We start from the raw sequence: 230686 nt of genomic DNA, 5'->3' as shown, positions 1-230686 counted from the left end.
GTTTTAAATCCGGATTACGATTTATCAGTTGCTGTGACATTGAATAGCATTTTGTTTTTAACACGTACAACTGAATTTTTTACCATAGTCCCTTCGGGCTTTGGTTCATGTCCTCTGAAATAGGTAACTGTATACCCTTTATTAGGATTAGGATCATAAGCTCCAAAGGCTAACTCTACGACCTGCTCGAAAGAAATCGTTGGTTTGTTCCAGTCCTTCGCTAGCGCATTTACGATGACTGCAAATTTGACTGGAGCGGGTTTGGTGATGAATTTTTCCTTTCCAGGCCTCGCAAGATCTACAACCTCATCATCAGTGATCAAGTCGTCCTCCCATCCTTCCTTGATATCCAGGAAAATGTCTATCTCTGGAGGAATGTTCCCAAGCTCCCGAATTTGAATTCCTCGGATAAACTGTTTGTACCAGACAAAAGGCTTTCCATCGATAGAGAAGTGGAGTTTCTTTTTTACAAAGAAGTACTCTGTCTCTGGTCTGGCAAGATTGACTGACTTGTCGTTTTCTATCAGCTCGTCATTATAAGGTCGAGTAATTGATAGAAATAGGTCCGTCTCCCATGGAATTCCAGCAAGTTCTTTAAGCTGTGCTCCAGTCAAGTATTGTTCGAAGGTTTCATATTGCTTACCTTCAATCACGAGCTTTAGGCTCGGTTTTGTAGGGGATTGTCCCCCTTCTTTAAGTGGTTCCATTTTTATAATTTTTTGGAATGATAAATCAACTTTTTATTGCCCCGCTTATCATTTCAGCGGGAAGGAACAGAAATTTGTCCTGAAAATTAGTTTTCTGATTGCGATTAAAATTGTTAGTTGAATACTGCCTGGCACATAGTTGACATGTGTTAAAAATCCCTTGAGGCTTGTATTTATCACTTAAAGGAGGTAGGTTTGAACACCACATTTAAATCTACCAAAAGCCTTGCAAAGGCCTAGGTTTCCTTTAAGGATTATCAAGCCGAGTGAATTTTTGCTCGGTTTTTTTTAATGTTTTTTGTCTCTAGGTGGAAATGGATCGTGACCATAAGAATCTTTGTCACGAATTTTCCCATTCCTTCCGTGTATAACAAGCTCTGATTTTTGATTGATGGCTATCCTTCGTCCAGTTTCAATAGCTTTTTGCTGTGTAGTAGTCACTACTGTTGCTTTCTGATTTCCTGCTCCCTTTACTGCCCATCCTTTTGGATGATTTACGACATGCTGGTTCTTTTTCATTCTCTGTTTGGTTAAAGTATAATTCAAATGTAAAGCCAAAATCTAATTATAGCAAGCAAGAATCTAAAATAAATTAGATTATATCTAGTAATCAGCTTGATAAATTTAGATTTATTAGTATTTTTGTAGAAATAAACCAAAAATGAAATCATTAGGCGATACTTTAAAAAGCACTAGAGAATCTTTGTCATTAACCCTAAGGCAGGTTGAGGATGCAGTTGGGATTTCTAACGCATACCTTAGTCAACTTGAGAATGAAAAAATCAAGAAGCCTTCCGCAAACATTCTTTACAAACTGGCAAATCTCTACAAGATTGATTTGAATGTATTATTAAGGTCTGCTGGCATCATTAAGCAGGAATTTCAAGGTGAAGAATCCGAGAAGAGCAAGTGGGAGCAGAAAATTGCTTTTTACGACAACAATTTAACAGATGAAGAAAAAAACGATGTATTAGATTTTATCCAATTTAAATTAAGTAAGAAGAAATGATAGATGATTCAACCAAAAAAGATATTGACCAAATTTCTCTGGATGTACTAAAGCAATCCAAGGCACTAGATGTCTTTCCTACACCCATTGACAAAATTATTCAGTGTGCTAATTTAATAGTAAGTAAAGAAGTGGACTTAGTTCATGTTAATGAAGGCTTTTTAACAAAACTCTCGGGAAAATTTGATGCTTTTGTTAAGCAGGTTAGGGGCGTCCTTGATAGGCGTGAAAGAATGATTTATTTGGATTTGAGTCAATCGAATAATAGACAAAATTTCATAAAACTTCATGAAGCAGGTCATGATTTGTTGCCTTGGCAAGGGACGACATTAGAATTTCTTGATGATGACGATACTTTAGATCCATCTGTTAATGAACAATTTGAAGCGGAAGCAAATTATTTTGCTTCTGCCACATTATTTCAAAATGACAGATTTGATTCTGAATCAGCAAAATTAGAATTGGGTATTAAATCAGTGATGTATCTTTCAAAAAGATATGGAGGTAGTATTCATTCAACCTATAGAAGGTATGTAGAGAATTCTAGTAAGAGTTGCTGTTTGCTACTACTGGAGAATATTTCCAAAAAGGGCGATTTTCCCATTTGCGAAGTAAGAGATTATTTCCAGTCTCCCAGTTTTAGTAGAAGATTCGGATCGATAAGTTGGAATCCTACGTTAGGTTTCACGTGGCCATTTGTTAAAGACTATTATTTTGGGAGAAAAATGAATTGTAATGGTGAAATATCCCTACCAACTCAAAATGGCGAATTGAAATGCAACTACCAGTTTTTTAATAGTTCATATAATGGTTTTGTATTTATCTTTCCAAAGGGGGAAAAAATCAAATCCAGAACAACTTTTGTGTTAAATAATTTGTAACACCATCAAAAAAAATTGAGTTTGGTGTCTAAGGGTTTGTAGTGAATTAAAAAAACGAGCCAAATTATGACTCGTTTTAGTTGTGCAAAGAAATTCACTTTAATTCAATTTTTCTAATTCGTCGAATGAAGTAAATTACCGCAATCAACACAATTACCTCAATACTCATGTTATTGGTATTTGTGGGCTCAATCAGAATTTATCCTTGATGAGCCATTTCAAGGAATATCTGCCTAAAAGAAAAACATCTTTCTTCGTAGGGTAATTTTTTAATCAACCTTTAAAGGATTGTTCTTCGAAAATTGACGAGTTGGATCATAAATGTTGTATTAATCCATTTGGATCTACTATAATTTATGCTAAACAATTCATATCTACGATGAAAAGGGGTTTATGGTTGCATATTGGATATTCCGGCGCATGCTGACCCCTCGATTCCGGAGAGTTTTTAAGTAATGAAAGTGCCTTAACAGGCAGGATTCGACTGACATTCCGGCGCATGTTGACCCCTTTAAGATAGATTTTCGGTGATATTCCGGAGTATGTTGACCCCCCTGATCGATGGTTTTGGGTTTTTAACCGAGATTTTCGATTACCACTAATCATAATCCTATTTTTGACAAATCATGATGGATGAGTCAGATAAAGCAAACAGTACGCCTTCACAGATAGAGAAATGGGTGTCAAACCAATCGCTCACATCACAGATCTGGAACCGAACCCCATGACCCACTTTCTGTTTTCGCCTGAAAAATGGCACAGCTGGTTGCAGATAATTCTGCTGATCCACCGAAAAACACCGCAATCCTTAACATTTCCTCCTGTTTTCTTGGAAAATACCCTGTGAAGGAGGGACGAGCGTTAAAAAATGATCCCTTTGGATCATTTTAGCGAAGTAGCCAGCCAGCGTGATGGGATGGTGTCATTTTATTCCTTTTATTGCATAAGCCTTTTCGTAGAAGACAAATAGTCAACTTTTAGTACCTATCTGGGCATAAACCCGGAGAACCCTTCAATCTAGTGGAAGCACTAGCTTGAAAATATAATCTCACAATCGCCTCCTCTTTAAGGAGGAGGAAAGGAGGAGGTAGGAAAGCCAATTGCAAATTGGTAAAGATAGAAGGGTGAAGTTACAAACTTCACCCAGTGCCACGAGCGATGTGACTACTCCCAGAGGGGGTAATTGCTGGCAGCATCTGTGTTCGTGAAATAATTTAGGAACATTTTTTCAATTCAATTAAGCAAAAATTAACCATGAGAGACACGAAGTATTCATTTAACACTGCTATTCAAGAGGAGTTTATCCCTTTAATTAGAACTCATTCACACCGTGTTTTTGAAAAGGCTCAAAGCGTGATTTTCTATTTGTATCAAGGCATAGACCCGAGAGTCCACTTTAAAGTAGAATTTGTTATTGGAGAATTGGGCTTTGTTCAGAGATGGTTTTACCATGGCTATTACTTAGACGAAAATGGTGGAATGCAGCAAACCTTTAATGACTTTGAAATTGATCCAATATCCCTTGAAGTGCTGATTCTGCATATTTCTGGTGATATAGAATTTGCTGTTAATGAATGGATTGATTTTAAAATCTAATCCCAATTGATTTTTATTTAACAATAAAATTTTTGTCAAAATATTTGACAATAATAATTTTGTCATTAATTTTGGCAATAGAATTATTGTCAAATGAAAAACAGTCTAGGAAATCCAGCAAGAGGTGAGGCCTTCTATCCAAGAGAAACAGAGGTAAGGAAAATATATCGTGTCTTGGATAAAGGCACAAGTATTTATTTATCAGCTCCAAGGAGGGTAGGTAAAACCTCCATTCTAAAGCATATCGAGGAATTCCCGAAAGCAGGATATTATTTTGTGTACGTCATCACTGAATCGGTAGATTCTGAGAATGAATTTTTTAAAGTGGTTTTTGAGGCTCTTATCAGAAGTGAGGCTATTGGAAAGCTGAGTAAGTTGTACGATTCTATCAAAGGGGGATTAGAAGCTATTCTGGGTCGTGTAAAGACTGTATATCATGTAGAGATCAGAGAAAAAGGAGAAACAGATTACTATCAGATTTTAGTTGAGCTATTTGAAAACATCAAAGAAGAGTTCGGCCGCGTGGTAATCCTTATCGATGAATTTCCCCAGACCATCCAAAATATTCTGAATAAGGAAGGGCAAGAGGCTGCCCAGCATTTCATCCAGCGGAATAGGGAGCTCAGGCATAATAAGCATGTCATTGACAAAATCCATTTTATCTATACCGGATCCATGTCTCTTTATCCCATGGTGGAGCAAGTAACGGAGCTGACCGCAGTCAATGATTTACGAACTGTTGAAGTAAATCCACTTTCTAATGGTGAAGCTCAGGATTTTTTACTCAAACTCTTAGCATCTGATGGATTAGATTTAGAGGAAGGCCTTATCCAGTATGCTCTGGTTAAAATGGGTTGGCTGATCCCTTTTCATTTGCAGCTGATTGCTCAGGAAATTGTAGAGGTATATGAGACAGATGGAGAATCAATTGATAATAAAGCAATTGACCGGGCCTTTGAGCAAATCGTTCACTCCAGAAATAAACCCCAGTTCGAACCATACTTCGCAAGATTAAAGACATTATTCAAAGGGTCTGAGTATGCTTTTGTATCGGAGGTTTTACAGTTCATCGCAATAAATGATACCATAAGTAGAGATGTGCTACACGATACAGGAGTAAAGCATTCAGTGGAAGAGGTAAGGAGAATAATGGATATCCTGGAAGGCGACGGGTATCTCTTCAGAAGTGAAGATAAAGACTATAGATATGCATCACCGATTCTTCAGATGTGGTGCCGTAAACATATTTGCAAATAAGCCATGAGCGTAAAAACACTATATAATCCAGCAAGCCTTGACCCGTCAGAACTGATAGGGTGTTTTGTTGTCAGGACAAAGAGCTTTGAAAAGATTTTTGAAGATATCAAATCCAGTGACATGAAGTATCCTGAAAAGCACTACCTGATTCAGGGCCAGCGAGGAATGGGTAAAACGACCTTGTTGCTAAGGTTAAAATATGAGGTCGAAAATTCACCTGAATTGACAAAATGGCTACTTCCGGTATTTTTCAATGAGGAGACGTATGATTTGAATTCGCTTTCTGGTTTGTGGGAGAAGCTATTAAAGTTTTTGGATGATGAATATGACACCAATGGTAGATATTATGAGCATACGGAAGACTTTATTGATTTAGACGACTACGAGAAAAAATGCTTTGACTACCTGATAGAAATCCTTAATAGTAAGGGAAAGAAAATCATCCTTTTCTTTGACAATTTTGGACAGCTGTTTCTGGATAACCTAAAGGAAAAGGAGAAGAGGCGTTTGCGTGAGATCTTAATGCAATGCAATGATATCCGGATTATCGGTGCTTCCGCCATCGTTTTGCAGGATTTGCATGACTACTCTCAGCCTTTCTACGAATTCTTTCAAGTTGTCCATTTGGATGGATTAAGCAAGGAAGAAACCTATCAGTTGATTGAGCGACTGCAAGAAGGCTGTGAGCATAAAATTGACCTCAAAAAGAATAAAGGCAAAATAGATACACTAGCTATTCTTACAGGAGGAGTTATTCGTACGCTGATGATGGTGTATGAAGTATTGCTTGATGATCAGGATGGATCCGCATTAAGTGACTTAGAACTGATATTGGATCAGGTCACTCCACTATATAAGCATAGAATAGAAGATTTGCCCATACAGCAACGCAGAATTGTGGATGTGATCGCTAAGCGATGGGATGCGATCAGCGCAAAAGAAATTGCGACTGAAATAAGAGAAGACGGAAAGAGGATGCAGACTAAACTAATCTCTGCACAATTGGCTCAGTTGGAGAAAAATAATGTAGTCGAAAAAAAGCAAACCAATACCAAGAATCATCTATATCAGTTGAAAGAACGCTTTTTCAATATCTGGTACTTGATGAGAAATGGGGATCGTCGAGATCGAAGAAAGGTGAAATGGCTGACTAAATTTCTGGAAATGTGGTATGATGATGAGGAAAGTATTGAGACTTTCTTGGAAAGGCATATACTTCGGCTAAAATCTGGGGGCTATAATGCCAAATCTGCTCTTTTATTAGCTGAAGCTCTTGCTGACATAAATAAGATTAATCCGATTATCCTAGACAATTTAATGGAAGCAACATCTGCAATTCTTAATGAGGATCAAAGATCGCAATTAAATATAGGAGAGAAAAAACTTATCCTTGCAATAAAATCATACAAAGATCAAGATTTAAAGAAAGCTATCTATATTCTAGAAAAAACTAAAGAGAAAATTAATTCGCATAAGCTTGTTTTGTCATTTTTTTACTTTTTGGATAAGCAAATAGAAAAAATAGGTATTGAATTGTCAGCTTTAAAAAATGTTGATTTAGAGGATCTTGATTTTGTCAAACAACTTTGTATTCTCTCAAAAGATCCCAATTTAATGATCGATGTTATGAGTAACTCTTCAAAAATTGAGCAGAAGAAAAAAGAACTAGCAATTGGGGATGTCTATTTCGAACTAGGAGATTATGAACTAGCAGAAAAGCATTATAATAAAGCTGTTGAGTTTGGTGAAATTACACCTTATAAACCTTTATCAACGATTTACTCTTACAGGGGAGATGATAGTTATGCCGAAGAATTGCTGGTCTCCGGCCTTAAGGAAGGAGTTGTTGAACCATCCGATGTGTTGGAATTTTATGAATTCCACTTGGATAAAGAGCCGAGGGAAAAAATTAGAGAAATAGTAGAATTAATGCCAAAAGATGATCCATATTTTAATTTCTACAAAGGGCTTGACATATTCAGATCAGAAAAGATCAAATCAAAGAAATTTGGAGAGGCAAAAGGGTATTTAGAAAAAGCATTAGTTGATTTTGATAAAATTAAGGTGCGTGATTTAAGATTTACTCAATTGATCTCAAATTTGCTTTTGTTCAATATTCAAATAGCACTTGATAAAATAAAGTTAAAGGAAATATTAGAAAGGTTTGAGGAAGCAGAGATTGCTCCACCTTTCTTAAAGGTACATAGTGCTTTTGGATACATTCTTTTAGGTGATTATAAAAGGGCTTTTGAATTGATGAGTTTGAATCAAGTAATAAAAGACTCGATAGAATTTGATGGTCAACGAGATAATTTCAACGACACTCTTCTTCTATTTATGGCTAAAAATCAACACCATTTAGTATTTGATTTGTTCTCAAAAAACGAAAATCTAAAAGAAGCTCTTAAGCCTACCTACTATGCCCTCATGACACTTCTAAAAGAAGAATACCCTAATGAGATCATCAAAATGGGAGAGGAACTTACCCAGCCCGTCTCCGATATACTTACAAAAATTGAAGAAATGAAAGAAGAATACAAATAAATGACTGACAGAATAGGTTTTATGAAGTTTGATATGTCATGCTGATACTCAAAACAGTCAGTAAATTCTGACAAATATACTGACTAACAGAATAATATTTGGCGGCAAAAGAGTAATTGTGACAGTTTATGTCCAAATATCAGATTTATAGATACTTGGCACGAAGACTGTTAAAAATTGTTAACTTCTTTTAAAAAGAAGTTAGTCAATAGAGTAAAAAAATAAGGGGGAAGCTTCCGTTGGGAAAATAGGCTCCCCCGCTTTTACTAGGTTTCGCAGCCCAAAGGTAAGAGTTTTTTTATTTTCCCGGTAGGTATTATCTCTGCCTATTTGACAGAGATGGTTAAACGCTAGAACAATGGCAAAAACCGGAGATGGGAAGAAAATCGTCCCAGTAAAACCGTACACCAGAAAGGTGGACGGGAAGAAAGTAGTGGTGCCTGGACATAGAAGATCCACACCAAATTAAAGCCTTATTGGCTTCGGGCCGATCTAGGATCGGCCTATTTTAAATGTTTATCATCTTATCTTAAAAACAATGTTATGGCTACTATTTCCATAAATCAACTGGCCGAGTTTTCCAAGGCGACAGAAAAAGGAAAAGCTAGAATTATTAAACAGCAGATTGTTCCAAATCCTGTTTTAATCCCATGGTATCAACTTGCAAAAGCGAGATTGAAAAAAAGTATCTCTCAAAATTGGGATCTCAATCCAATCTATTCTGGAATTGAGCTGTTAAAAAGAAGAACACAATTTGAGAATAACCGACAACGGATTGACCAAAAGGTTTCTTTAGAAGCCCTAGAAAGTTTTCTCAGTACTCCTTCGCCGCTCATACTTCAATCAATCGAGTATGAGAGAATAATACCTGATACCAAAAGTCTTGTTTTGGGTAACTTAGAGATCATTGTAGCTCCAGATGTGGTATTTCGGACTGAAATAGATGGTCAAAAGTATTTGGGAGGTTTTAAAATCCATGTTAGTAAATCAAAAGTTTTTGATCTAAAGCAGTCCAGTTTGGTTGCCACTGTGCTTTGGAAGTATTTAGATCGAGAAGTGGCAAGAGAAGATGAGATTGTCATGCCAGGTTTGTGTTTCTGCTATGATGTTTTCTCCAGTAGAATTGTTCCTGGAAATGAAGATTCAATTGCACTACTAGAAAATATAGATATATGGAGCCAAGAGGTAATCCAGATTTGGGATAGTTTAAGTCAGGCGGGATAGATATGGAGATTTTGAATAAATCACAGCTTTCAACCAATAATTCGGTGACTAAGAAAAAGAGGAGACCTTCAATTCCTACAGAGACAAAAACAAAACTATGGCTAACCTCAGGTGGCAGATGCCAGTTTAATGGATGTAATAAGCCTCTGTGGAGAAATGATGTCACGATGGGCATCATGAATAAATCCTACATAGCCCATATTTACGCTTTTTCAGATAATGGACCAAGGTATGATGAAATTCTTTCTCCACTGCTAGAAACAGACTTCGCAAATTTGATGATGGTGTGCGATCAATGTCATCGAACCTTCGATGATAAAGATAAAGTGAATGAATATCCGGCTTCTTTTCTGATTCAGATGAAACAATCACACGAAAAAAGGATTGAACTTCTTACAGGTATTGATGTGGATAAAAAAAGCTTTATACTACTTTATGGAGCTAAAATAGGTGAGCATGATTCCCCATTAAGCTTTCCAAAGGCAGCAGAAACTATTGTTCCGAATTTTTATCCTGTTTCAGCAGAACCTCTTGACATTGGATTAAAAAATTCAGCATTTAAAGATAACAGCAAAGAGTATTGGGATTTTCAGGTTGCGAATTTGGTGCAATTGTTTAGAGAAAAAGTTTCTTATTCTAAACAGGCCGGCTCTTCTCCACATTATTCTATTTTCGCTTTAGCACCACAGCCACTCCTAATTAAACTAGGCACACTGCTTTCTGATCTTTATGAGGCGGAAGTTTATCAACTCCATCGTAATCCGAAAACATGGAAATGGCTAGAAGAGGATGTCGTTGCGAAATTTAAGTTGTTTGAACCTCAGAAGGATGCAGAAAATGTGGCGCTAAACATTTCATTGTCAGCAAACATTTCAAATGATAGAATTATAAAGGTTCTGGGAGAAAATACGGCAATCTGGACAATTACCATTGATTCGCCAGATAATGACTTCCTTCGTAATAGAAGTCAATTCCTTGAGTTTAACAAAATAATTCGTAAAGCATTTGATCAAATTAAATCGAGACACGGTCAAGAAGCTTTTTTGAATGTATTTCCTGCAATGCCTGTGGCTCTTGCTGTAGAATTGGGCAGAGTTTGGATGCCTAAAGCAGATATGAGATTAAAAATATTCGATCAAAATAGAGAAGCAGGTGGATTTATAGAAACATTAACAATACCAGTATGAATTTAACTAAGGAACAAAAAGAACAATTTGAAGAGATTCTTGAAGAGATTGGGTCTTCACTTGATATAACTGAATCAGAGTACAATGCCGCTGTCCAAAGCTATGAATCTGTTGGGAGATATCTTTCAAAAGATGATTCAGATTTGGCAAAATATGAACCAACAATTCTCCCCCAAGGATCATTCTTGTTAGGGACAGTAATTAGACCAATCTGCAAAGAGGACGATATTGATTTGGATCTAGTTTGTCAATTGAAAAACAAGAATTTTCACTGGACTCAAGCTGATGTGAAAAATAAAGTCGGTGATCAATTAAGAAAGCATAAAACCTTAGAGTCGTTACTTGATGAGGAAGGCAGAAGATGCTGGACTCTAAAGTACAGGGAAAAATCACCTAATGGTGGTAAATATCATATGGATATTCTTCCGGCTATTATAAGTGAAGGATATGGAATACTTCTTGAAAAAGCATTTTCAAATCGATCCTTGGAGGAAGTTGACAGCCTTTCTATTAGAATGACAGATACAGAATTGCTTAATTATGCTTCTTCAATCTATGTGGAAGAATGGCCAAAGACCAACCCTTTTGGATATGCAAGTTGGTTTTTTCAGGAGGCTGACATAGGGCTTGAAAAAAGCTTTAGCCTCCGAGAATCCATAAAGCCTGTCCCAAAATACCAGAAAGAAAAGCTACCTCTTCAGAGAGCTGTTCAAATTTTGAAACGTCATAGGGATATGATTTTCAATGGAGATGAAGATAAGCCAATCTCTATTATTATTACAACCTTAGCAGCTAGAGCATATCGGAAAGAGTCTGATGTAGTCGGGGCGTTATTTGGAATAGTGAATCGGATGGAGGACTTTGTAGAAACAAAAGAAGATCCAGATACTGGTGAATTTTACAAATCAATACCTAATCCTGTAAACCCTGGGGAAAATTTTGCGGATAGATGGCGTGGAAACTCCATTAAAGAGGATAACTTCTACAAATGGCTAAAAAAGCTGAAGAAAGATTTGGCTGAGTTTGTTGAAAAAAGAGGGGTAAATCTTCAAAATTCCTTATCGGATTCATTAGGAAAGGGAGTGATTTCTGAGGCATTTACCAAAATTGGTGTTCGGAAGCGAATGCTGACTGAATCAGGTTTAAATCGGTTTGACTCAAAAATCGGAATAAGTACTTCAGGGGTTAGTTTTCTCAAATCTCATAATTTTTATGGAAATGCAGAAGAGTAACTTCATTAGCGTAGGAGCACAGGCATTAAATCTAAGAAAAAAGTTTCCCTCAGGTGAAATTACTACCGATAAGGATCAATCACTTATTTGGAAGGGGACTTTGACCCCTTCACCTTTGAGTGAGTTCTATGATATAAAACTTAAGTTTCATAAAAATGAAGGAGTCGATGTTTGGGTTACTAACCCTCTTCCTTTGCTTTTAGCTCCTAACAAAACTAAACTGCCTCATGTTTACGACCACAAACGTCAAGAACTATGTTTGTATTTCCCAGATGGGAAAGAGTGGAATCAAAGAAAGTTATTGAGTGAAACTATTTTGCCTTGGACCATTGAGTGGTTATATCATTACGAAATATGGGTGCTTACTGGAGCTTGGACTGGTGGTGGTTTGCATCCAAAAAAGAAAAAGCCAAAAAATAACTTTGATATTCGAAAGGTCTTTAAAAATAGGTGATCTGTGGAGCATTAGCTAAACGGGAGTGTTATCTAAACTCTGTCCTTCCTTTTTCAAACCACCTCCTTCCCCTCCTCAGTAATCACATAACTCTGCTCAGGACTACTTCTTCTTTTTAGGAGGTTTGCACTCCATGCAAAAATCACTTAACTCCAAAATCTGTATTCTCACAGATTCGTGCTCGGCTTTTAGAAAACCAGATTCTGATCCAAATTCACTTTCATTTAATATCCTTGAATTCTCCGCCACCATTTCTTGATTTAATTTCTCATAAATGGGCTGGAAAAAACTGGCATCAGAAAAGGCTCCTTTCTGCTCATAAAGCTCTTTTCTCAATTTTCTCGCATACAATTCATGAAGATCAAAATCATATCTTGAATAAGCCAGCAGGTAGTTAGCGGACAATGAGTCAGGAGCTGAGATGACTGCGAGGTTCTGCTTGAAAATGGTCTTAACCTTGGAATTAAAATTCTTGGTGAACATAAATTCGTAGGATGACATAGAAAAACTAAAATCTATAGTAGCTCCTGATTGTATAAAAACTGAGTTTTTCGACGGGTCTATTTTTGACTGATTAGATTTGAAATTATTCAATTCTAACACGTAGTCCTCCTTCCATGGAATTTCTTCTTGGCAAAAAGCAGAAAAGGATACTAGGAATAGATATACGGCAAAGGCTGATTTAATGATGGAACTCATTGTAATAAATTAAAGGGATCTTATATCGACTGAATCCTTGGTTATTGGTATATTCACTTCCCTTCCAATATCTTTCGGATCGCTTCATTCATCTGCATCATCGTCTCCATCATTTTCATCATTACCTCAGTTTGCTTTGCATCGGTAGCTTTATAAATACTGTTTGTTTGGATTGCAATATTGTTTGATCCTGTGATCGCCTCAACATAATTTCCTGGTTGTACAGAGATTAACTGGAGTGGATCAATCTTAAAAAATTCAGAAACCTTTTGAACCATATCCACTGTAATCTTGCTCTCTCCTCTTTCGTATTTGGTATAAGTAGCTTCTTTAATTCCAAGATAATCAGCTACCTCTAAGGCTTTGGTATCGGTCAATTTGCGGAACATATAGAAATTCTTGCCGATTTTTTTATTCTCCAATACGGTGAAATCTGGTTCTTCTTCTTCTCTCATAATGAAATTATTTATTCAAAAATACGGCTTTTAAGCCTATTAGATGCCGATTATTATGAATAGTAGTGTTAAACTACTATTCATAGAGTTTATACTACCGAATTTATTCTTTTTTGATGAAACATCTAGGTAAAATTGTCTAAGAATCATTTGAAATGGGACATTCTGAGACAATTTCTGCCTTTTTTCTTTCTTCTTCTCATTTTCTGATAGAAGGTGGAAGCTCCTGTGTCCATTTTGAATATTTGGTTCTGGCTGTACAGTTTGGAAGTATGCAATCAATCTATGATCGCCTGTATCCCCTGAAGCCCAAGAATCCGATCTGAGGATGGGATTACTTTTAAGACCGATTAAGGGGAGGTGCACATCCCTGAGCAGATCGGTTACTACATACGCACGTCAGCAAGCTCAGAATAGCCGGTAGAGCTGACACATTACATCTTATTATTCATTAGTGCTGGTTGCTCGGTTGGAGCAAGGTGGGATTACTATGTCTGGTTTAGAGCCAAGAAGCAAGAGTCAAGAGTCAAGAAGCTAGAGTCGAGAGTCAAGAAGCTAGAGACAAGACTTGGTAATATGCACGTCATTGCGCCTGTCCGCCGAAGGAGGGAGGAAAGACACACGACGATAGGAGAGTGGCTTGACAAAGCAATCTCATGGAGATTAGTACTTCGCTTTTGGGATTGCTTCGTCCTTCGTCCTCGCAATGACGGTGCTTACATCGGACATCCTACTTCGGTCTCCCGTCTTCGGTCTTCCAGCATTACAAACATCAAAAGCATGAAATGCCTGAAGCAGGATAGCTATGTCTAATTCTATCTCATTTGAAGGCATTCCATGAGGCCATTAAAAAACAATTAAATCACTCATGAAAAAATTAATACTCATCTGCTTACTGGGATACCTATGGGTACCCACAAGCACACTCCCAGCACAAGTTGCTGATTCACCCGGGGCGGATTTTCTTCATAGGTCGGGCTTGCCTGCCGTAAAGCAGGTGCCTGATGAATTACCACTCGACACAGTGGTAGGCCCCATCGTCTCCCCTGAACAAGGAGACACCCATCGGGGCGGGGAAACCCGCTCCGATACTTTGCCGGAGAATAGCGGTTTGGTTGATCACCCCGGTTTACCTGCCGAAGATCAAACAGCAGATTTGGCTGTACTTGATACAAAGGCAGGCACCCAAGGGCAGGAGAGCGAAAGCTCTTCTGCTGAGGTGGGGGGATTCTTTACACTGAAGGGAGAGATTAGCGCCCATCCATCAGCTACATTGGATTTGGTTTACGAACTTATCCAGCGAGAACTAGATCCCTACTACCAGCTGATGGAGGTCCAAAAGGATAGCATATCCCTACAAAAAGGAAGCTTCTATGCAGGTACTTCAAGAAAACAGACATTTCTGCTTAGGCTTCCCATGAACGAGCCTTTTGCCCGCTTCAATCTCTACGATAATGAGGTTCCATTACTGCAGAACATCTGGGTACAGCCTGGAGATTCTTTGATCGTCCACTGGAATCCTTCAAAGCAACAACTCCATTTTTCTGGACCATCGGCATTCCATGTCCGGGTGCAGCGTCAATTGAAGGAAGTAGCTATGGGGGAGAACGTAGGACGCAATCCGGCGATGATTATCCCAAATGCAGCTGTGATGCTCAATACAGAGGAAAAGAAAACCGAATACAATGCCGTTATGGAGAGTTATGCCCCCGCTTGGAACCGAAAGCTGGAATTGCTTGAAACAGAAACAAAGCGAATAGCACGGGCGGAAAGACTGTTCTCCTCGGTGATTTCCCATCCGGTCTTTGTGGAATTAGACCGCTATAAGGATGTGCTCGACGCACCACTACATCAGTGGCTGAAGACCTATTGGACCGGGGTCTTACAGAACTCTGCTTTGAAGTTTGTCAAAGCTTGCCGTCCCAAAGATCAGGATTGGGCGGAAATTATTATCGATCATGGACTTGATATTTCCGGGCTTTTCCCTGAAGGCTTATCGGGTGTGCTTCCCTTTGAATTTGCTGAAAGTCTCTTAATGGAAAACATGCTGTTGGAATCTTTGACGCCGGTTTCATTTCTACACTTGACAGCATCCATTCCCAGTCCTCTCCGTGACCAGGTCAACTCTCTTTACCTGATTAGGGAGCATAAGGATCTCCCAAATGCAGATTCCCTTTTTTCCGGTGTGCTGTCCGAATCCCGGGTTTTGTGGATCGGCACTCAACTGGAAGCAATTCAGAAAACCACCCTGAAAGGAAGTGATTTTTCACCCCACGGGTTCGTAGGGACATCCGGAACCAGAGTCTTTCCGGAGGAATGGAAAGGGAAAGTAGTTCTTATAGACTATTGGCTGAGTGGATGTGGAGCGTGTCTGGGTTTTGCAGAAGATACTTTCCTGCCGCTTATGCGTGAATTTGAATCTGAGGAGGATCTATTGTTTGTGACGATATCGGGAGACAGCAACGAGGAGCGCTGGAAGAGGAGCCTAGTCAGCGGTAAATATACTACTCCGCAGAGTATCAATCTCTTTTCTGGAGGATCTTCCCACCCCTCCCTCCGTCAAACACTCATCCGTGCCTTTCCTACGCAATTGCTTATCGACAGCGAGGGAAAGATACTTCAGGCAGGAGACTTTCCTAAAACCCTTGAAGGTTGGATCCGGCTCATCCAAAGTTATCTACCCAAAGAATCCAGTCAGAAAATAGTTGGGAGCAGCGACGTAACCCTTTTAGGTTCCTCTACTAATACTCTTTTAAAATGAACAAGAAACTATATGCAAGAACAGCCAAGCTGAAGGTGTTGTTCCTGATGCTAATCTATATTCAGATCCACCCGGTATCTGCTAGGCAGGACAGCCTTCAGGTAGTGCATGGACAGGTTTTTGAAGCTGAAACGGAGATTCCGCTAGCCGGGGCTTTGATTTTGCTCAACGAAATAGGGAGCTCCCAAGTGACGGATAAAGATGGGCGGTTCTCATTTTACCTGACGCAGGGGACGTACAGGATGACCATTAGCTTCATTGGCTTCCAGACGTCCGATAGGACGATAGAAGTCCCACAGCCCGACCTCCTTAGAATACTGATGGAAGCAGATGAAATGGCTCTTGGCGAGGTGGAAGTACTCTCAACGGGCTATCAGGAGATACCCAAAGAAAGGGCTACAGGTTCATTTGTACATATAGACAGGGAGCTGATAGACCGCCGGGTCAGTACCAATATTCTGGAAAGGATAGAAGATGTTTCCTCGGGGCTTATTTTCAACAGAAATTCATCCTCCACCGAGCCCATCAGTATCAGGGGGAGGAGCACGCTGTTTGGCAATACACAGCCGCTGATCGTGGTGGACAATCTTCCATATGAGGGTAGTATTGACAATATCAACCCCAATGACGTAGAATCCATCACGGTATTGAAGGATGCCGCCGCAGCCTCTATCTGGGGAGCCCAGGCAGGAAATGGGGTCATAGTTATCAATACAAAATCAGGAAGTTATAACCAACCACTTAAGGTGGCATTCCAGTCGAATCTGACTATAGTGGAAAAGCCTGATCTGTTCTATGCCCCACAGATGGAAATCGCCGGTTTCATCGCACAGGAAAAGCGGTTGTTTGAGTCTGGTTATTATAATTCAAGAATTAACTCCCTGGCAAGAACACCCTTGTCCCCGGTGGTGGAAACACTTTTGGCAGCAAGGGAAGGTAAAATGAGCCAGCAAGAGGCGGATATCTTATTGGCACAATACGGAATCCGGGATAGCAGGAGGGATTTGACAGAAATCTACTACCGTCCTGCGGTACAGCAGCAATATGCATTTCAGGTAAACGGAGGTGGTGAAGCTTATCTGTTCAATTTCTCGGGAGGATATGACCATAACCTATCCGGTCAGATTGGGACCCACGATGATAGGGTAACCCTGAATGCAAAACAGAACTGGAAGCTGGCTAAGGGCAAGATGGAAATTTCCACAGGGTTCTATCTGAGTAGGGCAGCGCATTTTTCAGATACAGGTATACCGAGTCCAGGTCCTTATGAATCACTTGTGGATGGTCAAGGAAATGCATTGTCAATAGTGGCAGGATTAAATACTAGATTTGTTGAAAGTACTCAGGATGCCGGGCTATTGGACTGGCGATCATTTCCGGTCAATGAAATAGGGAAAAGGAATGACCGGACGGTTTCCATGGACACCCGAATCAATCTGGGGGTTAAATATTCCCTGCTGAAAGGTTTGGATGCGCAAGTTCGGTACCAATATTGGACAAATAATACCGAAATCCGGAACATAGAGACAGAGGAGTTGTTTTTGGTACGCCACCAGATCAACAGCTATACACAGGTGACTGAAGATGGTGACCTTTCCTATGCTGTTCCCCGCGGCAGCCGTTTTACGAATACAAATGCTTCCGGCTATAGTCATAATGTAAGAACGTCCCTTTCCTATTCGCTGGATCAAGGACCACATCAGTTGACCTCACTCGCGGGATGGGAATTAAGGGATCACAGCAGTATTTCAGATCGGATGGGGTATTATGGGTACGATGATGCTACGGGTTTGAGTACGCCGGTGGATTTCATCACCCGTTTCCCGCAATACCAGAATCCTGGCAGCAGCCCTGTTATTCCTTATCAGGGAGTACATACAGGAGTAATTGATCGCTACCTTTCTTATTTTGGAAATGCAGGGTATACGTTCCGGGGGAAATACCTGCTAACAGCAAGTGCAAGAAAAGACATGTCCAATCTCTTTGGGGTAGAGAGCAATCAAAAAGGTGTTCCATTGTGGAGTTTGGGTGCAGGTTGGATAGTTAGTGAGGAGAATTTTTATGGATTGGATTGGATGCCCTTTTTAAAACTCAGGATGAGTTATGGGTACAATGGAAATGTGGATAAAAATACCACAGCCTATACCACCATCCGATATGATAATTTCCATAGTCTTATCCCCGGTCTCAGATATGCATACATATCTAATCCTCCCAATCCTGATCTTCGGTGGGAAAAAATACGAATACTCAATTTTGCATTTGATTTCGAGACAAAATCTGGGAGAATTGGCGGGATTCTGGAATATTACACTAAAAACGGACAGGATTTAATAGGGGAAACAGAAGTTCCCGGCTCCAATGGTCTGTACCAATTTAGAGGCAATTTTTCTAACACAACCACGCGGGGATTTGACCTCACCTTTAATACAGTCAATGTGGATAGGGCTCTAAGATGGAGCAGCCAGTTTTTGCTAAGCGGATGGAAGGACAAAGTGACAGAATTTGCAGGCTCCCGTTCTATCACACAGATTCTGGGAGCCAATTCTTCAAATCTCGTACCTGTGGAGGGAAATCCTCTGCATTCTGTGTATTCTCTTCCATGGGCAGGGCTGGATCCATTGAATGGAAATCCCCTGGGTTATTTGGATGGGGAGGTATCTGATGAGTATTCCCGGATTATTGGAGCCTCCACTCTGGAAAACATCAATTATCACGGATCGGCGAGGCCAACTGTTTTCGGATCTGTCCGGAATACGTTTGGGTGGAAAGGGTGGAGCTTCTCTTTTAATGTGACTTATAGGTTAGGATATTTTTTTAGAAGGTCTTCAGTGGATTATACCTCGCTTTCAAGGGGAGAGATCACTCATTCTGACTATTCAGAGAGGTGGGTGGAGCCAGGAGACGAGATGTTTACCCAGATACCTTCCCGTCCTGAAAACCTGGATACCCAACGCCATAATTTCTTCAGACTGTCTGAATCACTCATAGAAAGAGGAGATCATATCAGACTACAGGATATACGTTTGGGGTATAAATGGAGTAGGGCAGACAAGCCTAAGTTGCCTCTCAGGAATATAGAAGCATTCACATACCTCAATAACCTCGGGGTGCTATGGAAATTAACAGATATACCGCTGGATCCTGATTTCAGATCTGCCAAACCGTTAACCAGCATTTCATTTGGACTTCGGGCAAACTTCTAACCATTAAAATCATGAAATCGAGTGTGATCCCGTAACCACAGGATCACACGCAGCGATGATTATCCACCTTGCGAGATTCCATAACCTATCCCGGCTATTCGGGGTGGCCACTGAAAAACAAATTATAAACAGATGAAATCGACACGATTAAAATCATCATTAAAACACACAGGGCATTGTTTTAATCGTCAAAGATTCCATATGGCCTTTACAAGACAAATTATAAACAGATGAAACATAAAATATACTTATTGTTGCTTGCTTGGGTATTGGCCTCGTGTGAGGGATTTCTTGACGAAAAACCATCCACGGCAATAGATACCCCCAATACACTTGAATCTTTACAGGCTATGTTGGACTATAGCAGTATGAATAACTCCCCTGGAATGGCAATGATGCTTTCCGATGAATATTTTTCAGATTACGGAGGCTTTCTATCATTTGATCCATGGCACCAGAATCTATATATATGGAAATCAGAGCCGTTTGAACTGGATGATATGATCTTTGATTGGAGAAATCTCTACCATCAAATCCAGGTTGCCAACATTGTTTTGGAAAAACTCAATGAAATGGAAGAGGATACACCCATAGGGAATTCGATTAAAGGAGCTGCTTTATTCTATCGTGCAAACGCCTACTTTAATCTCTATACGCTCTTTTTAGATGGGCCAAATTTGGAAGATGTAGGACTGGATTTGAAAATACCATTTAAGATTTCAAGTAAACTTTCATTAAAACCGGAATTGGCGGGGAAAGACCAAATTAAAAAGTTAATCCGGGAGGATGTTGAACAGGCAGATGTATTATTGCCCCTGAAAACCCAATATTTGACCCGTCCTTCTAAAATGGCGGCCAAAGCATTAAAGGCAAGGATTTATCTTGATTGGGAAGACTATGACTTGGCATGGAAGGCCTCTGCTGAAGTCATGGAAGTTGGTATGGAATTGATCGACTATAATGATCTGGATCCAAACAGAGTTTTTCCGTTTACTATATTTAATCAAGAAGTGATATGGCACAGCCAAATAAGCGGGGCTGGCTATTTGAATTCCCAATCTGCATTTCAAGTAGACTCCGCTCTTTATTCAATGTATCCGGACAATGACCTTAGGAGAGATGTTTTTTTTGTAAAACGGCCGGCCGGTTTTATTAACTTTAAAGGTAGTTATACTGGAGGAGCTTCACTTTTCTCGGGTCTGGCTCTTAATGAAATTTACTTGATCTACGCAGAATGTCTGGAGAGAAAGGGTATGGTTGAAAATGCTTCTTTTGTGCTGAATGAATTGCTTGCAGCGAGGTATGAGCGTGCTTCTGACAGTATCAATAGCATGGAGAACGGCTTGCAGTTTATTCTCGATGAACGAAGAAAAGAACTGGTCTTTAGAGGTAGACGATGGGGGGATTTGAGAAGAATCAATGCAGACGAAAGATTTAGAACCACTTTAAAAAGAGTTGTGGTAGATGAAGAGTACTTGCTCCATCCTGATTCAGAAAAATATGCATTGCCTATTCCCGCAAGAGAGTTGAATTTTTATTGATTGGAAGCAGTGCAGCCGGATTCCGGCTGCACTGCTTGGTTACTTATTTACTGAAGCTGGAATTTCTCCGTCGCTGGCCCGGCAGGAAAGGCCATATCTTCCTGAGTATATAGGCAGACTTCATTTCCGTCTATACACTCATAAGCTACAGGATCTCCAGGATCATTCACCCAGATCCAGCTATCTCCTTCATCTAAAGTTGCGTATCGGGGATCATCCCCCTGTGGCTGGGTAAATGCAAAAGCGGCTACCACAGCAAGCGAAAATACACCTCCGCGTAGGAGGTTAATTGTTGTAAGTTTCATAAATTGTATTGGTTAAATTAATAATTAATCTCCGGTCGCTTTGGTGCATCTGTCTGACTCGGATCCAGACAGATCTTCCTTCCGAGAGGGGCGGCCGGATGTTTATGCCCCCTGCTGTTGTCCGGCAACCACCTGGTGGCTTCACGGACCGTGTTTTTTTTCTTCTTCAATAAAAAGCTGCTCCCATCGCATTCGTTGGGCTGCATTTGCCTTGGCGTTATAGTGATAACCTTTGAGGTTTGCCAAACCTCGAAGGTTTTTATGTTACTGTTAATCGTTTCCCCGCCTCCCAGAGGGCAGACATCCTCCTGCACTATCTCCTGTTTCCAGATGATAATTCTGCGCAGGAGGCAATGGCCTTATTTCCTTATTAAACCTAGGGTTGAAACCCTAGGCTACAAATCTGCCACCCCTATGGGGTTGGTTCTTGCTACAAGGCTTTGGAGATCATTCAATCTAAATTCTCTCCCTTCACTACAGGTTAACCTTTAACCCTTAATCTTCTAACCTTTAACCTATCACCCGCCATCTTAGCTTTCATGATTCCAATAACCAATTACAGCTATCCCCAAAAACACCAGATTAAACACCAGATGCTCCCCCCAGCCCAGACTAGCTAGTACTCCGCCACAAGAGCAGGGGACACGTTCCGTAAATCCCAGCCAGATATAGCCAACATAACCTGTAAACACGAGCATCAGCACTGAACTGAGAATAAAGCCAAGTTTCCGCCAGTGTGGGATAAGCAGTAGTACAGCGACTGATAATTCCCCTAAAGGCAATCCATATAACAACAATTCTGTTATCCAGCCGGGAAACCCCTGATTATACATCGCAAACCTAGTTTCTCCCCAATCATACACCTTACTCACCGCCGTATAGGCAAAGAGAAAGGCCAGAAGCCAGGCGGCTCCTTCGGCCAGAACTGGGACAAGTGGTGATGGATTGGCTTTCATTTTTTTATCGTTTGTATAGTGTATTCTATCGTGTGGCCTAGGACCTGGATTAAGTTCCCACCCCAGATTTTAATCCCGAGCGCTTGCAATTCGGGCGGGAAGCATGCTTAGAATTTGATTGCCGTATTGTTTGAATTGCTAAAGAAATTTAGATACACATTATCAAATTGTTACCGGTCATTTGACCGGTTAGAAAAATTTTTCCTTTAAAATTGGTCAAATGACCTTTTTTCGATAAAAAACTTTGTTTTCCCATCGACTTTCACTTGGATAACTAAAAAACATAACATTATATTAACCATGTGATTTTAGCATAAGTAGGATTTTTCCTTCGTTTTTTCACATCATTTTGATCTATTGTTTTACCAACCAATGATGATATGGATATTGAGTACAGAGAACAGCTAACTACTTTTTTGAAAGAAGTAACAGGTATTTCGGATGAGTTTTTGTCTATAACACTTCGTAGGATAAATCAAAAAAGAATAAAGAAAGGAACTATACTTAAAGAGGCCGGCACAATGGATAGTTTATCCCGTTTCTTATGTGAAGGCACGATTGGACTTTATATAGATAAAGAGGAAGAACCCCAGCTAGAACATGTGTTTGGTACTGCTGATATCGTACGTGAGTATCATTCTTATTATGACAGGGTGATAAGCCCATACTACCTGAAAGCCATGTCGGATGCGGTAGTACTACAAATAGAGCGTGACTTAAGTGATATTGGAATTTACGGTACTTCAGAGTTTTTTCAGGTGGATAACGCACTGTATAATTACATACTACAGCGTAGAACTGCAGTGACCGCTATCAGAGCATTGGGATTGCAAGAGGGGGGTGAGCAATTGGATATTTTGCTTCCGGGAGCTTTTGGCCATTTCAAATTAAGAGACTTAACCACTTTTTTTAATCGCAGCATCAGCACGGTGTCCCGCTGGAAAAGAAAGAACAAGTTTAACAGATCATGATCCCTTTTATACTACCCGTGTCGCTCAATATACATACTCGCAGTGCCGAAGCTGCTGCGATTGACTGGGGATGGGATTTTGGTATAGTAGATGACGAGCCCGTCCTAAAAAGGGACAAAATCCTCTGGTTTGCAGGCTATGCACTACCGGGACTGGACAAGCTCCAATTGGAGCTTGTTACCAAGTTTTTCTTCTGTCTTTATTCTCTGGATGACTTGCTGCAGGAGTGTGTATTTGAGGAAGCCATGGAGTTCTTCCATAGATGGGAGGAGAATTCGTATTACCGGGATCTTGACAGTCCCTTCAGTTCTGTATGGTATGCCTTGGATAATGTCATGGAAACTATGGACAAACTCAGCGATCGGCCATGGCTGGGCACCCTTCGGGTCTATCTGGGCGATTACCTACAGGCTAGACGTTGGGAATATTACAATATCAAGAAGGGAATTATCCCGGACATGGATGTATTCACCGTACAGCATGTCTACGGTTCCGGTATATACCTGGCCATCCACTTTCTCAAACTTCATTTTCCTGCAGAGGAATATCCTATCGAATGGGCAGAGCAACGCATAGCGAGAATACTATGCCTCTCCACAGATTTAAAAGCATTTGAGTTTCACAGGAAAACCCAAAGTAGCCAGAATGAACTGGTGCTTCTCCGGATTCATACAGGGATCTCTGACGCACAAGCTTGCAGACACGCGGTCAATCTCATTACCATGATGCTTGACAGCTTACTGGATAGGATGGAAAGCACCAGGCAGGAAGCTGACCCCCGGGCAGCATGGGTAGATCAGTTACTGCTGCTATTGGGGGGATGTATGTATTGGTCCGAAGAAGATGCACTTCGGTATGGAACTACGATAAACGGAATAAATAAGACCTAAATGAGAATTCTGATGCTAATCAAACGATGTGTAATCTATGCGAAGGATGTTCAGCGGATCACCGGCCGAAGTGAGCGCTACAGCCATGAAGTACTGCGTAAAATCCGGGAACATTTTGAAAAGGGTGAAAAACAATTTGTGACCGTGGCGGAATTTTCCGCATTTTCCGGAATACCGGAAGAAAAGCTAAGAGAATATTTATTCTAAAAGGTCCTGCCTTTATTCAATCAATAGTATTCTCCCAATCATAGTAAAGGAGAAGAAAGTGATACCGGTAGTCATAGGTGTACTTTCTCCCTTGATTCTCCCTTAATCCTCCCTTGTAGTTCCCTTGATTCTCCCTGTGATCTAGGGAGGTTTTAGGGAGCAGAATGGGAGTAGCAACAAAACATCTACGGGACTGTCGAAAACATTCACATACTATCAACTTAACTAACTGCTACAATGGGGAAAGTAACGGATTCACTTCTAAGCGGAATCACCGGAAAGGTCGGCAATCTTGTTTTATACAAACAGAAGGGTAAGACTTTTATAAAGCAAAAGGCTACAAGGTCTGCTGAATATAAACCCTCTAAGTTACAGCTTTACTCAAACAGAGCCTTTGTGGAGGTACAGCAGTTTCTGCTTCCCATTGAATCTGTTTTGGCCATAGGCTATGAGCGATTTACCTCGGGAGGGAAAAGAGGCATACACCTGGCAATGTCTTGGGCATTGAAGCACGCGGTGGAAAATGTAGATGGGATGCCACGGCTCTATCCTGAAAAAGTCAAAGTATGCGCCGGAGACCTGGATCTATCCTCAGAGCTGGGTCTGATGCAGGAGGAAGAAGGAACCTATTCCATCTCTTGGATTGCCGAAGAACTGGGAAGGGCACGGCATTCAGATCTTTGCTGGGTGTTGATTTATCATCCACTTAGCAAGAGATACCAATTGATAGATGAGGGGGTATATAGAAAAAGAGGTCTGCTGCAGTTTACCTTAAACCCGAATATTAATTCAGTCGGAGCATATGTGTACGTTTCTTTTTATAGACTGAAAAAGAATAAAACCAGAATGTTTTCTGATTCAATTTGTCTGGGTAAGCTGGAATAATAGATAGCGCTTTTTTATCTCAACTTATAGAAAAGTACTCTGCCCCCATTTGTTTTTGATGAAGTTCAATCCCGGTTATTCCGGGATTTTTTTTGGCTCTATATCATCAATTAAACTGCTAAATCCTGAAGGTATAGCAGATTGCGTACTAGACTGCACATTCAATTGAAAGCCAGTATGGTATGAGTCAATTTGGGTTCATGTTTAACCTAAACCCCATATACATATGGCAAAACAAACAGGAGTAATTACACTGAACGGGAAGGTGGGAAGACTGTCTTTCTACAAGACCCAAGACGGGTATCTGGCCCGTGAGAAAGGGGGAGTGAGCAAAAACCGCATCATGAACGATGCACGCTTTGCCCGCACCCGTGAGAACCTGAAGGAGTTCGCAGACAATGCCTCCTCGGCCAAGCTCTTCCGTGATGCGCTGCGTCCGGTGATCGCCAAGATCGGAGACCGCAGGCTGAACCTGAGAATCACGCAGGTGATGATGAAAGTCCTTCAGTCCGATCTGGTAAACAACCGCGGCGAACGCATGGTGCGGGCGGGTGACTGGAACCTGATGGGAGATATGGAGCTGAATGCGTCAAGTTCCCTGGGCAGCACGCTCTTTCTGGAAATCGGATACACGGATTCCCCTGCATCCTGGGGGGTAAGCATCCCGGCATTTGTGCCCCGGGACTTTGTGGCGTTGCCGAAGGGAGCCACCCATCTGCGGATCACTGCCACGGGAGTGGGACTGGATTTCGCCACGGGGGGAAGATCCGTGCAGACCGTGGTATCCGGTCTGCTGCCGGTGATCGATCCCGCAGCGGCAATCAGCCTGTCAGTGGACAAGGCATTGCTTCCGGGTACACACAGAGCCTTTGTGCTGAGTGTGGAATTCATCCAGACGGTAAACGGCAGCGAGTACTCCATCAACAACGGAGCACACAACGCCGCCAAGATCGTGGGACTGGAACAGGTCTAGGATGAGACTGGTACTTCACCGCAGGTACAAAGCAACAATTACCCTTGGGAGATTATTTCTCGGGCAGAAGCAGCTTTGCTTTACCCGTGAGCCTCCCAAGGCCTGCTTTGGAAAAGAGATCACTTGTCTGGAGGAAGGAGTCTATGAACTGGAACACAGCCTCGGTCTGTGTCTTCACAGACCGAAAAGTAACCTGAAGGAAGGCGTGTATGAGCTTGAACCTATCCATTCGGAGGAAAAAGGCTGGGAAATCGGCATTGGAGGCAGGGGCAAAATAGCTTCCTATCCCTGGGGCCGCCCGCTTGAATCCGATGCTATATATCCCGTGACAGGCTATGGCTCGGACGGCAAACCCGTCTTTACCAAACTGGCTTTTCTCAAATTGCTGGGAAGGCTGGAGCGGGAATGGGAGCGGGGGGAAGTGGTAGAGCTTCAGATCGTTTCGGAAGAAATCCCTTACCTGTTGGAATCATGTCTGGAGCGGAGCTGCTGCTGAGTTTGGCCGGGGCGGTGACCATGCTGCTGCTGTCGGTGATCGCGTACTTCCTAAAACTCCTTATTCAGGATCTCAGGCAGCTGGGTACAGACCTTGTCAGGCTGAAAGAATCCGTGGTCAGGCTGGAAGCAGAGCAGGGGTTGATGAAGACGATGATGCAGCGGGGGCGCAGCCCGCCGAAGGATAGAGGAGACTAAAGGCCGACAGCCACTTCCTTCTTCTGTCTTTTTACGTCATTGCGAGAAGGCCACAGGCCGACGCGGCAATCCCGAGGAAGGATCACGCAAGAGGATTGCTTCGTTCCCGATGAATCGGGACAGGCTGTACCTCCTCGCACGTGTCCCGAGTAATTCGGGAATGACGGTACTCACATCCGTCTTCCGTCTCCATAACGTTTTACGTCATTGCGAGAAGGCCACAGGCCGACGCGGCAATCCCGAACAAGCATCACACAACGGGACTGCTTCGTTCTTCTGTCTCCATAACCTTTAACCTTTAAAACTTTAACCATTACCAAAATGAACATACTCACAGAAATAACAACCCGGGCGACCTCGCCCACACCGCCATTCTTCCGGAAGCTGAAGAAGGCGGGATTGCTCATTACCGCAGTGGGAACCGCCGTGCTAACGGCACCCGGCGTTGTGCCGGCGGTACTGCTGACCTATGCAGGTTATGTGGTGACTGCGGGTACGGTACTGATCAGCATCTCCCAGTTGGCCGTCGATGACAGTCCCGGGGAATTGCAGCTGAATTAAAGGGCTAGCTTAAAGTAGATTTATCGTGTCTTTAAAGCCGGAGGGATATTCTCTCCGGTTTTTTATGGTTGGGGTTTTGGGTTTTTAACCGCAAAAGAAAACAATAGTCTTATAGTTCCTTCCAAACTAGAGCTAGCTGTTCGTGACTCTACTGGTCCAAGTCAGGAGAACCAACATATCTGGTCCAAGTCTCCTGACCTGGACCTAAATCAATGCAGTCTTCAGACTGCTCTTCCCAACTAACTTAAGCCGTTCGTGACGACACGAACGGCGGCGAGATGCTTACTTTAGCTTCCGTATCTACTACCTTCACAAGACAGCTCAGATTTAACAGCTATGTTTAGTGTTTTGGGGTGCCCTTAGGATATGCGGTTTTTGGGGGACAAGCCGTCGAAAATTCTTTCGGTGAAAGAATTTAGGCTTGGGCCAGGCTGTAGGGTGGGGAAGCCGTGAAGAAATCGAGCGTGGATGAATCATTATCTTCTGGAATAATTATCATCTTGCGAGATTCTATAACCTGTCCCGATTAATCGGGGTGGTCCTAAAAAAACAATTATAAACGTATGAAAATTGGCTAGCTCGCGACTTTGGAGCGAGATCCGCCTATTTTTAGGCAGCGAGAAGTCTCAAAAATCAAATCGGTCATCAACCGTTAAAATTCCATGATTTTTTAACCGATTTGAAGCATAGCCTCGGGCAGGACAGTCAGTGGAGAAATCTTTCAGTGAAAGATTTTAGGACTGGGCCAGGCAGTGGGTTGGCTTTTCCCTTGATACTTTTGGCCTCAAAAGTATCGAAGAAAAATACATTAACGCCATCGAAACAGGTCAATAGGGAAGTCAAGCCAGACTTTCCATTGACCAATATGATTTAAGTGCTACTCTTAGGACTACACGCTCGTTTCCCAAACAAGCCAAATCTACAAAATCCCCCGAGCCCCCTTTGACAAGGATCGTTTTCTATGACAATATAGGTGCTGAAGGGGGAGTTGCGCTCGTTTCCGGACTGCTGGTCAGAATTAGTATTGCCGTTCGTGACGACACGAACGGCAGCATAGTGCTTACTTGAGCTTTCGCCTCTACTGCCTACACAAGACAGCCCAGATTCAGCACCTTGGTTTAGTGTGTGGGGATGCCCTTGGGAGCCTGCCCCGAGAAACGAAGCGATTCGGGAATATGTGGTTTTTGGGGGACAAGCCGTCGAAAATTCTTTCGGTGAAAGAATTTAGGCTTGGGCCAGGCTGTAGGGTGGGGAAGCCGTGAAGAAATCGAGCGTGGATGAATCATTATCTTCTGGAATAATTATCATCTTGCGAGATTCTATAACCTGTCCCGACTAATCGGGGTGGTCCTAAAAAAACAATTATAAACGTATGAAAATTGGCTAGCTCGCGACTTTGGAGCGAGATCCGCCTATTTTTAGGCAGCGAGAAGTTCCAAAAATCAAATCGGTCATCAATCTTTTGAATTTCTTGATTTTTTAACCGATTTGAAACATAGCCTCGGGCGAGGAGTTTTGGATACTTTTGCTCTTCAAAAGTATCGAAGAAAAATACATTAACGCCATCGAAACAGGTCAATAGGGCAGTTAAGCTAGACTTTCCATTGACCTATATGAACTTAGCACTACTCCTCGGGCTACACCCTCTTTTCCGAAACAAGCCAAATCTACAAAATCCCCCTTGCCCCCTTTGACAAGGATAGTTTTCTATGACAATATAGGTGCTGGAGGGGGAGTTGCGCTCGTTTCCGGACTGCTGGTCAGAATTAGTATTGCCGTTCGTGACGACACGAACGGCAGCATAGTGCTTACTTGAGCTTTCGCCTCTACTGCCTACACAAGACAGCCCAGATTCAGCACCTTGGTTTAGTGTGTGGGGATGCCCTTGGGAGCCTGTCCCGAGAAACGAAGCGATTCGGGAATATGTGGTTTTTGGGGGACAAGCCGTCGAAAATTCTTTCGGTGAAAGAATTTAGGCTTGGGCCAGGCTGTAGGGTGGGGAAGCCGTGAAGAAATCGAGCGTGGATGAATCATTATCTTCTGGAATAATTATCATCTTGCGAGATTCTATAACCTGTCCCGACTAATCGGGGTGGTCCTAAAAAAACAATTATAAACGTATGAAAATTGGCTAGCTCGCGACTTTGGAGCGAGATCCGCCTATTTTTAGGCAGCGAGAAGTCTCAAAAATCAAATCGGTCATCAATCTTTTGAATTTCTTGATTTTTTAACCGATTTGAAACATAGCCTCGGGCGAGGAGTTTTGGATACTTTTGCTCTTCAAAAGTATCGAAGAAAAATACATTAACGCCATCGAAACAGGTCAATAGGGAAGTCAAGCCAGACTTTCCGTTGACCTATATGAACTTAGCGCTGATCCTCGGACTACGCACTCTTTTCCAAAACAAGCCACATCTACAAAATCCCCCTTGCCCCCTTTGACAAGGATCGTTTTCTATGACAATATAGGTACTGAAGGGGGAGTTGCGCTCGTTTCCGGACTTCTGACAGAATTAGTATTGCCGTTCGTCACGACACGAACGGCAGCATAGTGCTTACTTGAGCTTTCGCCTCTACTGCCTACACAAGAGAATTCATGTTTTTAGCACCTTGGTTTATTTTTAACGGCTTGGGCCAGCGTGCAGGGGAGGAAGCGTCTTGACTTTTGCCTGCCCACAACCTGGCCTCTCGCTCCTCCCTGCATTCTGGCTCTTCGCTAGATTAGTCCACTGGACTAATCATTTACGCTCAGCCCTACCGGACATTTTATTCACGCTCGATCCCCATTGCGTCAAGGCAAAAGGACGAAGAGAAAACACCTCAACTTTATCGATATTGGCCAATAGAGGAGTTGAAGCTGGATTTTCATTGACCTGTATGAACTTAGCGCTGATCCTCGGACTACGCACTCTTTTCCAAAACAAGCCACATCTACAAAATCCCCCATGCCCCCTTTGACAAGGATCGTTTTCTATGACAATATAGGTGCTGAAGGGGGAGTGGCGCTCGTATCCCCATAAAATGGAGTACTGGCACTAGTAAGAAATATATTGTTTAGGACGCGATGGGATGCCAAAAAATCCTGTCTCCGGGGAGGTACTTTTGAAATGGAATCAGTAGCGCTGTCCAATCATAATCTATTCTTAACACCAAATAGTGCTTGGCGCGCTGCTTCCTCATGTAACTTTACTACAAATAACTATGCATGAAAGCGATACTAAACGAACAGGTGCTCCTCCGCAAAATCCAAGAGGAGGACGATGATGCTTCCTTCAAGCTGCTCTTTGATTCGTACTGGGATTTGCTTTTTCTTCATGCTCTCAAAAAAACCAAATCCCGGGATTTGGCTATGGACTTGGCCCAGGAGACGTTTATCAATTTCTGGAAATACAGAAAGCGCATTGGCGAAATACAAAATCTACAAAGCTACCTGATTACCATGCTTAAGTATCAGTTTTTTAAATGGATAGATCAAGAGAAAATAATTTTTGATGAGATGGATTCTTCACAGCTTAATACTTCCCACACCGACATAATTGACGGTTTTAAGATTATGGAATTCAATGAACTCTATACTTTTTTAATGGATAAGATAGATGAGTTGCCAGTAAGAAGCCAACAGATTTTTATCCAGAATAGATTTGAAAATAAGACTGTAAAAGAATTGGCCGAAACCTACTGTATAGCGGAGTCCACCGTCAGAAATCATCTAAGTCAGGCCAGTTCAAAACTCCATGCCCAGCTAGAAAATAAGTTGTTGGCCCTGGCCTTCCTCACTTTGGTCTCTGCTTAGCACGGTTATCGTTTTGTTACCAAACAGAATTTTTTATTCATGATTCAATAATGGATTTTGACTAGATGAAAGCAGTGGATCAGGTCTCTTAAGTAGGAAGAGACAGTATATGAATTCACAACAAATTAAAGTCCTGTTAAGGAAGCTTTTTAGTAAAAAAGAGTACAGTTCCCCGCTTGAGGAATTGAATCAATGGTACAACTCTCTAGACGGGGAAGTAACCCAACCTATAAACAGCAAACAGCTTAAATCACAGGCTTGGGAAAAGATCCATGGTGAGATTCATGCTTTCAAAGTAAAGAATAGCAATGAGAAGAAGGTAGTTTTTGGTAACTGGATATGGAGGGCGGCCATCCTTTTTATAATATGTGGAGCTGGCTATGGGCTTTTTACTCAACTGCCTAAGTCTACAGAGAAAGCAAAACCGGCGGCTGGAGTATATGCCAATGACATCGGAAACGTATCTGCTTTTCTGCTACCTGATGGTAGTAAAGTATGGCTAAGTACAGGCTCTAAACTGGAATATGCCGAAGACTTTCCTGCTAATCGTAGGGTCAATTTATCAGGAGAAGCTTTTTTTGAAGTCATCCGCAATCCTAAATCACCTTTTATGATTATGACCGGGGACGTAGCCACAGAAGTCCTGGGTACATCCTTTAACCTCAAATCTTACAACCAATCCAGCGTAGAACTATCTGTTTATTCAGGAAGGGTGAAATTTTATAATCAGCACTCCATTCCGGATTCTGCCATTTTGCTTAAGGGTGAAAAAATCAGCTGGACAGCTCAGGCAGGTCTCAGTGAGACGGAACTATTTGACATGGCCGAGCTTCCCGGTTGGAGACTTGGCAAAATCAGCTTTGATAATGCGGATATTGAAGTGATCCTTTCCACTTTGAAAATATGGTATGATGTAACTGTCGAAGTAGAGGGGAATGCGGTAAACTGTCATTATAGTGGAGAATTTCGACAGGCAAGTCTGGAGCAAATTCTGGAAACCCTCAGCTACGCGCTAAACCTAACCTATAAAATAAATGATGCCCATGTGACAATCCATGTAAATCCCTGCGAATAAAAAATCCGGTGATTTCAGAAATCACCGGATCAAAGATCGAATGAATTAACTGACTTGATGGTGTACAATTTTGGCGATGCGGCACCTCCAAGTCTCAACCTTTATTTAGTTATCAAAATTATGAAAAAAAAATTACTACAACTCATGTGGGATACATCTAAGTGCCTCATGGTAGTCTTCACGATGACTTATTGCTTCAGTGGTCTGGCTTTGGCCAATAGCTCACATGCGCAACATCTTAATCTGACACAAATTACAATCCAGTCAAATAATACCTCAGTTCTGGACTTCTTTCATCTGGTGGAAAAACAATCTGAATTTAGGTTCCACTTCAATCCTGAAGTGGTACACAACAAACAAATTGCCCTTTCCGGAAATGCAGACCTGGAAACCTTGCTTTATGAAGTGGCAGCCCAGACAAGACTTAGGTTTAAGCAGGTCAATGAATCAATAGCTGTAAAGCCAACCGATAGGAAGTCCCAAGAAGCGATAGAAGTGAAAATCAAAATCTCAGGAAGGATTTTGGATGAAGAGACCCAAGAGCCTATAATGGGAGCAAGCGTTTTTATCTCCGAAACCGGCCAAGGCGCCATTGCTGATCCGGATGGCAACTGGTCTCTGGAAATCGATGAATCCCTCTTAGGCAAGGAAATCAAGGCTTCAGCCTTGGGCTATAATCCCGAAGTACTAACTATCCGTGAAGGTGAAATGACTTTTTTACTGATTCCGCAGGAGTTGGCAGAAGTAGTAGTGGTAGGTTATGGTCAGCAACGGAAGGCCAACCTGACCGGAGCCGTGGATCAAGTGGACTCTGAAGTCTTTGAAAACAGACCTATTTCAAATATTGCCCAAGGATTGGTAGGAGCTATACCTAACCTGAACATCAGAATGCTGGATGGGAAACCAACCCAATCTCCCTCCTTCAATGTGCGTGGCACTACTTCCATCGGCCAGCAGGGAAGTGCCTTGGTATTGATAGATGGGGTAGAGGGTGATCCTAAAATGCTCAATCCCAATGATATTGCCAGTGTGACAGTATTGAAAGATGCCGCTTCTGCTTCTATTTACGGTGCCAGAGCAGCATTTGGGGTGGTCTTGATTACAACCAAATCGGCAACTGCGGGGAAAACTACCGTTACCTATTCGTCTAATTTTTCATCGAGATCACCGACTGCAATCCCGGACAATATTACTGAATCTTATCCTTGGGCAAAGGGATTCAGCGATGCATGGTCAAATTGGAATGACAACGGAAATACGCCTACAGCAATCAATAAAACGTTGCCGTTCTCTCCTGCCTACCTGGAGGAGATTAAAAGAAGATGGGAAGACCCTTCCTTACCAAGAGTGGAGGTCAATCCATCTACGGGCGAATATGAATACTACTACAGTACAGACTGGTACAGGGAATTGTATAAAGACAACTTTTTCGCCCAAGACCATAACCTGGCTTTGACCGGAGGGGACAAAAAAACAACCTATTATGTAAGTGGCCGCTACAATGGTCAGGACGGACTATTCCGGTACAATACGGATACCTATGCGATGTATAATCTTCGGGCAAAGGGGACGATTCAGCTTACGCCATGGCTGCAGGTAGAAAACAACACAGATTTTTCCCGCATGTCTTACCATCAGCCTCTAAATGTGGGAGAGGGCAGTGGTATATGGCGAAATATGGCGGATGAAGGCCACCCCCTTGCACCTTTGCTGAATCCTGACGGTTCCTTGTCCTTTCCTGCCGCTTATACGGTAGGGGACTATTACATCGGAAGAAATGCAGTGGACAACGTGCAGCGATTCCTGAAAAACAGATTTGCAGCCAAGGCCGAACTATTTGATAAGAAGGTGACCCTGAACGGAAACTTTACCTTCCAGACTAATGACAACAGCAGCTTTCAAAAGCGGGTGCAGGTGCCATACAGTAGATATGAAGGGGTGACAGGCTACACCGGTACCAATACCAACGATCTCCAAGACCGTAGAAATACCACGCAGTACTACGCCACTAATATTTATGCCAATTACCTGAATACATTTAAAAACGCCCATAATCTCGGGGTATTGCTAGGTTTTAATTACGAGAGATCGGTTTATGAAAATTTGACCACCAGACGAAACGGAATCGTATTCCCGGATGCTGAAGACCTCAATCTGGCTTTGGGGCAAAGTGTCTTTACTGAGGGAGGTCACGAGAAATGGGCGATTGCAGGTACTTTTTTCCGGGTGAACTATGACTATATGGGACGTTATCTATTGGAAGTTAACGGACGTTATGATGGATCTTCCAAATTTCCCACAGACCAGCAATGGGCATATTTCCCTTCAGGTTCAGTAGGTTGGGCCATATCTGAGGAGCAGTTCTGGAAAGTGAAACCTAGTGTTTTGACTAGCCTAAAGATCCGCGCTTCCTATGGTTCTTTGGGCAATGGTAACATCGACCCTTACTCCTTCACGGAGAATTTTTCGATTACCCAAATGGATAGAATTATCAACGGGCAGCGACCCCAAGCTACCGAGATGCCCGGTGTAGTTCCTCAGGGTCTTACCTGGGAAACCTCTACTACTGCAGACATCGGGTTGGATTTTGCCAGCGTAAACAATAAGCTGCAATTTACTGCAGACTGGTACCGTCGATGGACTACGGATATGTTTACAGTAGGCCCTACCTTGCCTGCGATTTACGGTACCACCGTACCAAAAGGGAACTATGCAGATCTGGAGACCACAGGTTGGGAAGCTACGGTGACCTGGAATGATGATTTCATACTGGCAGAGAAGCCATTCAATTATACGGTCAGACTAGCCATGTCTGATTACAAGGCATATATTACCAAATACAACAATCCGGATAAGAACCTAACCGATTACTACGAAGGTCAAAGAATTGGGGAAATCTGGGGGTATCAAGTGGAAGGATTGTTCCGCTCCGAAGAGGAGATCCTCAATTCACCGTCTCAGTCAAATATCCGCAATACCAATACCCGAAAAAACTATGTGGGGGATTTGAAATTCAAAAATCTGGATGGAGATGAGATCATTCATCATGGATCGAATCGGGTAGGGGATTCCGGGGATAAATCCGTCATCGGTAACTCAGAACCACGCTACACCTATGGGATTAACTTAAATGCTGAGTGGAACGGATTCTTTATAGGAGCCTTCTTCCAGGGTGTGTTGAAGCAGGACTGGTATCCGTCTGGCGAATCCCGTTTCTGGGGACAGTATAACCGTCCATACAATCAGTACCCTAGCTGGCATGAAGATAATATGTTCAGGGAAGAACTTGGAAACTTTGATGCATACTTGCCGCGATTGGTAGGGTATGTAGCGCTAGGCGACGACAGGGCTCTAAGTACTCCAAATGACCGGTATATGCAGAATGTTGCTTATATCCGTTTGAGAAACATACAGTTAGGGTATACATTACCGCAGCATTTGACATCAAAAATCAAAGCAAATGATGTAAAGATTTACCTTTCTGCCGAAAATCTCTGGACTTGGTCCTCCCTGTATAAGTGGACTAAGGATACCGATGTGACCAGTATCTATGGATCCGACCGGGACCTAAGTGGAGGGACTAGCGGTGATGGATATAACTATCCTATGCTAAAGGCTATTTCAGCAGGACTTACAGTAAACTTCTAATTCGAACAATCATGAAAACATTTCATTATATAGTATTATTCCTTTCACTGGCAGTAGCCACTTCCTGCAATTTGGATGAATCTCCGGTGGATACTGCCACCAATCAGGCAATATTTGGTTCTGCCAGCGGACTGGAACTTTACAGCAATTCCTTTTATGATGATATTTTACCCGGCACTGATGTGGGGGTATTTCAAGGCGATGACGTTTCTGACCTTGTAGCCAGAAATGGAGTGGATACTTACCTGGCAGTGAATGCGCTTAGTCCGGTGACTAGTTCGGAATGGGAGTGGGAAGACTTGCGAAATATCAATTATTTTATCGAAAATGCAGAAACCAGCCCGGTTGCTGAAAAGAACCATTACATTGGGATGGCCAGATTCTTTAGAGCCCTGTTTTATTTCGATAAGGTGAAGCGTTTCGGGGATGTTCCATGGATTGACCAAACTATAGAGATCACAGATAGTGTGACCCTTTACGGCCCCAGGGATGACAGGTTCATGGTTATGGATAAAGTGTTGGAAGACTTAGACTATGCGATCGAAAATATCACCTTGACTTCTGATGCATCTTCCACCAGGATTACCAAAAACGTAGCTAGAGCGTATAAGACCCGGATTGCGCTATTTGAAGCATCCTTTAGAAAATACCATACCGAATATGGCATGCAGGGCTCTGCCGATGCATGGTATGAGGAAGTGGTGAATACTGCCAATGAAATCACCGGCTTTGCCCTACATCGGGGAGCTCAGGACGACCGGTCCTACAGGGAGATTTTCATATCCAAAGCTCCGTTTGCCGATGAGACCATTTTGGCTGTGGCTTTGGATGCTAGCTTTCAGGTATTTAGTTCGGCTAATCGACGTTTCATCAGCCCGACTTATGGCAACAGGCCTAGTCTGACCCGTAATTTTGTCAATACCTATCTGAATCTGGACGGTACCCCATTTACGGATAATCCCGAATACAAGACTACGCCATTTGTAGAAGAAGTAAAGAATAGGGATCTGCGTCTGAAGCAAACGGTTCGTCTGGGAGATTACCGTCGAACCGAAAATGGTGTACCTGTAGTAGCTCCACCAAACTTCAACCAGACATTTACCGGTTATCAGCCCATCAAGTGGTGTTATGATGAGCGTTTTCCCTATGATGACGAGAGCCGAAATGATAATGCCCATATAATCATGAGATATGCTGAAGTCTTATTGAACAAGGCAGAAGCACTGGCGGAATTAGGGACGATGACTCCAGGGTACTGGACTGAGACCATTGGAGCACTTCGTGCCCGCGCCGGGATCACAGGTTCTACATTGACCACTCTTCCTGCCGAAGCTGATCCTTATTTAGTCGAATACTACAAGGGTAAATTTACCGATCCTGTTCTTTTGGAAGTATTGAGAGAAAGAGCCGTGGAATTGGTGTTTGAAGGGCTTCGTCCGGATGATCTAAGGAGATGGCATATCGGTGAACTATTTGCGGATTCTCCTATGAATGGGATGTATGTTCCGGCTTTGGGAGAATATGACCTCAATGGAGATGGGACTATGGATGTGCTGTTCTATCAAGGTGAAAAACCCGGGTCTTCTAATCCTGCCATCGCCTTTGTAGATGTAAGTCCATCTACTGCTGCAGGAAGGCTCCAGCTTTCTAATGGCACTTCAGGTGAAGTGCTCTTCAATCCGGGAGTCAGGGAATGGCTGGATAAGAAATACCTGTATCCTATTCCTGAAACCGATATCATCCGAAACCCGGCGCTAGGACAGAATCCCGGTTGGTAATAAAAACTAATACTAGTAAATTCAACTAATCTCCGTAATTCTTCCTCAAGAAAGAATTACGGAGTGATAAATTCCTTACCTAATGAAAATTCATATAATAATAGCCTTTTTAGCTTTGCTGTCTGTTTCGGCCTTTGGTCAGAAAAATCCCGAAATTAAGGTAGCTAGTTACAATCTCAGGATGGATACTCCCAGAGATAGCATGAATGCCTGGCCTCACCGGAAAGAAAATGTGAAGGCTCTGATCCAATACCATGATTTTGATATCATAGGTACACAGGAAGGATTTATCCATCAGCTCAATGATCTGCTAGGGATGCCGGGTTTCGCTTTTGTAGGAGCAGGGCGTGATGATGGCAAGACTGCAGGGGAACATTCTGCGATATTTTATAAAACAGATAGGTTTGAATTGCTTGATTCAGGGAATTTCTGGTTAAGTGAGACCCCGGATAAACCGGGATTGGGTTGGGATGCTACCTGCTGTAATAGAATTGCTTCCTGGGCTCTTTTGAAAGACAGAAAATCCAAGAAGGAGTTTTACGTATTCAATGCGCATTTTGATCATCAAGGCGTGATAGCAAGAAAGGAATCAGGAAAACTTATGATTCGGAAAATCAAGGAAATTGCCAAAAACAAGCCTGTAATCTGTACCGGGGATTTCAATTCCACTCCTGATACGGAGCAGATGATAGCATTGTCAGCTTTCTTAAATGATGCTTACACCATTACTGAAATGCCGCCTTACGGACCAGTGGGTACGACTAATGCTTTTCGGTTTACTGCACCGATGAAAAACCGTATAGATTATGTGTTTGTAAGTGAGCATTTTAAAGTGTTAAAATATGCGGTCCTAACAGATGCAAGAGAACAAAGGTACCCTTCTGACCATCTTCCTGTGGTAGCTGCTGTGCAATTTGCTAAGTAGGTGATCCAAGTTAGAGAAAGCCATCAGGGATTCCTTGATGGCTTTTTTCTGTCGTAGGAATATGTACTCTGGATTCCATGCCTGACAGGAGTGTTGTCTCGATTTTCAGCAGGCCCTAGTTTATGCGTTGAGGAGGGTGCGTCCGTTTCCGGACTGCCGGACAGAATTGGTATTGCCGTTCGTGATGACACGAACGGCGGCGGTAGAATTGGTATTAGCCGTCCGTGACGATACGAAAGGCGGCATAGGCTGCAGTTCTTACTTGGGCGTTCGTCTACTACCCGGATCAGTGACAACGCGGACCGCGGCAGTGATTTATGACGGTACATACTTTGGCGAGGTGATGTTTACTTGACCTTTTGTTACTACTTCTATAGAGAGGACAATACGAATTAGTACATGGGTTTATTGGAAGACCGTAATCCTGCAGATAAAAGGAGAAACCTCAATCAAAAGTATCAAAGATAGACCCAAGTCTATTGACCTGTACTTACTGAGGCGCTTTTTTAAGCTTCCGGCTTGATTCACTATTTTATCAGGAGTGTAAAAGAATGATTAGGAGTCAATTAAAATTTGTGCTCCGGGGAAAAAATATTTTCCCTGACGAAAATATTTTGAATCCGGTAAAATGGATTACATATCTATAGATTGTGCAATTTGTTCCTTATGTAATTATTTCTTGCGGTCATATACCCTGTATAGGGTATTTTTTATCAGAAAACTTTTGGTTTCTATTGTGGGAAATTTGAGAAAGCCAACTACCACGATGACAAAGACTCCACTTCTGACCATTGCATTTATAGTGTTATCCTTCAGCCTTTTCGGCCAGACAAACACCTTTCCGACTTCGGGGAATGCAGGCATCGGTACGTTGAGTCCCGCTTATCCCCTGCATGTGAAAACTTCCACATCGGCAAACAGGGCCAGGTTTGAATTTGGGGGTAAAACTGTGGATATAGCCAGTTATGGAGCCACTTCTGAACCGTACGGTAATGCCGGGGGGATTTTTATGAGTGGGCAGGATGGTTTTATCATGACAGGGTCAGGGAATAACCTGAGATTTATCACAAATAGCGGGGGATATGCAGAGCGGATGCGTATTCTTTCAAATGGCAATGTAGGTATCAATACCAAAAATCCCACCTATTTACTATCAGTCAACGGAACCATTGGTGCACGTGAAGTCAATATCACAACCGCAGGCTGGGCAGATTATGTCTTTGATGATACCTATCCTTTGAAGCCGTTGGAGGAAGTCCAGAAATTCTATCAGACCAATGGCCATCTGGAAAATATCCCTACCGAAAAAGAGGTGATGGCAAATGGGGTTAACCTTTCTGAGATGGCGGTTAAACTACTTGAGAAGGTTGAGGAGCTGACTGTTTATCTGGTGGAGCAAAATGAACGGATAAAAGTTCTGGAAGCCCAATTGGAAAAAGCTCCCAGGCAATGAACTATAAATTTTTACCTTCTTGATTAAATATACTTATATGATTAAAAGATTTACCCTCTCGCTCTTTTCAATTTTAATTGTATTTACAATTGATGCAGTTGGACAAACCACCACGTTCGATTACATGAACTCCAATGTAGGTTCTCACAAAACAATCTCTTGGAACACTTCCGCCTTCGGTTCAGGTTTTGGTCACAGGTTACTCAGTATGGATCCCGGGGGATCCACGACATTAAACCTACAGGCAAGACATAATTCTGCCACATGGAAAGACGCTCTTGTTATAACTTCCCAAGGATATGTTGGCTTTGGTATAAACCCTTCTACCTATCCGTTTCACTTTAAATTTGGGTCTGCCAGTAGAGCAAGATTTGAATTTATATCAAATACGATTGATTTTGTAAGCTATGCTCCCAGTTCAAATGCTTATGGCAACTCCGGGGGGATGTTTATGTCAGGACAGGACGGCTTGATAATGACCGGGCCGGGAAATAACCTGCGAATTATAACTAATAACGGCAGTTATTTGGAACGTATGAGGATTTTGCCTAATGGAAATGTAGGTATCAATACCAAAAATCCCACCTATTTACTATCAGTCAACGGAACCATTGGTGCACGTGAAGTCAATATCACCACCGCAGGCTGGGCAGATTATGTATTCACCCCTGAATATCAATTGATGCCTTTATCAGAACTGGAAGCTTTTATACAGAGGAACGGACACCTTCCCGATGTGCCCACCGAGGCTGAGGTAAAGGAAAACGGGGTCAATCTGGCCGAGATGAATGTAAAGTTGCTGGAGAAGGTGGAGGAGTTGACGCTGCATACGATCAGACAAGAAAAATTAATAGAAGAATTATTTAAAAGGATCCAAAACGATGAAGAATAAAATAAGTAAAGCAACGTGGACAGTTCTGATGATGTTGTTTTGTGTCTCGATTGGTTATGGGCAATCCAATTCATTTCCACCCAGTGGAAATGCAGGTGTAGGAACTGGAACGACACCTGATGCCCCCTTTCACATCTATAGGGGTACGACAACCAACGCATTTCCAACGGCCACTACATTGGGGAATGTGATGCAGCTCTACAATTATGGCAATAACGGAATGGAAATAGGTGTCGCGGGGGGATCAAATACAAGAAGGATGTGGATTCTGGCAAGACACAGTGCCGTTTCAACGCTTGGACACCATTACGGAAGCTTGCATTTGCAGCCGGATGTTGGGAATAAAGCCAGTTTCAGGGGAGTAGGGATAGGATACACAGCAGGAACTGCTTTACCAATAGGTACCCATCTGGCTGTTAATGGTAAAGTAGGGATTGGAATAAGTTCACCGACAGAAATGCTGGAGGTCAATGGCACTATTAAAACCAAGGAAGTCAACGTCACCACCTCGGGCTGGCCAGACTATGTATTCACCCCTGAATATCAACTGATTCCCTTGTCTGAACTGGAAGCTTTTATACAAAATAACGGACACCTTCCCAATGTCCCTACAGAAGCGGAAGTAATGGAAAACGGGGTCAATCTGGCCGAGATGAATGTGAAATTGTTGGAGAAGGTGGAGGAGCTGACGCTGTATATAATCTCCCAAGAAAATAAGATAAGTTCTCAGGAAAAACACATTGAAAGTATGTTGAACAGAATAGAAATACTTGAAACAAAACAGGATAAATGAAATCGAGCATTAGAAAAGCGTCACACAGGGAGATGATTATAAATTCTGCAAGATTCCATATGGCCATTGAAAAACAATTATAAACAGATGAAAACAGCGCGAATTTTAATCATGTTAATTTCCATGCTCTTTACCGCAAGAGTATTTGGGCAAGGCAATAATTATCCAACTACTGGAAATATAGGGTTTGGGACTACTGCTTCAACATATAAACTGGACATAGTCGCTCAGGCAGGTTCTGTTATTGAGGATATTTTGCGGTTAAGGGTATCTGATGCCCCGAGTGATTATTTATCTTTCAACAATAGTACAAGTTTAGGCAGTAAATTTATTCCGTCAATTAAAGGGAATTATACGGCTGATAACCGTACAGCCATTTTTTTAATGGGGGAAATTACCTCAAATAATGATAACGGACCTTCTGCTGTTATGTCCTTTGATGCAAGATCAAGTGGATCCTTTGTGTCCAATAGAAATGTTTTTTTGTGGAGAAACTATACCAACAATCTGATGGTGCTTGGTCCCACAGGCAATTTGGGAATAGGGGTTTCTTCACCATCCCAGAAGCTAGAAGTGAATGGAACCATAAAAACCAAAGAAGTGAATGTCACCGCAACCGGCTGGCCGGACTATGTGTTCAGACCCGGATATCAACGGATGCCCTTATCGGAACTGGAAGCCTTTATCAAGAAGAACGGACACCTTCCCGATGTTCCCACTGAAGCGGAGGTGATGGAAAACGGGGTCAATCTGGCCGAGATGAATGTGAAATTGTTGGAGAAGGTGGAGGAGCTGACGCTGTATGTGATTGAGTTGGAAAAGAAAATTGATCAGAAAAAAAGATGAGTTAAATGGTGTCTTACACTATCAAGTTTATGAAAAAGCTTCTTAAAATCTTTAATCCGTTTTTCCACAAATGCAGTGGGATAATAGGTGTTGCCCTATATTGCACTTGTTTTATATATTCCATACCATTAACTGCTCAAGAGCGCGTTAAGCAAATAGTTCCCCTAAGCCCAAATGCAGCGGCGATAACACAGTATGGCGAGACTCCGGTTGATAAGTTTACAGGGGTTCCAGCTATTTCAGTGCCGCTTTTTGAAATTGGAACCAAGAATTTTTCAATTCCTATTGGTCTCAACTACAATGCTTCTGGAAACAAGGTTGAAACTATCGCTTCAAATGTGGGCTTAGGTTGGTCTATAAATACGATACCGGTTATTTCCCGGTCGGTAAATGGTCTGCCTGACAATGGACCTGGAGGCTTCTTTAGTAAATTTCTAGGCTATTCTGTTTTCGATTTATACCATAGGTTAAACGGGGTCACTAATAGCCAGTATAATCATTTTTTAACTTTGGTGAAGTCGGGGGAGATGGACAGTGAACCGGATTTCTTTTTTATATCTTTAGTGGGGTTCTCGGGAAAGTTTGTTTTTGATCAGGTGAATAATAAATTCATCACAATTCCATCCAGCAATATAAAAATTGAGTTTTCAAATGATGTTTTCTATGTGACAGATGATAAGGGGATAAACTACAGGTTTGATGTTAACGAAAAAACACAATCAAATACCTCGGAACCTGGTGAAAACATAATATCTGCTTGGTATCCTTCAGAAATGTATAAATTCAATAATGAGAATAAAGTTAGTTTCCAATACAGGAATGAATCCCAAATCACAAAGAGTATTCGGACCTACACTAAATATCAATTTATTAGTGGGAATATTTCTGGGGGATCTCCATCAGATGAAGGAAGCGTTCAGATTATTACCCAAATAAGTGCAAAGATTATTTCCCAGATTAATTTCCCGGGTGGTTACGCAAAATTCGTTCCCACGTCAACGACACGGACTGACTTAAACGGGGGCTATGCTATAGATAAGATTGAGCTATATAATAAGTTGAACGTAAAAGTTAGATCATTTGATTTGCAGTTTACTTATTTTACAGGGAGCGGTTGTGCAGTTGACAATCCCTATTCTAAGTATTGGTTAAAACTGGATAAGGTAATCGATGAAAATACTCCAAACCGGGAATATGAATTTTTGTATGAAACAACCAAAACCCCGCCTTGTAGAAACAGTACTGCACAGGACTTCTGGGGATATTATAATGGAAAGACTTCCAATCCCAACCTGATTCCTACCCAATGGCTTGAGAATATTTCGCCACCATTCCAATACATAAGTGCAAACAGAACGATTCATGAATCATCCTCGCAATTCGGGATAATAAAGAGGATGACCTACCCAACAGGGGGATACACAGATTTTGTTTTTGAGAATCATGTGGTTAATGATGATCAGCTTCCCGGTCAATATACACAAATGATTTCTTCAATTGAAGAGTCGGCGCCTCCAATGGAGGATTATTATGAAGAATTTTTTACAATTTCCAATCCCCCTGATGAATTTTTGAATGATAACGATCCCAATGGTGGAAGTTTTGTTACAGTTGGTGTAGGCAGTATGGTCTGTGAAGGCAGCCCTCAATGTGGTTTGCTTTATTTGAGAGGACTTTCATCCACCAACAATTCTATCAATATTACCTTTACACAGGGATTTAATTATTATTTGCCGAATGGTGATTATAAAATGTCAGTTCAATTCAATCAAGACCCGCCTCAAACCAACGGATTTTATTATCAGATAATTTGGAATGTTTTAGAAGGCGGACAAATTCCTGGAAATAATCTTGCAGGTGGCTTGCGTTTAAAGTCGCAAAGGCTATATGAAAAGCCAGGTGTATTCCCTATAACCAGAGAGTACATTTACAAGGCAAATGAAACAGACACTGAATCCAGTGGTTTGAGACTTAATCAATCCCCACTTGACTACTCTGAAATGATCAAATACCGTAAATTAATAGATAGTACTGTTCAACCAGGCCTTGTGTACATTTACACTGCAGATTACCAACAAATGCGGGCCTATTCCAATACCCCTCAAGTTACTTCTTCATTCGGGTCGGTTGGTTATAGTACTATTATTGAGAAATTTGTCGGTAGTACTAACTCAGAAAGTATTAAGTCTGAATTTTCCATTATTCCTACAGTTCCTTTAAATTATTTCCCGTATCCCCCTGTAGATTTTGAAAGTGGCATAAATGGGAAAAAAATATACGAAGAGGTGAATTCTGTATCCGGTTATTCTAATACACCGCTGAAAAAGTCAGAGTTTAAATATATTGAGGAAAGCAATATCTCGGATATTACATTTGGGATAAAAATTGGTGATAAATTATTGTCCAACAGGCCTGAAATGTTACCAACTCCCCAGATTATAGAGTTTTATGAATTGACCTCAAACGTTGGGCTTTTATCGGAAAAATCTGAATGGGAGAGTTCTGCCAACAATGCCAATTATTTTGAAAGGAAATCAAAGTATTATTACGACGATTATCGCAACTTATATAAGTTAAGCCAGACCGGTTCAAAATCGGACTCCTTACACCATTTTTATTTTTATCCCTACAATGTTTCCTATACGGGACAGGAGGAGAGTGCAAGACAATTAATGATCACCAACAATGAATTGGGGACGGTGGTGAAAGAACAGTCAAAGATAGGCTCCACACTTTTTTCAGAAAGGGAAACTAAGTATAAGCCGTATTTTTCGGGGGTGTATCTGCCGTCTTCCGATATAGTTAAACGTTCATCATCAGACCCGGGAAAAACTACTGATTATATGGCATATGATAGTCGGGAAAACATTCAGGAAGTCCGGCAAAGCGGTGACCGAAGAACTGAATTTATATGGGCTTTAGGCGAAAATCTTCTGCTTGCCGAAATTCAGAATTCTTCCTTGAATAAGAGTTGTTTTAGCTCGTTTGAGTATAGCGATAATAAAGGCGGCTGGACATATTCAGGTACCCCTGTAACGACCTTCAAAACCGGCACAAAAGGTTATAATCTAAGTTCCGGGTCGATCAGCAAGACCGGGATTACCGCCTCTTCCTCCAGCCCTTACCGTGTGGGCTTCTGGGCAAAGACAGTTTCAGGCACCGGATCGGTGAACGTTGGCGGGCAGACCGAATCACTGACCACCGCATGGAAGTGGGTGGAAAAGACAATCACGTCCACCAGCCTGACCATATCGGGAAGCAATATTATCATAGATGAGCTCAGGCTTCATCCTGCTGATGCGATGATGACCAGTTATACCTATGAACCTTTGGTTGGCATGACCAGCCAGACCGATCCGAGAGGCTACACGGTAAACTATTTTTACGATACTGCGAACCGTCTCCAGACCATCAAGGATGAAGACGGCAATATCCTGGAGCATTACGAATACAACTACGCCGGCAACTAACCCATTTTTAAGATGAGACACTATCTGTATACTACCCTTTTTCTGTTTTTGGTTACCCTAACGTACTCAATTGGCCAGACTACGGAGAACTTTGTGAAGACTTACCGTGCGCGCACAGGAACCGCTACAGTGTCCACTGTTACGGGGGGCACGCCTGCCCAGTCCTATAAGACGTTTACCTACTTTGACGGCCTGGGCAGACCCCAGCAGACGGTTGGCAAACAGTCCACGATCACGGGCAAGGATCTGATTACACCCATAGACTATGATGATTTTGGACGTCAGAAAAAAGAGTATCTCCCGTATTTTGAATCTTCAGGCACCCAAGACGGCCGATTCCGAACCAATGGATTAACGATGCATTCCAGCAGGACCAATCCTATTTACGGGGATACCTATGGCTATTCTGAAATAGACTTCGAGCCCTCCCCGCTGAACCGGGTGGATAAGCAAGCCGCCCCGGGCAGTGCCTGGAGACTGGGCACGGGGAAGGAAGTGAAGTTCTCCAGAAGGCCCAACACCTCTGGGGAAGGGGTGAGGATCTTCACGGTAAACAGTGCGGGGCTTCCCGTGACCTCCGCCGCCTACGGGAACAACCTGCTGTGGGTGGAAATTTCTCAGGATGAAGACGACAAAACCACCGTCCAATACACCGACAAACTGGGCAGGGTGATCCTTAAAAAAGTACAGAATACCGCCGCGGCCACGGGAAACGGACATTCGGGCTGGCTGTGTACCTATTATGTGTATGATGATCTGGGCCAGCTCCGTGTGGTGATCCCACCCCAGGCAACCCAGATCATGCTGGGCAAGGGGTGGAACCTTTCAACCAATGCGACACTGGCGAATGCCCAGTACTTCCGGTATAAATATGACGGAAGAGGCAGGCTGACCGAAAAGTATGTTCCGGAAAAGGGTGTTGAGTACTACCTGTATGATCTTCAGGACAGACAGGTGGGCTTTCAGGACGGGAATCTGAGGAGTGAAAGCAAATGGCTTTATACCAAATATGATGCCTTGGGAAGGCCGGTGATGACAGGACTTATCACAGTACCGACTACGGCCACATTCGCTTCCCTGCAGACCACGCTGAACACGATGGGTGCCAACAACGCCACGGTGAAAGCGAACACCGCAAAAATAAAAACCGGAACGACAATTACCTCTGCCAAGTACGACGGCTATCAGGAGTATGTGGCATCAAGCTCCATCATCCTGCAGAACGGGTTTACGGTGAAGGCGACGGGAAACCAATCCTTCACCGCAAGGATCGGCACACCACCCGCATCGGGGGCGGCAGGGGCATGGCCGACGGCGGAGGGGGAGATCCTGACGGTAAACTATTACGACTCCTATCAATACCTGACCGGCTTTTCATATGCCAATCCGGGCTCACCCTTTCTGTCTGCTGCCAGCACCCGGGTCCATGGCCTGCAGACAGGCAAAAAGGTCAAGGACCTGGAGACCGGGCATTTTTATACCACGGCTTTTTATTATGACAACAAAGGCAGGGTGGTCCAGACACTGGGGCAGCATCAGGTTGGCGGAACGGTACGGTCTTCCACCGCCTATAACTTTGAGGACCAGCCTACCCACCGCCTGACCGCCAATTCCCTGTCCTCCAATTACACGGTTCTCCGCGCCTATACCTACAACGTGATCGGGCAGCTGGAGAAGATTACCCATAAAGTGGGAAGCGGGTCCGTAAAGAACCTTGCCCAATACACCTACGATGACCTGGGCAGGCAGACAGGCAAGACCTTTCCGACGGTGGCCTCCAATGCCAACCAGACGGGCACGTACAATATCCGGGGCTGGCTGACAGGGCAGGGCTCAGGATATACGGGAATCTTCAGGCAGACCTTGTATTATAACAGCGGGGCGACTGCCAACAGGTTCAACGGGAACATAGCGGGGGTTTCCTGGACAGGGGGACAGGAGACCACCCCGGTCACCCGTACCTACAACTATGCGTATGACAATGCGAACAGGATCACTGGAGCCACATTCACTTCAACGGCCACCGGGGAAAACAGCCGCTACAACCTGAGCGGGATCGCCTACGATGCCAACGGGAACATCAAGACCATGACCCGGCGGGGAGAAAGGGCTGCCGGGAACTATAACATAGTCGATGCACTGACTTATAGTTATGCGACCAACACCACCTTTGGGGATATCTATTCCAACAGGCTGCTGGGAGTGGCAGACGGACAAAGCTCCAATACTTTTACCTCCAAAGATTTCAAGCCCAACACCGGGGCAACGGGGAATTACCTTTATGATGCCAACGGGAACCAGCGGGTGAACAAAGACAGGAGAATTTCGGAGACCAAATTCAACCACCTGAACCTTCCCGAAGAGATCACTTTCTCCACGGGAGGCAAGCTGAAATTTGCCTACGATGCGGAAGGGAACAAGCTGACCCAAAAAGTTTACAACAGCAGCGGATCCCTGACCAAGACACAGGATTACATCGGTGAGGTAGTGCTTCTGAACGGAGCCCTGGATTACCTGGTGCATGAGGAGGGAAGGGTAGTTGCGGAGGAGAACCAACTTTGGAGTGAATTCTATGTAAAAGACCACCTGGGAAATGTACGTCAGGTATTGCGCAGTCCTACTGTTCAGACCTTTGTTGCCACCATGGAAATGCAAAATGCAGAAACTGAGGAGATGGAGTTTTCCATGGTATCGGAATCAAGACAGACCGAGTCCGAGCATAACGTGACGCAGGGCGGAAACAAGGTAGCCTGGCTGAATGCGGACAGGGGAAGAATGGTGGGGCCCGGAAGAACCCAGGAAATCTATGCCGGAGACAGTTTGAAATTACAGGTTCACGGCAAATACCTGGAGGACAAAAACCAAAAAGTGAACGCCGCAAGCTTTATGGCAGCGGGGGGGAGGGAAAGACTGGTGGCAGACCTGAATGAGCTGGCACTGAGCACCCAGCGTGCAGGCGGTGCAAATCCCATAGCTCTGTTGAATCTGGCGGATATATTGGCCAAGGATCTTCAGAAAAAAGAAGCTCCCGAGGCCTATCTGATGTACGCACTTTACGATCAGGACTCTAACAGATATGAAGTGGGCAAGAAAGTCCTCTCTAAAAATGCGGCAAACCAGCATGAAGTGTTGGAAGAGAATATGTATATTTCGAAGGACGGATATATGGAAACCTTTGTGGTAAACGAGACTTCAGAGGATGTCTGGTTTGACAATATGATGGTGATGAGTGTGAGTTCGGCCATAGTACAGGAAACACATTATGATCCTTGGGGACTGGAACTGAAAGGGCTTGGTTTTCAGCATGGAGAGATTAAGGCGAATAAGTATCTCTATCAGGGCAAGGAGATGATGGATGACAATAGCTTGAATATCTACGACTTTCATGCCCGTGGTTATGATCCGGTGATAGGGAGGACTTTGCAGTTAGATCCCATGTCGGACGGTTATTACTCAATGTCTCCATATGCCTGGGTTATGAATAATCCTGTAAAGTACATGGATCCTACTGGAATGTTCAGCACGCATACAGATGAGGACGGGAACGTGGTTGCTGTCTACAAAGATGGAGATCTGGGAGTGTATCAACACGGTAAAAATGCTGATGGTGGTTCTGTAACCGAATATCAATTATCCAAACGAGCAGAAAAACATGGAACATCAAGTGGTGGTACTAAAGTTGGAGAAACAGAATATTGGGATGAATTTGTAAATCCAGAAACAGGAAAGACAATGACTAATATCACAGTACAAATAGGAAAATCTTTTGACCCTATTATCTCTGAAATGAATGCTAAAGCAAAGGATATGAATTTGATGGGGATTGCTCAAGCTTCAAATAAGAGAGGGGTGTTTAATATAAAGCGAGATTATCCTAATGTTGGTGGATTATTAAATGGGAAGTATGCCACGTCTCGTTCGGCAGGGAACTTTTTAGCAGGATTCAATGCAGAAGGTGGTACTATTATGGGAGTTGGGATCTCATTTACCACATTCCAAAAATTAGCTGGAGCATTACACATTGAAAACAGCCATAATAAAGAACTTTCGAAAGGTCAGATGCTAGATATTGTTACTTTGGGTACTTATATAAGCTCAAACAAAAGCAAATTTGTATCGCCTACTTGGGGAGAAGTCAATTACCAGTACAGAATGAGTAGAGCAGGTTGGAAGTTTGGAGAAAATCAAAAAAAGTAGTGCGATGAAAAGAATAAAACTGATATTGATTTTTACAGTATTTGGTATAGTTTTTAGTTGTAACAATCATCAACGCCAAATAAAAGTGGAGAAAAATAATGAAGAAAGTACCAATAATCAGGAAGGCTTCCCACAAGAAGAAGTGACAGAAATATTAACCCTGTCTAATGGCAAGAGGATATATGTTCGTGCAAAAATTTGGGGAGTATCAAGTAATCATGAAGAAATAGTTTTTTCTGAAACCCCAATAACTATTCCGGATAAAGATAAAGACTATATTTTTTATACAAATGAAGTGTTTTATAAAATAAATGGAGATACATTAAATATATATGCTTGTGATTGTGATACTAGTGAACCTAAAGTTTTTTTTGATAATAGTAAAATAATTTTAAATGATTTAAAAACATCAAGTCAAATAAGGGATTATAGTGCTAACTATAAAAATTATGGTTTAGAAAAAATGAGTATTTACGAAGAGTAAAGTAGAAGCTTCCACTTGAGTTAAGTTTGACGAATAACTAGATATATATTGTATCCAATCTTTTTTATAGAATAGAATTTGTAATTCATATTTCATAAAGTGAAAATAGTATTCAAATTGGTTTTTAAATGTAATGTATAGTTATATCTGATAAGACAAATAGTTATGCTCAGAAAAACATTGTTTGTTTTTTGCTTGATGCTTTCATCTTATTTTTTGAATGCGCAAAACTTGCCGGGTGGCATGAATTCAAAACTTCCCAAGCCTTCGGTTTCAGCGTCTATCCCTGCTTTACACACCAAGCCCGAAATCCCGTATTTGGAAGAACTCAAGCAGATCCAATCGCTTAAGAAGTCATACGATTCGCTACAAAATGAACTCAGAGAATTAAAGGAAATCACCGCTGACAGCACCCAGAGAGACAGCTTGTTTACGCTGGCCAAAGAAAGAAGCAAAGAAGTGCTGGAACAGGAAAGCAAAACACTGGAAAGCCTGATCCAAAGGGAAGATATCCCAGGGGAAGAAATCAAGAATGCTGCAAAAAACACACTGGAACGGGTGAATGAATCCAAAACAAGAATAGAAAATATACAAGATGTTACAGAACTGGAATCGCTAGTGGACCAGAACAATGAAAATCTCAAGGCGCTGACCAATGAATGGATCATGCCCAAGGTGGAAGAACAGCTCACGGGTGTGGTAAAAGAAGGGGTTGACCCCAGAAGTGCCAAACTCCCTGACTTCTACGGAAAGGATGCGCTGGCAGAGCTGACCAAAAATGGTTTGCCCTCGGAAATTCCTTTTGAACAGGCCAAGGAACTTGCAAAAGTAAAGGCAGCACATATTTCGGATGAGTACATCCAAAAGACGGGGAAGGATTTTTCCAAACTGAAGATCGATTCTCTTGGGAATATAAAAGCCATTCCCTCCGAGCTGAAAAACAAGAAGAGAGAATTTTTTGAGCCAAACCGGCTAAAAGAAGTGCCGGTTGTCCACCGGATCGGGATGCTGCTGTGGTATGATCCGCTCACTTCCTTCGGGGAGGGACTGCTGCTGGATTACGGACTCTCGTATTCCTTTTCCCAGCAGTTTGTCCTGATGGGAGGGATGACATGGAAAAAGCAGTTTGACGACAAGGAGAAATTGAGAAGAGAAGGGCTGGGAGTGTTTACGGGATTGCGGTTCAGTAAGGGCAACTGGTTTGCACAGGGCACGGTAAACCGCAACCGGGTAACCGTCACCAACCCCTCAGGCTATGAGTCCAGGGATTTTGAGGGAAAAGCCTGGGCTTCCAACTTCGCGCTTGGGAGAACCATCCCGATGGGCACTACTATCCGGTCAGTAGTGATAGGATCGATTGATCCCTTTTTTGACAAGAAATCCAGTTTATATAAAAGTAGGGTCCAGCTGAAAATCGGCTTTGAGATCGGTTCATTTAAGAAAATCAGAAAAGAAGTGAAGGAGTTGGTACCGCCGGATGGATTGGAGGAAAAGGGGAACGGGCAGATTGAATATTACCTGAAGGAGATTGAAAATTAGTGACTAACCTTCGAGGTCTTTAAGACCTTGAAGGTTTTAAATTTTTAACCACATAACCACAATAGCCACATAGTTTTGCCCCAAAGATTGGAAGTAAACTTAAGTTCACCTACGATGCGGAAGAGGGACGAGCGTTAAAAATCAGTCCGGGGGACTGATTTAGCGAGTAGCCAGCCTGTGGGGGAGACTGAGCCAAAAGGTATACAACAGCAGCGGAACATTGACCAAGAACCGGGATTACATGGGTGAGGTAGTGCTTCTGAACGGAGCCCTGGATTACCTGGTGCATGAGGAGGAGGACAAACCGTCAAGAAACTGTCCGGTGGACAGTTTTAGGTTTGGGCCAGAGGGGCGGGCTGGATGGCCATTGATCTGAATATTTGCCTGCACAGTGAATTTTATGTGAAGGACCATCTGGGGAATGTAAGACAGGTGCTGCGCAGTCCTACTGTCCAGGCCTTTACGGCCACGATGGAGACAGGCCGTGCAGCGTCAGAGGAGCTGGAGTTTTCCATGGTATCGGAATCCAGACAGACCGAGCCCGAGCATAATGTGACCGAGGGTGAGGACCGAGCGTTAAGAATCAGTCCTGTGGACTGATTTAGCGAGGGGCCGGCATGCAGGGGAGGGTAGCCTGGCTGAATGCCGACCGTGGAAGAATGGTGGGACCCGGAAGAACCCAGGAAATCTATGCGGGTGACAGTTTAAAACTTCAGGTACACGGCAAATACCTGGAGGACAAAAACCAAAAAGTGAACGCCGCAAGCTTTATGGCAGCGGGGGGCAGGGAAAGACTGGTGGCAGACCTGAACGAACTGGCGTTGAGCACCCAGCGTGCGGGCGGTGCAAATCCCATTGCCCTGCTGAATCTGGCGGATATCCTGGCCAAGGACCTACAGAAGAAAGAAGCTCCCGAGGCCTATCTGATGTATGCACTCTATGATCAGGACAGCAACAGATATGAGGTGGGCAAGAAAGTCCTTTCTAAAAATGCTGCAAACCGGCATGAAGTGTTGGAAGAGAATATGTATATTTCCAAAGACGGATATATGGAGACCTTTGTGGTAAACGAAACCTCGGAGGATGTCTGGTTTGACAATATGACGGTGATGAGTGTGAGTTCGGCCATAGTACAGGAAACACATTATGATCCTTGGGGACTGGAACTGAAAGGACTGGGCTTTCAGCATGGATTATACAAGGCAAACAAGTATCTTTATAACGGGAAGGAGCTGCTGGACGACCTGAACCTCAATCTATATGATTATGGGGCACGTTTTTATGATCCAGCTATAGGGAGGTGGGGTGTAATAGATCCTCTTTCCGAACAGATGCGAAGGCATTCACCTTACAATTATGCCTTCAACAATCCTATCAGGTTTATTGATCCGGATGGCATGGCGCCCGAGGATACATTCAGGCAGCAGGAAGATGGTAGTTATAATCGGGTAGATGGGGAAGGGGGTAGAGATTTTCATACATTTCATAATAACGATGGATCGGTTACCTACGTCAATCTGAAAAATAATACTGCTATTAATTCAAATGAATTGAGCGCTCAGACTTCACAAGGCAGTCAACAGCTATCTGAATTATGGAATAGTCCAATGGCTAGAACTGTAGTTCCTGATTTTCTTTCGGTTGGAGTGGGCTTTACTGGCATTGCCGGGCCAGGAGGTGGATCTAGTATTGAAGCAAACTGGGTCTTAAGAGGGCCCGAAGCTTCATTTTTACCTGCAATCACTACAACCCAAAGTATTGGAATTGGATTTGACGTTGATGCTACTTTAAACATAGGGAAGGCTAGTTACTTAGGGCCAGTTAATGAGATTAGTAGAGATATGCTTCAAACCAGTATTCAAGATGGCCAGGTATCTACATGGGGTTCAGCAGGATTGGCAGCAGGAGGAAAAATTGGTCTTACTGGTTCACATTCACCAACTTCTTCTGGAAATGGAATTTTAGGACAACAGGTTAATATTGGATTAGGTTTGCCAGCTGGGCCAATACCTGCAAATGTTGCTGGCGGATTTAGTAATACATTTAAACTTTATGATTTTAATATTAAGCATAAATGAAAAATTTACTAATACTTGGTTTATTTGTGATTGTAATTCTAGTATTTGTAAGTATTTGGATGCAAGGTCAATCTATCGATAGAGGAAAGAAGCATTTTGAGGAATTCAATTCGGCAGTTATAGATACTCAAATTAAATCATTAAGAATTGCATACAAGGGCACAGAGATGAGGTTAATGGATGGAAGGGAATTCGTTTTTTATCCACTAACAGATAGAGATTTAAATGAAGGAAAAAAGTTTAGCTACACCGCGGTGAAAGGTGATCATGTTTTTAAACCAGCTTTTTCTGATACTTTGTTTTTGATTCATGAGGATAAAAAATTGGCATATACTTTCAAAAAAATGATTGACTAGGTTTTACTTAAAAGATAGGAATTAATAAGTATCTCTACAACGGCAAGGAGCTGATAGAAGACAACGGCCTGCAGTACTATGATTACGGGGCAAGGATGTATGATGCCACGATTGGGAGATGGGGTGTTGTGGATCCGATGGCAGATCAAATGAGAAGGCATTCTCCGTACAATTATGCTTTTGATAACCCGATAAGGTTTATTGATCCAGATGGGATGGCTCCATGTGAAGGCTGTCCACAATATTGGCTTATAAGAAACGATTTAGAGGCTAAATTTAACTTAGTTCAATCAAATGTTCAAAATGCAGTAAATTCTACATCTGAATTTTTCAATAATTTAGGAAAAGATGTTAAAAAATTTATGGAGAAAGCAGATTTGCTAATGAATGGTGGGAGTGGTTTTGATTATGACTCTGATATTTTTAGTGGTGATGATTCAGGTGTAAGAGAAGGGAAAAGCGAAGGAACCAGAAATTTTGATGAATTTTTAGATCCACTTGGTAAAGGAACAGGTAATCTTAAAAAATTCAAGGAGTTTGTTGATGGAGTTGAAACTGGTGCAGACATGATGAGGCTATATTTAAAGAAATTAGAACAAGAGAACAACAAACAAGAAAATGATACATCTTACCTTATTGATACATTTATTCAAGATGGAGAGGGTGAGAGGTATTTAAGGTATAAACGAATAATAAATGGTACTGATACAAGCGCTCACACTAGACCACAGAATGATCCTGAAGCTCAAAAAGCTAACCAAGTACAAAATTTACCAAAGAAAACTAATGATAAATAATAATATGAATAAAGTGACGAAATATATATTGTTTCTTTTAATTTGTCAATCCATTTTATCTTGTAAGGATAATGAACAAAATCAATTTCAATTCATAGAAAAAAATGAAGAAACCGATATTGTTTTTAAGTATGATGGTAGTATATATAATTTTAAATTAAGCGATTCTTTAAGATTTTTGTCTGAATATGGGGTTTTGAGTGATGATGAAACTTTGTTTACGAATTTTAAGTATAACCCAAATGGGACTTTAAAGTCTTTAAAATATTCTAATAAGGAAGTGTCCGTTTCTCAGGATTTTGATAATAGAGTGATTAAGGAACAAATTGCCAAATCAGATAATGATACTGAAATTACAAGTGTTATAAAACAACAAGATGTTAAACATCAGTCGGTTTATTATGATAATAGGGAAATTTATTTTGCGATTTATGAAAATAATCAAAAGACCTATAATACTTTTAAGCTTATTGAAGTTGAAAAAAAGAAGAATGACAAAACTGTAATATCATTTCTTAGAAATGATTTTCCTTTTAATGGAGATTTGAAATTTTCTACAGGAGAATTTGATTATCCACTTCTAGTAAAAAGAAGATCTAATAATGAGTATGAATTGAAATGTGAAATAGGAGATGAGAAAATAAATGAACTTATATTAGATATAGAAATATTACCTTCTGAAAATGATACATGTTTGAACTCAGTATATGCTCAAGTCTTCCGTTTCTAAACTTCATCAGTTTTTTTTATTTGATAGTGATGATGATAGGTGGTTTGTTTAACATTTTTGAATTATTCAAATGGAGTTATTTTATATGGTAATAGGAGTTTAAAATTAAGTTTTCGAGATACAAGTATGGAAAAATTAATTTTTAAAATTGCCGTAGTAATTCTAGCTGCTTTAAGCCCAACCCCTGTTAAAGCCCACGCCATCACGGTTCCAAATAACAATAGAGTGGGGGTTCTTTTTCCTGTTGTCGCTTTGCCCATAGCATCAGGTGATTATCTTGGTAAAACCTATTCAACCGAAATTAATCAAGTTACAACAGAGCCAGGTGGGTTTGTTTATGAATCAACAAAATGGGTTTTAGAAAAATTAGGAATACCAACTGAAAAAAAGTAACGATGATGTTTTTTATAGATTGTATATTTTGGGGATGGTATCAGATTTTGGATAAAAGTATTTATTCAATGAAGAACCATAGTGAGAGAATAGGAGCAAAAGAACACTCATTCTTTATCACCTTTGTACTTCATGGAATAAATATTTGGACTGCCTTAAGGTATTTTTTGTTTGAATGTTTTAGGATGATGGTTGGCTTGTATTTGGGGTTGTTTATAGCTATTGGAGTTTTAGGCTTGGGATACTTTATTTTCTTTGTTAAGAAAAGGGCTTCTGCCATAATATTAGAAGATATAAGTGTTTTTAGATGTTTGATATCACTTGTTTTAACTATTTTGTACACAATTGGAACTATTTATTTTATGCTTAAAACGGGTGACTATTTACGTTATAATCTGTATATTGATTAAAATCAATTTTTATCTTAAATCCTCTCCCAATTGATTAAGTGCGGATCTCGGAAAAGAGCTCCCGAATAGTCGAAAATATACCTGGAGGCAGTGGGGCAAGACAAAAAGCATTAGATGCAGAAAAAATAGTTACCAATGTAAATAAATCAACGTTAAATCCAAGACTACATAAATCTCCAAAACCTCAGTAATATGAATTTAAATTATATTTCTATTGGATTAGATTATTATTTTTATATTGAAAATCAAAATGAAATACGCTATGAGTTTCAGAAAAGGGCTAATTTCATAAATGATTATTTTTCAAAAGAAGTAAGAAGATTGAAATTTAAGACAGATGGGACTTTTAATATGATTTCAATTGAATTAAGCGAAAGCACTTTAAAACCTTGTTCAATCGTCCCTAATAACACTTTAAAAGTTGAGCTGTTTTTTGATCGTTCTCGTTATGAGAAAATTAAGGATACAGGAGACTGTAGATATTATTTAGAGGTATTAGAGCAGGGACTAATGAAAGCATCTAAATCCAAGAGCATTCCATTTGAAGCCCTATTAAGTATAATTAAGAAGTTTGAGAGGGGAGGTTGTAAAAATGAGTGGTTACACAAGGAAAAACGCTTTAGAGAAAATGATTTGGAAATTATTTTAATGTGCCAATTTACAACAGATTATTTTCAATTAGTAATCTTGATCAATCAAATTTCTTTAAAAAAAGAATTAATTAATGCTGTATTGTTAAGAGTCGAACCAGGGGTTTCAATTCATGAAGGAATGTATAAAGATATTATTATAAAAAAGGATATTGTTATAACGGATAAATCAGATAGTCCAAGAATAGTGATAAATAAGAATGATGTTTATAAAGGTGTTTTGAATTATGAAATAATAGGTGATGATAAAGTTAAAGAAATTCTATCTTATAAATTATGAGTAAAAGTATTGCTATAAAGGGGGTTATGGATAATATGGTAAATGGGATGGGACGAAGTGGTAGAGCGGCAGCAAATGGAATAGCAACCACTAATGCTGTAGCGATCGGTGCTACAGAAACTGCATCAAAAACATCTCCTGTTCAAAGTATGGCTGATTACATAAAGGAAACAGTTAAAAACTGGTTTGAGTAATGAAAATATTTTTGAATATAGTAATAATAGTTGGGTACCTTTTGTTTGGGTCTATGTGGTTAAAATCACTTTATGAAGTGATTTTTTATAATTCCATTGTTAATATTTTTGAATTTAAGGATACCACAACTTCAAAGGTGTATTATTTAGATCGGGCTAAGGATGATAGAGGATTGTTAGTGAAGTATGAATTTAAAATTGGTCAAGAGGTTTATGAAAACTCGGTCCCGGTCAATAGAAAAACTTTTGAGGAAAAAGTTGGTATGAGTGGAAAACATATTATTCATTACAATAGAATGATGCCAAATGCAAACTATCTTGATAATTGGAAGGTGGATTCATATTATAAATTTATGTTTGCTTTTTTTTCCCTTTTTCTTTTGTTGATAATATTTTTCCATTTAAAAGTTGATAAGAGAAAATGGATTAATAAATATAAAAATGTATTAGGTGTCAGATAGGGGTAGAATCGAGTCTGTGAGAATGTTGGGATTACAGAAGTTGAAAGTTTGTGTTTATTGCATAAGTTCTGTGAACAGTAAATGTAGTTTTAGGTACAGAAAGCCGACCCCTCTGGGTGAAGTTTGGTGCTCGAACTAGGTGTAGATTGTATCTACACCTTTCTATAAAATAGAATTTGTAATTCGGATAGCTTAGTGGGAAAAAGAATGGGTAGATTTCCAGAAAATAGGTTTCAAATTAACTTTTAAAATGTGCGGTATAGTTGTATTTGATTTGACAAAATAGTTATGCGTAAAGAAATCATTTTTATTTTTTGCTTGATGCTCTCTCCGAGTTTTTTGAATGCGCAAAACTTACCGGGTGGTATGAATTCAAAATTTCCAAAGCCTTCTATTTCAGCATCTATTCCGGCTTTACCAACCAAACCCGAAATCCCCTATCTGGAAGAGCTCAAACAGATCCGGTCGCTGAAGAAGTCTTACGATTCCCTGCAAAGAGAACTCAAAGAACTCAAGGAGATAACCACTGACAGCACCCAAAGAGACAGCCTCTTTACGCAGGCTAAAGAGCACAGTAAAGAAGTGCTGGACCGGGAAAGCAAAACCTTGGAAAGCCTGGTTCAAAGTGAAGCTATCCCCGGGGAGGAGATAAACAATGCGGCAAAAAATACCCTGGAGCGGATGGATGAATCCAAAGTGAGACTGGGGGATATCAGGCAAGTGGATGAGCTGGAATCCCTGGTTGATCAAAACAACGAGAACCTCAAGGCACTGACCAACGAATGGCTTATGCCCAAGGTGGAAGAACAACTCACTGGAGTAGTGAAAGAAGGATTTGATCCCAGAGATGCCAAACTCCCGGACTTCTATGGTAAGGATGCCCTGGCAGAGCTGACCAAAAATGGTTTGCCCTCGGAAATTCCTTTTGAACAGGCCAAGGAACTTGCAAAAGGAAAGGCAGCACATATTTCGGATGAGTACATCCAAAAGACGGGAAAGGATTTTTCCAAACTGAAAATCGATTCGCTTGGGAATATACAGACCGTTCCATCTGAGCTGAAAAATAAGAAGAAAGAATTTTTTGAGCCAAACCGGCTAAAAGAAGTGCCGGTTGTCCACCGGATCGGGATGCTGCTGTGGTATGATCCGCTCACTTCCTTCGGGGAGGGACTGCTACTGGATTACGGACTATCGTTTTCCTTTTCCCAGCAGTTTGCGGTGATGGGAGGAATGACATGGAAAAAGCAGTTTGACGACAGGGATAAATTGAGGAGAGAGGGATTTGGAGTGTTTTCGGGAGTACGTTTCAGTAAGGGCAACTGGTTTGCACAGGGTACGGTAAACCGCAACCGGGTTACCATCACCAACCCCTCAGGCTATGAGTCAAGGGATTTTAAGGGAACAGCCTGGGCTTCCAACTTCGCGGTGGGAAGAACCATCCCGATGGGCAACACAATCAGATCGGTGGCAATAGGCTCCATAGATCCTTTTTTTGACAAAAAATCCAGTTTATACAAAAGCAGGGTACAGCTGAAGATCGGTTTTGAGATCGCATCCTTCAAGAAAATCAGAAAAGAAGTGAAGGAGTTGGTACCGGTGGATGGATTGGAGGAAAAGGGGAATGGGCAGATTGAATATTACCTGAAGGAGGTTGAAAATTAGTGACTAATTTTCAACCATATAGGACCCGGCAGCCACATAGTTTTTCCCCGTTTAAATGGAGTCCCGGAACCCTGAGATTGTTTGCCCTTATATTTTTTTATCGGCAGAGAAAATATAAAGCAGTTCGGACGCTGTTTACCTTGGCAGGTTATGCGGTTGTTGGGGCAAATAACTAGGGCATGCTGAAAAATGCCAATAATAGATCAAAAGCTATCATATTGAATGATTAATTCATTTTTGATGCGAAAGGTTTTTCAGCAAGTGCAAGCTTATTGACCATAATAGGTCTTTATCCATGCATCAGAAAATCCCAAAATCGGGATTTTCAAGCTAGCCTCAGCCATACCATCTTCTATGTTGGCCTCATTCGAGGTATAAGCATACATCTTCACTCGGCCGCCTTGAAGCTGGCATGCCTGAGACTTTTTCAGTAAGCCCTAACTATTCGGCCTTACAGGTGTGGAGTTTCCACGGCTCTGCCGGTTCAAGTTTTCCGACTGTCGCCCCGAATTGGTTGCCGCCGTTTGTGCCCTCACGAACGGCTGCGGGGAAATGATCTGTATCCTTCCTACGGCATGCAGTCATCCTCATGCATCAGCTTTCATTTCCAGACGATGTTCCTGAGCCTAACCTTTTCCGGCACTCAAACTTTCATTGCAGCAGCTTAGCCAATCCAAACAGACCAAGGAATTCTGGAAAGTATCAGTACCAGCCCAATGGCGTACATCATATAGATGCTTCTGAATCGGCCCCTGGATACTCCCGGCTTTTTTGCCTTAATATATCCTATACTTATTACTACGATTGCGATAATATTGATCAAAGGATGCTCCAATGCCATTAGTCTAGCTGCTGAATCAGACATTGCCGAGCCGGATTTCAACATTTCCAATCCCAAGGGGCTGAGGAAATAAAGAATCAAGCCCACCAACAGCTGGATATGGGAAAGAATAAAGGCTATCAATCCGATTTTTCTGTCTTTCTCGGTGAATTCCCGGTTGGAAAGCGAGCCGATCAGCATGTAAATAATTACCACTGCCAAAGCCAGTAAAGCCAAATAAGCGATCCCCGAATGAAGATGTTGTATTCCTGTGTACATGATGTAATGTTTGATTGGCGCAAAGTTAACTAATTAGAGCTTGCTGAAAAATCTACAGGTAAGCCTCTTCCTTTCATTGAGTGGAAATCCCGGTCTTAATTTGTTGTATTTTGTAAATTCGGTTTAATTTTTGACCAATTTTTATAGAAACTATCTCGTATTTTTTAATCAATGGTAAAATTAATGATTATAAACTATTTTAATTAATTCTGATTTATCAACATTATTTTGATTTTTTAAGTTGTCTTTTTGTTTTAAAGGTTATTAAAATTCTTAGTTTTTAAATAAATATTAAATAATATTCTTTTTTTAGTTGAAAACAATAATTTGGTTTTTTTTATATGAGAGGGTGATTTAAGGTGTTTTTTTGTTCTTACCTTTTTCACATCAATTCACGGATCCGGATTGTATTAGTTACCCCTCCCCAAATAGCCTAATTAAGCAATAGTTGCTATCAGCCTAAGCAGGTAGCTGTGTAGTGCTGTACCCTATTTTATAAAGAACCCTTATGAAATCGAGCATGACTAAAAAGTCACACACCGGGATGATTATAAGCCATGCGAGATTCCATGTGGCCAATAGAAAACAATTATAAACACATGAAACACAATTTTACAAAAAGTAAGAAATCTCCGCCATTGGGGATTTTAATGTTATTAACAAGTATGATGCTCTTTGCCACATTTTCGATGGCTACTGCTCAGACAAGAACTATTACGGGACAGGTATTGGATGAAAATGATTTACCCATTCCCGGTGCCAACGTCTTGGTAAAAGGCACCTTGGTAGGTACCGTCACCGATTTGGATGGAATTTTTTCCGTAGAATTGGAGGAGGGGCAGCGTACATTGGTAGTTTCATTTATAGGATATAAAGCAAAGGAGATTACAGTAGGAGGCGAAAGTGAGCTACTGGTAAAGCTAAGCGGTGATATCGAGCTGAATGAAGTAGTAGTAACTGCTGCCGGCATAGAGCGGAATACAGCCAATTTGGGGTATGCAGTATCCACACTTGGTGCGGACAGATTGGGGCAGAAGAACGAACCTGACCCAATCAGGTCTCTATCAGGCAAGATTGCGGGAGTCAATGTACAGGGATCTGGCGGAGTAGCAGGTGGGGCAACCAATATAACCATCCGTGGTAATTCTTCCTTGGGAAATAATAATCAGCCCTTATTCGTAGTGGATGGGATTCCCTTTGATAATTCTACCTATGATGCCAGTGGCACAAGGAATACCCAGTCTTCCCAGTCTACTTCCAGCAGAGCTTTTGACATAGATCCAAATAATGTAGAAAGTATGACCGTATTGAAGGGAGCGGCAGCTTCTGCACTCTATGGTTCCCGTGCAGCTAACGGCGCAATAATCATCACGACTAAATCCGGATCAAAAAAGGGTAGAAAGGGCACGGAAATAACCCTTACTTCTTCTTACAGCTTGGAGGAGGTTTCAGGTCTTCCTGATTACCAGCATATGTACGGGCAGGGAACTAATGGAGATTACCGTGCGGGTGTTTATGGATCTTATGGTTCTCCATACAGTTCCAGAGCTACGATTCCCCATCCATTGGCTTCCAGCGCTTATCCATCCAGTATATTTCCTGACTTCTACGAAAGTGACGGGGTGACACCAAGAGAAGTGCCCTATCAATCTTATGCGGGCAAAAATCAAACGAATTTTTTGAGAACAGGGCAATTGCTGGAAAATGGTGTCTCGATCAACACAGGAACTGAAAAGACCGGATTGTCAATAGGAGTGAGTAGAATGGACAACAAAGGGGTAGTTCCCGGAAACAGTATCTCAAGGACGTCTTTTTCTGCGGGAGGAAATGCTAATCTGGACAATGGTTTTTTTGTCAGGGGAACAATAAATTATGTGAAAACCGAGCAGGAAAGTCCTCCGATCGGGGGATCAGGTTCAGTAATGGGCAATCTGCTGTTCATGCCTACCAGTTATGATCTGACCAACTTGCCCTATAAGCATCCCGAAACGGGTGCGAATATTTACTACAGAGCGTTGGACAATCCCTACTGGTCAGTAGAGAACAGTCCTTCTACAAGCAATGTGGATAGGTATTTTGGAAGTTTTGTCTTTGGTAAGGATATTACTTCTTGGCTGACCATTCAGAATACATTTGGATTTAACGGATATTCAGATTCACGTGTGAGTGTATTGGGTAAGGGCTCTAGTGTATATGCCAATGGTACTATCAATACAGATGATATTTACAGACAGGAGTTGGACAATACGCTATTGATCACTACCAGTTTCAGCTTGTCAGAGGATCTGAAACTAAGAGGGATTTTTGGCAACAACATCAACCAGCGTATGACCAGACGCTCGGCTTTCTCGGGTGATGGAATTATAGTGTCCGGAATTAACGATATCCGGAATACCACCACGATCACACTTTCCGAAATCCCCAGAAACCAGGCGCTGATCAAACAACGGTTTTATGCCTTTTTTGCAGATTTGACACTGGACTATAAAAACTTTGCCTCCATAAATTTTGTAGGTAGAAATGATGTTTCCTCCACACTTCCTGCGGAAAACAGAAGTTATCTATATGGGGGTGTAAACGGTGCGCTGACCTTCACGGAAGCACTTCAAATCAAAAGTAATATCCTGAATCACGGTGCAATACGCATAGGGTACACACGGGTGGGAAATGAAGCGGCTCCATACCAGACAGTCAATGTGTTTAATGCGAATGAGACTTTTGGAGGAATAGGCTCTCCTTTTTCTAATGGAAGCAATACCAATGTAAGTACTCAGACCTTGTCAAACAGCCTGACGAATTCTTCGCTTAAACCGGAATTTATCACGGAGTTTGAGATAGGGACTGATCTTAGCTTCCTTCAAAATCTATTTTCACTTGATATTACTTATTACGACAAGCGAAGTACTTCTCAGATATTTGTTGTGGATTCACCGCCGTCCTCCGGTTTCCTCACCCGGATAATCAACTTGGGTGAGACTTCCAATAAAGGAATAGAAATAGGGCTAACTGCGAACCCGCTCATGTCAGACACCGGATTGAACTGGTCTATTTCGGGTAATTTCACCAAAAACAAAAATACAGTAGAAGATATCGGTGAGAACTCGCAGTTGGTCTACGAAGGCAATGTGCATATTGCAGGAATGCCCTATGGGTTGATTTTCGGCACCCGATATGCGCGTGATGACGAAGGGAATATTCTGGTAAATCCTGCTACTGCCAAGCCGATTACAGCAGCGACAAATGGCCCAATAGGAGATCCAAATCCTGACTTTATGGTCGGGCTTACCAATACCTTCACTTTTAGGGGGATCACGCTTGATGTGCTTTTCGATTGGAAGCAAGGGGGGGATATTCTGTCCACCACCATTGGCGAAACTTACGCCAGAGGTGTTTTGAGAGATACCGAGGACAGGGATTCGTTTCGGATAGGACAGGGAGTTTTGGGGGATGTCAATACCAGAACACCGCTGTTGGATGAAAACGGCAACAAAATCCCTAACAATACCGCCTTGAATTACAATGATTACTATTTCTCAAGCGGATTTGGTCCGAGTGGTGCCTCTGCCGGCTACATAGGTGAAGCCACGGTGTTTGACGGGACGGTATTCAGACTGAGGGAGATTTCTCTTGGATATTTTTTGCCTGCCGCACTACTTTCTAAGACACCGTTTGGAAGAGCGTCGATTTCCGTAAGCGGAAGAAATCTTTGGTACAAAGCTCCCAATACGCCGGATGCGATGAATTACGATCCTGAGGTAAGCACTTCCGGAGCCAATAATTTAGGCAGAGATGTTTTGGGCGTTCCTTCCACCAAAAGATATGGGGTGAACCTCAGTCTTAGTTTCTAATCAAAGTCAACTACAACAAAATGAAGAAATACAGCTATATAAAAGGTTTATTGGTTCGCATATTAGCACTGACATTAGTCAGCTGTGATGATTTCATAGATATCAATGAGGATCCAAGCAACCCCACAGTTCCCCAGCTCAATTTGCTTTTGCCGGCTTCCCAGCTTTCCTTTGCAGGCAATTTTGACAACATAAACAGAGGAGCATCCAATGTGGTACAACATCGGGCTTCAGGCAGTCTCAATAGATATGATCAAAGTGGTACTACTTTCCAGAATGCTTGGTTGGGGTTTTACACTGAGGCAATTCCTGATTTGGAAACCATTATTTCCACGGGCACTGAACAGGGTGAATGGGGATATGTGGCAGTGGCCAAACTTCAAAAGGCATATCTGTTCAGTATAATGGTGGATGTATGGGGCAACGTCCCGTATTTTGATGCGGCGGTTGCCCCAAATCCTGCCTTTGATGATGGGGAAGTGATTTATGATAATCTCTTGGCACTCGTCGATGAAGCATTGGCAGATATGGAGAAAGGATTCAATGTTTCCGCTTCCTCAGATTTGTTCTATCAGGGATCCAGAGAGAATTGGGAGAAAATGGCCAATTCACTTAAATTGAAAATGTATCTCACGATCAGAAAATATGATGAGGCAAGAGCCAAACAGGGCATCATGGACATTCTTCAGGAAGGGATGTATATTCAGGATAATGAAAGTGATTTTACGTTTCATTTTGGCACCAATACTGCCCCGAATGTACGTCATCCGTGGTATTCTACGGGGTATGCGCCGGGTAGAGATGGTTATGTGAGTATGGTATTGGTGGACAGACTTCAGGAGCAGGATGATCCTAGACTGAGGTACTATATCTTCAGACTGAATGAAAGAGCCGGCCTCGCCAATTCCCAGACAGGGGAAGGGTATTATGGCAGATATCCGGGAGACGGAGCTTCTTCTCCTGCGGATCAAAATACACGTGCAATAGTAGGGATATATCCGGCTGCTGGACTGTATGACAATGGTATGATGCCAAGTTTGGGAGCAGAGAACACCTTTCTCACCAATGAAGGAGCTACCACAGGAACCACTTCAAATTCATTCAAAATTGCACTTTTTGCGGAGGGTGACGGTACCGGCGCAGGCATTCTTCCCTTGATCACCAATTCGATGATGTTATTCAGCCGTGCCGAGGCCGCCCTTACTTTGGGGACCGGTGAAAATGCAGAAGAACTGATGAAAGAAGCTGTAATTGCCCATTTCGATGTAATCAATTCCGTATCGCCTGCTTTTCCAATATCAAGTCAGACGACGAGCGGTTTTACAGAAAGGCTCAGCACTCAGTTTCAAAGTCTAGACGGGGAAGGAAAACTTAGGCTTGTCATGATGCAAAAATGGATATCACTTTATGGAAATGGAGTAGAGGCATACAATGATTTCCGACGTACCGGCTATCCTGAATTGCAAGAATTGATTTCCCCGTTGGATGTGTTTCCGGAAAGATTTTATTATTCCGAGACCGAATTGACATCCAATAGCTCAGTCATCGATGTTCGCGAACAACTGCAGCGTGATCAGCAGATCATTCCTGTTTTTTGGAGAAAATAAGCGTATTTAAACCATGACTATCCGCAAAAACTGCAAACGGCCTGAGCATTCTGCTTAAGTAAATAGGTGAAGATGCCCTCTTCAGCAGACAGGAATGTAAGCCTGGCTGAAAGAGACAGGTAAACCTATTTTAAGTTTTATTTCATAGCCGATTCCGATGCGGATTTACACAACAAAAAATATAACCAATGAAACCATACAAATATCTAATAGCAGCAATGATCCTGGCGATGGGAAGCTGCAAGACCGTGGATTACGATTACGAGGATTTTATCTATGCAGCGACTCCGAGAGTGACGTTGAATACCGAAACTTCAGCATTGCCTACCTATCAGACAGCCAAGGCTTCCTTTTTCAATTTGGCTGATCCTGAATTTGCGACTAACCAACTGTTCGAATGGGAGCTTTCTTATTACGATGCTGAAGGCAGGGCTCCGGTATCAGAGATCGAGGTATATGTCAGCTTCAACCGAAGAGAAGGAAACGTACCGGTGTACCCTATTGTGCTATCGCTTGCAAAAGTAGAGCCTAATGAGCGGCAGTTTCCTTTGCCAAGTTCCATAAGATCCACGGATATACTTTACGAGCGGGTTACCGAGTTTCCAAAGTCATACAGTTTTACAGCCACTGAGCTGGCAGATATTACGGGCACTGATCTATCTGATGTTCAAGTAAATGATTACTTCCTCTTCAAGTTTGTAGTGACGATGGCAGACGGAACCAGAATCGTCCAATACAATGATAACTCCTGTGACGAGTCCAGAGGGGAGCTTTGTGATTGCAGAGTAGGTGTGAGGTTCAAAAACATGTAATTATAAAAAAACGGAGGGGAGTAATAAGCTTCCCTCTTATAAAATCTTAGTGGGAAAATATGTTTAAAAGACTAATACCGATTATCCTGATACAATTAGGGATGGTCATTGGAGTGATGGCTCAGTCCGTTACCTCCCCAAAGGAACATTTTGGTTACGATGTAGGAACCGATTATGAGTTATTTAATTTCACGCAGACAGAGGCTTATTTTAAGAAAATAGCAGGTGAGTCTGACCGTATCAAGCTGGAGTCCATTGGCAAAACAGCCGAAGGCAGAGAGCAATATATGCTGATCGTCACCTCGCCGGAAAACCATACAAAGCTGGAAAGGTATAAGGAGATTTCCACTGCCATGGCCAGAGCAGAAGGACTGTCAGAAGAGCAGGCTAGGGCGATGTCCAAGGAAGGCAAATCGGTGGTCTGGATTGATGGTGGCCTTCATTCCACGGAAGTGGTGGGGACGCATCAATTGATAGAAACCATTTATCAGATCAGCTCACGGACAGATGAGGAAACCATGAATATCCTGGATAACGTGGTAATTCTATTTGTACATGCCAATCCGGATGGACAGGAATTGGTTTCAGATTGGTACATGAGGAATTCAGATACCACCAAGCGGACTACGAGTGGTTTGCCGGTACTATATCAAAAGTATATAGGACATGACAATAACCGGGATTTTTATATCCAGAATATGGTTGAATCACAGAATATGGGCTACCAGCTTTTCGTGGAGTGGATTCCTCAGATCATGTATAACCATCACCAGCGCGGTCCTGCAGGATCAGTGCTGGCAGGCCCTCCCTACAGAGATCCATTCAACTATTTATTTGAACCCTTGATGGTCACCGGAATAGATGCCGTAGGTGCTGCCATGTACAACAGGCTGATCACGGAGGATAAGCCGGGTTTTACGCGGATGACAGGTTCTACTTTCTCAGTATGGTACAATGGAGGGCTGAGAACCACCACGCATTATCACAATATGATCGGCATCTTGACTGAGATTATTGGAGGCCCTTCTCCGGAGGAAGTTCCCTTGGTGCCTTCCAGGCTTCTGCCCAACAGTGATACGCCTTATCCGGTTACTCCCCAAAAATGGCACTTCAGGCAATCAATCGATTACTCCGTCTCGCTCAATTATGCGCTTTTGGACTATGCTGCAAGAAACAAAGATCATGTGCTCTACAACATTTATTCCATGGGCAGAAGTGCAATCAATAAAGGGAAGATGGATAACTGGACACCTTTCCCCAAAAAGATAGAAGAAATCAATGCTGCGTACAAGGCGGATATGGCTGGGAAAAAACCTTCCGGGTCCGGTGATAGGGGTTTTTCCCGGGGTGGAATTCCTACTAAGTATTATGACAGTATCTATCAGCAACCTTCAAAGCGTGATCCCCGGGCATATATTGTTTCGGCAGATCAGGCAGATTTTGGCACTGCGGTGAAATACATCAATGCGCTGATCAAAACGGGGATTAAAATAGAAAAAGCGAATGCTGATTTTCAGGTAATGGGTAAAACGTATCCGAAAAATTCTTACATAGTCAAAACAGATCAGGCATTTAGAGCGCATGTAATCGATATGTTTGACCCGCAGGACTATCCAAATGATTTTGAATATCCGGGTGGGCCTCCGATCAGACCTTATGATGCGGCAGGTTGGACATTGGCCTATCAAATGGGAGTGGAAGTGGACCGGATTCTTGATCCATTGGACGGACCTTTTGAGACATTGACTTATGGCGTACTGGAAGAATTGCCACCGGTTGCTATTCCGGATTCCAAATCGGGATATCTGATTAGTTCCTCACTCAATGAAGCGTTTCCACTCGTCAATGCACTTCTGAAAGATAAAGCACAGGTATTCAGATCACCTACGGCAGTAGAAGGCCTTCCGGCAGGTTCTTACTATATTCCTGCCAAAGAGGCGGCGAAATTGAAAGAGCTGACCAAAGATATCAGAGTGCCTATAGTAGCTGCCAAAGGCAAACCTGCCGAATTGATAGAGCTGAAAAAACAACGGATTGCCTTATACGATTCGTACGGTGGATCCATGCCTTCAGGCTGGGTAAGATGGATGCTGGAGCAAAATGGGTATGATTTTGAGCTTATTTTCGCCAAGGAGATAGATGCCGGAAACCTCAATAAAAAGTACGACATGATCCTGTTTATCAGTGGAGGGATCCCTGCTTATAAAGAGAGTGGCCCAACAAATAATTATTATGGAAGGCAGCCTGATGCAGCTGATATACCGGAGGAATTTCGGTATCGTCTAGGGACAATTACGCCCGAAAAATCTATTCCACAACTGAAATTATTTATTGAAAATGGTGGAAAGGTATTGACAGTTGGCAACAGCGCTTCACTCGCATATCACTTGGATTTGCCGGTGAAAGATGGACTTACTGAGATAAACAAAGAAGGGAAAGAAGAGAAACTTTCGGGGGAAAAATACTATGTACCCGGGAGTGTGCTAAGATCAAAAACTGATCCTGCGAATCCATCAAACTGGGGTATGCGTGAGCATGTGGATGTGATGTTTAACAATAGCATGGTATTCAAAATGAAACCGGAGGCAGATATACAGCAGCTTAAAGTTGTCGCCTGGTTTGATTCAGCTACTCCTCTGAAGAGCGGATGGGCTTGGGGACAATCCTATTTGGAAGATGGAGTCATTGCTTTTACCGCACCTATCGGCAAAGGGCAACTGATGGTTTTTACTCCTGAGATCACCTTTAGAGCACAGTCCCATGGTACATTCAAATGGTTGTTTAATAACCTTTATGGGATGAATTGACCGTGAAATAATAGGTGTATCCTATGCTTACTAAAAAACCGGCCTTAAAAATTAAGGCCGGTTTTTTAATTCTTGCCGTTTTCCGGCAGGGGATTTATAGTTGAGGGTAAGTTTTACTCCACATATAGCACCAAACCTTTGAGGTATTCGGTCTCCGGGTGGAAAATATTAATGGGGTGATCAGCAGGTTGGGTGAGCTGATGCAGGATTTTCACTTTTCTGCCACATTCCAGTGCTGCTGCGGTTACGGTGTTGCGAAAGAGTGCTTTATCCACAACCTGACTGCAGGAGAAGGTAAAGAGAATGCCTCCTGTTTTGATTTTTTTCAGGGCTTCCCCATTGAGTCTTTTATACGCTTGCACCGCATTATGCCTTGCTTTTAGATTTTTGGCAAAAGCCGGTGGATCCAGCACGATCACATCGTAATCATCACCGATTTCGCGGATGTATTTGACCACATCGGCAACCTTCGATTCATGTTTCCCTTGAATTTCCGGATTGAGTTGGATGTTTTCCTCTGTCAGTTCTATGGCTTTCGGAGAAATATCCACTGAATGCACTTCTGCCGCTCCTTCCATCAGCGCCAACACCGAAAATCCGCCTGAATAGCAGAAGGTGTTCAATACTTTTTTGCCTTTTGAATAGGAGGCTAGCAGTTTCCTGTTTTCCCGCTGATCGATAAAGAAGCCCGTTTTCTGCCCCTTCTCCCAATCTATTTTGTAGGTGGCACCATATTCTTGAACCAAATCGGTTTTTGGCTCGCCGAGTACCCATTCATTGGAAGTAATTCCAAGGTTCTTGGGTAAAGTCTCCGCGCTTTTATCGTACACACCCGAGAGCTGATCTCCATAAGCGGCTTTGATCGCGTGGGCAATTTCCTTTAGATGGGCATGCATCCCTATTTGGTGAGCCTGAATAACCGCAGTGCCATTGTAGTAATCCACAATCAGACCGGGCAGCAGATCTCCCTCTCCGTGGACCAAACGGTACACATTAGTCCCTTCATCATCAGCAAGTCCCAGACTTTTTCTCAAGGAAAGTGCCGAAGCGATGCTTTCATTCCAAAATTCCTGATCGATCTCCCGCTCCCCGAAGGAAATAATCCGGACCATTATGGAACCTTCGGCAAAATGACCTATTCCCAAAAACTCATCTTTGGAAGAGAAAACGGCCACTAATTGGCCATTTACAAGATTGGCGTCTTTCTGAAAAATAGCTCCGGAAAATACCCAATGATGCCTTCTTTTCAGAGAGATCTCTTTGCCGTGTTTGAGTATGATTTTAGGATAGTTCATAGGTGAGTAGGGGTTTGTTGGGGAATAGCAAGCTGCCTGTCATCATAGCCAGGGCACTGGCCAGCAATCCGTAAAGGTGTGAAGAAATTTCCGGCTCAAACTTATCCATAGTCAAATAGGTAAGCATGCCGATGACCATGGATAAGATTGCGCCGACTTTTGAAGATTTGCTCCAATATAATCCTGCGGTCAGTGGAACGAATAGGGAGACCAGCAATAGTATTGATGCTTCGGCTACCAATTCGTAAATAGTAGCGTCTTGGAGAGCCATAACTACGGATACCACCGCTACCAGAAGAACATTGATCCGCAAAATCCAAAGCAGATGAAAATCCGATAATTTATGCCTGAAGAGTGGTTTGATTAGGTTTTCAGAGATCAGGGCTGCAGGGGCCAATACTCCTGAACTCGCCGTGCTCATGATCGCTGAAATCAGTGCGCCAAAGAAGACGATCTGTACCGGTAATCCTCCATGTGCCAACACCATTGATGGCAGCAGCATTTGTTTATTTTCCAGGTAAAGTTCCGGATACAACACTTTTGCCCCCAGTGCAATAAATAGGGGTAAAAGTCCGAAAGTGAGGTAAAATCCTCCTGCCAAATAAGTGGATTGAACTGCCACTTTCTCAGATTTGGAGGCCATGACCCGTTGGTAAATGTCCTGGCTGGGGATGCTTCCGAGTCCCAGAATAATCCAGGCGCCAAAGTAATTTGTCCAGGAGTTAAAGCCCGGATCGGGAAAGAACTGAAAACTTTCCGCAGGAGCAGAATCCAGAATCGCACCTATTCCGCCTGCTTCCTTTATTACCATGAGAGAAACCACGATCAGACCGAGCACGATCATCAGCGTTTGGATAAAATCGGTGATTGATATCGCCCACATCCCTCCCAGAAAAGTGTAAATCACCACGATGCCCGCTGCTATCAGAATTCCCTCATTCAGGCTTAAGCCTGTGACAGTGCCAAAAATCAAACTTAGTGCGACCAGCTGAGCGGCCACATAGCCAAAAAATACCGGAACCATAAATACAGTAGATAGAAACTCTACTTTCTCTCCATAGATTTTCTTAAATACATCTCCGATGGTCAAGACACCCATGCGGTACATGGGTCGGAGGTAGAACATACCGAAAAGTACCAGACAAAGTGCCCCGCCAAAGGGATCTTCAATCACTCCTTGCAGCCCTTCGTCCAAGTAAACGGATGAAGCTCCAAAAATGGTCTCGGATCCAAACCAAGTAGCAAATAATGCGGAGGCTGAAAGAAATAAAGGGAGCGAACGCCCCGCTAAAACGAAGTCATTCGATCCCTTTACGAATTTTGAAGCCCAAGCTCCCACGACGATAGTGCCCGCCAAATAAATGATTATTGCAGTGAGTAGCAACGAATCGATTTTAAGATTTTGCGTACATCTTTTCTCTCAGGGCTTTGATTTCCTCACTTTCCAGGTAATCCTCGTAAGGCATTCTTCTATCAATCGTCCCGTTAGGAGTGAATTCTACGATTCTGTTTGCGGAAGACTGCACAAATGCGTGGTCATAAGATGTCATCAAGACCGTGCCTGTAAAATCAATTATCGCATTGTTGAAGGCGGTAATAGATTCCAGATCCAAGTGATTTGTAGGCTCATCCATTACGAGAAGATTAGGACTCTGAAGCATCATCTTGGAGATCATACATCGGACTTTTTCTCCCCCGGAGAGCACAGAGCATTTTTTCAGGGATTCTTCTCCCGTGAAAAGCATTCTGCCCAGGAAAGTTCTTACGTAGGCTTCTTCCTGATTGCCTGAGAATTGTCTTAGCCAATCGATTAGGGAAAGATCCGATTTGAAATATTCGGAATTGTCATTTGGCAAGTATGCCTTGTTGATGGTCACTCCCCATTTAAAGCTTCCTTTCGTGGAAGGGATTTCTTCCATGATGACTTGGAAAAACTTATTTACTGCCTGCTTGGTCTTGGAAATAAAAGCAATTTTATCGCCTTTGTCCACCATAAGATTCACATCAGTGAAGTAGGTCACCCCATCGGCTTTCAGTTCCAGATTTTCGGTCATGAAGATCTGATCTCCCGCTTCTCTTTCCGGTTTGAAAATAATACCCGGATATTTTCTCATCGAAGGCTCGATCTCATCGATATTCAGCTTTTCGATCATCTTCTTACGTGCGGTAGCCTGCTTGGATTTGGCCACGTTGGCGGAGAACCTGTCGATAAATGCCTGCAATTCCTTTTTCTTGTCTTCGGCCTTCTTATTAGAATCAGAGCGCTGCTTCAGTGCAAGTTGGGAAGACTCATACCAGAAGGTATAGTTACCTGAGTAGATCTTTATTTTTCCAAAGTCAATATCTACGATATGCGTAGATACCGAATCCAGGAAGTGTCTATCGTGGGACACCACAATCACTAAATTTTTAAAATCCAGCAGGAAATTCTCCAACCATTCGATGGTAGATGCATCCAAATCATTGGTAGGCTCATCGAGGATCAGGATATCAGGATTACCAAAAAGAGCTTGGGCCAACAAAACCCGGACTTTCTGATTACCCGCCAGATCCTTCATCTTCATGTAGTGCAGATCCTCTGTGATGCCCAATCCTGAGAGTAGGGCTGCTGCATCGGACTCAGCATTCCAGCCATCCATTTCGGCAAAATCAGCTTCCAATTGTGATGCACGAAGACCATCCTCTTCGGAGAAATCCTCCTTTAGATAGATGGCATCCTTTTCTTCCATGATGGCATAAAGTGTTTTATGCCCCATAAGTACAGTTTTCAATACCTCGATTTCATCAAAACCGAAGTGGTTTTGGCTTAGCACGGCCATCCTCTGACCCGGAGTGATGCTGATGCCGCCACTGGTACTTTCCATTTCTCCGGAAAGGATTTTCAAAAAAGTTGATTTTCCGGCGCCGTTTGCCCCGATCACACCATAGCAGTTGCCGGGGTTAAACTTCAGGGAAACTTCGTCGAAAAGTGTTCGTTTGCCAAATTTTAGTGATAAATTATCTACTGAGATCATAAAATCGTTGTAAGTATTTAAAAATCAGTTGTTTGTAATCTGATTTTGCTGTTGGTGTTACGTATGGTGTAATAGCCTTTTTGTAAGTTCCCTTCCTGCACCTGTATAGGGTAGAGCCGGGGTGGGTTAAGGAGCTGACAAAGGTACAGGTTAGTAAAAGAAAAGCCAACTTAATGTGAGCCCGCTTTGGCTGGATGGGAAGGAATTTGTTCCTATCTCTTCAAATTTATTTCCACTGTTCCATTGAGTCTGCTTACTAAAATCGAAGTTGCAAGTTCTCATTTAGCACGGCTGAATGGAATTTTTGATGGGTATCTTATAGGTTTCAGGAAAAAGTAAGGAAGTGGTGTAGAGATTAATGGGAATTGGGGTATCTTGGATTCAGGCTCATAGGGTGGTACTTGTTCTTGCTTTAAAAGTAAGGATTTAATCCAAAATCTTCCTGAAATCTTGTTCACTGGCTAATTGTTCATATAGCCATGCATTAGCTATATTGGGGGAACCGTTGTGTTCAAGAATCATAGATGGAGAAATTCTACCGTATAGTTTATTTAGTGCTGTTCGTGCAATTTTTTGCCTTTGCCGCCTATGGTCAAATCTCTACTATAGGAAAAGAATTTTGGGTGGGATTTATGGAGAATAACCAAATTCTGCCCGGGGCGCCTGATCGGGCAATGTTGGAAATCACAGCTATAGAAGAGGCTACTTTTACGATTGAATATCTTGGACAGACCCGAACTGCCACGCTAGGGCAAGGCGAAAGATTCAGTCTGATTGTTGATTCCCGGGATTTTGATGTGATCCACAGGGGTTCAGACAGAGTGGAGAACAAAGGGATTTATATCAGCTCAACCGGAGACTTGACTGTTTATGCTTTTAATGAACGGATCAGAAGTGCAGACGGCACTGTCGTCTTGCCGGTAAGTGCTCTGGGAAAAGACTATTTGGTGACCTCACATTTCGAGAGACTCACCCGTCCCGTAGAATACGATGGTAATGTGGATAATGAAAGCACGATGTTAGTAATTGCCACAGAAGATAATACCCAACTGGAAATCACTAAAAGCAACGGTTCGGCACCCATAAAAGTAGCATTGGACCGTGGTCAAAGTTATCAGATTAAGGAAAGGTTTGACCTCACCGGTTCCCGGGTCAGAGTGATAGGGGATGATGCCAATTCTTGTAAGAAAATTGCTGTGTTTGGAGGAAACAAGTGGACATCCGTGGGAAACTGTGGTGCGGCAAATGACAACCTTTTTCAGCAGGCATATCCGGTATCCACCTGGGGAAAATCTTTTATCCACGTAGGATTAGAGGGAAGGACATCCGGTGAACCGGTCAAGGTACTGGCGTCTGAAGACAATACAGAAGTATTAGTAAACGGCAACAGTCGGGGGGTAATCAATGCGGCTAAATTTCTGACCTTGGATTTCAAAGCCGGCGAGACAGTTTCCATCGCCACTTCAAAACCATCATCTGTCACCGTATTTTCCAAAAGCCAGGGATGTAATCAGGCAGGAGACCCCAAATATGATCAGGGAGATCCTTTTATGATTTCTTATAGCCCAAATGAACAGTTGCTGAAGGACGTGAAGTTTTCTGCTCTCTCCTTACAGTCCATTCAGGCGCATTATGTTTCTATTATTGTGCCTGCCGGAGCACAGGCTTCTACCGTTTTGGATGGAAGGAATATTGGCGCTTCTTTTTCACAGGTTCCCGGGGATCCCTCCTTTTATTTCGCAAAGGTCCTAATTCCCCAAGGGGTGCATCAGTTGTCAAATCCAGAAGGATTTATAGCCTATGTATATGGGTTTGGGTTTTTGGAATCTTATGGATATGCTGTGGGAGCGGCTTTGGATAATTTGAATTTTGAAATTAAAGTGGAGTATGATTTTGAGGTTGAAGGGGAGAGGGTAGCTTGTCTTGACCAAGAAGGAACTTGGAGTATTGCTCCGGAAAGTGAAGCGTTTACCTATTTCACCTGGGATTTTGGTGATGGATCTACTCTTCAAGAGGGCCAAGAAGTAACGCATACTTTTGATACTCCCGGAGTGTATGAGGTCACTGTCACTGCATCTATCAGCCCCAATACCTGTGAGCAGCAAGAGGAAGAGACCTTTCAGGTAGAGGTGATAGAATCTAAAGCAGAGCTTATTGGGATTCAGTCAGTTTGCCCTGAGGTAGAGGAATTGGTATATAAATTGGTTTTTCAAGAAAATATTCAGTCCGTGGATTTTGAAGTGGAAGGAGGGATAATTCTTGAAAATTACGGAGACTCGGTTTTGGTCAATTGGGGCGCAGCAAATCCCAACGCCGGAATCACCGCCATTCCTGTAGGCACGAATGGCTGTTTGGTAGAGCCGATATTTCTTGAGGTAGTGATCAACCAAAAGTTGGATGCTGAAGATCCTATTGGGAACGTCGATGTCTGTTATGATCCTTTGAGCACATATTTCTATAGTGCGCCTAATCCTTCGGATGGACGCGGCTATGAGTGGATTGTGACTGGCGGAGTGATAGTTTCCGGTAGAGATCAAAGTACAGTCGGGATCAGTTGGAATGTGCCTGACATGGCAGGGTCAGTAAGCTACACCACATACAGTTTAACTGACCAATCTTGTGCAGGAACTTCAGAACCAGTGGAAGTGGTAGTAGCGGAGGAATTTGTGGTAGGTACTGACAGAATAGAGGATGTCAAATGTTTTGGAGATGCTAGCGGGGAGATCGTGTTAGCCATCCGTGGAGGAGTAGCTCCACTTCATTTTGAATGGTCCCATGATCCTGGTTTGAACTCGGCAACTGCAGATAATTTGTCCGTTGGTAAGTATTCTGTGACGGTGGTGGATCAACTAGGCTGTGAAAGGAAATTGGAAGACTTAGAAATATCGGAGCCTCCACTGGTAGAAGTTGCTTCCCTTGTTGTGACAGGTGTAAGCTGTTATGGAAAGGCGGACGGGATTTTGGATTTGACTGTTTCAGGCGGAAATGCTCCTTATACCATTGATTTAGAAGGGGGTATAGAGTTTACGGGTCAGTTGAATTTGACTGATATGGCCCAAGGGATTTATGAACTTGCTGTAGTAGATCAAAATGGGTGCACTATACCGCTTGATTTTGAAATTACATCTCCTGCAGCGTTAGAGGTGGATGTGAGATTGACCAAACCAGCCTGTCCCGGGGGAAGCAATGGTGAGTTGTTTGCTTTTCCGGAAGGAGGCAAGGCTCCCTATGTTTATCTGTGGGAGGAGGGTAATACAGCAGGCAATACACTTACCGGTTTGTCCAAAGGAACCTACACGGTCTCTGTTTTAGACGATATTGGTTGTGTAAGTATGGGTACTGGGCTGGTGCCGGAACAGGTACCTGAAGTAAGGATGCCAACTGGTTTTAACCCGGCGAAAGATGGAGATCTGTTTGCAGGGGTATCAACTTGCGAAATCAACTTTAACCTATGGGTTTATAACAGATGGGGGCAGTTGATTTATTCCGGTGCAGAAGGCTGGAATGGATTGGTGGATGGAGAATATGCCAGTTTAGGGACTTACACCTTCCTGATGCAGTATAGTTTTGTACTGGATGAAGAGATTCAAACTGTAGAAAAACGGGGTAGTTTTTTGCTGATCAGGTAGCTATAGAAGGTTTTGGGTTGTTCCTTAGAATTTGGGTAATTTTTATTTGGGTAAGATGTAGAGGTAATTGAGTGAAGGACATCTGTGGGAAGGTGAGCCATTTTCATGGTACTTTGCCTACGGCTTTTGGGAAACTAGTAAGGGAGTTCATAGAAAATAAGAAAACTATTGGAAAACTGGCTTTTGTTATTATCGTTTGCTGCTTTGTTCACGGGAGGTTTTCTGCTTAGAAAATTGTGGCTGGGCGCGTTGATGGGATGTGTCATACTAATCCTTGGAAAATTGCTCCTGACCCAAGGGGAAGTCTACGCCCCGTTGGCAAATGGTACGATTGTTTCAGTGGAGCTTATTCTTCTTCTTTTTGGGGCCTACCTCTTTTACAACACATTGGCATCCCTGGATCATTTTGGGGATTTTGTGAAATCAAGTGCTGCCTTTTCTTCGAGACTTACTGTGGCGATACTGTTATGTTGGTTTCTGGGAAGCTTTATGGAAGGAATTGCGGGCTTTGGGATTCCGGCCATGCTGATTGCCCCTCTTATGTTGGCAGTGGGATACAAGCCGCTTACAAGTGTGGTACTTCCTCTGGCTGCTGATACCACAGCGGTGACCTTCGGGGCATTGGGCACCCCGGTCAAGGTTGGCTTAGAAATTTATTCCAATAGTCCTGAGGTACACTATACGGTAATCATGAATGTACTGCCCGCCCTTGCCGTACCGCTGGGATTGGCTTGGCTGTACAGCAAAACCGAGGAGGAAAAGGTGAATTGGAAAGCGGAATGGAAGATGTTGCTAAGCGCAGGGATTTGTTTTGCCGTGCCGTATGGTACCGTCGGGCAATTCAGCGTCGAATACCCGTCGGTAGTTGCAGGCTTGATGGGAATGATCCCATTCGTGTGGTTGTCAGTCCCCAACAAGGAAAGACCGCCTACACGGGTTTGGTTAATGACATTTTATCCTTACCTCTTATTTGTAGGGATGCTTATTGCCTTAAAATATTTGTTGGGCGGGGTTGAGTTTTCCTTCGGTGAGGACTTCAAAGCAATTTCACTGTATCAACCCGGGCTGGTATTTATCGCTGCAGCTATTCTGTATTTGCAGATTGCTTCCCAGCCTGATCTGCTTTCTTTTACGCTAAAGCAGGCAAAAAGTACCCTCTCACGTCTCGTACTGCCCATTTTTACCATTCTTTTTCTTGTTTTCTTTGCGCAGTTACTGCGCCAAAATTTGGCCATCTTCGCAGGGGAGATCTTTGCCGGAGCTTCAGGGATAGCCTCCCTGGGTTTTGTGTCTTTGGCCGGTATTTTAGGGACTTTTGTCACCGGTAGCGCGACCATGAGTGTGTTGTTGTTCAATAGCTCGGTTATGGCACTTTTTCCTCCGGGCGACCCACTTTACCTTCGACTCGCATTGCTGCTCACCGGCGCAGCAATAGGAAATGCCATATCCTTTCAAAACATTGTGATGGTGCAATCGGTAGTCGCCCAGCCGGTAAGCATATCCAAAATACTTTCAAACAACCTGAAATTTGTTCTTTTATATAGTTTAGTCGTGTTTATCCAGGGGTTGGTGATTTCGTATCTATACGTCGATGTTTGAGTAAGGGGGCCAAACAAAGGCAAAGAATTTGTGTTGCGACATAAACCCGCATTATGCATTAGCATTTCTACGCTACGGCGTACAAGTTATTGCCACCAATAATTGCTTCAAAATCAGTCACTGCGTTGCAATTATTGACTTCACCATATGCGCTGCGGCGGACTCAGTCTCCAAACAGCCCTGATTTTAGTGCAATTAATGGTCTCTTAACGAAACTTAATGCAAAATCCGGGATAAACTTTCCAGTTCCCTGTTGGGAAAGTATCCATCGGAATGCTGTGATTGGCATATAGCTATTTCATTAGTTTCGGAAATAAGCTTGGATGGAACCGGTGCTTGGGGAGATAATCCCTGTGGGATTTGCGCATCCCTGCACTATTCTTGAACTGTGTGTTGATTTATAGGGAAATAGTTTTGGTATATAGGGTGTTAGGCTTTGTGATGAGGTGTGGTTTCTTTAAGTTGCTAATTCTACAGGTGTTAAAAATGACCATGATTGGGATAGCTTAATAGGCACTTGTTCGGACTTCGGGAAGTTTTTTCTTCAGCTACTATTTTTGTCTTTTTAGTAAAGAGTCATAATTTAAGACAAGAATGTGCCATATTCCCGTGGGAAGCTGATTACAATTTCACAAATCCAAAGTATAGTTATGAATAAAGATTCCTTGAAAGGAAAAATTAGATCGGATCAATTGCCTGTTTATAACTATCAGAACCTGGATGCAGGCATGAATGCCTCACTGTATAGAATATGCCAGCTAAGCTCGATTATTTGTGCCACCCCAAAATCTCTGATAATCTTTGAAGAGTCTCATGAATTGGGGCTTATGGCGGCTTCAGGATTTAATTTGGAGAATAATGAACTCACCAATTTTTTAAAGAAACAGACTCTGGGCACTGATACCTTTATCTCTTGTGAGGATGTAGCAAGCCTTCAACCCACGGAAGAAATTTCACGGGCTTTTTCTGAGCATGATATTCGTTCGTTTGTGGGCTTACCCCTACTTGAAGGAAACGGGGATTGGGCAGGTTGTTTGTTGGTGCTGGGTAATGATACCGTTTCTCTTGATGAGAAGAGCAGGACTGCCTTTGAACTGCTGGCCAGCGAGGCTTTGGTTATAATTCAAGAACGTAAGTTGATGGCTGAATTCAGCAACGTTGAGAAGTTTTTCACCTTGTCAAATGATCTGATTTGCATAGCTGGGACAAATGGATATTTCAAAAAAATCAATCCTGCATTTACAAAATTGCTTGGTTGGGATAATGAAACCCTGCTTTCCCGTTCGTTTTTTGAATTGACCCATCCGGATGATATTAAAAAGTCCCGCCGTAAACTGGAAAAGCTTAAGAAAGTAGGACTTTCGGTGAAATTAACCCATAGATTTTTGTGTCAGGACGGTTCGTACAAAACCCTAGACTGGGTGGCAACCCAAGACCCTAAAACAGGGAATATCTATAGTATAGCGAGGGACACTACTGAAGCCAAAGCAAAGGAAGAGCTACTGGCGAAGAGCGAAGGTAGGCTCAGGGCTTTTTTTGAAAATTCTCAAGGCCTGATGTGTACACATGATTTGCAGGGAGTGTTTCTTTCCGTCAATGATGCAGGAGCCAAAAAACTGGGGTACACTTCGGAAGAAATTACGGGAAAGAGCCTGTTTGATATAGTTCCCAAATCCCTACATGTTTTAGTAGAGGAATACCTATTGAAAATTAAGAATGAAGGAAAAGCCAGCGGACAAATGGTTACTCTTCAACGAGACGGCTCCTTACTGATATGGATGTACAATAATGTGTTGGAAAGTGATCCTGACGGGGAGGGAAATTATGTAATTGGTAATGCCTTGGATATCACCCAGCGGACCAGACTGGAGGAGGAACTGTCACGGGCTAGAGCACTTCTGGAAGAGACAGAGAAAGTGGCAAGAGTGGGAGGCTGGAATTTGGACCTAAAGACCCAAAAGCTTACCTGGACATCCGTGACTAAACTGATTCATGAAGTCCCGGAAGATTTTGAGCCCAATATGTCCATTGGAATTAGTTTTTACAAAGAGGGGGAAAGTAAAAGCAAGATTGCTTCGTTATTGGAAAAAAGCATGCTTACAGGTGAAGGTTGGGATGTTGAGTTACAGTTGGTGACCTACGAAGGGAATGAATTATGGGTTCGTGCAATAGGAAAGGCAGAGTTTGAAGATGGGAAATGTATCAGGATTTTTGGGACAATTCAAGATATAGATGCCTCCAAGCAAGCTCAATTAGAGTTGGACAAGACGAGAAAGGAACTGGATGACGTAATTAATGCATCCTCCGAAGTATGTGTTATTTCTACCGATTTGGAAGGATATATCACGGTGTTTAACGTAGGTGCTGAAAAAATGCTAGGGTATACTGCGGAAGAAATAGTGGGCAAACACAGACCGGACATACTGCATAAGCAGGAGGAATTAAAGGAGACTTTGGCTGATATGGAGTGTGAATTCGGCAGGAAAATTGAATTGTTTGAGATTTTCACCTTAAGGGCAGATCGCAATGGAGTAGAGCAGCGTAATTGGACTTTTGTTACCAAACACGGAGAGGAAAAGGAAGTTTCTCTGGTTATCTCCCCCATGAGGGATGTAGAGGATAATACAATTGGGTATCTTGGGATAGCCATTGATATCACAGAGAGGAATGAAATAGAAAAAGATCTCATCGCTGAGAAAAGTAGGCTTAACGCATTTGTGATGCATGCTCCGGCTGCTGTAGCTATGTTGGATATTGACATGAAATACATAGCGGCGAGTAATCAGTGGAAAAAAGATTACAATCAACAGGATATAGACATTACCGGACAGTCCCATTTTGAAATATTTCCCCTGATAGATCAGATAGGACGAGAAAGGCACCTGCGGGTAATGAATGGGGCGGTGGAGAGAAGTGAAGAGGAAAGATATAGGCTGCCGGGGGACACGGAAGATCGCTTTGTTTCTTGGGAGCTTCGGCCTTGGTATTTGTTTGCGGGGGAGATAGGAGGAATCGTGCTTTTTACCCAAAATATCACCGACTTGGTAAAACAGCGGGAAGAATTAAAGAGGGCCAAACTGCAAGCCGAGGAAGCAAGTGTGGCCAAGTCGGAATTTCTGGCAAATATGAGCCATGAAATCCGGACTCCCTTAAACGGCGTGATTGGTTTCACAGATCTTGTTTTGAAGACAGGGCTGAATGAAATGCAACATCAATACCTTTCCATAGTGAACCAGTCCGGAAATGCTCTTCTGAGTATAATCAACGATATTCTTGATTTTTCCAAAATAGAGGCAGGCAGGCTAGAACTGGATATAGATAAATGTGATCTGTATGAATTGAGTGCACAGGCCACTGATATTATTACTTACCAGATCCAAAATAAGGGGTTGGAAATGTTGCTGAATATTGCCACAGATCTACCCAGATTCATATATGCTGATTCTGTGCGCCTGAAGCAGATATTGTTAAACCTTCTGGGTAATGCTTCCAAGTTTACAGAAAGCGGGGAGATAGAATTGAAAATAGAAACGCTGGAACAAAAAGGAGCTATTCACAAGATCCGTTTTTCGGTGAGAGACACAGGTATAGGAATCAAACTTGACAAGCAAGCAAAAATTTTCGAGGCATTCTCTCAAGAAGATAGCTCAACTACCAAAAAATATGGTGGCACTGGCTTGGGATTGACGATTTCCAACAGTCTTTTGAGGCTCATGGATAGCAGACTTCATTTGATCAGTGAAGCGGGAAAAGGAAGTACCTTTTACTTTGACCTGATCTTGAAAACAGAGGAAGGTGAGCCTATTGAATGGTTCGATGTAGAAAGAATCAAGAGTATATTGATAGTTGATGATAATAGTAATAATAGGTTGATTATCAAGCAAATGTTGCTCCTTAGGAATATTCAGTCTACGGAAGCGTCCAATGGTTTTGAAGCATTGCAACTGTTAGCCGCAGGAAACCGGTTTGATGTGATTATGATGGATTATCATATGCCCTTCATGGACGGACTTGAGACTATCCGTAAAATCAGAGAGACTTTCACTTTTTGGAATAAAGAAGAGCCTATCATGTTGCTTCATAGTTCCTCCGATGATCATAAGATCATAGAAACCTGCAAAGAACTCCGGGTAAATCACCGCTTGATCAAACCGATAAAAATTCAGGATTTCTATCAGGAATTGTCGAGACTTTTCAAAGTTGAGGTCCCTACAGAAGTGAAGTTATCACAGGAAGAGGATCGTTCAATTAAAGATTTCACGGTGCTAATAGTCGAGGACAATCTTGTAAATATGCTACTCGCTAAGACCATTATCAAGAAAATAGCTCCAAAAGCAAGTATAGTTGAGGTGAATAATGGAAAGGAGGCACTGGAATATTGTCAAAAGCAACTTCCGGATATCATCTTGATGGATATTCAAATGCCAATAATGAACGGCTATGAGTCCACAAAGAGAATACGGCTCTTGGAGAAAGGAACTCATGTGCCGATTATTGCTTTCACGGCTGGAAATATGAAGGGGGAAAGGGAAAAATGTCTTGCTGCAGGAATGGACGATTACGTGGTAAAACCGGTGTTGGAGAAGACGTTAGAGATGATACTGAATAAATGGCTCGGGACAATTTTTGTTAAGACAGGTCCGACTGTAAACGAAACAAATCCGGAGATGGAGGAACACTACGATGCGGAGAAGTTGAAGGATTATACAGACAATGATCAACAGGTTTTGGAGGAAGTTCTAACCATCGTGAAGTATGAATTAAAAAGCTCTTTGGAATCATTAAGGGAAGCAATTCAGAAGGAAAATCTGGTACAGATTAACGAAGTAGGGCATAAGCTCTATGGCACCGCCATCTCAGCAGGAATGTACGCACTCGCAAAAATGGCCCGTACGTTTGAGCATTTAGATGAATATTATAAGGACACGGTTGACACCTTATATCGGACTATAGCGTCCGAGGTAAATCTTGTTTTAGAACTGTTAGAGAAGAGGGATACTTAATTCCTAATGTTGAAGAATGGGAGCGATGAAATGGCATAGTATGGAAATTCTCAAAAAAAATATCTCATTGACATAGAAGTTAATACGAATTAATAGTACAAAATTTTATATCTACTTTTGCAATAACAAATCTAAAACATACCTTTGCATCACTTAAAAACGAGGTAGTTGATGAGAAACCTGAAACGATCTTGGATTTGGGCAAAACGGAGTGGTAGTTCAGCTGGTTAGAATGCCTGCCTGTCACGCAGGAGGTCGCGGGTTCGAGTCCCGTCCATTCCGCATAAATTTGATGAAAAAGTTTATCATTTAGTGACAATTAAAAATATTGGAGTGGTAGTTCAGCTGGTTAGAATGCCTGCCTGTCACGCAGGAGGTCGCGGGTTCGAGTCCCGTCCATTCCGCAAAAAGCCTTAGAGAAATCTAGGGCTTTTTTGTTTTTCACCGTTAATGCGGTTAACAGCTCCCCTTTTCTATAGATACAAGCAACGATTTTCAATTTTATAAGCTGAGCCCCTCAAAATTTTTAATTCCCAAGGGTATATGCTTATCTTTGTTTTTTCCAAAAATCACCAGAATGGTATTAGAATTTGAAAAACCTATAGCCGATTTAGAACAAAAACTTCAGGAAATGAAGGAGTTGGCTGTCGGCAGAAATATCGATTTAAGTTCAGATATTGAATCCCTTGAAGATAAAATTCTTGCTTTGAAAAAAGAAACTTTTCAAAATCTGACCCGCTGGCAGCGAGTTCAGCTCTCCCGACATGCAGATAGACCTTATGCTCTTGACTACATCTATGAGATGACAAATGATTTTGTCGAATTGCATGGAGATAGAAATGTGGCAGATGACAAAGCTATGGTAGGGGGTCTTGGAGATTTGGACGGCAGATCGGTCATGTTTATTGGTCAGCAGAAAGGTAGAAATACCAAACAGCGCCAAATGAGAAACTTTGGGATGGCTAACCCCGAAGGCTATAGAAAGGCACTTCGTCTTATGAAAATGGCGGAGAAATTTGGCAAGCCTATCGTTACCTTGATCGATACGCCTGGTGCTTTTCCGGGGCTGGAGGCTGAAGAGAGAGGGCAGGGAGAAGCAATTGCCCGAAATATCAAGGAAATGTTTATGCTGAAAGTGCCTGTAATCTGCATCATAATCGGTGAAGGAGCTTCAGGTGGAGCTTTGGGTATAGCAATCGGCGACCGGGTGATGATGCTGGAAAATTCTTGGTATTCGGTGATCTCTCCGGAAAACTGTTCTACAATTCTTTGGAGAAGCTGGGATTATAAAGAGCAGGCTGCAGAGTCTTTGAAGTTGACAGCTGTCGATATGGAAGGAAACGGATTGGTAGACGGTATCATACCCGAACCTCTTGGAGGCGCGCATAGAGATATGAAGAAAATGGCTATTACGCTAAAGGAAGCTATCCTCAAAGCATTGAAAGAATTGGATAAAATCAAACCGGAAAAAAGAATTGATCAACGCATCGACAAGTTTTGCTCGATGGGTGTGGTGGTAGAATAAACTATTTTAAGCCCGGACTTTGTAAAAAGCCCGGGATTTTTCTTTCATATCATGGAATTATACGTAGTCAACACCGGGCTTTTCAAATTGGACGGAGGGGCCATGTTTGGTGTAGTGCCGAAAACCCTTTGGTCCAGAACTAATCAGGCTGACGAAAACAATCTGTGCACGTGGGCCATGCGCTCATTGCTAGCGGTAGATGGCAACAGAACCGTATTGATTGATAATGGGATTGGAGATAAACAAGATGCCAAATTTTTCTCCCATTACTATTTACATGGAGATGATTCTTTAGATAAGAGCCTGAGGAAACTAGGTGTCAGCCATCATCAGATTACGGATAACTTTCTGACACATCTGCATTTTGACCACTGTGGAGGCGGAGTGAAATATGGTTCACACGGTCAATACGAGATGACTTTTCCCAGAGCTACTTACTGGTCAAACATTGATCATTGGCAGTGGGCAACTATTCCCAACCCGAGGGAAAAGGCATCTTTTCTGGAAGACAATATTCTTCCAATGCAGGAGCTCGGACAACTTGGGTTCTTGGATTTGGAGAAGAAGTCATTTCTTCCCGGCTTTGACTTCATTACCGTAGACGGGCATACGGACAAACAGATGCTTCCCAAGATTAAGTACAAGGGAAGAACTGTGGTATTTGTGGCTGATCTGCTTCCATCAGTAGGGCATATTCCATTGCCTTATGTGATGGGATACGATACACGTCCCCTTCTTACCATGGACGAGAAGTCAAAGTTTTTGGAGGAAGCAGCACGTGAGGGCTATGTTCTGTTCCTAGAACATGATGCAGTGAATGAATGTTGCACGGTAAAAATGACCGATAAGGGAGTTCGTTTGGATCAAACATTCAGACTGGATGAAATCTAAACTGAAAATAGGAATTGCACTTTCTGGAGGAGGAGTACGTGGCATCGCTCATCTGGGAGTTCTCAAAGCCCTCACTGAATCAGGTATCTTCCCGACAAAGGTTTCCGGAACCTCTGCAGGTGCTATTGCGGGTGCGATGTTCTGTCAGGGATACTCGCCTGATGAAATCCTCAAAATCATTGTAGAGACAAATTATTTCAAGTTTCTAAGGCCTGCGGTTTCTTGGACTGGATTTCTGAAAATGGATTCTGTAGGAACGCTGTTTAAACTCTACTTGGACCATGATGATTTTGGGAAACTAAAGATTCCTCTGACGGTAGCAGCGACGGACATCAAAAAAGGAAAGGTCAGGTATTATTCAGAAGGAGATCTGATCAGGCCCATTATGGCTTCTTCGTGCATTCCCGGAATGTTTGACCCCATTGTTATCGGAAAGAGATTCTTAGTAGATGGGGGAGTGCTTAACAATCTGCCTGTGGAGCCTCTGGAAGGCATCTGTGATTATGTGATCGGAGTGAATTGTAATCAGTTACCGGAGGAAAGTAATATAGGCAACATGAAAAAACTGATTGAGAGGTCTGTAATCATGGCAATGAATTATAATGTGTATAGCCGAAAGGCCAAATGCGACTTTTTTATCGAGCCTCCGGGATTGGGGAGGTATGGTGTGTTTGATATTAAAAAAGCTTCCGAGTTATTTGCGGTAGGGTATGAATACACGATGAGTTTTATTGAAGAAAATCCTTCAATTTTGGAGTTGGCTGTCAAAAGCAATAAATCTAGAAAAGCATGATGAAATTTCTGTCGAGGATTGTGTTTTGGGTTTCGGGGTGGTCGCTGAATAATCAATGGCCTCAAGGAGTAAAGAAAGCTGTGCTTATCGCAATTCCCCATACCTCCAACTGGGATATTCTTTATGCCAGGGCAGCATTTTTTTTGATGGATATTCCAGTGCGTTTTACCATTAAGAAGGAAGTAATGGTAGGCCCGTTGGGTTGGTTGCTTAAGGGATTGGGAGCTATTGCCATCGATAGAAAGCGTATTCCGGGTGGCAGAAAGCAAACCTACACTGAATCTATGGCATCCATGCTGAATGAGCGGGATGAGCTTGTAGTTATGGTGACACCCGAAGGAACCAGAAGCCAGGTCAAGAAATGGAAATCAGGATTTTATCATATTGCACTTGGAGCTAATGTGCCTATAATAGTCGGCTATCTTGACTATAAGAAAAAGGAAGCAGGAATAGGTCCGTGCATTTATCCTGACGGGAATATGGATGCCCAGATCGAAGAGCTAAAAGTCTTTGGCAGAACCGTGACAGGCAGACATCCTGAGAAAGGGATATTGTAGTATTCGGGATAAAGTTTGACATACGCGACTAGTATTCAAGCGGTACTGTGAAAGCACATCTGCTCTTGCATTTCATCATGAGCTACCAGTTGTTTTTTTTGTTATTTGTGTTTTGATTTTGTCTACAAGAGCGTTCAGCAAAGGAAGGGAATAGCCTGAAAAGGGTGTGGTAATACCCGCGGATACTTTTTTCTAAGGCTTATTTTTTCCATGTTTGGGGTTATATACTATATTTGCACGATCTAATGAAAAGAGCAGTCATCACATCCTCCCAAGTTACTCCGCCTTGAGTATAGCCTAAAGGGACATTTTTTCCAATTTCTAGTTATTGGCAGCTTTGTCGCATCCAAAAGTTTTTTCTTTCGGCACCTAGTTCAGTTAGTACATTCCACATTGCCTATACTCATGCAGAAAATCATCAATCTTTTTGATTTTAAACAGAAGATTAATTACAAAAACGAAATTCTAGCCGGCCTTGCTGTGGCAATGACTATGATTCCCGAATCCTTGTCATTTGCTATACTCGCTGACCTGTCTCCCTTAACGGGACTTTATGCTGCTTTTTTAATGGGTATTGTGACGGCCATTTTGGGCGGAAGACCCGGTATGGTCTCTGGAGGAGCAGGTGCCACTGTTGTGGTACTCATAGCATTAGCTTCTTCGCATGGGGTGGACTATCTATTTGGTGCAGTGGTGTTGGCTGGAATCTTACAGGTACTGGTAGGACTCTTCAAACTCGGAAAGTTTGTTCGCTTGATCCCCCAGCCTGTTATGTACGGTTTCCTAAATGGTCTTGCCGTTATCATTTTTATGGCTCAGATTGAGCAATTTAAATTCATGGAAGACGGGGTTTCTTATTGGATGCAGGGCTCTGCACTCTACATTATGGGTGGGCTAACGATCCTTACGATTGCTATAGTATTTGTATTGCCGAAGATCACCAAGGCTGTGCCGGCCTCTTTAGTTGCTATAGTAGTAGTGTTTGGGATTGTTTATTTTTTCGGGATAGAGACCAAAAAAGTAATAAATATTGCTTCAGTAGGAGGAGCATTACCTACATTCCGTATTCCTCAGATACCTTTCAATCTGGAAACCTTACAAATCATTTTTCCATATTCTCTGGTTATGGCCGGGGTGGGACTGATAGAAAGTCTGCTCACCCTGAACATGGTAGATGAAATAACCAACACAAAAGGGCAGTCGAACAGGGAAGCTGCTGCTCAGGGTATTGCAAATATTACCAATGGATTCTTTGGCGGCATGGGTGGATGTGCGATGGTGGCCCAGACACTGGTCAATGTAGGAGCAGGAGGTAGGTCAAGACTTTCGTCTATAGTGGGGGCAATTGCTATTTTGGGAGTGATACTGGTGGCGGGACCCGTAATAGAACAAATTCCGATGGCTGCTTTAGTAGGTGTGATGATGATGGTTGCTATTGGTACTTTTGAGTGGGTAAGTTTCAGGATCATTAATAAAATGCCTAGACATGACATTTTTGTGGGTATGCTGGTGGCATTGATCACTGTTCTTTTACACAATTTAGCCCTAGCGGTATTGGTAGGAGTGGTTATTTCAGCTTTAGTATTTGCTTGGGAAAGTGCAAAGCGTATCCGTGCGAGGAAATTTATAGATGAGCAGGGCGCTAAGCATTATGAAATCTATGGTCCCCTTTTCTTTGGCTCCACTACTACATTTATCGAGAAATTTGATGTGGCTGAAGATCCTGATGTGGTCATCATAGACCTTAAGGAAAGCAAAGTAGTAGATATGTCTGCTATAGATGCACTACATAAAATCACTGACAAATATCATAAGCTGGGCAAAAAGGTTCATCTGCGTCACTTAAGTCAAGATTGCAGACAACTATTAAGGAATGCTGAGTCAGTAATAGACGTTAACATTATTGAAGACCCAACCTATAAGGTGATGACCAATAAATAGATGTGTAGCGGCTTCCTTACTCCGGATTTAATATGTTGATTTACGTTGTGCTGTGCATGGGCAGATTTTGACTTTTTATAACATCAAAAAATGATTTTTTAGGTGAATTTCAATTAAATTCTGTTTCCAAAGGGTTTTGTCACCTAGCCTTTTTAAGAAAACCAGCAAAATCATTTATCTCCTGAATCTATCAATAGGAAGCTTGTCCAAAATATCCACTGTCCTGCCAATGAGTTCTTGTTTTGGCATGGTGATGAAGTTTACGTGTCTACAGCAACAAAATCTAACGATTAGTTTTCGCCTTCCTTAAAATCCAAACTCACCGAATTGATACAATATCTGATTCCACCTTGGTCACTTGGACCGTCAGGAAAACGATGCCCCAGATGTGAACCGCAATTCGCACATAAAATCTCTTCCCGGATCATGCCATGGGTATAGTCCATATGCACATCAATAGCATCCGGTCTTAAGGGCTCAGTAAAGCTTGGCCATCCACAACCGCTATCGTATTTTTTTGAGGAGTGAAAAATCCCGTTTCCACAAGCCTTGCACTCATAGATACCTGTAGCTTTATTTAGGTAATATTCTCCTGTAAATGCTCTCTCTGTTCCTTTTTCTCTCAATACACGGTAAGAATCTGCATCCAACTCTTTGCGATATTGATCTTCAGATTTCTGTACCGGATATAGTTTCTTTTGTTGATTTTTCATAAGAATTTCCTTTGATCTATTAACTCGTGAGAGAGGAAAGAAGTTTCTGAAAGGTAAAAATGGAAGAGGAATCAGGAAGGAAAGATCTTTTCAATCGATTTTAAAATTACAGCACAAGCTTCACGAATCTGCCCGGCTGTAATCGTAAGAGGGGGTGCTATCCGCATGGAGTCGTCACAGAAGAGGAACCAATCTGTGATTACGCCTAATTCTATAGCACGGTCAATTATTGGCTTGAGTACATCGAAAGACTCAAATTCCACGGCCATCAGCAAGCCCTTGTTTCGAATACTTTTGATCTTCGGATGAACCAAAAGAGACTTAAATAATTCGGCTTTTTCTTCTACTGCTTCAATCAGTTTTTCTTCTAGCAGAATCTGTATGGTGGCCAGTGACGCTGCCGAGCTTACAGGATGACCACCAAATGTGGTAATATGGCCAAGGATAGGATTGTTTTTAAACACACCCATTACATCTTTATTGGCAATAAAAGCTCCTATTGGCATCCCACCACCCATTCCTTTGGCGCAAACGACAATATCGGGAACGATCCCAAAATGCTCAAAAGCCCAGAATTTGCCTGTGCGTCCAAAACCACATTGAACTTCATCCAGAATAAGCAAAGTCTCTGTTTCATCACATCGCTTGCGCAAAGCCTGGAAATATTCCATCGTGGCTATACGGATTCCCGCTTCGCCTTGTACGGTTTCTATGAGTACAGCCGCTGTATCCGAATTGATACTTTCCAAGTCTGAACTATCCCCGTAATTAATGTGGCTAACTCCAGGCAGTAAAGGGCGATAGGCTTGCTTGAAAATCTCATTTCCTCCTACACTCAACGAGCCATGTGAACTTCCATGATAGGCATTGATGCAGGAAATTAGATTTGGCTTTCCGGTGAATCGCTTGGCGAGTTTCAATGCTCCTTCTATGGCTTCACTTCCGCTATTTACCAAGTAGACGTTGTCTAGTTTCCCGGGTAGCGTATCACAGAGCGCTTTTGCCAACAACGACTGCGGACTCTGCACATATTCACCATACACCATGAGGTGAAGGTATTTATCCAACTGGGATTGGATCGCGGTCAATACCCGTGGATGCCTGTGTCCCACATTGCTGACGCCTATTCCTGAAATGAGATCGATGTACTTCTCGCCATTAGGGCCAAAAAGATAAATTCCTTCAGCTTTTTCCACCTCGATCATTAAGGGGAAATCTGTTGTTTGTGCTAAGTGCTGAAGGAAAAGTTGACGGTTGTTCATTGTTGATGTTTGGATCAGTAGCTCGAAAATCTGAAGAAGATGCCAAGCGGAAGTTTTTTGTTTTGGTTGTCCTGAAGGTAAAGTTCGCCATGTTCGGCGTTGTGCACATGCTTAAACGTGGTGTGGATTAGGTTGGCTGCGATCAATGAGGAGAAGCTCAGCGAATACATGTTGAGCAAAAGGAAGTGATCTGTGGGATCAAGGATCTCTGCACAGACTTTCAGCATTTCATTTATTTGTTCTTCAAGCACCCATTTTTCCCCATCAGGTCCTCGGCCATAGGCAGGTGGATCAAGGATAATTCCATGGTATTTATTGCCCCTTCTGGCTTCTCTTTTAATGAATTTCATAGCGTCATCCACGATCCATCTGATGTCTGACTGCCCAGAGGACTCCATGTTGTGTCTAGACCAAGTCACTACCTGTTTCACAGAATCCAAGTGTGTGACATCTGCTCCTGCTGCCTTGGCAGCTACACTTGCGGCTCCTGTATAGGCAAAAAGATTCAGTACTTTGGGTTTTGCAATAGGAGAGCGCTTGATGGTTTTGTAGAGGTAATCCCAGTTTATCGCTTGCTCAGGAAAGAGACCTATATGCTTGAAGGAGGTCTGTGCCAGATTTAATTTCAAGTTCAGCCCTTCAGCATTGGAATATTCTATCGCCCAGTTATGCGGCATTTTTTTCAATTGTTCCCAGTTTCCCTTTTCAGGATTACTTTTTTCTTTGGCAAAATGTGCATGGGCCATTGCTCTCCATTCACTATCGGGAAGCGTTTTGTCCCAAATCGCCTGAGGCTCAGGCCTGCTTAGAATAAAGTCACCGAATCGCTCTAATTTCTCAAACCCTCCTGTGTCAATGAGTTCATAATCTTTCCAGAGGCCGGGACAAAGTGATAGAATGGATTCGTTCATAAAGGAGTGGTTTTTTCAGGTAGCAAAAATAAGAAATTAATTGGAGGCAAGGAGTTCCCTTTCTTATGAATCAGGTTTCAGGACAGACAAACTAAGGTGACCCGGAATAGCAGACAGACATCACTGAAATGGTAACTTGAGTCTATTTCTGTCATCTTGGAATTTAAATTAACTCAATTGGTTCTCAGGCTAGTAATACAGCCACCCTTTAGAATCGTGATGTTAAATCTGTTTTTTTGTACTTTTAGTTTTATTTTAAAAATGGGATAGTAAAATTCCATCTGTCCCCAATAGACCTAACAGCCACCAAGAGAGCAAGAATGTCCAAGAAATTTATTGATATAGAGAAAGCGATCGAATCTAAGAATCCGGCGCTTTTGAAATGGATGCCGGGCTTTTTACTTAAATACATCAAGCGTGTGACTCACGAGGAATGGATGAACGGGGTATTGGAAAGAGTAGATCATCTTCACGGGATACATTTCGCCAATGGATTGATCAAGGAACTCAATATTACGGTCGAACTGGTGGGTGCTGAGAACATCCCAAAGACAGGAGGGATTATTATCGCGGCGAACCATCCGTTGGGAGGAATTGATGGCATTGCATTGATGCAGGCTATTGGAAAGGTTCGGACAGATTTGAGGTTTCTGGTTAATGATTTGCTAATGGCTTTTAAAAATTTTCAGCCCTTATTTATCCCCATAAATAAGCATGGGAAAAATTCCCCAGATACATTGGCTGCGATAGAAGCCGCTTATTCAGAGGCTTATGCCGTTTTGATATTCCCTGCAGGTCTTGTGTCAAGGAAAGAGGAATCGGAAATTAGGGATTTGCAATGGAAAAAGAGCTTCATCGCCAAAGCGAAGAAATACAAAAAAGATATCTTACCTTGTTTTATAGGAGGTAAAAATTCCGCTTTTTTTTACAATTTGGCGTATTGGAGAAAGAAAATTGGCATTAAAGCTAATATTGAAATGTTTTACCTGGCTGATGAATTATACAAGCAGCAAGGGCAAAAAGTGGTGATCACTGTAGGTGAACAGATTTCCTGTCAGAGCCTGGATTCCTCTAAAACGGATATACAATGGGCTGATTATGTGAAGGATGTAGTTTACAAACTTGGTAAAAAGAATGAATAGAGAAGCAGAAATAATTCCGGCTATTGATAAAGGCCTGTTAAAAGCTGAATTGGTTCCGGATCGATTTTTACGATATACCAACAATGGGGATAACCTGGTCTACTTGGTTAATTTCCATAATGCTCCAAATGTAGTCCGGGAGATTGGAAGATTGCGGGAACTGACCTTTAGGGCAGCAGGAGGAGGTACAGGACTGGAATTGGATTTGGACGAAAATGACATCTGTGAAAACTGCTATGAGCAATTAATTACCTGGAATCCTGAGTACGAGGAAATAGTCGCCGGTTACAGGTTGATAAATTGCAAAGATTCAATCAAGGAAGATGGAAGTTTAAATCTTTCCACTACGCACTTGTTTGATTTCACGGAGACCTTTGTTCGGGATTATATTCCTTACACCATTGAGCTGGGACGATCCTTTGTTCAGCCGAAGTACCAGCCCGCTTTTGACAATAGAAAGGGCATTTTCAGCTTGGATAATCTATGGGACGGACTTGGAGCTGTAGTCTTGTTGAATCCGGATGTCAAGTACCTTTTTGGAAAAGTAACAATGTACCCTCATTTCAACCGTGAGGCGAGGGATTTGTTGTTGATGTTTATGAATTATTATTTCCCCGACAAAAAAGGACTGGTCAAGCCAAAGGAAGAATTGAATTTGGGCTATGAAACTGATTTGCCAAAGGAAGGCAACCCTTTTGAAGGACTGGAATACAAAGACGGTTATAAGCTGTTAAATGGGAGGATTCGGACTTATGGAGAGAATATCCCTCCGCTGATCAACACCTACATGAATCTATCACCCACGATGATGACTTTCGGGACAGCCTTGAATGATGAATTTGGAGAAGTAGAGGAAACGGGGATTTTGATTACACTGTCGGATATCTATGAAACAAAAAAGCATAGGCACATGGATACCTTCGAGCGGGATAAAGTTTATGGAAGCAGGGATGATGTCTGATAAATTGACTTTGGTAGTGGGTGCGACCACTAATCCAACCCGCTACGCCTATTTTGCGGCAGGAAGGCTGTCTGCTGCGGGTGTGCCTTTTATTCCCATAGGAGTTAAAACAGGGGAGCTTTTTGGTGAAGAAATCATTGATCTCAGGACTAAACCGGACTTGGAAAATATCCACACCATAACACTATACATCGGTCCTGGAAATCAAGTCGAATGGATTGATTATTTGATCGGATTAGCTCCCAAGAGGATCATCTTCAATCCTGGAACGGAGAATCCTGTGTTTTTTCAAAAGGCCAAAGCTAAGGGGATTGAAGTTTTGCAGGCGTGTACCCTGGTGATGTTGAGTACTGACCAGTATTAATAGGGCTATAAACCAAGCTGTTGGGGATATATATCACAACTGTTTTTTAATGAATGTGTGTCTTGCGAAAAGCTGTGTAAAGTCACATTTTTTACCTATCTTGCCACATCTAAAAAAGAACATAAAATCACCTTTTTAGACCCATTTTGAGGGTTTTCTCCAAAACATATGAGTGAAGAAAAAGCGAATAATCCAGCCGAATACGGTGCCGGAAACATTCAGGTATTAGAAGGTCTTGAAGCGGTTCGTAAGAGACCTGCTATGTATATTGGTGACGTTGGGATCAAAGGACTCCATCATCTGATCTGGGAAGTGGTCGATAACTCTATCGATGAGGCACTTGCGGGGTATTGCGATACCATTAAGGTCACCGTAAATGAAGATAATTCGATTACAGTGGAGGATAATGGGCGCGGTATCCCTACGGATATGCATACCAAGGAGAAGAAGTCAGCCTTGGAAGTTGTGTTGACAGTGCTGCACGCAGGTGGTAAATTTGACAAGGATACTTACAAAGTATCAGGAGGTTTGCACGGTGTGGGTGTCTCCTGTGTCAATGCCCTTTCTACAGATCTGAAAGCTACTGTTTACCGAAATGGGGTGATCACTGAGCAGGAATTTAAAATCGGCGTGCCCCAATATCCTGCCAGGCAGATTGGGCCTACCGATCGTAGAGGGACTACCATACACTTCAAGCCGGATGACAGCATTTTTGCCATTACCGAATTCAAGTATGAGACGATAGCAAACAGGCTTCGTGAAATGTCGTTTTTGAATGCGGGGATTAGGATTTTCTTAACTGACCTGAGGGAAACCGAGGATGACGGGTCTGTGAAGTCTGACGAATTTTTCTCTGAAGGCGGATTGGTAGAGTTTGTGCAATATCTTGACGTGAGCCGTGAGAAGATCATCGATACTCCGATTTCTATAGATACGGAAAAGAATGGGGTGCCTGTACAGGTGGCGATGAACTATAACAGTTCGTACTCTGAAAATGTGGTTTCCTATGTGAATACCATCAATACCTACGAAGGAGGTAGCCACGTATCAGGATTTAGAAGAGCATTGACAAGAACTTTGAAATCTTACGCGGACAAGTCCGGTATGCTGGATAAGCTTAAGATGGAAGTGTCGGGAGACGATTTCCGCGAAGGCCTTACTGCTGTTATTTCCGTGAAAGTAGCTGAACCTCAATTTGAAGGCCAGACAAAAACCAAGTTGGGCAACTCGGATGTAGTAGGGGCTGTGGACAGTGCCGTTTCGGAGGCTTTGCAGACATGGTTGGAAGAGCATCCCAAGGAAGCTAAAATCATTGTCGGCAAAGTAATCTTGGCGGCACAAGCTAGGCATGCCGCTAGAAAAGCGCGTGAGATGGTGCAGCGTAAAAATGTGCTTGGAGGAGGAGGCCTTCCAGGCAAGCTGGCAGATTGTGCGAATAGTGATCCTACGATCTGTGAATTGTACCTGGTGGAAGGGGACTCGGCAGGTGGATCTGCCAAGCAGGGCAGAGATCGTGATTTTCAGGCGATTTTGCCGTTGAAAGGTAAAATCCTAAACGTAGAGAAAGCGCATGAGCATAAAATCTACGATAACGAAGAGATTAAAAACATTCTGACTGCACTTGGGGTTAAATTCGGCACAGTGAATGATGATAAAGAACTGGATCTTACGGGACTTCGCTATCACAAAATCATCATCATGACGGATGCTGATATTGATGGCTCTCACATACGTACCTTGATTCTTACTTTGTTCTTTAGGTATATGAGGACATTGATTGAAAATGGCTATGTATACATTGCCTTACCTCCTTTGTATTTATTGAAAAGAGGCAAAGACGAGAGGTATTGCTGGACTGAGGAGGAACGCAAAATCCTGACTGCTGAAATGGCTAAGGATGGCAGAGAAGATAGCGTAGGCATACAACGATACAAAGGTCTCGGTGAGATGAACCCTGAGCAGCTATGGACTACCACCATGGATCCGAATGTGCGTACGATAAAACAGGTAAATATTGAATCAGCAGCAGAAGCAGATCATCTCTTCAGCGTGCTGATGGGAGATGAAGTTGCCCCAAGAAGAGATTTTATCGAGAAAAATGCGAAATACGCAAAAATCGATACCTGATCATTCAAAAGGGGCTTTTCAGCCCCTTTTTTTGATAGATAACATAATGGTAAACTCAAAATAAGAAAGCAAAACTTAACTTGCTTTCTTAATATTAACTTTGAACGCAATGAAACTGGCAGTTGTTGAAAAATACGATTCGATTATACAGCAGAGTGATCTGGTAAGCAGGGATTTAAGTTGGCTGAAATTTAACGAGCGCGTCTTGGATCAGTCCAAGAAATCCCACCGCAACGTTTTTGAAAAGTTGAAATTTCTTGCGATCACCGCATCTAATCTGGATGAATTTTTTATGATCCGGGTGGGCTCGTTGTACAACTACCTGGATTACGACAAGGAGCGGGTTGATTACTCAGGATTACGGGAAGAGCCTTTCAAGGCAAAGCTGATGAATGAAAGCCACCTGTTTCATATTGCTCAGCACGAACATTTCACTCAAGTAATCATGCCCGAGCTTCAGGAGCAGGGAGTAGTGCTTTGTAATCTGTCCAAGCTCACCGGGAAAGAGCAGGAAAAAGTCCATGATTATTTTGTGAAGGCAATCTATCCTATGCTTACTCCGATGGTGTATGATGGCTATCGTACATTTCCGATTCTGATGAACAAGCTGTCTGTGTTCGGGGTGGTGACTACCAGTCCCGGAGACCGACAGGATATGCGTAAGATGAGCTTTGTTCAAATTCCGGCTAATATTCCCCGCTTTTTTGAAATCGAACGTGAGGATTCCCTTTTGCTTGTTCCCATCGAAGAGGTCATCCGTGAAAATATAGTTTCCCTTTTCAGAAATGTAAAAATCGAGGGAATTAGTCTTTTTAGAATTACCCGAAACGGTGATTTTACTTTGGAAGAAAGTGAAGATATGGACGCTAATTTCTTGGAAGAAGTGAAGCGTAAGTTGATGGAAAGAAAGAGTGGACGTGTAGTAAAAATAGAAATAGAAGAAGGCTACAGTAAGTGGATGCTGAATTCACTTTTGGAAAGATGGAATTTGAAGATGGATTCTGTGTTTCTGATCAAAAGATCCAGTTTGATAGATTTTACAGGACTGTGGCAGGTAGTGGGGAACAAGAAATTCCGGGAGCGATTGCCTCAAATCCCTGATCCTGTGAAACCGCTGTCTTATCAAGACGAAGGAATTGCTGATATTTTTGATGTGTTGAAGGAAAAGGATATACTGCTTCATCATCCCTACAATAACATTGATTCAATCTTGGATTTAGTAGAGAAAGCAGCTGAGGATCCTGACGTGATGGCTATCAAAATGACTATTTATAGACTTGCAAAAGATAGCAGAATTACGAAAGCTCTACTTAAAGCTGCCGAAAACGGGAAACATGTTTCGGTACTTTTTGAGGTCAAAGCAAGGTTTGATGAGGAGAATAACATCAGGGAAGCCAAGAAACTACAGAAAGCCGGCTGCTTTGTGATTTACGGGATATCCCACCTGAAAACCCACACTAAACTACTTTTGATAGTAAGGAGGGATGGAGGCGAAATCACGAGATATGTTCACTTGGGATCCGGAAATTACAATGAAGACACAGCCAGACTCTATACAGATATAGGCTTGATGACTACCAATGAGATATTGGCCAATGACGTATCGGAGTTTTTCAATGTAATTACAGGGCACTCCATGCCTTCACAATATAAAAATCTGATCACAGCACCCAGGGATATGCGGAATCAGTTGATCGAGTATATTGAGAAAGAGGCGGAAAATGCCAGAAATGGACTGCCTAGCGGGGTATTCATTAAAGTGAACTCTTTGGAAGACTCCGAGATTATTTATGCCCTATACCGTGCTTCTCAGTCAGGTGTGACAATCAAGCTGATTGTCCGTGGCATCTGCTGCTTGCGTCCGGGAAGAGTGGGATTGAGTGAAAACATAGAAGTACTGTCTATAGTGGGAGATTTCTTGGAGCATTCCAGAATCTACTATTTCCACAACAATGGAGATACCAAGACCTATGCAGGAAGTGCAGATATGATGGTAAGGAGTTTTGATAAAAGGTTAGAAGCGCTGTTCAAGGTGGAATCTACATTGCTTGAAAAACAACTGATGAACATCCTGGCCTATAACTTAAAGGACAATGTAAACGCTTACGTGATGCAGGAGGACGGTACGTACGTTGCCAAGCATCCTGTAGGAGATGAGCCTGAATTCAACGTGCATCGGGAGTTCTTTAGTTTAAATGCTGAAAATGTGATGCAGGTTAAGCTTGTGGATTGATACAAAAAAGCCCCGACTAAAGGGGCTTTTTAGATATATTTCGTTCATATAGAACCTGTATTATTCCATCTTTCAAACCTAAATCAGGAACGATCATTTTTTTTGATTTTGCGGCCAGCATCACACGCTGATAGATTTTTCCGGCAGGGATGATGACATCGGCACGGTCATGGTTTAAGTTTAGCTTGTTCACCCGTTCTTCAAAAGTGAGTGTCTCTAAGCGACTTAAAACTTCCTCGATTTTCCCAAAGTCCAGGTAGCGTTTGTTTTTACGCGGAAGAGATAGCTCAAAAATCTTATTGATATTTCCGCCTGTTCCAATAGCAGTAACTGAAGGTGAGTTTTCTAAATATTTACGCACAAAGTTTTCCATAGAATTCCATACTGGGATAGCTACTTGGTCTTGGAGGGCCCTGACGGAACCGATCTGAAATGACTTAGATGCTATTTTCTCCCGGTTCTTATAAATATTCAGTTCAGTGCTGCCACCTCCCACATCAATATGCAAGTAGGTTTTTTCATCGAAAAACTTGTTTAGGGATTTGTTGATTAGCTCAGCTTCTTTATTTCCGTCGATTATATTGATTTTCAGTCCAATCTCTTCTTTTACCTCAAGGACTATTTCCTTTCCATTCACGCTCTCACGCATCGCTGAAGTAGCACAGGCCATATAATCATCAACTTCATAAAGATCGATGAGTATCTTGAAAGCCCTCATCAGTTTGACGAACTTTCTTCGGTTAACCTCTGAGATCTTTTGATTATGAAATACATCCAACCCCAAGCGAAGTGGAAAACGAAGGTACTCCAGTTTTTTAAAGTTGATGTTTCCTTCGTACTGGGTCACGCTGGTGATTTGCATTCTGATGGCATTGGAGCCAATATCTACTGCTGCTAATTTCAAATGCACATGGGAATAGTTGGGAAATGAATTTTATCCGTCAAATTTACTTCTTTTTTCTGTGTCACTGCGTGCATTCCCAATGATACAGAATAGGACATTATTGCTAAAGTACTAACCTTATGCTTTTTTGTGGGTGAAATGATACTTTTCCCAGTGCTAGAAGGGGAAAAAGTAAGGGATGCACAAAGTCGCTACTATCCAAAGAAGTATATTCAATGGAGTTCCCACTTTTAGATAATCACGAAATCTATAATTTCCAGGCGTATAGATCATGGTGTTGGTCTGGTAGCCCATAGGAGTCATAAAGCTCAAGCTTGCAGCAAAAGTAACAGCCATAAGCATAGGTCTGGAGTCTACCTCCAGAGCTGCAGCTATACTGATAGCTATAGGAGCCAGCAGAGCAGCCGTAGCATTATTTGACATCACGTTTGTCATGGTAAAAGTCAGGACAAATAATGCACTCATAACCACCCGGGGGCCATAATGCCCGACAGAGGCTACTATTGAGGTACCTATTAGCTGGGAGCCACCGGTTTTCTCCAGTGCCAAACCCATGGATAAAACACCGGCTAGCATCAGGATTACTTTCCAATCAATAGCTTTATAAGCTTGCTCGGTACTTAATGAGCCCAGCATGATCAAGGTAATGGCTCCGGCAACAGCCGTGACTACAATAGGAAATACTTCGAAGGATGCCAACCCGATGATCAAAGCCAGTATGACTAAGGTCATTATAGTTTTAGCCTTGTTTAGCGGGTGGTTTTTTGTTTCTGAAAGAAGCAGTAGACCATCACTATTTTCTATGGCTTGGATGGATTCCTCAGTGGCCCGTAGGAGCAAGATGTCCCCGGCATGTAAGGCAGTTCTGGAGAGCAGGGAATTGAGCAGGTCTGATCTATGCCTAATCCCAATGACTAAGACTTGATTGTATAGTTTTTTGAAATTAAGTGTTTTAATGCTCTTGTTGATGAGAAAAGAATTAGGCGTGACTAATGCTTCATACAGTCGTTCTTCCTCATCAGTGATATTTTCTTCGAGCCATTTTAAGTCCGCCTTGAGCTCAATTCCGAAAATGGTTTTTATTTTCTCTATGGTTTCTTTGTCGGAATTGAAGCGGATTATGTCGCCTTCCTGTATTGCTGTATTGGGATATACGCGCACCTTTCTGCCGTCTGCCCGAATAATCTGTAATGGCTTGATAGCGAGTTTTTCAAATACTTTCTGTTTGAAAAGCGGTTCATTAATTTGGTCATATTCCTTTAATATGACCAATTCGGAAAGGTAAGTCCCGAGTTGAATACTTTCGCCCAGCTCTGATTTTGCTTTTCTACTGGGAGTAAGCCATTTTCCAATAGAAAGCATGTAAATCAGCCCGGTGGCAAAAAATACCAACCCCATCAAGCTCATTTCAAACACTCCAAATGATGGAAGTCCGGCCTTCTCGGCTATCCCACTGACTAAGATATTGGTGCTTGTGCCCAGCAATGTACAAATCCCGCCCATCAAAGCACCAAAAGACAGCGGCATAAGTAATTTGGATGGTGGGATATTGTCTGTTTTGTTAAGTCGTATTACGGCCGGCATTAGCAAGGCAACCACCGCAGTGTCACTTATAAAGGCGGAAAGAAAGCCCGCCAGCAGCATTAGGGTGAGCAAGAGATGTGTTTGGCCTTTTCCTGCTTGAGAACTTAGCTTTTGAGTAAAGCTGTCTAAAAGTCCTGTATTGAAGATGGCGGCTGAAACCACAAACATCGCAGCCACGGTAACAGTAGCTGAATTGGAAAATCCGGATAGCCCTTCCTCCACATCCAGAATTCCCGTCAGTAGAAATGCAACCATCACTCCAATAGAGACAGTGTCTATGGTGAATTTCTCGGTAAAAAATAAAATAACGGCAACGCCTATAATTGAAAAGACAAGACCAATTTCAAAAGTCATTGATTACATTTTTAGATAATTTCCCTTCTTGAGCTTTTCCCTTATTCGAAAATAGCTCAAAAAGCCCACGATAAGGAATATTAAACTCAATCCAAATGCCAAGTACCCTAAGTCTCTCACATGATCCAGTTCCTTCACTTCAAAAAGAGCCGTGCCGGAGACTAGGAAATAAAGAGAGGTGCGGATAAAGGACAATAAAGTCCTATAATTTGCCAATGTCGTCCGCTGTCTTGCTAAATAATCACGAATTATTAATTCTCTTTCCAAGTCATTTTCCATATTTGCATTGTATTTATTTATATTGAAATAATTCAACATCTATTAATTATGAAAAGAATTACTACACTTTTCCTCTTTATTTTGTTTTATGGGCAAGTTTTTGCCCAAGATGAAGGAGTCTTAGCTCCTCAAGATACAAGCTATTGGCTTAAAGAAATAGGAGGTGGTTTGAATCTAAACCAGGCAGCCTTTAGTGGAAACTGGCAAGGCGGTGGTGTAAATTCAATTGCTTTGGGAGTCTATCTCAATGGCCGTGCAAATTATGCCAAAGACAAATGGTCTTGGGATAATACGGTGGATTTTATTTATGGCGTGGTGAAAAATAAGGATGAAGAGGGGCGTAAATCCAATGACCGTATTTTTCTGGATTCTAAAGTGGGGTATAAAATTAATGACAAATGGAACTACTTCTTTGCCCTTAATTTTCTTTCACAATTTGCGCCGGGTTATGAGTTTCCTGAAGATGCAGAAAGGGTATTGATTTCCAAGTTTGCAAACCCAGCCTATCTTACCACATCTCTTGGTGTAGAATACAAGCCAAATGATGAATTCAGCTTACGAATATCTCCTTTCTCACCTAGATGGACTTTTGTAGCTGACAAAGAACTATACCTAAATGTGCCCAACAATTATGGAGTAGAAATAGGAGAGACCGTGAGAACGGAATGGTTGGCATTTAGTCTTATGGCGGATTACAACAAAAAACTGTCTGAAAACCTGTCCCTGATGCTTAGATACCAAATGTATGCAAATTACGAAACCTTCGCTTTTGATGCTATTGACCATAGGTTGGACTTTGGGTTGACGGCGAAAGTGTCTAATTTAGTGAACGTTAGCTTAACTAGCCTTATGATCTATGACTTGGATCAGGATAGTAAAATCCAATTTAGTCAAGGTTTAGCATTGGGAATTGCATTTAAACGGGGTAACTTCCCCGAAAAAAAATAATCGCAACAAATTTTTATTTGGAATTTTGATTTGATTTTAAAAGTATTATTTTTGAATTCATTGTGGTAGTTAAATAATAGTTGGTTTAGTTTTCAAATAAAGGGCAGGAGATTTTCTCCTGCTTTTTTATTGTATATATATTATAGTAATCAATTTTTACTTGAAAAAATCCTATTTTTTTAAAATGCATAGAAAGTTACCTTTGGTATCAATTACCTATTTAACCTAAAATGAATATTAAAACAATTATGTGTTGTTGTTGCCTTTATATACAGGTGATGACAACTATGGCACAGGAGAGTCCAATTCCTTATGAAGTGCTTCCACTCCGGAGTTTGAGTGAATTTGAACCTACAGGTAGCAATTGGCAAATAGTCCAAGATGTATTCTACGACCTAGATGGGGGGAAGTCCAAAATCGCAAATGGTACCGGTATTTTGTTAAACACCTTGGCAAAGGAAGGCAATCAAGCTATCAAGTCTTCTTTTGAGCATGGCGATATTGAGTTGGAACTTGATTTCATGATGCCTAAAGGAAGTAACTCGGGCATATACCTTCAGGGTAGGTATGAAATTCAGCTGTTTGATTCTTGGGCAAAAGAAAATCCGACCTTCACAGATGCAGGTGCTATCTATCAAAGATGGGATGCAGGAAGAGAAAGAGGAAGGGAAGGATATGAAGGGCACCCACCTCTGGTAAATGTAAGTAGAGCACCTGGGCTTTGGCAATCGCTGAGAATTGTGTTTAGAGCGCCTCGCTTCGATTCTGAAGGAAATAAACTGGCTAACGCCAAGTTTGTTTCAGTTCACCAAAATGGTGTACTGGTTCAGAAAAATATAGAAGTCACCGGGCCTACGCAAGCTGCCTTTTTTGAAGATGAGCAGGCTGCCGGTCCTTTGGTCATCCAGGGGGATCATGGTGGAGTAGCTCTAAGAAATATCCGATATAAAACCTATGGCCCGGAAGAAGTGACGCTGAAGGATATGAAGCTCACGTATTATGACAGCATCAAGACAATCAATGATTTTGCGAAAGCTAAGCCAAAGGGAACTATGGCAATTGATGTCTTGGCTCATTTGGCTCCGGCCACCAGAAATGAGTTTTCCGGAACTGTAGAGGGAACGTTGACCGTGCCAAGTGCCGGCGAATATTTCTTTAACCTAAATCTAGCCTGGGTGCCGGATGACACGCCTCCGGGGCGTATAAACGGAGCAGGAAAGCTTTTTATTGATGAAAAAGAAGTAGTATATGTAGACGGGGTTACAGGCAAAGCAAACGGATCTGTTCAGTTGACTTCAGGTGTACATAAAATCAAATTGAATTATTTCAAAACATTTGGTCACTGGTATGCTCCGAGCAATGATATCACACTTACTGTTGAAGGTAAAGGAATAGCTAAAACAGCACTTAATGTTCCGCTTAGAGCTGACGATCCGGTAGGTCAGATAGCTGTGAAAGTTAAGGATAAGGCAGAGACGCAACGTGGATTTATCATGCATCAAGGGGAGAAGAGAACACATACGATGGCTGTGGGTGAACCCGGTGGCGCTAATTATGCCATTGATCTGAATAGTGGAGAGTTGTTGAGTGTGTGGAGAGGGGATTTTGTGGAAACTACTCCTATGTGGTATGGTAGAGGAGAGACTCAACTGATGTTGCCAATGGGAAATGTGATTGAATTCACCGGTAAGCCTAGTTTATCTGCCTTGGCCTCGAAAGATGCAGCATGGCCTGATAAAATTGATGGCTTCACCTACGAAGGCTATGAATTGAAAAAAGACGGAGTCCCAATCATAAACTATGAAATGAAGGGTGTGGGTATTCGTGAGACTTTTGATACCCGGGATTCCGGGAAAAAATTGGTTCATACGCTTAACCTAACCACTGATGGCGACATTCTGCAAATCTACTGTTTGGTAGCTCAGGGATCCACCATCGATAAACTGCCCAACGGGCTTTATGCCATAGATGACAAATCCTACTACATTGAATTGGAAGGGAAAGAATCTCCTATTGTCAGAAATTCACCGGATGGTTCTAAAGAACTGATTCTGCCCGTTAAGTGGAAAGACAGAATGGGTGTAGTTACTTATTCAATTGTTTGGTAATAAATAGGAAGCAGCATGAAAAATCTAATGAAACGTACGAGTATAAGAGGATTTGCTTTTGCTTTGACTTGCCTATTTATCGGACAAGCTGAATTGAAAGCACAAGATAAGGCACCCATAATGGTGCCTGAGACTGAGGATGATTTTTACAAATTGATTTCTTTGCCTGTTCCCGAAGATGTTATTTTGGAAGTGGGAGGAATGGCTACTTTGCCTGACGGTAGTTTGGCTATATGTACCCGAAGAGGGGAAGTATGGATAGTTTCCAGTCCGAATATTTCAGGGAGTGAAAAACCTGTCTATAAGAAATTTGCCACCGGCCTACACGAACCTTTGGGACTTGCCTATAAGGACGGTGACATCTATGTGACACAAAGAAGTGAGTTGACTCGCTTACGTGATACTGATGGCGACGGACAAGCTGATGTCTACGAGAAAATTTACTCTTGGCCACTGTCGGGCAATTATCATGAATATTCTTATGGGCCTACGTTTCTTCCAAACGGAAATATGCTCGTGACACTTAACGTGGGCTGGAGCAATAGCCTTGGGCATGGTGTAAGTTTAGTTCCCTGGAGAGGATGGGCATTGGAAATTACCCCGGAAGGTGAAATGATTCCTTTTGCGGCTGGTATGCGCTCTCCTGCGGGATACGGAATGAATGCTGAAGGGGATTATTTCTACACCGAAAATCAAGGTGATTGGGTTGGATCCGGTAGAATCACCCATGTTGAAAAAGGCGACTTTGTAGGAAATGCTGAGAGTTTGGAGTGGTCAGATTTACCGGGATCTCCTGTGTCACTGAACAAAGAAGATATCCCCAACACCGGTGAGCCATTATATGATGTGGCCAAGCGGGTTCCCGGATTGAAAGCACCTGCGATATGGTTGCCACATGGGATTTTGGGGATTTCTACTTCGGGATTTTTGAATGATAATACGGAAGGAGGATTTGGTCCTTTTGCCAATCAGGTTTTTGTAGGTGATCAAGGACAAAGTAATATTGCACGGGTTGATTTTGAGAAAATAGACGGCGTTTATCAAGGAGTAGTATTCCCTTTTAGAGAGGGGTTTTCTTCAGGTATTTTGAGAATGGTCTGGGGTAATGATGCTTCCATGTTTGTAGGAATGACTAGTCGCGGTTGGTCTTCTACAGGCAAAGAATTGTTCAGCTTGCAACGCTTGGTATGGACAGGAAGGATCCCTTTTGAAATGAAGACAATCAAGTCTAAGCCTGATGGATTTGAGATCGAGTTTACAGAGCCTGTGAATAAGGAATTGGCTGAAGATCCTTCTTCCTATCAAGTGACGGGATTTACTTACAAATATCAGGCTGCCTATGGAAGTCCTGTAATCAACAACGAATCCTGCAAGGTAATTGGAGTGGTGGTTTCTGAAGACGGTATGAAAGCGCGGTTAGTGCTTGATAATTTACGTCTGGGCTATATCCATGAGATCAAAGCAGAAGGAGTACAGTCCACTGAAGGAAAACCGCTTTTACATAATGTAGGCTATTATACGTTGAATAATTTCGGAGCCGGAGAAAAAGTGGATACTGCTCCGTTCAAAGCCCGACATGATCACGAAATGATGATGAAAGCTGCAGCTGACAGTGTGGCAAAAGCACAGGCAGATGCCGAAGCGAAAGCTCAGGCTGCGGCAGAAAAGAAGCAGGCCGCAGCAAATAAACCTGCAACTACCAAAATGGGTAAGCATGTGACAACTATGCCAGCTGACTGGAACGGCAAAGCCGATGTAACGATCAACATGGGGACTAAACCAGGCTTGAAGTTTGATCCTGCCCAAGTTCAGTTAAAAGCAGGCAGCAAGGTCAAATTAGTCTTTCAAAATGTAGATGATATGCTTCACAACTTAGTCATCGTAATGCCGGGAACTGCGATAGAGGTAGGAGAGCAGGCGATGAAATTAGGTTTGGAAGGCCAGCAGAAGGATTATATTCCCAATACGGCCAAGGTTCTTGTTCATACCAAATTGCTACAACCGAGTGAATCAAATACCATTTACTTTATTGCTCCGACTGAGCCCGGAGAATATACCTATGTGTGTACTGTACCGGGACATTTCTATACCATGCAGGGAATATTGAAAGTGGTAAAGTAATATAGACCGAAGCTCGAGGACAGATGACCGAAGCGGCCTCATTTTTAGAGTTTGGCTAATTCGGGCTTGCTGATACACATAAATGAAAAAGCGCAGATCAAGAGAGCTGCGCTTTTTTAATTTCAAATTTAAGATCTCAAATTTGAAATTTTTCTTCACTTCTGAATCTGATAGTGCCTCAGTGGCTTTTCGCCCATTAAGTGCTCAATGAAATAGTCCCAACGCTTTTTGGTAAAATAGTCTCCGTCTGTTCTGCCAAAGTTGTGATTTCTGCTTGGCCAAATAAATAAATCAAAATCCTTTCCTGCATTGATCAATGCCTCTGCAAACTTGAATGTGGCCGATGGGTTGACGTTTTCGTCTATTCCTCCATGTGCCAACAGCAGGTGTCCTTTTAGATTTGAGGCATTGGTGACGTTGGACTGCTCATGGTAGAAATCCCCAACAGGATAACCCATGTACATCTCAGGCCACCAGGCTTTTTCCATTCTGTGATCATGGTCTCCTGCTGAAGCCACACCTACCTTATAGAAATCCGGGTGTAGCAGCATCGCTCTTCCCGCATCATATCCTCCCGCTGAATGACCAAATATTCCCACTTTGTCTACATTCATAAATTTGTTTTTCGCAGCAAGCTCTTTGATGGCAAGGACATGGTCTGTCGTGCCATCGCCCAGATTGCGATAGGACACGTCGTTGAAAGCTTTTCCTCTTCCTGAAGTTCCCAAACCGTCCACAGTGACCACTACAAATCCAAGCTCAGCCATAGGCTGCTGCAAGCCGACTAGCGCTGCCCGGAATGTTTTGGGAGTGATGTCTATATGAGGCCCGGAATAGGTGTAATCAATGATCGGGTATTTTTTTTCGGAGTTGAAGTCTGTAGGAAGATAGTAGATCCCGTAGAGAATGGTTTTGCCATCTTTTGCCATTGCGGTGAATTGCTTAGGGGATTGGTAGCCTTTTTTGAGTAGGTTGGAAATATCAGCCTTAGAAATTTCATGTTTAATTTTCCCCGTTTTCAATTCTCTTACCACAGAGACCGTAGGTTGATTCACCGTGGAATAGTTATCTACAAAATAGTCCTTTCCGCTGCTGTAACTGATGGAATGGAAAGCGTTTTCAGGAGTTAACAATTCAAGTCCTGAGCCGTCAAACTTCACTTTATATACAAAGGAGTAATACGGATTCACATCACTTTCCTTACCGGAAGCTTCGAAATAAACGATGCTGTTTTCTTCGTCAACCGAAAGTATATTTTTCACTACATAATCTCCTGAGGTGATCCGGTTTACTAACGTCCCCTTCTTCCAATCCATTAAATAGAGCTGATTCCATCCCGATTTCTCTGTGCCTAGGATGAACTGTCCGTTTTTCAGTCTACGGAATATATTGTTGTTATTGACATGTGTGGGAGAGGATTCGGAATAGACTTTTCGGATTTCTTTGGTGGAAGCATTGATTTCTATAAGGTCAAAACTTTTGAATCCTCTTTGCAGGTATGTTCCGTAGAGATTTTCGCTTTCAGTATCCCAGCTTAGATTCATCCCGATAAAATGTGGGAGTGAAAGCCCCGGGAATTTTGTTTCTTTTTTGCTCTCCAGTTCAAATAGTACCGGGGTGTACATTACCACCGTGGTGTCTCCCGGTGATCCCCGGTAGTAGCCCATCAGTTGGGGGCGAAATTTATCATCCTGACTATTGTCCAATAGCAGCATTTTCCCGGCCAAGCGTAGATCTACTATCTGAGTTTGGATTTGTTTGGAGTCGGGTGACCAGTTGATGCTCAGGTGCTCAGGCCTTTCACCGTTTTCGCCAAGAATCATATCTGACCAACCCCAAAATGAAGCGTACTCATAGTCTTTCTCTCCGTCATAGCTCAATTGCATTTCTTCACCGGTTTCCAAATTCTCTACGAAAAGGTTGAAGTTTTTGACAAAGGCCTTCCAGTTGCCATCAGGGGAAATGGATACAGACCTGTCTCTAGCATATGGTGATTTTCTCTTTGATTCCAGATTTCCGTTGCTGTACGTCCAGCTTTTGTTCTCCCAGTCAAACACTATTGATCCGTCCCCCTCAATTTTGATGTGATTGAAAGGCAAGTTTTCGTGATCAATTTTCTCTCCACTCTTTTCACTAAGTAAGCCGGCTAATGCTTCATGGTCAAATGCCTCATTAGTCTCTCCCTTTTCAATAACAGTGAGAAAAAACCGTTTACCGTCTTTGGTATAGGTTTGGTGCCAGAAGCTTTTATTATCCTCCATCCAATTCGGAATTACATCCAAATGATACACTTCCCGCTGTATGTTGTTACTTAGGAAATATTCAGCGTCGTGATAGGTGTTTTCTGTAATTTGACCAAAGGAATTTTGCCCAAAGAGAGTCAGGATAAAAATAAGGAGAGAAGTGTTTTTCAACGGATTGAAGAGATGCGAATTTGGCATAGTAAGGAGATGTGGATTGAGGAATCAAGATATCTTCAAAAACCAAAAGAAACACTTCAACAATTGACCAATAATGATCCTATTTTGTGAGTGGTAGCATTTATCCGGCAGTTTCGTAAGCTTTTTTTAACCAAGAAATAACTTCAGGAGTCAGATCCGATGCCTCGGCCAAATGAATTTTGTGGCTGCACATGCCGTTGGTCTTCGTGTCAATTTCCAGTATGCCTTCAGGAGGATGGCCTTTTAGATTAATACCAATTTCGTATCTGGTTTTAGTGGCAGGGATGAGCATCGCAAATTGTTTTTTACGTCTCACACTTACATAGGAATTCTTGGGGGCAAATTCCATATCTGATCCAAAAGCTTTGATTTCAGTACTCAGCTTTTCATAAATCGGCAAAAAATGTTCCTTGCCTTGATATTGCTTGGTGATCAGCTCATGAGTATCCTCAACGGATCCAGAATCCGATTTTAATGCTTTGTGAGCAATAAGATTAGCAAATCCGTGGGTGAAACCGTGTTCCGATTTTAGAAATTTCAGGATCTCCCCATGTTTTTTCAGATTTTCTTTTAGGACAATCGCAGTCCATTCATCGAGACTTTTACCTGTGTTTTTTTCCAGATTCTCGATCATCGTCTGTGTAGCTTGATCCATAGCGCTCTGATTGATTTTTTACTTACACCTTAATATAGATTTTTCTTTTGTCCATCCAAAGTCCTATCAGCCAGATCACAAGCATGTAGCTGAAGGCAAATAGGAAGGATGCCATTTTTGGAGCCAGCCAACTAGTGTAAAAATTGGTATAAATGAACCCCCGTAAGGTGGTTTCTCCCATTGGGATCATAGAAAGGGTTCTAATGACCAGCCCTGAGAGCACATAAAGGATTAACGGATTTCTACCGAAAACCTCGGAAAAATACGTCCAATTTTTCCAGTTTTTGATTTCAATCACTGCAATCAGTAAAGCGATTAAGAACAAATCAATGCCTGTAGTGAGCAATACGTAAGAGCTTGTCCAGATTTTTTTGTTTATAGGGAATAAGATGTCCCAAGCGTAGCTCACGACGATCAGGGCTAGCCCAATGGCGAGCAGTTTTTTGACAGTCTCTAGGGTATTGCCCAACTTTTGTATCATTTTTCCTGCCAGATAGCCAGCGATTACATTAACGATGGCGGGCAGGGTACTTAAGATCCCTTCAGGATCAAAGGGGATCCCTTCACCTCCGTACATTCTTTCCGGGCCTATGAGTGCCAAGTCCAATTTGATGGCAGCATTGCCTGTAAGACCATATGGATCGGCTGAATCACCGAAGAAATACATGATGGCCCAATAGCCGAAAAGGGCGATTCCACTAAAAATCCAGCCTAATTTGATGCCTCCATAAAAGAGGATGATTGATGCGAAGAAGTAACATAGTGCGATGCGTTGCAATACACCAAATAGCCTAACCTCAGTTAGATCGATAAAACTATAAGCTCCAGTTTCTGAGATGTCATAAAATGGAAAAGCATTGAGCAGCCATCCGATAAGAAATATCAGCACTGTTCTTTTTCCGACTTTTTTAAAGAATTCTTTGTCGGACATAAGCTGAAGCTTTTTCATGGAGAAGCTCATGGCATTGCCGACAACGAATAAAAATGTAGGAAATACCAGATCAGTGGGGGTGAAGCCATGCCATTTTGCATGAGCTAAGGGAGCAAACAAATTACTCCAATCACCTGCAGTGTTTACTACGATCATAAATGCTACTGTCAAGCCGCGAAGCACATCCAGAGCTAGGTATCTATTGCTTATACCCGGTGAAATAGAATTTGGAACCATCTTAAGGTTGGGGAAATAGTGATAAAAGAATGGGTTTTTCGGTGCGGTTAAGATAAAATATTATCTTGTTCTAAACTTGGAATTTCACTTTTTATCTATTCAAAATCACAAAACTTATGAAATCGAGCATGACTCAGGTGTTACAGAGGCGTAAATGCCAAATAAGCGAGATTCCCTAGCCTGCCCCGACTATTCTGGGTGGCCATTGAAAAACAAATTATAAACACATGAAAAATATTTCAATAAGTGACTTTAAGGTGACTACTGCAATTTCCCTCAAAGACCTACCTACCTCGATAGATCTGGAAGCATCCGAAAAAAAGAAGGCGAAGGCACTGAATAAATTGAGAGAGAAGCTTAGTGAGCATCAGGATATTATGTATGCCCATAATAAATATTCAGTACTAATTTGTCTCCAGGGGATGGATACTGCAGGCAAGGACAGTCTAATTCGGGAGGTTTTCAAGGAATTCAATCCACGAGGGGTGGTGGTTCACAGTTTTAAGACCCCATCTACCCTTGAGCTACAGCATGATTACCTTTGGCGGCATATCATTGCCCTTCCCCAGCGGGGGAAATACGGGGTTTTCAACAGAACCCATTACGAAAATGTACTGGTGACTAGGGTACATCCATCCTATATTCTGAGCGAAAATATACCCGGAATCAATTCGCTAGACGATATCAAAGAGGAGTTCTGGGAAAAACGTTTTGAACAGATCAACAATTTCGAAAAGCAGATCAGTGAAAATGGTACTATTATCTTAAAATTCTATTTGCATCTGGGCAAAGAGGAACAAAGACAGCGATTACTCCGAAGACTGAATAAAGCAAAACATAATTGGAAGTTTTCTCCCGGAGATCTAAAGGAACGGGAAAAATGGGAAGAATATCAGAAGCACTATGAGGAGGCGATAAACAAAACCTCCAAAGCACACGCACCATGGTATGTAATTCCGTCTGACAATAAGGAAGCTGCCCGCATACTGGTGGCCAAAGTAATCCTGGAACAAATGCAGCAGCTCGAGGATATCCGTGAACCTGAATTGGACGACAAAGTCAAGCAGAATATTGAACTATATAAAGAGATTCTCAGCCAGGAAAAGAATTGATAAAGAAGATTTTATATCTCTTACCGATATTGCCCGCCATAGGGATACCGAGCGCAGCGACTACATCCTGCAAAATTGGATGCGTAATCGCAGCACCATTGAATTCATTGGCTTGTGGGAGCAATTCAATAACCCCAATTTTAATTCCATCGAATTCGATGGAATTAAAAATATGGCGGGTTCAAACAGCTTCTCCCTAACACCCAAACGACGGATTGAGACAACCAATGCCATTGGTATTGTTTCTAAAACAGGCAGGTATGGCGGCACTTTTGCCCATCGGGATATTGCTTTTGAATTTGCTACCTGGCTAAGTACAGAATTTAAGTTTTACCTGATAAAAGAATTTCAACGCTTAAAAACCGATGAAAGTAACCACCTTCAATTGGAATGGAACTTACAGCGAACCATTTCCAAAATAAATTATCGTATTCATACAGATGCAATCAAAGAAAACCTGATTCCAAATGAAATTACTCGACAACAGGCAAACTTGGTGTATGCGAATGAAGCAGATTTATTGAACGTTGCTCTGTTTGGCATTACCGCCGCAACATGGCTGGGAAGCCAACCCTGAAAAAAGCGGAAATATCAGGGATTATACCAATTTAGAACAATTGGTTGTATTGAGTAATATGGAAGGTATTAACGCCTTACTTATTCAACAAGGCTTACTGCAAGGCGAAAGACTTGTTCATTTAAACAAAGTTGCCATTGCGCAAATGAAATCGTTGGTTGAAAGCAGGGCAATGAAAAAATTGAAATGATGAAAAAAATTTTTAAGGAAATTATAGAAGAAACTTTCAATAGTAAAGAAACTTGAGATTATTATTCAGGAGAAAGTTCCCTTTTTTTCCTATGAAATCAGAAGGAGAGAGTAAGGAATTCATTCAGTTATCAGGTAAAGCTGAAGGTTTTCTTTATAATCAGACTGACGAAACAGGAAATCGTTCAACTCATGCGGTTTCTGATTTTTTATTTACTGAAAATCACCTCATCCACAAATACCCAACCTTTGCTTCCTGCATCCGGGTGCCATTTTGGTAGGCGGGGGAGCGGGGTTACTATGATCTTTAGCTTTTCATAGTTCGTGTCTTCCAATTCAAATGACAGCAATTCTGACCTTGCAGGCAATGGATTGGAAGATACCGCCGGAGAGTCACTTGCCAGTTCCTTCCATTTCCCGTTTTCCAGTCCATGAATAACCACAGTAGAAGGAGGGAAAATATGTGCCGCTTCGCTATAAAGTAGGCTGATGGAGAGTTCTCGGGGTTTATTGTTTTCTTCAAAACCAACTTCCAAAACCATTGGGTTATCCTGAAAACCCAGCCATTTTTGACCATGATTTGATGCCTGGCCTTTTTCCAGATCAAAAAGTGTAGCCACACCGGAAGCCTTATATTTAGAATTTGGTTCATATACCAGCTTAAATCCAACAGGCTTGATTCCGGAATGCATAAAAACAGCTTCGGCCACCTTTGAGCCTTTCCAACCCTCAGCAAACGCTTGTGCCCTGATTTTTCCTGTTTTTTTGACAAAAAGAGGATTGGTGTAAACAGGGCTTGTGATGCTGTCCGGTTCTGTGCCGTCAAGTGTATAGCGAAGTTCAACAGTTTTGATAGGATGGGAAAGCGTTAATTCCAAGCTGTCCTGATAAATCACATCCGCTTGGGATATAGCAGGGCTGTTCAATTCGTAGATTATTCCCTTTCCATCAAAGCCAAAGAACAGTTCGGTAGAAGGAAGTGATTTTTGGATAGTTTCCCGGTCCTGATTTCCCAATCCTGTTTGCCATAGATAGAGCTTTTTCAAAGACTTCATTTTACTGAGATTTTGAAGGGAGGCATTGTCAATTGTATTACCTGAAAGTGCAAGTGTTTTAAGTGTTTTGAGTTCAGAAATCACTTTCAACTGATCAGCACTTAAGCCAGTGAAATTCAGTTGTAATTCTTCCAAATGCTTGAAATCAGTTAAAAACTTAAGGTCTACTCCGGCCAAAGGCATTTTATTCAGACTAAACCGGACGATTTGATCTTTTATGATTTTCAGCTCTGCAAGTGATTTTGGAGGAAAAGCTGAAATCCCAAAATAGGAAACTTCCAAGGCAGGGGATTCCGGGAAAAGAGTTTTTACAGATCGAAATGAGGTATTTAACTCTTCAACATCTCCAGGATCTGCCGCCCCGAATGAATGGATCTTATCTGCTGCGAATTTTAATGATGCCAATTGGTACAACTCATTTGCTGCTGGAAGATCAACGAGTTTCTGATCGAAACTAGCTCCAGACGCAACCCACTCACTTAAGATCAAAAACTCTTCATCAGTTAACTGAGCTTTGTTTTTCGGCGGCATGTGTTTCTTGTCGTCTTCAGGAAGGTTGATCCGCTGGATTAAAAGTGATTTTTCAAAATCTCCTCCAACTGCAAAAGGGCCTGATTTTCCGCCTTTTTGCAAGTCTTCGATATGATCCATTCGCAGTTCTCCCTTTATTTTTCCTTCTTTGTGGCAGCTGATACATTTTGCCTGCAAAATAGGCTGAACAACATCCCTGAAAATTTCGGCTTCAGCCAATGGAATTACCTCTATCTCAGTGGATCTGACCGGAGCCAAAAGAAAATCTTCTCCATGCGTCAGTCCTGCTCCCCAATGCCCTGTGAGCAGGATTGCTATTGCTAAAGCCAGGCTGCATAGGCGAATGAAATTTACTTTGATGGTTCTGAAAAAATAGAGTAGTACACAACCTCCGAAAACCAACAAGCCTCCCCATTTATGCCAGATTAGAATCTCTCCTGTGTATTCTTCCTGTGCCAAAATCAGCCCTGCTATCACTGTGATTCCTGCAAAATTACAGCCTATGAGAAAGCTGATTTCTCCTGTTTCTTTAATCTCGGGCTTTTTCTCAATTCCGGGAATCCAGAAAAAAAGCAAGCCCATTAAGAGCAATACGATGGGGAAATGCAGTAAAATGGGATGGCTTCTGCCAATTACCTGAAGCCATTCAGGTAGAACCAGCGAATTTCCCGCTAGGGTCATGATTAGGGTAAGACCAATCCAAATAAAAAGGGTGCTTTCCAGTATGGATCTAATAGAAGAACTCTTTGGCATATAGATTCTAAGCAATTAAGTCTTTTACTACTTTGCCGGAGACATCTGTCAGTCTATACCTTCGTCCAAGATGCTTGTAGGTCATACGCTCGTGATCGATTCCCATCAGGTGAAGGACAGTGGCCTGAAAATCATGCACATGGACAGGGTTTTCTGTGATGTTGTAGCCAAATTCATCCGTCTCACCATAGACCAATCCGGACTTCACACCGCCACCGGCCATCCAGATAGAAAATGCGCGGGGATGATGGTCACGGCCGTAATTGTCCACCAAGATTTTACCTTGACAGTAATTTGTTCTTCCAAATTCCCCTCCCCAGATCACCAAGGTCTCGTCCAGCAAACCTCTTTGCTTCAGATCTGTAATGAGTGCTGCGGAAGCCTGATCTACATCTTCTGCCTGAAGCCGCATTTCATTGGGTAAATTGCCATGCTGATCCCAGCCCTGATGATAGAGCTGAACAAACCGAACGCCGCTTTCCGATAGTTTTCTGGCCAAGAGGCAATTGGCAGCATAGGTGCCCGGAACCAGACAGTCCGGTCCGTAAAGTTTGATGATACTTTCCGGTTCCTTGGAAATATCTGTCATTTCCGGAACAGCAGTTTGCATCCGGTAAGCCATTTCATACTGCTGTACTTTGGCAGTGATTTCAGGATCATTGAACTGCTGCATGCTCAAGTCATTCATTGCAGCGATCTGATCGATCATTTTTCTACGTTCGGAACGACTCATGGAATCGGGATCCTTGAGATAGAGTACAGGATCTTCAGAGTTGGAAAACTGCACCCCCTGGTGGGTTGCATCCAAGAATCCATTACTCCATAGTTTGGAGTAAACTCCCTGTCCATTTCCACGTCCACGACTTAATAAAACCGAAAATGCCGGAAGGTTACTGTTTTCACTCCCCAGGCCATAGCTCAGCCAAGATCCCATACTAGGCCGATTGCCTACTTGTGCCCCTGTCTGGAAGAATGTCAGTGCAGGGTCATGGTTGATAGCATCGGTATGCATGGATTTTACGATGCAGATATCATCCACAATCCCGGCAGTATGCGGAAATACTTCGGATATCCAAGCTCTTGACTCTCCGTATTGATCAAATTTATAATTGGAACCCACCAAGGGGAAAGAGGATTGACCTGAGGTCATGCCGGTAAGGCGCTGGTTACCACGGATGGACTCAGGGAGCTCTTCTCCCATCCGCTTATTCAAGAGAGGTTTGTAATCAAATGATTCCAGCTGGCTGGGGGCTCCATTTTGGAAGAGGTAGATAACCCGTTTGGCCTTCGGCGCAAAATGTGGAAGGGCACTCATCATGGCTTCTTCCGCTTCAGCTTTTCCCGATAAGAGGTCAGGAACCAATAATGACCCCAAGGCTAGGCTACCCACTCCGAGACTAAGCCGGGATAGAAATTTCCTCCGGTTGTGATTAAGCCCTTCTTCCAATAGTTCCTTTTCCATATCAGCTTTTGGTAATGGTTTCTTCCAGATTATAAATACTCACGATTACTTGCATGAGTGCGGCAGTTTCAGGAATGATAGCAGACTCCTCCAGTGGGAACTCGCCCACATTTAAAGTGGGGAAAATCTGATCAGGATTTTTGCTAAATCGTTCTAATTGGTCTCTGTAGTAGGAGAGCAGGATCGACTTTTCTTCCTTGCTCATATCCCGGCAAACAATTCGCTTGAATGCCGTAGTAATGGCTTTTTCTCCGTTTTTGTTTTCACCCCACATGTTGCCGGCTAAGACACGCGAAGCTTCCAAAATCATCGGATCATTCATCATCACCAATGCCTGTAGTGGGGTGTTTGTTCTGTTTCTCCCTATTTCGCATCGATCCCTGTTGCTGGAATCAAATATCATTGCCTTGGGAGGAGGGACAGTTAACTTGATGAAATTGTATAAACCTCTGCGATACAATTTGTCGCCCTTGTCCTGAATATACGTAGCTAAAACTCCCCGTCCTGAAGTCGCTGCCTCCCAGATTCCTTCAGGCATATAGGGTTTGACACTTGGACCACCGAGTTTTCTGACTAATAACCCACTACTAGCCAACACCAGATCCTGGATGTTTTCCGCAGGAAGCCTTAAACGGGGAGCTCTAGCTAAGTAGAGATTTTCCGGATCCGTATTGAGATGTTTGTCTGTGATTACGGAAGACTGTTTGTAGGTTGCAGAGCTTAGAATTTGCTTCATCAGACGCTTGATGTCCCAGCCATTTTCCATAAAGTCCACTGCCAGCCAGTCCAATAGTTCCGGATGGGTGGGGAGATCACCTTGCATCCCAAAATCTCCCGCCGATTTTACTATACCCTGACCGAAAATCTCTTGCCACATCAGATTTACAAAAACTCTTGCTGTTAACGGGTTTTCTCTGGAAGTAATCCACTGTGCAAGACCCAGACGGTTCTTCTCCAAGACTGCAGGGAACTCCATGATTGATGATGGAGTGGAGGGCTCAACTTCTACCGTCGGTGCATCATAGACACCCCGATCAAGGATATAGGTTGGTCTCTTTTTATCCAGTTCTCCCATCACAGAAACACTTAATTTGGTGGTGTCATCATGGTTGATAAAACTCATGATTCCGGACAGATCTTCCTGATCAACCCAGAGAATTGGGGTTTTGGCAGGTTTAGACTGCGAGACATCCCCTTGATATCCTGTTTCAGGAGTATTGTTGAAGAAGGCAAATAGCTCAAAATATTCCTTCTGGGAGAAAGGATCATACTTATGGTCATGGCATTGTGCGCATTCCATGGTGATCCCTAACAGCCCTTTGCTTACCGTGTTGGTTTTGTCCAGTACGTATTCTATTCTATACTCCTCATCGATCACTCCACCTTCCTCTGTGTATTTATGATTTCTATTGAAGGCAGTTGCCAGAATTTGCTCTTTGCTTGCATCCGGCAAAAGATCACCTGCAAGCTGCCAGGTGACAAATTGATCATAGGGCATGTTTTCATTGAATGCATGGATTACCCAATCGCGGTAAGGCCACTGTGTCCGGATATTATCATCCTGATAGCCGTAGCTATCGGAATATCTGGAAATATCCATCCAGAGAATTGCCATTTTCTCACCAAAACCAGGGTCTTCCAATAGTCCATCGAGTAAATCTTCATAAGACAGTTCACCTTTGAAATCTCCAAACTTATCCAAAAGCTCCAGGCTTGGAGGTAATCCTGTCAAATCAAGACTTGCACGCTTGATCAACTCATATGGCTTGGCTTCCGGATTAGGCAAGAGTCCTTTCTCCTGCATTTTCTTAAGCGTAAACCGGTCTAGTTCATTGATAGTCCAGTCAGTTTCTTCAGGCAATTTCGTTCGTTCTGCTTTTACAAAAGCCCAGTGAGGCTCATAATTAGCTCCCTGTTCAATCCACTTTTTGATCAGTTGAATTTCCGATTCGGATAGGGCCAAATTGGACTCCGGCGGAGGCATCAGTTCTCCGGGATCTTCGGAGGTGATTCTATGATAAACAGCAGATTCTGCCGGATTTCCAGGTTTGATTACAAATTGACTTGCATCATCTTTCAACGCAGCAAATGCTCCTGCTTCCGTATCAAGGCGAAGTTCAGCTTCTCGTTTATTGGCATCCGGACCGTGACAGACAAAGCATTTATCAGAGAGAATAGGTCGGATATGGAAGTTGTAGCTGATCTGCTCTGTATCGGATAAGTATATATCACCCTCTTGTTGCCTGGAGCAACCAAAGGCTAACAAGCAAAAGCCACATATAATACAGTATTTCAGGAGGGTAGAAGCTAGCATTTTGGGTTGAAGGAAAATTTATCGATCTCAAACTAGCTATAATTTGAATTAAAGGCATCCCGAAGCCCAAATTTTTATTCTGATTTTTTGATGTAAGGGGAAGGACTTAGTTGAAATATTTGATAATGGCTGATTATTATTGCATCTTAAAAAAACACTTTTATTGGTCAGAGGTAAAAATTCAGTGGGATTATTCATATAAAAACTGTCTGATAGGATAGCTTTTATATGAATGAATAGGAATACTTTGGAGAAGTTCGGCTTCTCGTTTATTGGCATCCCGGACCGTGGCAGACAAAGGGTTTGTCAGAGAGAATAGGTCGGATATGGAAGTTGTAGCTGATCTGCTCGATATCCGCTAATTGGACATCTTTATGCTGAGGAGAAGTACAACTGCTAAGGGCTAAAATGGCTGAGAACAAATGCTTTGGTGGAATTTGACAAATTCAGATATTTGGTTAATTCGAAATTCAAACTATCAAAAATTAATCTAATTGCGGTGCGGAATTAATCTATTTTTGAATCAAAAACAGGATGAAAAAAAAGGCAGTGTCACTTTTTGCTTTATTCGCCATGTTGACACTGCTTCTTTCCTGTAAAGCGTATAGAAATCCTGCTAATCTAAAGCCTAACTATGCGATCGAATGCCCCGGATTGGGCGATACACTGCCGGGACTTCAAAACCTTTTTCTTGGAGATCAAATCAAAGTAGTAGGAACAAACAACCAAGTGAGCAAGCTGATTTATTGCGGAATAGAGCAAGGATATCTGGTTATAGGAGGAAGGATGATGGTAACGAGCTAGATTGTGTTCTGATCCCACTCAGTGACATTAAGTTTATCAATGTCAAACGGACAAGTGCTGCGGCTACCACAGTTTTAGTGGTGGGATTATCCGCGGCTGTGACTCTAGGCGTGATCTATGTGAATTTATCAACTCTTATTGGACTCATAGTCCCTGATAGTTAGTTAGGATTTGATAACGCTAAAAAATTGTCAGTCATGCAGCATAAGGTTGTTATTTTTTCATCAAAACACATCTATCATTTGTCCCATTATTAATTAATCACAGAGGTAACCAGTATTATGAGGCATAACTACTTAGATAAATACCGGATGGCTTTGACAAAATTTCTTCCTGACCACTTTATCCTTTGATTTTTATTCTGTCTGACTGCCATCTAAAAATAACTGTGAAATTCAGATCCATACTCCACCTAAACCAAAAAAAGCTGTCCGTATGGGCAGCTTTTTTTATTAATGTATATATTTTGAATTATCCCTTTATCACCGAGAAATCAAAATCCTCCAGAAACTTGGTAGTAAAGTTTCCTTCCTTGAATTGTTCATTTTCTAACAAGGCGATATGGAATGGGATTGTGGTTTTAATGCCATCGATTACAAATTCTTCCAAAGCACGCTTCATTCGTACGATCACTTCTTCTCTGGATTGGCCGCTGACAATCAGCTTGGCTATCATGGAATCGTAATTGGGAGGAATTACATAACCTGCATATACGTGTGAATCTATTCTCACGCCCCGTCCTCCGGGAATATGAAGGTTCTGGATCTTGCCGGGACTAGGTCTGAAACCGTGGGCAGGATCTTCTGCATTGATTCTACACTCCATAGCGAAGAGCTTAGGATAGTAGTTTCTACCGGAAATCAATTCACCTGCGGCAACTTTGATTTGTTCTTTGATTAAGTCAAAGTCTGTTACTTCCTCAGTGATGGGGTGCTCTACCTGGATCCGGGTATTCATTTCCATGAAGAAGAAATTGCGATGCTTATCTACAAGAAATTCCACTGTTCCGGCACCTTCATAGCCAATGGCTTCGGCTCCTTTGATGGCAGCTTTTCCCATGGCTTCACGCAGCTCATCAGTGATGAATGGGGATGGGGTTTCTTCCACCAATTTCTGATGCCTCCTTTGTATAGAGCAATCCCGCTCTGAAAGATGACAGGCTTTTCCGGTTCTATCTCCAATGATCTGAATTTCTATATGGCGAGGCTCTTCAACATATTTTTCAAGATATAAACCATCGTTGCCAAAAGCAGCACCTGATTCCATTCTCGCATCGTCCCAAGCTTTTTTGAATCCGGCTTCCTCTTTTACTATCCTCATCCCACGACCACCGCCTCCGGCGGTTGCTTTCAGAATGACTGGATATCCCATTTCATTTGCAAGCTTGACACCTTGCTCCATGGAGGTCAAGATTCCCTCAGAGCCCGGAATAGTAGGTACTCCTGCCGCTTTCATGGTTGCTTTGGCAGTAGCCTTGTCACCCATTTGGTTGATCATTTCTGCACTGGCACCGATAAATTTGATTCCGTATTCTTCACAGATTTTTGAGAATTCTGCATTTTCGGAAAGAAATCCATACCCTGGATGTATAGCATCTGCGTTGGTAATTTCGGCAGCGGCGATGATTCTGGGGATGTTTAGGTATGATTCACGACTGGGAGCAGGACCTATGCAGACTGCCTCATCAGCAAACCTCACATGCAAACTATCCTTATCCGCAGTAGAGTAAACTGCCACAGTCTCTATCCCCATCTCCTTACAAGTACGGATGATCCTTAAGGCAATCTCGCCTCTGTTGGCGATTAGTATTTTTTTAAACACAGCTATTTGTTTTTGATGAAAAAATTAACCTGCCGGATCTACAAGGAATAATGGCTGATCATATTCTACAGGCGTAGAATTGCTCACCAAGATCTTGACGATTTTACCGGAAATTTCAGATTCTATTTCGTTGAAGAGTTTCATAGCTTCAATGATACAAACGGTGTCGCCGGTTTTGATAGAATCTCCCACAGCTACAAACGGATCTGCATCCGGGCTGGAAGTAAGGTAGAAAGTTCCGATCATAGGTGATTTGATCTCTACTAAGTTGGAGGGGGCTGGTTCAGTGGGAGCTGCCGGTGCAGCCGTAGGTACTGGAGCAGGAGCAGGAGCCTGAGTCTGTGCGGGAGCAGGTGCAGGTGCCATTTCTACCATCCTAGGTGCAGAAGATTCTGCGTATTTCTTAATAGAAAGTTCAAATTCCTCAGTTTTGATTTTAACTTCCGCCAAACCAGAATTAGAGATATAATCGATCAACTCCTGAATCTCTTTTGCTTTCATAGGTCTATGTATTTATTAGAGGTGCCCAAAGGCATGATTATTTTAATGGGATATAAATGAATTAAGCTGTGTAATTTAATGAAATCACACAGCTTAATTAAGTTATTTTACTCTTTCTGAGTATGAACCATCCCTGGTGTCTACCTTGATCAAAATGTCTTGCTCTACGAAGAGCGGTACCATTACAGTGGCACCGGTTTCGACGGTGGCGGGTTTCAACGCATTTGTAGCCGTATCTCCCTTGATCCCGGGTTCGGTGTAAGTGATCATCAACTCCACGAACGGAGGCAGCTCCACGGCTAGCGGGGTTTCTGTTTCGTCATGGATCAAAATATCCACCAATTGACCGTCTTTTAGAAGATTGGCCCGTTCAATAAGCTTTTCTTCGATAGAAATCTGCTCAAAAGAGGTAGTGTCCATAAAGTTGTATCCCATGTCATCAGCATATAGAAACTGATGCGGTCTTTTCTCAACTCTAGCCGTTTCTACTTTCTCTCCTGCGCTGAACGTTTTGTCAAGCGTTTTCCCGGAAGTAATTCCCTTCATTTTTGTTCTGACAAAGGCAGGGCCTTTTCCCGGTTTGACATGCTGAAACTCAACGATGGAGTAGATGTCATTGTTCATTACCAGACAAAGTCCGTTTTTAAAATCTGCAGTACTAGCCATAGTATAATTATCGTATTATTTTCTTAATCAACTTATTTGGGATCGTATGCCCACTTAAGGAAAATGGCCCCCCAAGTAAATCCGCCTCCAAATGCTGCAAGGACTAAGTTGTCTCCTTTTTTCAGTTGGCTTTCATAGTCCCAAAGACAAAGAGGTATAGTAGCGGCTGTCGTGTTACCATATTTTTCGATGTTCATCATCACTTTGTCCGAACCTATTCCCATACGGTTGGCGGTAGCATTAATGATTCGAAGATTTGCCTGATGGGGAACAAGCCAAGCGACGTCCTCACCCGTCAAGCCGTTTTTTTCCATAATTTCCGCACTTACATCGGCCATATTGGTCACCGCAAACTTGAATACTGTAGAGCCTTCCTGGTAAGCATAGTGTTCCGAAGCATCTACTGTTTCATGCGTGGCAGGTCGCCGGCTTCCGCCGGCTTTCATATGCAGGTATGGAGCACCTGATCCGTCTGATTTAAGAATGGCGTCTACGATGCCCAGATCTTCGGTAGTAGGCTCAAGCATTACTGCTCCAGCACCATCCCCAAATAGGATACATGTAGCTCTATCCGTATAATCAACAATAGAAGACATTTTATCGGCTCCTACAATGATTACCTTCTTATGAGTGCCCGTTTGGATGAATTGGCTTCCCATCTGTAGGGCATACAAAAAACCGGAGCAGGCTGCTCCGATATCGAAACTGTAACTGTTTTTAGCACCTACTATATCTGCGATGATATTTGCCGTGGCAGGAAAAGGCATGTCGGGAGTAACTGTGGCGCATATAATCAAATCTACGTCCAGAGGATCCGTGCCTGTTTTTTCTAAAAGGCCTTTTACTGCTTCGGCTCCCATTACTGATGTGCCCTGGTCTTCTCCTTTTAGTATTCTTCTTTCTTTTATTCCAGTTCTTGAGACGATCCACTCGTCGTTTGTTTCTACAAGCTTCTCAAGTTCTTTATTAGTCAACCTGTATTCCGGAACGTAACCTTCTATTCCGGTGATCATGGCTCTGAGTTTGTCCATTATGCTGGGTTTAAGCTGAGACGATCAAATTAAAATCATCTCTAACTGTTTGTTATGGATGTGTTCTATCCTGTAAGGAAGGCAAAAATATTACAATTGTCATTCTCTACCAAAAGAAATCCATCAATGAAAAGTAATGGCCTTGACAACAAGCGGTTTGGATCGGGGCTGAAAACAAAAAATCCATCCGCAACTAACGAATGGATTCTTGTAAAATTCAGCTGACTGATTAAGCCAAGATTTCTTTTTCGATGATAACTTGTCCTTTGTAGTACAATTTACCGTCCAACCAGAACGCTCTGTGTGGCAAGTGCATTTCACCTGTGGTAGGACATTTAGCCAAGCCCGGAGCTTCTAATTTGTAATGAGTTCTTCTTTTATCTCTTCTGGTTTTCGAAATTTTTCGTTTAGGATGTGCCATTTTATGTGTGGTTTATGATTATTCCTTGTTTTTTAACTTTTTTAAAAGATCCCACCTAGGATCAACTGCTTCATTATTATCTTCATCGGATCCTGAATCATCTCCGTTGTCGTCAGAATTCTGCCCGTCTATATAGGCATATATTCCTTCCCCTTCGTAATCTTCATCATCCATTTCGTTTCTGTAATCAGGGTGAATTTTCTTCAATGGCAAAGCCAATAGAATAAATTCGTAAATCAGCTGAGCCACATTGACTTTCGGGGTATCCCTAGTAATCATAATGACCTTTTCGTCGATTTCTTTTTCTTCAGATCCATACTTATAGATCATCTTCTCATGAAAATCCAACGGCTGCTCAAATGGCTCCAAACTTCTATCGCAAGTAAGTATTACTTTCCCTGAGATATGAAAATCCATTTCAATTACATTTGGACCGATTTTCATAATGACCCGTGCGGTCAAATTTCCTTTTTTGACAAGTTCATTGTCCTCGAAGTGCTGGAAAAATGAATCTCCAATTTCGAAGTCAATTTCGTGTATGCCTTCGAGGAACTTAATGACCTCAATATCAAATGTTCTCCAGAATTTCACGATACCTCCTCTCGATTTAAGACCGCAAAAATAGTGAATTATTATAGAAGGATAAAAGAGATTTTGAAATATTCTTTGGTTGCATGTGATAAATCTCTCGTTTTCCTTCTTAATCCTCCGGTTCCTGCGGGTTGTGTTGTTGAATAATGTCTAATGCCAGAAAAATTGCGGCTCTCATCGAACCTTCATCGGCCGTATTTTTCCCTGCTATGTTATAAGCAGTGCCATGATCAGGCGATGTTCGGATTACGGGCAGGCCTGCGGTGAAGTTTACGCCTGTACTGAAGGCCATGGATTTGAACGGAACCAAACCCTGATCATGATACATGGCAAGAATCCCGTCAAATTTTGTTTGATGTGCCATTCCAAAGAATCCATCAGCAGGGTAGGGGCCAAAGGTCATTTTGTTTTGATCCTTCAGTGCATGAATGGCCGGTTTGATGATTTGCTCTTCCTCTTCGCCCAGTAGTCCGTCTTCACCGGCATGTGGATTCAGTCCTAAGATTGCGATTTTTGGCTTATTGATCCCGAAATCATTTTCCAGACTGTTCAGAAGAATAGTTGCTTTTTGTATTATCCGTTCTTGCGTGACATTTTCGGCCACTTTAGCCAAAGGCACATGACCTGTGACCAATCCCACCCGCAATTGTTCGGATACCATCAGCATCAGGCTTTCTTTTGCGCCTACTTCATTGGTGATGAATTCAGTGTGCCCTACGAAGTGAAAGGTGTCAGAGTTTACGTTGTTTTTATTAAGCGGGGCCGTCACCAAAGCTTGAATTTTTCCTTCTTTCAGGTCATTTACCGCCATTTTCAGCGTATCTAAAGCGAATTTTCCGGCTTCCTGGGTTTCTACTCCGGGAATCACCTCAGGACATTCGTCCGTAACATTGATTACATTAATTCGCTTATGCTGGATCTCATCAATATTTTTGATCTGCGCAAAGTTAAAATCTTCCAGTCCCAGTTGTTTCCTATAGAAAGTCAGCACCTTACCGTGTCCATAGATCAGCGGGGTAAAGGACTTGTAAGTTCTATTGTCCAGCAAAGCTTTCATGGTGACTTCGATGCCTATTCCATTAATGTCTCCAATACTGATTCCGATAATGGGTTTGATCTTACGTTGATGCATATAAGGATGGATGTTGGATTTACTGTTTGAGTTGGTATTGCTAGCGCATCTAAGCTAGTCCTTTAGAATTATTGTCTTAATTTTGGTTGCAATTTATAAAAATTTATCTGAGCTAACCGATGGAAAAGGTCAAAGCCAAGAAACACTTGGGACAGCATTTTTTGACCGATTTGAGTATTGCGGAGCAAATAGCGCAAGCGGTCAAAGGATATAATGGAGTAAGCAAAGTCTTGGAAATCGGGCCTGGCATGGGGGTTCTTACGGATTTTCTTTTGAAGGAGGACCTTGATTTACACCTTGTTGATATTGACAGGGAATCTATTGCTTACCTGCATAAGAAATACCCTGAATTGGGGGACAAAATCATTGAAGGGGATTTTCTGAAAATGAATCTTTCCGAATCATTTCCCGGCAAGTTTGCCATAGCCGGTAATTTCCCCTACAATATTTCTTCACAGATTTTCTTCAAAGTACTGGATGTAAAAGACCAAGTGACTGAAGTGGTCTGTATGCTACAAAAGGAAGTTGCAGAACGGATTGCTTCGCCGAAAGGAAATAAGGACTACGGAATATTGTCTGTGCTTCTACAAGCATATTACGATATAGAATATTTGTTTACTGTGCCTCCGCACGTCTTCGATCCACCTCCCAAAGTCAATTCGGGAGTAATTAGATTGACCAGAAATAAGACAGAAAAATTGGATTGTAATGAAAAACTATTTAAACAGGTAGTTAAAGCGGGTTTTGGCAACCGTAGAAAAACACTTAGAAATTGTCTTAAACCCTTTAGTCTTCCTGCTGACTTTAATTCAAATCCTATTTTGGATTTACGTGCTGAGCAATTAGACGTTGCTGATTTCATATTTCTCACCCAAACAATCGAAGCTTCCCGTGGAAATCATTAAGCAGTTTGAACTTTCGAAAGAATACCTAGAAAGTCTCCGTAAGTCGATTGATTCACAGGATTTTAAATTTATTCAGGAGTCACTGGATGGAGTGAATGTGGCGGATATTGCGGCCCTGTTGGATGAGCTTTCCATGGAGGAAGCCATCTATGTTTTGCGGGTGCTGGATGCGCAATTTGCAGCGGATATTATTATCGAGTTGGAAGCCACAAATCAGCATAAAGTCCTCAAGGAACTGGATATTCAGGAAATGGCTAACCTGATTGAGTTGATGGATTCTGATGATGGAGCAGATATACTCAATCTCTTTTTGGAAAGAGAGCGGGAGGATATCATCAGCCATTTTCAGGATAAGATAAAGTCTGACCAGATTCTCGAACTCCTGCGTTATGATGAAGATACGGCAGGGGGGATTATGGCGAAAGAGTACATCCGTGCAAATAAAAACTGGAATGTTGTTCAGACTATTAACGAGATTCGGCGCCAGGCAGAAAATGTAAGTAAGATCTATTCCATTTTTGTAGTAAATAATAGGCAGCAACTAATGGGGATCGTTTCGCTGAAGCGAATTGTTTTGGCCTCTGATGAAACGAAGATCGAGGATATCTATGAGGAAGAAGTAATCTCTGTGCCCACCTATATGGATCAGGAGGAAGTGGCTGAGGTCATGCGTAAGTATGATTTGGAATCACTTCCTGTGGTCAACAGTAAGAATAAGCTGGTAGGGAGAATCACCGTGGATGATATCTTGGATGTAATCCGGGAAGAAGCCGAGGAAGACATCCAGGCCATGACAGGTATTTCGGATACAGTGGATGAGTATGATAGTGTGATCAAGCTTTCCAAAGCTAGATTGCCTTGGCTGCTGATAGGTATTTGTGGAGGCTTGCTAGGTGCCGGGTTTATTGGTTTTTTTGAGGAAGGGCTTAGTAAAGTGACAGCATTGGCCTTCTTTATCCCTCTGATCACAGCGACCGGCGGAAACGTGGGAATTCAAACTTCTTCGATTGTGGTCCAGTCTCTTGCCAGCAAATCTATTTTTGATGATTCTTTAGCCAAGAGATTTTTAAAAGTATTGTTGGTAGCAATGCTAAACGGATTGATCTTAGCCACATTTGTTTTTGGTGTGGTTGTGTTATTTTACAAAACCGAAGTCTCGTTTGCGATGGTGGTATCAATAGCCCTGTTTTCAGTTGTCTTACTTGCTTCCTTTATGGGAACTATTACTCCGATTATACTTGACAAGCTTGGGATCAACCCTGCATTGGCTTCAGGGCCGTTTATTACCACAGCAAATGACCTGATCGGGTTAGCTGTTTATTTTTTGGTTGCCATGTCTTTACTAAATATTTAATTCCTTCAAAAAAATGAAGATCCTTATAATTGACGAAATGCACGAAAGTATTATGCCCATGCTACAGAAGGAAGGGCATGAAGTCATCTATTCACCTGAAATCACGCGCGATGAAATTTTGGCTTCCGTGGATATTTACGATGGGCTCATTATCCGTTCAAAAACTCCCATGGACAGGGCACTGCTGGAGCGAGCCACCAATCTGAAATTCATCGGTAGGGCAGGAGCAGGTCTGGACAAGATTGATTTGGAGTATATGGCTGAAAAGAATATTAAGCTTTTTCATGCGGCCAAAGGAAATCGGGATGCGGTAGCGGAACATGCCCTAGGGATGCTTTTGTCATTATTCAATAATATCGGAAAGTCTGATCGGGAAGTTCGAAAGGGGATATGGGATCGGGAAGGTAATCGTGGCCATGAGTTGGCAGGCAAAACCGTTGGTATCATGGGGTACGGCAACATGGGAAAATCATTTGCACGTAGACTTCAGGGGTTTAGGGTAAATATCTTGGCTTATGATAAGTACAAAATGGATTTTGGGGATGACCTGGTGCAGGAAGTGATGTGGGAAAAGGTGAAAGCTGAAGCGGATGTCCTAAGTATCCATTTACCGCTTACTTCTGAGACTAGAAATTTTTTCACGCTGCAAGAGTTGAAGAGTTTTGCCAAACCTTTTTGGTTGATCAACACGGCTAGGGGTGAAGTGATTAGTTTCAAGACATTGAATGAAGCCTTGGATCAGGGGATTTTGCGCGGAGCCTTACTGGATGTATTGGAAAACGAAAAATTCCAAAAGTTTAGTCCTGAACAAAAAGCTGAGTTTGAGAAACTGGCTTCCCGCGATAATGTGTTGTTTAGCCCGCATGTCGCCGGATGGACTTATGAGTCTTACGAGAAAATAAATAAAGTATTGGCTAAGAGGATCAAAAAGACATTTAAACAGTAGGTATGTCCGACATGATACCCAGTTGTATCAGCCCTTTCTTTTCACTGGCGGTAAGACCCACTTATCGGTGTGGAAGGGTGCCCCTCCCCGGCTTGCATCATAGACGGGGGAGGCCGAAGCGGCCTAAAAACTAAAGTTCACCAAATCCTATGTGACTTTTCCCTACTTGCCTGCAGAAAATCGGAATGTGAATAAAATAGATGTCTTTCGTACAGTTCTTCGAAAGCTTTTCCAATTCGTTGGGTTGGAATCCGCATAATGGGAAATATATAGATCATAATGAGGACTTTATAGGTTCATGATGTCGGATAGTTATTTTCTGCTTCCCTGATGTAACCCGAAAAAATGTTTTTTTTAAAGATGTAAGCATAACAGTGTTTTTCTAATGAATATTTTAGATATGGTTAGAATTATTCTGAAAGTTGGTAGAGAATAGCTGTCTTTTTACCTATTTATTTCGAATTCAATATCCGTGTGTGTTTTTCTTGAGAGCCGGATGGTCTTTTTAGCTCATAGAATCTCTGAAGTGGGCAGAATTTTGAATCAACTTTTTCGAAAGGGAATTTCTCTGATTCAAACTGATCAAACTGAGGAATTTGGAAACTTAAATTTACCATGAAAACGAACTCGATAATTTACCTGTTAGCCATAGTGCTTCTGTCATTATCCTGCGGGGAAAAGTCAGAAAATGCTTATGAAGAAAGTATTGAAGCACAAAATGAAATGAGTGGTACTACGCATGATTCAGATACAAATATTGTGAAGCGGGATGGCACCTTGCTTTCGGGAGCAATAGATGAGTCCGAAACTGCTGACCTTCCATCCGCTGTGATTGAAGTGATAGACAGGGATGATGCGCTGTCTGTAGATAAAATCACGGATAAGAGAATTTTTGAAGAAAACTCCATCACCTATTATGAGATAACGTTCACAACAGACGATAGAAAATCCCTGACTATGGTGTATGACGATCAAGGAAAAATCAAATCGGACGATTGAAATACGATAAAGTACACAGTAAACGATGATGCCTCCCTTGACCGGCGATTGACTACCAAAGTTTATTTGAATTAAAAGGGCAATTTCGTAAAGGAAAAGCCTCGCAGGTAAACCCATAATAGATTTCACAACCCTGTATACTATAGGGTGATGTGGATATAAAAGTCATCGTCGCGAGGAGGCACCATTGTTTTAGAATATGCAATTCCAAGAAACATTACAACTATTTGAGATGAAGCGGCTGTTGATAGGTGAGGATATTCCTTATGTATTTTTAGTTGAGGTTATTCTCCGCACTACGATAATGTTCTTTATCGTTCTTTTTGTACTGAGGCTGTCAGGAAAACGAGGGATAAAACAACTATCAGTTTTCGAGCTGGCAATAATCATCTCACTAGGTTCTGCGGCAGGTGATCCTATGTTTTACGAAGACGTAGCTATACTACCCGCTATACTGGTTTTTGTAGTTGTCATAAGTCTCTATAAATTAATAACCTATCTTACCGGGAGATTTGAGAAAGTTGAAAAATTTGTAGAAGGAAAACCAATCAAATTGATTGAGAGCGGAAAAATTGTGTATAAAGCCTTTCGGAAGGAATCGTTAGCTTACGACGAGTTGTTTTCCCAGCTTCGACAGCAACATGTATCTCAGCTTGGCCAAGTGAAATTCGCATATTTGGAAACTTCGGGAGATTTAAGTGTTTTTTGTTTTCCTGATGAAGATGTGATGCCGGGCTTGCCTATTTTACCTGATGTATATGCTTTTCCCTGTAAAGATTTTAGGATTGGATTCAACTATTGTTGTACTCACTGCGGAGAGTTGAAGCATTTAGGAGGAAAGGGGGCATCCTGTGAAATTTGCGGTGAAAATGAATGGCTCTTGGCAAGTGAAGAGCGTAGGCTCAAGTAGATAATCATATTGAGGATTAAATCAGTTCTATCAAAAGTTTTGATGGAATTACCTGTTTTCATCTAAAGGTTAAAAATGGGAGAAGAGAAAGAAATTCCGGCTTTGGTTTGTTTCAAAGCTTTGTTATCTTTGTAGTTCAAATACAAGCTAAAAACAAGGTAACGGTCCCGTCTTGCGACCGTTATTTTGTTTTTGTGGCTTTTACTAAGAGTAGATTATGGGAACAATACAATACTATACTGAAGAAGGCTTGAAGCGGTTGAAGGATGAACTTCAAATGCTTAAGACTAAGGGAAGAACTGATATTTCCAACCAAATTGCTGAAGCCAGAGACAAGGGTGATCTAAGCGAAAATGCAGAATATGATGCTGCTAAGGACGCTCAAGGTCATTTGGAGCTCAAAATTGCGAAGTTGGAAGCGGTGGTAGGGAATGCCCGGATTCTGGACAGCTCTCAGCTCGACACGTCCAAAGTTGGGATTTTGACTACTGTGAAGATCAAAAACGTGAAAAATGGTATGACTGTAAGCTATACCTTGGTTTCTGAGGAAGAAGCTGATCTGAAAGCAGGTAAGATTTCGCTAGCTTCTCCTTTTGGAAAAGGCCTTGTAGGCAAAAAAGTCGGTGAAATCGCTGAAGTAAAAGCACCCGCGGGCACACTGCAATTCGAAATATTAGACATTACATTCTAACTCAATCCCGGCCGTAAGTCGGGATTTTATATTTTTACAGATTATGGATTCAATTTTCACTAAAATCATCAACAGAGAAATCCCGGCCCACATTGTAGCCGAAGATGAAAACTACATCGCTTTTCTGGACATCATGCCGTTGGTCAAAGGCCATGTACTGGTAGTTCCAAAACAAGAGGTTGATTATATTTTTGACCTAGAGCCGGAGGTGCTGTCAGGCTTACATCTTTTTGCCCAGCGGGTAGCCAAAGCTATGGACAAGACGATCAAATGTACGAGAATCGGTGTTGCTGTGATCGGATTGGAAGTTCCTCACGTACACGTGCATCTTGTGCCGCTGAAAACGATGGATGACATTAATTTTAACCGTCCCAAGCTAAAGCTAAGCAACGAAGAGTTGTCGGAGATTGCCGTGAAGATTAGGGGAGAGCTTTAGTAAGTAGTATTTTAGTCTTAGTGATCAGTTTGCAGTCTCAGTATTCAGTAAAGTTGGGGACGTCATTGCGAACGACGAAGGAGTGTGGCAATCTCTTTTGTTAGTTTTCAGTAAAGCTCAAGAGTCCGGAAATATTGAATGATGAATGCCGAATAATGAAGATTAGACAACCAATTGACCCTTCACCATAGTCTCAATGTATCGAGATCCAAGAGCCATGGGTAAAGAATCTGGATCCAAGAGCCAATACCCGACTAATTTAGCCTGACGACTGTTCACTTTTTTACAAACTGAGACTGAATACCTTATTGTATATCAGAGATCTCATACCTCGGTGTCCCACCCTTTTTACCGGCAACGAAAGACCCCAATTTACAGGCGAAGTCTAAGACTTGGTCTAAGGGCTGATTGTCTAGGTAGGTTTTGATAAATCCGGAAAGGAAAGCGTCGCCTGCGCCAATGCTATCAGCAACCTGTACCTTATAACCTTCATGGCTAATGATATTGCCTCCTTGATAAATCATAGCACCCTTCGATCCTTGGGTGACGCATATCAGATCCATTGGGAAATGGCGGTCCAAGTGATTGCATACGCTTTCTATACTTGGCTCTATAGCAAAATAATCTGCAAAAATCTCCAACTCATCTTCGTTGATCTTCAGAATATCCGTAAAACCCAGCAGGGTTACAATGATCTCAAAATCATAAAATGGAGGCCGGAAATTTACATCAAAGACCCGTAGGATTTTATGTTGAAGCAACCGAAGAAGTGTAGTTAAACTTTCTGCATTGCGCACCGCCAGTGTACCAAATACGAAAGCATCAGACTCAGCGACGGCTTTATCCATTTCGCCATTCCACTGAATAAAATCCCAAGCCACAGGTGATACTATGGTATATTTGATATTTTCCGGATCAACATCATCGACTAGAACTTTTGAAGTTTTATAATCTCGATTGATTTGAATATGCGCTATGGACAGATTGAAAGTCTGTAGAAACTCAAGAAGCTCTTGACCGGCGTTGTCATTTCCGACGGCTGATATCAGTCTGGATTGCAAACCCAACTGATGAAGATTGAGTGCTACGTTCATGGGAGCACCTCCGGGAACAGGACCTGAGGGCAGGCAGTCCCATAGCATTTCTCCGAAAATAACTACTTTATGCTGCATTGGTATTGTGTAAATCTTGTTGTATTTCCTCCAAAGATCGGCCTTTGGTTTCCGGCATTTTAAATTTCACCCAGAGTAATTGCCACACCATCATCAAGGCAAAAAATGCAAAGATATATCCAGGTCCAAATTGATTGGCAAAATAAGGGAAGACATTAGCTATTAAAGCAGCCAAAATCCAGTGGGTAAAGCAGCCGATGGATTGGCCATATGCGCGTAGTTCATTTGGAAATACTTCTGATATAAATACCCATATTACAGATCCTTGCCCTACTGCATGCGAAGTAATGAATGCAAATACAAATATCGGCAACCAGAAGTTGTCTATGCCCCCAATAAGGAAATTATAAGCCATGAGAGAAAGTGAAATGATGTAGCCGACTGAGCCGATATACATCAGTTTTTTTCTACCAATCCTATCTATCAAATACAGTCCTATAAAAGTCGCCAGTAGATTCACTACACCAATCCCAATGGTAGAGAAAAGTGCGGACTCAGTAGATATTCCGGCCATTTCGAAAACACGTGGCGCAAAATAAATGATCGCATTGATTCCGGAGACTTGGTTGAAAAAGGCGATGAAAATAGCCAGCATGGTTGTGGACAGAAAGGCTTTGCTGAATAGGGCTGAAAAACTTCCTTTTTGCTTGATGGTTTGCTCTTCAATTATTGCCAAGCGGATAGCCTCATCCACTCCTTCGGGATCAGTCCGTGTAAGAATTTCTCTGGCTTTTACTTGGTCGTTGAACTTGGCGATAAGCCAGCGGGGGCTTTCGGGTATTCTGAAAATCATCGCAGTATAAATTAACGCAGGCACTGCCTCCATTCCCAACATCCATCTCCAATCATTAGCTATACCGGCTGTGCCTATCAGATAGTTAGATAAATAGGCCATAAGAATACCGAATACAATATTGAATTGGTAAAGTGCAACAAGCAATCCTCTGTTTTTGGCCGGAGCTATTTCGGAAATATACATTGGAGCTACCACTGAAGATGCACCTACACCCAGTCCCCCAATAAACCGGAATAACATAAAGGAATAGGGATCCGGAGCCATCCCTGATCCTACAGCTGAAATGAGATATAATGCCCCGATCCAGAGTAAACTCTTTTTCCTTCCAAATCTATCTGCAGGAACTCCTCCAAACAATGCTCCCAGCACAGTACCATAGAGTGCCATAGCAATCGCCAGCCCATGAGTGAGGTCGTTTAATTTCCAGACATCCTGGATAGCCCGCTCGGCACCGGATATCACTGCGGTATCAAACCCAAATAAAAAGCCACCCAAAGCGGCTGTGATGGAGAGAAAAAAGGCGTATTGTTTAGATGACATTAGGTGTCTCGGGTTTTAAAGAGCTGCTAATCTAAAGAGAAGCAAAACAAATCAAAACCCCGTTCTTCATTTTGCCTGGTTTTTATCTAAAAGGATAGATGAAACTTCCGAATCTCTCCACAATAGCTTTCTCGAGGGTTTCTCTATGATCGGGATGAGCGATTCTCATCAGGTCGTAGGCACGCTGTCTCAAATTTTTTCCATAGAGATTTACCATTCCATATTCGGTGACCACATACTGCATATGTGCCCTGGTAGTGACTACTCCCGCTCCTTCTTTGAGGAAAGGAACTATTTTTGAGGTGCCTTTTCGGGTTGCTGAGGTCATAGCCATAATGGGCTTGCCTCCTTCGGATAAGGACGCACCACGCATAAAGTCCATTTGACCGCCCACACCTGAGTACTGGTAGCTTGCAATGGAATCAGCGCATACTTGCCCTGTTAGATCCATTTCTAAGCAGCTATTGATGGAAATTACCTTAGGGTTCTTGCGGATCACCGCCGTATCGTTGACGTAAGCAGCCTCATGAAATGAAAATTCGGGATTGTCATTTATTGCATCATAGAGTTCTTTTGTGCCTGCTGCGAAAGCCGATACGATTTTTCCCGGGTGTTTTTTCTTGTACCTGTTGGTAATAGCGCCTGATCTGAGGAGTCCTAGAATCCCATTGGAAAACATCTCTGTATGGATGCCCAAGTCCTTATGCTGTTTCAGGGAATCCAGCACTGCATCAGGAATTGCCCCAATTCCCATCTGAAGTGTGGAACGGTCTTCAATTAGTGCAGCACAGTGGTTTCCTATTTTACGTTCTATTTCGCTGATCTTTTCACCATAATCCACTTCCGGTAGTGGTTCATCCACATGGATGGCAGCATGGAATTTGGAAATATGTATTTGACCATCACCATGTGTTCTTGGCATTTGTTTATTTACTTGCGCTATAACAGTTCTGGCGGTTTCCACAGCAGGTTTCGCCACATCTACGGAAGTTCCCAGAGAGCAGAATCCATGTGCATCGGGCTCCGAAACCTGTACGATGGCAACATCTATTTTAAGTATATTTTGCCTGAATAAGTGACCAATTTCACTTAAAAAAATAGGTACGTAGCCTCCATTTTCCGAATTCACCGCTTTTCGCACATTCTGTGATACAAAAAGGGAGTTCATATAAAAGCTGCCATTACACTCCTCTGACACCAGAGGCATATCACCCAGCGTAGTAATCGCGACTATTTCCACATCTTCAAGTTCATCTTTCCTCCCAGCCAAAGCATGCAATAGCGTAGTCGGAGTAGCGGCACTTCCATGGATAAAAACTCTCTGGTGGCTTTGGATAGAGGAGACGGCAACTTCAGGGGTAACGTAGGTAATCATTGTGGTAAAAATTAGGGTGAAACTATAGTTAATGCTGGTTAGCCAAGATCGGAAAATTTCCTGAAAAGTTTGTTTAGCCGACTAACTCATTCGCTAAATGAGCCAAATTATATTTTGTTATTCATTCAGTAGCAAAAGTGCAGCACCTGTATAATTGCTATATTTGTGACCGGAGCCTATAGGAGCGAGGAAAGACTCCCAATGGCCCAAAAACTGAAAACTATACCCATTCAACTCCATGACTACGATTCCTGAGAGCTATAAACCCAAAAACCACATTAGAATAGTTACTGCCGCATCACTATTTGACGGACATGATGCAGCGATCAATATTATGCGCCGTATCATCCAGTCCACTGGATGCGAGGTGATACATTTAGGACATAACCGATCGGTGCAGGAGATCGTTGATTGTGCTATCCAAGAAGATGTGCAGGCTATTGCGATCACATCTTACCAAGGAGGACATGTGGAGTTTTTCAAATACATGTATGATTTGCTTCGGGAGAAAGGAGCAGCACATGTAAAAATTTTTGGCGGAGGGGGAGGGACTATACTTCCTGAGGAAATTAAAGAACTTCATGACTACGGGATCACGAGAATCTATGCACCGGATGACGGACGTGCTATGGGATTGCAGGGAATGATCAATGACTTGGTCAGTCAGTGTGATTTTGCGGTTGGGGATGAATTGCCGGAAGGATTCTCTCTTGGAGTGGTTAATAAAGAGCATATCGCACGAGCTATTTCCGCATTTGAGAATTTCCCGGATAACTCTTCGGCTCTTTTAGAGAAAGTAAGAGAGCAAAGCAAGGATTGTAAAACACCTGTTCTGGGGATCACCGGTACCGGTGGGGCGGGGAAGTCTTCCCTAGTGGATGAGTTGGTTAGAAGATTCCTAATGGATTTTGAGGATAAGACATTGGCCATCATATCAGTTGATCCCTCAAAGCGAAAAACAGGTGGAGCACTGCTGGGAGATAGAATACGTATGAATGCGATTCATCATCCACGTGTGTATATGCGTTCACTGGCTACCCGACAGTCTAATCTTGCACTGTCCCGCTATGTACAGGATGCCGTGGATACGGTGAAAGCCGCCGGCTTTGATATGGTGATTTTGGAGACATCCGGTATCGGCCAATCCGATACAGAAATCGTTGAGCATTCTGATCTTTCACTCTATGTGATGACGCCTGAATATGGAGCTGCTTCACAATTGGAGAAGATCGATATGCTGGATTTTGCAGATGTGATAGCGCTTAATAAGTTTGACAAAAGAGGTGCTTTGGATGCGATTCGGGATGTGAAAAAACAGTATAAGCGTAACCACAATCTTTGGGAAATCAAAGATGAGGATATTCCTGTTTTTGGTACTATTGCCTCTCAGTTCAATGATCCCGGCATGAATCAGCTGTATAGGACATTGATCTCAAAGATTGCTGAGAACCATCCTGATCTGCATAGCGATGTCGGGTTGACTTCAGGTAGCTCAGAGAAAATTTATATTATTCCACCTGCCAGAACACGCTATCTATCTGAAATATCTGAAACCAATAGAAACTACGATGTATGGGTGGAGGAGCAACGGGAAATTGCCCAGCAGCTCTATAGCATAACAAAGTCTGTAGAAGCAATAGCAAATACGAAGGTGGAGGATAAGGATCGATTGGTCAAAGAACTTCAGGAAGTGTATGCTCAGGTAGAACTGGAATTTGATCCAAAGAACAAGAAATGGCTGGAAGAATGGACTTCTGAATCGGCTAAATATAGAGAAGACTTCTATATTTTTAAAGTACGCGATAAGGAGATAAAGATTAAGACCTTTTCGACTTCTCTATCTGAAACAAGAATTCCGAAGGTTTCTTTGCCTAAGTATGAAGCTTGGGGAGATCTATTGAAATGGGGGTTGCGGGAAAATGTTCCGGGCAAGTTCCCATTTACAGCCGGAGTTTTTCCGTTCAAGAGAGAAGGAGAGGATCCTACCCGAATGTTTGCAGGAGAAGGTGGGCCTGAGCGTACCAACAAGCGCTTCCACTACGTTTCCAAGGATATGGAGGCAAAGCGTCTTTCCACAGCTTTTGACTCCGTGACACTGTATGGGGAAGACCCTGACTATCGTCCCGATATTTACGGTAAAATCGGTAATTCGGGAGTGAATGTCTGCTGTCTGGATGATGCAAAGAAGCTCTACTCAGGCTTTAATTTGGTAGATCCAATGACTTCGGTTTCAATGACTATTAATGGTCCTGCTGCTACGATGACGGCGTTCTATATGAATGCGGCAATTGATCAGCAATGCGAAGTATATATCAAAGACAATGGACTGGCACAAGAAATCGATGGGCAAATTGAGCTGATCTATAAAAACAGAAACCTTCCCAGACCGAAATACAATGGGAAAATTCCTGAAGGAAATAATGGATTGGGTTTAATGCTTTTGGGGGTAACAGGAGATCAAGTATTGCCGGTCGAAGTATATCAGAAAATCAAATCCGAAACCATTGCCAAAGTAAGAGGGACTGTTCAGGCGGATATTTTGAAAGAAGACCAGGCTCAGAATACCTGTATTTTTTCCACTGAATTTTCCTTAAGGCTGATGGGAGATGTGCAGCAATACTTTATCGAGCAGTCCATTCGTAATTTCTATTCTGTGTCTATCTCAGGTTATCATATAGCCGAAGCCGGAGCAAATCCTATTACACAGCTGGCGTTGACGCTGTCCAATGGCTTTACCTATGTAGAGTATTATGTAAGCCGCGGAATGGATATCGACCGGTTTGCACCGAATCTTTCTTTCTTTTTCTCCAACGGAATAGACCCTGAATATGCGGTAATCGGTCGAGTCGCCCGCCGAATTTGGGCTAAAGCCATGAAGTTGAAATATGGAGCAAATGAGCGCTCGCAAATGCTAAAGTATCATATACAGACATCCGGACGCTCACTTCATGCACAGGAAATTGACTTCAACGATATTCGTACTACCCTTCAGGCACTATATGCGATTTACGATAATTGCAATTCCCTGCATACCAATGCCTACGATGAGGCGATTACGACGCCTACTGAAGCATCAGTTCGTAGAGCAATGGCTATTCAGCTGATTATCAATAAAGAATTGGGATTGACTAAGAATGAAAATCCTATTCAGGGATCTTTTATTATAGAAGAATTGACAGATCTGGTAGAGGAGGCGGTGTATGTGGAATTTGACAGAATCACTGAGCGTGGTGGAGTGCTGGGAGCCATGGAAACCATGTATCAGCGGGGCAAAATCCAAGAAGAAAGTATGCATTATGAAATGCTCAAGCATACTGGTGAATTTCCTATTATCGGAGTGAATACTTTCCTTTCTTCGGATGGATCACCTACGGTGACTCCGGGCGAAGTCATACGTGCTGAGAAGGAAGAAAAAGAAGCCCAGATCCAAACCTTACACACATTGCATTCGACAAATCCGGAGATGGTAGTAAAACATCTTCAGGCTTTAAAAGATGTTTCGGTAAAGAACGGGAACATTTTTGAGGAACTAATGGAAGCCGTAAAGTATTGTTCACTTGGGCAGATTACCCATTCACTTTATGAAGTAGGGGGGCAGTATCGCCGGAATATGTAATTGGATTGAAAGATTGAAAAATTGATAATAAGAAAAAATGGCAAAACGAAATGTAACGGTTCGGATGAAAGCGGACCATGAGTATGAAGCGGTCAATCCTCAAGGTAATGTAGTACAGATTGATATGTACGATCCTGAAGAAAAAAAAGCGCAATCCCCGATGGATATGCTGTTGTCGGCATTGGGATCCTGTGCATCAGTAGATGCGGTTTTGATGATGAAGAAAAAACGTAAAACAGTGACTGATTTCATTGTAGAAGTGGAAGGGGAAAGAAATGAAGGTGTTCCGGCTTTTTACACAGATATTCACTTGAAATTCATTCTGGTTTCTCCTGATGCCAAGGATGAAGAGTTCGCCAAAGTTGTTGCTCTTTCGGTAGAGAAATACTGCTCAGTGGCTTCATCATTGAAGTCCAATATTACCTTTTCTTCAGAAGTAAGGTCAGTTTAAATGAGAGTTGTAAAGGAATTCAATCAGGAGAACATACGCATCAGTGTGTTCTCCTGGAATAGTAAATACATCATCAAGTATGAATTAGGCCCGATGGAGCAGACATTCAAAATCCCTGAAATGGATGTTGTAGCTGAAACTGATTTGGAGATTTTTTGGAATGGGATTTTCTTTGATAAAGTGAAACTGAGATTTAAGGAAATGGGTGAATCATTTCGTAGTGAGGTGGAAAATTTATAATTTCCTGATCAGCTTAAATCCCATGAGACCAATTGTTCCTTGTGTTTTTCTATTACTCCTTGTGTTATCAGGTGCTTGCGAACCAACTTCCGGAAATAGAAGCAAGCACAACTTGCAGTTTGACCGGTCTATCATTATTGAAATAGAGTCAGAGCTGTCCCGGCTAGATGAGGAGATAATTATGCTAAAGGATCATTTCGAATTTCTATTGGCAAACCGGGATAGTTTACGGCAATACGTGGAAGTGGACAAATACAGTTTTGACCATGGATATTCGACCAACTTACCTAAAGATTCTGAAAAGCTAAGTTCCGTAGTAATTCTAAATACCACACCGGACTATGATGCAGCGATGCGAAATGTCTTGATCACCAACGGTATGGATTCATTGTTTCATCAGACATTTGAGAAACACGGTATGCTGGCACAGGTTTATTACAACTCTGTAGACCAAGTATCACGTGTATTCCCCGCCTATGATTCCAAAGCCCTGTTGGATCCGGACATAGATGTGACGAGTTTCAATTTTTTTTACGAAGGAGATTTTAAGCACAATCCTGAAAAGGGACCTGTATGGATCCCCGAGGTCTATGTCGATCCCGCAGGCAGAGGCTGGATTCTCTCACTGGTTCATCCTGTGACGGAGCAGGGTGAATTGTATGCTGTACTGGGTATAGATATTACGGTAGATGAACTTATTGGCCGGTTCTTGGAAAGTAAGGAAGGGGATTTCCTGATTGTAAACAGCAAAGGTGATATTGTTGGAGGAAAAGCTGTCGCAATTGAATCACTGAGTTTTCCGCCTTTGTTAAATCATGTATATAGAGAAACAATTTTAGCTGATAATTTCCGGATTTCTGATTTTAATCTTTTCAACAGCAAAAACAATGAAGTTAGGAAAATGGCTAATGCAATAATCTTAGATAAGGAAAATCACTTTTTTTTCGCAGATGAATTTAGTCCTGTTGCCGCGTACGCAGTTCCTTTTACACTTCTTGATTGGTATTTGATAGAGATACAACTAAAATCCTGATGAATAAAAGAATTGAGTATCGCAGAGATTACTGGCTGACTATTGTTATCGGAAGCGTACTGGTGATCTTGGTGGTTATCCTTGGAGTAAGCTTTTTCAGCGCAATAAAAGATGCTGAAACCAAATCAAGGAGCGAGTTTTTAAGGAAACAAACGGAGCTTGCGGCTACAGAGATAGAAATAGCAATAGATAGGTTTGAAGCAAATGCCAAGGATTTGATATACTATCTTGAAGATGAGGATTTGGACGTGAATGATTATAGGGATGACTTAACGAAAACTGTTAGGAGGGTATTCAACAACTACCCGGGCCTGATAGATACTGTATGGGTAAATCTCCGGGATTCTGCTATATATCTGACTAGGACTGAGAGAAATGACTTTATTAGAAATGGATACTATGAAGACATTCCTGAAAAAGAAAACCGTGATTTCGTGTATTTTACCAAGGGCAATGGCAAAGGATTTGAGCTTACTTTTGTATTGAACCCGGTGAAGTTTACTAAGAATTTTGTGACCCACTATTACTTGAACAAAGGCGGTAGCAAATTCATGATGCTTGGGGAGGAATTGCATAAGCTTGATTTTGGACAGAGCGATTCCAACTTGATACTTGATAGTGTTTCTATTAAACAGATTCAAAATGATGCTTCGGTTGGAGTAATAGGGCTTTACAATGTGGAGTGGAAGCTGGGGGAAACTTCAGGTTACGGAGTTTTGGTTCAATATCCTTTTGACTTTGGAGAGATTTTTCACCGTGCTGCACTTTTATTTATGATTGAATCAAATTCAATCATGGATGGGCTATACAGTACTTACCTGTTTTTATTCTCAGGGTTTGTACTTTTACTTATAGGTACGGTGGTTTTCTTTGCGCTTTCTTTACAAAATAGGTTAGTATCCCAAAAGCTACTTCAAGAAAGTGCCGAGGAAATTTCGGAGTTATTTGACCAGCAAAATATCCTCTTAAAAGAACTTAGGGGATTTGTGTTTTTTCATAATTACAAAGGTGAAATTACCAGAGTAAGCGATGAAGTAGCTGAAATTCTAGGCCATCCCAAATCAGAGTTTTTAGAAGCATTTAAAGAAGGCAAAACACATGAAGATGTTTTAAATGTGAAAGGATTGGTCAAAAGTGCGCTTAGCCAGAATAAGTCCTTCATTGATTTGGAGTATGATTTTGAGAAACCTGATGGCACGGAAGTCCGTCTCCGGGTTTTTGAGAAATTAATCTTTGATGGACAGGGGAGGTTCAATGGGGGACTGGGTATTTGCACAGACATCACTGATCAATACCAAAGTAAAAAAGAGTTGATTGAAAGTGGGAAACGCCTTCAAAACCTCATTGATAATATACCCGACATCATATTTGCATACGATAATGATGGTGTAGTATTGGACTCTCATTCCAAGGATCAAGAATTTTTGAAATCAATAGACCGCGCTTTGATAGGACAATCCCTTTTTGACTTGGTTCCATCACAGCAACGTGAACAAACACAATTTGCTTTTAACCTTGCGAGAAAAACGGGGCAAATCCAAACGGTAGATTTAAAGCTCAGCAGCAATGAAGATAATCAGTACTTTGAGGTTCGGTTTTTTCCGCTGGATGCCACACGAATGATGTCTATTACAAAAGACATAACCGGTCAGCGAATTTGGGAGAGAGGATTGGTAGAGGCTATGAATGCAGCTGATCAGGCAAGCAGAGCAAAATCTGAGTTTTTGGCGAATATGAGTCATGAAATAAGAACCCCGATGAATGGACTCTTGGGAATCATTGACTTACTGGATCAAACTGAATTGGATACCGAACAGCTTCAGTACCTTGAAATCATCAAAAACTCAGGAAATTCTTTATTGAATATTATCAAAGACATACTTGATTATTCAAAAATTGAAGCCGGCAAAATCGTTCTTAACTCTATTGTTTTTTCTCCTGCTGAGGAGTTGGAAAAGCAAGTTCAAATTTTCTATGGACTAGCGCAGAAGAAAGGAGTGATACTTACTACGAAGTGTGAACCTGAGACCAAGAAATTGATGGAGGGGGACGTGGAAAAGATCAATCAAATTATCCTGAATCTTGTGGGGAATGCGGTGAAATTTACCCCTAAAGGAGGTACTGTCACGGTAATACTTGAACTAGAAAATTTTTCAGATGAGATTAATTACCTGAGATGTAGTGTCAAGGATAGTGGGATTGGCATCCCCGCAGCCGAAATTCCCAAATTGACTGATCCGTTCTATCAGGTGGAAAGCTCTAGCAGCAGAACTTATCAAGGTACCGGATTGGGCTTGGCTATTGCGAAGAAGATTGTAGAATTAATGGGAGGGGAGTTGCTTATTTCCAGTGAGCTCGGAAAAGGAGCCATTTTCGCTTTTACAGTGCTGCTGAAAAATGCCCCTGAAGTAATAGCCAAGTTACCTTCAGGTGAGATGCCTAATAGAACCAACTGGAATGGAATGGCAGAAGAGTATCCTGCGAGGATTTTGCTGGCAGAAGACAATGACCTTAATCTTCAGCTGATGACGTTGATGCTGGAACAGTTAGGGTACGAATTTTCGGTTGCCAAAAATGGCGAAGAGGCTTTGGATCTGGTAAGGCAGAAAGAGTTTGATATTATCCTGATGGATGTTCAGATGCCGGTGCTGAATGGTCTGGAGGCAGCGAAGAAAATCAGACAGATGGGAAATAGAGGAGAGCTGTTTATTGTCGGCTTATCTGCCAATGTATTTGATGAAGACAGGAAAAAGGCGGCAGAAGCGGGGATGGATGATTATCTGACTAAGCCGATTCGCTTGGTGGCTCTTGCAGAAAAAATAAAGGAATATTCCCTGAGAAAGGATTCAAGAGAGTGAATTAAAAAGGAGTCTGTGTCAAATACCAATTTTGGGATTATCTCACCAACTATTGTTTCGTGATACAAGCTGGATAAGGAAAAGAGTGAAAGAAGCTAACCTTTCACCTTTTTCCTTTGACCTTCACTATAAAGGAGTATTGATATCAAATGCTTCCAGATAATCTGAAACACGCTTGACAAATCTGCCTCCCAAAGAACCGTCAACTACCCGATGGTCATAAGAATGGGAAAGAAACATTTTATGCCGTATAGCAATCACATCACCTGTGGGAGTTTCTACCACCGCCGGCTTTTTCACTATAGCACCTACGGCCATAATAGCTACCTGAGGCTGAGGGATAATAGGAGTTCCCATTACATTACCGAATGAGCCTACATTGGAGACAGTATATGTTCCTCCGGACAGATGGTCTGCATTCAGTTTATTGTTTCGTGCAAGATTGGCCAGCTCATTCACTTTTTTGGAAATTCCCACCAAATTCAACTGGTCAGCATTTCGGATGATCGGTACGATCAGATTTCCATTAGGCAATGCCACTGCCATTCCTACATTGATATCCTTTTTCCTGATGATTCTATCTCCATCTACTGAGATATTGATCATAGGGAAGTCCCGTATAGCCTTTGCAACAGCCTCGATAAAGAACGGGGTATAAGTGATCGACTCACCGAATTTGGCTTTGTAATCAAGTTTGTTTCGCTCGCGCCACAACACAATATTAGTCATATCTGTTTCTACAAAAGAAGTGACATGTGCTGAGATACGTTTGGATTCAATCATGCGCTGGGCTATCATCTTGCGCATGCGGTCCATTTCTATGATCTCATCTTCGCCGGAAATGCTCACCTGTGCTTTTGGGGCCGAAATAGAAGGGATAGATGATGTCTGCTTAGTAGCAGTAGTCTTGGACTCCAAGTAATTAAGCATATCTTGCTTGGTTACTCTGGCATCTTTTCCCGTACCGGGTATATTGGCCAGCTCGGATTTAGAAATGCCCTCTTCCTTGGCTATGCTTTGCACCAAAGGAGAATAGAATCTATCATCTCCGGAATTTTCGGATTCTAGGGGTTCTGCCGAAGCTAAAATTGCGGCTGTATTTTCAGGGGCCGCTGCCACCAGTTCTTCTTTTTTACTGTCTATTTTTGGCTCTACGGCGCCATTCTTTTTACCTGTCTTTCTACCTGCTGCTATTTCTATTATGGCTATTGGAGCCCCCACCGCAATTACTTCTCCTTCTTTGGCAAGGATCTGCTTCAGCACTCCGGCGTGGGTGGAAGGAACCTCAGTATCCACTTTGTCCGTAGCTACCTCTAAAACGGATTCATCCTGTTCGATGATATCCCCCTCTTTTTTCAGCCAAGTTAGCACTGTGCCCTCTATGATACTCTCGCCCATTTTGGGCATCAGCATTTCTACAATCGCCATGGTTATGATTTATTGATTTATTGGGTTTATATACAAGTTTTAAAATTAAATTTTATAAAACTCTATCCCAAACCTTTTAATGGAAATTTTATTTGTTATTTATCCAAAATACAAATTCGAAGCAAGTTTAAAACTGCCATTGCGGTCAGTTGAATATTGAGCATCCTGTCCTGAGTAAGCTGAAGCTTTTTGGTTTCAATAAATCCCTGTCCGGCACAGGAAATCCAAATCGTACCAACAGGTTTTTCTGCCGTTCCTCCATTTGGACCAGCTATTCCACTACTTGCCAAACCAAAATCGGACTGGAATAATTCGCGGACACCTGTTGCCATCTCTTGGACTGTTTCTTCACTTACAGCACCAAAGGTATTCAAAGTGTCGTTCTTCACATGGAGGATTTCATGCTTGAACCGGTTATGATATGGAACAACAGCTCCCTGAAAATACGAACTACTGCCGGAAATACTGGTAACCAAATGTGAAATATAGCCGCCCGAACAGCTTTCGGCTAAAGCTACGGTTTTCTTACTAGAGGTTAAAAGCTTGCCGATAGCCATTTCCAAAGACTCTGAATCATAACCATATACGTATTTTTCTATGCTAGGCAAGACCATATCTATTTGCTTCTGAATAGCGTTTTCGATAGTAATTTTATCTGTCCCAAAGCCTGTAAGACGAAGCTTGACGTGACCCAGCGAAGGCAAATACGCTAGCCGAATGGATTTAGGAAGTGCATTCTCCCAGTCCCTAATCAAATCTGCCAGCCAACTTTCCCCTATTCCGACCGTTTTGACCATGCGGTGGACGATGACGGGGAGAGGAAATAGCTCAGGAAGTTTTGGCAAGACAAAGTCTCTCATCAACTTTTTCATTTCATGGGGCACCCCCGGCATAGACATCCAATAGGTTCCGTTGCGTTCAAACCACATCCCTGGAGCCGTTCCCACTTCATTTGGGACGTAAGTGCAGCAGGCGGGCAAATGCCCCTGAAGAATATTAAGAGGAGTGATTTCCCTACCACGTTTCCTGAAAAATTGCGTGACTGCTTCAACGGCTGCAGTATTCTCTACTATGGGACAATCAAAATATTCAGCCAACAGGGGTTTGGTTAGATCATCCTGCGTAGGACCAAGTCCACCGGTGATTAAAATGATGTCGGCTCTGGCTTCGGCAGAAGCGAATGCTGCCAGAATATCCTTTCGGTCGTCTCCTATAGTCGTTTTACGTACTACTTTCACGCCCCTCAGATCAAGTTCCTGACTGATCCAATGACTGTTGGTATCGACTATTTGCCCATAGAGCAACTCGTCACCAATGGATATTATCTCGGCTCTGACTACTTTCATGTGTTTACAATTTGATTTTTATAGGTCGCCCCGATCAGCCGGGCAGACTATGGAATTTCGAAAGTTCGATAATCATTCCTGTCCCGAAGCAAGTTCGGGACAGGCTGTGTGATACTGTCATCACATCATCTTACTTCAGATTTGCGAAGTATTTTAGTGAAAATTGTAGGGATAAATCGTTTTAGATAAATCCCCATGGTCTCTTTTCCACCGATATAGACCTCTTCCTTTTTTCTTTTGAGGGCATTGAAAATCTCGGTTGCGCAATTCTCTGCACTCATGCCATTTTCCTGTGCCTTGTCCATCTCGTTGAGGGGAGTGCCGTCAGCCGTTAATGCATTTTTGGATACATCTGTTTTGATAAATCCCGGGCAAATCATGGTGACGGCAATAGAGTCATTGAAGTGCTCTAATCTGAGCGACTCAAAAAAGCCGTGAAGGGCATGTTTGGCAGCAGCATAACTAGACCTGTATGGCGAACCAAACTTCCCGACTAAAGATGAGATTACACCAAACTGTCCGGATTTCCTGGAAATGAAATGGGGGAGAAGTGCCTTCGTCAGTGCCACAGTGCCAAAGAAATTCACCTCCATCAGCCTGCGGTCCACTTCGATCGGCGTATCCCGAATCAGAGAGCGTTGGCTTATCCCACCATTGTGAAGTATTAGATCAATATGTCCAAAAGCAGCTATGGCTTCTTTTGTTTTTTCTTCGAAAGAAGCCTGATCAATCAAATCAAGTGGAAGTACTTTACAATTCTGCGGATGAGAGCTTGAAGTTTTGACCTTTTCCAGTGCTTCTCGATTTCTGGCAGAAAGGATCACCCGGTAGCCTTCATTTACGAACTTATAGACCGATGCTTCACCTATTCCTGAGGAAGCACCTGTGATCCAAATTACTTGTTCAGACATGGTGTTTATGGATTCTATCGTAATTGACGTAGGTGAATGCGTATTGATGGTGCTCGTCAGAGGGATGAAATTCGGAGAATGTAACCTTCCAGTTGTCTCTGTTGAACTCAGGAAAATAAGTGTCACCTTCTGGAGTAGCTTCCACTTCTGTAAGAACCAACTCATCTGCCAAAGGCAATGTTTGACGATAAATCTCTCCTCCACCTATCACATAGAGATGGTCAACCTCCATCTTTTGACAAAATATAAATGCTTTCTCCACACTTTCGAATACGTAATGTCCATCAGGAACAGTGTAGTCTTTATTTCCGGTGATGACAATGTGAGTCCGGTTGGGCAGAGGCTTGCCAAGGGATTCGAACGTTTTACGTCCCATCAGAATGTAGTGATTGGAGGTTATTGCTTTAAAACGTTTGAAATCATCAGGTAATCGCCAAACCAGGTCGTTATTGCGACCGATGACATTGTTGGTAGCCAGTGCGGCTATTAGTGATATCTTCATGCAAAGTGCTTCTTGCCTTGAAGATAATAGGCCTGAACACCGGAAAAAATAAAATGATGCAGAATTACTGCTCTTCCATCGAATTCATGATGCTGGGGTACTCGGACATAGTAAGTGATTTGGGAGCCGACTTGTCTATTTGTATTACCTTCATCTCAATAGTACCTGACTCTTCTGTGCTATACGTAAGCTCCATAAAATTCCCCTTGGGGAAATTTTTGTAATGCTTTGCATATTTTTCTTGCGCTTTAGAGGTCATCATAGGATTATTATTGCTCCAGAATGATGAATAGCCTCCTATAGCCTCCTCGGTAACCCAGTAGTATCCTTCTCCATCTTCATTTTTAACGTGATATTCCTCGCAGGAATAGCCTAATATATCTTTGGTTCTTCCTGTCTTTTCTACCGATACATCGTCTACGGATAACGTATCTAAGTGATCGGAGACGGCATCATCTATTGCATCCACATCCATTTTGTAAGCAAAGCTGGACTTTTCTCCCTTATTTTCGAGAAACACGATGGAAGCTTGGTTTTTCACGTCAAAAACCATAGAAGTACTGGCCTCGGGTTTTTTCGGGTCTACTAATTCCATTCCGGTGTAATCCGAAGATTTAGCCAAATATGATTTCAACTGTATGGGATCGCTTAGCTTCCCTTTGTCATCTGTGCTTGTCATCTCCAGCACAATATATCCAAAGAAATCATACTGACCCTCTGTATCCACCGGCTCGCCTAAGCCCTTCATGATTTTACTTAAGTCTATGCTTCCGGAAGCTCCACCATCACTGTCTCCATACATATCAGTGAATATTTTCTCTAACTGCCTCTCGGTCATTTTGGTGGCTTCATCTTCTACTTTTTTCTCTATAGCTTTTTCTATACCGCGATTTGCGGCATTTTGGATCCTTTTCATGATTTGGGCTTCCACAGACAAGGATAGGAGAGAGATAAAAATCAAAAGGATAAAACTTCGGAGGAGATTATTCATGAGCTGTTAATTTTTAAAAATATGGGGAAATAATAGATACAAGATCCTTAAAATCAGGGTAAAAAAGAAGTTTTTTTACTTTTTTCTGAAAGTCTGTAATACGATCGGTGGTTATGGGTAGGTAGGCTGTGGTGTTGGACAATCATGCAAATTTATATCCTCTTAGTAAGTCGTCTACTTTCAATCGCTTTTTGCCTTCCATCTGAAGTTCCAATATCTCTAATACTCCTTCGCCCGTCTGAACTTTCAAATAGTTCTTGTTATCCGTCTGCAGCTCTCCGATTTCCTCGCCGGTTTTTTCATCCTGAGCAAATGCGGTTCTGTAGATTTTGCAGATTTTACCATCAAATCGTGTCCACGCAGCGGGATAGGGGGAAAGGCCGCGTACTAAATTATGGATGGATTCTGCGGACTTGCTCCAGTCGATTTCGCAAGTCTCCTTGAATATTTTGGGGGCATGATGAATTGCTTTGGATTCATCCTGGGGAAGAGCTTGTATTTTATCATCGGCAATATCTTCTACTGTTTTGAGTACCAGTTTTGCTCCAATATTCATCAATTTTTCATAGACAGAGCCAAGGTTGTCTTCCTCCAGAATTGGTATTTTTTCCTGATGGATAATACTGCCGGTATCGATCTCATGTTTTAGGAAGAAAGTAGTCACACCGGTCTCCTTATCACCGTTGATGATAGCCCAATTGATCGGAGCTGCACCACGGTAATTGGGTAGAAGTGAACCGTGAAGATTAAATGTGCCCAAAGGAGGCATATTCCACACGGACTCGGGAAGCATTCTGAATGCCACTACGATTTGCAAATCTGCTTTCAGTGTCCGAAGTTCCTCTTGAAATTCCGTAGACTTAAGGTTTGTAGGTTGCAGCACATTCAAGTTTAACTTGAGTGCGGCTTCCTTCACGGGAGAAGGAATTAACTTCTGTCCACGTCCTTTGGGCTTATCCGGGGCAGTGATGACGCCTACGACGTTCCAACCATTTTCTACCAAAAGTTCTAAGCCGGGCACTGCAAATTCAGGTGTGCCCATGTATATGATTCTAAGGTCTCTATTCATTAGTGTGATTTAAACTTTTCAAACTTAATTGTACATCAGGTATTTGGCTCGAAGTAGCTTATACTTTGCCAGATCCTCTTCCCAACTTGCAGAAATTTCTGCTTCTGATTTTCCTGCCAGAATCATCTTTTTCAACTGATCCGTTCCTGCCAGTGTATTGAAAAAGTTATTGAAAAATGCCTGCCCCTTTCCTGATTTGTGATAAGCTTCCAGCAGATACTCCAATGTAAATTGGTGAGTCATTGATTCACCTCTCAGATCTTTGCCATAGCATTTTTTATCCTGATGGGGAGGATTTTTGGACATGCCGTCTATGCTCACGGGCGTGAACGTGAAGTCACCGAATTTCGGATCGGGATAGCCATAAACCTGAAAAGGGAAATGAGTGCCTCTGCCAAGTGAAACTATCGTCCCTTCAAAAAAGCAGGTGCTGGGATAAAGTTTAACAGACAGATCATTTGGCAGATTAGGGGATGGCTTTACCGGAAGATTATAGGCTTTTTCATGATCCCAATCTGAAACGGGGATGACTACCAAATCGGCTTGCAATCCATCTTTTAGCCATTTTTCGCCGTTGATCATTTGTGCCAGCTCACCTACGGTCAGTCCGTGGACTACGGGAATGGGATGCATTCCCACGAAGCTTTCAAAACCTTTTTTCAAAACAGGCCCTGCGATGTAGTTTCCGTTTGGATTGGGTCTGTCGAAAATAATCACCTTTTTACCATTTTCCGCAGCAGCTTCCATGAGGTAATGCATGGTGCTGATATAGGTGTAAAAACGAACTCCTACATCCTGCAGATCGAAAATCAGAATATCCAAATCCCGGATTTGCTCCGGTTTGGGCTTCTTGTTATTTCCATAGAGCGAAATGATAGGAAGACCGGTTTTGGAATCAACGATATTGTCAACTTTTTCCCCGGCATCGGCCTGTCCACGAAAGCCATGCTCGGGCACAAATACTTTTTTTACTTTAATGTCTTTCTCCAGTAAAAAATCCACCACATGTTTGCCCCCGCTTTGGGTCAAAATACTGGTTTGGTTAGCGACTATTCCTATATTCTTTCCTTGAAGCTGATCCAGATAGAGTTCCGGGCGCTCGGCACCGGGCAGGGGAGTACTTTGTTTTGCCCAAGCAATGGACGAATTGAAGAGAATTAGCAGTGTTAAACTCAAAAAGTAAATAAAGAAAGTAAGTTTCGTTTGCTTCATGCTATTTTGCGGTCTAATCGAACAAATTAAAGCAGTCCTTTGAACCTTTCCTATTTCATCGCCAAAAGAATCAGTTTTAAGAAAGCTGGGGGATTTTCGGCCACCATCCATAAAATCGCAGTAGGAAGCCTAGCCTTGGGTCTGGCCGTGTCACTTATTTCATTTATGGTACTGGGCGGTTTTCAAAGTACCGTTTCTGAAAAAGTGTACGGATTCACAGGCCACTATCAGGTGCAGCGATTCACCATGAGTAATGCTTTTGAAGAGGCTCCTTTTTCGCTGAATTCCCAATTTAGCCAAACGCATCAACTGCTTCCTTTTATAACCAAAGTGCAGGCATTTGCCCATAAAGCCGCATTGATTAAAGGTGATGAAGAGGTAGAAGGCGTGTTGATGAAAGGAGTGGGGCAGGATTTTGATATACTGGGATTCGGGAAGTATGTGATTGAAGGCAGAATGCTGCGTATTCCTGACGAAGGCACCAGCAATGAAGTCATGCTTAGTCAGCATATTGCCAACAAGCTGTTGCTGAAAGTAGGGGATAAAATTACCCTTTATTTTGTCCAAGATCCACCGCGATATAGGCGAGTGGAAGTAGTGGGAATTTTCCAGACTTATCTGGAAAACTTTGATGAGAAGATCATCATCGGGGAATTGCAGACGATCAGAAATCTGAACAATTGGACTAAAGATCAGATCGGCGGCCTGGAGATTTTTGTCGATGATCTGAATAAAATTGATTCATATACTCCCAAAATAGAGGAGCTTTTGGATTTTGACTTAAAGCTGATTAGTAGCCAGGATAAGTTTTTGGAAATATTCGATTGGCTTAAACTTCTCGATAATAACGTCTATGTGTTTATAGGATTGATCGGCTTCGTGGCAATATTCAATATGGGAGCTATTCTGTTTATTTTGATTATGGAACGCACCCAAATGATCGGCTTGCTAAAAGCGCTCGGATCCACGAATAAACAAATCCGAAGTATCTTTTTTTGGAATGGAATCAATATCCTGTTTCGTGGCATGGCCATTGGAAATGCGATAGGGCTTGGAATAGGCTTTTTGCAAGATCAATTCAGATTGATCCCTCTGGACGCTGCAAGTTATTACATGAATTATGTGCCCATTGATTGGAATTGGACTGCATTCATTCTTATTAATTTGGGGATTGTTGCGCTGACAGCCGCAGTTTTGTGGATACCTGTGATGGTGATATCCAAGGTAGAGCCTATTCGGTCAATCCGTTTTGATTAAGGGTATAAGGATTGATAATGCTTTTTATTTTCATCATTATCACACCTAATACTGCTTCTTTGAAGATTCCGCGACTCATTTTTGAGGTTCCTTTTGTACGGTCTGTGAATATGATCGGCACTTCCACCAGCTTGAATCCCAGTTTCCATGAAGTGAATTTCATCTCAATCTGAAACGCATAGCCAACGAACTTTACTTCATCAAGCTTAATCCCTTTCAAGACTGATTTATGGTAGCATTTGAAGCCGGCTGTAGAATCCTTGACAGGTAGTCCTGTAATGAATTTCACATAGACGCTGGCAAAATAAGACATCAGAACTCTACCCATGGGCCAGTTTACCACATTGACTCCTGTGATATACCTGGATCCAATTGCCAGATCAAAATGCTTTTCAGCACAAGCTTGGTAAAGTCGGATCAAATCCTCAGGATTATGTGAGAAATCCGCATCCATTTCGAAAATGAAATCATAATCTCTTTCTAACGCCCATTTGAAACCGGTAATATATGCCGTACCCAGTCCTAGCTTACCTTCTCGCTCAATCAGGTGGAGTCGTCCGGGGAAGTCTGATTTCTTACTTTTCACAAGGTCTCCCGTACCGTCAGGGCTTCCATCGTCAATTACCAAAAGTTCAAATCCACCTACAAGACCCATGACCGATTGGATCATCTCTAGAATGTTTTCTTTCTCATTGAAAGTGGGAATAATGACGAGTTTTCTATGATCCATGGTCTAGCAAAGGCCAAAAGTAAGCCTAAAGACCGATTTTAGAAGTACGGACTGTATAAATTTTGGTTAAAGTAGCTTATTTTAAGGAAATACTTAGTGATTTAGTTTATTCGGATATGGAAGTCGGTGTAGCTTGGAAGAATGAAAAATTAGGAATGGCAATATTCTAGTTGGCTTTTTGCATATTCACTTCCTTTGTTTGCAGCATTTTGGACTAGGGTGCAGCCCTCGGAGTCGCCCATGGAGACCATACATAAACCTTTATGAGCCATAGCCTCTAGATGATTTGGGTTTTCTTTGAGGACAGCATCAAAATCCTCTATAGCCCAATGTAAGTATCCAGCATTCATATAAGCAAATCCCCGATTATATCTGCCTACCATGTTGTCAGGTTCTCGGTTTACATAGGAGTTAAAAGATGCTGCACAGCCTACAGGATCTCCCTGATAAGCAAGTGCCATACCCGTGTAAAAATAAACTTTTGCATGATCAGGGTTTAGTTCTATGGCTTTTCGGAGGAGTTCTTCTGCTTTTCGGAATTTCTCAGTCATGAGCATGCTGCGGCCTAGAAGATATAGAATATCAAAGTCATGGGGATCAAGTGAAGCCGCGCGAAGAAGCTGCAACTCAGCATTTTCATAATCTTTTTGTTCAAAAAACAGCTTACCTAGTCCTGCATGTGCCTGAGCGTATTCAGAGTCGATAGTTAAGATATGCATGTAATCAGCCTTTGATTTTGCGATTTCCCCAAGTTCTTCATAGCAACGTGCCCGCATGTGCAGTGCCTTGACATCCGTCACATGAAAGAAAAGATATTGGTTTAAATCCGAGATGACATCATCGTATTTTTTGTCGTTAAAAAGATGCTCAATAGTTTGAATGTTGCTTGAACATGAGCTACTTGTATATACTAATAAGAGTATAGTCAGGGTACGTAAAAGTCGTTTCATGACTAAATGAACAAAAAAAATAGGATTAGGAAAAATATTTCTTTCGAAATTTTCCTAATCCCTACGAAATTTTAGGAATTCCCTCCTTTATAGCAAGGTTTCCGGTAAACAGCTGATTACTAAAGTACTCCCTTGGTACTTGGAAGTTGATTGATATTTCTGGCATCCCGCATTACCGCCATCTTAATGGCTCTTGCCAATGCCTTGAAGATAGCCTCAATTTTATGATGCTCATTATCCCCTTCTGCTTTGATATTCAAGTTGCATTTGGCAGTGTCAGAAAAGGATTTGAAGAAATGATAGAACATCTCAGTTGGCATATCGCCTACTTTTTCCCGCTTGAATTCCGCATCCCATACCATCCAAGGTCTGCCTCCAAAGTCAATAGCTACCTGAGCCAATACATCATCCATAGGAAGAAGGAAACCGTAGCGATAGATTCCTTTTTTGTCTCCCAAAGCTTTTAAATACGCCTCTCCAAGAGCCAATGCCGTATCTTCTATCGTGTGATGTTCATCTATGTGCAAATCGCCATTAACCTTGATCTCAAGATCTGTGCTGCCATGTTTGCCTAGCTGCTCCAGCATATGGTCAAAGAAATGCAAACCTGTTTTGATGTCACAGCTTCCGTTTCCATCTAGATTCAGTTTGATGTAAATGTCAGTTTCAGAAGTCTTGCGGCTTACTTCTGCTGCACGGGGAGGCATTTTCAGAAATTCATAGATCTCATCCCAGTCGGTGGTAACCAAAGCTGCATTTTCAGCTGATGAGCCTATGAAAATAGCTTTTGCTCCAAGGTTTTCTGCCAGCTTCACATCTGTCTGCCGATCTCCGATTACATAGGAATTGGCCAGATCGTACTCTTCGGAAAAGTATGCAGTCAGTAGTCCTGTTCCTGGTTTTCTGGTAGGAGCATTGTCTTTTTCAAAAGTCTTGTCCACATGGATTTCCTTGAAGAAAATATTCTCCTGTTCCAGTGTTTTGAGCATCTTGAACTGTGCGGGCCAGAATGTTTTTTCAGGAAAAGAATCCGTGCCCAACCCATCCTGGTTGGTTACCATGACCAATTCAAAATCAGTTTCCTCGGCGATTTTGCGAAGGTTGGAAATTGCCTTTGGCAAAAATTCCAACTTCTCTAAGCTGTCAACTTGAAAATCAGTGGGCGGTTCTTTGATGATGGTTCCGTCCCGATCTATAAAAAGCACTTTCTTCTTCATGGTTTATAACTTAAAGCTTTCTGTGTATATTTTCTTTAGTGCTTGGATGAAGGATTCATTTTCTGCCCGTGTGCCTACGGAGATTCTCAGACATTCTTCACATAGCTGCACTTTCGATCTGTTTCTGACGATGATTTTTTCCTCAATCAGATCATCATACACATGACCTGCATTGGGTATTTTCACCAAAAGAAAATTCGCATGGGAAGGGTGGATTTTCTCCACAAAATCGAGTTTGCCCATTTCTTCCTTTAAATGCTCGCGCTCTTGAAGTATATCGGCAATCATTCTATTGACCTTGTCCACCTTTTGAATGGCAGCCAAAACCGTATCTTGGGTCAGCCCGGAGATATTGTATGGAGGTTTGATTCTGTTGAGAATTTTGATCATTTTCTTGCCGGCAAATGCCATTCCCAGTCTGAGGGAAGCAAGTCCCCAGGCTTTGGAAAAGGTCTGCATGACTAGCAGATTTCCATATTCGCCCAAATAGTCAGTAAAGCTTGGCTCGTCGCTAAAATCTATGTAGGCTTCGTCTACGACCACCAGACCATTAAATTCTTTAAGTAATCTTAGAATATCCTCCCGATTTACTTTATTACCGCTTGGATTATTGGGGGAGCAGACGAATATGATTTTAGTGTGCGTATCTATCGCTTGTAGGATGAGATCCGGCTGAAGTTGGAAATCAGGAGTTAAAGGGACTTTCCGGGTTTCTACATCGTTAATTCCGGCACTTACTTCATACATTCCATAAGTAGGAGGCAGCAGGATCACATTGTCTTTACCCGGATTACAAAATGCCCGAAAAAGCAGATCAATTGCCTCGTCAGAGCCGTTTCCAAGGAATATTTGAGAGGGCTTTACTCCCTTGATTTTTGCAATTTCATCCTTCAGTTCGAGTTGGTAGGGATCAGGATAGCGGTTGTAATCCTCATCTGTGACAGAGCCATAAGGGTTTTCATTTGCATCCAGAAATATCCCTTCCTTGCCTGTATATTCATCACGGGCAGATGTGTATGGTTGAAGGTTTGCGATGTGCGGTCTGAGTAGTGGGGTTAAGTCAAACTTCATTTTTTCCGTTTTTTGAGATGTTTGAGTCGTATGGATACGGCATTTTTGTGAGCATAAAGCAGCTCGTTTTCTGCCATGATTTCTATGGTAGGCCCTAAGTTTTTCAACCCTTCAGGACTGATTTTTTGATAGGTGATTTTCTTCACAAAACTGTCAAGAGATACTCCGCTATAGTTTCTGGCATACCCATAGGTAGGCAAGGTATGATTGGTGCCTGAAGCATAATCACCGGCTGATTCGGGGGTAAAGTTTCCAATGAAAACGGAGCCTGCATTATAAACGGCGTCCACAGCTTTTTCTTCTTCCACTACGCTGATGATTAGGTGCTCAGGTGCATAGAAGTTGATCAATTCCATGGCTTCTTCCATATTGTCCATTATGACTGCCCTTGAATTTTCCAACGCTTTCTTTGCTATGTCTTTTCTTGGCAACTCTTCCAGCTGAGTATCAATTTCTTTGATCACGCGTTGAGCAAATTTCTCTGTATCTGTGACCAAAATGACTTGACTGTCCACACCATGCTCTGCCTGAGAAAGTAAGTCAGCTGCCACAAAGGCTGGGTTTGCAGAATCATCGGCATAGACCAATACCTCTGAAGGTCCGGCAGGCATATCAATTGCCACTCCGTATTTTGTCGCCATCTGTTTTGCAGCTGTCACAAATTGGTTTCCGGGACCAAAGATCTTATCCACTCTAGGTACACTTTCAGTTCCATAGGTCATGGCAGCTATTGCCTGTGCTCCACCGACCTTCACGATTTTGGTGATCCCTACCAATCCGGCTGTATAGAGAATAGCAGGATGTATGTTACCTTCTCTGTTAGGAGGAGAGCAAAGCACAATCTCTTTGCATCCTGCCAATACTGCAGGAATTCCCAACATCAATACTGTACTGAAAAGGGGGGCAGTTCCCCCGGGAATATATAATCCCACCTTTTGTATTGGGATACTCTTTCTTTTGCAAATTACGCCGGGCATCACTTCATCTATCAATTCAGGTGTTGCCTGAGCCATGTGGAATCGCTCGATATTGGATTTGGCTACCCGAATAGCTTCTTTCAATTCCGGTGAAATGGCCGCCGAAGCTGATTGGATTTCCAGTTCACTGGGAAATAATGACTCCAATTCAACATGATCGTATTCCATTGCGAATTTGAGAAGGGCTTTATCGCCATTTCTTTTCACTTTTCTCAGAATCGGTTTTACGATTTTAGTTATTTGCTTGGTTTTAAAGGTCGGTCGCGCCAACTGCTTTTTCCAAGTTTCCTTGTTAGGATTGTCCAGGATTTTCATGTGTTTATATTTTTTTGCAGAGGCATAACCTGTCCTGTGACGAAGGAAACGGGATGCCCGGCGATTGTCGGACGGGGAATCCCCGCCTGCGTCAGGCAGGTCGCATAACAGATAATCATTCCTCCGTGTGACTCTTTAGCCATTCTCGATTTCATTCGATTTCCGGTCTATGGTGGCGCAATTAATTTTGCAGGATTAAAGAATCATCTTTTCGATAGGAACGACTAGTATGCCTTCTGCGCCGGCAGCTCTGAGTTCCTCGATATTTTCCCAGAATTGATCTTCATTCAAAACAGAATGGACAGATGACCAACCTTCCTGTGCAAGTGGTAAAATCGTAGGGCTGCGCATTCCGGGAATCAGATTGATAATTTTTTCAATGGATTCATTTGGAGCGTTCAAGAGCACATATTTGCTGCTCTTACCTTTTTGGACAGCATTGATTCTGAAAAGTAATTTTTCGGCAATTTCCTTTTTCCAATCTTCCAGGCCGTTATTTGCGATCAGTACAGCCTCGGATTTGAAGATTTCTTCGACTTCTTTCAGGCCATTCATCATCAGTGTGGAGCCGGAGCTGACTATATCGCAGATTCCTTCAGCTAAGCCTATACTGGGCGCAATTTCTACTGAGCCGGAGATTTCGTGGATATCTGCATTGATGTTTTGACTTTTGAGATAATCTCCAAGGATTTTGGGATAGGAGGTGGCAATGCTTTTTCCTTCAAAGAACTCCACTCCATTGTATTGTTGTCCTTTGGACACGGCAAGGGAAAGCCTGCATTTGGAAAATCCCAAAGCTTTTAGGGTAGTGACATTTTTATCTTTCTCCACTACTTCGTTTTGACCTACGATTCCAAGATCAGCTACGCCGTCGGCTACATACCCCGGGATATCGTCGTCACGAAGAAATAAGAATTCGATAGGGAAATTGGTGGAAGTGGACTTGAGTTTACCCGTTCCATTATAGAATTTGATGCCGCATTCTTTGATGAGGCTGAGTGAATCTTCGGATAATCTGCCGCTTTTTTGTACGGCAATACGGATTATTTTTTCCATGGTGGCAAGTTACGCTAAGAAATAAAAGGATGTAATAAATGTTGGTTAAAAGCGGAATCCCTATCATCGGCTTCACCGGGTGTGTTATACTATTCCTCAGGAGGAATGATGGAAATGGTGCATCAAGTTGCCCTGATGTGCAGTTGCTAAAAAATCAATATTTCTATTGCTGTTTTCCATTATCGTTGGCAAAGATAGGGATGACTAGAAAATATGCAAATGGAGAGGCACTTTTTCGAAAATTAAACTTTGGAGATTTTTCAGTCAACTTACTTTTCCTCCAATAGCATTTCATCGAGTATCGCCCAATTTCCTGCCAATGCTTGAGTGATTATCTGATTCCATCTAGCCTGTATTTCTTTATTTAAGCCATGTCTAGTCTGGCCGTCGTACAATTCCTGTAGGCGATTCATTTCTCTGTAGGAATCCATGTAGATGGTATTGAGTTTTGCTTCAAATAGTTCAGGCTCCAATTCTGTATCTTTCAATCTTGCTATCATCCGGTCGGCGGTGACTCTGGTAAGGTCAAAATGTCTTTGCTCGTGATTGCTGGCATAGCCATTGGCATTTTTCACCCAAGATTGATTGGGCAGCATATATACCTTAATTTCCAGATTCTGTACTATTTCCCCATCCTCAATTGTTGCATTTCCTTCTATGGAAAGACTACTGAATATAGCGGCATTGAAAGTACTTTTGGGGTTGGGGCTTTCTGTGAAATCTACCCAAGTCAATGGCCTGCCCGGATCATAAAACACGGTGTCTTTGCTGCTTGGTCTTATGGGGTCGATAATATTCAGCCGGACTGATTTGACCAGAGCTCTGTTGCTTTGGTATTGGGTAGCAAGCCAGGCATCAAAGTATTCCCTGCTATTTTCGAATAGTCTTTGGATAGATGCTTCTGCATGATGCATTTGTGAGGCGGGTCTGCTGTATTGAAGTTTACCGTTGAAGTCCACCAAGTGAACAGGTTCATCTTTGCCGGTTAGAAAAAATCCCAAGCCTAATTGTAGGTCTCCTTTATATGAGTTGCGACCTGCTTGATAAATTTCCTTGAGGTCTATATTGTAGATTTTGATTGTAATGTGGTGGTCAATAGTTTGGGAAGGAATTATTTTGGCATTGAAAAACTTAAGTACTTCTTCTGAGAATTTTTCCCCAAAGTTCGCTTTATGCCTATTTCGCCCAGAATCATAGATTTCACCAATTGATTTTGATACCCGGGAGTCGAGAACATGCTCGAAAGTATAATTCCTTTCTTGGGAGGTTTTTTCTGAAGGTTTTAGTTTTAAGATGATGTCTTGAGCCAAGGAGTTCACTGTTGCGAGGCAAAAACAGAAAAAGGCCAAAAGAAATATTCTCATAACTTGGAAAACGTAATTGTTTGTCAAAAGTTAATGGCTAATGGTAATCATCAGGCAAGGATAGAATATTCCAAGGAGCATTTTCTGAAAGTTATTATTAACCGCTGTAGGCACGGAGGTTTTCGCAGAGAGAGTAGAAATTACGTCATCGGTGACGACGGAGGAGTGCGACAATCTCACTGTACGATATTTGGTGTCGAGGTTGCTTGCCTGCCGGACAGGCTAGTGCTCGGGTTGATAAACGAGAGAGCAACAGAAAGCGGAAGCGCTATTTCCCAAGTGTATTTTTTATGTCTATTTACGAAGTCTCAATTGAGGAAGAGTCTTTACTGATTATTATACTCCCTCAGTTATCAATCGGAACAGGATTGAAATTTGACCAAAATGATAAATGTCGTGGTGCAATACTCCTAAAATCAACTCGTAATAGGAGTAGCTCATATCCCCAAATGTTTCACCCAAAATCATCTCATCCAAGGTCGATAAGTATTGCAGCCAATCCTCTTGGGATTTTTCTAAATGGGCAAGAGTTTTTTGCCACTCTTCTTTAGTAGTATTTGTAATAGGCTGAATGAAATTATGATTTGGACTTGAATAGTTGTTTTTGGGGATTCCTCGGAGTACAAGTTCTCGCCAGCCTATCATGTGATTAAGAATCTCCCATATGGAATTGGCTTGGGGAGAAAATTTGTGAGCGGCTTGTTCGGGTGTGATTTGGCTGAGTTTATCTACCATATTCACCCCCAGCCAAGGATTTCCATTGTATTGCTTTGCAAAAAGGCTTTCTATTCGGCGGGATTCTTTCATCGAACTCAGAGTTAATGAGTTTTGAAAATACAAAAATGAACCGGTTTAACCACCGTTTGGATAGTGAAGCTCAGCGAAATCACTTTTGCTTTTAAATATATTAACCCTTGAGGGGGACAGATTGGATTTTTAAAGGCGATTTCCTTGTAGGGAAGTTGTAAGTTGGTAAAAAAGAAGCGCAGGTAACATCCACGCTTCTTTTTAGAATGCTATTCTATGAGTTTTAGTTGAAAAGGAGTGGAACGAATTGGGTCAAATAGATCCTCCAGTTTTTCCAGATATGTCCGCCCTCAGATTCTATATATTCGTAAGGCATCCCCATAGCATCTAGTTTTGCCCTGTATTCCTTATTGGCATCGTAGAGAAAATCAGTTTTTCCTATAGCAATCCAATAGAGCTCATATCCATTGTCCATTTGCGTTTTCAATGTGCCGTCTATATCAGAATACACACTGCTGGTAGCATCTTCCCGTGGCATAATAGCAGCGGAGAATAGCCCTATGTAATCAAACGTGTTTGGATAAAACCTGGAGATATGCATCGTATGGTATCCGCCCATAGATAGACCTGCGATAGCCCGGTTTGCTTTATCTGACTTAACCCGATAATTGTTTTCTATAAAAGAGATAATATCCGTGAAATTCACTTCATAAGTTCCATCCATGGTTTTCGGGATCATAAAGGCAGGTTTGTACATCCCGCCGTTTCCTTCTCCGGGAGCAGCATCCTGGATTACGTTGCCGTTTGGCATCACCACAATCATCGGCTTGGCCTTTCCTTCAGCAATCATATTATCCATAATCTGTGCGGTTCTGCCCAGAGCTATCCAGGCTTCCTCATCTCCACCGGCACCATGCAATAGATATAATACGGGAAATTTGTCTTTTGATTGTTCATATCCCGGAGGGGTATAGATGGTGAGTCTCCGATCCATTTTCAAACCCGGAGAATCATACCAGCGACGGGCAACAGTGCCATGCGGTACATCCTTGACCCGATAAAGATCCGCCTGTCCTTTACCCACGATAAATACATTGGTGACTGAAGCCACATCACGGATCAGAAATGGATTGGCCGGGTCTGTAGTCTTAAGATCATCTACGATAAAGGAATAGCTGTAGAGTTCAGGAGAAAGCACGGGAGTGGTAATTGACCAAACTCCTTTGTCGTCTTTTGTTAGCTCAGCCTTGCCCGGACCATCCATTTCTCCCATAGGTGTTTGGGTTTTTACTGTAGGGAGAAAATCTCCTGTCACCTGAACTGAGCTCGCACGTGGAGCAAAGATGCGAAAAGTGACAGACCCGTCCTTGTGGATTTCCGGAGATGTGATTTGTTGGGAGCTGAATAAAGCTTCTTGAGCTTGTGTGCTTATTGCTATCAGGCAAAAAGAAAGGATAGAGAGCAGTAGATTTTTTTTCATTGCTAGGTTTCTTTTGGGTTTTAATTAGAAGGTTGCTTGCGTGTAGGCTTAGTCAAATTTCTATTGTATCATAATGACAATTACATTAAATTCAAGATACTTTCCAAAGAAGAACTTTTGAAACATCCTTTTATTTTTTACTATTCTTCAAGATCTGGAGAAACTATAGTCTTCAACTGATGGATAAACACCAAAAATATGGTCAGCTGTGCCCGCTACCTCCAAACAAGTGATCGATAGCTTGTATTCTATCGGACGATGTGTGTTCGAAAGTGTACAGGTGTTTGATTGGCATCCAAATCCGATTCACAATTTTTGAACTTTTTCAAAATTAAATTTCCTTAACAAGCTTGGTTTATTGTAACCCCAGAAATGAGTGAATTACGATGAAAGTGTCCGCTTGTAATACATACGAACAGAGAAGTGACCATATATTGTACATGTTTTGTTAAAAAACTGTGAATTCATCAGAATTAAATTCTGGGATTTCTCAGAAAGTTTAATGTTTTGAAAAATATTGACCCTTAGAGAAAGCTTGACTTTTTGGATTGGTATGCGCTTGGCAATAGGGAATGCATAACACAAAATCTAAAAAATTTAAACCAACATATTATGAAAACTCTATTAACAATAGCATTAGCCGGCGCATTATCTTTAAGTTCTTTGGCAGCCAACGCAAGCGAAGATCTAAGGGCTTTGTCAACCGTAAATTCTACGCATAAGAAAGTCAATGTGATGCTGAATGAAGGCGTAGGAAGTGCAAAAATTTCCATTTTGAATCAGGACGGAAAAATCCTTAGCAGCAGAAAAGTACGAGTAAAAGGCGAGAACTTGATGGTACCTTATAATATGGATAATTTGCCGGCGGGAGAATACAAGGTAAAAATCGAAACAAACCAAGAGGAAGTGACCTATACTATTGCAACTACCAACGAGCCGATTCCTTCGGCAGCTTTGCCTCTAATGGCCTATGGTAAAACAGTTGATGAAAATACGGTAAGTGTAACTGTAATAGGATTAACGGAGCCTGGAGTCAATGTGGAGGTCTATTCTGCCAAATCGGGAGAGGTTATCTATTCTGAGCATGTTGATCAAGCAGAAGGTTTTAAGAAGGATTACTCATTCAACAACATGAAATCAAATGATGTATACCTGAAAGTGATTGACGGACAGGGAAGGAGTAAAACGCTATTTTTCTAACAGCCTAGACTAAACCAATTATTTCCCAAAAGCTCTGATTGCAAAATCAGAGCTTTTTTTATAGCCTATTATTGAAGTCACAAAAGACACGGAGGTTTTTTACCTATGGATACAGTGGTTTTAGTCCCTGCCACGCTAGGTTAAAAAGTACTGAATAAGCCTTTCCGTATTTGGCTACTGTGACGCTATGCTTTGGGCAGTTCTCATACTTTTGATAATTCTATTCCCTGCACAAATCTTCTTTTTCCAACCATCCAAAATGCAACAGCCATATTGGGAACCCAACACAGCCAAGCAACTATTTGATAGGCGGGGATGAATTCTCCTTGATGCATGATGATTAAAAGAGGTAGCCAAATCCTTAGCGTAACCGCCGCAAAGCATGCTGCATAGCTAAAGATCATCCAGTTTTCATGTGCGTCATACCTATGCTTTTTGGCTGTGAACCATCCCATCATTGTCGTAATAAGCCAGACAACTCCCAAAATCACGAAACCGAGCATACTTACTAATCCTCCGGTGGCATAGAGTCCGATATAAATTCCTGCCAGGCTGCTGAAAAATGCGGTAGCGACATAGCCCATTCCGATTCTTTTGTGAAGTTTTCTGTTTCTGTCCCGAAAGCTTTTAGGGAATTGAGTCCATCCGATCAGAAGGGCGATGCCACCTAGAATAATATGTGTATAGAAAGCGAAATTCCAAAGATCAGAGCTGAGCAGTTCAGCAGTTTTGGATTGTAACAATCCGAAATTTCTGTCCAGCGTAAAATAGAGTAAAGGATAGAGACCAATTATCGTGCAGAGCAGCCCAAATATCCACCAGGTGATTTTTTTGAAGATGGGTTTCATGCTTTGCCCATTGATAGGGCGCTCGATAGTTTGATTAGATCCTAACACTGTATTTTACTTCGAAAGGTACTTTTCCAATTGGTCAAAAGTGCCGCCAAAACCCTGCTCCATATTTCCGATATTCTCGGTGAATACTTTGTTGGAGGCATCAGAAGCATTATGGGGAAAGGAAACCAAATCGATTCTGGTTTTGCCATCTTCCTCGATAAACTCCAGATCCACGATCATTTCCAATGGCCAGTCCGGACCAAAGGGTATTTCAGGTGCTTTGGCTGTTTCTCCGGCATCATTCGAAAAGGAATTGATAAACTGAAGTTTGGAAGGTGCTTCAATTTCTTGAATGACCCATTTGGCCCACATCTCATATCCCTCTTTATTCCGAAGGACAAAATGGACTATGCCTTCGGGATAAAATTCAAAAGTTTTTACTTCCATACTGAATCCTGCAGGTCCCCACCATTGCTGCAGGTTTTCTGTTGTGGTAAAAGCATTATAAACCTCATCTTGGGAATGGTTGAAATAGCGGGTGATTTCGAGTTGCGCGGACATGAGTGCTGGATATTATTATTTTGTGAAATTTTGCTCGTATTTCATCAAACCAAAAACAGTTATTTTATCAAGCTCATTTTCAATTACCTGAAGCTCTTTTTTGTTAAATTGCTGCAGGAGGGATAAAACTTCATTAAGAATCTTCTTGCTAACTTTTATTTTGATCGTTTCCATACTGTAAGATAAGCTTTTCGACATTTAAAACAAGTAAAATATAGCTGCGGGCATCATTGCGGAAAATCATATTATAGAATTTTCTGAAGGCGGATATACTGAATCAGCATAATTGTTTTGGCGTCTTTGATTTCTCCTGTGCCTATCATACTTAATGCTTCCTCAAAAGGCATTTCGAGTACTTCTATGTTTTCTTCTTCATGATCTACGCCACCGCCTTCACTGACTTTCATATGTTTGGAATAGGCGGCAATAAAGAAGTGTAGGATTTCGGTTACTGAACCCGGAGACATATAAGCTTCAAACACTTTTTTCACATCCTTAACCAAGTATCCTGTTTCTTCTTCAGTTTCTCTACGGATACAGTCTTCAGGATTATCCTGATCCAAAAGCCCGGCACAGGCCTCGATCATCATACCTGATTCATTGCCATTGGTGTAGGTGGGCAAGCGAAACTGGCGAGTGAGAATGACGGTTTTCTGTTCTTGGTTGTATAAGAGAATAGTAGCTCCATTTCCCCGGTCATAGGCTTCACGATCCTGAGTGATGATTTCTCCATTTTTCTTGGTGAACTGAAAAGTGATCTTTCGCAGTGTGTACCAATTGTCAGAGAGTACCTCTGTTTTTAAAAGTTTGATGTCTTTGATCATGATTTGATGTAGGTAAAAAGAAGCCCAGAGTTTTGGTCTGGGCTAATTTTTGGATTTTTAAGTTGTTATCTGATTACAGGTTACTTCAAATTGTCAACTGAAAACTGATTACTGCTTGCTGCCTTCAGCATGATCAACCATTTTTCCATCCAGTGTCATGTATTCACCCATGGCATCTGCTGTCATACAGGAGTGTACAGGGAGGATGCCCAGAACGTCACCGACTTTCACTTTTGCCAGGAGTTCGTCCGAGGCTTTGATAATGCCGTGTTCCTGGGAAATACTCTTAAGAAATGATTTGTTTTCAGGGATAATCCAGCCATTTTCATTTAGATAGACCACTTCCCCGAAGTTTTTCAGGCCATTTTCACCAACCAAAACATCCTTAGCAAGATGGACCCCACCGCCGTGAATTAAAATTTCCTTACGGTCTTTTTTAATATCCACCACGGGTACGGCAAGACAGACGGCAATATCTTCCTTGTCACAGCCTCCCAATTCAGCCTGCATCAAGTCATAAAACACAAAGTTACCGGGACCCATTTCGTCAATATCTTCAAAGTCCTCCATCACGGCACAGCCTGGAGTATCTCCAATCCTTGTCACCAAATTTGGATACTCGGTGCTGTATTTGTTTTTGAGCATTCCCAGCGCATTCCGGGATTGCTCGTAGATAGCTGGGATATCGGGCATATAATAAGTATGTCCGGGGTGTAGATAAAATCCCTTGAACTTTAGTTTGTCCGACTTTTTGGCGATCAATAAAATCTCTTCTATCAAACCAAAATCACTTACTTCTACGCCGGTTCTACCGTAACCCGCATCGATTTCAATAAAGAATCCTACAGGATGCTCCAATTGATCCGCAAGCATTTGGGTGGTTTCAGCATTGATCAGTTGTACAGAAATGGATTGCTTGGAAGCAATTTTATTGAGCTTGGGGATTTCGAGGGGATTAAAGGGAAATGCAATATGGATATTTACCCAGCCTTGTCCCGCTAGGTATTCTGCCATTTTCATAGAAGAAACAGTCACTTCAGTGATGTTGTATTCTTTTGCCCAGTCTCCGATTTGATGTGACTGTGCGGTTTTGAAGTGAGGAACCAATTTCATATTATGACGGGCGGCTTTGTCAGCCATCCGCTTGATATTGGCCCGGCAGATTTTTTCGTCAAGAAGTAGTGTAGGGGATGTTAGTTGATTGAGGTAGCTCATGAGAGATTGTTGAGTTATTAAAAATTTTAATGAAAGTACTCGGAGCGTAGGGGAAATACAAGCTGGATGGGATTTACGAAATACGATTTTTGATTTACGGGATTTCTGAAGACTTGGCAGCCATTTTTGTTTTCCACCGTTTTGTGAAAAGTTTTTTCAATCCCTAAGGGATGGAAAAATTCTAGACTGAATTGAAAATTGGTACAATTTGGTACAATAAAACCCAGTAGGGGTGAAATTCATAGTTATAAAATCTTTTGAGTTTCAAAAACCTCAGAGGATACTAAATGCAAACTGCGCCTTTGCGCCCTTACGGGAAATTTTTCAGGTTGATAAATTATTAGCCCGATGCAGGTAACACCGCCAATTCTATTAATTTTGTCCCCCTATATATATGGCTGCAAGACAGTCCAAATACCATTCTTAATTGCCTCAAAACCTTCATGGAAGCAAAGAAAATACGGAGCACCTTTATTGAGTTTTTCCAATCCAAGCAGCATCATTACGTCCCATCATCACCGATTGTGGTCAAAAATGACCCAACTTTGATGTTTACCAATGCCGGGATGAATCAGTTTAAAGACGCTTTTCTAGGCAATGAAATCGCCAAGTATTCCCGTGTCGCAAATTCGCAGAAATGCCTTCGTGTAAGCGGTAAGCACAATGACCTCGAAGAAGTGGGGGTGGATACCTATCACCACACCATGTTTGAGATGCTTGGCAACTGGTCGTTTGGTGACTATTTCAAAAAGGAAGCGATCGAATGGGCTTGGGAGTTGCTGACCGAAGTTTACGGACTGGAAAAAGACAGGTTGTATGTATCTGTCTTCGAAGGAGACAAGGGAGACAACTTGGGTTTGGACCAGGAAGCCTATGATCTATGGAAATCCATCGTGCCGGAAGACCGTATCATCATGGGTTCTAAGAAAGATAATTTCTGGGAAATGGGTGACGTGGGGCCTTGCGGTCCATGTTCGGAGATCCACATTGACCTAAGACCTGATGCTGAGCGGACTGAGATAGCAGGCAGAGCTCTGGTAAACAATGACCACGAGCAGGTGATTGAGATTTGGAATCTGGTATTTATGCAGTTTAACCGGGTTTCCGACGGATCTTTGAAATCCCTCCCTGCAACACACGTGGATACCGGGATGGGATTTGAGCGATTGGTGAGGGCCATTCAGCACAAATCTTCCAATTACGATACGGATTTGTTTGCTCCGTTTTTAAGTGCTCTGGAGAAGAAATCAGGTAAAACTTATGGTTTGGATGAGCAAACGGATATAGCTTTCCGTGTGATCGTAGATCATATCCGTGCCATTTCATTTACCATTGCTGACGGACAGCTTCCATCTAATAATAAAGCCGGCTACGTTATCCGTAGGATTCTGAGAAGGGCAGTCCGCTACGGATATACATTTTTGGACTTCCACGAACCATTTTTATATGAATTAACGAACCTTATTGCTGACAATTTCGGAGAGATTTTCCCGGAAGTCAGGCAACAACAGGAGTTTATCGCCAAAGTGATTTTCGAGGAGGAAACTTCCTTCCTTCGTACACTTGACAATGGCCTGAAAATGCTTGATCAGATTAAGTCTGAGCTTAAGGAAAAAGGGGACAATGTAATTCCTGGCAAGACAGCTTTTGAATTATACGATACCTTCGGTTTTCCCTTGGATTTGACTTCGTTGATCGCACGCGAAAGCGGTCTTTCATTGGATGAAAGCGGATTTGCGCAAGAAATGGAAGCTCAGAAAACACGTTCCCGTGCCGCTTCTGAATCTGAGACCGGCGATTGGGTGATTGTGAATGAGGATAATGGAGTTGAATTTGTAGGATATGACTTCCTAAAAGCGCATTGTCAGATCATCAAATATCGTGTGACTTCTGGTAAAAAAGGCGATAAATACCAGTTGGTCTTGGACAAAACACCATTCTACGCAGAAAGCGGAGGACAGGTAGGGGATACAGGATGGCTGATCTCTGAGACTGAAAAAATCAAAGTGATCGACACCAAAAAAGAGAACGATTTGATTGTTCATTTTGTGGAAAAGCTTCCTGAGAACCCGGAATCCAGGTTCGGTGCAGAAGTAGATGCAGAAAAACGCTATTTGACTGAGAATAATCATACAGCAACGCATTTGCTGCAGTCGGCTTTGAAAGAAGTACTGGGCGATCATATTCAGCAGCGTGGTTCGTTGGTAAACCAGAACCTACTCCGCTTTGATTTCTCGCATTTCAGCAAATTATCCGATGAAGAAATTACGAAGGTAGAGGATATCGTAAATGAAAAAATCCGGCAGAATATCCCGCTTTCCGAACAAAGAAATGTGCCGATAGAAGAGGCTAAGAAACAGGGGGCTACTGCGCTTTTTGGGGAGAAATACGGTGACTTTGTACGTATAATCACTTTTGATAAAGAGTTCTCTGTAGAACTTTGTGGAGGAACTCACGTACCTCAAACAAGTAAAATCGGTCTGTTTAAGATTATTTCGGAGGTTTCCAGTGCTTCTGGTGTCCGTAGAATCGAAGCCATCACCGCTAAAGCTGCGGAGGATTACTTCCGCAAGCAGGAAAGCTTGGTGAAAGAGATTCAGGAGTTGCTGAAGAATCCGAAGGATTTGAGAAAGTCAATTGAGTCCTTGCTTCAAGAGCGGAATGACCTGAAAAAAGAAATTGATCTATTCCATCTGGAAAAAGCTTCAGAGGTGAAAACTGAATTGTTAAAGCAATTTGTGGCAGGAGATGGAGTGAATACTCTTATTGCGCAAGTGGAACTGCCGAATGCAGATTCGCTGAAGAAGCTTGCATATGAACTGAAAAATGAAACCGTGAATGCTTTTGTGATTTTGGCAGCCAAAATTGAGGACAAACCCCAGATAGCTGTAATAATAGAGGAGGATTTGATCAAGAGCAAGGGGTTGAATGCAGGTCAAATTGTGCGGGAGTTAGCAAAAGAAATTCAAGGTGGTGGAGGTGGCCAGCCGTTTTTTGCAACAGCCGGAGGTAAGAATCTGGCCGGATTGGAAAATGCAGTGGCTAAAGCCAGAGAGTTGTACCTTGTAAGTGAATAAGAAACACACGCGCAGATGCTAAGCGAAGAATTAAGGAATAAATATCAATTGGTCATCGGACTTGAGGTGCATGCGCAGCTTATGACCGAAAGTAAAATGTTTGCGGCTGATGCTAATGAGTATGGTAAATCACCCAATACTCAGATTTCAGTGATTACGCTTGGCCATCCGGGCACTTTGCCAAAGGTCAACAGAAAAGCGATAGCATATGCCATCAAGATGGGATTGGCTTGTAATTCTGAAATTACTAGATACAATGTCTTTGCGAGAAAAAACTATTTCTATCCCGATCTTCCAAAAGGATATCAGCTTACACAGGACAAAGGGCCGATTTGTGTGGGGGGAACTGTCCCGATTCAACTTCCCGACGGAACCAAAAAGGAGGTGCTGCTGAATCGTGTGCATATGGAAGAAGATGCGGGAAAATCCATTCATCTGGCCGATGAACCTGATACATTGGTGGATTTCAACCGTGCCGGCACACCGCTGATAGAGATCGTAACGGAGCCTGCTATGCATAGTCCGGAAGAAGCTTATGCTTTTCTTGCGGAAGTGAAAAAGCTAGTAAAATACCTCGATATCTGCGATGGCAATATGGAAGAAGGCTCTCTTCGCTGTGATGCCAATGTGTCTGTGATGCTGAAAGGTAGCGAAGAGTTAGGCAAAAAAGTTGAAGTGAAAAATATGAATTCCTTCCGAAATGTGTTTCGTGCGATCGAGCATGAGCACGAGCGCCTGATCGGTCTTATTGAAGCAGGGGAGGAGGTTGTTTCTGAAACGAGAACTTTCGATGCCAATACGGGACTTACTGCAAGTATGCGAACCAAGGAGGATCTGAACGATTACCGTTATTTTCCTGAACCGGATTTAAGCCCCGTGGTAGTATCAGATGAGTGGCTGAATGCCGTTAAATCTACTATGCCGGTTTTGCCTAGAGAACTTCACAAGAAATTTGTTGAGGAGTTTGGTTTACCTGACTACGATGCGGCATTTTTGACAGAATCTAAGGAAATGGCTTTTTGGTTCAATGAGCTTTGCAATAAAACCAATAACTATAAAGCAGCGTCTAACTGGATGATGGGGCCAATCAAATCCAGTCTGAATGAATTCTCTCTTTCTTTCACTGATTTCCCCATCAGCAGTGATTCTTTGGCTGCTTTGATCGCTCTGGTGGATGAGGGCAAGGTGAGTTATACCGCTGCTTCTCAAAACTTATATCCTGAGCTTCTCAATAGTGCCAACGAAAGTCCATTGGAAATAGCACAGCGAATGAACCTGATCCAAGAAAGTGATGAGTCTTCTCTGAAACCACTGGTAGAAGAGGTACTGGCTGCCAATTCAGCAAAGGTAAAAGAATACAGATCGGGCAAGAAGGGCTTGATGGGCATGTTTATGGGGCAGGTAATGAAGAAATCCCAAGGCAAGGCCGATCCCAAAGTTGCCACAAAATTATTGACAGAATTATTAGAGAATTAATCTATGAATAGAATAAACGGAGTAGTTTTCCTTGTCCTTATATCCTTCTTCTCCTGCGGGCAGAAGCAGGCAAATGATGGAAATGTATTAATCACAGGAACTATTGAAAATGCGCCATCCGGAGAGATAATACTTTCCCAATTCACGGATAGTCGCCCAATAGTACTGGATACACTTCAGTTGGATAAAAAAGGTAAGTTTAGCTATGAAGTTGCTTTGGAAGCTCCGACTTTCTACGAGTTGAATATGTATGGGGAAAAGCTGATCCGGCTTGCGTTATACAAAGAGGACGTCAAAGTAAACTATGATTTTTCCAATCCCGAAAGTCTGGCTATTGAAGGCTCTCAGGATTCTAAAGAAATGCTGAAAATCGAACAATTGATGGAAGATTATCAGACAAAAGTCAATCAGCTGAATGAGTCATATTATCAAGCGATGAGTGATAATGATACAGAGGCAATCAAGCAGATTCAGACTGAAGCCATGGCGTTGGAAAGCAACCAGTCGTCTGAAGTGAAGAATGTGATCAACAGTATGGGAGATAGCTTTGCATCCTTGGCTGCGATAGGTCTATTAAATCCGAAGAATGAGTTTCAGTTTATGGACAGTTTGGTAGCCAAGCTTGACGGGAAGTATCCTGAGACAAAAACTATTGTTCAACTGAAGCAACAGTTGGATGAGATGAGAGTGCTTTCTATGGGACAGATTGCTCCGGAGATCGAACTTCCGAATCCTGAAGGCGAAACTGTAAAGCTTTCTGATTTGCGCGGAAAATATGTGATGATAGATTTCTGGGCGGCTTGGTGTAAGCCTTGCCGTGAAGAAAATCCCAATGTGGTCGCACTTTATAATGAATACAAGGAAAAGGGTTTTGAGGTATTTGGGGTGTCTTTGGACCGTACCAAAGAGGCTTGGGTGGAGGCAATCGCAGAGGATGGATTGACTTGGACTCAAGTCTCTGATTTAAAATATTTTAATTCAGCCGCTGCTGAGCTATATCAGATTTCTGCGATTCCCGCTACTTATTTGATCGATCCGGATGGTAAAATCATTGGGAAAGATCTTCGGGGTCCAAGTTTGAGAGCCAAGTTAGAGGAAGTTTTTGACTGATTTTTCTCAGTTAGTAAATCCAAAAAAAGCCTTCTGATTTTTCAGAAGGCTTTTTTTGATAGATATTATAAAAGGAAGGAAGAAAAAGTACCAAACAGTCCTTCCTTTAAAAATCGTGTCATTGAAAAAGGAATAGCAAAAGTTGTTTATCACCCGAGACAAATCTACTGAAAAGATTCAAAAGAAAAACAATCCTATAGTTATTCTTATCGAATTAAATATTAATTTTTCCTGATTTAGATTTAATATTCCTTGAAAATTAATAATTCATTAAAAAATCAACTATTTCGCTATTTTTTCATAACTGGCAATGACTCCTCTAACCATTGCCGAACTGAAGCCCTGGTGTTCCATTTCATTCAACCCTACTATGGTACAACCCTTCGGAGTAGTTACTTTATCTATCGCTGCTTCCGGATGCATGTTTTTTTGAATCATCAGTTCAGCTGCTCCTTTTACGGTTTGATTTACGATCTTGCTTGCCGTCACCGAATCAAAACCGATTTGTATCCCTCCCTGAATCATTGCCCGCATAAACCTCAGTACATAGGCAATCCCACAAGCACCCAGGACCGTTGCCGCTTCCATTAGACTTTCGTCAATTGGAATAGTGAACCCAATTGCATCAAATAATTCTGATACAAGTTTTATTTGCTCAGGACTTGCATTCTCTGCACAGATGCAGGTAACTGATTCCTGGATATCCGCAGCAATATTTGGCATAGCCCGGAAAGCCACAGATTGATGCTCGATTACTTGATACATTTCAGCAAGGGTGATTCCGGTGGCCAGCGAAATGATAAGTTGTTTTTTGGGATCAAGAGAAGGTTTGATTTCGTTGAGAATGGGAGCGATGTTGTAGGGTTTTACACCAAGGATTATGATGTCGGCGTTTGCGGCTGCAGAGCTATTATCAGTTTGAACATTTACACCAAGTGCAGCAAAATCACCGAGACTATCTACGTGTCTTTTGGTAAGCGTAAGATTCTTCGGGGCAAAATCCTCCCTTCTTAGTAGACCATTTGCGATAGACGCTCCCAGATTGCCACAGCCAATGATGGCTATATTTACTTTCGAAATCATAGAAAATATAATTATTGATTGTATTCGTTACTTAAAGGTAAACAAATAGGATGTTTTTGTGTGGATTCAAAAAATTTTATATGATTATCCGCAATGGTGCCAGTGGCATTGCTTTCTTTGGTTTGCTTGCTGAAATACCCCCTGCCTGCCAGACGGGGATGACGGGTGACCCGCCACGGCGAGGCAATCCGAAGTAGCCTTGATGTCCCGCTATCGGGATTGCCAAATCCTATATTGCTTTAGTTTCTTTACTGGCAGAATCTTAGTCTAAGGCTATTATCTTCAGGTTATCTGACGCACGGATAAGCCAAACTGTAATCTAATTACTCACAATAAATCATCTTTCATAGTATTCCAAACTTTGGCTAAAAGAAATCCTGAACCTACTACCGTGACTGTAAGGCCAATTGCTAAAGGATAGTTTCCATAAATCCAATTTCCCGTTGCAAACATACAGCTATAAACTAGGATGCATCCTAAAATCATAGCTATAATGCCTGAAGGTACAGACCATTTTTCGTTGCTCTTTTCTATATCAATGCCTTCTTCTTTTGCCTCATCCAATACCTTTTTCCATCCAGGTCCACCGGGTCTGGTCTTCTTATAAAAACTGTTCAAGACAGCTTTATCCTCCGGTTTGGTTATAAAAGTGGCCAATACCCATACAACGGTAGTTACCAATACGATTGCAGGAAATCTTGCCCATGTTGGAAATATTCCTTGTATTATTATCGGCTCTTATACCATTATGGAGTAAAACTAAAAAGGAATTTACCTGATGCCGAGATAAGGTCACTTCGGTATATTTTGCCTTACAGTATTAGTGTAACAGTGCTCAAACCTTTCAAACAAAGGAATTAAGGAGAAGTAAGACTGCGGATAATCATTGATTGGCCAGAGCGTAGTTGGGATTAAAAAATTGACTATCCTTGCACCTTTATTGAATGGTTATGAAAAGAAAATTAATTCTTCTGGTAAATCTGTTGATCGTTTCTCAGTTTACATATTCCCAGATTAACATGGAAGATTCCACTGTGCGGACAATTGCTTATTGGGAGAATAAGGAAATCACCTCCTACCAAATTACATATGAGTCATTTGAAATTATTGAAAATGACACCAGCAAATGGAATAAGATAGCATATGTGGTGGATATGGAAATTTTGGATAGTACAGCCACGAAATACGATGTGTCTTGGACTTATAGAGATTTTGTCTTTGACCTAGGTGAAAGAGATACACTATATCAACCCTATGTAGAAAAGATGCTCACAATTTCGGAGGGTTCAGAGGTGAAATTTAGAACTGATGAATATGGTTCTTTTCAAGAAGTGATTAATTGGGAGGAAATAAGTGAGTTTTATAGAAAAGCTGGCGACACGCTCAAATCGGCTTTTGGTGACATCCCTCAGATCAACCAAATGGTAGATCAGACTTTTATAAGTTATCGAAGTAAGAATTCAATCGAAACACAAAGTATCAAAGATGTATTGCAATTCCTGAATTTTCATGGTGGTGAATATAAACTTGGAGAAGAATTGTCTGGGATAATAAATTCACCAAATGTGCTGGGAAAGGACAGGTTGGAAACGCAAGTGTACATTTTATTGGAGGAGATTTTTCCCGAGGACAATGATTATAAAATAGTGTCATTTTCGGAAGCGAACCCGGAACAATTAGCTTCCGAAACCAGATTGGTTTTGAAGACTATGATGCCAAATGCTACTGAGGTAGAGTTGGATGGATTTATGGCTGAGGTTGGCAAACTTTCAAATACAGTAGAAAATGTCTCCGTGATTCATGGTTGGGGTTGGCCAATTTTCTCGAAAGAAGTAAAAAATGTTGGGTCTGACCAGAAAATCAAAGTTGAAATTCGCACAATTGAAATTCTATAAAAAGGCCTTTTTGGAATAGCATTTGCATTTTATCAGGGATAAAATACTCAAAAGCCTTACCTTTGCGCCCCTAAAAGAATCCCGTTTTAATGCCGAAACTTATTCGAATCACCACTGTTCCGATATCCCTCAAGTTATTACTTGCCGGGCAAATGAAGTTTATAAGGGAGCAGGGTTGGGATGTATTGATGGTAAGTGCCGATGGTAGAGAGCTTCCTCAAGTAATCAAGGCTGAAGGAGCTAGGCATGAGATTATTCCATTTACCCGTAAAATCACTCCTTTCCAAGACTTGAAATGTCTGTGGCAACTGTATCAGTTGATCAAAAAAGAGCAACCTGATATCGTGCATACACATACCCCGAAAGCCGGTCTCTTGGGGATGATTGCCGCAAAGTTGGCTGGAGTGCAGGTGAGAATCCACACACTTGCGGGTATTCCCTACATGGCTGCAGAAGGAGGCAAAAGAGGACTGCTGGAGAAAATAGAAAGATTAACTTATTCCAATGCCACCCATGTCTGGCCCAATTCCAATGGGCTGAAGAATTTTGTAATAGAGAATAACCTCTGTCCTAAGGAGAAATTGACCGTAATTGGCAAAGGGTCTTCCAATGGAGTGAATCTGGATAATTTCAACCGGGGCGTTCTGAAAGAAAATCATCTGGTAGCTGCTACAATGCGGATTCTACCGGGAGAGGATGATTTTATTATACTTTCGGTTGGGAGATTGGTTAAGGACAAAGGGATCCAGGAATTGGTAGATGCTTTCCTAAGTTCGAAGATCGTAAGCAAATCCAAGCTGGTACTTCTAGGCAGCTTTGAGCAGGACCTAAACCCGCTTAATCCGGAAACCATAAAAATCATAACCGATCACCCTAGAATTGTTCAGATAGATTGGTCGGATCATGTTGCCCATTACCTTGCATTGGCTGATGTACTTGTCCACCCTTCTCATCGAGAGGGATTTCCTAATGTTCTTTTAGAAGCAGGAGCTATGGAACTGCCTGTAATTTGCTCTGATATCATTGGCAATACGGATGTGATTACACAGCAGAAAACAGGCCTGATTTTTCCCGTCAAAAATGTGGAAATATTGAAAGAAGCTTTAGAATTTGCCTATGTGAAGCGTGATAAAATGGCTGAATTGGCTGATAATCTATTTCTGGAAGTTTGCGGGAATTACGAGCGTACTAAGGTTCAGAATGAAATTTTTGCTCAATACCAAACTGCTTTAAACAGTGCAGATAAAGCTAAATAGCGTATATTTAGCACTTAATAAAATTTGAATTTTTATCTATGAAATCGAGCATGATGCAAACGACACATGAGGGGATGATTATTCATCTGGCGAGATTCCATCTGACCATTAAAAAACAAACTATAAACAGATGAAGTACCTGGTCACCGGAACTGCCGGATTTATAGGATTTCACGTTGCAAAGCAACTTTTGAAGAGGGGAGATGAAGTAGTTGGGTTGGATATAGTCAATGACTACTACGATATCAATCTGAAATATGCCCGCTTGGACAGTATGGGAATTAGACGAAGTTTGGTCAAGAAAGGTGAAGTAGTCCAGTCGGACAATATCCGGGGCTATAGATTTATTCAGTTAGATCTATCCGTCAAAGCACCCCTTGAGCAACTTTTTGCCCAAGAGAAATTTGATGTGGTAATTCATCTGGCTGCACAGGCGGGTGTACGCTATTCATTGACAAATCCGGAAGTGTACATTGAGAGCAATATCGTGGCTTTCTTGAATATATTGGAATGCTGCCGCTTTCATCCGGTCAAGCATCTGGTATACGCTTCTTCCAGCTCTGTCTATGGATCGAATGAAAAAATGCCTTTTTCCACCTCCGACTCGGTAGATCACCCCATTAGTTTGTATGCAGCCTCCAAGAAATCGAATGAATTAATGGCTCATACCTACAGCCATCTTTTTAACATTCCCACAACCGGATTAAGGTTTTTCACGGTCTATGGCCCTTGGGGAAGACCGGATATGGCATTGTTTCTGTTTACTGAAGCCATATTGAAAGATGAACCAATCCAGGTATTCAACTATGGCAATATGAAGCGGGACTTTACTTACATAGATGACATCGTAAAAGGTGTGATTAAAGTTGCAGATAGGCCGGCTACCCCAAATGCTGAGTTTGACGGCCAAAACCCTGATCCCGGAAGTTCTAAGGCACCTTATAAAGTGTATAATATCGGAAATTCTGCTCCGGTTTTGTTGATGGATTATATCCATGCGGTAGAAAAGGGATTGGGTAAGGAAGCGAAAATGAATATGCTCCCTATGCAGCCGGGCGATGTGCCTGCTTCGCATGCTGATGTTTCGGATTTGGTTAGGGATACAGGCTATAAGCCGGACACACCCATTGATCAAGGTGTAAAATCTTTCACCGATTGGTATTTAGACTACTACAAAAAATAAGATGGGCAAATCAATTTTGATCACAGGTGGAGCCGGATTTATCGGCAGCCACGTTGTACAACTATTCGTCGAGAAGTATCCGGATTATATGATTGTCAATCTGGACGCATTGACTTATGCAGGGAATCTTGAGAATCTGAAAGCTGTAGAAGGGGCTTCAAATTACATCTTTGAAAAAGCAGATATTCAGGATGCAGCTGCACTAACAGCAATACTTGAAAAACATAACATTACTGATGTAATTCATCTGGCGGCTGAATCTCATGTGGACAGATCCATCACAGACCCCTTGGCATTTGTGAAAACAAATGTGTTTGGAACGGTGAATTTGCTGAATGCTGCGAAGGAATTTTGGAAAGAAAACCTTACTGACCATTTGTTCTACCACGTGTCCACAGATGAAGTGTATGGGTCACTGCATGACGGTGGATTCTTTTTGGAAACTACCCCATACGATCCGCAGTCACCATATTCTGCCTCAAAGGCTTCATCCGATCATTTTGTCAGGGCTTATGCCAATACATATAAAATGAAAACGGTGATATCTAACTGTTCAAATAATTATGGGCCGAATCATTTTCCCGAGAAATTGATTCCGCTTTGTATTCACAATATCAAAAACAACAAACCACTGCCCGTATATGGAAAGGGTGAGAATGTTAGGGACTGGCTTTTTGTAAAAGATCATGCAAGAGCAATTGATACAGTTTTCCATAAAGGAAAAGAAGGAGAGACCTACAATATTGGTGGTTTCAATGAGTGGAAAAATATTGATATCGTAAAGCTACTTTGTGCCAAAATGGATGAGAAGCTTGGCAGAGAGGCAGGAACTTCAGAGAAATTGATCACTTATGTAAAAGATCGTGCGGGGCATGATTTGCGCTATGCAATTGATGCTACGAAGATTCATGAAGAATTGGGGTGGGAGCCTAGTTTACAGTTTGAAGAAGGAATTGAGCTTACAATAGATTGGTATCTTGATAACCAAGATTGGTTGGATCATGTGACTTCGGGAGCTTATCAGGAATATTATGCCAAACACTACAACAATTAAATTAATTACATTTAATTACAAATGATGGCACCTGGATTAGTCTTGGTGCCATTGTTTTTTACGGGTGGTTTGTGAAGGCTTTTGTAATTGGGTTTCTTTGTAAAAATTTCATGACTATGCAGATTAATTTGGTTAAGCCTATTTACGGGCTTTTTCTTTTAATGGTACTTAGCAGCGGAACCTTTGCCCAAACGGGAAGATTCCAGCAGGCTGCTGACTATCAGATGGACGTCGAGATGGACGTTAATACAAATCAGTATAAAGGGACTCAGGTACTGGTTTATACCAATAATTCACCGGATACTTTACACCGTGTATTCTATCATCTGTACTACAATGCATTTCAACCAGGCAGTATGATGGATGAAAGATCCAGGAACATTGCCGATCCGGATCGCAGAGTTGGTGATCGCATCAGTAAATTAAAACCTGATGAAATAGGTTATTTAAGGGTAAATAGCTTAACGATGAACGGAAAAGCTGTTGAATATAAAGAAGTGGGGACTATTTTGGAAGTGGAGCTTAGAGAACCTATTCTACCCAACTCTGATGTCAAATTTGAAATGGATTTTAGCGGACAAGTTCCTTTGCAGATTCGGAGATCGGGAAGAGACAGTGAGGAAGGTGTGAGGTTTTCCATGTCTCAATGGTATCCCAAGATGTCTGAATATGACGAGCAGGGCTGGCATGCAAATCCTTATATCGGACGTGAATTTTATGGCATTTGGGGTGATTTTGATGTGAAAATCACTATCGACAAAACGTATATGCTGGGTGGAACCGGATATTTACAGAATCCAAATGAAATAGGTCATGGGTATGAGGATGAAGGAACAAAAGTTCCACAAACCAAAGGCGATAAGCTGACTTGGCATTTCAAGGCACCTAAAGTTCATGATTTTATGTGGGCTGCTGATCCCAAATACCGTCACGATAAGGTAGAAATGACCAATGGTATTACTGTCCATCACCTGTATATTCCCACCAATGATGTCACGGCAAACTGGGAGAAACTGAAAGAATATACTCCCAAGGCTATAGAATATATGTCTGAACATTTTGGGCAATACCCATACAAGCAGTTCTCTGTAATCCAGGGTGGAGATGGTGGAATGGAGTATCCTATGTCCACACTTGTGACCGGCGGCCGCAACCTTAATAGTCTGGTAGGAGTAATGGTGCATGAATTGGCCCATAGCTGGTTTCAGGGAGTATTGGCGACTAACGAAGCGCTTTATCCTTGGATGGATGAAGGATTCACAAGTTATGCCACATCTCTTGCTATGTCAGCTATCTTTAGGCCGAGTGAAGCACCTCTAAGAGGTTCGTATATGGGGTATTATAGATTGGTGAGCTCAGGGAAGGAAGAACCCATGAGCACACATGCTGATCACTACCATACCAATGCGGCCTACAGTACTGCTGCCTACGCCAAAGGCGCTGTTTTTTTAGCTCAACTGGGTTACATCATCGGTGATGAAGTCAGAGACAAAGGAATGTTGAGCTACTTTAATACCTGGGGTTTTAAGCATCCCAATGTAAATGATTTTGTCCGTGTAATGGAAAAGGAAAGTGGGTTGGAGTTGGATTGGTACAAGGAATACTTTGTGTACACGACCAAAACCATTGATTACGGTATCAAGAAGGTGACCGCACAGGGTGAGCAAACAGACATTACGTTGGAGCGGATAGGACTTATGCCTATGCCTATAGATGTGGTGATTACCTATACAGACGGTAGTTCAGAGATGGTCTACTTACCTTTGGAAATCATGAGAGGAGAAAAATCTCCTGAAGCCAGTGCTGCGACGAGGATTATTTCGGAAGATTGGCCTTGGACTAATCTGACCAAGACAATTACAATCAACAAAAAAATGGAGACTATTAAATCTATTGAGATTGATCCCAGCAAAAGACTAGCGGATATCAATGAGGATAATAATAAGGTGGAGTATTAAGCTTCACCTATTCAATTTTACGCATAAAAAAAGGTGACAAAACTGTCACCTTTTTTTATTTGTTGGAATCAACCTGCATTCTTCATGTCCTGAACTTCTTTACGGATGTCTTGGGCCATGTTCTTCAAGTCCTGCATTCCTTTTCTTACTCGTGTACCGGCAGCTTGATTTCCCTTTTCATAGAACTTCTCAAAATCGTCTTTAAGAGAATTCACCAGTTCGCTTACTTCACTAAATTTGCTCATAGTAAAAGTGTTTTATTAAAGTTGATGATAAGTTATTTATAATTCAATATAGCCCAAATACTTACTAAATCAATTCTTAAGGCATATTTTTTGATTTTTTTACTCTCCAAAGGACATTGCCAGCTTAGAGTTTTTATACACTCCACTAGTCAGTTTCTCTTTTATTGCTGCGAATGCAGTCACCGTTTCCTCTACATCTTCCAGTGTATGAACAGCAGTAGGGATTAGTCTCAATATAATCATTCCTTTTGGCACTACAGGATAAATGACCACAGAGCAAAATATTCCGTAGTTTTCACGTAGGTCCTGGGTCAGTGAAGCAGCCTCGCCAACTGTACCGTTAAGCACCACTGGAGTGACAGGAGAATTTGATTTGCCTGTGCTGAAACCATTCTCATGAAGTCCTTTTCTAAGGGCTCCTACAATTTTCCAAAGGTTATCTTTCAGTTCAGGTTGAGTTTTCAGCAACTCAAGACGCTTCAATGCACCTTTTACCAGAAGCATCGGAAGAGACTTGGCAAAAATTTGAGAGCGCATATTGTATCTCAAGAATAAAATCACTTCAGGATCACCTGCAATGAATGCTCCTATGCTGGCCATTGACTTTGCAAATGTGGAGAAGTAAAGATCGACCTGATCCTGTACACCCTGTTCTTCATCTGTTCCGGCGCCTGTTTTACCCATAGTACCAAAACCATGCGCATCGTCAATCAGCAATCTGAACTCGAACTTCTTCTTAAGTTCAACAATTTCTTTCAGCTTGCCCTGATCTCCGGTCATTCCAAAAACACCTTCAGTGATCACAAGAATTCCTCCGCCGGTTTCATTGGCAAGTTTGGTTGCCCGTTCTAACTGTTTTTCGCAATTCTCAATGTCATTATGAGGGAAGACATATCGCTTACCCAAGTGCATTCTAAGGGCATCGATGATACAGGCATGGCATTCCGAATCATATACTACGACATCTTTTCTATCAAGAAGCGAGTCTATCACAGACATGATACCTTGGTATCCGTAATTCAATAAATAGGCTTTCTCTTTCTTGACAAAAGCGGCCAATTCATCCTCTAGTTGTTCGTGAAGACTGGTTTGTCCTGACATCATACGTGCTCCCATCGGGTAGGCGGCACCGTATTCAGCGGCAGCGTCCGCATCAGCTTTACGTACTTCAGGATGATTTGCGAGGCCTAGGTAATTATTCAAACTCCAGGTTAGAACATTCTTCCCCTGAAATTTCATTCTTGGAGCAATTTCCCCTTCGAGTTTTGGGAAGGAGAAATAGCCGTCTGCAAACTCAGAGTGTTTGCCCAAGGGGCCCATGTTCATTTTTAATTTTGCAAATAGATCCAAAGCATTTCGAATTTAAGTGATAAGGGATTTAATGATCTGTTCATTAAAATCCGACAAAAATAAAACTTAAATGCCTGCCAAGCAAAAAACGGTGTCGAAACAAACGTTTCTTAACAAAGCTCGGATTATTTTCTTTATTTAGCCGAAACCCAAAATTCTAGCTTTTAACGGAAGAGATAATGACCGAAATCAAGAAAATACTAATTGCAAATAGAGGGGAAATCAGTTTGCGTATTATGCGAACCGCCAGAGAAATGGGCATTGCCACAGTTGCGGTCTACAGCGAGGCAGATAGACTTTCTCCCCATGTGTTGTTTGCTGATGAAGCAGTTTGTCTGGGACCTTCTCCTTCTTCGCAGTCGTATTTGCTGGGAGATAAAATCATTTCAGTTTGTAAAGAACTGGAGGTGGATGCCATTCATCCCGGATATGGATTTCTTTCTGAGAATGCTGATTTTGCCAGAAAGGTAAGGCAAGCAGGTATGATTTTTATCGGCCCATCACCGGAATCTATTGAGGTAATGGGAAGTAAACTGGCAGCTAAGCAAGCAGTGGCTAGGTATGACATTCCTTTGGTACCGGGTACGGAAGAAGCCATTTCTGATCTCTCTGAGGCAAAATCCCGTGCAGCGGAAATCGGCTATCCCATCTTGATCAAGGCCAGCGCAGGCGGAGGGGGCAAAGGGATGAGGATAGTGGAGAATGAAGCGGAATTTGAAGAGCAAATGCATCGGGCGGTGAGTGAAGCCCAATCCTCATTTGGTGACAGTGCCGTTTTTATAGAAAAGTATATCAACTCTCCCAGACATATAGAGATCCAAGTGCTGGGAGATCAGCAGGGTAATATAGTCTATTTATTTGAACGGGAGTGCTCCATTCAGCGTAGGCACCAAAAAGTGATAGAAGAAGCTCCTTCATCAGTGGTCTCTCCCGAGATGAGAAAGGCCATGGGAGCAGCGGCAGTAGGCGTAGCCAAGGCTTGTGATTATTATGGTGCCGGCACTGTGGAATTCATCGTTGATGAGCAATTGAATTTCTTTTTTCTTGAGATGAATACAAGGCTTCAGGTGGAGCATCCTGTGACGGAAATGATTACAGGAAAGGATCTGGTACGTGAGCAAATTTTAATTGCCGGGGGCAAACCGCTTTCTTTTGCCCAAGAGGATCTGAAAATTAATGGACATGCTTTGGAAGTAAGGGTTTATGCAGAGGATCCGGGAAATAATTTCCTTCCTGATATAGGGAAACTTGAAACCTATAGACGTCCGCAGGGCGCAGGGATTCGGGTAGATGATGGATTTGAGGAGGGAATGGATATCCCCATCTATTATGATCCTATGATAGCCAAGTTGATAACCCATGCGGAAGACCGAACCTCAGCTATCGAGAAGATGGTGCGGGCGATTGAGGATTATAAGATTGTAGGCATTCAGACAACTCTTGGTTTTTGCAAATTTGCAATCACACACCCAGCCTTTGTAAGTGGATCTTTTGACACAAAATTTGTTGAGAACTACTTCAATCCTGAGGTTCTCGCGGATGAATTTTCTGATTCTGAATTGGAATTGATCTCTGCCTTGGCTGTTGAGTTCTTTACCAAGAATAAGTATACAGGACATTTGCCGTCGGAATCAATTGCCAACAAAGAATCAGCTTGGAGAAATAGGTTACAATAAGATGGCAGAAATATTACCCCTTAAAGCGTGGCGATATGCCGGGTCTTTGACTTCTCAGATGGAGGAATTGACAGCTCCCCTGTTTGACGTAGTCTCGGCCAGACAGCGACAATTGCTCTATGAGAATCCTCTAAATAGCATACATCTTTCTGTTCCTCATGGAGATAGCCCTGCTGAAAAAGCTCTGGAAACTCTGGAAAGATGGAAGTCTGAGCGTATTATACAACAAGACCTGAAACCTGGAATTTATGTATATTATCAATACTTTCGTCTGCCGGGAGAGCATAGCGAGCGCTGTAGAAAGGGATTTGTTGCTCAAATCAAGGCTTATGAGTGGAGCGAAGAAGTAATTCTGAGGCATGAGAATACCATAACTTCTGCGGTAAACGACAGGATTGAGCTGCTTCGAAAGACTCAAATTCAGGCCAGCCCTACCCATGGTTTGTATGAAGATATTGATGAGCAGCTCGAAAGTTACATGGACGATGCAATCGCTAATCCCCTATATGAGTTGGAAGATTACCAAGGAGTAAGGGAAGTAATGGGGGTGATCCAAGATCCTTTAATCATTGGGGACTTTTTGAAAGTAATGAAAAACAAGCAAGTGATCCTTGCTGATGGACATCATAGACTGGAAGGAGCTATCGAATACAGGAAGTCAATGAAGGGGGCATTGCCTGATAAACGATGGAAAGGATTTGATTATCATTTAATGTATTTGACTAATACCAGTGGCAATCATCTTAAAATCTTACCGACTCATCGCTTGTTCTATGGATTGGAATTGTCATCCGGGGTTCTTTTGGAAAGGATAAGCATGTGGTTTGAAGTGAAAAAATTTGCTGATCCGGAAGAATTGGGAGTGTATGCATTTCATAAACCTCATACCTTTGGACTGGTAATGGGAGATGAGTGCTATACCCTACAGTTGAAAGCGGGTATGATGGATACTATCGATCAGCATTTAGCGGAGAGTATTAGGCAGTTGGACCTTACGGTTCTTCATGAGGTATTATTTGCAAGGATTTTGGGAATACCGGTTGCTGATCAGAGAAATTCAGATCAGATTGTTTATGAACGAAATTTTTCCAGATGTATTCAGGAAGTTCGGTCAGGCAAGGCCGATTTTGCTGTCATTACCAGGGAATTAGAATTAGATCAAGTTCTGAAGGTTTGTAGAAGCGGTGAAGTAATGCCACAGAAATCCACCTATTTCTATCCAAAAGCGTTGGGCGGATTGCTTTTCGCCAGTATTAAACAAGATGAATTTGATTTCGACTATGGAGCCTTTTTTGAGTAACCTCAAGGACAAGAAAATCATATTAGCCTCCAATTCTCCTAGACGGCAAGAATTATTGAAGGGGTTGGAGGTAACGTTTGAAGTAAGGGTGAATTCTGTGGATGAAACCATCCCGAAGGATCTTCAGGCAGAATATGTGGCAGCTTATCTATCTAAACTGAAGTCTGAGTCATTTGTGGGTGAACTTGCAGATAATGAAATTCTTATCACGTCAGATACTGTGGTAATAGAAAACGGGCATGTGCTCGGAAAACCAACAACTGAAGAAGAAGCTTTTGATATGCTGAAAAGTCTGTCGGGAGCTACTCATTCGGTAATGACGGCGGTGACCTTGAGAGATAAGGCTAGACAGATCACATTAGAAGATGAGACAGTTGTAACCTTCAGATTTCTGGAAGAGGAAGAAATCCGGCATTATATCCACCACTATAAACCTATGGATAAAGCAGGGGCTTACGGAATTCAGGAATGGATTGGATTTATGGGGGTGGAGAAAATCGAGGGCTCCTATTATAATGTGATGGGATTTCCACTTCATTTGGTGTATGCCCAATTAAAAAAATGGTAAGGGCAAAATGTGACTGATTTGGAGCTAGTCTTCAGACTTTGTACCAATAAAGTAAAAATAAAATCCCTGTGAATTGATTTTCACAGGGATTTTTGGATTGATGGTGGTGAAAAATCTTTCGCCATTTGCCACCATTATTTTTTAACAGTCGTAATTTTACCTTCTATTGGTGCTATTTTATCACCTTCTTTTAGGTTTTTACTTACGATAAAGTAAGGTCCCGAAATGATTTGGTCGCCTTCTTCCAGACCTTCCAATACTTCGATGTTCTGGAAATCAGAAATTCCGGTTTTAATTTCTTTTAGTTTGGCCACCCCGCCGTCGTTTATAAACACCAGTTCTTTGGGACGTGTAGTTCCTGTCAACAACGTATCCTGCATATTTTCTCTGGTAGTAACCGCTGCCAGCGGAACGGAGAGGGCACTGTTTTTGGAATTCGTAATGATTTCCACAGAAGCAGTCATTCCCGGACGGAAAGGATATTTTTTGCCTTCATTAACTAAGTCTTGATAGGAGTCATTCAAGATTCTGATTTTCACTTTGAATTCAGTTACTGCATCAGTTGAAGCTTTCACGTTAGCTGTGTTAGCAATGCTTGTCACTACTCCTTGGAAAGTCTTACCTGTATAAGCGTAGGAATCCACATCAATAATGGTAGTATCACCGAGACTCAACCTCACGATATCGTTTTCATTTACATCCACACGAACTTCCATTCTGGATAGATCGGCGATAGTCAACATTTCTGTTCCTGCCATTTGCTGAGTACCCACCACACGCTCACCTTGCTCTACCAAAAGATTGGAAACAATACCGCTTACAGGCGAGTATACATTGGTGAGTCGGAGGTTTTCTTCAGCTTCGTTTACAGATGCCTGGGAACTTTTTACTACATATTCTGCAGCGAGCACGCTTTGCTTGGCAGCTTCCAGATCCTTTTGGGCAGATGTATAATCAGCTTGAGCTTGCTCAAAATCGGCAACTGAGATCGCTTTTTCTTCATAAAGCCTTTTTTGTCTGTCAAAATTTTGCTGCGCTTGCGTGTACTGCGCTTCTGACCGCTGCAATGCAGCTCTGGATTGGGAGAGGTTAGCTTCCTGCTGGTTGAAGTTCGCTTTGGTTCTATCCAAAGCAGAGATAAAGTTGTCAGGTCTGATTTTCACCAGAAGCTTTCCTACAGCTACAGAATCCCCCTCTTTTACGTTAAGTTGGATGATTTCACCCGCTACGTCGGGACTTAGGTTGACTTCTACCTCTGGCTGAATCTCACCGGAAGCACTTACCTTTTCTACTATTGCTGTCTTTTTTACCTCAGTGATTTCGACCTTAGTTTCCTTATCACCACCTACCCAGCCTGCATTTCGCGCGATTACTGCAAAAATAATGAGGACTACTATACCTCCAAGAAGGTAATACAAGAGCTTATTTGATTTCTTATTGGCCATGGCTTAGTTGAGATTAATAGGATTACCCAGGTAAAAATCAAGAACTTTTACTCTGAAAATATAAGTGTATTTGTCGTAAATGAGCTGTGACTGAGCTGAAAATAGGTTGTTTTGAGCAACCTGAAAATCGACGGAGTTAATAGCTCCTAATTCAAATCGTTGTTGAGCTATTCTAAATGATTCTTCCAAACTTTCGATACGGGTGAGAGATGCCTGATAGGATTGTTCTGAAGCCAAAGCGTTTGTAAACGCAGTTTCTATATCTTGTCTCAACTGGTTTTTTGCTTCCAGCTCACTTAATTCAGCCAGCTTTTTCTGAACATTCGCACGCTGTACATTTGCTTTGTTGGTAAACCGGGAGAAAACGGGGATACTCAACTGAAGGCCTGCTGATTGGGAAAAATTAAAGTCAAGCTGATCTGCAAATTTGTCCTCATATATATCCACATAATTGGTTCCCAAATTTGCGCCAATAGCCAACGTGGGTGAGTACCCGGCTTTTGCTATTTTTATATCGTATTCGGCACTCTCCACACCCAACATTGCTGCTTTGATTTCCGGCATCGTTTCTACTGCAGTCTGGAAGATGGTTGCTGAAGATTCAGAAACCATAAATGTATCATCTACACTTAATTCCGGTTTCTTTATTTGGAAATCACTCGTATATGGGATTTGTAAAGCCTGAGCCAAGGTCAGCATTGATCCGTTCAGAGTAGCTTTTGCATTGATTAGGTCTACATTATTGGTAGCTAACTGTGATTGCAGATCAAGCTGGTCAGAGTAAGGCAATGAACCGGCATTTACGAGCTTGATGGTCCGTTCAAGTTGATCTTGAGTGGTATTTAGTTGATTTTCGGCAATTTTAACCTGCTCCTGATTGAATACCACATTGACATAAAAGTTAATTACATCCAGCGTAATACTGTTCTTGGTTGATTCTATAGTGTAATAGCCTTGCTCCATTACAGTTTTAGTCTGCTTAACGGTGTTATTGATTCTTCCTGCATTAAAGACTGTTACATTGGAGGAAGCATTTAAATTGATGTTACCGATTCGCTGAGTTTCAAACAGGTTAGTGGCTGGGTTGATTGATCTACCCCAGTTGAAGTTGGCTGAACCGCCGGCTGTAAGATTGGGGTATCTCGCTCCCTGATTCTGAAGGAGTGTAGCCTCATTGGTCAGTTGGTTTAGTTCACTTCTTTTCAGCGTCAGGTTGTTTTCCAAGGCGATTGAAACGGCTGTTTCCAAGTCAATAGGACCGGTAGGAATCGCTGCTTGTTGAGCAAAAGTCGAAAAACCAATTCCTGCCGCCAAGGCAAAGCCTAGTAGGAATTTTTTCATAGTGTAGTTATAGGTCAATGTCAGGAATGTATATTAATTCTGTAATCCAGGATAATGATTTTAAATAGCTTAAGGTAAGTTCTTTTATTCCGGAGTCCATTTCTATTACATGGCATGCCAAGTCATGCTTGCCTTTCCTAGAAACAGACATGGTGGCAATATTTGCTTTTTCTTGAGCGATTACGGCAGAAATGAATGCAATGGCTCCTGAAATATCCTCTGCCTTGATTATAAGTGTGTGATTAGCAGCAGAGAAATTAGCCACAAATCCATCTACTTCGGATATATTGATCACTCCGCCACCCAAACTTTCTCCTACCACTTCTACTATTCTGTCACCTTTTTTAAGGTTAAGTTTTATCGTGTTGGGATGGTGTATTGATGAATTTCCTATTGATTTAAAACGGTAAGCAAACTCTTTTTCCTTTGCTATGTCCAGCGCATTTTTAATGTTTGCATCGTCAGTTTTGAAGTCCATCAGTCCGCCGATTATAGCCCGATCACTTCCGTGTCCTTCGTAAGTCCTTGCAAAAGAATTATAAAATGTAATGGAAGCATCGTCAGGGATTCCTCCCAAAACACGAATAGCAGCTCTAGCGATTCTCACTACACCTGCAGTGTGTGAAGACGACGGTCCGATCATTATTGGTCCAATCATATCAAAAACGCTACTTTTATTTGCCATCCGGTATATTATATTCCAATTTTGGTGCTAAGGTAAAATCGTTGCCACTATTTCATACAAAAATTCATATTTATTGTATGGATTGCGATTTAAGTGGGGACATGTTTACATAGTTTAACATAGCACTACTATTACAAAGTGAGTTCTTGACCGATTATGAACAGTTTTATGAACGAAATCGAAACAATCTTTCAAAAATCCCCTGAAAGCAAAACTTGGTTATGCCAACAGAATTCGACTCTTCCAAACCGTGCCATGAACTTTGGAGATGGATTGTTCGAAACCATGGTTTGGGAGAAAGGTCAAATTAGGTTTTTTGAAAGACATATTCAACGGTTAAGAGGAGGAATGCAAATTCTTGGTTTGGATTCTGAAGCTATTGATGAGGCGGGCCTTCTGGATTTACTTACTATTAATTATCCTACCGATAGAAAACGGGTGCGATGGAATATTTATCGGGCTGGTTCGGGGAAATATACTCCAGAGAGAAATGATGTTTTCCAAACATTGCTGATTACAGAATTTAACGGCGCACCTATTATTAAACAAAAAGCAGATGCTTCTGAAAAGGTCCGATTGTTTCCCACGCTTTGGAGTTCGTTCAAATCACTCAATGCACTTCCCTATGTTCTAGCTAATCAGGAGCGAAAGGAAAGAGGGTTGGACGAAATAATTTTACTCGATAATAGAGGATTTGTGTCAGAGGCAGGGGCATCAAATATTTTTTGGACGAAGGATGGGATGATCTACACACCCTCTTTGAGCTGTAGCTGCATTGATGGGATAAGCCGAAAAGTAATCCTGGATCACTTAGAACGAAATTCCATTCCCTATTTGGAAGGAGAATTTAAACTTGGTGAATTAGAGAAGGCATCTCAGGTTTTTGTAAGTAACTGTTTGGGGGTAAGTTATTTAGAGAGGTTTCGGTGTGGTGAATTTTCGACAGTTCCTTTACAATTTTTGCAACTAATATTTCATTAATTTTAATTAGGCACTTTTTATTATAGTCGTTATCACGAAAATATTATCTTTATCGGCCTATTCTAATAAGATTAGTCGTTTACCCAAACTAACTGCCCAAAACCTAACCTAACAATTTATGCTCTTAGAACCTTTAGATTTAGCCGTCTTTATAGGCTATTGTTTGCTCATCGTCGGGATGGGTATTTTTGTGTCCCGTGAGAAAAAAGGTCACGTTAAAAATTCATCCGATTACTTCCTTGCTTCCAAGGCATTGCCTTGGTGGGCAGTCGGAGCATCGTTGATAGCATCCAATATTTCTGCAGAGCAGTTTATTGGAATGTCAGGATCGGGTTTCGCTTTAGGACTGGCCATTTCCACCTATGAATGGATGGCAGCTGTTACCTTATTGGTTGTGGCAATTTTCTTTTTGCCGATTTATATCAAAAAGGGCATTTACACCATGCCGGGCTTCTTATTGGATCGGTACGATACTAGAGTAAGGACCACTATGGCGATTTTCTGGTTGTTACTGTATGTTTTTGTCAATCTTACCTCAGTATTGTATTTGGGAGCGTTGAGCTTGAATACCATTCTGAATGTCCCAATGGGTTACGGTATTTTTGGACTGGCACTTTTTGCTATGGTTTATTCCATTTATGGTGGCTTGAAAGCAGTAGCTTGGACTGATGTGATCCAGGTGGTATTCTTGATTGCCGGTGGACTTGCGACTACTTATATAGCCCTTCAAATGGTAGGTAGTGGAGATGCATGGGAAGGCCTAGGCCTGTTGAAAAGAGAAGTTCCTGGACATTTTTCTATGATTCTGTCCAAGGGGGAGATGATGATTCCTGATGGATCCGGAGGAACGCGTGATGCTTATCTTGATCTACCTGGAATTTCAGTGCTAGTGGGAGGTATGTGGATCACAAATCTTAGCTATTGGGGATTTAATCAGTATATCACACAAAGGGCTTTGGCGGCTAAAAGTTTAGACGAAGCTCAAAAGGGGATGATTTTCGCCGGATTCTTAAAATTGCTTATGCCGCTTATCGTGGTGATTCCGGGGATTGCAGCTTACGTAATCGTAAAAAACGGAATTGACATAGGCTTTATTGAATCAATGAAAGATCCTGTTACGGGCCTGATTAAGTCTGATAGAGCTTATCCTACCTTGCTTCAATTATTGCCTGTAGGCTTGAAAGGTCTGGCATTTGCAGCTTTGACCGCAGCAATTGTATCTTCGCTGGCCTCGATGGCAAATAGTACATCTACCATTTTCACGATGGATATTTACAACAAATACATTGGAAAAGGTGCTTCCGAAGCCAAGCAGGTAAAGGTTGGCCGTATCACTGCATTGGTGGCATTTGGGGTAGCATCTATAGTAGCTCCGGCATTGGGAGCTTTGGATCAGGCATTTCAGTTTATTCAGGAATACACCGGCTTCATTAGCCCGGGAGTATTTGCGATATTCTTCTTTGGCGTATTTTGGAAGAAGACAACCTCAAATGCAGCCTTGACAGGAGCTGCCTTGAGCATTCCTCTTTCTGTCGTATTGAAAGTTGTTTTCCCCGGCTTACCATTTATTGATAGAATGGGGGTTGTATTTTTGATCCTGGCTGTTTTGATGATCATTATTAGTTTGGTAGAGGGCAAAGGAAAAGATCATCCAAATAGCATTGATATCAATAAAGAATTGTTCAGTACTAGTACAAAATTCAAGATTGGGGCTATTTTAATAGCAGGAATTACTGCTGCATTATATATTACATTCTGGTAAAATCCACATTAAATGAGACGTTTATTATTGGGAATTGACATTGGGAGCTCATCCGTCAAAACTTCATTGCTTGATGCAGATTCTGGTAAATCTTTATTATCAAAAGCGTTTCCTGAGGAGGAAATGATCATAGAATCCCCTGAGAAGGGGTATGCGGAGCAGGATCCCGAAGCATGGTGGAAATATGTACAGCATTCTATCCGCTATGTATTGAATAAATCCGCCGTTAAGAAGGGCGAATTGAAAGGGATCGGTATAGCTTACCAAATGCATGGGCTGGTTTTGGTGGATAAGGACCAGAATGTCCTGAGACCTTCCATTATATGGTGCGACAGCCGCGCAGTAGGAATAGGGGAAAAGGCTTTCAGGGAGTTGGGAGAAGAGTATTGTTTGAAAAACTTGCTGAATTCCCCGGGAAATTTCACAGCCTCCAAGCTTCGCTGGGTAATTGAAAATGAGCCTGACCTGGCAGCAAAAATCCATAAAATGATGCTTCCGGGTGATTTCATTGCGATGAAATTGAGTGGTGAGATTTTCACTTCTGAGACCGGACTTTCTGAAGGTATATTATGGGATTTTCAGAAAAATGGTTTGAGTGACAAGGTTCTTGACAACTACCAAATTTTAAAATCCTGGATTCCTGAAGTGGTGCCTTCCTATTCTATTCAGGGTAGGGTCTCTGCTGTAGTATCGGAACTAACCGGGCTGGAAGAAGGAATTCCTATATCTTATCGTGCCGGTGATCAGCCAAACAATGCTTTCTCACTTCAGGTATTAAAGCCGGGAGAATTGGCTACCACAGCCGGTACCTCGGGGACAGTGTATGGAGTTGCGGATAAGCCGCTACATGATCCTTTGTCACGGGTCAATACCTTTGTGCATGTAAATCACTCTGAGAAGAACCCTTCTTATGGCGTGTTACTTTGTGTGAATGGAACCGGAATTCTGAATAGTTGGATTAAAAAAATCATGGGGGCGGCCCATATCGAATACGATGAGATGAATAATTTGGGAGGTTCTGCACCTATAGGATCCGAAGGATTGACTTTCATTCCTTTCGGAAATGGGGCAGAACGAATCATGCAAAATCAGCATGTCGGTGCACATTTATTGGGGCTGGATTTACTGAAGCATGACAAGCGTCATATGATCCGTTCTGCCCAAGAAGGGATTGTTTCTGCTCTTACTTTTGGATTCCGGATCATGCAGGAGATGGGGCTGGATCTTAAGACGGTGAAAGCCGGTAAAGCCAATATGTTTCTTAGTCCTGTTTTCCGTAAGACATTCGTCCACATGAACAAAGTTGTACTGGAATTGTACGATACAGATGGTGCACAGGGAGCTGCCAGGGGAGCGGGTATTGGCGCGGGAGTATTTGCCAACGAAACGGAAGCCTTTGCAGGATTGGAATTGCTGGAAACTGTAGAACCCAATGAGCATTTCTATGAACCTTACGAAGAAGTATATGCTACTTGGAAAAATCATCTGGATGCAATCCGAAAAATGAGTGTATAATTGAATTTCAAACCTATAAATACCTAATAAAACACAGTAAAAATGTCAAAAACTTATTTCTCTTCAATCGATAAGATTCCTTTCGAAGGTAAGGAAAGTGATAATCCACTAGCGTTTAGATTTTACGATGAAAACCGTATTATCGCCGGAAAAACCATGAAGGAGCACTTCAAATTTGCTATTGCTTATTGGCACTCCTTCTGCGGCACAGGCGGAGATCCATTCGGTCCGGGGACGATTGTTCACCCATGGGATGCGGCAGCCGATCCTATCCAGAGAGCCAAAGACAAAATGGATGCGGCTTTCGAATTTATCACCAAAATCGGAGCTCCTTATTATTGCTTCCATGATATTGACTTGATCGATGAAGGACCAAGCCTGGGTGAATACGAGAAAAGAATGCAAATCATCACTGAGTATGCCAAGCAAAAGCAAGCTGAAACAGGTGTGAAATTGCTTTGGGGAACGGCAAATGTATTTAGCAATCCACGCTATATGAACGGGGCTTCTACCAATCCGGATTTCAGTGTAGTGTCATGGGCAGGAACTCAGGTGAAAAATGCAATCGATGCAACTATTGCTTTGGGCGGCGAAAATTACGTGTTCTGGGGTGGTCGTGAGGGCTATATGTCCTTACTCAACACAGACATGAAGCGTGAGACAGAGCACCTTGCCCAGTTCTTGACTATATCCCGTGACTATGCCAGAAAGAACGGTTTCAAAGGAACATTCTTCATTGAGCCTAAGCCAATGGAGCCAACTAAGCACCAGTATGATTATGATGCTGCTACGGTAATTGGATTCCTGAGACAGCATGGACTTGATAAGGATTTCAAATTGAACATCGAAGTAAACCATGCTACATTGGCAGGACACACCTTCCAGCATGAGCTTCAGGTATGTGCGGATGCAGGTATGCTGGGAAGTATCGATGCCAACAGAGGTGATTACCAAAATGGCTGGGATACAGATCAATTTGCGATGAACTTGCAGGAAATGACAGAAGCTATGCTTGTGTTGTTGACTTCGGCCGGTATCCAAGGTGGCGGAGTGAACTTTGATGCAAAAATCAGAAGAAACTCAACTGACATGGACGATCTATTCTTGGCACATATTGGAAGTATGGATGCTTTCGCCAGAGGTATGCTGATCGCCCAGGATATTTTGGACAAGTCAGATTATCTGGAAAGAAGAAAGAATCGCTATGCAAGCTTTGACTCGGGAAAAGGGAAGTCTTTCGAAGAAGGAAACCTTACGCTTGAAGATCTGAGAAACTATGCAGCTGAGGTGGGAGAGCCTATTCAGACCAGCGGCAAGCAAGAATACTTCGAAAATCTATTGAACAGGTTTATCTAAGTATCTTTTGTAAATAATTTTAAAAAGTCCGGTTGAGATTTCTCAACCGGACTTTTTTAATGGAAATAATGAAATGCATCTACAAAATATTGATACGGGAATGAGAAGTTTCCTATAATTCTCATAATTTGCTCTCCATAGTTACCGGTGTATGATAGGATATGTGATAAGAGGAATAGCTTGTTTGATGTTGCTTTGGGCAGGATCTGTTTTTGGTCAGGCTGAAGTAGAAAAGCTGGTGTTTCGTAATTTGGATGAAAGTCTCGGACTGTCCAATTCCAATATTCTCAGCATGCTCAGAGATGCAGATGGTATGATGTGGTACGGCACGGCTTATGGCTTGTACCGATATGACGGAACACGCACTAAGATTTTTTTGAACACCAAGGACTCCACGTCCATTTCCCACAATAATATTCTGAAGATTTATCTGGGGCCTAATGACAAGCTCTGGGTTAAAAATGTAAATGGGATTTTTGATATTTACAATCCTGAAAATGAGAAATTCTCTAGGGGGACATCAGTTTTTTCTTCCTTTTATCGCTTGGCTTCAGATTCAGTAGGGATGCTGATGAAGGATCGTCAAAATAGATTTTGGTTTACACATCCAGCCAAAGGCATAAGCATTTATGAAGGGGATTCCGGAAATACGATTTATGTTCAAAAAAAAGCTGAAAAGGGAAGTCTTTCTTCCAATCAAATAGCATCAATTGCCGAAGCCCCTGATGGCCTGATTTGGGTTGTGCACAATTCCGGTGTGATTGACTTGCTAGACCCCAATCGTTTGATTGTCACTAAAACGCTCAGACTTCCACAGGACGAAATCCCTACAGTTGCCGGATATGAACTAATGATTGATTCAGACGGGGATGCCTGGATATTTGATCCTGAGCGTGATTTGGGAGTTTTTAGGGTGGATGGTTTTACTCATGAAGTTCATACCAATCAGGAGGACCAGGGGATATTCCGCCTGAATAATAATATGGTGAAAGCCATCGTAGAAGCAAAGAATGGTCAGATATGGCTTGGTACAGATCATGGGGGCATCAATGTTTTTGACAAAGCTACCCGAACGGTCAAGTACTTGATGGGAGAGAATGCACAAGATAATTCTATGCCCCACAATGTGGTTTATTCTTTGTATAAAGACAACGAAGATATAATTTGGGTGGGCACCCATAAAAAGGGAGTTGCCTATTATCATCAGGGATTACTGCGCTTTTCGCATGTACGAAAAAACTTTGTAGATCCCAATTCACTTCCTTTCAATGATGTCAACACTTTTGCGGAAGATAGTTTGGGCAACCTGTATATAGGAACTAATGGTGGAGGGCTTTTTTACCATAATAGGGAAACCAATACGTATAAGCAATTCAAACATAATCCTGAAAACAAAAATAGCCTCACGGGTGATGTGATTGTAGATTTGATGATTGATCATGAAGGAATTCTGTGGATAGGCACTTACTTGAATGGGCTGGGAAGCTACGATGGGAGGGAGTTTAAGAATTATAATTACCTGCCGGAGAATGAATCAGGGATTCCGGGGCCAAGTATATGGAAGCTTTTCGAAGATAGCACAGGTAAAATCTGGATAGGAACGCTGCGGTCAGGAATTTCCATGCTTGACAGAGACAGGAAGGAATTTCAAAATTATCCTGCAGGAAGCCCACCGTTTTTTACCAACAATCAATATATCACAGGTTTTGCAGAGGATAAATCCGGAAATATCTGGGTCTCAGGAGGCAGTGGTTTGAACATGTTTAATTATGAAACCGGACAAAATGCTTTTTATTCCGAAGCACAAGGAAACGGGCCAATAGACTCTAATATCACAGATTTATTTGTAGATGCAGAGGGAATTCTCTGGACAACTACAATGAGTGGTCTATATTATTTCAACACCTCCGACAGTTCATTTGTACATTATGGTGAGGAAGAAGGACTGCCTACGGCATATTTGGTGGATTTGGTTGAGGATGATGCCGGCAATCTTTGGATCAGCTCCCAGATGGGATTAAGCTATGCCGAAATCGATAGGAGTGTAACTCCATTCTCCATAACATTCCAAAACTTCGATCAAAAAGATGGCCTCCAAGCAGCTTTGTTCAACAAAAATGCTGCATTAAAAACCAGTAGAAATGAATTTATCTTCGGTGGTCCAAATGGTTATAATATCTTCAAATCTGAAAATTTTGCGTTTGAGCGGAATAACCCTAAAGTGGTTTTTACCGACTTTCAATTGTTCAATGAGGAAGTCAAGGTGGGGGAAAAGTTAGGAAAAAGGGTGCTTCTTCCGAAGTCGCTTGAAAATATGGATCAACTAGTTCTGAGACATGATGAGAACATTTTTTCCATTGGGTTCAGTGCATTGAATTTTCTCTATCCTGAAAAGAACAAGTACCGTTATAAACTGATGGGTTTCAATGACGATTGGATATATCTCAATGATGATTTGGCAAAAGTGACCTTTACTAACCTAGATCCGGGGAATTATACACTGGTAGTACAGCCGGGAACCGTGTTGGATGGCTGGAGTCTGTACGAATACAAATTGGATATTAAAATTTTGGCACCCTTCTGGAAGACGCCGATTGCGTATTTTTTATATTTCTTGTCTTTTCTTGCCATTATATTCTATTTCAGACATCAGCTTCTGACTAGACAGCGGGAGAAGTTTGAAAGAGAGCAGGCAATGCGTGAAGCCAAACGTGTGCAGGATTTGGATAGGTTGAAAACCAAATTTTTTACCAATCTAAGCCATGAATTCAGAACCCCACTTTCTTTGATCTTGACTCCTACGGAGCATTTGATCTCTGAGACAGAAAATACGGGATTGCTAAGCCAATATAGGATTATCCAGCGAAATGCCCGACGATTGCTTAAGTTGATTAACCAGCTTCTGGATGTAAAAAATGTAGAAAATGGTGGACTAACCTTCCATCCTTCAGAAGGAGATGTGGTTCAATTCATCAAAGAATGTGTGGCAGATTTTCACGAACTCTCTGAGAATAAAAATATACATCTCAATTATGAGACAAATACGCATACACAGCAGGCAATTTTTGATCCTGACAAGCTGGAGAAAATTATTTTCAATTTGCTTTCCAACGCATTTAAGTTTACCCAAGAAGATGGTGCCATTACGGTAGCATTGGAGCTGCAGTTGGAAAATGAGGAGAAGGGACTTTTGATTCTGTCAGTTTCTGATACAGGAGTGGGGATTTCCAAGGAAGATCAAAGTAAGATTTTCGACAGGTTCTATACCACAGAAGGGCATAAGCAACAGCTGAATCAGGGAAGTGGAATTGGGTTGTCTTTGGTGCAGGATTTTGCACGGACGATGAACGGCGAAATTACGGTTGAAAGTGAGCCGGGAATGGGATCCGTATTTACGCTCAGTATTCCTTTGGCTTTGATTATTTCAGAAAATTGGGATGAAGAAGAGGAAGTTATGCCTAAATCAGGGGAATTAAAGGAGCTGATTCTTATCGCCGAGGATCATGTGGAGTTTAGAAATTATCTCAAGGACTGTCTTTCAGATTCCTATCAAATACTCACTGCTACAAATGGGGCGCAGGGATGGGATCTGGCACAGCAGCATATCCCTGATTTGATTATTTCGGATTTGATGATGCCTCAGATGGATGGCAAAGAATTTTGTCAGAAGGTAAAAGGAGATATCAAGACTTCCCATATTCCTGTGATCTTGCTGACCGCCAAAAAATCCGAGGAGGCTATGGTCCAGAGCTTGGATAGCAGATGTAATCTATATCTGACCAAGCCTTTTAATCTGGAGATCCTGCAGTTGAGCATCAAGAATCTGTTGCGTGAGCGAAATATGATACAGGAACAAAACCGCAATAAGATACAGATCAATGCATCTGAAGTAAATGTGACTTCTCTGGACGATCAGCTCATCCAAAAAGCTGTAGCTTTGGTAGAGAAACACATGGAAGATTCTCAGCTTTCCGTAGAGTTTCTAAGCAAGGAATTGGGAATGAGTAGAGTTCATTTGTACAAAAAGCTTCAGTCGATCACAGGTAAAAGTCCGATTGAGTTTATCCGCCTCATCAGGTTGAAACGCGCTTCTCAGCTTTTGGCGAAAAGCCAGCTCAATATTTCAGAAATAGCCTATATGGTTGGGTATAATAATGCCAAGTATTTTGCGAAGCACTTCAAGGCAGAATTCTCTGTTCTACCGTCCGAATATGCCGCTCGGCAGCAGGAGCTGGCTGCTGAATGATGTTTTTCCTGAAAGTCTTTTTTAACCACAGAGAGCTCAGGGGTCTTGAATTAGGTGGTGTTTTTTTGAACCGCAAAGTCCACCAAGGAGCACAAAGGTTTGCTTTCCCTTGACCATTGAATTTGAAATTTGAAAATTGCTCAATTTTTTAACCACATAGGAGAGTCACATAGACAAATATAGTGTTGACCTTGCCCTAAGGTGATGCCCCTTTGTTCCCCTAAGCTTTATGTGCTTTGTTTCTTTAAGGTTAAAAAACTTCAACATATAGATCAGGCTGAGCTAAGCCGAAGCCCTATTTAGTGATCATTTAACGATCATTACCCTAATCGGAAACAATTGATGCCCAGATTTGAACTTATGTTAGTGTAACATTGGGCACTCAATTAACACTACCCAACCAATGAAAAAACTTATAGTCATTGCAGGTCTGATTTTGTCATCCTGCTCAGAAGCTTCAGCTCCCGATCCAACACCAATTCCTCCTGTAAGCACACCTGATCCGGTCGGCGAAGTCAGCTACTTTGGAAAACTACAAGTAACTGATGGTAAGCTTACCGATAGTAATGGAGAACCGGTGATGCTGAGGGGGGTAAGCTTTGGCTGGCACAATTGGTGGCCAAGGTTTTACAATGCTTCTGCCGTCCAATGGTTGAAAAGTGACTGGAATGCCAATTTGGTGCGGGCCGCCATGGGAGTAGATCCTGCTGATGCATATTTGGAAAACCCTGAATTTGCTATCGGAAAAATCAAAGCCGTGGTGGATGCTGCCATAGCAGAGGATATGTATGTGATCATAGACTGGCATAGTCATGATTTATATCCGGAACAGGCGAAGGCATTTTTTATAGAAATGGCAAAAACCTATGGAGATAATCCACATGTGATTTATGAGCTTTTCAACGAGCCCGATTATGAGACTTGGGAAGAAGTCAAAGCATATAGTGAAGATATTATCACCGAAATCAGAAAGCACGATCCTGATAATCTAATCTTGGTAGGATCGCCTACTTGGAGTCAGGATATCCATCTTGTGGCTCAGGATCCTATTCTAAATCAGGAGAACATTATGTATGTACTCCATTTTTATGCAGCTACCCATAAGGACTATTTGAGAGAGAGGGCAGAAAAAGTATTCCAAGACGGGCTGCCGATTTTTGTTACAGAATGTGCCGGGATGGAAGCCACCGGAGACGGACCTATCGATGCGGCTTCTTGGAATGCATGGCTGAGCTGGATGGAGAGTAGAAAAATCTCTTGGGCGGCGTGGTCTATTGCCGATAAGAATGAGACCTGTTCCATGCTATTGCCGGAAGCATCTTCCGAAGGAAACTGGACCGATGCTCAGGTTAAGCCATGGGGAGAACAAGTCAAAAAGGCGTTGGAAAAGAATCTTGAATAGTCTGAAGAGGATTATGTGAAAAATTTTTTTCTTTTTCCCTGCTAATCACGAGCAATAAAACAGTGTAAAAACCTTGTTTTCAATCGATTTCGCAAGGGTTAACATTTGATACCCTCATTAAAAACATTTGAATACCCTCTGCCCGGAATACTAAATCTACATTTATTCGGATCAAAGCAGTAAACCCAAAAATCTGATCCTATTCTTTATAAATTGAATTCCACAGATTCAATGATCACCGGAATGCAAGTCCGGTGCAAGGAATACCCCTCAGTTTTTGGTGTTTGTTACGACGATTTTTACTTAACGAAACCCAAACTGAATGAAAGACAGCCTACTGACAAGCAGATTAAATTTTACCTCGGGAAAACCTTTTCCTGCTCAAAACCTATATAACAATTTCTTACAATTAAACCCCTCATGATGAAAAAACTATTACCGATTTGGCTTATGCTTCTGGTAGGTGTAGTTCAGGCTCAGGTCACGGTCACAGGAACCGTGAATTCTGCAGGCGATGGACTTTCCCTTCCCGGAGTAACAGTGCTGGTGAAAGGAACCACCACTGGTGTAGCAACTGACGTAGATGGAACTTATTCTATTACAGCTCCTTCTTCTCAATCCGTCTTGGTTTTTAGCTTTATCGGCTACAAATCCCAAGAAGTCGTGGTAGGTAACCAGTCCACGATCAACATTTCCCTAGAAGAAGATATGGCTTCTTTGGACGAGGTTGTAGTGGTAGGTTATGGTACTATGAAAAAACGTGATATGTCCAGTGCACAGGTATCTGTGACATCTGAAGATATAGAGCGTACTGTCAATACTACGGTAGAGCAGGCTCTACAGGGTCGTGCCGCGGGTGTATATGTGACGCAAAATACAGGTGCTCCCGGGGGAGGGATCTCAGTGAATATCCGGGGTGTCAATTCTATTGGCGGAACTAATCAGCCACTTTATGTAATCGACGGTGTTCAGGTACAGCCTGCAGCCGTATCTTTTGGAAATACTTCTTCTACAAACCCGCTTGCCGGACTTAATCCTAGTGATATTGAGTCTATGGAAGTATTGCAAGGGCCTTCTGCTACTGCGATTTATGGTTCTAGAGGCACCAATGGTGTGATCATGATTACCACTAAGCGTGGTAAAGCAGGTGAAACCAAAATCACATATAATTACCTGTATACGCTTCAGGACAAGCCTGAGAATTTAGATGTAATGTCATTGGGACAATATGCGACAATGACCAATGAAATCGGAGAAATTACAGGTATTGATCCGCCGGCTGCTTTTTTGGATCCATCGCTTTTGGGTGAAGGGACCAACTGGCAAGATGCCCTTTTCAAAACAGCTCCTTTGAACAAACACAATATCACGCTTACAGGCGGAGATGAAAAGACTAAATTCTATATCTCAGGTGAATATTTCAATCAGGAAGGTGTAGCCATAGGTTCTTCATTTGATCGTTATTCTGTAAGAACAAATATAGATAACCAGACTAGGAAATGGTTGAAATTGGGCTTGAACCTGCAAGTGTTTCACACTGATGAAGAACTGGCTACAGGTAGTTCTGACGTGATCAACAACGCCATTCAAATGGCACCAAATGTACCGGTAACGAATCCCGATGGATCTTGGGGTGGAGCTGACCCCATCAATGGATCAAGTTTGCAATTCACTCCTGCTAACCCGATTGCGTTGGCGAATCTGTTGGAAAGAACCTATAAAAGAAGAGGGTTGCAGGGCGGCTTCAATGTTGAAGTAGACATTGTCAAAGGTCTGAAATTCCGTTCTATGGTGAATACCAATATCAACTACAGCAACGGACACTTCTTTACCCCTACCTATACACTGGGTGTAGTGACAAATGACACAAATACACTGACCCAAGAATCCAGTAACAGCTTCTATTGGAACTGGAATCAGATGTTTACCTACAGTGAAGTTTGGGGTAAGCATGCATTGGATGTAATGGTAAGCCATGAAGCACAGGAGAGCCAATACGAATTTTTAAATGCAGGAAGGGTTAATTTTCCTTCTAATGACCTTCAGCAAATAGGATTGGGATCTGCTCAAGGTGCTACCAATAGCGGTGGGGCAAACCAATGGGCGATGGAGTCTTACTTTGCTAGAGCAAATTATACGTTCAACGAAAAATACATCTTATTGGGTGCATTTAGAGCTGATGGTTCCGCAAACTTCGGTCCTGAGAATAGATGGGGATATTTCCCTTCTCTTTCTGCGGCATGGAGAGTTTCTGAAGAAAACTTCTTACAGGATGTAAGATGGATGGATGAGTTAAAGATCCGTTTTGAAACAGGTCTTACCGGTAATCAGGGCGATGCAATGGCGATCTATGCACCACTTAGCTCGCCAAGTATTCCTACTCCTTGGGGAGGTGGTTTCTTGGTCTCCAGATTTGGCAATCCAAATCTGAAGTGGGAAGAGACATCCACGATAAACCTTGGTTTTAATTTGAATATGCTGAACAACAGGCTTCAAATTGAAGGTGACTTCTATTTGAAGAAAACGGACAATTTGCTCCTGCCTAATCCGCTGCCATGGTATATGGGGACGTCTGCAGAAGGAAGCATCGGTACTCCTACAGTGAATATCGGTGCATTGGAAAACAGAGGTTATGGAATTACCATTAATACCATCAATATCGATAACAGAGCCAGCGGGTTTTCTTGGAGCTCCAATTATAACTTCTCAGGTTTCAGAACGGAAGTTACCAAATTCTTCTCTGAGACTGCTTTTATAGATCGTACTGCATGGTGGTTAAATAACTTCACTGCAAGAGCTCAGCCAGGTTTTGCTCCTTGGTTGTTCTATGGCTATCAGGCTGATGGCTTATTCCAATCAATAGAGGAAGTGGAGTCTAGTGCGAGACCGGTGGACAATTCAGGAAATCCTATCCAGGTGGATCGTGAAAACGGCATCTATGTGGGTGATATTAAATACAAGGATCTGAATGGTGATGGGGTGATTGATGAGCGTGATCAGACTTTCATTGGAAATCCTTGGCCGAAATTCACTTTTGGTATGACTCAGCAATTCTCTTACAAAGGTTTTGCTCTTGATATCTTATTTACAGGAGCTCTTGGTGTAGACATCTATAATTACAACAGATTCCTAAATATCAATCCAAACAACGTGAACCTGGGTAGAAACATGCTTTTGGAAACTTATGACTATGCTAGAATTGATATGGATGGATCAGGAAATCCATTTATTGTAAATGCAGGTACTGATGTTCCTAGAATCACAGCTACTGATCTTAATGGAAACGGAACAAGAATATCTGACAAGTTTGTAGAGGATGGTTCTTATGTGAGAGTTAAGAATATCAATCTTTCTTACGTAGTTCCTAATGAATTGCTGGGGAGACAAAATGTGGTAAGAGGTCTGAAACTAGCTTTCGGCGTACAAAATGCCTTCACTTTTACTAAGTATAAAGGGTATGACCCTGAAGTAGGTGCCTCAATCGGTAACAATGTGTCTGCCAACAATCAACTGATTGGTGTTGATTATGGTAGATATCCACAGACTAGAATGTACACATTCAGTTTAGGTGTAGACTTCTAATCCAAAAATCATAAACACATGAAAACAAACACAAAATTCCAAAAATTAGTCCTTGGAGCTACTTTGCTACTAGGAGGAATGGTGGGCTGTTCTGAAGATTTCTTGGATAGACCTCCATTAGATGCAATTGTAGATGCAAATTTCTACAAGACTGATGATCAGATTTTGGCTGCTTCAGCCCCGTTATATAACATCGTATGGTTTGCTTACAATGACAAAGCCAGCCATGGGATAGGCGATGCCAGAGGTGGTACACTTACTTCCGGATCTTATCAGTTGGAAAATGTACGGTTCAATACCACAGGTGAAACTGCCGAAAACGGTGCCGCCTGGAGAGCTTTCTACAACGTGGTAGCCCAGTCTAATTCCCTGATCAACAACATCAATGAATTTGCAGGTGAAAATGTGACAGATCGAATCAGAAATCACGGAATCGCTGAAGGGAGATTCATGCGTGGTTTGGCTTATTCATATCTGGTACAGAACTGGGGTCCGATTCCGATTATTACCAACAATACAGCACTGCTTCAGGATACAACCATTGCGAGAAACACGGAAGAATCTGTATGGCAGTTTATCATAAAGGATTTTCGCTATGCAGTGGATAATCTCCCTGAGAGTGCAGTGATGAACGGTCGCTTGACCAAGTGGTCTGCAGAAGGCATGCTTGCCAAAATGTACCTGACCAAAGCAGGTGTGACCGGAAGTAGAAATCAAAGTGACTTGGATTCAGCAGCATACTTTGCCAAAAGAGTAATTGATAACAGTGGCGCAGAATTGATGGAGGAATACGAAGATCTATTTAAGACTGCCAATAATAATAATAAAGAAACACTGGCTGCGCTGCAGTGGGTGTATAACGCGGGACAAGCCGGTGCTTGGGGAGCTCAAAACTCCGTACAGGCATTCCTAGCTTTCGGTTCAGAAATTACGGGTTTCGGTGATGGATGGGGCGGAGATATAGGAGCTTCCAAGTGGATGCTGGATCTCTACGATGACCTTGTATTTGACAAGAGAAGGAAAGGAAGCTTTATGTTTCCCGGTGATCACTATTCCTATATTACCCAGGTTCCTCCGGGCGGATCTGCTCAGCAGCTTAGAGTTCCTGCAAGAAGTATAGATGGAAGCAGGGAGTATAATAGCCGGGCTTGGGTGAAGAAGTATGTGGTAGGAAGGCCTGAAGACAACGATGGGAAAGTTGTTCAACAGGGAACCGAGATCAATACATATATTCTTCGTTTGGCCGATGTTTACCTGACCTATGCAGAGGCGGTTTTGGACAAGAATCCTACTGAAGCATTGACCTATGTAAATTTAGTAAGGTCAAGAGCAGGTGTGAATGCACTGACTTCAGTGACTTGGCAGGATGTGTTCGAAGAAAGAATCAAAGAATTTGCTATGGAAGGTCAGGCTTGGTATGAGTTCACTAAGCTACACTACTATGATCCTGCAAAAGCATTTGACATTCTATCCAAACAGGATAGAGGTACTTTCAGAATCTACGCAGATCAGATTCCAAATCCTACCATGTGGGAAATAGAGATCCCTGCGGATGATACTTCTCCTAGGTTCTTTACAGTGAACGAATCCAACTTTAAGATTCCGATTCCTTCTGCGGAATTGTCGAGAGCTCCCAACTTGAGGAAGCCGGCGGTTCCATATGATTTCTCAGCAGAAAATTGATTGTGGACTTCTATAGAAATGCAAAACATATGAAAATCATAACTAATATTAGATCCTCACACTCACTCCTTGTAGCGTCTGCGCTATTGATGGTGATTTTCCTCGGAGCATGTAAGGATGAAGACGAAATAAATGTAGGCCCGCCTACCATCGAGCGGGTGCGCAACACGGATCCTACTTCAGCAGACAGTGCGTTCATCTCTGCTACTTTGGGAAGTACATTGGCCATCATTGGAAATAATCTATTAGGTACCCAACAAGTATATCTAAATGACTATCCCCTTGGTGTAAATACTGCCTATGTGACCAATACCTCAGTGATTGTGACCGTAGGAGATTCGGTCCCTACTGTAGCTACTGACCCGAACGTGCCAAATACACTGAGATTAGTAAACAAAGCAGGGGAGGCTACTATAGAGTTTCAGACGCTTCCTCCGGCTCCTCAAATTACTCAAGTGAAAAATCAGTATGTAAGATCTGGCGATGACTTAACGCTATTTGGTAGATATTTCTACTTCGTAGATACAGTTTATTTCCCAGGTGAAGATGTGTATGTCACATCAGGATTTGTGACCAATGCAGCGGGATCTTCATTGACAGTGAAAGTACCGGATAACCTTGATTTCTCTGAAGGCCAGTCTATCAGAGTGGTGACCAAATCCGGAGGTTCTTCTGTCAACAGAAACACGCAGATCTATAGTGAAAAAGGCATGATCGCTGATTTTGATACCAATGGTGCACTTTCATGGCCTTGGGATTGGGGATGGGGTATATCAGGTGATATGATTCAGCCCTCTCAGCCGGGTATTTCCAGCCTAGAAGGAAGTTTCGCAGGTATGAACCAGCCTTTCCCTGCCAGCAATGGATGGAACAACGACAAAGTAATCAACTTGGTTAATTGGGGAGGTTTACAGATTTTCCCTGAGGGGACAGGCTATGAGCCAAGTACGCCTGCTGCCAATTTTGATATCCGGTTTGAAGTGGCTGTTAATACTTCGTCATCCATTGAAGGGCTTGAAATGCAAATCTGGTTTCCTGATGCCAATGGGAATGAATTAAGCTATAACATCCCCCTGAGTGATTTTATCAAAACTACGGATGGTAGCTGGTATACTTTGTCAACCAATATGACAAGGCTTACGAATGGTTCCACTCGTTTAGGTACATATGCAGATTTCTTGGAAGGTACTTATGATGATACGGGGGCTAATACAAAGCAACTCAGATTGGTAGTAATGAATCCTACATCCAATGATATTCAGGCTGTACTAGGCGTGGATAACATACGGGTAGTGAGAGCAATAAATTAAATAGTATAGCATAAGAGGTTTATTAATTCAATCTCCGGGGCAGAGCGTTTTGCCTCGGAGTTTTTTCTAATAGGATGAAGCCGCAGTCTGCACAGAGTGTTTCGCGGAGAGCACATGTTTTAGAGTTGTTACTGCAATGAAAAAGAATTGAATGCCATTTCATCCAAGCCAATTCTAAGATTTAATAAGTAGGCGGACTACCATCTAAAAACTCAGGTAGAGTAAATGTAATAGTGCAACAATACATTACTTAAAACTTAAATTTATCACTGCTTTTCTTCAATCAATCAACCCATTGAGCTTGAACTCCCAACTTATACTTAAAAATGGAAAATCATCAAAATCAATCCTAGTCATTACACTGGGAGTTTACTTTCTATTTTCTGCCTGTCAGGAAAATAGGAAAGAAAGTACATCTACACTTTTTGAGGAAGTAGGTTCAGACTCTACCCATCTCACTTTTACCAATAAGATCCAAGAAACAGATTTAGCCAATATTCTTACTTACCAATATTTCTACAATGGAGGAGGGGTGGCTGTAGGTGATCTGAACAATGACGGCTGGGAAGATCTTTACTTCACGTCCAACCAAGGTCAAAACAAGCTTTTTTTAAATCAGGGAAAACTGAAATTTAGAGATATTACCCTTGCTACCGGAACTGCCGGCAAAGAAAATTCCTGGGCCACCGGCACAGCCATTGTGGACATCAACGGCGATGGTCTCAAAGATATTTATGTGTGCTACTCCGGTGATCTCCCGGACGAGCGGCGGAGAAATCAATTATTCATCAATCAGGGGCTGGACAAAGACGGTATTCCGTTTTTCAAGGAAATGGCCGCGGAATATGGATTGGATGATCCGGGATATAGTACATCGGTGTATTTTGCAGATCTTGATCTCGATGGGGATTTGGATATGCTCTTACTCAATCATAATCCCAGACTTTTCAATAACCTAAATATAAATGCATTCGAAGTTATGCTAAACACAGCAGACTCGATGAGCAGCACCAAGATTTACAAAAATGAAAATGGGGTTTTTAGAAATGCCACCAAAGAATCAGGTTTGTCCGAAACAGGTTTGAGCTATGGCTTGGGAGCTTCCATTGCTGATTTTAACAGGGATGGTTATCCTGATATTTATCTGGGGAATGATTACTCTGCACCTGACTACCTCTACATCAATCAGCGCGATGGTACGTTTGTCAATAAGGCAAATGGAGCGTTTGGCCATACAAGTCTATACACTATGGGGGTGGATGCTGCTGATATCAACAGGGATGGAAAATTGGATATCATCAGTCTGGACATGTTGCCTGAGGATAATGCCCGGCAGAAATTGTTGTTTACCCCTGAGAATTATGAACACTACAGTCTTTTTCTTAAAGCTGGGCTTCATCATCAGCTGATGCGAAATATGCTGCAGCTGAATAACGGGGATGGGACTTTTTCGGAGATTGGGCAGTTGGCGGGAGTCAGTGCTACAGATTGGAGTTGGTCACCTTTGTTTGCTGATTTTGACAACGACGGCTTTACGGATCTATTTGTCAGCAATGGTTTTTTGAAGGATTTTACAAATCTGGATTTCATCAATTATAGAAACGAATACCTTCAAAACTCCAAAGTGTCTGCTGCAGGAATCAAAGAATTGATAGAGAAAATGCCGGCGACCAAAATTGGCAATTACGCATTCAAAAACGTCAATGGAATCCAGTTTGAAAACCAATCCGAAAACTGGGGACTGAATACTCCGGGGAATTCCAATGGAGCTGTTTATGTGGATTTGGATCAGGATGGTGATCTGGATTTGGTGATCAATAACCTCAATGAACCTGCTCAAATTTTCGAAAACAAGACTTCTGACTCAGAAAAATCAAATTACCTGCAAATTAGGCTAAAAGGACTTCAGGGGAACGGAGATGGTGTAGGAGCCAGCGTGAGTGTCTATCAAAATGGCCAACTCAACTACCAAGAACAGCAGATCTATAAAGGCTATCAGGGCAATGTGAGTTCCCTTCTCCATTTCGGCTTGGGAGAAGGAAAAGCGGATTCTGTTGAAGTGCGCTGGAAAAACAGGAAAATCAGCAGAATCATGAATCCTGGAATTAATCAAATACTAGAGATCGGGGAAGCTGAAGCAGAACTTGAAATAGTGTATGACAATTGGAGTTTAACCGATTTCACACTAATTGGAACATATCCAATCAAGACTGTTGTACCACTGCCGAATGATTTCAAACGTCAAAGCCAATTGCTGTATAGCCTGTCTCAACAGAAAGTGTCAATGATCCAAGCTGATCTAACTGGTGATGGGGAAGTCGAGCTGATCATTGCTGATGGAAACAGAGTCTATTCCGTTTCCCAATCAGGAATCCCCAATAAAGAGGATTCCTATCAAATATATAATTCGGATTCCCCGACGATCACATCAATTGCTTCTTTTGATATAGACGGAGATTCCGACTTAGATCTTTACATCGCCAAAGGTGGATATTTTGATATGGTGGAAGATGATCCCAGACAGCGGGATTTATTATTGATCAATGACGGGAAAGGAAATTTTACCGTGTCTGAGATGGGTTTTGGGTCTCATTCTTCAGAAAATGTCACTGTTTGGGATGCAAATGGGGATGGGTTGGATGATCTGTTTGTTGGGTCGGGGTATACACCGGGGAGATGGCCTGAATCGCATCAAAGTACACTATTGATTAGCTCAGGCAATGGCACTTTTTCGGCTATTCAACTTGAAAATATTTCCAGGGTGAAAGCCTCCCAGAGCATTGATTTGGATCAGGATGGAATCGAAGAATTGATTATAGCGTCTGAATTTGACCGAATCCGGATAATCAATTTTAAGGAGGGGAAAGTAATGGATCGTTCGAAGGAATTTTTGCCAAATGGAAAGTCAGGGATATGGTCATCCATTCTCATCAAGGACTTGGACAAGGACGGATATCCTGAGCTTATTGCAGGTAATTGGGGATTGAACTCCAGACTACAGACAGATGCAAACACTCCGGTGCAAATTTATTTTGGAGACTTCGACAGTAATGGATCTATCGATCCGCTGATGACTTTCCAGATTATGGGCCAGGAGTTTCCTTTCTTTTCCAGAGACGAGCTTGCGACCCAGATGTATAAGAAAAAAGTTCTTTTTACTACTCATGAAGCATTTTCCAAAGCCGGCATTCGGGATATATTAAGCGAGGAAGAATTAATGAAATCCGAAGTGCTAAAAGCTCAGACATTAGAAACGAAAATGTACACTTTGAAAAACAGGGTATTTGAAGAAGTAAAATTACCTGGTTTGGTGCAGTCTTCACCGATACAGGCGATATCATCTCTGAAATCTTCCAAAGGTTTTGATCTGCTTCTCTTGGGAAATCAAGAGAATGCTAGACTAAAAGTAGGAAGAGTCGACTCAAACCCGGGCTGGCTTCTGTATAAAAATGATCAGGGAGCTTGGGAGCTTTCGGAACCTAACAAAACAGGCCTTATGCTGACATCCAATGTGAGTAGTGTGGTAGGGAATGAGAATTTAATCTGGATAGGAATTCCGAATGCCGGAGTGTTCCAGTATGTATATTAATTAAAGTGATTACTTGTAACTAATTGAACTTATTAAAAAATGAAAAGTAAGCATGTGCTATTCCTAAGTTTGCTTTTGTTCCAATTGGGATGTAAATCTCCGACGATAGATTTATACTTACCTATTGATGAATCAATTCGTCTCAATCAGATCGGATTTTATCCTGATCAACAAAAAATTGCAGTAGTCTTAGGTAATGATGGAGTTGAAGATTTTGTGATCTGGGATGAAGAAAAGGGTGATATCGTCTACGAAGGGAAAATAGCCAAAGAGGTTACAAAAACACTTTCTGGATATGATTCAAGAATTGCGAATTTCACTCAATTGAGCCAAACCGGGAATTATGTTTTTGTGTTGGCAGGAGTAGGCAAATCTTATCCATTTCGGATCGATTCACACGTCAATCAAGAATTGGGAAAGGCCGGTATTAAAGCTTTTTATTACCAGAGGGCTGGTGTGGCGTTGGACAAAACTCACGCCGGTATTTGGGCTAGACCCCTTGGACATCCGGATGATCAAGTAATGGTCCATCCTTCGGCAGTTTCTCCCACAAGAAAAGCAGGCGACTTAATTTCTTCGCCAAGAGGATGGTACGATGCCGGGGATTATAATAAATACATAGTCAATTCGGGAATCACAGTCGGAACCCTTCTTTCCCTTTATGAAGATTACTCAAGCTATTTCCAAGAGCTTGAGTTGAATATTCCTGAATCAGGAGATCAAATTCCTGATTTGCTTGATGAAATCCGTTGGAATCTGGATTGGATGATCACAATGCAGGATCCGAAGGACGGGGGAGTATACCACAAACTCACCACTGCAAAATTTGAAGGAATGGTGGAGCCGCACTTAGCAGTTTCACAGAGATATGTAGTAGCCAAAAGCACCACGGCTACATTGGATTTTGCTGCTGTGATGGCTCAGGCATCGCGCGTGTACAAAGCCTATTTTCCGGAGGAATCCGTCACTTATTTGAAAGCAGCGGAAAAAGCTTGGAACTGGGCTAAAAACAATCCTGATATGTTGTATAAGCAAAATGAGATGAATAAACAGTTTGATCCGGATGTTGTGACCGGTGCATATGGAGATTCCGGTGCCGAAGATGAACGGGTTTGGGCAGCATCCGAACTTTTTGTCACTACACATAACTTGACTTATTGGGAAGAATTGGTAGAAGCAGATCAAAGTTTCAAACTTCCGTCTTGGAACCAAGTATCCTGGCTGGGCTATTATTCCTTGCTAAGACATCAAGACAGTATCAGCTTATTGCCTCAAGAATGGATGGCAACTTTAAAAATAAACTTATTATCTGCTGCTAGGGCGCAAATCGAAGGTGCTGGCTCAGCAGCTTTCCGAAGTCCTATGACTACGAATGTCAGGAATTTCATTTGGGGATCAAATGCTATGGCTTCCAATCAGGGAATACTATTGTTGTATGCTTATACGCAGAGTAATGAGCAGGTTTTCTTGGAAGGAGCATTGGATAATCTGGATTATATCCTCGGAAGAAATGCCACTGGCTATTCTTACGTTACCGGTTTTGGGAGCAAAACGCCCAAGCATCCCCATCATAGATTGGCCGAGTCAAGGACTGATTTGCCTCCGCTGCCCGGATTTATCGTGGGAGGTCCCAATCCCGGACAGCAGGATGGATGTACGTATGCCAGCTCCTTTGCAGATGAATCATACATTGACGAAACCTGCAGCTTTGCATCCAATGAAATTGCGATTAATTGGAATGCTCCTTTTGCTTATTTAGTTAATGCTGTGGAGGCTATTAGAAATTAAGTTGTAATGGAATTTTACCAAGAGGTTATTTGAAGGGATAAGTTTTGGGTTTTACGGTTATAAGGAATCCTGCCACTAGCCCTATTTTCTTTGCATATGGAGTTGGAAGACTGAAGCGGCGACAACGCTGGAATTTACCAAATCTCTATTGGTTTTATTCCCATACTGGCAAAGCACCGTATAATCATATTTGATTTATCTCTTTTTCTTCCCTTAAAGAACAACTTCAGTGTAGTTTTCATAAATCCTCGCGCTCTAAGGATACATCGAGTTTCGGTTGTGCTTGTCCGCTTATTTGGGATAAATCAATCTATCGACATCATTGCTTATATTGATGCTACGTTTAGATTTACTAGGCAATTTCCCATAAGAATTAACCATACCTATGAAAAGCACCTGGAAAGTATTTGCACTCTTTATTTTGTTTTCCTGTGAGTTCTCAAAGTTTGATTCGGCTGTTACTATGCCCAAGCTTTTTGGAGAGGGAATGGTCTTGCAGCGTGAGAGAGCCATCTCCTTATGGGGGAAAGGCATTCCGGGGGAAAATGTGCGGGTAAGTCTGGCAGGTGCCGTTACCAGCGGAACTGTTGATGCTGATAGCTCATGGATTTTGAAAATGCCAAAACTACCGGCTGGAGGACCCTATATACTGGAGGTAAATAATCAAAAAATCAAGGATGTCTATATAGGGGATGTTTGGGTGGCTGGAGGTCAGTCCAATATGGAGTGGAAATTGAAATCGCAGGTTATCGGTGCCGAACAGGAATTTATGGAAGGTGGAAATCCTGAGATAAGGTTCTTTAAGATTCCAACTTCCTATAGCGCAGTCAAGTTGGAAGATGTGGTAGGAGGTGATTGGAAAGTAGCTGATTCGGTGAATATGAAGGATTTTTCGGCAGTAGCTTGGTTTTTTGCAAAGCGAAATAATCAGGAAAAAAAAGTGCCGGTGGGAATCATCGAGTCTAACTGGGGAGGAACACCTGTAGAAGGCTGGATGGATGCTGAGATTTTGGCTCAAATGGAAGGTTCGTTTAAGGGCCAGGCTACAGATATCATAGAAAACAATGAAAGCTGGGACGCTAAATTGAAAGAAAATGAATCGAACAGGCATATGCGCGATTCTATGGTAATCAAACCTGATTCTCTTCTGGCTTCGCAGGTAGCGGCTATTTCTTACGATGACTCCAATTGGAGAAGAGTCAATTTGCCGCAAGGAAATCCTTTACAGCATATTGCCTGGGTGCGGAAGAAATTCACCCTTGCTGCTATAGATAATGCAAGACTTCATTTAACAGACATTGAACAAATGGCCTACGTGTATTTGAATGGAAAATTACTTCATTACAAAGATTGGGGAACCACGGTTCCTGAGATAGAAATACCGTCAGAAATGCTGATAAAAGGAACAAATGTATTGACTGTTAGAGCTATCAACACTTGGAATAACCGGCCAAGTATTGGGAAACCGGGTGAAATGTACCTGCTTCAGGTTGGTAAGAAAATATCTTTGGAGGGAGCATGGGCTTATTCTAATTCTGTGGTAGAGCCTCATCTGCCTGTTGTAGAATGGTATAATTGGATGCCCGGAATGATGTACAATGCCATGATTGTTCCGATCACCAAGTATACGATCAAAGGTGCCATTTGGTATCAAGGAGAAAGCAATGCGGGACGTCATGAAGAATATAAAACTCTTTTCTCTACCATGATTACCAATTGGAGGACTGACTGGGGCTTGGGTGACTTCCCATTTCTGTATGTACAGCTGGCTAATTTTATGGAACGAAAAGAAGTACAACCTGAAAGTGATTGGGCATTTTTGAGAGAAGCCCAGAGGCAGACTTTGGAGCTTCCGAAGACAGGAATGGCGACAATTATCGACATAGGGGAAGCAGATGATATTCACCCCAAAAACAAAAAAGATGTAGGAGAAAGGCTTTGGTTACTGGCTCGGAATGTGGCATTTGGAGAAAAGATTTTAGCCTCTGGACCACGGTTTGATTCACTTTCTAAACAGGGAAATGAGTTGATAATTAGTTTTAAATCCGTAGGAGAAGGATTGAAACTTAAAGAGGGGAGTGAAGTGAAGGGGTTTATCGTGGCAAGCGAAAATGGAAGCTTTCAACAAATTTCCGCTTCTATAATAGGGAAAGAAAAAGTGAAGATCTTGCTTCCTTCAGGAATTGAAGCCGGAGAAATCCGCTATGCGTGGGCTGATAACCCTGAGGTTAATTTGGTAAACAATCTTGAATTACCTGCTGAGCCATTTAGGGCGAAGTTTGAGTGAAAAATAAAGTTAATAAGACTGGGTAATCCAATATAAAATCATATTTAACTCCTGCTGAAAAATTCTCAGGTATGCCAGACTTGCCTGCCGGCAGGCAAGTCTGGCATCCGTCCGAGTGAAGATGATGCTTATACTTCTAATGTGGGCAACGTAGAAGACGGTATGGCTGAGGCTAGCTTGAAAGTTCGGAATTTGAGATTTTCTGATGCATGGATAAAGACCTATTCTCATCCCTAAGCTTGCACCTGCTGAAAAACCGTGAGCATGACAAATGGGTTAATCATTCAAAATGATAGCTTTTGATCTATTACCGGCGTTTTTCAGCAGGCCCTACTTGGGTCTTTTGCTTGTAGTACTTCTTATTCAATGGTTTCCTGCACTTGGATCAGGTCGTCCACTTTTTCTTGAAATTCAGGTTTCGCAGGGACTTTTACTACATTTTCTAAGAAATCAATTGTACTGAAAAGTACTCCTTCCCAGTCTCCGGAGGTAATAGAACTTCCGATCACATGATCACCGGAATTTGGAAATGCCTTCTCCCGCTTTAGTGCTTCGGGGGTAGAGATTTCTTCAAACATTTCCTTCATCTTAGGTACCGAGACCACCAAATCCTGAGCTTCATTGTCTTTGTAATAGTATCCCAAGAATAGGGGTTGTTTTATTTTTTTGAATGTATTTTCATTCATATTGCTGTACATAATTACTGCAAGACTTTCATATGCATTGATATGGTAGTCCTCCGACCAATACATGGCTTTTTCGCCTTCCCGCGTCTGATGGATCATTTTCTTTTCCATCATAGTCATCTCCATGATTTTTTCTGCCCAAGGGTTGAAGAATGCAGAGAGTTTTTCCCCATAATCCCTAATTGCCGGGGAATAGACGATCACTGCCTTGATGTCAGGTTGCTGGCTAGCCAAAAGCAAAGTCAGTGCACCTCCCATAGATGTGCCGACTACAATTACCTCATCTCCCAGACTTTTTCCGATTTGATATGCTTCGCCTGCAGCATTGGCCAATGCCTGCGGGCTCATATACTCCAGACCATTGTCTCTTTTGATGCCATGATCAGGGAGCCGGGTCACAAAGAGGTTGGCACCGAAGTGGGAGGCAAGGAACCTATGAACAGGGTCTCCTTCCATGGGGCTTGCACCAAACCCATGAATATAAACAATAGAGTAGGGAGTCTTGCGTTTGTTCAAGCTATCTGCCCATACGATATAGGCTTCATTTCCAGGCTTCAGTCCCTGCACGGTATCCTCTCTTTGAGCCACATAACTCCTCAATTCAGCTAGGCGGGTAGGAACTTCAGGAAATTCAATTGTAATTTCCTGATTCTTTACTTTAGGTCCGAGCATATAGACGATGGCAAGTACCATGGCTGCGGCAAAAATGCCCAGTAATATTTTTCTTAGCATACAATCAGTTTGTTAAAAGTACAGGTGAAGTTGATTCATAAACCTTCTGCGAACCATCTTTAAGATTTAAAATGGTTTTGGTTTTCAATTGGGATTCGTTTTCCGGCTGAACAGCAATTGAAAGCCTGTATTGACCCATAGATCCGGTGAAGTCCCGTAAGTCAGATAGCTTTATTTCATCATGGGTGGTCACGAGACTAGAAATATCCGTACCGGCTTCTTTGTCCCCATAGGGTGCAAGCAGAGTCATTGATATGCTTGCGATGTTTTGAAAATCCAAATTCGGTGCACAAGAAAGTGCGAAGGCTGTGCCGGGGAAACTGCCTGTAAATGAGGATTGAGAGATGGTCTCTGAAGCAATTTTTAAAAATATTCTAAAATCCTCTAAGTTTACGGTGTCTGATTCTGAGGCATATTTATTGTCTTCATATGGCTCATAAAAAAGGCTAATGTCTATCGCATTTACCTTACTTGGTCCTCCACATTCTCCGAAAGGATTAACTTCAGTGTCGTCCACGCATGCTACAAAAATCATCATCGACAAATAGGCAGCAACAATACCCGCTGTCATTTTTACTCGTTTGATTTTTAAAATTGAGTACATAAGAATTATTTTAATCTATTTACGAGGCATTGAGTCTATCTTGAACATTAAAATTTAATCAAATCTAACCATCTAATTAAATTGAAATGTGTTATTTGCTATTAAATAATCTTAAACTAAATTGTATGAAGCGAGTACTACTTGGATTTCTTTTGCTACTAAGCAGTCAGTTAGTAACGGCTCAGGAAACTGAAACTAAACCGGCAACGCAAGCTGTTTTTATTGAGCTGGGAGGAGCAGGACTTCCCTATAGTTTTAATTATGATTTTCGTTTTGACAAGTCAAAACGTGATTCTTGGGGAATGAGAGTCGGTTTTGGAGGTTATGCTATTGACGGAGAGTCTTTCTATTCTGTTCCGGTGATGGTAAACAAACTCTATGGTAAGGGGAATCATTTCTTTGAAATGGGTTTGGGGGCAACTTTCGTGGCTTTTAATAATGATGATTATTACTATGATAACTGTTATTATGACCATAACGGTAATTACATCTGCAATTCAAGTTCTCGATCCGGCACAAGCTTCATTCTTGATATTGACGAATCACCTTCTGTAATGGGTGTTTTGAATTTTGGCTATAGAAGAATCCCTACAAACGGCGGTTTTATGTGGAAAGTGAATTTAAATCCCATTTTCAACAGCAATGGGTTCTGGCCGATATTTGCGGGAATTGGGTTTGGTTATGCCTTTTGAAAGTTGGGCATTGGAATGACAGGTACTTAATTGATGTATCAGTTACAACGGATGATTTTAGATAGCACCGGGTTTCAACCCGGTGCTATTTTTGATTTTGTAGGTTCTGGTTTTTTACATGGGATTTGAGATTTCAGATAGCAGAATTCAGCTGTCCGAAATCCCAAATTCATAATCCCGTTCTACGAGGCATATTCTAGTTTTGTAAGCAGCATACCATTTTTCCCTACCCATTCTTTGCGCAAGAAGATGGTCAGTTTGTTGCTTCCAGTTGCGGATTGCGTCAGTATTTTTCCAATAACTTACGGTGATTCCCAGATTCTCTCTTACACTTTCATGTCCAAGGTAACCATCCTGAGTTTCCGCCAATCGTATCATTTCCAATGCAGTTTCGACATAACCTTCTTCGATTTCGGTTCTTATATTGGAAAAAATCACAGCATAGTAGGGAGGCCTCGGGGTGTTTGCGATCATTTTTTTAATTTTTAACTAAGGGTAAATACAAAGTAAACTGTCTATGCTTTATCTGCTAAAGATGAGTTGAAAATATTTCCCAATTGATCTAAAATAGAGAAATCCTGAGTTATAATGCAATTCATATTGATCTAGATCAAGTAATCCTTACTAGGGAAACAGGTTCATTAAAATCAGCGTACATTTGTATGCAAGCAGACTAGTTAGTATTATAAATCAACAGTTTATTCTTTAAAACTATCTGTTTATGAAATTGAAACAAATTAAATTTCGCTTACTTTCTTTATCTACGTTTTGGTTAGGTATAGCTTCTTTGACATCTTGCGACTCTGATCTTGAGTTGGTTCAGTCTATTAATGAGGAATTCCCCGGGATTACCTCCATCCAGATCGAATCCTCATTTCTTGATGTGACTTATCAGGGAAATGAAAATTCCCAATCTGTGCATCTTCTAGGAACGTTGGAGTCGAGCAGAGGGGGAAATTACTTTATTGAGTATAGAGTGGATCGGAATAAGCTGATAATCGAAGTGGAAAGACGCGGTATTGGCAAGGGCAATAATCGGGGTTACCTTAATCTTTCAGGTCCCAAATTGATGAATATAGACGTGGAAACAGGATCAGGAAATAGTTACATAAACAATGTTTCTTCACAGGAGTTTCAATTTGAAGGCGGATCCGGTAATCTGGAGTTGTCTCATATAAGTGCTCCACATATTGATTTGGAACTAAGTTCGGGTAAGGTCACTGCGTCACATTTAGTAGGTGATGTGGAGTTGGAGGTTTCTTCCGGTATCGCAACTTTCTCGTATGTGGAAGGAGATATAACTGCTGTCGGATCGAGTGGAAACTTTGATTTCAGGCAGATAAATGGAAAAGTAACTAGTTCCTTGAATTCCGGAAACGGATCGTTGAATAAAGTTCAAGAGATTGGTAGATTGAGAATTTCCTCAGGAAATTATAAAGTAGATGCTTCTTACTTGGGAGTTAATACACGATTTGAAGGAGCATCAGGGAATTTTGATATAAAGACAGACTCCGACTTGAATGATTTCAACTTTGATTTGAAATCATCCAGTGGAAATCTAAGCGTAGGGGGAAGCACTTCTTCCGGGTCATTGAAGATCGATAACGGTTCTCCTTATACCGTGTCGGGTGTTGTCTCCAGTGGCAACATCCAAATAAGGAATATGTGAAAAGTTGTTCACATCACCCCAAACCCGGCTCAGGCCGGGTTTTTTTAGTTTAACCACAGGGAACACGGAGGTTTGCTTGGAGGCCACAGTTTAGTGTTTTTCTACACTTATTTTTTGCCCTATGCTATCCTGCTTCTCCGGAATCCGGATCTGCTATATACTCTCATTACCCTAGTGGAAGTTCACCTTAATCAATGTTTTGGTAGTGCAGTCTGAAGACTGCATTGATATAGATCCAAGACTGAAGTCTCTTGAACCAGAAGCTATTCACTTTCATAGAATGCCTAGAAAATAACTTGTAATCCACCGGTCACTCCTCCAAAACTACGGTAGATGCCTGTAGAAGTAGTTCTTTCGTAAATATTCAAGCCACCTGTGATGTCATTCTGTCCCGGATCCAATACAGCAAAATTAAGGCTTGGTCCTGCGAAAATCCTTAGATGGTCGCCAAACCGGTAACCGGGAAAAAGACGGAAAGATTGGATTTGGTTTGTTACTTCCCTGAAATCACTGACAGTAAGACTTACACATTCAGTATCTAAAGAAAATTTGTTGCTAGGAAGCAAGTGTATCCCCAATCCAGCCTCCAGCCCAATTGGTGTATCAATAGCTTGGAGACTATAGGCAATTCCCAGAATACCATATATTTTTCTTCCTCCTGAGCGTAAAGTCAGATGTGTGAAGCTTGATTCATCAATCCCTGCCGAAAGATTTATTTCTCCATTTCGAATAAAGTTTAGCAATCCAATAGCGTAATCATTTTCTTGGGCAATATTGATCAATGCAACTTGAAAGCCATTGACTTTTTTAGCCTGGTTGATGATTCCGGATAGTTGGTGATTTACTGTATCACCCGCTAAGTTGGAAATTCCTGCCCATTGGAATCCGGACGATTTGGAGGTATGATTGGCAATACCTGCTAGCTGAAAGTGGTTTGACTTCTTTGCATGGTTTACTATGCCGGCTATCTGTATATCGGCATCGTTGTTCACCCTATTGACAATTCCTCCTATTTGAAGTCCTGTTGCACTCCCTTGTATATGATTGTATACTCCACCGACTTGTAATCCATTTACATTTTTGTACACTGAATTATAAATCCCGCCCACTTGAAGACCTTTGGAGCTTCCACCGACCATGTTAAATATTCCTGCAAACTGTACAGATTTGACATCTCTTTTATTGATATTGAAAATTCCGGCAGCTTCAAATCCCTCAATTCCAGCAGTATATCCACCGATTAAATTCAAGGAAAAATTGCTTATCGTCTGGCTATTGAACATTCCCTTAGAGCTTAGCCCTGGGGTGAGGGACATTTGAAATGGGCTTTCCGCAAAGAAACTTCCCACATTCATACCCTGAAGCCGCTGTCTGAAACCAATAAACGTCCTTCCCAAGAAACTATCTTCCAATTCCCGGGTAGTACTGTCGCCGGGCAAGTAACGGAACAGCCGGTTTTCTTTTTCGGAAACTATGCTTACAGTGGGCAAAAGGAAAAAGGTAGTATCTCTATAATTTTCCTTGCTTAGCGTGAGCCAAATTGACGAATCCAATTTTTTGTATTTCAGTTTGAAATAACCCTTTTCATTGGTTAGGGTGGAAGCTAAGGTATTTTTATCATAGATACTTGCTTGACTTACTCCTTCATTTGTACGGGCATTTTTGATGTAGCCTTTGACAGTTACCGTTTTGAATCTGGTATCCATTTCGGCGTCCAGATCAAGTTTCTCAGGTGCATAACGTATGATGATATAGCCGGGCAATTCCTTGAATTCGTACACATCACCCAGCTCTTGCATAAGGAACTCACCGATTGTACCTGAAAACTCTTCTGTTTTTATGTCATTGTCCAGGGGGGAAAGAGTACTTTCATAAGAAAAGTAAAAATTATTCCGGGAGGAAAGTGTGTCCAGTATTTGACGCAGACTGAGTGTCTCAGTTTGTTGAATCTCAACTTTTTTATCCAACATCATCTGGGAAAATCCGTCGATAGAATTGATCAAAAATAGGAAGAGTAGGAGAGAACCCCGAAAAAGTGCTTTGGTGCGCAGCATTTGGATTGAAATAGTAAAAACCGGAAACTGAGTGAATTTAATAAAGTAAGGACTATGATTTTTTCAACCATAGCCCTTTTATTTTTAAGAATGTGAATTACTACTCGATGAGGATGGTTTGATCGCGCTGGGAAATTTTCAAATTCAGGGTTTCCCTGATCACATCCAGATTCTTACTGAGTGAGCCATACTCTAAGGTAGTGGTAATAGGCAAGTTTTTGAGTTCTTCTTTTGTGATCACAATGTCAGTGTCATAGGCCTCATTCAATATGGCTACCAAATCTTGTAATGGAATCCTATCCGCCTGAAATTTCTTGCTTACATAGTAATTGTAAAGGGAGTTTTCAGGACTACTTTTTTCCATATCCCCTGTTTGTTGATTCACCGAAAGCTTTTCTTCCGGAATAAGTAATTCTTTATTACCATTGATTTCGACTTGTACAGAGCCAGTGATGACAATTACTTCAGTGGTGTTTCCTGTATTTTTGACATGAAAACTAGTTCCCAGTACAGTAATTTGAACTTTCTCAGCTTGTATTACAAAAGGCTTTTGCTCATTTCTCTTCACATCAAAAAATGCTTCTCCACCCTTCATGCTCACTTTTCTTTCTTTGGCAAAAAGCTTCTGTGAGTAGTGCAAGCTGGTATTTTTATTCAGAGTAACTCTAGTGCCATCCAGCAGAGGAATCTCAACAGGAAGATTTTCTGACTGAAGTTCAATAGTACTGAAGTAAGCTCTTCCAGACTGGGGAAGAAAAATAGAATATACCCAAGCCGATACTAAAAGCAAGGTGATGGCAGCAGCGTATCTGAACAGATTGCTATGTAAAAAGCGTTGATTTTGCTTGGGTGTACTGCCTGTTTTTTTATCTCTTAGTTTGATGAATTTTCCCCAGGCTTCATTCTCATCCACGTCACTTTTTTCCAGCAAGAGTTTGCCGGAGTTCCACACCCACTTTACTTCTTCAAATTGCTTTTTATTCACGGGATCACTTTCGATCCATTCCTGCACAGCTTTGGATTCCTCTACATCGCTTTCCTGAAGCAAATATTTGATTAATTGTTCTTCGTTCATGGTTTCCATAGATTTATCAGAAAAAGTAAAAGCAAAGGAAGAAACTCAGCCAGTTCTACCCGGAGTGTTTTCAGTGCTTTGCCCATATGTGCTTCCACCGTTTTGAGCGAAATCCCAAGCCGATCGGCTATTTCCTGATATTTCAATTCCTCAAATCTGCTGAGATTAAAAACCATTCGGCATTTCTCCGGCAGCTTTTCCAGTGCCAATTGAAACCGTTCATGCAGCTCATTTTCTTGGCCTCTGATCTGCTCGCCGACTTGATCAGGTTTTCCCTGAGTCATTTCGTAATGCGTATGTTCCCAATGCTTTCTTTTCACTTTCTGATGATTGATGTAGTTCAGACTGTCATGATACACAGACCGGTAGAGATAAGCTTTTATGGAGCTGTTTATTTCAAGAGATTCCCGCTTTTCCCAAAGTTTAAGAAATACACTCTGGACGATTTCCTCGGCAGGTTCGGACTCTTTCAGTATAGCAGAGGCATAGGCATGCAAGGGCTTAAAGTAAGTTTTGAACACGGTTTCAAATGCCTGTTCATCGACGAGCGTAAGGGTATTTGACGGTTGTAGTAGTTCTTCTGTCACCTGCGATTTTGGGATGCTTCAGTGATATGACAAGCTGAGCCGGTCTTACCCTTAGTGCTTTTGTTAAAAATATGGAATATTAGTAAAAAGTGGGAAGACCGAAGACCGAAGATATAAAATCGGTAAATTAAACACCTAATCAACACTTTGGTATAGCTTAAGAGGCTGGAATTTGCCGTCTCCCGTCTTCGGTCTTCCAGCTTCTCAAAACCTCACATTCAAACCCGCAGTGAATCCCAGAAGAATTGATTGGTATTTATTTCGACCTATCTCATCCCAAATCATCAGCCCGGAGTTCTTGACTTTATCCAAATCCTCTGAGTGGCTATAGGAAAGGCTAGGTCCGGCGAAGAGATATATACGCTCGGAAATCTTCAGTGCAGGGAGCAATTGGAAACTGAACTTGGAGAATTCCTTGTCTTCAAAATCCGTCAGGTATTTGCTTACACCTTCCACATCCAGTCGAAAGTTATTGTTTTCCAGTAGATTCCAGCCCAAACCTCCCTCAAATCCATACGGAAAATCTGCTGCTTCAAAGTTGGTTCCTATGCCGAAAATTCCATACAGACGTTTGCCGCCCGACCGAAAAGTAAGAAAGGAATTGAGGTTCTCGTCTATGGAAAGTCCCAGTCTTTTGTCGCCATTTTTTACGATATTTATCAAACCGATGGTTAGATCGCTACTATTGGCGATATTGATCAGACCGATTTGCATGCCTTTGACAATTTTGGCCCGATTTACAAGTCCTGAGATCTGAATTCCTTCCACCTGATCAGCTACGTTTGAGATCCCCGAGATTTGCAATCCGTCCACTTTTTTGGCTAATGACGAAATTCCCGCTACTTGTACTCCGTCTATTTCCGGTGAAATGTTTGCGACACCTGCTACTTGGAGTCCATTTACAGATTTAGAGATATTGGCAATTCCGGCAACTTGGAAACCGTCTACACTGTCAGCTAGATTTGAGATACCTGCGATTTGACTTCCGTTTACGTTTTTTGCTGTATTGAATATGCCCGAAGCCTGAAAAGCTGAATTTCCCAAATTGATATTGCCTACTCCTGCTATTTGGGCGGATTCAGTCGCGTCAGCACTTTGGTTAAGAATACCTGCCACTTGGACTCCGGATACTTTTCCTGACACATTGTTCCAGAGACCGGAAATCTGAGCACCTTGAAGATCACCCCTGACTATACCTGCCAAACCATAGATGGCGGCACCTGTTTCTCCACCGGACAGTCCTGTAAGTAAATGAAGACTGAAGTCATTCGTATAATCAGCCGCTGTCGTTCCATGTGTAGAAACAGGGTAAAATAAACCCAAATGGGCAGGGCTTTTTTCCTGAGCGTAAGAAACTGAGATTATTCCCAAGAGAAGGAATGAAAATAGAGTGGTTTTTAATTCTAATGTTTTCATGTGTTTATAATTGATTTTTAATGGTCACCCCGATGGGTCGGGGCAGGCTATAGAATCTCGCATGGCAGATAATCATCCCAGTGTGTGACTCTTGGGTCATGCTCGATTTCATTTGAAATGGTGATTTTTTGAAAGTGTATTTTAACCGCAGAGAAAGCGGTAGTTCGAGATGCTCACCAAGCAAGGTTTTCGGAGAGGACACAGATCAGTAGTACTTATTTATTGGAAATACTTTTGCGCGCGTCATTGCGAGGGACAGCCTGCCTCGGGAAGAGCAGGCAATCTATTATAACGTCATTGCGAGGAACGAAGCAATCTCTTCCAAATAGTCCCCGAGCGCATACTTCCCGCAGATTCTCGCTGAAAAGGGTGCTGATTGACACAGAATTAAAGAGCTCCTCGATCACTCCCTTGTTGGTGAGCGTTACCCTGCTTCTCCGGAAGCTGGATTTATTTCCCGCTTTTTCCTATTTATGCCAGTCTTATCGATTGGTCAGAAGACCAATGGCATGAATTTTTTTAGTAAAGGATCAATCGAGCAGCAAAGCGATCAATTGGGAAGGAGCATCGATCTGGAAAACTTTATGATCTTCCAGCTCCTTATTAAGGGCGTATTCCAGTTCGAAAATCAATCCATTCAGGAAGATTTTATCCATTCTCAGGTCGAAGATGAAGTGATCGTGTTTTCTTGCTCCTGTCAATACTATTCCGTATTCGCCAAAAATTTGGGTGATTTTTCGGAGTTGGCTATATTTTCCCATACTGTCGTTTTTTGTGGTGTTGTAGCTATGACAGCAGAGGGAGGGATTACCCTTAGTTGAGTATGAAAAAAAGTAAAATTAAACCGCAAATCGCACAGAAGTTTTTGCAGAGAACCGCAAAGAGCAGTTCATTTAGAAAAGATGCCTCGAACCTTAAAATATCAGTTTAAGGGAGTTTTGTAACTTTTCCAAAGTTTCAAACTTTGGAAAAGTTACTTTTTTAATTTGATTAAATTATAACCCAGAAGCTACTGATTTTAAGCCTCTTTCATTGATTAGTGATTCCCTTACTTTAAGATTTCTAAATGAACCGATTGGATCAATTGCTCCGCCTGACCTGCGTATGGCTTCAGCAAGTAAAGGACGAAGATCGGTTCTATAGGCATCCTGCAATATTTCTTGTGCCCCGGTCACATCATGAGTTTCCTGTGCAGCTTCCAAAGATTTGCTATCCACTAAAAGTGCTTGTGCATAAGCAAGCTTAATTGCCTGAACGGATTGAATCAGGTCTTCCATAGGATCCTTCAGATTATGACTGGCATCGATCATCCAGGAAAGTGGGGGATTATTGGTTTCTTCAAAACCCTTCACCAGTTCCTGAAAAATCAAGAATAACTGGTATGGTTTGATGCTGCCTACGGTCAGGTCATCATCCCCATATTTGGAATCATTGAAGTGGAACCCGCCCAATTTTCCTTCTGTCATGAGCGTGGCCACAATCTGTTCAATATTTGTATTGGGTAAGTGGTGACCAAGATCCACAAGCGTATACGCTTTTTTGCCTAGTTTATTGGCCAGGAGAAATGAAGTTCCCCAATCCTGGATGACTGTGCTGTAGAAATAGGGCTCATAGGGCTTGTACTCAATAAGGAGTTTCCAGTCTTCAGGCACATCTTTATAGATTTCCTGTAGGGACAAATGCGTGTTTTCCAGAGATTTTCTGAGGCTATGCTGACCGGGAAAACTGCTTCCATCCGCCAGCCAGACTGTCAATGCTTTGGAACCCAATTTCTCTCCAATCTCGATTACTTGCTTATTGTGCTCTACAGCCAACTCACGAACGGCGGATTCAGAATTGGCCAAGGAACCGAATTTGTAGCTTTGAACTTGATTGGTCTGATCCTGAAACGTATTTGAATTTACGGCATCGAAGCCGATTCCTACTTCTGAAGCACTTTCTTTAATGGATTGGTAATCATTGGGTATATCCCAGGGTATATGAAGAGAAACTGCATTGCTGGATTGATTAAGTGCATGAAGAATTCCTACATCCTGGATTTTTTGGATCAGGGTCGCTGGTTCTCCACCGCCGGAGAATCGTCCAAACCGGGTTCCGCCGGTTCCCAATGCCCAGCTCGGGATAGCTATTTGCAAGGCTTGAAGCTTGGAAATCAGTTCTTCAACCTTGTAGCCTTTCTTGTCCAGGCTTGTTGCCAGGAATTCAAAGTTTCGGGCATGCTCGCTTAATTTTAATAAATTCTGATCTTGTATTTGATCTGATGTAAGTTTCATAGATTATGTTTTTTTAACCGCTAAGGCCGTGAAGATTACGCAAAGGGTACCGTTACGTTAGTCAAAGTTTTGTTGTCCTGCTTCTCCAGAAGCTGGACTATATTTGGTTGTTTCCCGCTGATTTCCGCAGAAAAGGTCGCTGATTATAAATATTTTTAGCAGTTGCGCTTTAACCCGCATTATGCATTAGCAAATCTACTACGGCTTCAAACCGCCTCAAAATCAGTCGCTATGCTTCACTTTTCGCTCTCACCGTAGCAGTGCTACGACTCGATCTCCAAAGTGACTGATTTTCTTGCAGTTTGAACCCTCGCTACGAATCCTAATGCATAGTCCAGGTTTAATGATAGATGCCTGGCTTATCTAGAAGTAGGACTTTATTTTTTTTTTTAATATGTATATCCGCTTTTCTTCCAGTAAAACAATAAAAGCATAATAGGATTCGGAAAACACTAGCGTCAAGGATACTTCGGTCACCCGTCTTCGGTCTTCCGTCCAGTAAAGCAAAGAGAATAGGGTTACTGGGATCATTACGGATAATCACATTTTTTAATATAGCCTATCCAATCTCCTCTTCTTTCTCAGTTTTGTTCATCCAAAAGGAAGCTGAGCCAAACCAGATTACCGTTCCGGCCAGCATCAATGTTTTGGAAAGTTCGGGGGTAATTATCCCATTTAAAACCAAGAAAGAGGGAATGAGTGTCAATGCTAAAGCAGCGAATGATATGATTTTTAATAGGATTTTCATAATCAATAAGTTAAGGGGAGAGTAGGAGAAACAGATATTACTTTTTTCTGAATAGCTTTTGAAGCAAGTAGGTAAACAAAAACAGCTACAAACCAGCCCGGAAGTCCAAGAAAGAAGATTTCAATTCCTCCCCAGATATTCAGTCCCAGACAGAAGACCAGTGATATGGCCCAGGTGATTCCCACAGCCGGATTGAAATGTGACTTGGTCAATTCTGCATAATTGCTTGCGAGTCCCATTTTCGGAAAGACAAATACATCCAAGAATATAACCGCACCGAGCGGCATCAAGATCAGCCCATAGAGAGCTACGAATTCTAATAACTGCATTACCAAAGCTGGAAAGCAAGCTGCGATCGTGGTTACCAATCCTACAAAGAGCGTAACCTTCCAGGTCTTCCATTTGGGGTTAATGGATTGGATGGCAAGTCCCGCTCTGTAAAGCGTTGGGTTTGCAGTGGTCCAACCGGCAATCACCACACAAACAGCACCTGCTATTCCGGCAGCTTCGTAGGCGATGGGGCCTGGAGCAAATACCAAGCTGCCCTGTGACTCCAAAAGGAAGAGTGAATACAAAATCCCAGAAGCCATCCATGCTATGAAATGCCCTAAAA

The 230686-nt window shown here is 42.0% G+C and carries 180 protein-coding genes, 2 tRNA genes and 1 pseudogene (2 of these 183 running past the window's edge); 110 read left to right on the top strand and 73 right to left on the bottom strand.

All coding sequences use genetic code 11. The annotated features are described in order from the left end of the window. The 3 genes from ID165_RS10540 to ID165_RS10530 all read right to left on the bottom strand — a co-directional run. Nucleotides 1-40, bottom strand: the beginning of a protein-coding gene (locus ID165_RS10540; protein WP_192350350.1) for a ThiF family adenylyltransferase. It extends 1139 nt beyond the left edge of the window; only the first 40 of its 1179 coding nucleotides appear in the window; it begins with the start codon at nt 38-40; its stop codon lies beyond the left edge, outside the window. Further along, nucleotides 15-707, bottom strand: coding sequence for a multiubiquitin domain-containing protein (locus ID165_RS10535; protein ID WP_192350349.1), 693 nt, complete (start codon nt 705-707; stop codon nt 15-17). The genes ID165_RS10540 and ID165_RS10535 overlap by 26 nt, the downstream gene beginning before the upstream one ends. A 288-nt stretch (nt 708-995) precedes the next feature. After that, entirely contained in the window at nt 996-1226 is a 231-nt protein-coding gene (locus ID165_RS10530; RefSeq protein WP_192350346.1) for a DUF2188 domain-containing protein, read from the bottom strand. A gap of 142 nt (nt 1227-1368) precedes the next feature. On the opposite strand from ID165_RS10530, the gene ID165_RS10525 reads away from it, so the two are divergent. From ID165_RS10525 to ID165_RS10485, 9 genes are all read left to right on the top strand, one after another. Then, nucleotides 1369-1716 carry a helix-turn-helix domain-containing protein gene (locus ID165_RS10525; RefSeq protein ID WP_192350344.1) on the top strand — a complete coding sequence of 116 codons (348 nt, stop codon included), beginning with the start codon at nt 1369-1371 and terminating at the stop codon, nt 1714-1716. Then, a complete protein-coding gene (locus ID165_RS10520; RefSeq protein WP_192350342.1) occupies nt 1713-2597 on the top strand; it encodes an ImmA/IrrE family metallo-endopeptidase in 885 nt (294 codons plus the stop codon). The genes ID165_RS10525 and ID165_RS10520 overlap by 4 nt, the downstream gene beginning before the upstream one ends. 1254 nt (nt 2598-3851) lie before the next feature. Next, nucleotides 3852-4193, top strand: a complete 342-nt coding sequence (locus ID165_RS10515; protein WP_192350334.1) for a hypothetical protein — start codon at nt 3852-3854, stop codon at nt 4191-4193. Between the two features lie 93 nt (nt 4194-4286). Then, a complete protein-coding gene (locus tag ID165_RS10510; RefSeq protein WP_192350332.1) occupies nt 4287-5450 on the top strand; it encodes an ATP-binding protein in 1164 nt (387 codons plus the stop codon). Nucleotides 5451-5720: 270 nt separating this feature from the next. Further along, nucleotides 5721-7994 (top strand): tetratricopeptide repeat protein, encoded by a 2274-nt coding sequence (locus ID165_RS10505; RefSeq protein ID WP_225587069.1) that lies wholly within the window; start codon nt 5721-5723, stop codon nt 7992-7994. A 543-nt stretch (nt 7995-8537) separates the two neighbouring features. After that, nucleotides 8538-9218: a hypothetical protein gene (locus ID165_RS10500; RefSeq protein ID WP_192350328.1), complete on the top strand. Its 681-nt coding sequence runs from the start codon at nt 8538-8540 to the stop codon at nt 9216-9218. A 44-nt stretch (nt 9219-9262) separates the two neighbouring features. Then, entirely contained in the window at nt 9263-10405 is a 1143-nt protein-coding gene (locus tag ID165_RS10495; RefSeq protein WP_225587068.1) for an SAVED domain-containing protein, read from the top strand. After that, nucleotides 10402-11637 carry a nucleotidyltransferase gene (locus ID165_RS10490; RefSeq protein ID WP_192350323.1) on the top strand — a complete coding sequence of 412 codons (1236 nt, stop codon included), beginning with the start codon at nt 10402-10404 and terminating at the stop codon, nt 11635-11637. The genes ID165_RS10495 and ID165_RS10490 overlap by 4 nt, the downstream gene beginning before the upstream one ends. Further along, complete coding sequence (locus tag ID165_RS10485) at nt 11624-12091, top strand: hypothetical protein (RefSeq protein WP_225587067.1); 468 nt, start codon at nt 11624-11626, stop codon at nt 12089-12091. Before ID165_RS10490 ends, ID165_RS10485 begins: the two co-directional genes overlap by 14 nt. Nucleotides 12092-12193: 102 nt before the next feature. Here the strand turns inward: ID165_RS10485 and ID165_RS10480 are convergent, their stop codons facing one another. From ID165_RS10480 to ID165_RS10470, 3 genes are all read right to left on the bottom strand, one after another. After that, entirely contained in the window at nt 12194-12790 is a 597-nt protein-coding gene (locus ID165_RS10480) for a hypothetical protein (RefSeq protein ID WP_192350321.1), read from the bottom strand. 53 nt (nt 12791-12843) lie between these two features. After that, complete coding sequence (locus tag ID165_RS10475) at nt 12844-13245, bottom strand: helix-turn-helix domain-containing protein (protein WP_192350319.1); 402 nt, start codon at nt 13243-13245, stop codon at nt 12844-12846. Between the two features lie 663 nt (nt 13246-13908). After that, nucleotides 13909-14079 (bottom strand): hypothetical protein, encoded by a 171-nt coding sequence (locus ID165_RS10470; protein WP_192350317.1) that lies wholly within the window; start codon nt 14077-14079, stop codon nt 13909-13911. Nucleotides 14080-14113: 34 nt separating this feature from the next. Between ID165_RS10470 and ID165_RS10465 the strand changes: the two genes are divergently transcribed. From ID165_RS10465 to ID165_RS10455, 3 genes are all read left to right on the top strand, one after another. After that, on the top strand, nt 14114-16006 hold the full coding sequence (locus tag ID165_RS10465) for a hypothetical protein (protein WP_192350315.1): 1893 nt from the start codon (nt 14114-14116) through the stop codon (nt 16004-16006). Continuing rightward, nucleotides 16003-19212, top strand: coding sequence for a SusC/RagA family TonB-linked outer membrane protein (locus ID165_RS10460; protein ID WP_192350313.1), 3210 nt, complete (start codon nt 16003-16005; stop codon nt 19210-19212). The genes ID165_RS10465 and ID165_RS10460 overlap by 4 nt, the downstream gene beginning before the upstream one ends. A gap of 230 nt (nt 19213-19442) precedes the next feature. Next, nucleotides 19443-20753, top strand: a complete 1311-nt coding sequence (locus ID165_RS10455) for a RagB/SusD family nutrient uptake outer membrane protein (protein WP_192350311.1) — start codon at nt 19443-19445, stop codon at nt 20751-20753. 47 nt (nt 20754-20800) lie between these two features. Here the strand turns inward: ID165_RS10455 and ID165_RS10450 are convergent, their stop codons facing one another. Further along, entirely contained in the window at nt 20801-21058 is a 258-nt protein-coding gene (locus tag ID165_RS10450) for a hypothetical protein (RefSeq protein ID WP_192350309.1), read from the bottom strand. Nucleotides 21059-21588: 530 nt separating this feature from the next. Continuing rightward, entirely contained in the window at nt 21589-22014 is a 426-nt protein-coding gene (locus ID165_RS10445) for a MauE/DoxX family redox-associated membrane protein (protein WP_192350307.1), read from the bottom strand. Between the two features lie 380 nt (nt 22015-22394). Between ID165_RS10445 and ID165_RS10440 the strand changes: the two genes are divergently transcribed. The 34 genes from ID165_RS10440 to ID165_RS10285 all read left to right on the top strand — a co-directional run bounded on the left by ID165_RS10440 (nt 22395) and on the right by ID165_RS10285 (nt 60098). After that, on the top strand, nt 22395-22985 hold the full coding sequence (locus ID165_RS10440; protein ID WP_192350305.1) for a hypothetical protein: 591 nt from the start codon (nt 22395-22397) through the stop codon (nt 22983-22985). Next, complete coding sequence (locus ID165_RS10435) at nt 22982-23875, top strand: hypothetical protein (protein ID WP_192350303.1); 894 nt, start codon at nt 22982-22984, stop codon at nt 23873-23875. Before ID165_RS10440 ends, ID165_RS10435 begins: the two co-directional genes overlap by 4 nt. Beyond that, nucleotides 23876-24082: a hypothetical protein gene (locus tag ID165_RS10430; protein WP_225587066.1), complete on the top strand. Its 207-nt coding sequence runs from the start codon at nt 23876-23878 to the stop codon at nt 24080-24082. Between the two features lie 237 nt (nt 24083-24319). Continuing rightward, nucleotides 24320-24967 (top strand): DUF6266 family protein, encoded by a 648-nt coding sequence (locus tag ID165_RS10425; RefSeq protein ID WP_192350301.1) that lies wholly within the window; start codon nt 24320-24322, stop codon nt 24965-24967. Nucleotides 24968-25193: 226 nt separating this feature from the next. Beyond that, nucleotides 25194-25940: a hypothetical protein gene (locus ID165_RS10420; protein WP_192350299.1), complete on the top strand. Its 747-nt coding sequence runs from the start codon at nt 25194-25196 to the stop codon at nt 25938-25940. A gap of 1 nt (nt 25941) precedes the next feature. Beyond that, entirely contained in the window at nt 25942-26436 is a 495-nt protein-coding gene (locus tag ID165_RS10415; protein ID WP_192350297.1) for a hypothetical protein, read from the top strand. Next, the gene (locus tag ID165_RS10410) at nt 26412-26633 is read left to right on the top strand and encodes a hypothetical protein (protein WP_192350295.1); all 222 of its coding nucleotides are present in this window, start codon (nt 26412-26414) and stop codon (nt 26631-26633) included. The genes ID165_RS10415 and ID165_RS10410 overlap by 25 nt, the downstream gene beginning before the upstream one ends. A gap of 321 nt (nt 26634-26954) precedes the next feature. Beyond that, a complete protein-coding gene (locus ID165_RS10405; RefSeq protein ID WP_192350293.1) occupies nt 26955-27194 on the top strand; it encodes a hypothetical protein in 240 nt (79 codons plus the stop codon). Between the two features lie 942 nt (nt 27195-28136). Then, complete coding sequence (locus tag ID165_RS26920; protein ID WP_255505192.1) at nt 28137-28262, top strand: hypothetical protein; 126 nt, start codon at nt 28137-28139, stop codon at nt 28260-28262. A 622-nt stretch (nt 28263-28884) separates the two neighbouring features. After that, a complete protein-coding gene (locus ID165_RS26915) occupies nt 28885-29010 on the top strand; it encodes a hypothetical protein (RefSeq protein ID WP_255505191.1) in 126 nt (41 codons plus the stop codon). Between the two features lie 1389 nt (nt 29011-30399). Beyond that, nucleotides 30400-30987, top strand: coding sequence for an RNA polymerase sigma factor (locus ID165_RS10400; RefSeq protein ID WP_192350291.1), 588 nt, complete (start codon nt 30400-30402; stop codon nt 30985-30987). A 109-nt stretch (nt 30988-31096) separates the two neighbouring features. Beyond that, entirely contained in the window at nt 31097-32062 is a 966-nt protein-coding gene (locus tag ID165_RS10395; RefSeq protein ID WP_192350289.1) for a FecR family protein, read from the top strand. 120 nt (nt 32063-32182) lie between these two features. Beyond that, a complete protein-coding gene (locus ID165_RS10390; RefSeq protein ID WP_225587065.1) occupies nt 32183-35710 on the top strand; it encodes a TonB-dependent receptor in 3528 nt (1175 codons plus the stop codon). Nucleotides 35711-35721: 11 nt separating this feature from the next. Beyond that, the gene (locus ID165_RS10385) at nt 35722-37488 is read left to right on the top strand and encodes a RagB/SusD family nutrient uptake outer membrane protein (protein WP_192350287.1); all 1767 of its coding nucleotides are present in this window, start codon (nt 35722-35724) and stop codon (nt 37486-37488) included. Between the two features lie 82 nt (nt 37489-37570). Beyond that, the gene (locus tag ID165_RS10380; protein WP_192350285.1) at nt 37571-38413 is read left to right on the top strand and encodes an endonuclease/exonuclease/phosphatase family protein; all 843 of its coding nucleotides are present in this window, start codon (nt 37571-37573) and stop codon (nt 38411-38413) included. 766 nt (nt 38414-39179) lie between these two features. Then, on the top strand, nt 39180-39866 hold the full coding sequence (locus ID165_RS10375; protein ID WP_192350283.1) for a hypothetical protein: 687 nt from the start codon (nt 39180-39182) through the stop codon (nt 39864-39866). Between the two features lie 37 nt (nt 39867-39903). Beyond that, a complete protein-coding gene (locus tag ID165_RS10370) occupies nt 39904-40758 on the top strand; it encodes a hypothetical protein (RefSeq protein ID WP_192350281.1) in 855 nt (284 codons plus the stop codon). Further along, entirely contained in the window at nt 40748-41551 is an 804-nt protein-coding gene (locus ID165_RS10365; RefSeq protein WP_192350279.1) for a hypothetical protein, read from the top strand. The genes ID165_RS10370 and ID165_RS10365 overlap by 11 nt, the downstream gene beginning before the upstream one ends. A gap of 87 nt (nt 41552-41638) precedes the next feature. Next, nucleotides 41639-42397, top strand: a complete 759-nt coding sequence (locus ID165_RS10360) for a hypothetical protein (protein WP_192350277.1) — start codon at nt 41639-41641, stop codon at nt 42395-42397. Nucleotides 42398-42426: 29 nt separating this feature from the next. After that, nucleotides 42427-45867 (top strand): RHS repeat domain-containing protein, encoded by a 3441-nt coding sequence (locus ID165_RS10355; protein WP_192350275.1) that lies wholly within the window; start codon nt 42427-42429, stop codon nt 45865-45867. 12 nt (nt 45868-45879) lie between these two features. Then, nucleotides 45880-50064 carry a DUF6443 domain-containing protein gene (locus tag ID165_RS10350; protein WP_192350273.1) on the top strand — a complete coding sequence of 1395 codons (4185 nt, stop codon included), beginning with the start codon at nt 45880-45882 and terminating at the stop codon, nt 50062-50064. Between the two features lie 4 nt (nt 50065-50068). Beyond that, nucleotides 50069-50548, top strand: a complete 480-nt coding sequence (locus ID165_RS10345; protein ID WP_192350271.1) for a hypothetical protein — start codon at nt 50069-50071, stop codon at nt 50546-50548. A gap of 243 nt (nt 50549-50791) precedes the next feature. Next, nucleotides 50792-52087 carry a hypothetical protein gene (locus tag ID165_RS10340; protein WP_192350270.1) on the top strand — a complete coding sequence of 432 codons (1296 nt, stop codon included), beginning with the start codon at nt 50792-50794 and terminating at the stop codon, nt 52085-52087. A gap of 360 nt (nt 52088-52447) precedes the next feature. Beyond that, complete coding sequence (locus ID165_RS10335; protein WP_192350268.1) at nt 52448-52687, top strand: hypothetical protein; 240 nt, start codon at nt 52448-52450, stop codon at nt 52685-52687. A 17-nt stretch (nt 52688-52704) separates the two neighbouring features. Beyond that, on the top strand, nt 52705-54165 hold the full coding sequence (locus ID165_RS10330) for an RHS repeat domain-containing protein (RefSeq protein ID WP_192350266.1): 1461 nt from the start codon (nt 52705-52707) through the stop codon (nt 54163-54165). Next, nucleotides 54162-54521, top strand: coding sequence for a hypothetical protein (locus ID165_RS10325; RefSeq protein WP_192350264.1), 360 nt, complete (start codon nt 54162-54164; stop codon nt 54519-54521). The genes ID165_RS10330 and ID165_RS10325 overlap by 4 nt, the downstream gene beginning before the upstream one ends. Nucleotides 54522-54535: 14 nt before the next feature. After that, nucleotides 54536-55318 carry an RHS repeat-associated core domain-containing protein gene (locus ID165_RS10320; protein ID WP_192351430.1) on the top strand — a complete coding sequence of 261 codons (783 nt, stop codon included), beginning with the start codon at nt 54536-54538 and terminating at the stop codon, nt 55316-55318. After that, nucleotides 55308-56048 carry a hypothetical protein gene (locus ID165_RS10315; RefSeq protein ID WP_192350263.1) on the top strand — a complete coding sequence of 247 codons (741 nt, stop codon included), beginning with the start codon at nt 55308-55310 and terminating at the stop codon, nt 56046-56048. The genes ID165_RS10320 and ID165_RS10315 overlap by 11 nt, the downstream gene beginning before the upstream one ends. A gap of 126 nt (nt 56049-56174) precedes the next feature. Beyond that, the gene (locus ID165_RS10310; RefSeq protein WP_192350262.1) at nt 56175-56441 is read left to right on the top strand and encodes a hypothetical protein; all 267 of its coding nucleotides are present in this window, start codon (nt 56175-56177) and stop codon (nt 56439-56441) included. Nucleotides 56442-56509: 68 nt separating this feature from the next. Next, entirely contained in the window at nt 56510-56851 is a 342-nt protein-coding gene (locus ID165_RS10305; protein WP_192350261.1) for a hypothetical protein, read from the top strand. A 192-nt stretch (nt 56852-57043) separates the two neighbouring features. Then, nucleotides 57044-57781 (top strand): hypothetical protein, encoded by a 738-nt coding sequence (locus ID165_RS10300; protein ID WP_192350260.1) that lies wholly within the window; start codon nt 57044-57046, stop codon nt 57779-57781. Continuing rightward, nucleotides 57778-57975 (top strand): hypothetical protein, encoded by a 198-nt coding sequence (locus ID165_RS10295; RefSeq protein ID WP_192350259.1) that lies wholly within the window; start codon nt 57778-57780, stop codon nt 57973-57975. Before ID165_RS10300 ends, ID165_RS10295 begins: the two co-directional genes overlap by 4 nt. Continuing rightward, complete coding sequence (locus ID165_RS10290; protein ID WP_192350258.1) at nt 57975-58436, top strand: hypothetical protein; 462 nt, start codon at nt 57975-57977, stop codon at nt 58434-58436. Before ID165_RS10295 ends, ID165_RS10290 begins: the two co-directional genes overlap by 1 nt. 366 nt (nt 58437-58802) lie before the next feature. After that, nucleotides 58803-60098, top strand: coding sequence for a hypothetical protein (locus tag ID165_RS10285; RefSeq protein WP_192350257.1), 1296 nt, complete (start codon nt 58803-58805; stop codon nt 60096-60098). 664 nt (nt 60099-60762) lie between these two features. On the opposite strand, the gene ID165_RS10280 is transcribed toward ID165_RS10285, so the two are convergent. After that, a complete protein-coding gene (locus tag ID165_RS10280; protein WP_192350255.1) occupies nt 60763-61197 on the bottom strand; it encodes a hypothetical protein in 435 nt (144 codons plus the stop codon). Nucleotides 61198-61796: 599 nt separating this feature from the next. On the opposite strand from ID165_RS10280, the gene ID165_RS10275 reads away from it, so the two are divergent. The 4 genes from ID165_RS10275 to ID165_RS10260 all read left to right on the top strand — a co-directional run bounded on the left by ID165_RS10275 (nt 61797) and on the right by ID165_RS10260 (nt 70271). Next, on the top strand, nt 61797-65045 hold the full coding sequence (locus ID165_RS10275) for a SusC/RagA family TonB-linked outer membrane protein (RefSeq protein WP_225587064.1): 3249 nt from the start codon (nt 61797-61799) through the stop codon (nt 65043-65045). A gap of 20 nt (nt 65046-65065) precedes the next feature. Further along, entirely contained in the window at nt 65066-66652 is a 1587-nt protein-coding gene (locus tag ID165_RS10270) for a SusD/RagB family nutrient-binding outer membrane lipoprotein (protein WP_192350253.1), read from the top strand. 188 nt (nt 66653-66840) lie between these two features. Next, nucleotides 66841-67464 (top strand): hypothetical protein, encoded by a 624-nt coding sequence (locus ID165_RS10265; RefSeq protein ID WP_192350250.1) that lies wholly within the window; start codon nt 66841-66843, stop codon nt 67462-67464. 59 nt (nt 67465-67523) lie between these two features. Then, nucleotides 67524-70271: a M14 metallopeptidase family protein gene (locus tag ID165_RS10260; protein ID WP_192350248.1), complete on the top strand. Its 2748-nt coding sequence runs from the start codon at nt 67524-67526 to the stop codon at nt 70269-70271. A 113-nt stretch (nt 70272-70384) separates the two neighbouring features. Here ID165_RS10260 and ID165_RS10255 read toward each other — a convergent pair whose 3' ends face one another. The 3 genes from ID165_RS10255 to ID165_RS10245 are packed head-to-tail and all read right to left on the bottom strand — an operon-like array spanning nt 70385 to nt 74580. After that, on the bottom strand, nt 70385-71566 hold the full coding sequence (locus ID165_RS10255) for a class I SAM-dependent rRNA methyltransferase (RefSeq protein WP_192350246.1): 1182 nt from the start codon (nt 71564-71566) through the stop codon (nt 70385-70387). Then, the gene (locus ID165_RS10250; RefSeq protein ID WP_192350244.1) at nt 71553-72950 is read right to left on the bottom strand and encodes a sodium:solute symporter family protein; all 1398 of its coding nucleotides are present in this window, start codon (nt 72948-72950) and stop codon (nt 71553-71555) included. Before ID165_RS10250 ends, ID165_RS10255 begins: the two co-directional genes overlap by 14 nt. A gap of 10 nt (nt 72951-72960) precedes the next feature. Continuing rightward, a complete protein-coding gene (locus tag ID165_RS10245; protein WP_192350242.1) occupies nt 72961-74580 on the bottom strand; it encodes an ABC-F family ATP-binding cassette domain-containing protein in 1620 nt (539 codons plus the stop codon). 524 nt (nt 74581-75104) lie between these two features. Here ID165_RS10245 and ID165_RS10240 point away from each other — a divergent pair. The 10 genes from ID165_RS10240 to ID165_RS10195 all read left to right on the top strand — a co-directional run bounded on the left by ID165_RS10240 (nt 75105) and on the right by ID165_RS10195 (nt 90518). Further along, nucleotides 75105-78209, top strand: a complete 3105-nt coding sequence (locus tag ID165_RS10240; protein ID WP_192350241.1) for a PKD domain-containing protein — start codon at nt 75105-75107, stop codon at nt 78207-78209. A gap of 168 nt (nt 78210-78377) precedes the next feature. Then, complete coding sequence (locus ID165_RS10235; RefSeq protein ID WP_192350240.1) at nt 78378-79808, top strand: L-lactate permease; 1431 nt, start codon at nt 78378-78380, stop codon at nt 79806-79808. A 650-nt stretch (nt 79809-80458) separates the two neighbouring features. After that, the gene (locus ID165_RS10230) at nt 80459-84811 is read left to right on the top strand and encodes a PAS domain S-box protein (RefSeq protein WP_192350239.1); all 4353 of its coding nucleotides are present in this window, start codon (nt 80459-80461) and stop codon (nt 84809-84811) included. Nucleotides 84812-85019: 208 nt separating this feature from the next. Next, nucleotides 85020-85093: transfer RNA gene (locus tag ID165_RS10225), tRNA-Asp, on the top strand. 48 nt (nt 85094-85141) lie between these two features. Next, nucleotides 85142-85215: transfer RNA gene (locus tag ID165_RS10220), tRNA-Asp, on the top strand. Between the two features lie 173 nt (nt 85216-85388). After that, complete coding sequence (locus ID165_RS10215; RefSeq protein ID WP_192350238.1) at nt 85389-86336, top strand: acetyl-CoA carboxylase carboxyltransferase subunit alpha; 948 nt, start codon at nt 85389-85391, stop codon at nt 86334-86336. 51 nt (nt 86337-86387) lie between these two features. After that, nucleotides 86388-87227, top strand: coding sequence for an MBL fold metallo-hydrolase (locus tag ID165_RS10210; RefSeq protein WP_192350237.1), 840 nt, complete (start codon nt 86388-86390; stop codon nt 87225-87227). Beyond that, complete coding sequence (locus tag ID165_RS10205; RefSeq protein WP_192350236.1) at nt 87217-88020, top strand: patatin-like phospholipase family protein; 804 nt, start codon at nt 87217-87219, stop codon at nt 88018-88020. Before ID165_RS10210 ends, ID165_RS10205 begins: the two co-directional genes overlap by 11 nt. Next, a complete protein-coding gene (locus tag ID165_RS10200; protein ID WP_192350235.1) occupies nt 88017-88577 on the top strand; it encodes a 1-acyl-sn-glycerol-3-phosphate acyltransferase in 561 nt (186 codons plus the stop codon). The genes ID165_RS10205 and ID165_RS10200 overlap by 4 nt, the downstream gene beginning before the upstream one ends. 405 nt (nt 88578-88982) lie before the next feature. Beyond that, nucleotides 88983-90518 (top strand): SulP family inorganic anion transporter, encoded by a 1536-nt coding sequence (locus ID165_RS10195; protein ID WP_192350234.1) that lies wholly within the window; start codon nt 88983-88985, stop codon nt 90516-90518. Nucleotides 90519-90808: 290 nt separating this feature from the next. Here the strand turns inward: ID165_RS10195 and msrB are convergent, their stop codons facing one another. The 3 genes from msrB to ID165_RS10180 all read right to left on the bottom strand — a co-directional run bounded on the left by msrB (nt 90809) and on the right by ID165_RS10180 (nt 93404). Then, a complete protein-coding gene (msrB, locus tag ID165_RS10190; RefSeq protein WP_192350233.1) occupies nt 90809-91231 on the bottom strand; it encodes a peptide-methionine (R)-S-oxide reductase MsrB in 423 nt (140 codons plus the stop codon). 71 nt (nt 91232-91302) lie between these two features. Next, nucleotides 91303-92493, bottom strand: a complete 1191-nt coding sequence (locus tag ID165_RS10185; protein WP_192350232.1) for an aspartate aminotransferase family protein — start codon at nt 92491-92493, stop codon at nt 91303-91305. A 14-nt stretch (nt 92494-92507) separates the two neighbouring features. Beyond that, nucleotides 92508-93404 (bottom strand): class I SAM-dependent methyltransferase, encoded by an 897-nt coding sequence (locus tag ID165_RS10180; protein WP_192350231.1) that lies wholly within the window; start codon nt 93402-93404, stop codon nt 92508-92510. 320 nt (nt 93405-93724) lie between these two features. Between ID165_RS10180 and ID165_RS10175 the strand changes: the two genes are divergently transcribed. The 5 genes from ID165_RS10175 (at nt 93725) to ppk1 (ending at nt 100231) form a co-directional block, all read left to right on the top strand. Continuing rightward, complete coding sequence (locus tag ID165_RS10175) at nt 93725-94546, top strand: 1-acyl-sn-glycerol-3-phosphate acyltransferase (protein ID WP_192350230.1); 822 nt, start codon at nt 93725-93727, stop codon at nt 94544-94546. Further along, nucleotides 94539-95507 carry a GNAT family N-acetyltransferase gene (locus ID165_RS10170; RefSeq protein WP_192350229.1) on the top strand — a complete coding sequence of 323 codons (969 nt, stop codon included), beginning with the start codon at nt 94539-94541 and terminating at the stop codon, nt 95505-95507. The genes ID165_RS10175 and ID165_RS10170 overlap by 8 nt, the downstream gene beginning before the upstream one ends. Then, nucleotides 95485-95871 carry a CoA-binding protein gene (locus tag ID165_RS10165; protein ID WP_225587063.1) on the top strand — a complete coding sequence of 129 codons (387 nt, stop codon included), beginning with the start codon at nt 95485-95487 and terminating at the stop codon, nt 95869-95871. The genes ID165_RS10170 and ID165_RS10165 overlap by 23 nt, the downstream gene beginning before the upstream one ends. A gap of 168 nt (nt 95872-96039) precedes the next feature. Next, nucleotides 96040-97998 carry a DNA topoisomerase (ATP-hydrolyzing) subunit B gene (gyrB, locus tag ID165_RS10160; protein WP_192350228.1) on the top strand — a complete coding sequence of 653 codons (1959 nt, stop codon included), beginning with the start codon at nt 96040-96042 and terminating at the stop codon, nt 97996-97998. 109 nt (nt 97999-98107) lie between these two features. Further along, nucleotides 98108-100231 (top strand): polyphosphate kinase 1, encoded by a 2124-nt coding sequence (gene ppk1 / locus ID165_RS10155; RefSeq protein ID WP_192350227.1) that lies wholly within the window; start codon nt 98108-98110, stop codon nt 100229-100231. Between the two features lie 16 nt (nt 100232-100247). Here ppk1 and ID165_RS10150 read toward each other — a convergent pair whose 3' ends face one another. The 3 genes from ID165_RS10150 to ID165_RS10140 form a co-directional block, all read right to left on the bottom strand. Next, a complete protein-coding gene (locus tag ID165_RS10150; protein ID WP_192351424.1) occupies nt 100248-101135 on the bottom strand; it encodes a phosphatase in 888 nt (295 codons plus the stop codon). Between the two features lie 156 nt (nt 101136-101291). Further along, a complete protein-coding gene (locus ID165_RS10145) occupies nt 101292-103073 on the bottom strand; it encodes an SLC13 family permease (RefSeq protein ID WP_192350226.1) in 1782 nt (593 codons plus the stop codon). A 3-nt stretch (nt 103074-103076) separates the two neighbouring features. Then, nucleotides 103077-103352, bottom strand: coding sequence for a DUF202 domain-containing protein (locus ID165_RS10140; protein WP_192350225.1), 276 nt, complete (start codon nt 103350-103352; stop codon nt 103077-103079). Nucleotides 103353-103400: 48 nt separating this feature from the next. On the opposite strand from ID165_RS10140, the gene ID165_RS10135 reads away from it, so the two are divergent. The 3 genes from ID165_RS10135 (at nt 103401) to ID165_RS10125 (ending at nt 108529) form a co-directional block, all read left to right on the top strand. Next, nucleotides 103401-104300, top strand: coding sequence for a DUF3078 domain-containing protein (locus ID165_RS10135; RefSeq protein ID WP_192350224.1), 900 nt, complete (start codon nt 103401-103403; stop codon nt 104298-104300). A gap of 287 nt (nt 104301-104587) precedes the next feature. Further along, nucleotides 104588-106408 (top strand): DUF1080 domain-containing protein, encoded by a 1821-nt coding sequence (locus tag ID165_RS10130; protein WP_192350223.1) that lies wholly within the window; start codon nt 104588-104590, stop codon nt 106406-106408. A gap of 15 nt (nt 106409-106423) precedes the next feature. Continuing rightward, nucleotides 106424-108529 (top strand): plastocyanin/azurin family copper-binding protein, encoded by a 2106-nt coding sequence (locus ID165_RS10125; RefSeq protein ID WP_192350222.1) that lies wholly within the window; start codon nt 106424-106426, stop codon nt 108527-108529. Between the two features lie 155 nt (nt 108530-108684). On the opposite strand, the gene ID165_RS10120 is transcribed toward ID165_RS10125, so the two are convergent. The 3 genes from ID165_RS10120 to ID165_RS10110 all read right to left on the bottom strand — a co-directional run bounded on the left by ID165_RS10120 (nt 108685) and on the right by ID165_RS10110 (nt 112793). Then, nucleotides 108685-110970 (bottom strand): DPP IV N-terminal domain-containing protein, encoded by a 2286-nt coding sequence (locus tag ID165_RS10120; protein WP_192350221.1) that lies wholly within the window; start codon nt 110968-110970, stop codon nt 108685-108687. Between the two features lie 100 nt (nt 110971-111070). Beyond that, the gene (locus ID165_RS10115; protein WP_192350220.1) at nt 111071-111625 is read right to left on the bottom strand and encodes a DUF4287 domain-containing protein; all 555 of its coding nucleotides are present in this window, start codon (nt 111623-111625) and stop codon (nt 111071-111073) included. A gap of 22 nt (nt 111626-111647) precedes the next feature. Then, nucleotides 111648-112793, bottom strand: a complete 1146-nt coding sequence (locus ID165_RS10110; protein WP_192350219.1) for an acyltransferase family protein — start codon at nt 112791-112793, stop codon at nt 111648-111650. A 227-nt stretch (nt 112794-113020) separates the two neighbouring features. Between ID165_RS10110 and ID165_RS10105 the strand changes: the two genes are divergently transcribed. Next, nucleotides 113021-113905 carry a PPK2 family polyphosphate kinase gene (locus ID165_RS10105; RefSeq protein ID WP_192350218.1) on the top strand — a complete coding sequence of 295 codons (885 nt, stop codon included), beginning with the start codon at nt 113021-113023 and terminating at the stop codon, nt 113903-113905. Continuing rightward, nucleotides 113862-114672: pseudogene (locus tag ID165_RS10100) on the top strand (KilA-N domain-containing protein). Before ID165_RS10105 ends, ID165_RS10100 begins: the two are co-directional and overlap by 44 nt. Before the next feature lie 208 nt (nt 114673-114880). Here the strand turns inward: ID165_RS10100 and ID165_RS10095 are convergent. The 3 genes from ID165_RS10095 to ID165_RS10085 all read right to left on the bottom strand — a co-directional run bounded on the left by ID165_RS10095 (nt 114881) and on the right by ID165_RS10085 (nt 120786). Next, a complete protein-coding gene (locus ID165_RS10095) occupies nt 114881-116938 on the bottom strand; it encodes a c-type cytochrome domain-containing protein (RefSeq protein WP_192350217.1) in 2058 nt (685 codons plus the stop codon). Nucleotides 116939-117017: 79 nt separating this feature from the next. Next, nucleotides 117018-118472 carry a DUF1501 domain-containing protein gene (locus tag ID165_RS10090; RefSeq protein WP_192350216.1) on the bottom strand — a complete coding sequence of 485 codons (1455 nt, stop codon included), beginning with the start codon at nt 118470-118472 and terminating at the stop codon, nt 117018-117020. A 1-nt stretch (nt 118473) separates the two neighbouring features. Then, on the bottom strand, nt 118474-120786 hold the full coding sequence (locus ID165_RS10085; RefSeq protein ID WP_192350215.1) for a PSD1 and planctomycete cytochrome C domain-containing protein: 2313 nt from the start codon (nt 120784-120786) through the stop codon (nt 118474-118476). Nucleotides 120787-121320: 534 nt separating this feature from the next. On the opposite strand from ID165_RS10085, the gene ID165_RS10080 reads away from it, so the two are divergent. After that, complete coding sequence (locus ID165_RS10080; RefSeq protein WP_192350214.1) at nt 121321-121590, top strand: hypothetical protein; 270 nt, start codon at nt 121321-121323, stop codon at nt 121588-121590. A 471-nt stretch (nt 121591-122061) separates the two neighbouring features. Here ID165_RS10080 and accC read toward each other — a convergent pair whose 3' ends face one another. The 7 genes from accC to pdxA form a co-directional block, all read right to left on the bottom strand. Continuing rightward, nucleotides 122062-123411, bottom strand: coding sequence for an acetyl-CoA carboxylase biotin carboxylase subunit (accC, locus tag ID165_RS10075; protein WP_192350213.1), 1350 nt, complete (start codon nt 123409-123411; stop codon nt 122062-122064). A 24-nt stretch (nt 123412-123435) separates the two neighbouring features. Beyond that, a complete protein-coding gene (accB, locus tag ID165_RS10070) occupies nt 123436-123912 on the bottom strand; it encodes an acetyl-CoA carboxylase biotin carboxyl carrier protein (protein WP_192350212.1) in 477 nt (158 codons plus the stop codon). Nucleotides 123913-124014: 102 nt separating this feature from the next. Further along, nucleotides 124015-124578, bottom strand: coding sequence for an elongation factor P (efp, locus tag ID165_RS10065; RefSeq protein WP_192350211.1), 564 nt, complete (start codon nt 124576-124578; stop codon nt 124015-124017). Between the two features lie 32 nt (nt 124579-124610). Beyond that, the gene (locus ID165_RS10060; RefSeq protein ID WP_192350210.1) at nt 124611-125609 is read right to left on the bottom strand and encodes a beta-ketoacyl-ACP synthase III; all 999 of its coding nucleotides are present in this window, start codon (nt 125607-125609) and stop codon (nt 124611-124613) included. A gap of 229 nt (nt 125610-125838) precedes the next feature. Then, nucleotides 125839-126030 carry a 50S ribosomal protein L32 gene (gene rpmF / locus ID165_RS10055; protein ID WP_057938136.1) on the bottom strand — a complete coding sequence of 64 codons (192 nt, stop codon included), beginning with the start codon at nt 126028-126030 and terminating at the stop codon, nt 125839-125841. 18 nt (nt 126031-126048) lie between these two features. Continuing rightward, nucleotides 126049-126621, bottom strand: coding sequence for a DUF177 domain-containing protein (locus tag ID165_RS10050; RefSeq protein ID WP_192350209.1), 573 nt, complete (start codon nt 126619-126621; stop codon nt 126049-126051). 109 nt (nt 126622-126730) lie between these two features. After that, nucleotides 126731-127753, bottom strand: coding sequence for a 4-hydroxythreonine-4-phosphate dehydrogenase PdxA (gene pdxA, locus ID165_RS10045; RefSeq protein WP_192350208.1), 1023 nt, complete (start codon nt 127751-127753; stop codon nt 126731-126733). Between the two features lie 119 nt (nt 127754-127872). Here pdxA and rsmA point away from each other — a divergent pair, with 119 nt between their 5' ends. The 7 genes from rsmA to ID165_RS10010 all read left to right on the top strand — a co-directional run bounded on the left by rsmA (nt 127873) and on the right by ID165_RS10010 (nt 133994). After that, nucleotides 127873-128658, top strand: a complete 786-nt coding sequence (rsmA, locus tag ID165_RS10040; protein WP_192350207.1) for a 16S rRNA (adenine(1518)-N(6)/adenine(1519)-N(6))-dimethyltransferase RsmA — start codon at nt 127873-127875, stop codon at nt 128656-128658. Next, nucleotides 128645-130012 (top strand): magnesium transporter, encoded by a 1368-nt coding sequence (gene mgtE / locus ID165_RS10035; RefSeq protein ID WP_192350206.1) that lies wholly within the window; start codon nt 128645-128647, stop codon nt 130010-130012. The genes rsmA and mgtE overlap by 14 nt, the downstream gene beginning before the upstream one ends. Before the next feature lie 13 nt (nt 130013-130025). After that, nucleotides 130026-130958, top strand: coding sequence for a 2-hydroxyacid dehydrogenase (locus ID165_RS10030; protein WP_192350205.1), 933 nt, complete (start codon nt 130026-130028; stop codon nt 130956-130958). A 615-nt stretch (nt 130959-131573) separates the two neighbouring features. Then, complete coding sequence (locus ID165_RS10025; RefSeq protein ID WP_192350204.1) at nt 131574-131957, top strand: hypothetical protein; 384 nt, start codon at nt 131574-131576, stop codon at nt 131955-131957. A gap of 232 nt (nt 131958-132189) precedes the next feature. Beyond that, the gene (locus ID165_RS10020) at nt 132190-132867 is read left to right on the top strand and encodes a DUF421 domain-containing protein (RefSeq protein ID WP_225587060.1); all 678 of its coding nucleotides are present in this window, start codon (nt 132190-132192) and stop codon (nt 132865-132867) included. A 217-nt stretch (nt 132868-133084) separates the two neighbouring features. After that, the gene (gene greA, locus ID165_RS10015; RefSeq protein ID WP_192350202.1) at nt 133085-133558 is read left to right on the top strand and encodes a transcription elongation factor GreA; all 474 of its coding nucleotides are present in this window, start codon (nt 133085-133087) and stop codon (nt 133556-133558) included. Between the two features lie 43 nt (nt 133559-133601). Continuing rightward, nucleotides 133602-133994: an HIT family protein gene (locus tag ID165_RS10010; protein ID WP_192350201.1), complete on the top strand. Its 393-nt coding sequence runs from the start codon at nt 133602-133604 to the stop codon at nt 133992-133994. Nucleotides 133995-134299: 305 nt separating this feature from the next. On the opposite strand, the gene ID165_RS10005 is transcribed toward ID165_RS10010, so the two are convergent. The 3 genes from ID165_RS10005 to ID165_RS09995 form a co-directional block, all read right to left on the bottom strand. Then, nucleotides 134300-135166: a carbohydrate kinase gene (locus ID165_RS10005; RefSeq protein WP_192350200.1), complete on the bottom strand. Its 867-nt coding sequence runs from the start codon at nt 135164-135166 to the stop codon at nt 134300-134302. After that, nucleotides 135156-136502 carry a sugar porter family MFS transporter gene (locus tag ID165_RS10000; protein WP_192350199.1) on the bottom strand — a complete coding sequence of 449 codons (1347 nt, stop codon included), beginning with the start codon at nt 136500-136502 and terminating at the stop codon, nt 135156-135158. The genes ID165_RS10005 and ID165_RS10000 overlap by 11 nt, the downstream gene beginning before the upstream one ends. An 82-nt stretch (nt 136503-136584) precedes the next feature. Further along, nucleotides 136585-137877, bottom strand: a complete 1293-nt coding sequence (locus tag ID165_RS09995; RefSeq protein ID WP_192350198.1) for an acetyl-CoA hydrolase/transferase family protein — start codon at nt 137875-137877, stop codon at nt 136585-136587. A gap of 238 nt (nt 137878-138115) precedes the next feature. On the opposite strand from ID165_RS09995, the gene ID165_RS09990 reads away from it, so the two are divergent. From ID165_RS09990 to ID165_RS09970, 5 genes are read left to right on the top strand one after another with little or no spacing between them, the layout of a single operon-like run. Next, nucleotides 138116-141493, top strand: a complete 3378-nt coding sequence (locus ID165_RS09990) for a methylmalonyl-CoA mutase family protein (RefSeq protein WP_192350197.1) — start codon at nt 138116-138118, stop codon at nt 141491-141493. A 37-nt stretch (nt 141494-141530) separates the two neighbouring features. Then, the gene (locus ID165_RS09985) at nt 141531-141944 is read left to right on the top strand and encodes an OsmC family protein (protein WP_192350196.1); all 414 of its coding nucleotides are present in this window, start codon (nt 141531-141533) and stop codon (nt 141942-141944) included. After that, a complete protein-coding gene (locus ID165_RS09980) occupies nt 141945-142184 on the top strand; it encodes a hypothetical protein (protein ID WP_192350195.1) in 240 nt (79 codons plus the stop codon). Nucleotides 142185-142206: 22 nt separating this feature from the next. Further along, nucleotides 142207-143217, top strand: coding sequence for a PDC sensor domain-containing protein (locus ID165_RS09975; protein ID WP_192350194.1), 1011 nt, complete (start codon nt 142207-142209; stop codon nt 143215-143217). Beyond that, a complete protein-coding gene (locus tag ID165_RS09970) occupies nt 143217-146075 on the top strand; it encodes a PAS domain-containing hybrid sensor histidine kinase/response regulator (RefSeq protein WP_192350193.1) in 2859 nt (952 codons plus the stop codon). The genes ID165_RS09975 and ID165_RS09970 overlap by 1 nt, the downstream gene beginning before the upstream one ends. Nucleotides 146076-146201: 126 nt before the next feature. On the opposite strand, the gene ID165_RS09965 is transcribed toward ID165_RS09970, so the two are convergent. From ID165_RS09965 to ID165_RS09935, 7 genes are all read right to left on the bottom strand, one after another. After that, a complete protein-coding gene (locus ID165_RS09965) occupies nt 146202-147503 on the bottom strand; it encodes a dihydrolipoamide acetyltransferase family protein (RefSeq protein WP_192350192.1) in 1302 nt (433 codons plus the stop codon). Nucleotides 147504-147598: 95 nt separating this feature from the next. After that, nucleotides 147599-148849, bottom strand: a complete 1251-nt coding sequence (locus ID165_RS09960; RefSeq protein ID WP_192350191.1) for a competence/damage-inducible protein A — start codon at nt 148847-148849, stop codon at nt 147599-147601. 125 nt (nt 148850-148974) lie between these two features. Continuing rightward, nucleotides 148975-149760, bottom strand: a complete 786-nt coding sequence (locus ID165_RS09955) for an SDR family oxidoreductase (RefSeq protein WP_192350190.1) — start codon at nt 149758-149760, stop codon at nt 148975-148977. Continuing rightward, nucleotides 149753-150262 carry a dihydrofolate reductase gene (locus ID165_RS09950; RefSeq protein WP_192350189.1) on the bottom strand — a complete coding sequence of 170 codons (510 nt, stop codon included), beginning with the start codon at nt 150260-150262 and terminating at the stop codon, nt 149753-149755. The genes ID165_RS09955 and ID165_RS09950 overlap by 8 nt, the downstream gene beginning before the upstream one ends. A 64-nt stretch (nt 150263-150326) precedes the next feature. After that, nucleotides 150327-151253, bottom strand: a complete 927-nt coding sequence (locus ID165_RS09945) for a DUF4412 domain-containing protein (protein ID WP_192350188.1) — start codon at nt 151251-151253, stop codon at nt 150327-150329. A gap of 142 nt (nt 151254-151395) precedes the next feature. Continuing rightward, nucleotides 151396-152322 carry a methionyl-tRNA formyltransferase gene (gene fmt / locus ID165_RS09940; RefSeq protein WP_192350187.1) on the bottom strand — a complete coding sequence of 309 codons (927 nt, stop codon included), beginning with the start codon at nt 152320-152322 and terminating at the stop codon, nt 151396-151398. Nucleotides 152323-152346: 24 nt separating this feature from the next. Next, complete coding sequence (locus ID165_RS09935; RefSeq protein WP_192350186.1) at nt 152347-153534, bottom strand: exo-beta-N-acetylmuramidase NamZ domain-containing protein; 1188 nt, start codon at nt 153532-153534, stop codon at nt 152347-152349. Nucleotides 153535-153573: 39 nt separating this feature from the next. Here ID165_RS09935 and ID165_RS09930 point away from each other — a divergent pair, with 39 nt between their 5' ends. Then, a complete protein-coding gene (locus ID165_RS09930; protein WP_192350185.1) occupies nt 153574-154791 on the top strand; it encodes an FtsX-like permease family protein in 1218 nt (405 codons plus the stop codon). On the opposite strand, the gene ID165_RS09925 is transcribed toward ID165_RS09930, so the two are convergent. From ID165_RS09925 to ID165_RS09885, 9 genes are all read right to left on the bottom strand, one after another. Further along, nucleotides 154766-155521, bottom strand: a complete 756-nt coding sequence (locus ID165_RS09925; protein ID WP_192350184.1) for a polyprenol monophosphomannose synthase — start codon at nt 155519-155521, stop codon at nt 154766-154768. The two genes, ID165_RS09930 and ID165_RS09925, sit on opposite strands and share 26 nt — an antisense overlap. A 149-nt stretch (nt 155522-155670) precedes the next feature. After that, nucleotides 155671-156471 (bottom strand): tetratricopeptide repeat protein, encoded by an 801-nt coding sequence (locus ID165_RS09920; protein WP_192350183.1) that lies wholly within the window; start codon nt 156469-156471, stop codon nt 155671-155673. A 119-nt stretch (nt 156472-156590) separates the two neighbouring features. After that, nucleotides 156591-157688 (bottom strand): bifunctional histidinol-phosphatase/imidazoleglycerol-phosphate dehydratase HisB, encoded by a 1098-nt coding sequence (gene hisB, locus ID165_RS09915; protein WP_192350182.1) that lies wholly within the window; start codon nt 157686-157688, stop codon nt 156591-156593. 3 nt (nt 157689-157691) lie between these two features. Continuing rightward, entirely contained in the window at nt 157692-158759 is a 1068-nt protein-coding gene (hisC, locus tag ID165_RS09910) for a histidinol-phosphate transaminase (protein WP_192350181.1), read from the bottom strand. Further along, entirely contained in the window at nt 158756-160051 is a 1296-nt protein-coding gene (hisD, locus tag ID165_RS09905) for a histidinol dehydrogenase (protein ID WP_192350180.1), read from the bottom strand. Before hisD ends, hisC begins: the two co-directional genes overlap by 4 nt. Before the next feature lie 195 nt (nt 160052-160246). Then, on the bottom strand, nt 160247-161107 hold the full coding sequence (gene hisG, locus ID165_RS09900) for an ATP phosphoribosyltransferase (protein ID WP_192350179.1): 861 nt from the start codon (nt 161105-161107) through the stop codon (nt 160247-160249). Between the two features lie 269 nt (nt 161108-161376). Continuing rightward, nucleotides 161377-162471, bottom strand: a complete 1095-nt coding sequence (locus tag ID165_RS09895) for a hypothetical protein (RefSeq protein WP_192350178.1) — start codon at nt 162469-162471, stop codon at nt 161377-161379. Nucleotides 162472-162807: 336 nt separating this feature from the next. After that, nucleotides 162808-163278 carry a DinB family protein gene (locus tag ID165_RS09890; protein WP_192350177.1) on the bottom strand — a complete coding sequence of 157 codons (471 nt, stop codon included), beginning with the start codon at nt 163276-163278 and terminating at the stop codon, nt 162808-162810. Nucleotides 163279-163501: 223 nt separating this feature from the next. Continuing rightward, nucleotides 163502-164698, bottom strand: a complete 1197-nt coding sequence (locus tag ID165_RS09885; protein ID WP_192350176.1) for an esterase — start codon at nt 164696-164698, stop codon at nt 163502-163504. Between the two features lie 612 nt (nt 164699-165310). Between ID165_RS09885 and ID165_RS09880 the strand changes: the two genes are divergently transcribed. Further along, complete coding sequence (locus ID165_RS09880) at nt 165311-165898, top strand: hypothetical protein (RefSeq protein WP_192350175.1); 588 nt, start codon at nt 165311-165313, stop codon at nt 165896-165898. Nucleotides 165899-166101: 203 nt separating this feature from the next. On the opposite strand, the gene ID165_RS09875 is transcribed toward ID165_RS09880, so the two are convergent. The 5 genes from ID165_RS09875 to ID165_RS09855 form a co-directional block, all read right to left on the bottom strand. Next, a complete protein-coding gene (locus tag ID165_RS09875; protein WP_192350174.1) occupies nt 166102-166746 on the bottom strand; it encodes a DUF2306 domain-containing protein in 645 nt (214 codons plus the stop codon). Between the two features lie 54 nt (nt 166747-166800). Further along, complete coding sequence (locus tag ID165_RS09870) at nt 166801-167295, bottom strand: SRPBCC domain-containing protein (protein WP_192350173.1); 495 nt, start codon at nt 167293-167295, stop codon at nt 166801-166803. 15 nt (nt 167296-167310) lie between these two features. Continuing rightward, complete coding sequence (locus tag ID165_RS09865; RefSeq protein ID WP_192350172.1) at nt 167311-167469, bottom strand: hypothetical protein; 159 nt, start codon at nt 167467-167469, stop codon at nt 167311-167313. 71 nt (nt 167470-167540) lie between these two features. Then, complete coding sequence (nudK, locus tag ID165_RS09860; protein ID WP_192350171.1) at nt 167541-168119, bottom strand: GDP-mannose pyrophosphatase NudK; 579 nt, start codon at nt 168117-168119, stop codon at nt 167541-167543. A 108-nt stretch (nt 168120-168227) separates the two neighbouring features. After that, complete coding sequence (locus ID165_RS09855) at nt 168228-169334, bottom strand: alanine racemase (RefSeq protein ID WP_192350170.1); 1107 nt, start codon at nt 169332-169334, stop codon at nt 168228-168230. Nucleotides 169335-169777: 443 nt separating this feature from the next. Here ID165_RS09855 and alaS point away from each other — a divergent pair, with 443 nt between their 5' ends. From alaS to ID165_RS09840, 3 genes are read left to right on the top strand one after another with little or no spacing between them, the layout of a single operon-like run. After that, nucleotides 169778-172411, top strand: coding sequence for an alanine--tRNA ligase (gene alaS / locus ID165_RS09850; protein WP_192350169.1), 2634 nt, complete (start codon nt 169778-169780; stop codon nt 172409-172411). A gap of 15 nt (nt 172412-172426) precedes the next feature. Continuing rightward, nucleotides 172427-173887 (top strand): Asp-tRNA(Asn)/Glu-tRNA(Gln) amidotransferase subunit GatB, encoded by a 1461-nt coding sequence (gene gatB / locus ID165_RS09845; protein ID WP_192350168.1) that lies wholly within the window; start codon nt 172427-172429, stop codon nt 173885-173887. A 3-nt stretch (nt 173888-173890) separates the two neighbouring features. Next, entirely contained in the window at nt 173891-174997 is a 1107-nt protein-coding gene (locus ID165_RS09840) for a TlpA disulfide reductase family protein (RefSeq protein WP_192350167.1), read from the top strand. Nucleotides 174998-175279: 282 nt separating this feature from the next. Here the strand turns inward: ID165_RS09840 and proC are convergent, their stop codons facing one another. Next, nucleotides 175280-176080, bottom strand: a complete 801-nt coding sequence (proC, locus tag ID165_RS09835) for a pyrroline-5-carboxylate reductase (RefSeq protein ID WP_192350166.1) — start codon at nt 176078-176080, stop codon at nt 175280-175282. Between the two features lie 327 nt (nt 176081-176407). Further along, nucleotides 176408-176761: a hypothetical protein gene (locus tag ID165_RS09830; RefSeq protein ID WP_192350165.1), complete on the bottom strand. Its 354-nt coding sequence runs from the start codon at nt 176759-176761 to the stop codon at nt 176408-176410. Between the two features lie 269 nt (nt 176762-177030). On the opposite strand from ID165_RS09830, the gene ID165_RS09825 reads away from it, so the two are divergent. From ID165_RS09825 to ID165_RS09805, 5 genes are all read left to right on the top strand, one after another. Further along, nucleotides 177031-177975 carry a hypothetical protein gene (locus ID165_RS09825; protein ID WP_192350164.1) on the top strand — a complete coding sequence of 315 codons (945 nt, stop codon included), beginning with the start codon at nt 177031-177033 and terminating at the stop codon, nt 177973-177975. An 89-nt stretch (nt 177976-178064) separates the two neighbouring features. Further along, on the top strand, nt 178065-179231 hold the full coding sequence (locus tag ID165_RS09820) for a glycosyltransferase family 4 protein (RefSeq protein ID WP_192350163.1): 1167 nt from the start codon (nt 178065-178067) through the stop codon (nt 179229-179231). 130 nt (nt 179232-179361) lie between these two features. Next, nucleotides 179362-180414: an NAD-dependent epimerase gene (locus ID165_RS09815; protein WP_192350162.1), complete on the top strand. Its 1053-nt coding sequence runs from the start codon at nt 179362-179364 to the stop codon at nt 180412-180414. Nucleotide 180415: 1 nt separating this feature from the next. Continuing rightward, nucleotides 180416-181468: a dTDP-glucose 4,6-dehydratase gene (rfbB, locus tag ID165_RS09810; RefSeq protein ID WP_192350161.1), complete on the top strand. Its 1053-nt coding sequence runs from the start codon at nt 180416-180418 to the stop codon at nt 181466-181468. A 116-nt stretch (nt 181469-181584) separates the two neighbouring features. After that, a complete protein-coding gene (locus tag ID165_RS09805) occupies nt 181585-183426 on the top strand; it encodes a M1 family metallopeptidase (RefSeq protein ID WP_370539745.1) in 1842 nt (613 codons plus the stop codon). 68 nt (nt 183427-183494) lie between these two features. Here the strand turns inward: ID165_RS09805 and ID165_RS09800 are convergent, their stop codons facing one another. After that, entirely contained in the window at nt 183495-183671 is a 177-nt protein-coding gene (locus ID165_RS09800; RefSeq protein ID WP_057938062.1) for a histone H1, read from the bottom strand. Between the two features lie 99 nt (nt 183672-183770). Next, on the bottom strand, nt 183771-185021 hold the full coding sequence (locus tag ID165_RS09795) for an aminotransferase class I/II-fold pyridoxal phosphate-dependent enzyme (RefSeq protein ID WP_192350159.1): 1251 nt from the start codon (nt 185019-185021) through the stop codon (nt 183771-183773). Nucleotides 185022-185200: 179 nt separating this feature from the next. Here ID165_RS09795 and ID165_RS09790 point away from each other — a divergent pair, with 179 nt between their 5' ends. From ID165_RS09790 to ID165_RS09780, 3 genes are read left to right on the top strand one after another with little or no spacing between them, the layout of a single operon-like run. After that, on the top strand, nt 185201-186697 hold the full coding sequence (locus tag ID165_RS09790; protein ID WP_192350158.1) for an acetyl/propionyl/methylcrotonyl-CoA carboxylase subunit alpha: 1497 nt from the start codon (nt 185201-185203) through the stop codon (nt 186695-186697). A gap of 1 nt (nt 186698) precedes the next feature. Continuing rightward, entirely contained in the window at nt 186699-187997 is a 1299-nt protein-coding gene (locus ID165_RS09785) for a DUF1015 domain-containing protein (protein WP_192350157.1), read from the top strand. Beyond that, on the top strand, nt 187960-188565 hold the full coding sequence (locus tag ID165_RS09780; RefSeq protein ID WP_225587059.1) for a Maf family nucleotide pyrophosphatase: 606 nt from the start codon (nt 187960-187962) through the stop codon (nt 188563-188565). Before ID165_RS09785 ends, ID165_RS09780 begins: the two co-directional genes overlap by 38 nt. A 134-nt stretch (nt 188566-188699) precedes the next feature. Here ID165_RS09780 and ID165_RS09775 read toward each other — a convergent pair whose 3' ends face one another. Genes ID165_RS09775 through sdaAB form a run of 3 tightly spaced genes read right to left on the bottom strand, consistent with a single transcriptional unit; the run spans nt 188700 to nt 192036 of the window. Further along, nucleotides 188700-190010, bottom strand: coding sequence for an efflux RND transporter periplasmic adaptor subunit (locus ID165_RS09775; protein WP_192350155.1), 1311 nt, complete (start codon nt 190008-190010; stop codon nt 188700-188702). Between the two features lie 3 nt (nt 190011-190013). Next, nucleotides 190014-191351, bottom strand: a complete 1338-nt coding sequence (locus ID165_RS09770; protein ID WP_192350154.1) for a TolC family protein — start codon at nt 191349-191351, stop codon at nt 190014-190016. Between the two features lie 7 nt (nt 191352-191358). Further along, nucleotides 191359-192036 (bottom strand): L-serine ammonia-lyase, iron-sulfur-dependent subunit beta, encoded by a 678-nt coding sequence (sdaAB, locus tag ID165_RS09765; RefSeq protein WP_192350153.1) that lies wholly within the window; start codon nt 192034-192036, stop codon nt 191359-191361. Nucleotides 192037-192204: 168 nt separating this feature from the next. Here sdaAB and ID165_RS09760 point away from each other — a divergent pair, with 168 nt between their 5' ends. The 12 genes from ID165_RS09760 to ID165_RS09705 all read left to right on the top strand — a co-directional run bounded on the left by ID165_RS09760 (nt 192205) and on the right by ID165_RS09705 (nt 217537). Beyond that, the gene (locus ID165_RS09760; RefSeq protein WP_192350152.1) at nt 192205-193017 is read left to right on the top strand and encodes an aminotransferase class IV; all 813 of its coding nucleotides are present in this window, start codon (nt 192205-192207) and stop codon (nt 193015-193017) included. Nucleotides 193018-193135: 118 nt separating this feature from the next. Further along, nucleotides 193136-194779 (top strand): sodium/sugar symporter, encoded by a 1644-nt coding sequence (locus ID165_RS09755; RefSeq protein WP_192350151.1) that lies wholly within the window; start codon nt 193136-193138, stop codon nt 194777-194779. 12 nt (nt 194780-194791) lie between these two features. Beyond that, nucleotides 194792-196294 carry a xylulokinase gene (locus tag ID165_RS09750; RefSeq protein WP_192350150.1) on the top strand — a complete coding sequence of 501 codons (1503 nt, stop codon included), beginning with the start codon at nt 194792-194794 and terminating at the stop codon, nt 196292-196294. Between the two features lie 42 nt (nt 196295-196336). Further along, nucleotides 196337-197650 (top strand): xylose isomerase, encoded by a 1314-nt coding sequence (gene xylA / locus ID165_RS09745; RefSeq protein ID WP_192350149.1) that lies wholly within the window; start codon nt 196337-196339, stop codon nt 197648-197650. Between the two features lie 151 nt (nt 197651-197801). Continuing rightward, complete coding sequence (locus tag ID165_RS09740; RefSeq protein ID WP_192350148.1) at nt 197802-201896, top strand: two-component regulator propeller domain-containing protein; 4095 nt, start codon at nt 197802-197804, stop codon at nt 201894-201896. A gap of 403 nt (nt 201897-202299) precedes the next feature. Continuing rightward, nucleotides 202300-203298: a glycoside hydrolase family 5 protein gene (locus ID165_RS09735; RefSeq protein ID WP_192350147.1), complete on the top strand. Its 999-nt coding sequence runs from the start codon at nt 202300-202302 to the stop codon at nt 203296-203298. A gap of 423 nt (nt 203299-203721) precedes the next feature. Next, a complete protein-coding gene (locus ID165_RS09730) occupies nt 203722-206880 on the top strand; it encodes a TonB-dependent receptor (protein ID WP_225587058.1) in 3159 nt (1052 codons plus the stop codon). A gap of 18 nt (nt 206881-206898) precedes the next feature. Next, complete coding sequence (locus ID165_RS09725) at nt 206899-208563, top strand: RagB/SusD family nutrient uptake outer membrane protein (RefSeq protein WP_192350145.1); 1665 nt, start codon at nt 206899-206901, stop codon at nt 208561-208563. 29 nt (nt 208564-208592) lie between these two features. Further along, nucleotides 208593-209873 (top strand): glycan-binding surface protein, encoded by a 1281-nt coding sequence (locus ID165_RS09720; RefSeq protein ID WP_192350144.1) that lies wholly within the window; start codon nt 208593-208595, stop codon nt 209871-209873. Between the two features lie 301 nt (nt 209874-210174). Next, complete coding sequence (locus ID165_RS09715; RefSeq protein ID WP_192350143.1) at nt 210175-213462, top strand: VCBS repeat-containing protein; 3288 nt, start codon at nt 210175-210177, stop codon at nt 213460-213462. Nucleotides 213463-213501: 39 nt separating this feature from the next. Further along, nucleotides 213502-215250 (top strand): glycoside hydrolase family 9 protein, encoded by a 1749-nt coding sequence (locus ID165_RS09710; RefSeq protein ID WP_192350142.1) that lies wholly within the window; start codon nt 213502-213504, stop codon nt 215248-215250. 385 nt (nt 215251-215635) lie between these two features. Beyond that, complete coding sequence (locus ID165_RS09705) at nt 215636-217537, top strand: sialate O-acetylesterase (RefSeq protein ID WP_192350141.1); 1902 nt, start codon at nt 215636-215638, stop codon at nt 217535-217537. Nucleotides 217538-217896: 359 nt separating this feature from the next. On the opposite strand, the gene ID165_RS09700 is transcribed toward ID165_RS09705, so the two are convergent. Together ID165_RS09700 and ID165_RS09695 are read right to left on the bottom strand one after the other, a co-directional pair. Then, a complete protein-coding gene (locus ID165_RS09700) occupies nt 217897-218955 on the bottom strand; it encodes a carboxylesterase (protein ID WP_192350140.1) in 1059 nt (352 codons plus the stop codon). 4 nt (nt 218956-218959) lie between these two features. Then, on the bottom strand, nt 218960-219559 hold the full coding sequence (locus ID165_RS09695; protein WP_192350139.1) for a hypothetical protein: 600 nt from the start codon (nt 219557-219559) through the stop codon (nt 218960-218962). Between the two features lie 125 nt (nt 219560-219684). Here ID165_RS09695 and ID165_RS09690 point away from each other — a divergent pair, with 125 nt between their 5' ends. Further along, on the top strand, nt 219685-220251 hold the full coding sequence (locus tag ID165_RS09690) for a hypothetical protein (RefSeq protein WP_192350138.1): 567 nt from the start codon (nt 219685-219687) through the stop codon (nt 220249-220251). 147 nt (nt 220252-220398) lie between these two features. On the opposite strand, the gene ID165_RS09685 is transcribed toward ID165_RS09690, so the two are convergent. Next, on the bottom strand, nt 220399-220725 hold the full coding sequence (locus ID165_RS09685; protein ID WP_192350137.1) for an antibiotic biosynthesis monooxygenase: 327 nt from the start codon (nt 220723-220725) through the stop codon (nt 220399-220401). A gap of 247 nt (nt 220726-220972) precedes the next feature. Here ID165_RS09685 and ID165_RS09680 point away from each other — a divergent pair, with 247 nt between their 5' ends. Further along, nucleotides 220973-221920 (top strand): DUF4097 family beta strand repeat-containing protein, encoded by a 948-nt coding sequence (locus tag ID165_RS09680; protein WP_192350136.1) that lies wholly within the window; start codon nt 220973-220975, stop codon nt 221918-221920. Between the two features lie 284 nt (nt 221921-222204). Here the strand turns inward: ID165_RS09680 and ID165_RS09675 are convergent, their stop codons facing one another. From ID165_RS09675 to ID165_RS09640, 8 genes are all read right to left on the bottom strand, one after another. After that, nucleotides 222205-223974 carry a hypothetical protein gene (locus tag ID165_RS09675; RefSeq protein WP_192350135.1) on the bottom strand — a complete coding sequence of 590 codons (1770 nt, stop codon included), beginning with the start codon at nt 223972-223974 and terminating at the stop codon, nt 222205-222207. Nucleotides 223975-224074: 100 nt separating this feature from the next. Then, nucleotides 224075-225049 carry a FecR family protein gene (locus ID165_RS09670; protein WP_192350134.1) on the bottom strand — a complete coding sequence of 325 codons (975 nt, stop codon included), beginning with the start codon at nt 225047-225049 and terminating at the stop codon, nt 224075-224077. Beyond that, on the bottom strand, nt 225046-225636 hold the full coding sequence (locus ID165_RS09665) for an RNA polymerase sigma-70 factor (protein ID WP_192350133.1): 591 nt from the start codon (nt 225634-225636) through the stop codon (nt 225046-225048). Before ID165_RS09665 ends, ID165_RS09670 begins: the two co-directional genes overlap by 4 nt. A gap of 204 nt (nt 225637-225840) precedes the next feature. Further along, entirely contained in the window at nt 225841-227052 is a 1212-nt protein-coding gene (locus tag ID165_RS09660; RefSeq protein WP_192350132.1) for a hypothetical protein, read from the bottom strand. Nucleotides 227053-227582: 530 nt separating this feature from the next. Next, nucleotides 227583-227813 (bottom strand): acyl carrier protein, encoded by a 231-nt coding sequence (locus tag ID165_RS09655; RefSeq protein WP_192350131.1) that lies wholly within the window; start codon nt 227811-227813, stop codon nt 227583-227585. Nucleotides 227814-228047: 234 nt separating this feature from the next. Further along, entirely contained in the window at nt 228048-229325 is a 1278-nt protein-coding gene (locus ID165_RS09650; protein ID WP_192350130.1) for a sugar isomerase, read from the bottom strand. A 559-nt stretch (nt 229326-229884) separates the two neighbouring features. Continuing rightward, entirely contained in the window at nt 229885-230073 is a 189-nt protein-coding gene (locus ID165_RS09645; protein ID WP_192350129.1) for a hypothetical protein, read from the bottom strand. A 2-nt stretch (nt 230074-230075) separates the two neighbouring features. Next, nucleotides 230076-230686: the 3' portion of a cytosine permease gene (locus ID165_RS09640; RefSeq protein ID WP_192350128.1), read on the bottom strand. The gene runs 814 nt beyond the window's last position; the window shows 611 of its 1425 coding nt (coding positions 815-1425); its start codon lies beyond the right edge, outside the window; its stop codon occupies nt 230076-230078.

This window comes from Algoriphagus sp. Y33 (assembly GCF_014838715.1).
In the GTDB taxonomy this organism is placed as follows: Bacteria; Bacteroidota; Bacteroidia; order Cytophagales; family Cyclobacteriaceae; genus Algoriphagus.
This window is presented reverse-complemented; position numbering and strand designations above follow the sequence as displayed.

Excerpts from the sequence above, each read along its gene's own strand:
- ID165_RS09995 (WP_192350198.1), bottom strand. The coding sequence starts at position 137,877 with ATGATTACCTACGTTACCCCTGAAGTTGCCGTCTCCTCTATCCAAAGC.
- ID165_RS09655 (WP_192350131.1), bottom strand. The coding sequence starts at position 227,813 with ATGGGAAAATATAGCCAACTCCGAAAAATCACCCAAATTTTTGGCGAA.
- ID165_RS10110 (WP_192350219.1), bottom strand. The coding sequence starts at position 112,793 with ATGGTTCCAAATTCTATTTCACCGGGTATAAGCAATAGATACCTAGCT.
- ID165_RS09740 (WP_192350148.1), top strand. The coding sequence starts at position 197,802 with ATGATAGGATATGTGATAAGAGGAATAGCTTGTTTGATGTTGCTTTGG.
- ID165_RS10500 (WP_192350328.1), top strand. The coding sequence starts at position 8,538 with ATGGCTACTATTTCCATAAATCAACTGGCCGAGTTTTCCAAGGCGACA.
- ID165_RS10450 (WP_192350309.1), bottom strand. The coding sequence starts at position 21,058 with ATGAAACTTACAACAATTAACCTCCTACGCGGAGGTGTATTTTCGCTT.
- ID165_RS09805 (WP_370539745.1), top strand. The coding sequence starts at position 181,585 with ATGCAGATTAATTTGGTTAAGCCTATTTACGGGCTTTTTCTTTTAATG.
- ID165_RS09675 (WP_192350135.1), bottom strand. The coding sequence starts at position 223,974 with ATGCTGCGCACCAAAGCACTTTTTCGGGGTTCTCTCCTACTCTTCCTA.
- ID165_RS10305 (WP_192350261.1), top strand. The coding sequence starts at position 56,510 with ATGAAGAACCATAGTGAGAGAATAGGAGCAAAAGAACACTCATTCTTT.
- ID165_RS09785 (WP_192350157.1), top strand. The coding sequence starts at position 186,699 with ATGGCAGAAATATTACCCCTTAAAGCGTGGCGATATGCCGGGTCTTTG.
- ID165_RS09970 (WP_192350193.1), top strand. The coding sequence starts at position 143,217 with ATGAATAAAAGAATTGAGTATCGCAGAGATTACTGGCTGACTATTGTT.
- hisB (WP_192350182.1), bottom strand. The coding sequence starts at position 157,688 with ATGAAGAAGAAAGTGCTTTTTATAGATCGGGACGGAACCATCATCAAA.
- ID165_RS10415 (WP_192350297.1), top strand. The coding sequence starts at position 25,942 with ATGAGACTGGTACTTCACCGCAGGTACAAAGCAACAATTACCCTTGGG.
- ID165_RS09770 (WP_192350154.1), bottom strand. The coding sequence starts at position 191,351 with ATGAAAAAATTCCTACTAGGCTTTGCCTTGGCGGCAGGAATTGGTTTT.
- ID165_RS09690 (WP_192350138.1), top strand. The coding sequence starts at position 219,685 with ATGAAGCGAGTACTACTTGGATTTCTTTTGCTACTAAGCAGTCAGTTA.
- ID165_RS09645 (WP_192350129.1), bottom strand. The coding sequence starts at position 230,073 with ATGAAAATCCTATTAAAAATCATATCATTCGCTGCTTTAGCATTGACA.
- ID165_RS10350 (WP_192350273.1), top strand. The coding sequence starts at position 45,880 with ATGAGACACTATCTGTATACTACCCTTTTTCTGTTTTTGGTTACCCTA.
- ID165_RS10480 (WP_192350321.1), bottom strand. The coding sequence starts at position 12,790 with ATGAGTTCCATCATTAAATCAGCCTTTGCCGTATATCTATTCCTAGTA.
- ID165_RS09815 (WP_192350162.1), top strand. The coding sequence starts at position 179,362 with ATGAAGTACCTGGTCACCGGAACTGCCGGATTTATAGGATTTCACGTT.
- ID165_RS09965 (WP_192350192.1), bottom strand. The coding sequence starts at position 147,503 with ATGGCGATTGTAGAAATGCTGATGCCCAAAATGGGCGAGAGTATCATA.
- ID165_RS09755 (WP_192350151.1), top strand. The coding sequence starts at position 193,136 with ATGCTCTTAGAACCTTTAGATTTAGCCGTCTTTATAGGCTATTGTTTG.
- ID165_RS10385 (WP_192350287.1), top strand. The coding sequence starts at position 35,722 with ATGAAAACATTTCATTATATAGTATTATTCCTTTCACTGGCAGTAGCC.
- ID165_RS10365 (WP_192350279.1), top strand. The coding sequence starts at position 40,748 with ATGAAGAATAAAATAAGTAAAGCAACGTGGACAGTTCTGATGATGTTG.
- ID165_RS09925 (WP_192350184.1), bottom strand. The coding sequence starts at position 155,521 with ATGGATCATAGAAAACTCGTCATTATTCCCACTTTCAATGAGAAAGAA.
- sdaAB (WP_192350153.1), bottom strand. The coding sequence starts at position 192,036 with ATGGCAAATAAAAGTAGCGTTTTTGATATGATTGGACCAATAATGATC.
- ID165_RS10535 (WP_192350349.1), bottom strand. The coding sequence starts at position 707 with ATGGAACCACTTAAAGAAGGGGGACAATCCCCTACAAAACCGAGCCTA.
- ID165_RS10390 (WP_225587065.1), top strand. The coding sequence starts at position 32,183 with ATGAAAAAAAAATTACTACAACTCATGTGGGATACATCTAAGTGCCTC.
- ID165_RS10025 (WP_192350204.1), top strand. The coding sequence starts at position 131,574 with ATGAAAACGAACTCGATAATTTACCTGTTAGCCATAGTGCTTCTGTCA.
- ID165_RS09695 (WP_192350139.1), bottom strand. The coding sequence starts at position 219,559 with ATGTACTCAATTTTAAAAATCAAACGAGTAAAAATGACAGCGGGTATT.
- ID165_RS10085 (WP_192350215.1), bottom strand. The coding sequence starts at position 120,786 with ATGCTAGCTTCTACCCTCCTGAAATACTGTATTATATGTGGCTTTTGC.
- ID165_RS10410 (WP_192350295.1), top strand. The coding sequence starts at position 26,412 with ATGTCTGGAGCGGAGCTGCTGCTGAGTTTGGCCGGGGCGGTGACCATG.
- ID165_RS10530 (WP_192350346.1), bottom strand. The coding sequence starts at position 1,226 with ATGAAAAAGAACCAGCATGTCGTAAATCATCCAAAAGGATGGGCAGTA.
- ID165_RS09820 (WP_192350163.1), top strand. The coding sequence starts at position 178,065 with ATGCCGAAACTTATTCGAATCACCACTGTTCCGATATCCCTCAAGTTA.
- ID165_RS10465 (WP_192350315.1), top strand. The coding sequence starts at position 14,114 with ATGAAAAAATTAATACTCATCTGCTTACTGGGATACCTATGGGTACCC.
- ID165_RS10345 (WP_192350271.1), top strand. The coding sequence starts at position 50,069 with ATGAAAAGAATAAAACTGATATTGATTTTTACAGTATTTGGTATAGTT.
- ID165_RS09990 (WP_192350197.1), top strand. The coding sequence starts at position 138,116 with ATGACTACGATTCCTGAGAGCTATAAACCCAAAAACCACATTAGAATA.
- ID165_RS09865 (WP_192350172.1), bottom strand. The coding sequence starts at position 167,469 with ATGGAAACGATCAAAATAAAAGTTAGCAAGAAGATTCTTAATGAAGTT.
- ID165_RS10300 (WP_192350260.1), top strand. The coding sequence starts at position 57,044 with ATGAATTTAAATTATATTTCTATTGGATTAGATTATTATTTTTATATT.
- ID165_RS10165 (WP_225587063.1), top strand. The coding sequence starts at position 95,485 with ATGGAAGCAGGGATGATGTCTGATAAATTGACTTTGGTAGTGGGTGCG.
- ID165_RS10335 (WP_192350268.1), top strand. The coding sequence starts at position 52,448 with ATGGCCATTGATCTGAATATTTGCCTGCACAGTGAATTTTATGTGAAG.
- ID165_RS10010 (WP_192350201.1), top strand. The coding sequence starts at position 133,602 with ATGGATTCAATTTTCACTAAAATCATCAACAGAGAAATCCCGGCCCAC.
- ID165_RS10090 (WP_192350216.1), bottom strand. The coding sequence starts at position 118,472 with ATGGAAAAGGAACTATTGGAAGAAGGGCTTAATCACAACCGGAGGAAA.
- ID165_RS10020 (WP_225587060.1), top strand. The coding sequence starts at position 132,190 with ATGAAGCGGCTGTTGATAGGTGAGGATATTCCTTATGTATTTTTAGTT.
- alaS (WP_192350169.1), top strand. The coding sequence starts at position 169,778 with ATGGAAGCAAAGAAAATACGGAGCACCTTTATTGAGTTTTTCCAATCC.
- ID165_RS09730 (WP_225587058.1), top strand. The coding sequence starts at position 203,722 with ATGAAAAAACTATTACCGATTTGGCTTATGCTTCTGGTAGGTGTAGTT.
- ID165_RS09935 (WP_192350186.1), bottom strand. The coding sequence starts at position 153,534 with ATGAAGCAAACGAAACTTACTTTCTTTATTTACTTTTTGAGTTTAACA.
- ID165_RS09775 (WP_192350155.1), bottom strand. The coding sequence starts at position 190,010 with ATGGCCAATAAGAAATCAAATAAGCTCTTGTATTACCTTCTTGGAGGT.
- ID165_RS10000 (WP_192350199.1), bottom strand. The coding sequence starts at position 136,502 with ATGTCATCTAAACAATACGCCTTTTTTCTCTCCATCACAGCCGCTTTG.
- ID165_RS10260 (WP_192350248.1), top strand. The coding sequence starts at position 67,524 with ATGTTTAAAAGACTAATACCGATTATCCTGATACAATTAGGGATGGTC.
- ID165_RS10230 (WP_192350239.1), top strand. The coding sequence starts at position 80,459 with ATGAATAAAGATTCCTTGAAAGGAAAAATTAGATCGGATCAATTGCCT.
- hisG (WP_192350179.1), bottom strand. The coding sequence starts at position 161,107 with ATGGAAAAAATAATCCGTATTGCCGTACAAAAAAGCGGCAGATTATCC.
- ID165_RS10475 (WP_192350319.1), bottom strand. The coding sequence starts at position 13,245 with ATGAGAGAAGAAGAAGAACCAGATTTCACCGTATTGGAGAATAAAAAA.
- ID165_RS10510 (WP_192350332.1), top strand. The coding sequence starts at position 4,287 with ATGAAAAACAGTCTAGGAAATCCAGCAAGAGGTGAGGCCTTCTATCCA.
- ID165_RS10515 (WP_192350334.1), top strand. The coding sequence starts at position 3,852 with ATGAGAGACACGAAGTATTCATTTAACACTGCTATTCAAGAGGAGTTT.
- ID165_RS10270 (WP_192350253.1), top strand. The coding sequence starts at position 65,066 with ATGAAGAAATACAGCTATATAAAAGGTTTATTGGTTCGCATATTAGCA.
- ID165_RS10395 (WP_192350289.1), top strand. The coding sequence starts at position 31,097 with ATGAATTCACAACAAATTAAAGTCCTGTTAAGGAAGCTTTTTAGTAAA.
- ID165_RS10060 (WP_192350210.1), bottom strand. The coding sequence starts at position 125,609 with ATGGACAAACTCAGAGCCATGATCACCGGAATAGAAGGTTACGTTCCG.
- ID165_RS09780 (WP_225587059.1), top strand. The coding sequence starts at position 187,960 with ATGAATTTGATTTCGACTATGGAGCCTTTTTTGAGTAACCTCAAGGAC.
- ID165_RS10080 (WP_192350214.1), top strand. The coding sequence starts at position 121,321 with ATGAAAAAAAAGGCAGTGTCACTTTTTGCTTTATTCGCCATGTTGACA.
- ID165_RS09920 (WP_192350183.1), bottom strand. The coding sequence starts at position 156,471 with ATGAAACGACTTTTACGTACCCTGACTATACTCTTATTAGTATATACA.
- hisC (WP_192350181.1), bottom strand. The coding sequence starts at position 158,759 with ATGAAGTTTGACTTAACCCCACTACTCAGACCGCACATCGCAAACCTT.
- accB (WP_192350212.1), bottom strand. The coding sequence starts at position 123,912 with ATGAAAGCAAAAGAGATTCAGGAGTTGATCGATTATATCTCTAATTCT.
- ID165_RS10370 (WP_192350281.1), top strand. The coding sequence starts at position 39,904 with ATGATTAAAAGATTTACCCTCTCGCTCTTTTCAATTTTAATTGTATTT.
- ID165_RS10170 (WP_192350229.1), top strand. The coding sequence starts at position 94,539 with ATGAATAGAGAAGCAGAAATAATTCCGGCTATTGATAAAGGCCTGTTA.
- ID165_RS10105 (WP_192350218.1), top strand. The coding sequence starts at position 113,021 with ATGAAAAATATTTCAATAAGTGACTTTAAGGTGACTACTGCAATTTCC.
- ID165_RS09705 (WP_192350141.1), top strand. The coding sequence starts at position 215,636 with ATGAAAAGCACCTGGAAAGTATTTGCACTCTTTATTTTGTTTTCCTGT.
- ID165_RS09880 (WP_192350175.1), top strand. The coding sequence starts at position 165,311 with ATGAAAACTCTATTAACAATAGCATTAGCCGGCGCATTATCTTTAAGT.
- ID165_RS10470 (WP_192350317.1), bottom strand. The coding sequence starts at position 14,079 with ATGCCTTCAAATGAGATAGAATTAGACATAGCTATCCTGCTTCAGGCA.
- ID165_RS10185 (WP_192350232.1), bottom strand. The coding sequence starts at position 92,493 with ATGAACAACCGTCAACTTTTCCTTCAGCACTTAGCACAAACAACAGAT.
- ID165_RS10325 (WP_192350264.1), top strand. The coding sequence starts at position 54,162 with ATGAAAAATTTACTAATACTTGGTTTATTTGTGATTGTAATTCTAGTA.
- ID165_RS09670 (WP_192350134.1), bottom strand. The coding sequence starts at position 225,049 with ATGAACGAAGAACAATTAATCAAATATTTGCTTCAGGAAAGCGATGTA.
- ID165_RS10310 (WP_192350262.1), top strand. The coding sequence starts at position 56,175 with ATGGAAAAATTAATTTTTAAAATTGCCGTAGTAATTCTAGCTGCTTTA.
- ID165_RS10405 (WP_192350293.1), top strand. The coding sequence starts at position 26,955 with ATGAACATACTCACAGAAATAACAACCCGGGCGACCTCGCCCACACCG.
- efp (WP_192350211.1), bottom strand. The coding sequence starts at position 124,578 with ATGGCTAGTACTGCAGATTTTAAAAACGGACTTTGTCTGGTAATGAAC.
- ID165_RS10115 (WP_192350220.1), bottom strand. The coding sequence starts at position 111,625 with ATGGATCAAGCTACACAGACGATGATCGAGAATCTGGAAAAAAACACA.
- ID165_RS10360 (WP_192350277.1), top strand. The coding sequence starts at position 41,639 with ATGAAAACAGCGCGAATTTTAATCATGTTAATTTCCATGCTCTTTACC.
- ID165_RS10420 (WP_192350299.1), top strand. The coding sequence starts at position 25,194 with ATGGCAAAACAAACAGGAGTAATTACACTGAACGGGAAGGTGGGAAGA.
- ID165_RS10330 (WP_192350266.1), top strand. The coding sequence starts at position 52,705 with ATGCAGGGGAGGGTAGCCTGGCTGAATGCCGACCGTGGAAGAATGGTG.
- ID165_RS10245 (WP_192350242.1), bottom strand. The coding sequence starts at position 74,580 with ATGATCTCAGTAGATAATTTATCACTAAAATTTGGCAAACGAACACTT.
- ID165_RS09875 (WP_192350174.1), bottom strand. The coding sequence starts at position 166,746 with ATGAAACCCATCTTCAAAAAAATCACCTGGTGGATATTTGGGCTGCTC.
- ID165_RS09685 (WP_192350137.1), bottom strand. The coding sequence starts at position 220,725 with ATGATCGCAAACACCCCGAGGCCTCCCTACTATGCTGTGATTTTTTCC.
- ID165_RS10485 (WP_225587067.1), top strand. The coding sequence starts at position 11,624 with ATGCAGAAGAGTAACTTCATTAGCGTAGGAGCACAGGCATTAAATCTA.
- ID165_RS09660 (WP_192350132.1), bottom strand. The coding sequence starts at position 227,052 with ATGAAAACATTAGAATTAAAAACCACTCTATTTTCATTCCTTCTCTTG.
- ID165_RS10195 (WP_192350234.1), top strand. The coding sequence starts at position 88,983 with ATGCAGAAAATCATCAATCTTTTTGATTTTAAACAGAAGATTAATTAC.
- ID165_RS10030 (WP_192350205.1), top strand. The coding sequence starts at position 130,026 with ATGAAGATCCTTATAATTGACGAAATGCACGAAAGTATTATGCCCATG.
- ID165_RS10400 (WP_192350291.1), top strand. The coding sequence starts at position 30,400 with ATGAAAGCGATACTAAACGAACAGGTGCTCCTCCGCAAAATCCAAGAG.
- rpmF (WP_057938136.1), bottom strand. The coding sequence starts at position 126,030 with ATGGCACATCCTAAACGAAAAATTTCGAAAACCAGAAGAGATAAAAGA.
- ID165_RS10265 (WP_192350250.1), top strand. The coding sequence starts at position 66,841 with ATGAAACCATACAAATATCTAATAGCAGCAATGATCCTGGCGATGGGA.
- ID165_RS09855 (WP_192350170.1), bottom strand. The coding sequence starts at position 169,334 with ATGAGCTACCTCAATCAACTAACATCCCCTACACTACTTCTTGACGAA.
- ID165_RS10315 (WP_192350263.1), top strand. The coding sequence starts at position 55,308 with ATGATAAATAATAATATGAATAAAGTGACGAAATATATATTGTTTCTT.
- ID165_RS10240 (WP_192350241.1), top strand. The coding sequence starts at position 75,105 with ATGGAGAAATTCTACCGTATAGTTTATTTAGTGCTGTTCGTGCAATTT.
- ID165_RS09710 (WP_192350142.1), top strand. The coding sequence starts at position 213,502 with ATGAAAAGTAAGCATGTGCTATTCCTAAGTTTGCTTTTGTTCCAATTG.
- ID165_RS10435 (WP_192350303.1), top strand. The coding sequence starts at position 22,982 with ATGATCCCTTTTATACTACCCGTGTCGCTCAATATACATACTCGCAGT.
- ID165_RS10095 (WP_192350217.1), bottom strand. The coding sequence starts at position 116,938 with ATGACCCTAGCGGGAAATTCGCTGGTTCTACCTGAATGGCTTCAGGTA.
- ID165_RS10145 (WP_192350226.1), bottom strand. The coding sequence starts at position 103,073 with ATGACTTTTGAAATTGGTCTTGTCTTTTCAATTATAGGCGTTGCCGTT.
- ID165_RS10525 (WP_192350344.1), top strand. The coding sequence starts at position 1,369 with ATGAAATCATTAGGCGATACTTTAAAAAGCACTAGAGAATCTTTGTCA.
- ID165_RS10135 (WP_192350224.1), top strand. The coding sequence starts at position 103,401 with ATGAAAAGAATTACTACACTTTTCCTCTTTATTTTGTTTTATGGGCAA.
- ID165_RS09890 (WP_192350177.1), bottom strand. The coding sequence starts at position 163,278 with ATGAAAGAATCCCGCCGAATAGAAAGCCTTTTTGCAAAGCAATACAAT.
- gyrB (WP_192350228.1), top strand. The coding sequence starts at position 96,040 with ATGAGTGAAGAAAAAGCGAATAATCCAGCCGAATACGGTGCCGGAAAC.
- ID165_RS09790 (WP_192350158.1), top strand. The coding sequence starts at position 185,201 with ATGACCGAAATCAAGAAAATACTAATTGCAAATAGAGGGGAAATCAGT.
- ID165_RS10290 (WP_192350258.1), top strand. The coding sequence starts at position 57,975 with ATGAAAATATTTTTGAATATAGTAATAATAGTTGGGTACCTTTTGTTT.
- ID165_RS10140 (WP_192350225.1), bottom strand. The coding sequence starts at position 103,352 with ATGGAAAATGACTTGGAAAGAGAATTAATAATTCGTGATTATTTAGCA.
- ID165_RS10445 (WP_192350307.1), bottom strand. The coding sequence starts at position 22,014 with ATGAAAGCCAATCCATCACCACTTGTCCCAGTTCTGGCCGAAGGAGCC.
- ID165_RS09985 (WP_192350196.1), top strand. The coding sequence starts at position 141,531 with ATGGCAAAACGAAATGTAACGGTTCGGATGAAAGCGGACCATGAGTAT.
- ID165_RS09720 (WP_192350144.1), top strand. The coding sequence starts at position 208,593 with ATGAAAATCATAACTAATATTAGATCCTCACACTCACTCCTTGTAGCG.
- ID165_RS10175 (WP_192350230.1), top strand. The coding sequence starts at position 93,725 with ATGTCCAAGAAATTTATTGATATAGAGAAAGCGATCGAATCTAAGAAT.
- ID165_RS10180 (WP_192350231.1), bottom strand. The coding sequence starts at position 93,404 with ATGAACGAATCCATTCTATCACTTTGTCCCGGCCTCTGGAAAGATTAT.
- nudK (WP_192350171.1), bottom strand. The coding sequence starts at position 168,119 with ATGATCAAAGACATCAAACTTTTAAAAACAGAGGTACTCTCTGACAAT.
- ID165_RS10285 (WP_192350257.1), top strand. The coding sequence starts at position 58,803 with ATGAATTCAAAATTTCCAAAGCCTTCTATTTCAGCATCTATTCCGGCT.
- ID165_RS10255 (WP_192350246.1), bottom strand. The coding sequence starts at position 71,566 with ATGAACTATCCTAAAATCATACTCAAACACGGCAAAGAGATCTCTCTG.
- rfbB (WP_192350161.1), top strand. The coding sequence starts at position 180,416 with ATGGGCAAATCAATTTTGATCACAGGTGGAGCCGGATTTATCGGCAGC.
- gatB (WP_192350168.1), top strand. The coding sequence starts at position 172,427 with ATGCTAAGCGAAGAATTAAGGAATAAATATCAATTGGTCATCGGACTT.
- ID165_RS09980 (WP_192350195.1), top strand. The coding sequence starts at position 141,945 with ATGAGAGTTGTAAAGGAATTCAATCAGGAGAACATACGCATCAGTGTG.
- ppk1 (WP_192350227.1), top strand. The coding sequence starts at position 98,108 with ATGAAACTGGCAGTTGTTGAAAAATACGATTCGATTATACAGCAGAGT.
- fmt (WP_192350187.1), bottom strand. The coding sequence starts at position 152,322 with ATGAATAGAGACCTTAGAATCATATACATGGGCACACCTGAATTTGCA.
- ID165_RS10380 (WP_192350285.1), top strand. The coding sequence starts at position 37,571 with ATGAAAATTCATATAATAATAGCCTTTTTAGCTTTGCTGTCTGTTTCG.
- ID165_RS10205 (WP_192350236.1), top strand. The coding sequence starts at position 87,217 with ATGAAATCTAAACTGAAAATAGGAATTGCACTTTCTGGAGGAGGAGTA.
- ID165_RS09760 (WP_192350152.1), top strand. The coding sequence starts at position 192,205 with ATGAACGAAATCGAAACAATCTTTCAAAAATCCCCTGAAAGCAAAACT.
- ID165_RS10280 (WP_192350255.1), bottom strand. The coding sequence starts at position 61,197 with ATGTACACAGGAATACAACATCTTCATTCGGGGATCGCTTATTTGGCT.
- ID165_RS09700 (WP_192350140.1), bottom strand. The coding sequence starts at position 218,955 with ATGCTAAGAAAAATATTACTGGGCATTTTTGCCGCAGCCATGGTACTT.
- ID165_RS09960 (WP_192350191.1), bottom strand. The coding sequence starts at position 148,849 with ATGAAAGTAGTCAGAGCCGAGATAATATCCATTGGTGACGAGTTGCTC.
- ID165_RS10520 (WP_192350342.1), top strand. The coding sequence starts at position 1,713 with ATGATAGATGATTCAACCAAAAAAGATATTGACCAAATTTCTCTGGAT.
- ID165_RS10005 (WP_192350200.1), bottom strand. The coding sequence starts at position 135,166 with ATGCAGCATAAAGTAGTTATTTTCGGAGAAATGCTATGGGACTGCCTG.
- ID165_RS10215 (WP_192350238.1), top strand. The coding sequence starts at position 85,389 with ATGGTATTAGAATTTGAAAAACCTATAGCCGATTTAGAACAAAAACTT.
- ID165_RS10455 (WP_192350311.1), top strand. The coding sequence starts at position 19,443 with ATGAAACATAAAATATACTTATTGTTGCTTGCTTGGGTATTGGCCTCG.
- rsmA (WP_192350207.1), top strand. The coding sequence starts at position 127,873 with ATGGAAAAGGTCAAAGCCAAGAAACACTTGGGACAGCATTTTTTGACC.
- ID165_RS10375 (WP_192350283.1), top strand. The coding sequence starts at position 39,180 with ATGACAAAGACTCCACTTCTGACCATTGCATTTATAGTGTTATCCTTC.
- ID165_RS10120 (WP_192350221.1), bottom strand. The coding sequence starts at position 110,970 with ATGCCAAATTCGCATCTCTTCAATCCGTTGAAAAACACTTCTCTCCTT.
- ID165_RS10490 (WP_192350323.1), top strand. The coding sequence starts at position 10,402 with ATGAATTTAACTAAGGAACAAAAAGAACAATTTGAAGAGATTCTTGAA.
- ID165_RS10275 (WP_225587064.1), top strand. The coding sequence starts at position 61,797 with ATGAAACACAATTTTACAAAAAGTAAGAAATCTCCGCCATTGGGGATT.
- ID165_RS10200 (WP_192350235.1), top strand. The coding sequence starts at position 88,017 with ATGATGAAATTTCTGTCGAGGATTGTGTTTTGGGTTTCGGGGTGGTCG.
- ID165_RS10295 (WP_192350259.1), top strand. The coding sequence starts at position 57,778 with ATGAGTAAAAGTATTGCTATAAAGGGGGTTATGGATAATATGGTAAAT.
- ID165_RS09650 (WP_192350130.1), bottom strand. The coding sequence starts at position 229,325 with ATGAAACTTACATCAGATCAAATACAAGATCAGAATTTATTAAAATTA.
- ID165_RS09950 (WP_192350189.1), bottom strand. The coding sequence starts at position 150,262 with ATGAAGATATCACTAATAGCCGCACTGGCTACCAACAATGTCATCGGT.
- ID165_RS10355 (WP_192350275.1), top strand. The coding sequence starts at position 42,427 with ATGAAAAAGCTTCTTAAAATCTTTAATCCGTTTTTCCACAAATGCAGT.
- ID165_RS09895 (WP_192350178.1), bottom strand. The coding sequence starts at position 162,471 with ATGAGAATATTTCTTTTGGCCTTTTTCTGTTTTTGCCTCGCAACAGTG.
- ID165_RS10430 (WP_225587066.1), top strand. The coding sequence starts at position 23,876 with ATGAGAATTCTGATGCTAATCAAACGATGTGTAATCTATGCGAAGGAT.
- ID165_RS10425 (WP_192350301.1), top strand. The coding sequence starts at position 24,320 with ATGGGGAAAGTAACGGATTCACTTCTAAGCGGAATCACCGGAAAGGTC.
- ID165_RS09725 (WP_192350145.1), top strand. The coding sequence starts at position 206,899 with ATGAAAACAAACACAAAATTCCAAAAATTAGTCCTTGGAGCTACTTTG.
- ID165_RS10440 (WP_192350305.1), top strand. The coding sequence starts at position 22,395 with ATGGATATTGAGTACAGAGAACAGCTAACTACTTTTTTGAAAGAAGTA.
- ID165_RS09750 (WP_192350150.1), top strand. The coding sequence starts at position 194,792 with ATGAGACGTTTATTATTGGGAATTGACATTGGGAGCTCATCCGTCAAA.
- hisD (WP_192350180.1), bottom strand. The coding sequence starts at position 160,051 with ATGAAAATCCTGGACAATCCTAACAAGGAAACTTGGAAAAAGCAGTTG.
- ID165_RS09680 (WP_192350136.1), top strand. The coding sequence starts at position 220,973 with ATGAAATTGAAACAAATTAAATTTCGCTTACTTTCTTTATCTACGTTT.
- ID165_RS09975 (WP_192350194.1), top strand. The coding sequence starts at position 142,207 with ATGAGACCAATTGTTCCTTGTGTTTTTCTATTACTCCTTGTGTTATCA.
- ID165_RS10210 (WP_192350237.1), top strand. The coding sequence starts at position 86,388 with ATGGAATTATACGTAGTCAACACCGGGCTTTTCAAATTGGACGGAGGG.
- ID165_RS09945 (WP_192350188.1), bottom strand. The coding sequence starts at position 151,253 with ATGAATAATCTCCTCCGAAGTTTTATCCTTTTGATTTTTATCTCTCTC.
- ID165_RS09840 (WP_192350167.1), top strand. The coding sequence starts at position 173,891 with ATGAATAGAATAAACGGAGTAGTTTTCCTTGTCCTTATATCCTTCTTC.
- ID165_RS10130 (WP_192350223.1), top strand. The coding sequence starts at position 104,588 with ATGGCACAGGAGAGTCCAATTCCTTATGAAGTGCTTCCACTCCGGAGT.
- ID165_RS10125 (WP_192350222.1), top strand. The coding sequence starts at position 106,424 with ATGAAAAATCTAATGAAACGTACGAGTATAAGAGGATTTGCTTTTGCT.
- ID165_RS09735 (WP_192350147.1), top strand. The coding sequence starts at position 202,300 with ATGAAAAAACTTATAGTCATTGCAGGTCTGATTTTGTCATCCTGCTCA.
- ID165_RS09825 (WP_192350164.1), top strand. The coding sequence starts at position 177,031 with ATGAAAAGAAAATTAATTCTTCTGGTAAATCTGTTGATCGTTTCTCAG.
- proC (WP_192350166.1), bottom strand. The coding sequence starts at position 176,080 with ATGATTTCGAAAGTAAATATAGCCATCATTGGCTGTGGCAATCTGGGA.
- ID165_RS09870 (WP_192350173.1), bottom strand. The coding sequence starts at position 167,295 with ATGTCCGCGCAACTCGAAATCACCCGCTATTTCAACCATTCCCAAGAT.
- ID165_RS09800 (WP_057938062.1), bottom strand. The coding sequence starts at position 183,671 with ATGAGCAAATTTAGTGAAGTAAGCGAACTGGTGAATTCTCTTAAAGAC.
- ID165_RS09885 (WP_192350176.1), bottom strand. The coding sequence starts at position 164,698 with ATGAAAAAAAATCTACTGCTCTCTATCCTTTCTTTTTGCCTGATAGCA.
- ID165_RS10460 (WP_192350313.1), top strand. The coding sequence starts at position 16,003 with ATGAACAAGAAACTATATGCAAGAACAGCCAAGCTGAAGGTGTTGTTC.
- pdxA (WP_192350208.1), bottom strand. The coding sequence starts at position 127,753 with ATGCATCAACGTAAGATCAAACCCATTATCGGAATCAGTATTGGAGAC.
- ID165_RS09955 (WP_192350190.1), bottom strand. The coding sequence starts at position 149,760 with ATGTCTGAACAAGTAATTTGGATCACAGGTGCTTCCTCAGGAATAGGT.
- xylA (WP_192350149.1), top strand. The coding sequence starts at position 196,337 with ATGTCAAAAACTTATTTCTCTTCAATCGATAAGATTCCTTTCGAAGGT.
- msrB (WP_192350233.1), bottom strand. The coding sequence starts at position 91,231 with ATGAAAAATCAACAAAAGAAACTATATCCGGTACAGAAATCTGAAGAT.
- ID165_RS10340 (WP_192350270.1), top strand. The coding sequence starts at position 50,792 with ATGAATTCAAAACTTCCCAAGCCTTCGGTTTCAGCGTCTATCCCTGCT.
- greA (WP_192350202.1), top strand. The coding sequence starts at position 133,085 with ATGGGAACAATACAATACTATACTGAAGAAGGCTTGAAGCGGTTGAAG.